Origin of the sequence: Streptomyces sp. PR69 (genome assembly GCF_026420845.1) — a bacterium.
GTDB lineage: Bacteria > Actinomycetota > Actinomycetes > Streptomycetales > Streptomycetaceae > Streptomyces.
In genome coordinates, this window is record NZ_JAOWCB010000010.1 from 1 (window position 1) to 202,954 (window position 202,954).

Annotated in this window: 175 protein-coding genes, 2 tRNA genes, 4 pseudogenes and 1 riboswitch; of the genes and pseudogenes, 81 read left to right on the plus strand and 100 right to left on the minus strand. The window is 70.3% G+C overall.

Going from position 1 to position 202,954, the window contains the following annotated elements:
• Positions 1 to 465 precede the first annotated feature (465 nt).
• Entirely contained in the window at positions 466 to 975 is a 510-nt protein-coding gene (locus OF819_RS12250; RefSeq protein WP_267243497.1) for a hypothetical protein, read from the plus strand.
• A gap of 250 nt (positions 976 to 1,225) precedes the next feature.
• Here OF819_RS12250 and OF819_RS12255 read toward each other — a convergent pair whose 3' ends face one another.
• Positions 1,226 to 2,782, minus strand: a complete 1,557-nt coding sequence (locus OF819_RS12255) for a S1C family serine protease (RefSeq protein ID WP_267243498.1) — start codon at positions 2,780 to 2,782, stop codon at positions 1,226 to 1,228.
• A 215-nt stretch (positions 2,783 to 2,997) separates the two neighbouring features.
• Here OF819_RS12255 and OF819_RS12260 point away from each other — a divergent pair, with 215 nt between their 5' ends.
• The 3 genes from OF819_RS12260 (at position 2,998) to OF819_RS12270 (ending at position 5,706) form a co-directional block, all read left to right on the plus strand.
• Positions 2,998 to 3,807: a glycerophosphodiester phosphodiesterase gene (locus OF819_RS12260; protein WP_267243499.1), complete on the plus strand. Its 810-nt coding sequence runs from the start codon at positions 2,998 to 3,000 to the stop codon at positions 3,805 to 3,807.
• A gap of 182 nt (positions 3,808 to 3,989) precedes the next feature.
• Positions 3,990 to 4,598: an ATP-binding protein gene (locus tag OF819_RS12265; protein ID WP_416370523.1), complete on the plus strand. Its 609-nt coding sequence runs from the start codon at positions 3,990 to 3,992 to the stop codon at positions 4,596 to 4,598.
• Between the two features lie 115 nt (positions 4,599 to 4,713).
• Positions 4,714 to 5,706, plus strand: a complete 993-nt coding sequence (locus OF819_RS12270; protein ID WP_267243501.1) for a DUF5926 family protein — start codon at positions 4,714 to 4,716, stop codon at positions 5,704 to 5,706.
• Positions 5,707 to 6,037: 331 nt separating this feature from the next.
• Here OF819_RS12270 and OF819_RS12275 read toward each other — a convergent pair whose 3' ends face one another.
• Together OF819_RS12275 and OF819_RS12280 are read right to left on the minus strand one after the other, a co-directional pair.
• A complete protein-coding gene (locus OF819_RS12275) occupies positions 6,038 to 6,634 on the minus strand; it encodes a hypothetical protein (protein WP_267243502.1) in 597 nt (198 codons plus the stop codon).
• A 177-nt stretch (positions 6,635 to 6,811) separates the two neighbouring features.
• On the minus strand, positions 6,812 to 7,486 hold the full coding sequence (locus OF819_RS12280) for a bifunctional DNA primase/polymerase (RefSeq protein WP_267243503.1): 675 nt from the start codon (positions 7,484 to 7,486) through the stop codon (positions 6,812 to 6,814).
• A 514-nt stretch (positions 7,487 to 8,000) separates the two neighbouring features.
• Between OF819_RS12280 and OF819_RS12285 the strand changes: the two genes are divergently transcribed.
• Together OF819_RS12285 and OF819_RS12290 are read left to right on the plus strand one after the other, a co-directional pair.
• Entirely contained in the window at positions 8,001 to 9,569 is a 1,569-nt protein-coding gene (locus tag OF819_RS12285; RefSeq protein ID WP_267243504.1) for a PP2C family protein-serine/threonine phosphatase, read from the plus strand.
• 91 nt (positions 9,570 to 9,660) lie between these two features.
• Positions 9,661 to 11,148, plus strand: coding sequence for an aminopeptidase P family protein (locus tag OF819_RS12290; RefSeq protein WP_267243505.1), 1,488 nt, complete (start codon positions 9,661 to 9,663; stop codon positions 11,146 to 11,148).
• Between the two features lie 39 nt (positions 11,149 to 11,187).
• Here the strand turns inward: OF819_RS12290 and OF819_RS12295 are convergent, their stop codons facing one another.
• Positions 11,188 to 11,649, minus strand: a complete 462-nt coding sequence (locus OF819_RS12295) for an ATP-binding protein (RefSeq protein ID WP_267243506.1) — start codon at positions 11,647 to 11,649, stop codon at positions 11,188 to 11,190.
• Positions 11,650 to 11,838: 189 nt separating this feature from the next.
• Between OF819_RS12295 and OF819_RS12300 the strand changes: the two genes are divergently transcribed.
• The 9 genes from OF819_RS12300 to OF819_RS12340 all read left to right on the plus strand — a co-directional run bounded on the left by OF819_RS12300 (position 11,839) and on the right by OF819_RS12340 (position 22,057).
• Entirely contained in the window at positions 11,839 to 12,711 is an 873-nt protein-coding gene (locus tag OF819_RS12300) for a hypothetical protein (RefSeq protein ID WP_267243507.1), read from the plus strand.
• A gap of 107 nt (positions 12,712 to 12,818) precedes the next feature.
• Positions 12,819 to 13,676 carry a YcnI family protein gene (locus OF819_RS12305; protein ID WP_267243508.1) on the plus strand — a complete coding sequence of 286 codons (858 nt, stop codon included), beginning with the start codon at positions 12,819 to 12,821 and terminating at the stop codon, positions 13,674 to 13,676.
• Positions 13,677 to 13,709: 33 nt separating this feature from the next.
• On the plus strand, positions 13,710 to 14,372 hold the full coding sequence (locus tag OF819_RS12310) for an SCO family protein (RefSeq protein WP_267243509.1): 663 nt from the start codon (positions 13,710 to 13,712) through the stop codon (positions 14,370 to 14,372).
• A 35-nt stretch (positions 14,373 to 14,407) separates the two neighbouring features.
• Positions 14,408 to 14,866, plus strand: a complete 459-nt coding sequence (locus OF819_RS12315; protein ID WP_267243656.1) for a copper chaperone PCu(A)C — start codon at positions 14,408 to 14,410, stop codon at positions 14,864 to 14,866.
• A 144-nt stretch (positions 14,867 to 15,010) separates the two neighbouring features.
• Positions 15,011 to 17,026, plus strand: coding sequence for a copper resistance CopC/CopD family protein (locus OF819_RS12320; RefSeq protein WP_267243657.1), 2,016 nt, complete (start codon positions 15,011 to 15,013; stop codon positions 17,024 to 17,026).
• Between the two features lie 3 nt (positions 17,027 to 17,029).
• A complete protein-coding gene (efeB, locus tag OF819_RS12325) occupies positions 17,030 to 18,313 on the plus strand; it encodes an iron uptake transporter deferrochelatase/peroxidase subunit (protein ID WP_267243510.1) in 1,284 nt (427 codons plus the stop codon).
• A gap of 148 nt (positions 18,314 to 18,461) precedes the next feature.
• A complete protein-coding gene (pheA, locus tag OF819_RS12330; protein WP_267243511.1) occupies positions 18,462 to 19,397 on the plus strand; it encodes a prephenate dehydratase in 936 nt (311 codons plus the stop codon).
• Positions 19,398 to 19,976: 579 nt separating this feature from the next.
• Complete coding sequence (gene serS, locus OF819_RS12335; RefSeq protein ID WP_267243512.1) at positions 19,977 to 21,254, plus strand: serine--tRNA ligase; 1,278 nt, start codon at positions 19,977 to 19,979, stop codon at positions 21,252 to 21,254.
• Positions 21,251 to 22,057 carry an HAD family hydrolase gene (locus tag OF819_RS12340; RefSeq protein ID WP_267243513.1) on the plus strand — a complete coding sequence of 269 codons (807 nt, stop codon included), beginning with the start codon at positions 21,251 to 21,253 and terminating at the stop codon, positions 22,055 to 22,057. Before serS ends, OF819_RS12340 begins: the two co-directional genes overlap by 4 nt.
• A 564-nt stretch (positions 22,058 to 22,621) precedes the next feature.
• On the opposite strand, the gene OF819_RS12345 is transcribed toward OF819_RS12340, so the two are convergent.
• The 4 genes from OF819_RS12345 to OF819_RS12360 are packed head-to-tail and all read right to left on the minus strand — an operon-like array spanning position 22,622 to position 26,167.
• Positions 22,622 to 23,341 carry an ABC transporter permease gene (locus OF819_RS12345; RefSeq protein WP_267243514.1) on the minus strand — a complete coding sequence of 240 codons (720 nt, stop codon included), beginning with the start codon at positions 23,339 to 23,341 and terminating at the stop codon, positions 22,622 to 22,624.
• 29 nt (positions 23,342 to 23,370) lie between these two features.
• Positions 23,371 to 24,282: an ABC transporter ATP-binding protein gene (locus OF819_RS12350; RefSeq protein WP_267243515.1), complete on the minus strand. Its 912-nt coding sequence runs from the start codon at positions 24,280 to 24,282 to the stop codon at positions 23,371 to 23,373.
• Complete coding sequence (locus OF819_RS12355) at positions 24,282 to 25,172, minus strand: ABC transporter permease (RefSeq protein ID WP_267243516.1); 891 nt, start codon at positions 25,170 to 25,172, stop codon at positions 24,282 to 24,284. The genes OF819_RS12350 and OF819_RS12355 overlap by 1 nt, the downstream gene beginning before the upstream one ends.
• Positions 25,169 to 26,167 (minus strand): ABC transporter ATP-binding protein, encoded by a 999-nt coding sequence (locus OF819_RS12360; protein ID WP_267243658.1) that lies wholly within the window; start codon positions 26,165 to 26,167, stop codon positions 25,169 to 25,171. Before OF819_RS12360 ends, OF819_RS12355 begins: the two co-directional genes overlap by 4 nt.
• A gap of 271 nt (positions 26,168 to 26,438) precedes the next feature.
• Between OF819_RS12360 and OF819_RS12365 the strand changes: the two genes are divergently transcribed.
• The 3 genes from OF819_RS12365 to OF819_RS12375 are packed head-to-tail and all read left to right on the plus strand — an operon-like array spanning position 26,439 to position 30,081.
• The gene (locus tag OF819_RS12365; RefSeq protein ID WP_267243517.1) at positions 26,439 to 27,281 is read left to right on the plus strand and encodes a M24 family metallopeptidase; all 843 of its coding nucleotides are present in this window, start codon (positions 26,439 to 26,441) and stop codon (positions 27,279 to 27,281) included.
• A gap of 32 nt (positions 27,282 to 27,313) precedes the next feature.
• Positions 27,314 to 29,131, plus strand: coding sequence for an SDR family oxidoreductase (locus OF819_RS12370; protein WP_267243518.1), 1,818 nt, complete (start codon positions 27,314 to 27,316; stop codon positions 29,129 to 29,131).
• Positions 29,128 to 30,081: a MerR family transcriptional regulator gene (locus OF819_RS12375; RefSeq protein WP_267243519.1), complete on the plus strand. Its 954-nt coding sequence runs from the start codon at positions 29,128 to 29,130 to the stop codon at positions 30,079 to 30,081. The genes OF819_RS12370 and OF819_RS12375 overlap by 4 nt, the downstream gene beginning before the upstream one ends.
• A gap of 114 nt (positions 30,082 to 30,195) precedes the next feature.
• On the opposite strand, the gene OF819_RS12380 is transcribed toward OF819_RS12375, so the two are convergent.
• Positions 30,196 to 31,092 (minus strand): LLM class flavin-dependent oxidoreductase, encoded by an 897-nt coding sequence (locus OF819_RS12380; protein WP_267243520.1) that lies wholly within the window; start codon positions 31,090 to 31,092, stop codon positions 30,196 to 30,198.
• A gap of 139 nt (positions 31,093 to 31,231) precedes the next feature.
• Here OF819_RS12380 and OF819_RS12385 point away from each other — a divergent pair, with 139 nt between their 5' ends.
• Positions 31,232 to 32,098 carry a Cof-type HAD-IIB family hydrolase gene (locus tag OF819_RS12385; RefSeq protein ID WP_267243521.1) on the plus strand — a complete coding sequence of 289 codons (867 nt, stop codon included), beginning with the start codon at positions 31,232 to 31,234 and terminating at the stop codon, positions 32,096 to 32,098.
• A 112-nt stretch (positions 32,099 to 32,210) separates the two neighbouring features.
• Here OF819_RS12385 and OF819_RS12390 read toward each other — a convergent pair whose 3' ends face one another.
• From OF819_RS12390 to OF819_RS12410, 5 genes are all read right to left on the minus strand, one after another.
• Complete coding sequence (locus tag OF819_RS12390) at positions 32,211 to 33,269, minus strand: M23 family metallopeptidase (RefSeq protein ID WP_267243522.1); 1,059 nt, start codon at positions 33,267 to 33,269, stop codon at positions 32,211 to 32,213.
• A gap of 136 nt (positions 33,270 to 33,405) precedes the next feature.
• Positions 33,406 to 35,127: a GAF domain-containing sensor histidine kinase gene (locus OF819_RS12395; RefSeq protein WP_267243523.1), complete on the minus strand. Its 1,722-nt coding sequence runs from the start codon at positions 35,125 to 35,127 to the stop codon at positions 33,406 to 33,408.
• Between the two features lie 37 nt (positions 35,128 to 35,164).
• Entirely contained in the window at positions 35,165 to 38,764 is a 3,600-nt protein-coding gene (gene cydD / locus OF819_RS12400) for a thiol reductant ABC exporter subunit CydD (RefSeq protein ID WP_267243524.1), read from the minus strand.
• Positions 38,765 to 38,778: 14 nt separating this feature from the next.
• The gene (gene cydB / locus OF819_RS12405; protein WP_267243525.1) at positions 38,779 to 39,828 is read right to left on the minus strand and encodes a cytochrome d ubiquinol oxidase subunit II; all 1,050 of its coding nucleotides are present in this window, start codon (positions 39,826 to 39,828) and stop codon (positions 38,779 to 38,781) included.
• Positions 39,829 to 39,839: 11 nt separating this feature from the next.
• A complete protein-coding gene (locus OF819_RS12410; protein ID WP_267243526.1) occupies positions 39,840 to 41,348 on the minus strand; it encodes a cytochrome ubiquinol oxidase subunit I in 1,509 nt (502 codons plus the stop codon).
• A 206-nt stretch (positions 41,349 to 41,554) separates the two neighbouring features.
• Between OF819_RS12410 and OF819_RS12415 the strand changes: the two genes are divergently transcribed.
• On the plus strand, positions 41,555 to 41,932 hold the full coding sequence (locus OF819_RS12415) for a cyclophilin-like fold protein (RefSeq protein ID WP_267243527.1): 378 nt from the start codon (positions 41,555 to 41,557) through the stop codon (positions 41,930 to 41,932).
• An 80-nt stretch (positions 41,933 to 42,012) separates the two neighbouring features.
• Here the strand turns inward: OF819_RS12415 and hisC are convergent, their stop codons facing one another.
• Entirely contained in the window at positions 42,013 to 43,092 is a 1,080-nt protein-coding gene (gene hisC / locus OF819_RS12420; protein WP_267243528.1) for a histidinol-phosphate transaminase, read from the minus strand.
• Between the two features lie 434 nt (positions 43,093 to 43,526).
• Here hisC and OF819_RS12425 point away from each other — a divergent pair, with 434 nt between their 5' ends.
• The 3 genes from OF819_RS12425 to OF819_RS12435 all read left to right on the plus strand — a co-directional run bounded on the left by OF819_RS12425 (position 43,527) and on the right by OF819_RS12435 (position 46,905).
• Positions 43,527 to 44,639: a LacI family DNA-binding transcriptional regulator gene (locus OF819_RS12425; RefSeq protein ID WP_267243529.1), complete on the plus strand. Its 1,113-nt coding sequence runs from the start codon at positions 43,527 to 43,529 to the stop codon at positions 44,637 to 44,639.
• A gap of 171 nt (positions 44,640 to 44,810) precedes the next feature.
• Complete coding sequence (locus OF819_RS12430) at positions 44,811 to 45,893, plus strand: metallophosphoesterase (RefSeq protein WP_323748919.1); 1,083 nt, start codon at positions 44,811 to 44,813, stop codon at positions 45,891 to 45,893.
• Positions 45,894 to 46,041: 148 nt separating this feature from the next.
• On the plus strand, positions 46,042 to 46,905 hold the full coding sequence (locus OF819_RS12435) for a hypothetical protein (RefSeq protein WP_267243530.1): 864 nt from the start codon (positions 46,042 to 46,044) through the stop codon (positions 46,903 to 46,905).
• Positions 46,906 to 47,051: 146 nt separating this feature from the next.
• Here OF819_RS12435 and thiC read toward each other — a convergent pair whose 3' ends face one another.
• A complete protein-coding gene (gene thiC / locus OF819_RS12440; RefSeq protein ID WP_267243531.1) occupies positions 47,052 to 48,920 on the minus strand; it encodes a phosphomethylpyrimidine synthase ThiC in 1,869 nt (622 codons plus the stop codon).
• A riboswitch (TPP riboswitch) is annotated at positions 48,913 to 49,047 on the minus strand. It overlaps the preceding gene by 8 nt.
• Before the next feature lie 71 nt (positions 49,048 to 49,118).
• On the opposite strand from thiC, the gene OF819_RS12445 reads away from it, so the two are divergent.
• Positions 49,119 to 50,516, plus strand: a complete 1,398-nt coding sequence (locus OF819_RS12445) for a YibE/F family protein (RefSeq protein WP_267243532.1) — start codon at positions 49,119 to 49,121, stop codon at positions 50,514 to 50,516.
• A 12-nt stretch (positions 50,517 to 50,528) separates the two neighbouring features.
• Here OF819_RS12445 and OF819_RS12450 read toward each other — a convergent pair whose 3' ends face one another.
• From OF819_RS12450 to OF819_RS12465, 4 genes are all read right to left on the minus strand, one after another.
• Positions 50,529 to 50,972 carry an SsgA family sporulation/cell division regulator gene (locus OF819_RS12450; RefSeq protein ID WP_267243533.1) on the minus strand — a complete coding sequence of 148 codons (444 nt, stop codon included), beginning with the start codon at positions 50,970 to 50,972 and terminating at the stop codon, positions 50,529 to 50,531.
• Positions 50,973 to 51,116: 144 nt separating this feature from the next.
• Positions 51,117 to 51,842: an IclR family transcriptional regulator gene (locus tag OF819_RS12455; RefSeq protein WP_267243534.1), complete on the minus strand. Its 726-nt coding sequence runs from the start codon at positions 51,840 to 51,842 to the stop codon at positions 51,117 to 51,119.
• Positions 51,843 to 52,093: 251 nt separating this feature from the next.
• Positions 52,094 to 52,306: a DUF5326 family protein gene (locus OF819_RS12460; protein ID WP_267243535.1), complete on the minus strand. Its 213-nt coding sequence runs from the start codon at positions 52,304 to 52,306 to the stop codon at positions 52,094 to 52,096.
• A gap of 157 nt (positions 52,307 to 52,463) precedes the next feature.
• Entirely contained in the window at positions 52,464 to 52,781 is a 318-nt protein-coding gene (locus OF819_RS12465) for a cupin domain-containing protein (protein ID WP_267243536.1), read from the minus strand.
• A gap of 51 nt (positions 52,782 to 52,832) precedes the next feature.
• On the opposite strand from OF819_RS12465, the gene OF819_RS12470 reads away from it, so the two are divergent.
• The 4 genes from OF819_RS12470 (at position 52,833) to OF819_RS12485 (ending at position 56,101) form a co-directional block, all read left to right on the plus strand.
• Positions 52,833 to 53,210, plus strand: coding sequence for a phage holin family protein (locus OF819_RS12470; RefSeq protein ID WP_267243537.1), 378 nt, complete (start codon positions 52,833 to 52,835; stop codon positions 53,208 to 53,210).
• Between the two features lie 4 nt (positions 53,211 to 53,214).
• Positions 53,215 to 54,429 (plus strand): cystathionine gamma-lyase, encoded by a 1,215-nt coding sequence (locus OF819_RS12475; RefSeq protein WP_267243538.1) that lies wholly within the window; start codon positions 53,215 to 53,217, stop codon positions 54,427 to 54,429.
• 221 nt (positions 54,430 to 54,650) lie between these two features.
• Positions 54,651 to 55,541, plus strand: coding sequence for a LysR family transcriptional regulator (locus OF819_RS12480; RefSeq protein ID WP_267243539.1), 891 nt, complete (start codon positions 54,651 to 54,653; stop codon positions 55,539 to 55,541).
• Positions 55,542 to 55,621: 80 nt separating this feature from the next.
• Entirely contained in the window at positions 55,622 to 56,101 is a 480-nt protein-coding gene (locus OF819_RS12485) for an NUDIX domain-containing protein (protein WP_267243540.1), read from the plus strand.
• 35 nt (positions 56,102 to 56,136) lie between these two features.
• Here the strand turns inward: OF819_RS12485 and OF819_RS12490 are convergent, their stop codons facing one another.
• The gene (locus OF819_RS12490; protein ID WP_416370520.1) at positions 56,137 to 57,504 is read right to left on the minus strand and encodes a globin domain-containing protein; all 1,368 of its coding nucleotides are present in this window, start codon (positions 57,502 to 57,504) and stop codon (positions 56,137 to 56,139) included.
• Positions 57,505 to 57,846: 342 nt separating this feature from the next.
• Between OF819_RS12490 and OF819_RS12495 the strand changes: the two genes are divergently transcribed.
• Positions 57,847 to 58,701, plus strand: a complete 855-nt coding sequence (locus OF819_RS12495; RefSeq protein WP_267243660.1) for a GNAT family N-acetyltransferase — start codon at positions 57,847 to 57,849, stop codon at positions 58,699 to 58,701.
• Positions 58,702 to 58,825: 124 nt separating this feature from the next.
• Here the strand turns inward: OF819_RS12495 and OF819_RS12500 are convergent, their stop codons facing one another.
• Complete coding sequence (locus OF819_RS12500) at positions 58,826 to 60,361, minus strand: fused MFS/spermidine synthase (RefSeq protein WP_267243542.1); 1,536 nt, start codon at positions 60,359 to 60,361, stop codon at positions 58,826 to 58,828.
• Between the two features lie 278 nt (positions 60,362 to 60,639).
• Here OF819_RS12500 and OF819_RS12505 point away from each other — a divergent pair, with 278 nt between their 5' ends.
• Positions 60,640 to 61,203 (plus strand): dihydrofolate reductase family protein, encoded by a 564-nt coding sequence (locus OF819_RS12505; protein ID WP_267243543.1) that lies wholly within the window; start codon positions 60,640 to 60,642, stop codon positions 61,201 to 61,203.
• 366 nt (positions 61,204 to 61,569) lie between these two features.
• Here the strand turns inward: OF819_RS12505 and dnaB are convergent, their stop codons facing one another.
• Positions 61,570 to 63,033 carry a replicative DNA helicase gene (gene dnaB / locus OF819_RS12510; protein WP_267243661.1) on the minus strand — a complete coding sequence of 488 codons (1,464 nt, stop codon included), beginning with the start codon at positions 63,031 to 63,033 and terminating at the stop codon, positions 61,570 to 61,572.
• Positions 63,034 to 63,485: 452 nt separating this feature from the next.
• On the opposite strand from dnaB, the gene OF819_RS12515 reads away from it, so the two are divergent.
• On the plus strand, positions 63,486 to 64,823 hold the full coding sequence (locus tag OF819_RS12515; protein WP_267243544.1) for an MATE family efflux transporter: 1,338 nt from the start codon (positions 63,486 to 63,488) through the stop codon (positions 64,821 to 64,823).
• Between the two features lie 148 nt (positions 64,824 to 64,971).
• Here the strand turns inward: OF819_RS12515 and rplI are convergent, their stop codons facing one another.
• The 4 genes from rplI to rpsF form a co-directional block, all read right to left on the minus strand.
• Positions 64,972 to 65,418 carry a 50S ribosomal protein L9 gene (gene rplI, locus OF819_RS12520; protein ID WP_267243545.1) on the minus strand — a complete coding sequence of 149 codons (447 nt, stop codon included), beginning with the start codon at positions 65,416 to 65,418 and terminating at the stop codon, positions 64,972 to 64,974.
• An 18-nt stretch (positions 65,419 to 65,436) separates the two neighbouring features.
• On the minus strand, positions 65,437 to 65,673 hold the full coding sequence (gene rpsR, locus OF819_RS12525) for a 30S ribosomal protein S18 (protein ID WP_005315025.1): 237 nt from the start codon (positions 65,671 to 65,673) through the stop codon (positions 65,437 to 65,439).
• A gap of 71 nt (positions 65,674 to 65,744) precedes the next feature.
• Complete coding sequence (locus OF819_RS12530) at positions 65,745 to 66,341, minus strand: single-stranded DNA-binding protein (RefSeq protein WP_267243546.1); 597 nt, start codon at positions 66,339 to 66,341, stop codon at positions 65,745 to 65,747.
• A gap of 74 nt (positions 66,342 to 66,415) precedes the next feature.
• Positions 66,416 to 66,706, minus strand: a complete 291-nt coding sequence (gene rpsF / locus OF819_RS12535) for a 30S ribosomal protein S6 (protein WP_004950685.1) — start codon at positions 66,704 to 66,706, stop codon at positions 66,416 to 66,418.
• Positions 66,707 to 67,027: 321 nt separating this feature from the next.
• Here rpsF and OF819_RS12540 point away from each other — a divergent pair, with 321 nt between their 5' ends.
• The 3 genes from OF819_RS12540 (at position 67,028) to OF819_RS12550 (ending at position 69,710) form a co-directional block, all read left to right on the plus strand.
• A complete protein-coding gene (locus tag OF819_RS12540; protein WP_267243547.1) occupies positions 67,028 to 67,336 on the plus strand; it encodes a hypothetical protein in 309 nt (102 codons plus the stop codon).
• A 163-nt stretch (positions 67,337 to 67,499) separates the two neighbouring features.
• Complete coding sequence (locus tag OF819_RS12545; protein WP_267243548.1) at positions 67,500 to 68,618, plus strand: lipid II:glycine glycyltransferase FemX; 1,119 nt, start codon at positions 67,500 to 67,502, stop codon at positions 68,616 to 68,618.
• A 60-nt stretch (positions 68,619 to 68,678) separates the two neighbouring features.
• Entirely contained in the window at positions 68,679 to 69,710 is a 1,032-nt protein-coding gene (locus OF819_RS12550) for an alanine racemase (RefSeq protein WP_267243549.1), read from the plus strand.
• 70 nt (positions 69,711 to 69,780) lie between these two features.
• Here the strand turns inward: OF819_RS12550 and OF819_RS12555 are convergent, their stop codons facing one another.
• Positions 69,781 to 71,286 (minus strand): glycosyltransferase family 87 protein, encoded by a 1,506-nt coding sequence (locus OF819_RS12555; RefSeq protein ID WP_267243550.1) that lies wholly within the window; start codon positions 71,284 to 71,286, stop codon positions 69,781 to 69,783.
• 113 nt (positions 71,287 to 71,399) lie between these two features.
• Positions 71,400 to 74,192 (minus strand): transglycosylase domain-containing protein, encoded by a 2,793-nt coding sequence (locus OF819_RS12560; protein ID WP_267243551.1) that lies wholly within the window; start codon positions 74,190 to 74,192, stop codon positions 71,400 to 71,402.
• A 382-nt stretch (positions 74,193 to 74,574) separates the two neighbouring features.
• Between OF819_RS12560 and OF819_RS12565 the strand changes: the two genes are divergently transcribed.
• The 3 genes from OF819_RS12565 (at position 74,575) to OF819_RS12575 (ending at position 77,800) form a co-directional block, all read left to right on the plus strand.
• Positions 74,575 to 75,285: a PadR family transcriptional regulator gene (locus tag OF819_RS12565; RefSeq protein ID WP_267243552.1), complete on the plus strand. Its 711-nt coding sequence runs from the start codon at positions 74,575 to 74,577 to the stop codon at positions 75,283 to 75,285.
• A 60-nt stretch (positions 75,286 to 75,345) separates the two neighbouring features.
• Complete coding sequence (locus tag OF819_RS12570; protein ID WP_267243553.1) at positions 75,346 to 76,428, plus strand: inositol-3-phosphate synthase; 1,083 nt, start codon at positions 75,346 to 75,348, stop codon at positions 76,426 to 76,428.
• A gap of 103 nt (positions 76,429 to 76,531) precedes the next feature.
• The gene (locus tag OF819_RS12575; RefSeq protein WP_267243554.1) at positions 76,532 to 77,800 is read left to right on the plus strand and encodes an MFS transporter; all 1,269 of its coding nucleotides are present in this window, start codon (positions 76,532 to 76,534) and stop codon (positions 77,798 to 77,800) included.
• A 425-nt stretch (positions 77,801 to 78,225) separates the two neighbouring features.
• Here OF819_RS12575 and OF819_RS12580 read toward each other — a convergent pair whose 3' ends face one another.
• Positions 78,226 to 79,698 (minus strand): CCA tRNA nucleotidyltransferase, encoded by a 1,473-nt coding sequence (locus OF819_RS12580; RefSeq protein ID WP_267243555.1) that lies wholly within the window; start codon positions 79,696 to 79,698, stop codon positions 78,226 to 78,228.
• 185 nt (positions 79,699 to 79,883) lie between these two features.
• Here OF819_RS12580 and OF819_RS12585 point away from each other — a divergent pair, with 185 nt between their 5' ends.
• The 7 genes from OF819_RS12585 (at position 79,884) to trxA (ending at position 89,498) form a co-directional block, all read left to right on the plus strand.
• The gene (locus tag OF819_RS12585; protein WP_267243556.1) at positions 79,884 to 82,265 is read left to right on the plus strand and encodes a DUF6049 family protein; all 2,382 of its coding nucleotides are present in this window, start codon (positions 79,884 to 79,886) and stop codon (positions 82,263 to 82,265) included.
• A 45-nt stretch (positions 82,266 to 82,310) separates the two neighbouring features.
• Entirely contained in the window at positions 82,311 to 84,506 is a 2,196-nt protein-coding gene (gene murJ, locus OF819_RS12590) for a murein biosynthesis integral membrane protein MurJ (protein ID WP_267243557.1), read from the plus strand.
• A 141-nt stretch (positions 84,507 to 84,647) separates the two neighbouring features.
• Positions 84,648 to 86,351 carry a protein kinase family protein gene (locus tag OF819_RS12595; protein ID WP_267243558.1) on the plus strand — a complete coding sequence of 568 codons (1,704 nt, stop codon included), beginning with the start codon at positions 84,648 to 84,650 and terminating at the stop codon, positions 86,349 to 86,351.
• A gap of 24 nt (positions 86,352 to 86,375) precedes the next feature.
• On the plus strand, positions 86,376 to 87,089 hold the full coding sequence (gene sigM, locus OF819_RS12600) for an RNA polymerase sigma factor SigM (RefSeq protein WP_267243559.1): 714 nt from the start codon (positions 86,376 to 86,378) through the stop codon (positions 87,087 to 87,089).
• The gene (locus tag OF819_RS12605; protein ID WP_267243560.1) at positions 87,086 to 88,003 is read left to right on the plus strand and encodes a hypothetical protein; all 918 of its coding nucleotides are present in this window, start codon (positions 87,086 to 87,088) and stop codon (positions 88,001 to 88,003) included. Before sigM ends, OF819_RS12605 begins: the two co-directional genes overlap by 4 nt.
• 138 nt (positions 88,004 to 88,141) lie before the next feature.
• Positions 88,142 to 89,116 carry a thioredoxin-disulfide reductase gene (gene trxB / locus OF819_RS12610; protein ID WP_267243561.1) on the plus strand — a complete coding sequence of 325 codons (975 nt, stop codon included), beginning with the start codon at positions 88,142 to 88,144 and terminating at the stop codon, positions 89,114 to 89,116.
• A 49-nt stretch (positions 89,117 to 89,165) separates the two neighbouring features.
• Positions 89,166 to 89,498, plus strand: coding sequence for a thioredoxin (gene trxA, locus OF819_RS12615; protein WP_267243562.1), 333 nt, complete (start codon positions 89,166 to 89,168; stop codon positions 89,496 to 89,498).
• Between the two features lie 115 nt (positions 89,499 to 89,613).
• Here the strand turns inward: trxA and OF819_RS12620 are convergent, their stop codons facing one another.
• The 9 genes from OF819_RS12620 to rpmH form a co-directional block, all read right to left on the minus strand.
• Complete coding sequence (locus OF819_RS12620) at positions 89,614 to 90,231, minus strand: GNAT family N-acetyltransferase (RefSeq protein WP_267243563.1); 618 nt, start codon at positions 90,229 to 90,231, stop codon at positions 89,614 to 89,616.
• Positions 90,232 to 90,534: 303 nt separating this feature from the next.
• Positions 90,535 to 91,623: a ParB/RepB/Spo0J family partition protein gene (locus OF819_RS12625; RefSeq protein WP_267243564.1), complete on the minus strand. Its 1,089-nt coding sequence runs from the start codon at positions 91,621 to 91,623 to the stop codon at positions 90,535 to 90,537.
• A complete protein-coding gene (locus tag OF819_RS12630) occupies positions 91,620 to 92,699 on the minus strand; it encodes a ParA family protein (RefSeq protein ID WP_267243565.1) in 1,080 nt (359 codons plus the stop codon). The genes OF819_RS12625 and OF819_RS12630 overlap by 4 nt, the downstream gene beginning before the upstream one ends.
• 324 nt (positions 92,700 to 93,023) lie before the next feature.
• On the minus strand, positions 93,024 to 93,740 hold the full coding sequence (gene rsmG, locus OF819_RS12635; RefSeq protein WP_267243566.1) for a 16S rRNA (guanine(527)-N(7))-methyltransferase RsmG: 717 nt from the start codon (positions 93,738 to 93,740) through the stop codon (positions 93,024 to 93,026).
• A 113-nt stretch (positions 93,741 to 93,853) separates the two neighbouring features.
• On the minus strand, positions 93,854 to 94,366 hold the full coding sequence (locus OF819_RS12640) for a protein jag (RefSeq protein ID WP_267243567.1): 513 nt from the start codon (positions 94,364 to 94,366) through the stop codon (positions 93,854 to 93,856).
• A gap of 17 nt (positions 94,367 to 94,383) precedes the next feature.
• On the minus strand, positions 94,384 to 95,631 hold the full coding sequence (yidC, locus tag OF819_RS12645; RefSeq protein ID WP_267243568.1) for a membrane protein insertase YidC: 1,248 nt from the start codon (positions 95,629 to 95,631) through the stop codon (positions 94,384 to 94,386).
• Between the two features lie 3 nt (positions 95,632 to 95,634).
• Positions 95,635 to 95,967, minus strand: a complete 333-nt coding sequence (yidD, locus tag OF819_RS12650; protein WP_267243569.1) for a membrane protein insertion efficiency factor YidD — start codon at positions 95,965 to 95,967, stop codon at positions 95,635 to 95,637.
• The gene (rnpA, locus tag OF819_RS12655) at positions 95,964 to 96,335 is read right to left on the minus strand and encodes a ribonuclease P protein component (RefSeq protein WP_267243570.1); all 372 of its coding nucleotides are present in this window, start codon (positions 96,333 to 96,335) and stop codon (positions 95,964 to 95,966) included. Before rnpA ends, yidD begins: the two co-directional genes overlap by 4 nt.
• Before the next feature lie 19 nt (positions 96,336 to 96,354).
• Positions 96,355 to 96,492 (minus strand): 50S ribosomal protein L34, encoded by a 138-nt coding sequence (rpmH, locus tag OF819_RS12660; RefSeq protein ID WP_006141295.1) that lies wholly within the window; start codon positions 96,490 to 96,492, stop codon positions 96,355 to 96,357.
• Between the two features lie 384 nt (positions 96,493 to 96,876).
• On the opposite strand from rpmH, the gene dnaA reads away from it, so the two are divergent.
• From dnaA to OF819_RS12705, 9 genes are all read left to right on the plus strand, one after another.
• A complete protein-coding gene (gene dnaA / locus OF819_RS12665; RefSeq protein WP_267243571.1) occupies positions 96,877 to 98,730 on the plus strand; it encodes a chromosomal replication initiator protein DnaA in 1,854 nt (617 codons plus the stop codon).
• A 1,036-nt stretch (positions 98,731 to 99,766) separates the two neighbouring features.
• Positions 99,767 to 100,897, plus strand: coding sequence for a DNA polymerase III subunit beta (dnaN, locus tag OF819_RS12670; protein WP_267243572.1), 1,131 nt, complete (start codon positions 99,767 to 99,769; stop codon positions 100,895 to 100,897).
• 101 nt (positions 100,898 to 100,998) lie between these two features.
• Positions 100,999 to 101,892 (plus strand): phosphogluconate dehydrogenase (NAD(+)-dependent, decarboxylating), encoded by an 894-nt coding sequence (gene gnd, locus OF819_RS12675; RefSeq protein ID WP_267243573.1) that lies wholly within the window; start codon positions 100,999 to 101,001, stop codon positions 101,890 to 101,892.
• A 107-nt stretch (positions 101,893 to 101,999) separates the two neighbouring features.
• Complete coding sequence (gene recF, locus OF819_RS12680) at positions 102,000 to 103,151, plus strand: DNA replication/repair protein RecF (protein WP_267243574.1); 1,152 nt, start codon at positions 102,000 to 102,002, stop codon at positions 103,149 to 103,151.
• Positions 103,148 to 103,795, plus strand: coding sequence for a DUF721 domain-containing protein (locus tag OF819_RS12685; protein ID WP_267243575.1), 648 nt, complete (start codon positions 103,148 to 103,150; stop codon positions 103,793 to 103,795). Before recF ends, OF819_RS12685 begins: the two co-directional genes overlap by 4 nt.
• Positions 103,796 to 104,225: 430 nt before the next feature.
• On the plus strand, positions 104,226 to 106,301 hold the full coding sequence (gyrB, locus tag OF819_RS12690) for a DNA topoisomerase (ATP-hydrolyzing) subunit B (RefSeq protein ID WP_323748920.1): 2,076 nt from the start codon (positions 104,226 to 104,228) through the stop codon (positions 106,299 to 106,301).
• A gap of 42 nt (positions 106,302 to 106,343) precedes the next feature.
• Complete coding sequence (gene gyrA / locus OF819_RS12695) at positions 106,344 to 109,025, plus strand: DNA gyrase subunit A (RefSeq protein WP_267243576.1); 2,682 nt, start codon at positions 106,344 to 106,346, stop codon at positions 109,023 to 109,025.
• A 3-nt stretch (positions 109,026 to 109,028) separates the two neighbouring features.
• Positions 109,029 to 109,703, plus strand: coding sequence for a DUF3566 domain-containing protein (locus OF819_RS12700; protein WP_267243577.1), 675 nt, complete (start codon positions 109,029 to 109,031; stop codon positions 109,701 to 109,703).
• A 59-nt stretch (positions 109,704 to 109,762) separates the two neighbouring features.
• Positions 109,763 to 109,836 (plus strand) — tRNA-Ile (locus OF819_RS12705).
• A gap of 299 nt (positions 109,837 to 110,135) precedes the next feature.
• Here OF819_RS12705 and OF819_RS12710 read toward each other — a convergent pair.
• Positions 110,136 to 110,744 (minus strand): IS5 family transposase, encoded by a 609-nt coding sequence (locus tag OF819_RS12710; protein WP_416370521.1) that lies wholly within the window; start codon positions 110,742 to 110,744, stop codon positions 110,136 to 110,138.
• Positions 110,745 to 110,796: 52 nt separating this feature from the next.
• Positions 110,797 to 111,324: a sugar O-acetyltransferase gene (locus OF819_RS12715; protein WP_267243663.1), complete on the minus strand. Its 528-nt coding sequence runs from the start codon at positions 111,322 to 111,324 to the stop codon at positions 110,797 to 110,799.
• A gap of 114 nt (positions 111,325 to 111,438) precedes the next feature.
• On the opposite strand from OF819_RS12715, the gene OF819_RS12720 reads away from it, so the two are divergent.
• From OF819_RS12720 to OF819_RS12730, 3 genes and pseudogenes are all read left to right on the plus strand, one after another.
• Positions 111,439 to 112,368: a LysR family transcriptional regulator gene (locus OF819_RS12720; RefSeq protein ID WP_267243578.1), complete on the plus strand. Its 930-nt coding sequence runs from the start codon at positions 111,439 to 111,441 to the stop codon at positions 112,366 to 112,368.
• Positions 112,369 to 112,374: 6 nt separating this feature from the next.
• Positions 112,375 to 112,464, plus strand: a pseudogene (locus OF819_RS12725) (GntR family transcriptional regulator); the annotation flags it as partial.
• 200 nt (positions 112,465 to 112,664) lie between these two features.
• Complete coding sequence (locus OF819_RS12730) at positions 112,665 to 112,799, plus strand: DLW-39 family protein (protein WP_003958712.1); 135 nt, start codon at positions 112,665 to 112,667, stop codon at positions 112,797 to 112,799.
• 120 nt (positions 112,800 to 112,919) lie between these two features.
• Here OF819_RS12730 and OF819_RS12735 read toward each other — a convergent pair whose 3' ends face one another.
• Positions 112,920 to 114,275: a serine/threonine-protein kinase gene (locus OF819_RS12735; protein ID WP_267243579.1), complete on the minus strand. Its 1,356-nt coding sequence runs from the start codon at positions 114,273 to 114,275 to the stop codon at positions 112,920 to 112,922.
• A 47-nt stretch (positions 114,276 to 114,322) separates the two neighbouring features.
• Positions 114,323 to 114,868, minus strand: coding sequence for a helix-turn-helix domain-containing protein (locus OF819_RS12740; protein WP_267243580.1), 546 nt, complete (start codon positions 114,866 to 114,868; stop codon positions 114,323 to 114,325).
• A gap of 176 nt (positions 114,869 to 115,044) precedes the next feature.
• Here OF819_RS12740 and OF819_RS12745 point away from each other — a divergent pair.
• From OF819_RS12745 to OF819_RS12755, 3 genes are all read left to right on the plus strand, one after another.
• A tRNA-Ala gene (locus tag OF819_RS12745) sits at positions 115,045 to 115,117 on the plus strand.
• 105 nt (positions 115,118 to 115,222) lie between these two features.
• A complete protein-coding gene (locus OF819_RS12750) occupies positions 115,223 to 115,486 on the plus strand; it encodes a hypothetical protein (protein WP_267243581.1) in 264 nt (87 codons plus the stop codon).
• Between the two features lie 128 nt (positions 115,487 to 115,614).
• Positions 115,615 to 116,652: a sodium:calcium antiporter gene (locus OF819_RS12755; protein WP_267243582.1), complete on the plus strand. Its 1,038-nt coding sequence runs from the start codon at positions 115,615 to 115,617 to the stop codon at positions 116,650 to 116,652.
• A gap of 61 nt (positions 116,653 to 116,713) precedes the next feature.
• On the opposite strand, the gene OF819_RS12760 is transcribed toward OF819_RS12755, so the two are convergent.
• The 5 genes and pseudogenes from OF819_RS12760 to OF819_RS12780 form a co-directional block, all read right to left on the minus strand.
• The gene (locus OF819_RS12760; protein ID WP_267243583.1) at positions 116,714 to 116,959 is read right to left on the minus strand and encodes a GlsB/YeaQ/YmgE family stress response membrane protein; all 246 of its coding nucleotides are present in this window, start codon (positions 116,957 to 116,959) and stop codon (positions 116,714 to 116,716) included.
• Between the two features lie 60 nt (positions 116,960 to 117,019).
• Entirely contained in the window at positions 117,020 to 117,949 is a 930-nt protein-coding gene (locus OF819_RS12765; RefSeq protein WP_267243584.1) for an ion transporter, read from the minus strand.
• Between the two features lie 183 nt (positions 117,950 to 118,132).
• Entirely contained in the window at positions 118,133 to 119,152 is a 1,020-nt protein-coding gene (locus tag OF819_RS12770) for a hemolysin family protein (protein WP_267243585.1), read from the minus strand.
• On the minus strand, positions 119,149 to 120,510 hold the full coding sequence (locus OF819_RS12775) for a hemolysin family protein (protein ID WP_267243586.1): 1,362 nt from the start codon (positions 120,508 to 120,510) through the stop codon (positions 119,149 to 119,151). The genes OF819_RS12770 and OF819_RS12775 overlap by 4 nt, the downstream gene beginning before the upstream one ends.
• A gap of 278 nt (positions 120,511 to 120,788) precedes the next feature.
• Positions 120,789 to 121,029, minus strand: a pseudogene (locus OF819_RS12780) (universal stress protein); the annotation flags it as partial.
• A 389-nt stretch (positions 121,030 to 121,418) separates the two neighbouring features.
• On the opposite strand from OF819_RS12780, the gene OF819_RS12785 reads away from it, so the two are divergent.
• Positions 121,419 to 121,637 (plus strand): hypothetical protein, encoded by a 219-nt coding sequence (locus OF819_RS12785; protein WP_267243587.1) that lies wholly within the window; start codon positions 121,419 to 121,421, stop codon positions 121,635 to 121,637.
• Positions 121,638 to 121,692: 55 nt separating this feature from the next.
• On the plus strand, positions 121,693 to 122,709 hold the full coding sequence (locus OF819_RS12790) for a sporulation protein (protein ID WP_267243588.1): 1,017 nt from the start codon (positions 121,693 to 121,695) through the stop codon (positions 122,707 to 122,709).
• A gap of 144 nt (positions 122,710 to 122,853) precedes the next feature.
• Here the strand turns inward: OF819_RS12790 and OF819_RS12795 are convergent, their stop codons facing one another.
• On the minus strand, positions 122,854 to 123,501 hold the full coding sequence (locus OF819_RS12795) for a hypothetical protein (protein ID WP_267243589.1): 648 nt from the start codon (positions 123,499 to 123,501) through the stop codon (positions 122,854 to 122,856).
• Between the two features lie 251 nt (positions 123,502 to 123,752).
• Between OF819_RS12795 and OF819_RS12800 the strand changes: the two genes are divergently transcribed.
• Positions 123,753 to 124,208 carry a tellurite resistance TerB family protein gene (locus tag OF819_RS12800; protein WP_267243590.1) on the plus strand — a complete coding sequence of 152 codons (456 nt, stop codon included), beginning with the start codon at positions 123,753 to 123,755 and terminating at the stop codon, positions 124,206 to 124,208.
• Between the two features lie 132 nt (positions 124,209 to 124,340).
• On the opposite strand, the gene OF819_RS12805 is transcribed toward OF819_RS12800, so the two are convergent.
• From OF819_RS12805 to OF819_RS12815, 3 genes are all read right to left on the minus strand, one after another.
• The gene (locus tag OF819_RS12805; RefSeq protein ID WP_267243591.1) at positions 124,341 to 125,753 is read right to left on the minus strand and encodes an LCP family protein; all 1,413 of its coding nucleotides are present in this window, start codon (positions 125,751 to 125,753) and stop codon (positions 124,341 to 124,343) included.
• A gap of 205 nt (positions 125,754 to 125,958) precedes the next feature.
• Positions 125,959 to 126,891, minus strand: coding sequence for a M56 family metallopeptidase (locus OF819_RS12810; RefSeq protein WP_267243592.1), 933 nt, complete (start codon positions 126,889 to 126,891; stop codon positions 125,959 to 125,961).
• Positions 126,892 to 126,897: 6 nt separating this feature from the next.
• Positions 126,898 to 127,287: a BlaI/MecI/CopY family transcriptional regulator gene (locus OF819_RS12815; protein WP_267243593.1), complete on the minus strand. Its 390-nt coding sequence runs from the start codon at positions 127,285 to 127,287 to the stop codon at positions 126,898 to 126,900.
• Positions 127,288 to 127,498: 211 nt separating this feature from the next.
• On the opposite strand from OF819_RS12815, the gene OF819_RS12820 reads away from it, so the two are divergent.
• From OF819_RS12820 to OF819_RS12830, 3 genes are all read left to right on the plus strand, one after another.
• A complete protein-coding gene (locus OF819_RS12820) occupies positions 127,499 to 128,074 on the plus strand; it encodes a TerD family protein (protein WP_267243594.1) in 576 nt (191 codons plus the stop codon).
• Between the two features lie 100 nt (positions 128,075 to 128,174).
• A complete protein-coding gene (locus OF819_RS12825) occupies positions 128,175 to 128,819 on the plus strand; it encodes a hypothetical protein (protein ID WP_267243595.1) in 645 nt (214 codons plus the stop codon).
• A gap of 34 nt (positions 128,820 to 128,853) precedes the next feature.
• Complete coding sequence (locus OF819_RS12830; protein WP_267243596.1) at positions 128,854 to 129,438, plus strand: TerD family protein; 585 nt, start codon at positions 128,854 to 128,856, stop codon at positions 129,436 to 129,438.
• 97 nt (positions 129,439 to 129,535) lie between these two features.
• Here OF819_RS12830 and OF819_RS12835 read toward each other — a convergent pair whose 3' ends face one another.
• Entirely contained in the window at positions 129,536 to 131,080 is a 1,545-nt protein-coding gene (locus tag OF819_RS12835; protein WP_267243597.1) for a hypothetical protein, read from the minus strand.
• Entirely contained in the window at positions 131,077 to 131,256 is a 180-nt protein-coding gene (locus OF819_RS12840; protein ID WP_267243598.1) for an ABC transporter ATP-binding protein, read from the minus strand. Before OF819_RS12840 ends, OF819_RS12835 begins: the two co-directional genes overlap by 4 nt.
• Before the next feature lie 61 nt (positions 131,257 to 131,317).
• Here OF819_RS12840 and OF819_RS12845 point away from each other — a divergent pair, with 61 nt between their 5' ends.
• Complete coding sequence (locus OF819_RS12845; protein ID WP_267243599.1) at positions 131,318 to 131,545, plus strand: hypothetical protein; 228 nt, start codon at positions 131,318 to 131,320, stop codon at positions 131,543 to 131,545.
• Between the two features lie 10 nt (positions 131,546 to 131,555).
• Here OF819_RS12845 and OF819_RS12850 read toward each other — a convergent pair whose 3' ends face one another.
• On the minus strand, positions 131,556 to 135,554 hold the full coding sequence (locus OF819_RS12850; RefSeq protein ID WP_267243600.1) for an XRE family transcriptional regulator: 3,999 nt from the start codon (positions 135,552 to 135,554) through the stop codon (positions 131,556 to 131,558).
• A gap of 135 nt (positions 135,555 to 135,689) precedes the next feature.
• Between OF819_RS12850 and OF819_RS12855 the strand changes: the two genes are divergently transcribed.
• Positions 135,690 to 136,718 (plus strand): hypothetical protein, encoded by a 1,029-nt coding sequence (locus OF819_RS12855; protein WP_267243601.1) that lies wholly within the window; start codon positions 135,690 to 135,692, stop codon positions 136,716 to 136,718.
• A gap of 65 nt (positions 136,719 to 136,783) precedes the next feature.
• Positions 136,784 to 137,251 (plus strand): hypothetical protein, encoded by a 468-nt coding sequence (locus OF819_RS12860; RefSeq protein WP_267243602.1) that lies wholly within the window; start codon positions 136,784 to 136,786, stop codon positions 137,249 to 137,251.
• Positions 137,252 to 137,338: 87 nt separating this feature from the next.
• Here the strand turns inward: OF819_RS12860 and OF819_RS12865 are convergent, their stop codons facing one another.
• The 6 genes from OF819_RS12865 to OF819_RS12890 form a co-directional block, all read right to left on the minus strand.
• Positions 137,339 to 138,178, minus strand: coding sequence for an MBL fold metallo-hydrolase (locus OF819_RS12865; RefSeq protein WP_267243603.1), 840 nt, complete (start codon positions 138,176 to 138,178; stop codon positions 137,339 to 137,341).
• A gap of 110 nt (positions 138,179 to 138,288) precedes the next feature.
• Positions 138,289 to 139,611 carry an aspartate kinase gene (locus tag OF819_RS12870; RefSeq protein ID WP_267243664.1) on the minus strand — a complete coding sequence of 441 codons (1,323 nt, stop codon included), beginning with the start codon at positions 139,609 to 139,611 and terminating at the stop codon, positions 138,289 to 138,291.
• Positions 139,612 to 139,712: 101 nt separating this feature from the next.
• Positions 139,713 to 141,029 carry a hypothetical protein gene (locus tag OF819_RS12875; RefSeq protein WP_267243604.1) on the minus strand — a complete coding sequence of 439 codons (1,317 nt, stop codon included), beginning with the start codon at positions 141,027 to 141,029 and terminating at the stop codon, positions 139,713 to 139,715.
• Positions 141,026 to 142,315, minus strand: coding sequence for an ATP-grasp domain-containing protein (locus tag OF819_RS12880; RefSeq protein WP_267243605.1), 1,290 nt, complete (start codon positions 142,313 to 142,315; stop codon positions 141,026 to 141,028). The genes OF819_RS12875 and OF819_RS12880 overlap by 4 nt, the downstream gene beginning before the upstream one ends.
• A 13-nt stretch (positions 142,316 to 142,328) precedes the next feature.
• The gene (locus tag OF819_RS12885) at positions 142,329 to 143,564 is read right to left on the minus strand and encodes an aminotransferase class V-fold PLP-dependent enzyme (RefSeq protein WP_267243606.1); all 1,236 of its coding nucleotides are present in this window, start codon (positions 143,562 to 143,564) and stop codon (positions 142,329 to 142,331) included.
• Complete coding sequence (locus OF819_RS12890; RefSeq protein ID WP_267243607.1) at positions 143,513 to 144,781, minus strand: fatty acid desaturase family protein; 1,269 nt, start codon at positions 144,779 to 144,781, stop codon at positions 143,513 to 143,515. The genes OF819_RS12885 and OF819_RS12890 overlap by 52 nt, the downstream gene beginning before the upstream one ends.
• Before the next feature lie 282 nt (positions 144,782 to 145,063).
• On the opposite strand from OF819_RS12890, the gene OF819_RS12895 reads away from it, so the two are divergent.
• Positions 145,064 to 145,750 carry a response regulator transcription factor gene (locus tag OF819_RS12895; RefSeq protein WP_267243608.1) on the plus strand — a complete coding sequence of 229 codons (687 nt, stop codon included), beginning with the start codon at positions 145,064 to 145,066 and terminating at the stop codon, positions 145,748 to 145,750.
• Between the two features lie 221 nt (positions 145,751 to 145,971).
• On the opposite strand, the gene OF819_RS12900 is transcribed toward OF819_RS12895, so the two are convergent.
• From OF819_RS12900 to OF819_RS12915, 4 genes are all read right to left on the minus strand, one after another.
• Positions 145,972 to 146,961 carry a transketolase family protein gene (locus OF819_RS12900; protein WP_267243609.1) on the minus strand — a complete coding sequence of 330 codons (990 nt, stop codon included), beginning with the start codon at positions 146,959 to 146,961 and terminating at the stop codon, positions 145,972 to 145,974.
• Positions 146,958 to 147,788, minus strand: a complete 831-nt coding sequence (locus tag OF819_RS12905; protein WP_267243610.1) for a thiamine pyrophosphate-dependent enzyme — start codon at positions 147,786 to 147,788, stop codon at positions 146,958 to 146,960. The genes OF819_RS12900 and OF819_RS12905 overlap by 4 nt, the downstream gene beginning before the upstream one ends.
• A gap of 130 nt (positions 147,789 to 147,918) precedes the next feature.
• Positions 147,919 to 149,193, minus strand: a complete 1,275-nt coding sequence (locus OF819_RS12910) for an MFS transporter (protein WP_267243611.1) — start codon at positions 149,191 to 149,193, stop codon at positions 147,919 to 147,921.
• Entirely contained in the window at positions 149,193 to 150,542 is a 1,350-nt protein-coding gene (locus tag OF819_RS12915) for an ATP-grasp domain-containing protein (RefSeq protein WP_267243612.1), read from the minus strand. The genes OF819_RS12910 and OF819_RS12915 overlap by 1 nt, the downstream gene beginning before the upstream one ends.
• A 228-nt stretch (positions 150,543 to 150,770) precedes the next feature.
• Here OF819_RS12915 and OF819_RS12920 point away from each other — a divergent pair, with 228 nt between their 5' ends.
• A complete protein-coding gene (locus OF819_RS12920) occupies positions 150,771 to 151,832 on the plus strand; it encodes a saccharopine dehydrogenase NADP-binding domain-containing protein (protein WP_267243613.1) in 1,062 nt (353 codons plus the stop codon).
• A 309-nt stretch (positions 151,833 to 152,141) separates the two neighbouring features.
• Here OF819_RS12920 and OF819_RS12925 read toward each other — a convergent pair whose 3' ends face one another.
• Together OF819_RS12925 and OF819_RS12930 are read right to left on the minus strand one after the other, a co-directional pair.
• Positions 152,142 to 152,351 (minus strand): hypothetical protein, encoded by a 210-nt coding sequence (locus OF819_RS12925; RefSeq protein ID WP_267243614.1) that lies wholly within the window; start codon positions 152,349 to 152,351, stop codon positions 152,142 to 152,144.
• Positions 152,352 to 152,446: 95 nt separating this feature from the next.
• A complete protein-coding gene (locus OF819_RS12930) occupies positions 152,447 to 153,097 on the minus strand; it encodes a DUF5324 family protein (protein ID WP_267243615.1) in 651 nt (216 codons plus the stop codon).
• A gap of 283 nt (positions 153,098 to 153,380) precedes the next feature.
• Between OF819_RS12930 and OF819_RS12935 the strand changes: the two genes are divergently transcribed.
• Together OF819_RS12935 and OF819_RS12940 are read left to right on the plus strand one after the other, a co-directional pair.
• Positions 153,381 to 153,914 carry a peptidylprolyl isomerase gene (locus OF819_RS12935; RefSeq protein WP_267243616.1) on the plus strand — a complete coding sequence of 178 codons (534 nt, stop codon included), beginning with the start codon at positions 153,381 to 153,383 and terminating at the stop codon, positions 153,912 to 153,914.
• A 152-nt stretch (positions 153,915 to 154,066) separates the two neighbouring features.
• A complete protein-coding gene (locus tag OF819_RS12940; RefSeq protein ID WP_267243617.1) occupies positions 154,067 to 154,963 on the plus strand; it encodes a rhomboid family intramembrane serine protease in 897 nt (298 codons plus the stop codon).
• Between the two features lie 367 nt (positions 154,964 to 155,330).
• Here the strand turns inward: OF819_RS12940 and crgA are convergent, their stop codons facing one another.
• Complete coding sequence (crgA, locus tag OF819_RS12945; protein ID WP_267243618.1) at positions 155,331 to 155,588, minus strand: cell division protein CrgA; 258 nt, start codon at positions 155,586 to 155,588, stop codon at positions 155,331 to 155,333.
• A 141-nt stretch (positions 155,589 to 155,729) separates the two neighbouring features.
• Here crgA and OF819_RS12950 point away from each other — a divergent pair, with 141 nt between their 5' ends.
• The 6 genes from OF819_RS12950 (at position 155,730) to OF819_RS12975 (ending at position 160,435) form a co-directional block, all read left to right on the plus strand.
• On the plus strand, positions 155,730 to 156,506 hold the full coding sequence (locus tag OF819_RS12950; protein ID WP_267243619.1) for a DUF881 domain-containing protein: 777 nt from the start codon (positions 155,730 to 155,732) through the stop codon (positions 156,504 to 156,506).
• Between the two features lie 28 nt (positions 156,507 to 156,534).
• The gene (locus OF819_RS12955) at positions 156,535 to 157,293 is read left to right on the plus strand and encodes a class E sortase (protein ID WP_267243620.1); all 759 of its coding nucleotides are present in this window, start codon (positions 156,535 to 156,537) and stop codon (positions 157,291 to 157,293) included.
• Positions 157,294 to 157,350: 57 nt separating this feature from the next.
• Positions 157,351 to 157,545, plus strand: coding sequence for a hypothetical protein (locus tag OF819_RS12960; RefSeq protein WP_267243621.1), 195 nt, complete (start codon positions 157,351 to 157,353; stop codon positions 157,543 to 157,545).
• Entirely contained in the window at positions 157,542 to 158,180 is a 639-nt protein-coding gene (locus OF819_RS12965) for an aminodeoxychorismate/anthranilate synthase component II (protein WP_267243622.1), read from the plus strand. Before OF819_RS12960 ends, OF819_RS12965 begins: the two co-directional genes overlap by 4 nt.
• Positions 158,181 to 158,185: 5 nt before the next feature.
• Complete coding sequence (locus tag OF819_RS12970) at positions 158,186 to 159,664, plus strand: class E sortase (protein WP_416370524.1); 1,479 nt, start codon at positions 158,186 to 158,188, stop codon at positions 159,662 to 159,664.
• Between the two features lie 84 nt (positions 159,665 to 159,748).
• Positions 159,749 to 160,435 (plus strand): class E sortase, encoded by a 687-nt coding sequence (locus OF819_RS12975; protein WP_267243624.1) that lies wholly within the window; start codon positions 159,749 to 159,751, stop codon positions 160,433 to 160,435.
• Positions 160,436 to 160,590: 155 nt separating this feature from the next.
• Here the strand turns inward: OF819_RS12975 and pknB are convergent, their stop codons facing one another.
• The 4 genes and pseudogenes from pknB to OF819_RS12995 form a co-directional block, all read right to left on the minus strand.
• Positions 160,591 to 162,624 carry a Stk1 family PASTA domain-containing Ser/Thr kinase gene (gene pknB, locus OF819_RS12980; RefSeq protein WP_267243625.1) on the minus strand — a complete coding sequence of 678 codons (2,034 nt, stop codon included), beginning with the start codon at positions 162,622 to 162,624 and terminating at the stop codon, positions 160,591 to 160,593.
• Positions 162,625 to 162,823: 199 nt separating this feature from the next.
• Positions 162,824 to 164,287, minus strand: a complete 1,464-nt coding sequence (locus tag OF819_RS12985; protein ID WP_267243626.1) for a peptidoglycan D,D-transpeptidase FtsI family protein — start codon at positions 164,285 to 164,287, stop codon at positions 162,824 to 162,826.
• Complete coding sequence (locus tag OF819_RS12990) at positions 164,284 to 165,591, minus strand: FtsW/RodA/SpoVE family cell cycle protein (RefSeq protein WP_267243627.1); 1,308 nt, start codon at positions 165,589 to 165,591, stop codon at positions 164,284 to 164,286. The genes OF819_RS12985 and OF819_RS12990 overlap by 4 nt, the downstream gene beginning before the upstream one ends.
• A 599-nt stretch (positions 165,592 to 166,190) precedes the next feature.
• Positions 166,191 to 168,038, minus strand: a pseudogene (locus tag OF819_RS12995) (nitrate- and nitrite sensing domain-containing protein); the annotation flags it as partial.
• Positions 168,039 to 168,282: 244 nt separating this feature from the next.
• On the opposite strand from OF819_RS12995, the gene OF819_RS13000 reads away from it, so the two are divergent.
• Complete coding sequence (locus OF819_RS13000; protein ID WP_267243628.1) at positions 168,283 to 168,705, plus strand: ATP-binding protein; 423 nt, start codon at positions 168,283 to 168,285, stop codon at positions 168,703 to 168,705.
• Between the two features lie 615 nt (positions 168,706 to 169,320).
• Here OF819_RS13000 and OF819_RS13005 read toward each other — a convergent pair.
• The 6 genes from OF819_RS13005 to fmt form a co-directional block, all read right to left on the minus strand.
• Entirely contained in the window at positions 169,321 to 170,196 is an 876-nt protein-coding gene (locus OF819_RS13005; protein WP_416370522.1) for an RNA polymerase sigma factor SigF, read from the minus strand.
• Between the two features lie 175 nt (positions 170,197 to 170,371).
• Positions 170,372 to 171,814: a GuaB1 family IMP dehydrogenase-related protein gene (locus OF819_RS13010; protein WP_267243630.1), complete on the minus strand. Its 1,443-nt coding sequence runs from the start codon at positions 171,812 to 171,814 to the stop codon at positions 170,372 to 170,374.
• 228 nt (positions 171,815 to 172,042) lie between these two features.
• Positions 172,043 to 173,086: a sugar-binding transcriptional regulator gene (locus OF819_RS13015; RefSeq protein ID WP_267243631.1), complete on the minus strand. Its 1,044-nt coding sequence runs from the start codon at positions 173,084 to 173,086 to the stop codon at positions 172,043 to 172,045.
• Between the two features lie 779 nt (positions 173,087 to 173,865).
• Complete coding sequence (gene rpe, locus OF819_RS13020) at positions 173,866 to 174,552, minus strand: ribulose-phosphate 3-epimerase (RefSeq protein ID WP_267243632.1); 687 nt, start codon at positions 174,550 to 174,552, stop codon at positions 173,866 to 173,868.
• Positions 174,553 to 174,877: 325 nt separating this feature from the next.
• Complete coding sequence (locus OF819_RS13025) at positions 174,878 to 176,311, minus strand: RsmB/NOP family class I SAM-dependent RNA methyltransferase (RefSeq protein ID WP_267243633.1); 1,434 nt, start codon at positions 176,309 to 176,311, stop codon at positions 174,878 to 174,880.
• A gap of 87 nt (positions 176,312 to 176,398) precedes the next feature.
• Positions 176,399 to 177,343, minus strand: a complete 945-nt coding sequence (gene fmt, locus OF819_RS13030; RefSeq protein ID WP_267243634.1) for a methionyl-tRNA formyltransferase — start codon at positions 177,341 to 177,343, stop codon at positions 176,399 to 176,401.
• A 418-nt stretch (positions 177,344 to 177,761) separates the two neighbouring features.
• Here fmt and OF819_RS13035 point away from each other — a divergent pair, with 418 nt between their 5' ends.
• Positions 177,762 to 178,307, plus strand: coding sequence for a hypothetical protein (locus tag OF819_RS13035; protein WP_267243635.1), 546 nt, complete (start codon positions 177,762 to 177,764; stop codon positions 178,305 to 178,307).
• A gap of 53 nt (positions 178,308 to 178,360) precedes the next feature.
• On the opposite strand, the gene OF819_RS13040 is transcribed toward OF819_RS13035, so the two are convergent.
• From OF819_RS13040 to pyrR, 14 genes are all read right to left on the minus strand, one after another.
• Positions 178,361 to 180,517 (minus strand): primosomal protein N', encoded by a 2,157-nt coding sequence (locus OF819_RS13040; RefSeq protein ID WP_267243636.1) that lies wholly within the window; start codon positions 180,515 to 180,517, stop codon positions 178,361 to 178,363.
• Between the two features lie 172 nt (positions 180,518 to 180,689).
• The gene (gene metK, locus OF819_RS13045; RefSeq protein WP_267243637.1) at positions 180,690 to 181,898 is read right to left on the minus strand and encodes a methionine adenosyltransferase; all 1,209 of its coding nucleotides are present in this window, start codon (positions 181,896 to 181,898) and stop codon (positions 180,690 to 180,692) included.
• A gap of 240 nt (positions 181,899 to 182,138) precedes the next feature.
• Complete coding sequence (coaBC, locus tag OF819_RS13050; protein ID WP_267243638.1) at positions 182,139 to 183,392, minus strand: bifunctional phosphopantothenoylcysteine decarboxylase/phosphopantothenate--cysteine ligase CoaBC; 1,254 nt, start codon at positions 183,390 to 183,392, stop codon at positions 182,139 to 182,141.
• A 98-nt stretch (positions 183,393 to 183,490) separates the two neighbouring features.
• A complete protein-coding gene (rpoZ, locus tag OF819_RS13055) occupies positions 183,491 to 183,763 on the minus strand; it encodes a DNA-directed RNA polymerase subunit omega (RefSeq protein ID WP_093658262.1) in 273 nt (90 codons plus the stop codon).
• Positions 183,764 to 183,811: 48 nt separating this feature from the next.
• Positions 183,812 to 184,375 carry a guanylate kinase gene (gmk, locus tag OF819_RS13060; RefSeq protein ID WP_267243639.1) on the minus strand — a complete coding sequence of 188 codons (564 nt, stop codon included), beginning with the start codon at positions 184,373 to 184,375 and terminating at the stop codon, positions 183,812 to 183,814.
• Positions 184,376 to 184,413: 38 nt separating this feature from the next.
• Positions 184,414 to 184,737 (minus strand): integration host factor, encoded by a 324-nt coding sequence (locus OF819_RS13065; RefSeq protein ID WP_267243640.1) that lies wholly within the window; start codon positions 184,735 to 184,737, stop codon positions 184,414 to 184,416.
• Positions 184,738 to 185,240: 503 nt separating this feature from the next.
• Entirely contained in the window at positions 185,241 to 186,095 is an 855-nt protein-coding gene (gene pyrF / locus OF819_RS13070; RefSeq protein WP_267243641.1) for an orotidine-5'-phosphate decarboxylase, read from the minus strand.
• Positions 186,092 to 187,204 carry a quinone-dependent dihydroorotate dehydrogenase gene (locus tag OF819_RS13075; protein ID WP_267243642.1) on the minus strand — a complete coding sequence of 371 codons (1,113 nt, stop codon included), beginning with the start codon at positions 187,202 to 187,204 and terminating at the stop codon, positions 186,092 to 186,094. The genes pyrF and OF819_RS13075 overlap by 4 nt, the downstream gene beginning before the upstream one ends.
• Before the next feature lie 245 nt (positions 187,205 to 187,449).
• A complete protein-coding gene (carB, locus tag OF819_RS13080; RefSeq protein WP_267243643.1) occupies positions 187,450 to 190,758 on the minus strand; it encodes a carbamoyl-phosphate synthase large subunit in 3,309 nt (1,102 codons plus the stop codon).
• Complete coding sequence (gene carA, locus OF819_RS13085; protein WP_267243644.1) at positions 190,751 to 191,905, minus strand: glutamine-hydrolyzing carbamoyl-phosphate synthase small subunit; 1,155 nt, start codon at positions 191,903 to 191,905, stop codon at positions 190,751 to 190,753. Before carA ends, carB begins: the two co-directional genes overlap by 8 nt.
• Positions 191,902 to 192,495: a hypothetical protein gene (locus tag OF819_RS13090; protein WP_267243645.1), complete on the minus strand. Its 594-nt coding sequence runs from the start codon at positions 192,493 to 192,495 to the stop codon at positions 191,902 to 191,904. The genes carA and OF819_RS13090 overlap by 4 nt, the downstream gene beginning before the upstream one ends.
• The gene (locus OF819_RS13095; protein ID WP_267243646.1) at positions 192,492 to 193,778 is read right to left on the minus strand and encodes a dihydroorotase; all 1,287 of its coding nucleotides are present in this window, start codon (positions 193,776 to 193,778) and stop codon (positions 192,492 to 192,494) included. Before OF819_RS13095 ends, OF819_RS13090 begins: the two co-directional genes overlap by 4 nt.
• Before the next feature lie 2 nt (positions 193,779 to 193,780).
• The gene (locus tag OF819_RS13100; RefSeq protein ID WP_267243647.1) at positions 193,781 to 194,776 is read right to left on the minus strand and encodes an aspartate carbamoyltransferase catalytic subunit; all 996 of its coding nucleotides are present in this window, start codon (positions 194,774 to 194,776) and stop codon (positions 193,781 to 193,783) included.
• A 147-nt stretch (positions 194,777 to 194,923) separates the two neighbouring features.
• Positions 194,924 to 195,538: a bifunctional pyr operon transcriptional regulator/uracil phosphoribosyltransferase PyrR gene (pyrR, locus tag OF819_RS13105; RefSeq protein WP_267243648.1), complete on the minus strand. Its 615-nt coding sequence runs from the start codon at positions 195,536 to 195,538 to the stop codon at positions 194,924 to 194,926.
• A gap of 223 nt (positions 195,539 to 195,761) precedes the next feature.
• Between pyrR and bldD the strand changes: the two genes are divergently transcribed.
• Positions 195,762 to 196,262, plus strand: coding sequence for a transcriptional regulator BldD (bldD, locus tag OF819_RS13110; protein ID WP_030607052.1), 501 nt, complete (start codon positions 195,762 to 195,764; stop codon positions 196,260 to 196,262).
• A 199-nt stretch (positions 196,263 to 196,461) separates the two neighbouring features.
• On the opposite strand, the gene nusB is transcribed toward bldD, so the two are convergent.
• The 8 genes and pseudogenes from nusB to OF819_RS13150 all read right to left on the minus strand — a co-directional run.
• Entirely contained in the window at positions 196,462 to 196,890 is a 429-nt protein-coding gene (gene nusB, locus OF819_RS13115) for a transcription antitermination factor NusB (protein ID WP_267243649.1), read from the minus strand.
• A gap of 2 nt (positions 196,891 to 196,892) precedes the next feature.
• A complete protein-coding gene (efp, locus tag OF819_RS13120) occupies positions 196,893 to 197,459 on the minus strand; it encodes an elongation factor P (RefSeq protein ID WP_267243650.1) in 567 nt (188 codons plus the stop codon).
• Between the two features lie 81 nt (positions 197,460 to 197,540).
• Positions 197,541 to 198,641, minus strand: a complete 1,101-nt coding sequence (locus OF819_RS13125) for an aminopeptidase P family protein (protein WP_267243651.1) — start codon at positions 198,639 to 198,641, stop codon at positions 197,541 to 197,543.
• 1,079 nt (positions 198,642 to 199,720) lie between these two features.
• Positions 199,721 to 200,638 carry an AAA family ATPase gene (locus OF819_RS13130; RefSeq protein ID WP_267243652.1) on the minus strand — a complete coding sequence of 306 codons (918 nt, stop codon included), beginning with the start codon at positions 200,636 to 200,638 and terminating at the stop codon, positions 199,721 to 199,723.
• Positions 200,639 to 200,775: 137 nt separating this feature from the next.
• Positions 200,776 to 201,216, minus strand: a complete 441-nt coding sequence (aroQ, locus tag OF819_RS13135) for a type II 3-dehydroquinate dehydratase (RefSeq protein ID WP_267243653.1) — start codon at positions 201,214 to 201,216, stop codon at positions 200,776 to 200,778.
• Positions 201,213 to 202,307 carry a 3-dehydroquinate synthase gene (aroB, locus tag OF819_RS13140; RefSeq protein WP_267243654.1) on the minus strand — a complete coding sequence of 365 codons (1,095 nt, stop codon included), beginning with the start codon at positions 202,305 to 202,307 and terminating at the stop codon, positions 201,213 to 201,215. Before aroB ends, aroQ begins: the two co-directional genes overlap by 4 nt.
• Positions 202,304 to 202,819 carry a shikimate kinase gene (locus tag OF819_RS13145; protein WP_267243655.1) on the minus strand — a complete coding sequence of 172 codons (516 nt, stop codon included), beginning with the start codon at positions 202,817 to 202,819 and terminating at the stop codon, positions 202,304 to 202,306. Before OF819_RS13145 ends, aroB begins: the two co-directional genes overlap by 4 nt.
• A pseudogene (locus OF819_RS13150) lies at positions 202,816 to 202,954 on the minus strand (chorismate synthase); the annotation flags it as partial. The gene OF819_RS13145 and the pseudogene OF819_RS13150, both read right to left, overlap by 4 nt.

The window sequence follows — 202,954 nt, forward strand, 5'->3', positions numbered from 1 at the left end:
GCCGAAAACCAACGCTGCCGTGGTCATCGCGACCACGGCAGCGAATCCACCGCGTGGATGTCGGCCACGATGCAACATATTTGACGGATTCATGTCAGATAGTTCCCCGTTCGGGCTTCTTTACTGAGGCGGTCGGCCTCTCAGTCAGGTCGAAGGGCGTGGCCACGCACCCGGGAAGCATGATCACATAGACAAACCGCGAGCAATGCGGACGTACGGGCAGGTTCCAGGGCTCAGAAGCCCCCGACAGGCCGTCACACTCATCGACCAACCACACAGCCGCGCAACGGAGTTGAAGGTTCGCAAAGCAGCAGCATTAGGGCAATACACGCCAGGAAGCCGACAGATGACACTTTGATAACAGAAACCATCGATTTGGGGTGTACTGATGCCAAGTGATAGTCATTCCGGCAGGGGGCGGTTTGCCCTCTTCAGGTACTTCGCCTACTGAAACGCGAGTGATCGATGCGGATATCCTCACGCCTCCTGACCGTTGGCCTGGCCGGAAGCGCACTGGCCGGAAGTGCACTGCTGCTCACGGGAGTGGCCAGCGCCTCGGACGCCGAAGCGAACGGCACGGCCAAGGCCGCTGCCGAGCAGCCCCCCTTCGCCGTTGAGGACTTCGCATACCCCGGAGCGGACAGGATTCTCAAAGAGAAGAACCTCAAGCTGAAGCACGGCAACGGGAAGATCGTTCTCGCCGAGTGCGACAGCGAGCCGAATCTACTAAGGGTCATCGCCCGTGACCGCTCGGACTTCTGTTTCAAGGTCACCGGCGACGACGGCTACCTCTCCCTGGAGGTGCCCTCGGTGGGCGGCGTTCAGAGCAACGACTACAACGCCAAGATCAACATGACGGTCGGAGACGAGCACAAGTCGTTCGACATCCCGAAGAACTCCTGGAAGGGCGTCGGCGAGAACGCCGACCCGGCCGGCCGCGAGCACACGCTGGTCGAGATCATCACCACCAAGTGACGCCGCCTGCGCCCGGAACCAGCCGGCGGTTCCGCACCGGGCGCATGCCAGAGGGGCTGCCGACAGCGTCGGCAGCCCCTCTCGCGTACGGCTTCCCGTGCCGCCGTGCCCCACGCCGTCGTGCCATGTGCCCCATGCCCCAGGGCGTCCGGCCCCGGAATCGATCGGCTCGGGGTCGATCAATTCCGGGGTCGGTTGGCTCAGACCGGCCAGCCCAGGCCGGCCAGCTCGGGCTGACCGGCTCGGCTGGTCAGCTGTCGCCCTTGCGTTCGCCGAGGGTGAGGGTGACCTGGCGTTCCTTGCCGTCGCGTTCGTAGGTCAGGGTGACCTGGTCGCCTGGCTGGTGGGTCCAGATTTCGCTGATGAGGGTGGGGCCGCTGTCGACCGGCTTGCCGTCGAACTTGGTGATGACGTCGCCCGCCTTGAGGCCGGCCTTGGCGGCGGGGCCGTCGGGGGAGACGGCAGGGGTGCCGCCGGCGCCGCGGTCGGCGATGCGGGCGCCGGAGTCGCGGCCGGTCATGTCGACGGTCGCGCCGATGACCGCGTAGACCGGCTCACCGGTCTTGATCAACTGCTGGGCTACGGTCTTCGCCTGGTTTATCGGGATGGCGAAGCCGAGGCCGATCGAGCCTGCCTGGGACTGGCCGAAGCCGTTCCCGGAGGACTGGATGGCGGAGTTGATGCCGATCACCGCGCCGCGCGCGTCCAGGAGAGGGCCTCCGGAGTTGCCGGGGTTGATGGAGGCGTCCGTCTGCAGGGCGCTCATATAGGAGTTACGGCCGCCGGTGCCGTCGCCCGAGGCGACGGGGCGGTTCTTGGCGCTGATGATGCCCGTCGTCACCGTGTTGGACAGGCCGAAGGGCGCGCCGATCGCGATGGTCGAGTCGCCGACGGCGACGTTGTCGGAGTCGCCGAGGGGCAGCGGCTTGAGCCCCGCCGGCGCGTTCTTGAGCTTCAGCACGGCCACGTCGTAGCCCTGGGCCCGGCCGACGACCTCGGCGTCATACGACTTGCCGTCGGAGAAGGTCGCCGAGAGCGTGCCGCCGTCCGCGGCGGAGGCCACCACATGGTTGTTGGTGAGGATGTGGCCCTGCTTGTCGTAGACGAAGCCGGTGCCCGTGCCGCCCTCGCCCTGGCCCGTGAAGCCGTCGCCGCCGGACTTGGCCTCGATGGTCACCACGCTGGGCAGTGCCTTGTTCGCCACGGCGGCGACCGTGCCGGGATCACGCTGGAGCTCGCCGGGGGAGTCGGCGGCCGAAACCGTCGTGGGGCCGGCGCCGCTGTCGTTGCGCTCCGCGGCCCAGTAGCCGATGCCTCCCCCGACGCCTCCCGCGACCAGCGCGGCGGCGAGCACAGCCGCCACCAGCCCGCCGGCCCGCCTGCGCGGCAGCGCAGGCGGAGGCGGAGGCGGGAACTGCGCACCCCATGTGTGGTCGCCGCCGCCCCCGCCGCCATAGGAGGGGAGGGTGGTGGGCGGGGACGGCGGCCACGGCGGCGGGGTCTGACCGCCGTAGGCAGCGGGCGGCGTCGCGAGGGCGGGGGCGGGTCCGGGCTGAGGGGGGTGCCCGTGCGGCCCTGCCGCGGTCGCGGGCATGCCGCTGTCCGCTGCCTGCTCATGAGGGGGCGGTGCGGAGTCGTGAAGGGCCGGCTCGGGAGTGGTGGCCGGCCCGGGAGCGGCCTGCCCCTCAGGCGCTCCGGGCGCGGGTGCTCCCGACGCGGGTGCTCCCGGCGCGGGTGCGGGGCTGCCTTCGGGAGCGGCGGCAGGGGCAGCAGTGGGAACGTCCTTGCCCTCGTTCTCGGTGCTCACGCTGTCGTCTCCTCGGTCAGTCTTCACCGGCTTGCCGCTGATCTCCGCTGTGCAGGTGTCTGCACCAAGCCTTCCCCACAGCACGTCAGGCCACTGTAAGCAGGACCTGTGCATTTTCCCGAAGTCTTTACATCGGACATTTCGGGCCTTGCCCCTGACGGCGGGACAGGGACCCTGCGCGTACCCGCCCCACCCCTCGATGACACCATGACGCGGTGACCCAAGCACGGCAGCACCGCATTCAGGTCGTCGCCCACCGAGGCGCATCGGAAGACGCACCCGAACACACCCTCGCCGCCTATATGAAGGCGATCGAGGACGGCGCGGACGCCCTTGAATGCGATGTGCGGCTCACCGCCGACGGCCATCTCGTCTGCGTGCACGACCGCCGCGTCAACCGCACCTCCAACGGCCGCGGCGCCGTCTCCGCCCTTGAGCTGGCGGACCTCGCCGCACTCGACTTCGGCACCTGGAAGGGCCGCGAGGACGCGGCGGAGAGCCCGGACTGGGGAGACCCCTCCCTCACCTCCGTACTCACCCTGGAACGGCTGCTGGAGCTGGTCGCCGACTCGGGCCGCCACATCGAACTGGCCATCGAGACCAAGCACCCCACGCGCTGGGCGGGCCAGGTGGAGGAGCGGCTGATCGAGCTGCTGGAGCGGTTCGGCCTTGCCTCGCCCGAGAGGGCCGCCGACTCCACCGTACGGATCATGAGCTTCTCGGCCCGGTCGCTGCACCGGGTCGCGGCGGCCGCGCCGACCATTCCCACCGTGTATCTGATGCAGTTCCTCAGCCTCCGGCTGAGGGACGGACGGCTGCCGGCCGGGGCGCGGATCGCAGGCCCGGGCATCCGGCTCGTTCGCAACCACCCCGGTTTCATCGAGCGGCTGCACCAGGCAGGGCGCCGTGTCCATGTGTGGACCGTCGACGAACCGGAGGACGTGGAGCTGTGTGTGCGGCTCGGCGTGGAGGCGATCATCACCAATCGCCCCAAGCAGGTTCTGTCCCAGCTGGGCCGCGCATAACGTCTGTCACAGGGAGTGCACCGGCGCGTTCGTTCTGTGTTCGATCGTGTCGAGTGCGTCACCGGCAGGGCGTTGGCCGGTTTCCGGTCCAGTCCATTGGGGCATTCACACCGTGGCGTGGGGCAAAGGAGGTCTCGGGGGTGGCGTTGGTGGTGGCACAGGAGGTGCCCACGTCGTCGAGCATGGCCGTACCCCATGGCCCTGCGGGCGTGGGTGAGGCACGACACCGGATGCGTGAGCAGCTGAGCCGCAGCGGAGTGTCCGAAGCCGTGGTCGACGACGCTGTTCTGATCCTTTCCGAACTGCTCAGCAACGCCTGTCGGCACGGCAGGCCGCTGAAGCGCGAAGACATGGGGGGCGGCGACGTCCGCGCTGCCTGGCGCGTCGACACGGCGGGCGGCCTGACGATCGAGGTGACGGACGGCGGCGGTCCGACCCGTCCCGTACCGGCCACACCGTCGGTCACCGCGCGCGGCGGCCGGGGGCTGAACATCATCACCGCGCTGGCCGAGGAGTGGGGGGTGCGGGACAGCGCGGCGGGCGAGGTGACCGTCTGGGTCGTCGTCAGCAAGGCCTGTCGGCACGACGATTTCGCTACGCGCGTCACAGGTCCGAGCTCTGGTTCCATATCCGGTTCCGGCATGGGTTCCGGTATGGGGTCCGGCATAGGCTCCGGCGTCGGGGCCGGTTCTGGTTCTGGTTCAGGTTCAGGTTCGGGTTCGGGTTCAGGCGCCAGGTATGACGGATACGGCGGCCTGGACTTCGCGGAGTCGTTCGACGACCTCGTCTGAGGGGGCGTCGTAAGCGTCGTACAGGCCCGTCGGGACGTGCCGTTCCTCTCTCCGTACGGCAGACGGCTAGGCTCGCGCCCGACACAGCACGCCGCAATCGGGAGAAAGCCACGCCATGGCCAAGAAGCGACCCCAGACGAAGGCGACGAAGCCTCAGCGCAAGGACGGGGCCCGCGCCGCGGGCGCGAACGGGTCCGTCCCGGTGGTCGGAGGTCGCGAGCCCTGCCCCTGCGGTTCCGGCCGCCGCTACAAGGCCTGTCACGGCCGGGCCGCCGCGCACGCCGTGACCGAACTGGTGCAGCGGCCGTTCGAAGGGCTGCCCGGCGAGTGCGACTGGGTCGCGATGCGTGAGCTGGTGCCCGCCGCGACCGCCGAGCTGACGCTGAAGGACGGGCTCCCCGAGGGCGTCCCCTCCGTCACCCTCGCCACCGTGCTGCCGATGGCCTGGCCCGCGCTGCGCCGCGACGACGGCTCCGTACTGCTCGGGCTGCAGAACGACACCTCGTCCGGCGACCTCAGCCGCGACCTGGCGGACACACTGCAGCGCGCGCTCACCGCGGAGCCCGGCAGCCCGGTCGCCGCGCAGCGCGCCTCGGCCGAAGGCCCCCGGCTGCAGGATCTGCTGGACACCAGCGCCGCATTTCAGCCGACCGTGCACTCCGGCTTCGAGTTCTGGATCCCGGACTCGGCGGAGAACGCCTCCCCCGAGGTCGCGGCCTCCCTGGAGCGCGCCAACGCCGCCGCGATCCCCACGGTGAAGCTGTCCGGCGTGGACGCGGCGTACTGGTGCCAGACCCCGGAGAAGAACCACCTCCGCTGGGTCATGACGCACCCCGAGGAGAAGCTGCTGGACGCACTGGCCCGGCTGCACGCCGCCGGCACGTCCTCGCTGGGCGAGGGCACCAGGCTCGTCGGCTCGTTCCGGGCGCACGGGCTCGTGGTGCCGGTCTGGGATCTGCCCAGCGGGATGGGCGCCGACGAGTGCGAGAAGCCCGCGGCCGAGCTGGCCGAGCGGCTCGCCACGGCCCTGGCGAGCGATGCCCCGCTCACCGCGGAGGAGCGCCGGGCCCGCGGCGGACTCACCAACCGCCAGGTGACCCTGAGCTGAGGCCTCCCCACCGCCGCCCGGAGACTCGGGCGCCCAGCACGCGGAGCTGCTTGGTGACGCCGGTCACAACGCGCGCCAAGGGCGAGTAAATCTCTGTCTGAATACCAGAGATCGAATTTGCGAACCGCCGATCTCTTGTTACCGTTCTAGAAGCCCGGTCGCTGGTGCATCCCCCGTCGCCAGCGACCGGGCGTTTCCATGTCTACGGAATAGCTCATTCCGGCCCTTGACCCGGGCAGCTCCCCAGTGCATCGCCGGCCGCGGCCACACCCCGGTCCACACTCGGCGCGCCAGAGACCCCGGCCCGCAACCCGCAACCCGCAACCCGCACTCAACGCCCTTCGGGCGCGGCCGAGTTGCTTCCCGACCGCAGGAGCAGCGGCCCATCCTCCGCCTCGTCCGCAGCGGCGAACTCGGACACCGCCGAATACATCCGCGCATCACCCCTGGAGGGCTCTCTCGGGGTTTCGCAAACATCCGGCTCGGCTTCCGCCACCACCGCGCAGTTCGTTTGCACGGTGCGGCCCGCGGGGCCCATCAGCGTGAGCACCGCCGTCAATTCCCGGCCTGTGGCATTGCGGTAGTAGGTACGCGCCCAGGTCTCACCGGCGTACGCCATTACACAGGTCTGGGCTTCCACGCCACCGGGAGAGGCGACTTCCGGCCCACATTGCGCGGAGCGGTCCCGGCCTCCGTCCCCCAGGCGGGACAGCAGCCCGGTCGCCGTCGACGGCTCGGCCCGGCTCCCCGGCTCAGCTGGGGCCTTGGCATCTGCCTCAGAGCGTGCGGCCTGTGCGTCCGCGGCCCGCGCTTCCGCGATGCGTACATCGCCGACCCGTACCTCCCCGGCCGGGCCCGCCGCGGCGGCCAGCGGCAGCAGGGCGGCGAACACCACGGCTGCGGCGAGCCCGATCAGACGGAGGTTCATGGTGGGTCCACCTGCCGATGACGCGGGAATTGACGGTGGGCCGAAGATAGCGAGGTGTTCCGGGCGCGCGGAGGCCCGTGCGCCCGATTCCCGTACAACCCGGTCGAGCTCCTACCCGTACGAGTGACACGCCAGAGCCGGAGCAGCGTGCCCAGCGCGCTCAGCAACCTCCCTGCCTCAGTACGCGAGCTTGCTGTCCTCGCCCGCCTCCGGGGCGCTCACGCTCGCCTCCACGAGTGCGTCCACCACCGCCTCCACATCCGGCAGCCAGGGGGACGCGGAGCCGGGCAGCGGCGCCCGCTCCCACCACACCGGGCCCAGGCCCGTCTCCGAGGGGGGCAGCACCAGATGGCCGCCCTCACCGTGGAAGCGGAGCGAGCTGGGCACGCAGTCCTTGAGGTAGAGGAGTTCGCCGAGACGCTCCAGGGTGTACGGCGCGACCAGCAGCGACCAGCGGGTGGGGGTGGCCACGACCGGACCGAGCCGCATGCCCATGCGGTCGAGTTCGGACAGTGCGGCCGCGCCCGCGGCGGCGGGCAGGCTTAGCGCGCAGGGCGCACGCCCTCCCGTGGCGAGGATGATCGGCGCGTATGGCCTGTTGGTCCACCACCAGCGCACCAGGCGCTCATCGGTCGTCGCGGCCAGTAGGACGGGATCGAAGGGGTGTGCGCCGGGGACGACGCACTCTGGGTCCGGGCAGGCACAGCGCCGGCCCGGCCGGTCGCCGCGCCCCACGCCGGGGAGCACGGGCCATTCCCACTCGACGGCGCAGACAAGCGCCGCATCAAGCTGAGCAGGCCCCCTCTTGCGCCGGAACCGGGGCCTGCGTCGCCTTCCGAGGATCTCGCGCATAAGCGCTCGTTCCTTTCCGTTGAACGCCGAGGTCCACTTCACACCATGTGAGCAGTCTTCACTGTGCACACGAACGGCGGCAGGAGGATCGCCGCTCGTGCTTCGAGGCCGAACCCGGCCGGTGTCCATTAAAAGCATGGCGAGGGGTGGCGCACGCCTGGCGTTTCCCGCCTTGCCCGTCCCGCTGGTCCTGCTGATCCCGCTTGCCGTGCCGCCGCCGACGGGTCACCGTCTGTTGCCGCTGCCGTCGGCCCCGCCGCGAGGGCGCCTCCCGGCTGTTAGGACGCCGGCGCCCGCTGCCGGGTTCCGGGGGTGGCCCCAACTGCCTCAGCCCGTCACCGTTTACGTACCCGTCGGGCTTGGTGTGACGCTCGGCGTGTGCTCGGCGCGACGCCCCGCCAGACATCAGCAGGACGCGCTCGGCACGGCCTCAGTCGACCGCAATGGGCTCTCATCAGCTGCATTTTTCAGCCAAGTTCGAAGCCCCTCAGACACCAGCAATCCCACTGGGACAATGCTGGACATCCCCTCACTTGTGCGTGTACATGTGGATGCGTCGCTAGCAGCGCAGAATGACATGGGGGTTCGCGATGCTATTGAGCGAAACGCACCAGTCGGAAAGCCGGCTGCCATGAGCGCCCCTCACCTGCCGAAAGTGGCTGGAATCAATACAGAGGTTCCCACTCCCGCGCACACTGCGCCACCCCTGTCACCGACCGTTCCTTCCGCGCCCGCTCCGCCCGGAGCGGTGATCCAGGACCGGCTGGCCGGCTGGGTCTCCGATCTCACCACCCTCCATGAACTGACGGAGCGCCTGGTCAGAACGGCCACCCTCGAAGAGGCCCTCCAGGAGCTGCTGCGCGCAGGGGCCGCGCTCGTCGGGGCGCGCCGCGGCATGGTCGTACTCGAACCCCCCGAGGGCGGCCCCGATCGCGCAGACTGCTTCGAGGGCGGCCGCGGCCCCTCCCTGACCAAAGGTCTCGGCCTGACGCACGCCGAGCTCGGGCACTTCGAAACGGTGCCGCGCGGCGCCACGGCGCTCGGCCGCATCCTGGACGGCGGACGGCCCCCGGACGGCAGATCCGCCTTCGGCCAGGCCGTCGCCGACGCCGATCTGTTCGCCGACGACTCCCTCGACCCGCGCCACCGCGAAGTGGCCGTGCGGCTGGGCTACGCCGCCAGCTACACCCTCTCCCTGGCCGCCGAGGACGCGGGAACCCTCGGCGCGGCCGTCTGGCTCTACGACGAACCGGCCGCCCCCATGGAGCGCCAGCGCCACCTCGTGGGCCTCTATATGCGCTACGCCACCGAGCATCTGGCCCGGCTGCTGGAGCTGGAGCACGCTCGCGCCACCGTGGCGACGGTCGCAGAGGAGCTGCTGCCCACCAGGCTGCCCCGGATGCCGGGGGTCGAGCTCGCCGCCCGGCATGTCACCGGGCCGCGCGGCGGCGGCAACTGGTACGACGCGCTGCCGCTGCCGGAAGGCGCCCTCGGGCTCGCGGTGGGCTCCGTCTCCGGATCCGGGCCCAGCGCGCTGGCCGCGATGGGGCGGCTGCGGGCCTCCCTGCGCGCCTACGCGGTGATGGAGGGCGAGGACCCGGTCGCCGTGCTGTCGGATCTGGAGCTGCTGCTGCGGCTGACCGAGCCGGCCAGGACCGCGACCGCGCTGTTCGGCTACGCCGAGCCTGCCGTCGGCAAGATGGTGCTGGCGGGGGCGGGGCACACCCCGCCGCTGATCATCGGCGAGCAGCGCACGGAGTTCGTCGAGACATCCCTCTCGGCGCCCCTGGGGATGCTCGCCTGCTGGGAGGCGCCGAGCGTGGAGCTGGCGCCCGCCCCGGGAGAGACGGTGCTCCTGTACACGGACGGGCTGCTGCGCCGCACCGGAGATCCCATGGACCGTGCGTTCGCGCGGCTGCACGCGGCGGCCGCGAGCGTGCCCAAGGCGGCGCGTACGGATCCGGGGGCGGTCGCCGACCATGTGCTGGCCGCGATGCTGCCCGATGCCGCCGCGGAGGTGCGCCGGGCGGGCAAGGGCGGCACGGCCGGCGGCGTCGTCCTGCTCGCCGCCCGCTTCGCCTGACTGCGCTGAGGTTTTCCACAGGGCCCCGGCCGTCTTCCGGTCGCACATACGATGGTGAGGTCACCCCCACCCAGTGGCCCAGGAGGCAGACGTGGCCGAGGAGCTCACCCCGGAGACCCCGGAGACCGCAGAGATCCCGGAAAAGGACGAGCAGCCGATCAAGCAGCGCAAGAACGGCTTGTACCCGAGCGTTTCCGACGAGCTCGCCGAGAATATGAAGACCGGCTGGGCGGACACGGAGCAGCACGATCTGCAGCCCATCCCGCAGGCGTCGCACACGGCCGCGCGGCGTGCCGCGCTGTCGGCCCGGTTCCCCGGAGAGCGTCTGGTGATTCCGGCCGGCAATCTCAAGACACGGTCCAATGACACGGAGTACAGCTTCCGCGCCGCCACCGAGTACGCGTATCTGACCGGCGACCAGACCGAGGACGGCGTCCTGGTGCTGGAGCCCAGGGGCGCGGCGGGTGACGGGGGCCACCAGGCCACGGTCTATCTGCTGCCGCGGTCCAACCGGGAGAACGGCGAGTTCTGGCTGTCCGGGCAGGGCGAGCTGTGGGTCGGGCGGCGGAATTCGCTGGGCGAGGCCGAGCAGCTGCTGGGCATCCCCGCCGAGGATGTCCGCGAGCTGCCGGAGCTGCTGCGCGGGCTGTCCGGCCCGGTGCGCGTGGTCCGCGGTCATGACGCGGGCATCGAGGCCGCGCTGACCGACAAGGTCACCGCTGAGCGCGACGAGGAGCTGCGGGTCTACCTCTCCGAGGCGCGCGCGGTGAAGGACGAGTTCGAGATCGCCGAGCTGCAGAAGGCGTGCGACTCCACCGCGCGCGGCTTCGAGGACGTCGTGAAGGTGCTGGACAGGGCGGAGGCGACCAGCGAGCGCTATATCGAGGGCACCTTCTTCCTGCGCGCCCGCGTCGAGGGCAATGACGTGGGCTATGGCTCGATCTGCGCCGCTGGGCCGCACGCCACCACCCTGCACTGGGTGCGCAACGACGGTCCGGTGCGTCCCGGCGAGCTGCTGCTGCTGGACGCGGGCGTGGAGACGACGGAGCTGTACACGGCCGACGTCACCCGCACCCTGCCGATCAGCGGCCGGTACACGGAGCTGCAGCGCAAGATCTATGACGCGGTGTACGAGGCGCAGGAGGCCGGCATCGCCGCGGTGCGGCCGGGGGCCAAGTTCCGCGACTTCCATGACGCGGCGCAGCGCGTGCTCGCGGAGAGGCTGGTCGAGTGGGGTCTGCTCGAAGGGCCCGTGGAGCGGGTGCTGGAGCTGGGGCTGCAGCGCCGCTGGACGCTGCACGGCACCGGCCACATGCTCGGCATGGACGTCCACGACTGCGCGGCGGCGCGCACCGAGGCGTATGTCGACGGGACGCTGGAGCCGGGCATGTGTCTGACCGTGGAACCGGGCCTGTACTTCCAGGCGGACGATCTGTCGGTGCCGGAGGAGTACCGGGGCATCGGCGTCCGGATCGAGGACGACATCCTGGTCACCGAGGACGGCAACCGGAATCTGTCGGCCGCGCTGCCGCGCCGGGCGGACGAGGTCGAGGCCTGGATGGCGTCCCTCAGGGGCTGACCCCCAGGGGCTGACCCCTCCGGGGCTGAGCCGGGGCGCTCAGGAGGCGAGCAGCGGGGCGTTGTCACGCCATTTGAGGATCTTGTCAAAGCTGACGACGGCGCCCCGCTCCGGGCCATTGTGAAAGTGCACATGGTCGGCGAGCTGCTCGATCAGGCACAGTCCGCGCCCGCTCTCCGCGCCCGGGGCGGCCACGGGCGTGGTGTAGCCGCAGGGGCCGCCGGGTCTGGCCGGGAATCCGGGCCCGGAGTCCGACACCTCGATACGGCACATCTCGCCGTCCAGATAGGCGGTCACCCGATACGCCCCCGAGGCCTCGCCGGACTCCTGACCGCCGCCGTGCTCCACGGCATTGGCGCACGCTTCACTCAGCGCCACGGACAAATCGTAAGAAATATCCGGATCGACGCCGACGGTCTCCATGGCGCCGAGCAGCAGCCGACGGGCGAGCGGAACGCTCGCGGCTTCGCGCCGCAAATGGAGAGACCACCAGATGCTCATGCTCCAGCCTCCTGGCTGCGGCTCGACATACCGTTATGTATTGCCCCAAAACACTTCCGGTAAGCACAGAGTTGACGCGAGAGCGCTCGTTCGGCGGATGCGCCATCTCCGTACAGCGGTGTAAAGCAAAGGGGATCTTCCGGACCTGCCGTACGGGCCGAACCCTCTCAGTGCGATGATGACCCGGCCATGTCGTCCACGTCCGTCGCACGCGCCGGAGCCGGTTTGCGGCTTCTGAGGGCCGCGGTGTTCACCGCGGTCTGTGTTGCGCTGTCCGCGACAGGGCATGCGCTGGCTGCCTGCGCGTCCGTCCCCTGGTGGACGCTGCCGCTCGGCTTTCTCTTCCTGTTCGCGCTGGTCGCTCCGTTCGCGGGGCGGGAGCGCTCGCTGCCCTCGATCGCCGCGGCGCTGGGCGCGGGACAGCTGGCCCTGCACGCCCTGTTCGGGGCGGGGCAGCACCAGCAGCTGCGACTGGCGCCGAGCGCCGACGACGCGCTGATCAGGATGGCCGGCAAGCTGATGTGCGGCGCGGGCGCTTCATCGACGTCCGCTGCGGACGCCCGCCGCATCATCACCACGGCGGGACTCGACCCGGCGACCGCGACGGCGACGGCCGGCGCGTCGGCGGCGGGTACGGCGCAAGCGGCCCAGGCGGCCCAGTCTGTCCAGGCGGCGCACACCGCGCCGGGCGGCGCGTTCTCCTCGGTCGCCGAAGTGGCGGCCTCCCCCGAACTGCTGCCCTCGCTGCCCATGCTGCTCGGGCATCTGCTCGCGGCGCTGGCCACCGGCTGGCTGCTGCGCCGCGGCGACCTGGCGCTCTTCACCCTCGCCCGGCTGTCGGCCGACTCCGCGCAGTCGGTGGCCCAGGGGGCCCGGCTGCGTTCGCTGCGCGCCGCGCTCGTTCTCGTACGGACGCTGTGCGCCGGGCTGACGGGTGCGCCCGCGGCCCCGCCCCAGCGCCCCCGGCCGGCGGACGAGCCGCCCGCCCCGGCGGCGGACGAGGCACTCCAGCACACCGTGATCAGGCGCGGGCCCCCGGCAGAGCTCGCACTCGCAGCCTGACGCGGCCCACTCACCGCCGAGCCCGGGAGTGGAGTCGCCGCGCCCAGGCATGCCTCTGTGCACCCGCGCATCACACACCTCTCCCTCACCCTGGAGTGATCTCTGCCATGAGCACCGTCCGTAACGCCCGTACCTCCCACACGGCCTCCCGCGCCCCGCGCCGTACCTCCGCCGCCCTGTCCCGTCTCGCCGTCGCCACCGGAGTCGCCGCCTCCTCCGTGCTGCTGCTCTCGGGCACGGCCTTCGCGCACGTCACCGTCCAGCCGCAGGGCGAAGCGGCCAAGGGCGGCTATGCGACGGTCAACTTCAAGGTCCCCAACGAGCGGGACAACGCCTCCACCGTCAAGCTTGAGGTGAGCTTCCCCGCCGACCACCCGCTGGCCTCCGCAATGCCCCAGCCGGTGCCGGGCTGGAAGGCGGAGGTGACCAAGTCCAAGCTGGACAAGCCGCTGGAGATGCACGGAAAGCAGATCACCGAGGCGGTCACCAAGATCACCTGGACGGCGACCGACTCCAAGATCGCCCCCGGTGAGTTCCAGCAGTTCCCGGTCTCGATGGGCAGACTGCCCGAGAACGCCGAGCAGCTGGTGTTCAAGGCCCTCCAGACGTACGACAACAAGGAGGTCGTGCGCTGGATCGAGGAGCCGGTGGAGGGCGGCGAGGAGCCCGAGTCCCCCGCGCCGGTCCTGAAGCTGTCGGCCGCGACCGACGACCACCACGGCGGGGGCAGCGGCTCGTCGCACACCGCCGGAGACAAGAAGGACGACACGAAGCACGGCGAGGCGAAGGACGGCGGGGCGAAGGACGGCGAGGCGAAGCACGGCGGGGCGAAGGACGGCGAGAAGTCCTCGGCCGCCGCCGACGCAAGCGACACCACCGCCCGCGTCCTCGGCATCGCCGGCATCCTCGTCGGCGCCGCCGGTGTGGCCTTCGGCGTGCTGGCCCGACGCGGTCGCGCCTCCTGACACACCGAACCAGACATCTGGAATATTTCACCCATGCGTACGAAGACTCTGCTCGCGGCCGCGCTCATCGCGGCCGCCGGGCTCACCCTGTCCGCCTGTGGAAGCGACGGAAAGAACGATTCCGCGGGCAGCGCCGTCGCCGAGGTCTCCGCCCAGCCGAAGACCAAGGCGGCCACGGTGCTCGACCAGCCGTTCACCAAGCCCGACCTGGTCCTCACGGACACCAAGGGCGAGCAGTACGACCTGCGCGAGCGGACCAAGGGCAAGCCGACGCTGATCTACTTCGGCTATACACACTGCCCCGACGTCTGCCCGCTGACGATGAGCAACATCGCCATCGCCATGAAGCAGCTCCCCCAGGCCGACCGCGACAAGCTCCAGGTCGTGTTCGTCACCACCGACCCCGAGCGGGACACCTCCGCCGAGCTCGCCAAGTGGCTGCCGAGCGCGGGCGATCCTTCCTTCACCGGGCTCACCGGCGACTTCTCGACCATCCAGGCCGCGGCCCGCTCGATCGGCATCGGCATCGACCCGCCGAAGAAGAACAAGGACGGCACGGTCGAGTCCATGCACGGCGCCCAGGTCATCGCCTTCTCCCCGAAGACCGACCAGGGCTATGTGCTGTACGGGGAAGACACTTCCGCCGACGACTACGCCAAGGACCTGCCCAAGCTGATCCAGGGGGAAAAGCCGTGAGCCGCCGCCTCACCCGTACCGCGGGTTCCTTCCGCATATCCCGCGCGGCGGCGCTCGCCGCGGCCGTGTCCCTGGCCGCGGGGGCGGCGCTGACGGGCTGCTCGTCGAGCGCCTCCGGACCGGAGTTGAAGGTGAGCGGGGCGTTTATGCCGCAGCCCGTCAGCGAGATGGCGGCGGGCTTCCTCACCGTGGAGAACACGGGGGACGCGGCGGACAAGCTGACCTCAGTCACCAGTGACATCTCCGACGACGTCGCCATCCACGAGAGCGTGAACCAGAAGATGCGGGAGGTGAAGTCCTTTGACATCCCGGCCGACGGCCATCTCGACCTCGAACGCGGCGGCCGCCACATCATGTTCATGAAGCTCAAGAAGCAGCCCCGGCAGGGCGAGAAGGTCGCCGTGGAGCTGCACTTCGAGAAGTCCGACCCGATCAAGGTCGAGCTTCCCGTCGAGGCGCCCAACCACAACCCGCAGCACGCGAAGAAGCACTGAGGGGCTGGTCACGCCATGGAAGCCATCCCCGCCCCGGACTTCGGGACCGCCACGCCCGCAGCTCGGCGGCGCGCGCCCGCCCGTCTGCGAGCACTCGCCGCCCGGCCGCTGGTCGCCACCCGGCCGCCGCTGGTTGCCGTGCTGATGCTGGCCGGCACGCTGCTGGCCGCGTTCGGCACCGTGCTGACCGGTGCGAACCCGGCCGCGGCCCATGCCGCGCTGACGGCGAGCGACCCGAAGGACGGGGCGGTGGTGGCCACCGCCCCCAAGCAGGTCACCCTCACCTTCTCCGAGCAGATCGCGCTGGGCGAGAACGCCATCCGGGTCCTCGAACCCAGCGGCAAGCGCGCCGACACCGGCGAGATCCGCGAGATCGGAGAGAACGGGGCGATCGTCTACGGCGTCGGGCTGCACGCCGGACTGCCCAACGGCACATACACCGTGGCCTGGCAGGCCGTCTCCGCGGACAGCCATCCAGTGTCCGGAGCGTTCACCTTCTCCATCGGAGCGCCCTCCGAGACCGCGGTCGCGCTCCCCCAGCAGACCGCGGGCGGCGGAGTCGTCGGCGTGCTGTACGACATCGCCCGCTATGCCTCGTACACCGGTTTCATACTGCTCGCGGGCGGCGCGGCCTTCGTGCTCGTCTGCTGGCCGCGCGGCGCCCGCGTACGGCCGCTGCAACGCCTCGTCGTACACGGCTGGGTGACGCTCACCGCGGGCACCCTGGCCACGCTGCTGCTCCGCAGTCCGTACACCACCACCGGCGCGCTCGGGGACGCCTTCGATCTCACCGGCCTCGGGCTGGTCCTGGAGACGAAGACCGGAGCGGCGCTGGTCTCACGGCTGCTGCTGCTCGGCGCGGCGGCGCTCTTCGTCGCGGTGCTGTTCGGCGCATACGCACGCGGCGACGAGATCGACAGCGGTACGGTCTCCGGCGCATACGACAGCCCCGGCGACGGCGACAGCGACAGCGACAGCGACAGCGACAGCGACAGCGACAGCGACAGCGACAGCGACAGCGACGGCAACGCGAACGCCGGGCAGAGCGAGGGAGGCCGGGCCGGGCGGAAGGACCTCGCCTTTGGTCTGGCCGTCGGCGGCACAGTCGTCGCCGCCGGCATCGCCGCCACCTGGGCGCTGTCCGAACATGCCTCCACCGGCATCCAGCCGGGCGTCGCGATGCCCGTGGACGTGATGCACCTGCTGGCCGTCGCCGCCTGGCTCGGCGGTCTCGCGGCGCTGCTGACCGTGCTGTACCGCGGCCCGGCGATTGAGCGGGCGGCGGTACGGAAGTTCTCGGCGGTCGCGTTCGGCAGCGTCGTCGTCCTGGCCGTGACCGGGCTCTACCAGTCCTGGCGTCAGGTCGGCTCCTGGACGGCGCTGACCGGGACCGCGTACGGGCAGCTGCTGATGCTCAAGGTGGGGCTGGTCGTCGTCCTGCTCGGTGTGGCCTGGGTCTCGCGGCGGTGGACGGCGCAGCTCGCCGAGGCGCCCGCGGACGATGCCCCCGCCCCCGCCAGGACGGCGCAGTCCGGGAGCAGGAAGCCGTCCAGGAAGAAGGCCGCCGCCAAGCCGGCGGGCGGCGACCTTGAGCGGGCCGCCCAGCTGGCGCGGCAGCGGGCCGCGGTGGCCACAGCCCAGCGGAAGAAGGCGCGCGACGCCGACCCGCAGCGCTCCGGGCTGCGCCGCTCCGTACTGGCCGAGGCCGGTGTCGCCGTCGTGCTGCTGGCCGTGACGACGGCGCTGACCTCCACGGAGCCCGGCCGTACGGAGGAGGAGGCAAGCGCCGGGCAGGCGGCCGCCGCGGCCCCGGCCGGCGGCCCCACCGAGCTGAAGCTGCCGTTCGACACCGGCGGCGAGAACGGCAAGGGCACACTCCTGCTCACCCTCGACCCGGCCCGCTCCGGCGGCAACGAGCTGCATATGTGGGCCAGCGCACCGGACGGAAAGCCGCTCGACGCCCCCGAGGTGAAGGTGTCCTTCACCCTTGAGGACAAGCAGATCGGCCCGCTGCCGGTCACCCCCGACCGGCTCTCGGCAGGTCACTGGAGTGCGACCGGGGTGCAGATCCCGATGCCCGGCGACTGGCAGCTCAAGGTGACGGTGCGCACCTCCGACTTCGACCAGACGACGGTCAAGAAGAACGTGCAGATCGGCTGACGTATGACACCGCAGAACGAGACCCCGAACGAGACGACGGAGCAGGAACGGCGCATCATCTCGCGGCGTCGGCTGCTCGGCACGGCGGGGGCCGCCGGCGCGACCGGGCTGGCACTCGGCGCTGCCGGGGGCGCGGCGGTCCACGCCGCCACGGCGGATCCGGCCATGGAGCTGAGCACGCTCGGCTCGACCGGCATCCCCTTCCACGGAGAGCGCCAGCCGGGCATCACCACACCGCTCCAGGCCCGCGGCCATCTGATCGCCTTCGACCTCGCCCCGGGCGCGGGCCGCAAGGAGGCGGCCGCACTGCTGCGCCGCTGGTCGCGGCTGGCGGCGGAGCTGATGGCGGGGCGGCCCGCAGGGGACGGCGACACGGGCGTCGCCCTGGACGCCGGTCCGTCCTCGCTGACGGTCACCTTCGGCTTCGGCCGTACGTTCTTCGACCGTACGGGCCTGACCGCCCGGCGGCCCGCGGGGCTCGACCCGCTGCCCGCGTTCTCCTCCGACCAGCTCGACCCCAAGCGCTCCGACGGGGATCTGTGGGTGCAGATCGGGGCCGACGACGGGCTGGTCGCCTTTCACGCGCTGCGCGCCGTCCAGCGGGCGGCGGGCGACGCCGCGCGGGTGCGCTGGCAGATGAACGGCTTCAACCGCTCCCCCGGCGCGACCCGCTCCCCGATGACCTCCCGCAATCTGATGGGCCAGGTCGACGGAACCAACAATCCGAAGCCGTCGGACCCCGATTTCGACCGGCGGATCTTCGTCCCGGCGGACAGCGAGGCCGCCGAGGGGGATCCGGCGTGGATGGCGGGCGGTTCGTACGCGGTCGTGCGCCGGATCCGGATGCTGCTGGACGACTGGGAGAAGCTTCCACTCGACGGGCAGGAGAAGGTGATCGGCCGCCGTAAGTCGGACGGGGCGCCGCTGACGGGCGGCTCGGAGACGACGCCGCTCGCCCTCGACAAGACCGGTCCGGACGGCAAGCTCGTCATTCCGGACAATGCACACGCCCGTATCTCAGCGCCGGAGGCGAATGGCGGTGCGGCGATGCTGCGGCGGCCGTTCTCCTTCCACGACGGGATCGGCCCGGACGGCGTCGTGGACGCCGGGCTGCTGTTCATCTGCTGGCAGGCGGACCCGCTGCGGGGCTTCGTGCCGGTGCAGCGCAAGCTCGACCGCGGGGATGCGCTGTCGGCGTTCATCCGGCACGAGGCGAGCGGGCTGTTCGCCGTGCCCGGCGGTGCGCGGGAGGGCGAGTACGTCGGCCAGCGGCTGCTGGAATCCTGAACCTCGCCTTCGGCTGGCGGCTGGCGGCTGGCGGCTGGCGGCTGGCGGCTGGCGGCTGCTGGAATCGTGAACCTCGTCTGCGACCTGCGACCCTGCTATTAGGGTGACGTTGATGACCGCGCCCGCCAGCCGCCAGCAGGGATGACGCATGTCCGCTACCCGCTATACCTATCTCGGCCCCGAGGGCACCTTCACCGAGGCCGCGCTGCGCACCCTCCCGGAGGCCGCCACCCGGGAGCTGGTGCCGATGCTGTCGGTGCCCGCGGCGCTCGACGCCGTACGGAACGGGGAGGCCGCGGCCGCACTGGTGCCGATCGAGAACTCCGTGGAGGGCGGGGTCACCGCGACCCTGGACGAGCTGGCCTCCGGACAGCCGCTGATGATCTACCGCGAGGTGGTGCTGCCGATCGCCTTCGCACTGCTGGTGCGGCCGGGGACGAAGCTGTCCGGGGTGAAGACGGTGACCGGGCACCCGGTGGCCCAGCCCCAGGTGCGCAACTGGCTGCGCGACCATCTGCCGGACGCTCACTGGGAGTCCGCCGCCTCGAACGCGGACGGGGCGCGGCTGGTGCAGGAGGGCCGCTACGACGCCGCCTTCGCCGGCGAGTTCGCCGCCGCCACCTATGGCCTTGAGCCGCTTGTCACCGACATCCACGACGCGGAGAACGCGGAGACGCGCTTCGTCCTGGTGGGGCGGCCGGCCAGGCCCGCTGCCCCCACCGGCGCGGACAAGACGTCGGTGGTCATCTGGCTGGGCGACGACCACCCGGGGGCGCTGCTGGAGCTGCTCCAGGAGTTCGCGGTGCGCGGCGTCAACCTGATGCTGATCCAGTCCCGTCCCACGGGCGCGGGAATCGGGAACTACTGCTTCGCGGTGGACGCGGAGGGGCATATCTCGGACCGGCGGGTGGGTGAGGCGCTGATGGGGCTGAAGCGGATCTGTCCGAAGGTGCGGTTCCTGGGGTCGTATCCGCGCGCCGGGGTCTCGCCGGAGGATGTGCGGCCGCTGCGGAAGGGGACGACGGACGAGGAGTTCCTGGCGGCGTCCGACTGGCTGGCGCGGTGCCAGGACGGGCGGGGCTGAGAGACCGCCCCGCCCGGCGGCGCGCCGTCCCCGGCCCGCCGGTCGTACCTGCCGATTTTCACCGTCGCCCGCTGTCCACAGGACTTATCCACAGGTGGCCATCTCGATCTGGGGACAAGTCGACATCGCCACCGGCCAGCCACCCGACATCGTCGACAAATCACCTCACTGACTCCAGATCGGTCCACAGGGTGCAGGATTCCCCGTGTCACCTCAATTCCTTCGATCAACTCTTTAGAGCGAGGAATTCCCACCTGAATGAGTGTGTGAAGTGGGTTGAGAAGGGGAACTAATGGGCCCCGCAGCGCGGGACCGCAGAACGATCTCCAGCCCAGTCCACAGGCGGTTCACACACCCTGTGGATAACTTTCCGCAAGATCGCATTCCTGTGGACAAGCACACCCAGGCAGGGGCGTCCGGCGCAGCGGCGCATACCCTGATCCGGTGATCGGAAGCGATTCCCTTGACCGCCGCATTGACGCTTTTGAAATTCACCTCTATTCCGGCAATTCGGGCAAAAAGATACGCATGTCACTATCGCGTGAGGTGGGGGCCAGTCCGCACCGGTAGCCTGGTGGGGTGATTGACCTTCGCCTGCTCCGTGAGGACCCCGACCGTGTTCGCGCCTCCCAGCGCGCCCGTGGAGAGGACGTCGGCCTTGTCGACGCCCTGCTCGCCGCCGACGAGCGGCGCAGGTCGTCCGGCGTCCGCTTCGACGAGCTGCGCAGCGAGCAGAAGTCGCTCGGCAAGCTCATCCCCAAGGCGTCTCCCGATGAGCGCGCCGAGCTGCTGAAGCGGGCCGAGCAGCTGAAGGCCGACGTCAAGGCGGCCGACGCCGCCCAGGGCGAGGCCGATGAGGAGACCAGGCGCCTGCTGCTCCAGCTCGGGAATCTGGTCCACCCGGACGTTCCCGTCGGCGGCGAGGAGGACTTCGTCGTCCTGGAGACGCACGGCACGATCCGCGACTTCGGCGCGGAGGGCTTCGAGCCCAAGGACCACCTGGAGCTGGGCGAGGCGCTGGGCGCCATCGACGTCGAGCGCGGCGCGAAGGTGTCCGGCTCGCGCTTCTACTACCTGACGGGCGTCGGCGCCCTGCTGGAACTGGCGCTGGTCAACGCCGCGATCGCACAGGCCACCGAGGCCGGGTTCACCCCGATGCTGACGCCGACGCTGGTGCGGCCGCGCGCGATGGAGGGCACCGGCTTCCTCGGCCAGGCCGCGGAGAACGTGTACCACCTGGAGAAGGACGACTACTACCTGGTCGGCACCTCCGAGGTCCCCCTCGCCGCGTACCACATGGACGAGATCATCGACGCCGACAAGCTGCCGCTGCGGTACGCGGGCTTCTCGCCCTGCTACCGCCGCGAGGCGGGGACCTACGGCAAGGACACCCGCGGGATCTTCCGTGTGCACCAGTTCGACAAGGTCGAGATGTTCTCGTATGTCGCGCCGGAGGAGTCCGAGGCGGAGCACAAGCGGCTGCTGGAGTGGGAGAAGCAGTGGCTGACCAGCCTTGAGCTGCCGTTCCAGGTGATCGACGTCGCCACCGGCGATCTGGGCGCGTCCGCCTCGCGTAAGTACGACTGCGAGGCGTGGATCCCCGCCCAGGGCAAGTACCGCGAGCTGACTTCGGCGTCGAACTGCAATGAGTTCCAGGCCCGGCGGCTGTCCGTGCGGATGCGCGACGGCAAGAAGGTGGCCCCCCTGGCCACTCTGAACGGCACGCTGTGCGCCGTGCCGCGCACCATCGTGGCGCTGCTGGAGAACCACCAGCTGGCCGACGGCTCCGTGCGGGTTCCCGAGGTGCTGCGGCCGTATCTGGGCGGCCGTGAGCTGCTGGAGCCGGTCGCCCGGTGAGCCTGCCGTACCGCCTGATCGCGACGGATCTCGACGGCACGCTGCTGCGCGCCGACGAGACCGTCTCGCAGCGCACCCGCGACGCGCTCGCCGCCGTGACGGAGGCGGGCGCCGCGCACATCGTCGTCACCGGCCGGGCGGTGCCATGGACCCGGCATATCCTCCAGGACCTGGGATACGAGGGCCTGGCGGTCTGCGGCCAGGGCGCCCAGGTCTACCACGCGGGCGAACAGCGGCTGCTGACCTCGGTGACCCTCGACCGCCAACTCGCCGGCCTCGCCCTGTCCAAGATCGAGGCGGAGGTCGGCCCGCTGGCGCTGGCCGCCAGCAGGGACGGACTGTACGGCGAGGTGCTGGTTGGAGCGGGCTACCGGGTCCAGGAGGGGCCGCTTCCCGTGGTGCCTTTCGACGACCCGTCGGAGCTGTGGTCCGCGCCGCTGAACAAGATCTACATCCAGCACCCGGAACTGGACGACGATGCCCTGGCCGCTGCGGCCAGGGCCACCGTCGGCACCTTGGTGGACGTGGTCATGGCGGGCCCCGGAGTCGTGGAGATCCTGCCGCTCGGGCTCACCAAGGCGACCGGCCTCTCCCTGGCGGCCCGCCGCCTCGGGCTGCGGGCCGCGGACACGATCGCCTTCGGCGACATGCCGAACGACATCCCGATGTTCGGCTGGGCGGCGCACGGCGTGGCGATGGCCAACGCCCACGACGAGCTGAAGGCCGTCGCCCACGAGATCACGGCCTCGAACGAACACGACGGCATCGCGGTGGTCCTGGAGCATCTTCTCCGCACCGCCTGAACGGCCTGAACGGCCTGATCCGCTTCGCGGTGCCGCAGCCTGCCGACCGCTGTCCCCGAACTGGTGCTCTGCCCCAGCCCCCAAAGTGCCCCTCATCATGGACGCCGTCCAGGGGTGTCCGACGGAGGTACGGCGCGAAGCCGCCGTACCGGGTGCGGCGGCAGCCCCGCCGTGCCCCTCGCCGCACGGGGCCTGGGGGCGAAGCCACCGGGTAGTGCGGGAGGGGGCGGCCCGCGCGGATGCGCGCTCGAAGCGGCCGCCCCCTGGGCAGCTCCCGGGCGGCTCCGCGGAGTCATCGGTGGCTACTCCGCGGCCTGCCCCGCGCTGCCCCGGCGGGAGCCCGACGGACCGCACCCGTACTGCCCGCACCGGCGGTCCACCGTCGCGCTCCACTCCCGGCTGGTGGCCTCACCACTGTGCCGTTCCGGGCACAGCGGACGCCACCGGATTATCCGCCCGCGACTGCACTCACCGCTCGCGGGACCCACTCCTTACGGGACCCACTCCTCGCGGAACCCACTCCTCGCGGGGCTCACTCCTCGCGGGGCTCACTCCTCGCGGGGCTCACTCCTCGCCCGCGAGCTTGAGCACCCGCAGCTTCTGGCCCGCGTACCACGTCGCCGCGGCCGTCACGCCTGCCAGCAGCGCCACCGCGGTCGGCAGGCCCACATCGGAGCCGATCAGCCCCTCGCCCGCGATCCGTTCGGCCAGCGACAGCGACCACTGCTGGACGCTGAGGGTGCGGGCGCCCGGGACCAGGCTGCCGAAGAGGGTCTCCCAGACCAGCGCGTAAACAAGCCCGATGACGACGGCATGCCGGCTGACCGTCCCCAGCAACAGAAAGAGGGCGCTGTACGCGATCGAGGCGACGAGCGCCGCGAGGGTGTACGCGATGGCCACCTGCTGGCCGTTGCCGTTGAGTATGAAACCGGCGATCAGGGTCGGCACGGCGGAGAACACCATCGTCACCGCGATCGCCACGGTCAGCTTGGTGACGATGATCGTCGGCCGCTTCACCGGCTTCGCGAGCAGATAGACGATCGACCCGTCGTCGATCTCCGGCCCGATCGCGCCGGTGCCCGCGATCACTCCGATCAGCGGCACCATCACGGCGAGCGCGAATCCGCCGAGCACATCGGCCGCCACCTGGTCGTCCACGCCGTTGAAGGCGCGCACCGCGACGGCGATGGCGAGCAGCAGGGCGGGCAGGACGAACAGGATCGCGGCCCGCCGCCTGCCGAGCACGGCCCGATAGGTGAGCCGGGCGACTGTGGGGTGGTACATGGAAGTCACCGCTCCTTTCTGTCGGGCCGTCAGGCCGCTACGAGGTACGAGAAGACCGACTCGAGCGACTCGTCCGAAGGCGAGACCGTGAGCAGCCGGATGGAGTGTTCGCGGGCGACCCGCGGCAGCAGTTCGGTGAACCGCCCGAAGTCGACGGCCTGGATGCGCAGCGCGCCCTCCGTCACATCGACCTCGATGCCGGCGGTCGACGGGTCGGAGATCAGCGCCGCGGCCAGCGCACGGTCGTCGCTGGACCGGACGAGATAGCGGTGCGGCCGGTCCGTCATCAGCCTGCGGATCCTGCGGAAGTCGCCCGACGCGGCATGCCGGCCGGCGACGATCACCTCGATATGGGAGGCGAGTTGCTCGACCTCCTCCAGGATGTGGGAGGAGAAGAGCACCGTGCGGCCCTCCGCGCCCATACGCCGCAGCAGATCCATCAGCTGCATGCGCTGGCGCGGGTCCATGCCGTTGAACGGCTCGTCGAGCAGCAGCACGGACGGCTCATGGACCAGCGCGGACGCCATCTTCACACGCTGGCGCATCCCCTTGCTGTAGGTCGCGATCTTGCGGTCCTGGGCGTACTCCATCTCGACCGTGGCGAGCGCCTTCTGCGCCTCCCGCTTGCCCAGGCCGTGCAGTTCCGCGTTGGCGACCACGAATTCCCGGCCGGTGAGGAAGTCGTACATGGCCTCCCGCTCGGGCACGATGCCGATCTTCCGGTAGACCGACTCATTGCGCCAGATCTGCTGCCCGTCGAGGGTGACGGCGCCGGTGGACGGGGCGAGGAAGCCGCCCATCATGTTGATGAGCGTGGACTTGCCCGCGCCGTTGGGGCCGAGCAGTCCGGTGACCCCGGGGCCGATGCGCATGCTGACGTCGTTGACGGCGACGACGTTCCCGAACCAGCGCGAGGCATGGTCGATATCGATGACGGACATCACAGACCGACCTTTCGGTAGCGGCGCATCAGGATGCCGTAGGAGCCGGCGATGAGCGCGAGGACGACGAGCAGATAGACCACACCCGCACCCGCACCGGGTGCGGCGGAGCTGCCGCCCGGGAAGGCGGTGGCCGCGCCGAGGAAGGCGCTCTGCACACCGTCTATGAGGGTGATCGGGGAGAACAGGCCCAGCCACTGGACGGCGTTGGTCGAGCCCGTCTCAAGGGCGATGGCCTGGACGGTGGAGACCGCGCCGTAGGTGATGGTCAGCGTGGCGATCACCGCGGCGACGCCGAAACCGCGGCGCGGGGTGAGCGCGGCCATGACGAGGCCGATCCCGCCGAAGAGGAGGGAGAGCAGCCCCACCGAGACCAGCCCCTGTCCCAGCTCCAGCGTCTGCTCGGACAGATCCATCTTGGCGAGCAGGGAGCCCAGATAGAGGATCAGCAGCGGGGCGCCGGTGAGGATGAACAGGGCCGTGGCCATCGCCCCGTACTTGGCGAGAACGTAGTCGACCCGCTCGATGGGGCGGGAGAAATACAGGGGGACGGTCTTGAAGCGCAGGTCGCGGGAGACGGTCTGCGGCGCCTGGGCGGCCAGATACAGCCCGATGACGGCCTGCATCACGATGGCGTAGCGCGTGTAGTCGACCGGCAGGTCATCCAGGTCGGTGGCGACGGCGACCGCGACGATGATGGCCGCGGGCAGGCACATCACCCCGAACAGGATCATCGGAAGGACCTTCGACTTGGCGCTGCGGCCCAGTCCATAGGCCCCGCGGAGCGACTGGGAGTAGAGGGAGCGGCGCGCATAGGCGCGGCCGAGCCGGGGCCCCTCGTAGTTGCGGTACCCGATGTTGTGGATCTGTGTGGCGGTATCGGCGCTCATCGGGCCTGCACCTCCATGGCGTTGTCGGCCGGACGGGCCGCGGCGTCGGGGCGGGCCGCGGCGGCGTCCGGGCGGAAGACCTCGGCGATGTGGTGGCGGCGCTGCTCCATGCGTACGAGGCCGAGGCCGAGCTTGGCGACGGCGTCGCGCACGATGTCGTATGTCTCCTCGCCTGCTGCTTCCAGCAGGACGATATGACCGGCTCCGGGCAGGCCCTCCTCGAAGCCCGCGTGCAGCGTCACCCCGGCCGCGGTGAGCGCCTCGCGCAGCGCGGACGTGCCGTCGGGGCAGGCGTCGGAGTCAGTGACCTCGACTGCGAGCGTCGCCGTCGCCTGGGTGAAGTCGCTGGTGGAGCTGGACCGCAGCAGCGTGCCGCCGTCGATGACGACGACATGGTCGCAGGTGCGCTCCAGCTCGCCGAGAAGGTGCGAGGTGACGAGGACGGAGATGCCGAAGTCGGTGTGGACGCGGCGGATCAGGCCGAGCATCTCGTCACGGCCGACGGGGTCGAGGCCGTTGGTCGGCTCGTCCAGGAGGACGAGTTTCGGGTCGTGGACGAGGGCCTGCGCGAGCTTCACACGCTGCTTCATGCCGGTCGAGTAGCCGCCCATGGGGCGGTACCGCTCCTCGTACAGACCGACGTGGCGCAGCGTGTCCGCGGTGCGCTCACGGGCGGCGGTCGGGGGCAGCCCGGACATGCGCGCCATATGGACGACGAACTCCGTGGCAGAGACGTCGGGCGGCAGACAGTCGTGCTCGGGCATATAGCCGACCCGCTCGCGGATGGCGGCGCCGCTCGTGGCGACGTCGAGGCCGAGCACCGAGGCCCGGCCTTCCGTGGCGGGCGACAGACCCAGCAGGATCTTGATCAACGTGGACTTGCCGGCTCCGTTGGCGCCCACCAGGCCGGTCACACCGGGGCCGATGTCCAACGAGAGCCGGTCAAGAGCGGTCACTCTGGGGAACCGCTTGCTCAGGCTTTCGGTCGCGATCACAGTCACACCTCGACGGTAGTGGCGCAGAACACAGGGGTCGTCAGCCTCGGCGGCTGGTTCCGGCTCCGACTCGAGGCGTAGAGGCCCGTAGGGGGCTACGACCTAAGAGAACACAGCCGCGCGACTTTCGTCGGTTGTCCACAGGCGGGACCGGTGGAGGCGCGGCGGGTTATCCACAGGCCGTGCAGGACCCTTGACGTCGCCGTCGTGCATTGTCACATTCATCAGTGTCAAGTTACGTCGGGTGTACCGCTCAGGGACGGACGGTGGCATGACCTTGGCAGTGGCAAGCGAACTGACCGCGGATCTGCGGGGGTTCAGAGAAGCACAGCGTCTCGCGTATGACTGCGCTGAGGCGGTCGCGGCGCAGCTGAAGCCGGGCGTCACGGAGCGCGAGGCCGCTCGGATGCAGCGTGAGTGGCTGCGCGAGCGGGGTGTGCGGGACTGGTTCCATCTGCCCTTCGCCTGGTTCGGGGACCGCACGGCCTTCACGGACTTCCGGATACCGCTGCAGTTCTTTCCGACCGGTCGCGTCCTTGAGCCGGGGATGCCGTTCGTCCTCGACATGGCTCCGGTGTACCGCGGCTGCACCGCCGACATCGGGTATTCGGGATGCCTGGGGCCGAGCCCGTTGCACGGCAAGCTGATGGCCGATCTGAAGGAGCACCGGGAGCTGATCCTGCGGGAGGTGCGCGAGCGGCGTCCGCTGCGGGAGATCTATGAGGACGTGGACCGGCTGATGGTCCGGCAGGGATATGCGAACCGGCACCGCGCCTATCCCTTCGGGGTCATCGCCCACAAGGTCGACCGGGTGCGGCAGCGCCGCTGGTCGCCGACGCTGTTCGGCTTCGGCACCCAGGCGCTGAAGGGACTGGCGAGCGACGCCCTGCACGGCCACCGGGAGGGCTGGTCGCCGCTGTGGAGCCCGTACCGCTTCTCCGACCATCCGCCGCAGCCGGGGCTGTGGGCGGTGGAGCCGCACCTGGGCTTCCGGGGCGTCGGCGCGAAGTTCGAGGAGATCCTGGTGGTCACCGACTCCCGGGATCCGGAGCAGAGCGCGTTCTGGCTGGATGACGATCTGCCGCATGTGCGGCGCTGGCGGGAGGACATCTGATGGCGGGCGTGCGAGCCGGGAAGGAGTCGAGCATGTCAAGGGCGTCGGGTTCGCCGGGGGCATCGCGGCTGCCGGGGGCGCGGGAGCGCTGGGTGCGTACGGGCGGGGTGGAGCTGTGCGTGGCAGAGCTGGGAGACGCCTCCCGCCCGTCCATCGTGCTGGTCCATGGGTATCCGGACTCGAAGGAGGTGTGGTCCAAGGTCGCCGAGCGGCTGGCGGACCGCTTCCATGTCGTGCTCTACGACGTCCGGGGGCACGGCCGCTCAACCGCGCCGGTCCCGCTGCGCGGCGGTTTCACCCTGGAGAAGCTCACGGATGACTTCCTGGCCGTCGCCGATGCGGTGAGCCCGGACAGGCCGGTGCATCTCGTGGGGCACGACTGGGGGTCCGTGCAGTCGTGGGAGTTCGTCACCGTCAGGAGAACGGAGGGCCGTATCGCCTCCTTCACCTCGATCTCCGGCCCGTCGCTCGACCACTTCGGGCACTGGCTGAAGAAGCGGATGAGCCGTCCCACGCCCCGGCGAGTCGGACAGCTGCTGGGCCAGGGCGCCAGGTCCTGGTACGTGTATGCGCTGCACACCCCGGTGCTGCCGGAGCTGGCCTGGCGAGGGCCGCTCGGCAAGCGGTGGCCCGCGCTCGTCCAGCGGGTGGAGAAGACATCGGGGGACGACTACCCCACCGCTTCGCTGCCGGTGGACGCCGCGCACGGGGCATGGCTGTACCGGGACAATGTCCGCGCCCGGCTGCGCCGGCCGAGGGCCGACGCCTTCGCTCATGTCCCCGTTCAGCTCATCACGCCGACCGGCGACGCGTTTCTCTCCGAACGGCTCTATGACGATCTGGGCGAGTGGGCACCGGACTTGACCCGCCGCACGCTCGCCGCGAAGCACTGGGCTCCGCGCAGCCGGCCCGATCAGCTGGCCGCCTGGATCGCCGACTTCGCCTCGGCGCACGAGGACGGCGTCGGTCCCGGCGCTCCGCCGGCCGTGCCGGCCGTCACACGTCCCGCGCCGGGCGGGGCCTTCGCCGAGCGGTTCGGCGGGCAGCTGGTGCTGGTGACCGGGGCGGCGAGCGGCATCGGAAGGGCGACGGCCTTCGCCTTCGCCGAAGCGGGGGCGCGGGTCGTGGCCGTCGACCGGGACGGGGACGGGGCGGCCAGGACCGCGGAGCTGTCCCGGCTGATCGGGGCTCCCGACGCCTGGGGCGAGACGGTGGACGTCAGCGACGAGCAGGCCATGGAGAAGCTCGCGGAGAAGGTCGCCGCCGAGTACGGCATCGTGGATGTGCTGGTCAACAACGCGGGCATCGGGCTGTCCGGCCCCCTTCTGGAGACGACGGCCGAGGACTGGCGCACGGTCCTCGACGTCAATCTGTGGGGCGTGATCCACGGCTGCCGGATATTCGGCAGGCAGATGGCGGAACGCGGCCAGGGAGGCCATATCGTCAACACGGCCTCGGCCGCCGCCTATCTGCCCTCCAAGACCCTGCCCGCCTACAGCACCTCCAAGGCCGCTGTGCTGATGCTGAGCGAGTGTCTGCGCGCGGAGCTGGCCGCGAAGGACATCGGCGTCACAGCGGTCTGTCCGGGCTTCGTCAACACCAACATCACCTCCACGGCCCGCTTCGCCGGGGTCGACGCGGCGGAGGAGAAACGCCGCCAGAAGAAGTCGGCCCGGCTGTACGCGCTGCGCAACTATCCGCCGGAGAAGGTCGCCACGGCCGTACTGCGGGCCGTACTGCGCAATGAGGCGGTGGCGCCGGTGACGCCGGAGGCACGGGGGGCCCTGCTGCTGTCCCGCTTCGCGCCGAGTGTGCTGCGCGCGATAGCCCGCTGGGAGCCCCGGCTGTGACGGCCGGGCAGTCCACCCAGTCCGTCGCCGAGTACCGGATCGAGGATCTGGCACAGCGCAGCGGCGCCACGGTCCGCACCATCCGGGCCTATCAGGACCGCGGGCTGCTGCCGAAGCCGGAACGGCGCGGCCGGTCCAATGTCTATGGCGCCGCTCATCTCGCCCGGCTGCGCCAGATCGCGGATCTGCTGGACCGCGGCTACACCCTCGCCTCCATCAAGGAACTGCTGGAGGCATGGGACGCCGGCCGTGGACTGGGCGGGGTGCTCGGGCTCGTCGCCGAGGTGCAGGGCCCGTGGTCGGACGAGGAGGCGGCCCGGATCACCCGCGCGGAGCTGGACGCCAGATTCGGCGGGGAGCCGGACGAGGAGGCGGTGGCGGAGGCGATAGAGCTGGGCGTGCTGGAGCCCGTTCCGGGACGGGACGATGAGTTTCTGGTGCCCAGCCCCCAGGAGCTGGCGGTGGCAGTTGAGTTGTACGCGGCAGGTGTGCCGCTCTCCGCGATCTCCGGGCATCTGAGGGAACTTCGCGGTCAGGTCGAGCACATCGCCTCCCGCTTTCTGGAGTTCACCACGGAGCATGTCTTCGCCCGCTATCTGGGGCACCGGCCTCCGACGGATGCGGATGCGACCGAGGCCGCGGCGCTCGTACGGCGGTTGCGCCCGCTGGCCCAGCAGACCGTGGACGCCGAACTGGCACGCGCGATGCGGATGTTCGCCACGCGCCACCTCCAGCAGCATCTGCGCCCGGACGGCCCGCCGCCCATGGCGTCGTCTCCGCGGACGGTGACGCTGCCCGCGGAGACGATACGGGCCGTACAGCGGCTCGTTGGCGACGAGGACACCGCCGCATTCATCGCGGCCGCGGCTGAACGGGAGGTTAAGGCAAGGACGTTGGACACGCTGACCGCAACGGGACATGGCCCACCGGACGGTCGCCAACAGGCGTGAATCCTGGGCGCGTTGTCCACAGAGAGGCCAATGGGCCTGTGGATAACCCGGATTGGCTGTGGATCAAACCTTTTCGATCACCTGCATTGACTGAATTCTTAGTGGCGTCTTGCCTCAGGCGAGCTGTGCCGGCGCCTCCGTGGCGATGCGTTCAAAGACCGCCTGGTCCGCTGCGAAGACCGAGTCCGGGATCGGGCTGTGGACGGCGATCTCCGTGATGCCCAGCGCGAAGTGCCGGCCGGCGAAGTCGACGAAGGCGTCCAGGGACTGCAGCGGGCCGTCGCGGTCCGGGGTGAAGCCGGTGAGGAGGATCTTGTCCAGCTCTGCGGAGTCGCGGCCGATGTCCGCGCACGCCTTGTCGAGCTTGTCGATCTGGCCGCGGATCGCCTCGCGGGACTGGGCCGGGGTGCCCGACTCGGACAGCTTGGGGTCCCCGGTGGTGACCCATGCCTGCCCGTGCCGCGCGGCGAGCTTCATCCCCCGCGGCCCGGTCGCGGCGATGGCGAAGGGCAGCCGCGGACGCTGGACGCAGCCGGGGATGTTGCGGGCCTCCACCGCCGAGTAGAACGCCCCGTCGCTGGTGACGGAGGGCTCGCTCAGCAGCCGGTCCAGCAGCGGGACGAACTCCGCGAGCCGGTCGGCCCGCTCGCGCGGCGTCCATGCCTCCTGGCCGAGCGCCGTCGCGTCGAAGCCCGTACCGCCGGCGCCGATGCCCAGGGTGATACGCCCGCCGGATATGTCGTCCAGCGAGATCAGCTCCTTCGCCAGGGTCACCGGATGGCGGAAGTTCGGCGAGGTGACCAGCGTGCCCAGCCGCAGCCGCTCGGTAGCGGCGGCCGCGGCCGTCAGTGTGGGGACCGCGCCGAACCACGGGCCGTCGCGGAAGGTGCGCCACGACAGGTGGTCGTAGGTGTACGCGGTGTGGAAGCCGAGCCGCTCGGCGCGCAGCCACTCGTCACGGCCGCCCTCGTGCCAGCGTCGGACAGGGAGGATCACGGTGCTCAAACGCATGACGCCGAGGGTACGGGCTCCCGCTGACACGCCCCCATGCGGCACAGGAAACCCCAGGTCCTCGCTGCCCTCAGGGGGCGCGCACTCAGATGTGCAACCAGGCGCACGCCCGTGCGCCCTCATACGGGAGAATGGATCTGTGATCCCAGACACCGATCCCCGCACGCTGTCCGCCACGCCCCGGTTGATCGCCACTGATCTCGACGGCACTCTGCTGCGCGACGACAAATCGGTCTCGGAGCGTACGATCGCCGCCCTCGCGGCCGCGGAGGAGGCGGGGATAGAGGTCTTCTTCGTCACAGGCCGCCCGGCCCGCTGGATGGACGTCGTCAGCGCGCATGTCCATGGCCATGGACTGGCGATTTGCGCCAATGGCGCGGCGGTGGTGGATCTGCACGCAGGCGGCGAGCTGCTGAAGGTCCACGCGCTGGAACGGGAGCATGCGCTCAGCGTCGTACAGGCGCTGCGCGACGCCGCACCGGGCACGTCGTTCGCCGTCGAACTGACGACCGGCATCCATTACGAGCCGGAGTACCCCCCGTTCCAGACGGACCCGGGGGCGACGGTCGCCGCCGCCGAGAAGCTGCTCCAGGAGGATCCGTCCGGCAGCGGCGCCCCGCTGCTCAAACTGCTCGCCCACCACGGCGAGCTGTCCCCCGACGGCTTCCTCACGCTGGCCCGCGCGGCTGCGGGCGAGTTCGCGTCCTTCACCCGCTCCAGCCCCAGCGCCCTGCTCGAAGTCAGCGGACTGGGCGTGAGCAAGGCGAGCACGCTCGCGCTGTGCTGCGCGGAGCGCGGGATCTCCGCCGACGAAGTCGTCGCGTTCGGGGACATGCCCAATGACGTGGAGATGCTGACGTGGGCCGGAACCTCGTATGCGATGGGCAACGCCCATCCGGAGGTGACCGCGGCGGCGTCCGGACGGACGGTGGCCAACAACGACGACGGCGTCGCGGTCGTGATCGAGGAGATCCTCGCGAACCGCCGCCGGAGCGCGGCGGGCTGATCTCACCGCCACGGGCGCGCAGCCCGGCCCGCACCGCACCGCACCGCACCCGCGATTCAGCCCGTACCTGAGCAGCCCGGCCCGCACCCAACCGGTTGGCCCGCACCCGCGGTTACAGCGTCACTCCGTGCTCCTTCAGCCACCGCGCCGGGTCCACGCCGGAGCCCAGGTGCGGGGTGAGCCGTACCTCGAAGTGCAGATGAGGGCCTGTCGAGTTGCCCGTGGTCCCCGCCTGCCCGATCTGCTGACCGGGCGCCACCCGCTCCCCCTGCTCGACGGTGACCGCGGCCAGATGCGCGTACTGCGAGTAATAGCCGCCCGTGTGCTCGACGACCACCTCGATGCCGAAGCCGCCGCCGCAGGAGACGGAGGCCACCCGCCCGGCGCCGATCGACCGCACCGGCGTGCCGATGTCGACGGCGAAGTCCTGCCCGGTGTGCCGGTGCGCCCAGCGTCCGCCGATGCTGTCGAAGCCCGCGGACAGCTCATAGCCCTCCACTGGCGCCACCCACTCGACGCCGCCCGGCACATCCGCGCTCTGCTCCAGCCGCGCCGCGCCCCCGCAGGCGCCGGCGGCCACCCTGCGGTCCGCCTCCCCCTGGAGCTGCCACTGCGCGGCCTCCAGCTTGGTCTCGATGTCCTTCTTGATCGCGGCCAGCCGGTCCCTGCGCTCCTTGAGCTTCTGCCAGGCCGCTCTGGCCTTCTTCTCGGCCGCCGTGAGCCGCCGCTCGGCCTGCCTGGCGCGTTGCAGCAGCTGATTGACGGCCAGTTCGGCCTGCCAGGCCAGCCGCCGGGCCCGCATGATCTCCTCCGGGCTGTTCGCCAGCAGCAGATGAGCGGTGAGCGCAAGCGGTCCTCCGGTGCGGTACTGGTCGCGGGCGACTCCGCCGATCTGGTCATGGAGGGCAGCGAGCTGACCGCGCTGTCTCTTCAGCTGCTCCTGGAGGTGCAGTGCCTTGGTGCGCTGTGCGTCGGCGGCGCGTCTGCCCTTCTCGTACACCGATGTGGCCTGCGCCGCCTCGTCGAAGAGCCGCGCCACCTCGGCGCTGGTCGTGGTGTCCGGTCCGTCCCAGGCGTACGCGGCCGAGGCCGCCGGACCCGCCGCCGTACCGAGGAGCGCGCACAGCACCGCCGGGACGAGCATCAGCCGGTCGCGGTGGATCAAGCGCATTCATGGATCGTCCCCCGTGGTCCGTGGGTTCCGTGGTACATGTGCGGCGTGTGGGGCACGGTACGACCGGCTGGCCCAACCCATGCCGTCACCGCCCCCGCCGTGCCCGAGCCCGACCGCGCCGGCGGTTACACCGTCACATCACCGACAGCGGAGCCTCCCAGATCACCGTCGTACCCCCGCCGTCCTCGCCGATCCCCGGGCCGCAGAAGCTCGACCCGCCCAATGCCTCAGCCCGCCGCGCCAGGTTCCGCAGCCCGCTGCGCCGCCCGCCTTCCGGAATGCCCACGCCGTCGTCGGCGACCGACAGCCGTACGCCGTCCACACCGTCCGGCGGCAGTACGGCGGTCGCGTCGACGACGACCTCGATGCGCGTCGCCTCCGCATGCCGGAAGGCATTGGACAGCGCCTCCCGCAGCGCGGCGATCAGATTCTTGCCGGTGAGCTCTCCGACGGCCGCGTCGACCGGCCCGATGAAGCGGTGCGCGGGCTTGAAGCCGAGGGGCACAGCAGCCATGTTGATCTCTCGCAGAACGCGGGTGCGCAGGCCCGCGGGGGCCTCCGCGGGCCCCTGCTGCAGGGCGAAGATGGCCGTGCGGATCTCCTGGATGGTCACATCCAGCTCATCGACCGCCTTGCCCACTCCCTCCCGCAGCGCGGGCGTCACGGACTGGCGGTGGGCGCTCTCCAGCAGCATTCCCGTGGCGAACAGCCGCTGGATCACCAGATCGTGCAGATCGCGGGCGATTCGGTCGCGGTCCTCAAAGACCGCGAGCCGCTCCCGGTCGCGCTGGGCCTCCGCCATCATCAGCGCGAGCGCCGCCTGCGAGGCGAACTGCGTGGCCAGGGTCCGCTCGGCTTCGGTGAAGGGACGGGCGCCGGGCTCGCGGGGGGTGGCCAGCGCGCCCAGCACCCGTCCGCCGCTCTGCAGCGGCAGCATCATGCTGGGCCCGTACTGACGCGCCAGCCGGGTGACCATACGCGGATCGGTCGCCGCGTCCGTCACGAAAACGGCCTTCCCGGCGAGCAGTTGCGCCGCCACAGGGCTCTCCGGCGGGATGACCACGCCCAGCACCTGGGCGGGCCGGTCGGCACTGACGGCGACGATCTCCAGGCCGCCCTCCTCGGCAGGCAGCAGCACGACGCCGGCGGCGGAGTCGGCCAGCCGGCGGGCCTGTTCGGCGACGACGGTCAGCGCGTCGTCGGCGTCGCCGCCGGAGAGGAGGGCCGTCGTGACGGCCACCGAGCCGTCGATCCAGCGCTCGCGCTGCCGCGCGGCCTCGTACAGCCGGGCGTTGCCGATGGCGATGCCCGCCTCGGTGGCCAGCACCCGCACCATGTGCAGATCGTCGTCGTTGAACTCGCCGCCCCCGTGCTTCTCGGACAGATAGAGATTCCCGAAGATCTGCCCCTGCACCCGGATGGGAACGCCCAGGAAGGTACGCATGGGGGGATGGCCGGGCGGGAAGCCCGCGGCGCGCGGATCGGCGGTCAGATCGGCGAGCCGCAGCGGCACCGGATCGTGGATCAGCGCGCCGAGCAGCCCGCGGTGCCCGTCGGGGCGGCGGCCGATCCGCCGCGCCGCCGTCTCGCTCACTCCATGGGTCACAAAGTCCGAGAGGCCGTTTCCCTCCTCGTCTATGACGCCGATCGCGGCATAGCGGGCGTCGGCCAGCTCGGCGGCGGTCTCGCAGATGCGGTTGAGGGTGGAGTGCAGCTCAAGGCCGGTGCCGACGGACCGCATCGCCTCCAGCAGCTGCGGCACGCGCGCGGTCAGCTCGCTGGACAGGCCCTGAAGGCTGCGGGTCGCCGCGGTCGCGGCTTCGAGCGGATCGTCCTTCGGCTCGGGCACTGTCATGACCTTGAGACTAATAAGTCCAATTTCATGAGGAAAGTCAGCTTCCGAGGTCCGCGCCTGCCGAGACGCCCGACGCGGGAGAGCCGACGAGCAGATCAGCGGCCCGCTCGCGCTCCAGCATCCGGCGCAGCGGCCCGTCCGCCGAGGCCAGTTCCCCGTATGCGCCCCGCTGCACGGTCCGCCCCTCGTCCAGGACCACGATCTCGTCGACGTCCTCCAGCCCCCGCAGCCGGTGGGTGATCAGCACGGTGGTGCGGCCCTCCGTCGCGCTCAGCAGATCCCGTGTCAGCGCGTCGGCCGTCGCCAGATCGAGGTGTTCGGCGGGCTCGTCCAGGACGAGTACGGGGAAGTCGGCGAGGAGGGCGCGGGCCAGCGCGAGACGCTGCCGCTGGCCTCCGGAAAGCCGGGCCCCGTGCTCGCCGACCAGGGTGTCGAGCCCTTCCGGCAGCGTGTCCGCCCACGGAAGGAGCCGTGCCGCGGCCAGGGCGTCACGCAGCTCCGACTCGCTCGCACCCGGCCGGGCGAGTCTGAGGTTCTCGCGCAGCGAGCTGTCGAAGACATGGGCGTCCTGCGCGCACAGCCCGACGAACCGCCGGACAGCGTCCCCGCCCAGTGTGCGGGCGTCCACACCGCCGAGGCGGTACACACCGTCCCGTGCGTCCAGAAAGCGGAGCAGCACCTGGGCGGCCGTGGTCTTGCCGGAGCCGGACGGTCCGACGACGGCGACCCGGCGGCCGGGGGTGAGCAGCAGATCGAGGCCGTCGAGGGCGTTCTGCTCCTGCCCGGGATACCGGGCGGCCGCCGAACGCAGCTCAAGCGGGAAGGGCGAAGCGGGCGGTACGGCGGGGTGCTCGGGCTCGGTGACGGGCACGGGGGCGTCGAGCAGCTCGTAAACGCGCTCGGCGCTGCGGGCGACCCGCTGTCGGTGCTGCACGGCCGCGGGAAGTCCGGCGACCGCCTCGAACGCGGCGAGCGGGATGAGCACGACGACCGCGAGGGCCACGCCGTCGAGCCGTCCCTCGCCTACCGCCCGTACCCCGGCGAGTGCGGCGCCGGCCGTCGTGAGCCCGCAGATCAGCGCGGACAGACCACTGCCCAGCCCGGCGGCCGCGGCTCCGCGGGCGGCGATGCGGGTCAGCTCGCGGTCCGCCTTCCGCGCCCTGCCAAGCCGCTCCCGCAGCGCACCGGCGACCGTCAGCTCGGCGGCGCCGCGCAGCAGATCGACGACATGGACGGTCAGCGCCCCGCGGGCGGGGGCCAGCCGTCGCTCTGCGCGGCGGGCGAACGCCCCGCTGACGAGGGGTACGGCGACTCCGGCGGCCAGCAGCCCGGCGGCGAGCACGGCCCCCGCCTCGGGCAGCAGCCATGCCGTGAAGCCGACCGCTCCCGCGCCGACGACGAGCGCCGACCCGGCGGGCAGCAGCCAGCGCAGCCAGTAGTCCTGCAGGGCGTCGACGTCGGAGACGAGTCGCGACAGCAGATCGCCGCGCCGGCTGCGGCGCAGTCCCGCGGGCGCGATCCGCTCCAGCCCGCGGTAGACGGCGACCCGCGTCCCGGCGAGCATCCGCAGTACGGCGTCGTGCGAGATGAGCCGTTCCGCGTAGCGGAAGACCGCCCGGCCGATGCCGAAGGCCCGCGTCGCGGTGACGGCCACCATCAGATAGAGCACGGGCGGCTGCTGGGAGGCCCGGGAGATCAGCCAGCCGGAGACGCCCATCAGTCCCACGGCCGATCCCAGCGCCAGACTTCCCAGCAGCAGCGCGAGCCCCAGCCGTCCCCGCAGCCCGTCTGCCGCGTCGCGCACCCGCGCGAACGCGGCCCGGTGACCGCCGTCCCCGGAGTGCTCGCCCTTCCCAGCGTCCGCATGAAGGGCTGCCGCGTTACGGGCCGCCGCGCGTGTGGCGCCCCTTTCCGCCGCAGCCAGTTCTTCCGTTTCTTTCGTTTCTTTCGTTTCTTCCGTCGCACGGCGGCCGGAGGCCGGTTCCGGCCCCGCTGCCGCGTCCGGGTCCACACCCAATGCCACCACCCGGTCGGCGACCGCGAGGAGGGCGGGGCGGTGCACGACCAGCAGGACCGTACGGCCCCGGGCCAGCCGCCGCACCGCCTCGACGACGGCCTCCTCGGTCGCGCCGTCCAGCGCCGCCGTCGGCTCGTCGAGCAGCAGCAGCGGACGGTCCGCCAGAAACGCCCTCGCCAGGGCGAGCCGCTGCCGCTGGCCGGCCGAGAGGCCCGCGCCGTCCTCACCGATCCGGGTGTCGAGCCCCTGGGGGAGTGCGGCGACGAACTCCGCGGCCCCCGCGTCCGCCAGCGCCGCCCGGACCGCGGCGGCGTCGGCGTCCGGCCTCGCCAGCCGTACGTTCTCGGCGACCGTCCCGGCGAAGAGATACGGCCGCTGGGGCACCCAGGCGATCTGCTCGCGCCAGCGGTCCGGGTCCAGCCCCGCCAGATCGGCCCCGCCGACCCGCACCCGCCCCTCGTCCGGCTCGGTGAACCCCAGCACCACATCGAGCAGCGTCGACTTGCCCGCCCCGCTCGGCCCGACCAGAGCCACGGTCTCGCCCGGCTCCACTGTCAGCGAGGCGCGGTCGAGGGACGCCTCGGCGCGCCCCGGATGCCGGACGGTCACCCCCTCCAGCTCCAGCCGCAGCCGGCGGGGCACCTCGCCGGTACCCCCGCGCTTCGGCTCGGTCTCCAGCACCCGGAAGATCTCGTCCGCTGCCGACAGCCCTTCCGCCGCTGCGTGATAGTGCGTACCGACCTGGCGGATCGGCAGATACGCCTCCGGCGCAAGGATCAGGATCACCAGGCCCGTATAGAGGTCCAGATCCCCGTGGACCAGCCGCATCCCGACGCCGACGGCCACCAGCGCCACCGACAGCGTCGACAGCAGTTCCAGAGCGAAGGACGAGAGAAACGCGATCCGCAGCGTGCGCAGGGTGGCGCGCCGGTACTCCGAGGTGATCGCCCGGATCGACTCGGCCTGCGCCTTCGCCCGTCCGAAGACCTTCAGCGTCGGCAGTCCCGCGACCACGTCGAGGAAGTGGCCCGACAGCCGGGACAGCAGCCGCCACTGACGGTCCATCCGGGACTGGGTGGCCCAGCCGATGAGCACCATGAACGCGGGAATCAGCGGCAGCGTTCCCACGATGATCGCCGCAGAGACCCAGTCCTCGGTCACGATGCGCACAAGCACCGCGACCGGGACGACCACGGCGAGGCCCAGCTGGGGCAGATACCGTGCGAAGTAGTCGTCCAGGGCGTCCACTCCACGGGTGGCGAGAGCGGCCAGCGAACCGGTCCGCTGGCTGCCCGCCCATCCGGGGCCCAGCACGGCGGTCCGCTCCAGCAGTCGTGCCCGCAGCTCCGACTTGACCGCCGCGCTGGCGCGATGCGCCGCCAGGTCCGTCAGCCAGGCGACCAGGGCGCGGCCTGCCGCCACCGCCGCGAGCAGCGCCAGCGAAGGCCCCAGCGCCGAGGCCGACAGCCCGCGCTGAAAGGCCCCGACCACCACTTCGGCGATCAGCATCGCCTGGGCGACGACCAGCCCGGCGCCGACCAAGCCGAGCACCACCACCGCGGCGAGGAAGAGCCGGGTGGCACGGGCGTGCCGAAGCAGACGCGGGTCGATCGGTTTCACGTGAAACATCGCTCCTACTGCGAAGCGGGTGATGCAGGCGATGCGGGCGAAGTGTGCGAGACATGCGAGGTGTCGGCGATGTGCTGGGTGCCGATCCGCTTGCGGAACACCCAGTACGTCCATCCCTGGTAGAGCAGCACCACAGGGGTGGCGATGCCTGCGCACCACGTCATGATCTTCAGGGTGTACGGGCTCGACGAGGCGTTGGTCACCGTCAGGCTCCAGGCGTCGTTGAGCGAGGACGGCATGACGTTCGGAAAGAGCGTCAGGAAGAGCATCGCCACGGCTGCCGCGATCGTCACCCCGGACAGGGCGAACGACCAGCCCTCACGCCCGGCCCTGATGGCGATGACCGCCCCGGCGAGCGAGGCCACGGCCACGGCCATCGCGATCAGGCTGGCGCCGTCGCCGCGTGTGGCCTGAGTCCAGAGCAGAAAGCCAAGTGCCAGCACGGCCGTCAGCAGCCCCAGCCACAGAGCGGCCTTCCGGGCTCGCCCACGGATGTCCCCCACCGTCTTGAGCGCCGTGAACACGGCCCCGTGGAAAGTGAACAGCGTCAGCGTCACCAGTCCGCCGAGGAGCGCGTACGGGTTCAGCAGATCGAAGAGGGAGCCGACGTACTCCATCTCCGCGTCGATCTTCACTCCGCGCACGATGTTGCCGAAGGCCACACCCCACAGAAAGGCCGGCAGCAGCGAGGTCCAGAAGATCGCATGCTCCCAGTTGGTCTGCCAGCGCTCCTCCGGCCGCTTCGCACGGTATTCGAAGGCGACGCCGCGCACGATAAGGCAGACCAGGATGAGCAGCAGCGGCAGATAGAAGCCGGAGAACAGGGTGGCGTACCACTCGGGGAAGGCGGCGAAGGTGGCGCCGCCGGCCGTCAGCAGCCATACCTCGTTGCCGTCCCAGACGGGCCCGATGGTGTTGATCAGCACCCGCCGCTCCGCGCGGTCGCGGGCCAGCAGCTTGGTCAGCACCCCGACCCCGAAGTCAAAGCCTTCGAGGAAGAAGTACCCGATCCACAGAACGGCGATCAGCACGAACCAGACGTCGTGGAGTTCCATTGCTCGACTCCTCAGTATGAGAAGGCCATGGGCCTGTCGGCGTCACGGTCGTCGCCGCCGATCCTGGTGGGCGGGTTGAGATCGGACTCGGTGAGTTCGGGCGGTCCGGCCTTGACGTACTTGACCAGCAGCTTGACCTCGATCACCGCGAGCACCGCGTACAGCAGGGTGAAGACGGTCATCGAGGTGAGGACCTCGCCCTGGGAGACGCCGGGGGAGACGGCGTCGCGGGTGCGCAGCACGCCGTAGACGACCCATGGCTGGCGGCCCATCTCCGTGAAGATCCATCCCCAGCTGTTGGCGATCAGCGGGAAGCCGAGCGTCCATACGGCGGCGAGCCAATACCACCTGCTCAGCCGGGGTCCCAGCGCCTTCCGCCGGAAGAGCACCAGATGCGGCACCTCGTCCTCGCCCGTCCTCAGCCCCGGTGGCAGCAGGAACTTCCTGCGGGTCAGCCACAGCCCCGCCATGCCGATGGCGAAGGAGGCCATGCCGAAGCCGATCATCCAGCGGAAGCCCCAGTAGGTGACGGCGATATTGGGCCGGTAGTCGCCGGGGCCGTACTGCTCCTGGAGCGCCTTGTTGGTGTCGTTGATGCCGGGGACATGGGAGGAGAAGTCGTCATTGGCGAGGAAGGACAGCAGTCCCGGGATCTCGACGGCGACCTTGTTGTGGCCCTTCTCCACATCGCCGTAGGCGAAGACGGAGAAGGGGGCGGGGGCTTCGCCGTCCCACAGGGCCTCGGCAGCGGCCATCTTCATGGGCTGCTGCTGGAACATGACCTTGCCGAGGAGGTCGCCGCTGACGGCAGTGAGCAGTCCCGCGACGGCCACGGTGACCAGGCCGAGACGGAGGGATGTCCGCATCACCGGGATGTGCTTCTTGCGGAGCAGGTGGTACGCGGCGATGCCGACCATGAACGCGCCGCCGGTGAGGAAGGCCGCGGACATGGTGTGGAACACCTGGGTGAGGGTGGTGTTCTGGCTGAGCACCGCCCAGAAGTCGGTGAGCTCCGCCCGTCCCGACTCCTCGTTGATGCGGTAGCCGACCGGATGCTGCATCCAGGAGTTGGCGGCCAGGATGAAGTAGGCGGAGAGGATGGTGCCGATCGACACCATCCAGATGCAGGCCAGATGGATCTTCTTGGGCAGCTTGTCCCAGCCGAAGATCCAGAGCCCGATGAAGGTCGACTCGAAGAAGAACGCGATCAGCGCCTCGAAGGCGAGCGGGGCGCCGAAGACATCGCCGACGAAGCGCGAGTAGTCGGACCAGTTCATGCCGAACTGGAACTCCTGGACGATCCCGGTGACCACACCCATGGCGATGTTGATCAGGAAGAGCTTGCCCCAGAACTTGGTGGCCCTGAGGTACGTCTCCTTGCCCGTGCGCACCCAGGCCGTCTGCAGGCCGGCGGTGAGCGCGGCCAGGGAGATCGTCAGGGGGACGAAGAGGAAGTGGTAGACGGTGGTGATGCCGAACTGCCATCGCGCCAGGGTTTCGGGCGCCAGAGCCAGGTCCACGTCGCTTCTCCTTACATCGCCGTGGTCACAGCGGCAGCCTGCCCTGTCGATTCCTCTGATTCCTCCGATATCCGGAGAAACAAGGCAAGCTTGTGAACGCGTTCACATTCACAAGCATTATGAACCACCCGCTCCGGCGATCTTTCAGGGGGGTCCCCTTTCGGTCACCCCTTCCCAGGAACTTCAACATATTGTTGAATCCGCGCATGCAGATACGCATCTCCTGGCCGGCCGGGCAGCTGACCGCGACCCTTGAGGAAACCCCCACGAGCACGGCGCTCATGGGGGCTCTCCCGCTCGTCTCCACCGCCCACACCTGGGGCGAAGAGGTCTATTTCGACACACCGGTCTCCGTCGCCGTGGAGCCGGACGCCCGGCAGGTGGTGGACCCGGGCACCGTCGCCTTCTGGACGGAGGGCGATGCGCTGGCACTGCCGTACGGGCCTACCCCCATCTCCCGGGGTGAGGAGTGCCGACTGGCCAGCCCGTGCAATGTCCTCGGACGTTTCGACGGAGATCCCCGTCTGCTGGCCACCGTCCGCTCCGGCGACCCGGTCCGCGTGGAGCGCGTCGACCCGGCCTGAGCCACAAAGGCCGTACCGGGGCCGGACCGGGTCGGGCCGGGCCGGGCCGGGCCGACAGATGGCAGACGGCAGACGCCTGGTCACGCTTCCTTGCGGAAACCCTCCGCCGCCTTGAGGAAGATGTCGTTCGCCTCGGGCTCTCCGATGGTGACGCGTACGCCCTCGCCCGCGAACGGCCGGATGACCACCCCGGCCTTCTCACAGGCCGCGGCGAAGTCGACCGTACGGTCCCCGAGCCGCAGCCAGACGAAGTTCGCCTGTGTCTCGGGGACCGTCCAGCCCTGCTCCACCAGGCCCTCGTAGACCCGCGCCCGCTCGGTGACCAGGGAGCCGACCCGCCCCAGCAGCTCGTCCTCCGCCCGCAGCGAGGCCACCGCGGCGTCCTGAGCGAGCTGGCTCACGCCGAACGGGACCGCGGTCTTGCGCAGCGCGTCCGCGACCGGCTCATGGGCCACGGCGAATCCGACCCGCAGGCCGGCCAGCCCGTACGCCTTGGAGAAGGTGCGCAGCACCGCCACATTGGGGCGGTCACGGTAGATCTCGATGCCGTCGGGGACCTCGGGGTCCCGGATGAACTCGCGGTATGCCTCGTCGAGCACCACCAGGACATCGGAGGGGACCCGGTCGAGGAACCGTTCCAGCTCGGCTCGGCGCACCACCGTGCCGGTCGGGTTGTTGGGGTTGCAGACGAAAATCAGCCGGGTCCGGCCGGTGATCGCCTCGGCCATGGCGTCGAGGTCGTGGACCTCGCCCTCGGTCAGCGGCACCCGCACCGCCGTCGCCCCGCTGATCTGGGTGATGATCGGGTACGCCTCGAACGACCGCCAGGCGAAGATGACCTCGTCGCCCGGCCCGGACGTGGACTGCAGCAGCGACTGTGCGACGCCGACCGAACCGGTGCCGGTCGCCAGATGGGTGACCGGCACCCCGAAGCGGTCCGCGAGCTCCTCCATCAGCCCGGTGCACGCCATGTCCGGGTAGCGGTTGAAGGACTGGGCGGCGGCCAGCGCGCTCTCCATCACACCCGGCAGCGGCGGATACGGGTTCTCGTTGGAGGACAGCTTGTATGCGACCGGCCCGCCGGCGGCGGCCGGCCTGCCCGGCTTGTAGGTGGGGATGCCGTCCAGCTCGGGGCGCAGCTTGGGGGTCGTCTCGCTCACCGCAGGTCCTCCTCGACCTTCCACATCCTCGATATCGCCGATCTCACCGCCGACGCTCAATGCTTCTCACCTTATGAGGATTCGGGCCCGCTGCGAATGCCGTGACCAAGTTGGTGCGCACGAGCGGTCCAGGAGCGGTCCGGGTGGGGCCGCATCAGGCGCGCGTTCAGCAGGCCGCGCGCCCCCTGCAATGCCACGCGCTGGTGGCTCGCTCCGTGGCGCGCGTCCCCCGTAGTGGTGAGTTGAGACCTCTTCGAAACTTCGCCCGCATGCCAGGCCCATGCCGCCATGGGCCCGAGACACTACGTCGACAAGGGGCAACTCCCTCTGTTTCCAAGGCAATTGAAATGACCTACCCGTGCAGAAACGTACCTGTCAACGAGTGAATATGCGACCGGCTCAACCACCCGCCCTCGCCCTACTATCGGCTCGCCATGACAGCAGCAGGGAAGCACCAGGTGAGCCGGACGGACACATCCCGTCGGGGCAGCCGGCAGAGCCGCGCGGGCATCCGAGACGTCGCCGCAGCAGCCGGTGTCTCCATCACGACTGTCTCCGACGCGCTCAACGGCAAGGGCCGTCTCCCCGACGCCACCCGCCGCCACGTCCGGGAGGTCGCCGACCGGCTCGGCTACCGCCCGTCCGCCGCGGCCCGCACACTGCGCACCGGAAAATCCGGCCTGATCGGTCTGACAGTCACGACATACGGGGATGAACCTTTCACCTTCACCGAGTTCGCCTATTTCGCCGAAATGGCCAGAGCCGCCACCTCTGCGGCGCTCGCCCGCGGCTACGCCCTGGTGATCCTCCCCGCCACCTCACGCCATGACGTCTGGTCGAACGTCGCCCTCGACGGCACCGTCGTCATCGACCCCTCCGACCACGACCCGGTCGTCACCGAACTCGTCCGCCAGGGCCTGCCCGTGGTCTCCGACGGCCGGCCCGCCGGCACCCTTCCCGTCACCGCCTGGGTCGACAACGACCACGAAGCCGCCGTGCTCGACCTGCTCGAACATCTCGCCGCCGCGGGCGCCCGGCGCATCGGCCTGCTCACCGGCAACACCACCGACACCTACACCCGGCTGTCGACCACGGCCTATCTGAACTGGTGCGAGCGGGTCGGCCAGGAGCCGGTGTACGAGACCTACCCGGCCCACGACCCCTGCGCCGGGGCCGTCGCAGCCGACCGGCTGCTCGCCCGGCCCGACCGTCCCGACGCCGTCTACGGGCTCTTCGACCCCAACGGCACCGATCTGCTCGCCGCCGCGCGGCGGTACGGGCTGCGCGTGCCCGAGGATCTGCTGCTCGTGTGCTGCAGCGAGTCGACCGTGTACGCCACCACCGAGCCGCCGATCACCACTCTCTCGCTCAAACCGCGCCGGATCGGCACAGCCGTCGTCCAGCTCCTGATCGACGCCATCGAGGGCATCGACGAGAACCGGCCGGTCGAGCAGGTGATACCGACGGAGCTGATCGTCCGCACCTCCTCGCAGCGCCGCGCACCGCGGACGAAAGTCAGCCCTCCGCGCTCCCCGGCGCAGGACTAGACATTCCCAAAAGGGACGAATCAATCGGCGAACCAGGAGTGCGTGCGGATTCACCACCCCTGGTGCGTCACAGAGCGGGGACCTCATTCCTATGATGGGCGCACGACACCGCGGGCCACCCCGACCAGGCTGGACCGAGTGGTGAACGGCGCAACGGTGGTGGAGGGGTCGATGACTCAGGGGGCCGGTCAGGGACCCGCGGTGCGGACGGCGACGTTGCGTGACTTCCGCGTACCGCCCTATGCGCAGGTTCCGGTGCAGTCGCACTCTCCGGGCCACCCGGATCACATGGACCACCCCGGCAACGCCGTACCCGAGAGCGAGCCGGACGGCTACACCCCCACCGAGCGGGATCTGCCCGTGCTGGGCGAAGGCCCCGGCCACACGCTGCAGGTACAGATCACCCCGTCCCCGACGCCCGCCCCCGAGGGTCTCGGCCCGCTCTATGTCGTCGGCGACGTCCACGGCTATCTCGACGAACTCGTCGCGGCACTGACCGCGCAGGGCCTCATCGACTCGGAAGGCCACTGGGCCGCGGGCAACACCCGCCTGTGGTTCCTCGGCGACTTCACCGACCGGGGCCCGGACGGCATCGGCGTCATCGACCTCGTCATGCGGCTCTCCGCCGAGGCCGCGGCCGCCGGCGGCTACTGCAAGGCCCTGATGGGCAATCACGAGCTGCTGCTGCTCGGGGCCAAGCGCTTCGGCGACACTCCCGTCAACTCAGGGGCGGGCACGGCCACTTTCCAGGCCGCCTGGCTCCTCAACGGCGGCCAGAAGTCCGATATGGACCGGCTGCAGGATGTCCATCTGCAGTGGATGTCCCGGCTCGACGCGGTCATGGAAGAGGATGAGCACCTGCTGCTGCACTCGGACACAACCGCCTATCTGGAGTACGGCGACACAATCGCCGATGTCAATGACACGGTCCATGACATCCTCAACCGCAATGACGCCGACGAATGCTGGGATCTGTTCCGCAAGTTCACCAAGCGCTTCGCCTTCCGCGATGACGAGACCGGACCGCTGGCCGTGCGCGAGCTTCTCGACACCTACGGCGGCCGGCGCATCGTGCACGGCCACAGCCCCATTCCGTATCTGCTCGGCGAGGTCGGCACCGAAGACGGCGAGGAAGGCGAACAGCCGGTCGTCAAAGGCCCGCATGTGTATGCGGACGGGCTCGCCATCGCCATGGACGGCGGCGTCACCATGGCCGGAAAACTCCTTGTGGCACAGCTTCCCCTGCACATCTGAACCGTTCCGGGACGGGCGATTTGCGGAAACCCTCTGTCTCCCCGCACCGTGACCGCTCTACCATCGGCTTATCCGTAGCAGGCTCTCCTCCGTTTCCGCCCGACTGCCCGCTCGACACAGGCGATCCGGCCCTACGGAGCATCGGGGGATGCACATGAACAGCGCTGAGCACCTGATGGCCGAGGACCGCGCCGAGTACGGGCGCCTCCTCGACGAGGCGCTGCGCACTGCCCGACACCGCTCTGAACCGGCCACCGCCAGACGGCGTCTGTCCACCGAACAGCTTCGCGCGATGGCCCTGAACGCCACCGCGCTGATCACCGCGTCCGCGACAGCCGAGTACGAGCACTACGTCAAGGTCCGCGAGGAGCTGCGCACCTCCGCGACCTCCGCCTCCGCGCACCACTCGGTGCAGGCCCCCGCCCCCTCCGGCCCCGCCGGCGAGGCCGTCGCGGAACGCGGCGCCGGCCTCGGGGCCGTGATCACCGTGCTCGCGCCGGTCCTGGCCGGGGCCGCCGCAGCGATATTCCTGACCGTCGGCTACATCCTGAAGCTCCTCAGCCCCACCCCGGCCTTCGCCGAGACGCTGCTCACCGCGGGCTGGCTCTTCGGCGCGCTCACGGCGGTGGGCATATTCGCCGCGGCGGTCGGACTGCTGGTCACGGCCCTGCGCAACGGCCCGACCCAGGTCTCCGCGGACGCCTCGGCCTCAGCCGTACCCGACGAGCTGTCCCGCGCCAGGGACGCCTGGCGAGAAGCCCTCCTCGTGCGGGGCATCCTGCCCTTCCTTGAGGCCGCCCTCACCGCCCCGGACGCAACGCAGGGGACCGTTCCCGGCCAGAGCCATGCTCATGCGGGCGACGCCTCCGCAGACGGCACAGCGCCATCGCTCCGCCCCACCAGCCGTATGCCCAAGATCGGCTACAGCGGGCCGGACTTCACCAGCCCGGACTTCGGCGGCCAGGACTACGGCAGCTCCGGCCCCGAAAGCCCCGAACGCCGACCGGACTGATCCCGCTGCCCCCGGCCCGAGACGACCGGCCCCATCCCCGCGGAGCGCGGAACGCCGAACCGGCCCGGACGGACGGCCCGCGGCCCCCCGTGGGTCGCGGGCCGTTCCGTGCCCGGTCGGCCGTCAGGCCTCAGGCCCTCAGGCCCTCAGTCCGCCAGCGGGAGATACACGCGGTTGCCCGCGGCTGCGAACTCCTTGGACTTCTGGAGCATGCCCTCGGCGATCTCGTCGTCCGTCGCCCCGGACGCGCCGCCGCCGAACTGTTCCGTAATGCTCCGGCTGATCTTCATCGAGCAGAACTTCGGCCCGCACATGGAGCAGAAGTGCGCGGTCTTCGCCGGCTCCGCCGGAAGCGTCGCGTCGTGGTACTCCCGCGCCGTGTCCGGGTCGAGGGCCAGATTGAACTGGTCCTCCCACCGGAACTCAAAACGGGCGTCCGACAGCGCGTCGTCCCACTCCTGCGCCCCGGGGTGCCCCTTGGCGAGATCCGCCGCATGCGCAGCGATCTTGTAGGTGATGACGCCGGTCTTCACATCGTCGCGGTCCGGCAGGCCCAGATGCTCCTTGGGCGTGACGTAGCACAGCATGGCAGTGCCCCACCAGGCGATCATGGCGGCGCCGATGCCGGAGGTGATGTGGTCGTAGGCCGGCGCCACATCGGTCGTCAGGGGCCCCAGGGTGTAGAAGGGCGCCTCCTCGCAGATCTCCTGCTGCAGATCGACATTCTCCTTGATCTTGTGCATCGGGACATGGCCCGGACCCTCGATCATCGTCTGTACGTTGTGCCGCTTGGCGATCCGGTTGAGCTCCCCGAGCGTCCTCAACTCGGCGAACTGCGCCTCGTCATTGGCGTCCGCGATCGAACCGGGCCGCAGACCGTCTCCGAGGGAGTACGTCACGTCGTACGCGGCGAGGATCTCGCAGAGCTCCTCGAAGTTCTCGTACAGGAACGACTCCTTGTGGTGCGCCAGACACCACGCCGCCATGATCGAGCCGCCGCGCGAGACGATGCCGGTCTTTCGGCGCGCGGTCAGCGGCACATAGCGCAGCAGCACGCCCGCGTGGACCGTCATATAGTCCACGCCCTGCTCGGCCTGCTCGATGACCGTGTCCTTGTAGATCTCCCAGGTCAGCTCCTCGGCCTTGCCGTCGACCTTCTCCAGGGCCTGGTAGAGCGGCACGGTCCCGATCGGGACGGGGGAGTTCCGCAGCACCCACTCGCGCGTGGTGTGGATATTGCGGCCGGTCGACAGGTCCATGACCGTGTCCGCGCCCCAGCGGGTCGCCCAGGTCATCTTCTCGACCTCTTCCTCGATGGAGGAGGTGACCGCTGAGTTGCCGATGTTCGCGTTGACCTTCACCAGGAACCGCTTGCCGATGATCATCGGCTCGATCTCCGGGTGGTTGACATTGGCGGGCAGCACGGCCCGGCCGGCCGCGATCTCCTCGCGTACGACCTCGGGCGAGACGTTCTCGCGGATCGCGACGAACTCCATCTCCGGGGTGATCTCACCCCGGCGGGCATAGGCGAGCTGGGTGACGGCCTGGCCGCCGCGGCCCCGGCGGGGCTGGCGCGGGCGTCCGGGGAAGACGGCGTCGAGATTGCGCAGGCCGCCGCGCGGCGATGTGTGCTTGATCCCGTCGTCCTCGGGGCGTACCGGACGGCCCGCGTACTCCTCCGTGTCGCCCCGGCCGATGATCCAGTTCTCCCGCAGCGGGGGCAGCCCCCGGCGTACATCGGTCTCGACGTTCGGGTCGGTGTACGGCCCGGACGTGTCGTACAGGGTCACGTCCTTGCCGTTGGTGAGGTGCACCTTGCGGACGGGCACCCGGATGTCGGCGCGTGAGCCCGCTGGGCCCCCGACGTATCCCTTGTGCCAGCCGATGGACTTCCCGGCCTCGCCGCTCGGGGCGCCGAGAGCACCCGGATCACCCGGAGCGCTCTGGGTGGAAGCGCCCTCAGCGGAATCGCCCTGAGCGGAGGCAGGCGTGCGTGAAACGTCCGATGTGGTCATAAGACCTACTCCCTACGCCGGCATTACCCGGTAACAGGTTCGGCGGTCGACGCAGCGGTTTCCGTACTCGTCGTACGGAGGTCAGCGCCCTCTCAGCCCGGTGCTCCGAGCTCCCGCGTGTGCAAAGGTGCCACCACGCTAGCGTCATTTCTGGCGTGCTGAACAGAGGGGTGCCCCCGTTCTTGCGATGATCGGTCGGTGACTTCCTCGCCGCAGACGCCCGAACACCACGGCCACAGCCATGCCCACGGGCCCGCCGCGCCTGTCTCTCAGCATCTCCGCAGAGTGATCGCCGCGGTGCTGATTCCTTTCGCCACCGCGGTCTTCGTCGGCCTCGCCGTGCTCTGGCCCGGCGGTGCGCCGCCGCATGAGCGCACCGGTGTGGGCTTCGACCGGCAGACCTACCAGGGCAAGGTCGTCGAGGTCGAAGAGGTGGACTGCGCGGAGGTGAACGCCGCGCAGGTCCCTCCGACCGGAGACACCTCGACACCGGAGGGACGCGAGGCGATCAACTCCCAGCAGGGCATCTGCAAGCGGACGACGGTGGAGGTCACCAGCGGGCCGGACAAGGGGCGGACCTTTGTCGAAATCGTGCAGCCCGACGCTCCGCGGCAGTTGGAGGAGGGGCAGGGCGTGGTGGTGGCCTTTGCGCCGGACGCGCCGCGCGATCTCCAGTACTCCGTGATCGACGTAGATAGAAAACTCCCGATTGCCCTGCTTGCCGGAATCTTCGCGCTTGCAGTGATTCTGGTGGGCCGAATGCGCGGGGTGATGGCACTGATCGCATTGGCGACATCGTTCGCCGTGCTGACGCTGTTCATCCTGCCGGCGATTCTGCAGGGCTCGAATCCGCTGGTCGTGGCCGTGGTCGGAGCCAGCGCGATCATGCTGATCGCGCTCTATGCCTGTCATGGCATCACCGCACGCACCTCGGTGGCCGTGCTCGGCACATTGATCTCGCTGCTGCTGATCGGACTGCTCGGCTCCGTCTTCATCGACTGGGCCAGTCTGACCGGCAACACCGACGACTACACCGGTCTGATCCACGGCCTGTACCCGGACATCGATATGAGCGGACTGCTGCTGGCCGGGGTGATCATCGGATCGCTCGGTGTGCTCGACGATGTGACGGTGACACAGACCTCCGCGGTCTGGGAACTGCACCAGGCGGACCCCCGGATGGGGCCGCGCAAGCTGTATCAGGCCGCCATCCGGATCGGCCGCGACCACATCGCGTCCGTGGTCAATACGCTCGTCCTCGCCTATGCGGGCGCGGCGCTTCCGCTGCTGCTGCTCTTCTCCATCGCGCAGAGCAGTGTGGTGACGGTGGCCAACAGCGAGCTGGTGGCGCAGGAGATCGTACGGACGCTGGTGGGCTCGATCGGGCTGGTCGCCTCGGTGCCGCTGACGACGGGGCTTGCGGCGCTCGTCGTCTCGGCCGACCGACCCGCGGAAGCGGCCGCCGGCCCGGGGACCGGTACGGGGGGCGGTACGGGGGGCGGGACAGGCGGCCCGGGGGCCGGCGGCACGGCCTCGGGGGAGAAGCCAACCAGTCCGCGGCGGGGCGGCCGGGGCCGTCGCCGACGCGGCAAGTAGCCGAGGCGCTGCTCAGCCTGCGTTCTCCTCGGCGAGGATCCGCCCGAGCGTGGCCTCCAGATTGCCCTCAAAGCCGGAGAGCGCACCCTCCTGCCCCAGCGGCACCAGCGCATCCGTACGGTCGAGGAAGGCCACCAGAGGCGCCGCGCCCACCCGGAACAGCGCCCGGTCACCCCCGACCTGCAGCCTGATGGTCACATCGCGCAGCGCCCCTGATTCGCCGTAATCCAGCGGCGCGATACGCACATCACCGTGTCCCGCCGGGGCGTTGACGCCGTCGAGCAGCAGCTCCCGACCGAACGCCCAGGTCACCGGCGCATCACCGGGGAGATGGAAGGTCATACGCACCGCATAGGGATCTTCTGTGTCATAACACAGCTCCACTGGGATCTTGAAGGAGAGCTCCTCCGAGACCAGAAAGCACATCAGAACCTCGGCCTGGACCGACTCGCGCATCAGATACCCCACAGCAGATGAAGCAATGAAATGAAATTCATGGTGAAAATGCGATACTGCTCCGGAATGCCCCATCGGCCTTCTTGAGCAGCCCACTTGACGCCATCGTGCTGGAAGCAGCACCTGATCACAAGCAGTGATTTTTCAGATACTGATAGAGAAGGCAAGGGAGCTCAGAAGTTGGCCAATTCCGCTGCGCAACTGCTCCGCCGCCGGAAGCAGACGTCCCTGCTGATCGGACGGCAGCGAAATGGCCATCGCGGCGGCGCCGGAGCCGGCGGTGATCGGAATCGCGGCGCACACGGTGCCCAGCGCGTATTCCTGCCGCTCCACGACGGGCTCCATACGGCCCATCGCACTCAGCCGCTCCAGCAGCGTGCGCTGATCGCGCACGGTGTACGGGGTGATGGCCTGGACGGGATGCCGGTCCAGATGGTCGAGGCGGGCCGGTTCATCGAGCTGGCTGAGCAGACACTGGCCCAGCGCATGCGCATGCCCGGTCTCGCGGAAGTCCGCCCACTCGTCGACGGCGGGCGCATAGGGGGTGTCGGCAACGGCGACGATTTCGATTTCACCCTCGCGGTAGACCGCGAAGTAGACGGGCACCCCGATCGCGTCCCGCCAGTGCGTCAATGACTCCTCGAGTTTGGTCAGACGATTCTGCTGTGCCACATCCATGGCCAGGCGGCTCACCGAAGCGCCGAGGACGAACACCCCGTTCTCACGCCGGAGATAGTCCTCGTGCGTCAGGGTGCGCAGCAGGTGATAGGCGGTGGGCAGGGGGAGCCCGGCTTCCCGTGCGAGCTGCTTGGCGGGGGCTCCGTCCGGGTGGGAGCCCACGGCCTCCAGAAGTCTGAGCGCTCGCTGCACCGAGCCGATCAGCGTAGGGGCAGCGGCATGAGTCGCCGTTGTTGCCGTGGCCAATGGTCACCCCCAGGCGTGGTGACGGGCTGCGGGCCCGCCCGCGGGGGCCGCCCCCGCGCACCCGCCACCCCTTCTGTCGACCGCAAGGGCGGCAGAGCTTTGCCACTGTAGGGGCAGGCCCTGTCCGGGCAAGGGGTTTGCCTGGAGCGTTCCCCCCTGCGGGCTAACGCCGGGGGCGAGGGTGTGCGAGCTCCGCTCTACCAGTCGCCGCGTGAGCCCGACGACGATATGAACTTCCTCACAACGAAGATGAGCCCGCCGACCAGCGCGACGAAGAGCAGCACCTTGAAGAGCAGACTGATCACAAAGCCGACGACGCTGGCGATCATCCCCCCGAACAGGACAAGGGCGATGACGGGCACCGCAACCCACTTGACCCACCAGGGCATCCCGGCGAATATCTCCCGCACGGCCATCGTCCCTACCTCACTTCTGAAGACTCGCTGTCTGAAAGAGACTCGCTGCGTTCTCTCGGTATCGATGCTAGGCGTACGGGGGTGGTGAGCGGGGGTTCGACAGCCCTTGATAACCCCTGAATGAACCCCTAGGGACCGCCGGGCGCGGCCGTCAGCCCTCCGGCGGAGAGAAGACCACCATCACCCTCAGGTCCTCGGTGATGTGGTGGAACTTGTGCGGAACCCCGGCCGGCACATAGATCACGCTGCCCCGCGCCGCCTCGGTCGTCTCCGTGCCCACGGTGATCGACGCACGCCCGCTCACGACGAAGTAGACCTCGTCCTGGTTGTGCGGAAGCTGTGGATCCAGCTCCCCCGCGTCCAGTGCGTACAGCCCGACCGACATGTTCCGCTCACGCAGGAACTGGAGGTATGCGCCTTGGTTGGCGACGCGCTCAGCCTCCAGCTCGTCCAGTCGGAATGCCTTCATCGCCTGTCCGCCCCTGCCCTTCACCCGATCGCGTCTGCCACGATCAGACACATGATGAATTTCGTAGTCAAGACGATCGCCAACGCGGTGGCTCTGGCGGTCGCCATCTGGCTCTTCCAGGACATCACCCTCACCGGTGAGAGCACCGGCAAGAAGACCATGACGCTGATTCTGGTGGCCCTGCTCTTCGGTCTGGTCAACGTCATCGTCAAGCCGGTGGTGAAGCTGCTCACGCTGCCGCTCTTCATCCTCACCCTCGGGCTGATCACCCTGGTGATCAACGCACTGATGCTACTGCTGACCTCGTATCTCGCCGACACTCTCGACCTGAACTTCCATGTCGACGGCTTCTGGACCGCTGTCGGGGGCGCGCTGGTCATCTCCATCGTCTCCTGGGCGATGAACGTGGCCCTGCCGGACAAGGACTGACCGGATGAGCGGCCATGGCGAGCCGGGAAACCGGGCCGACGGCCCGTCGGGCGGTCTGCCGGGCGACGGCACCAGGGCGGTACGGGCGGGACTGCCCGAACCCGTGCCGTACGAGCCCGCGCTGCCGGGTCCGGTCTTCGCCGCCCACTTCCATCTGCCGGGCGAGCCGACGGGCCCGTACACCTACGGCCGCGACGAGAATCCGACGTGGACGCGGCTGGAACAGGCCGTGGGAGAGCTGGAGGCGCCCGGGGAGAGCGTCGAGACGGTCGTCTTCGCCTCCGGCATGGCGGCCGTGTCGGCGGTGCTGTTCTCCCAGCTGCGGGCCAATGACGCGGTGGTCCTGCCGGATGACGGCTACCAGGCGCTGCCGCTGCTGGGGGAGCAGCTGCGGACATACGGGGTCGAGGTGCGGACCGCCCCCACCGGCGGCGACGCCCAGCTCGGCCTGCTGGACGGCGCACGACTGCTTTGGATCGAGTCGCCGTCCAACCCGGGTCTTGAGGTCTGTGACATCCGGCGGCTGACCAGGGCCGCCCACGCCGCGGGCGCGCTCGTCGCCGTCGACAACACGCTCGCGACCCCTCTCGGACAGCGCCCCCTCCAGCTGGGTGCGGATTTCTCGGTGGCCAGCGACACCAAGGGGACAACAGGCCATGGCGATCTGCTGCTCGGCCATGTGGCCTGCCGTGATGCCGAGCTCGCGGCCGACGTGCGGCGCTGGCGGAAGGTCGTCGGGGCCATTCCCGGGCCGATGGAGGCCTGGCTGGCGCACCGTTCGCTGGCCACCGTGCAGCTGCGTGCCGACCGCCAGTGCGCCAATGCGCTGGCGCTCGCGAAAGCGCTGAGCCGGCGAGCCGGGCCCGGCGGCCCGGCGGATGTGCAGGCGGTGCGCTATCCGGGGCTGCCGTCCGACCCCTCGTACCCAACCGCCTCACGGCAGATGCGGCGCCACGGCTGTGTCGTCTCCTTCACCCTGCCCGACCGCGCCCATGCCGAGCGGTTTCTGTCCCGGCTGACGCTGGTCGACGACGCCACCAGCTTCGGGGGCGTCCGGTCCACCGCGGAGCGACGCGGCCGCTGGGGCGGCGATGCGGTGCCGGAGGGTTTCATCCGCTTCTCGGCGGGGATCGAGGACACGGACGACCTGGTGACGGACGTTCTCCGGGCGCTCGACAGGGCCGCGGACGAGGCGGCGGACGAGGCGGCGGAGGACTGAGCCGCGACGCGCAAGGCGGCAGGCTGAACGAGGCGGTCCGAGCCTCCCCCCTCCTGGCTCGGACCGCCGGGCGATCCGAGCGTGCAGAGCCGCTTCAAGGACCGCGTCAACAAGGCTAGTTGACTCTGCGTCAGTGTCCAATCACAGTAGCGACAGCAACCTATCGACTTATTTATAGTTGGACTGGTCCGGGGGAAAGGTCGGGTCGGGAGGGGCACGGCATGGATCTGGCCCTGCTGCGCACATTCGTCACAGTGCACCGGGCCGGCTCCTTCACCCGCGCCGCCGCGCTTCTCGGGCTCTCGCAGCCCGCCGTGACCGGGCAGATCCGCACCCTGGAACGGCAGCTCGGCCGCCCGCTCTTCCTCCGTCAGGCCCGCGGCGTCACCCCCACCACCATCGGCGACGAGCTGGCCCACCGCGCGGCACCGCATCTGGACGCCCTGGTCGAGATCGCCGAAGCCGGGCTGGACGAGGAGTCCGGGGTACGGACCCTGCATCTGGCCGGGCCCCCCGAATTCACCTCGCAGCGCGCGCTGCCCGCCCTCACCCCGCTGATCGGCCAGGGGCTCGCCGTGCGGGCCGCCTTCGGAACCTCCGAAGAGACGCTGGACGGGCTTGCCGCGGGCCACCACGATCTGGCCATCGCCACCGCGCGGCCGCGCGGCCGGCTGCTCGCCTCGACCCCGCTGTGCGACGAGGAGCACGTCCTGGTCGCCGCGCCGCGCTGGGCCGCCCGGCTCGGTCCCGACGTCCTGCGCGAGGGCCGCGTGCTGCTGGAGCAGTTGCCGGTCGTGGAGGTCCATGAGTCGCTGCCGCTGGTCTCCCGCTACTGGTCCGCGGTCTTCGAGTCCAAGCCGGCCGCCGCCGCAGCCGTCATCGCGCCCGACCTGCGGGCCGTGCTGGAGGCGACGGCAGCGGGGGCCGGGCTCGCCGTCCTGCCGCGCTATCTGTGCGAGGAAGCCCTGGCAGAGGGCCGGGTGGCCGCCCTGCTGGAGCCTCCGGTGCCGCCGCTGCGCACCTACTTCCTGGTCGTACGCACCGGAACGCTCGCCCTCCCGCATATCGCACGGGCGCATGAGCGCCTGCTGCGGGCCGCCGTGGACTGGTGACGGCCTCTCCCGGCCGATGAGAGGGCCACCGCAGAGCCGAGGGGAGTTTCAGAGCCGCCGGTGCGGGCGACTCTCTTGCCATGACCGAACGACCGGTGGTCAAGCGCACCGCACGCGCCATCCTCCTCGACGGAGACGATCTCGTCCTGATCAAGCGCACCAAGCCCGGGGTGGATCCCTACTGGCTGACTCCGGGCGGCGGGGTCGAGCCGGGCGACGCGACCGTCGTCGACGCCCTCCACCGGGAGGTCGACGAAGAGCTCGGTGCGAAGATCACCGATGTGGTGCCGTGTTTTGTGGACACCGTGGAGCACATCGCCGAGGGCGGTGTGACCGGAGTGAAGGTGCAGCACTTCTTCGTCTGCCGACTGGAGTCGATGGACCCGGCGCGACGTCATGGGCCGGAGGTCGACGAGCCCCTCGGCGAGTACGAGATCGTACGGGTGCCGTTCAGCCGGGTCGGCATCGCCGCGGTGCACCTGGTGCCGCTGTCCCTGCGGCACTATCTGGACGGCAACATCGAGGGCGTACGGGCGATGCACGCCCCCGACCTGGGCTGACCGCCGGGCGTCTCACGGTCAGCCGGCCAAGGGCGTCAGTCGGCCGTGCCGACGAGCTCCTCAAGCGAGTCATGGCGGATCCGCTCCGACGGGATGCCGGCGCCCCGCAGCGCGTCGACGCCGCTGCGGATCATGCCGGGCGGACCCGAGAGATAGGCGTCGTACTCGTACCAGGGGCCGAACTCGCGCACGGCGTCCGGGAACTGCGACCGGTCGTCGACCACCGCGCGCACCGAGAGCCAGGGATGCGACTGCTGAAGCCGCAGCATGGTGTCGATGTCGTAGAGGTCGACGTCCGTGCGCGCCCCGTAGAAGACCTCGACAGGCCGCCGCTCGCCATGCTCGGCGACATCCTCGACCAGCGCCTTGATGGGAGCGATGCCCGTGCCGCCGCCAAGGCAGAGCAGTCCGCTGTCGGTGCTGTGATCGACGGTCATGGAGCCGCCGGGCGGGCCTAGGCGCAGCACATCGCCCGGGCGGGCGTGGTGGACCAGGGCATTGGAGACCCAGCCGGCCGGAACCGCCTTCACATGGAAGGAGAGCAGGCCGTCCGGGCGGGGCGCCCCCGCGAAGGAGTAGTGCCGCCAGACCCGCGGCCACCAGGGTGTCTCAAGGCTGGTGTACTGCCCTGCCAGAAACGGATACGGCTGATGGGGCCGGACCATGACGATCGCGATATCGGGGGTCCTGAGCTCGTGCGAGACCACCTCGGCCTCCCACCACGCGGGCGCGCGGCGTTCGTCCTCGGATGCCGCGTCGATCATGATCTGCGAGATTGCCGTATAGGTGCGCACCCAGGCCGCCTCGGTCTCCTCGTCCCAGGTGGTCGTGGCATACCGGGTCAGCGCGCCGATCAACGCCTCGCCGACGGCCGGGTAGTGACCGGGCTCGGTGCCGTACTTGCGGTGGCCGCGGCCCAGGTTGCGCAGATAGTCGGTCAGCACCGCGGCGTTGTCCATATGCTCCGCAGCCGTCAGCAGGGCCTTGAGCAGACGGTCGCGCTGGGCGTCCATGGCGGCGGGGAAGAGGGACCGCAGTTCGGGGTGGCGGACGAAGAGCAGCGCGTAGAAGTACGAGGTGACCTTGTCCGCGACCGGCGCGATCTCGGCCATGGTGCGCCGGATCAGCATCGCGTCAGGCGAAGCACCGGCCGAATCGCCCGGCTCGGCCGGGGCGGAGGCCGAGGTGCGCCGCGGCAGAGGTATTCGCCCCCGTCCCGTCTCCTCCCCCATGGCCCGCTCGGCCTCCGCAGGACTCTGTTCAGGTGTCTCGGCGGAGGCGTCGGCACGGCGGGGGGACGGTGCCATACGAGGGGTGAACCATCCGCCGCCCCCTCCCCGCCCATCGGAAGAACTTCCCCCCGAGGTGCCGTTTCCGGCCGACGTAGTGGTCGGAGCGTCCATCGTGTGCCTCGCCTCGAACATCTTTCGGTCGGTCCCTGCACATCCGCCGATCCGGAAGTGCCTTGATTTCCCGCCCTGCCCAGGACTGCGCCCAGCCCACACTAACGTTTGGCCGCTCATGGATTCGGAAGAACCGGCACCGGAATGTGACTTTGGCCGTAGCACGCCTGTCCAGTCCCTGACCCGGTTTCCGCACAGACCCAATGCCCGATCTCCACGTGACGCTTCTCGGCTGGATGTTTCACGTGAAACCGGCTTCCGGAGCGGGCGCCACTTGTGGATCTTGGTCAGATCGTGGAAAACGCTGGACGAACGATCAACAGATCCGACAGCCTGATCCCCATGCCGACATCCGTTGCCGCACTGCCCATCAGGCGTCTGACCTTGGACGACCTCCACTCCTGCGCCGATCTGTCGGAGGATCGCGGCTGGCCTCGCGAGGAGCACAAGTGGGGTCTTCTCCTCAGTGCCGGCACGGGTTACGGAATCGACGACCCTCAGGGCAAGGGGCTGATCGCCGGCTGCGTCGTCACGTCGTACGGACCCGGGCTCAGCGCTGTCGGCATGGTGCTGGTGGCCGAACGGCATGCGCGCCAGGGCATCGGAAAGCGGCTGATGCGGCATGTACTGAAGGAGTACGAAGGCACCCCGCTCACCCTGCACGCCACACCGAACGGGCAACCTCTGTATGAACAGCTGGGCTTTGCCACGACCGGCCGGGCCGAAATGGTCCGCGGCCCCTTCATGCTCTCCGGGCGAACGCCCCGGGTGAGCACCCGCCCGGCCACAGCCGATGACCTCCAGGCCATTCTGAAGCTGGACGCCGAGGTTTTCGGGCAGGACCGCACTCATATCATCGCCCGCCTCCCCGCCTTCGCCGATCAGCTCCGGGTCGCGGAAGACGCCGGCGCACTGACCGGGTTCGCCGCGGCCTGGCCCAACATGGACACCTACGTGGTCGGCCCCCTGATCGCCCATAACACGGAAACGGCCAAGGGCTTGATCGCCTCGCTTGCGGTGGAGGCCGATCGGCCGCTCCGTACGGACATCGATGTTCGACATAAGGAGCTGCTCACCTGGCTGAAGGCCCAGGGGCTGGAGTCGATCGCCCACAACGCGGTGATGACCCATGGCATCCCGGCCCTGCCCGGCGACTGGACCCGCCGCTTCGCGCCTCTGACCGTCGCCGCCGGCTGAACCCACGACGCCCGCGACGCCCGCGGCCGCCGCCTAGGCTGCGGAGCGTGAGCGCGGCCCGGCGGGAGCCATCAGCCCGGGATCCTCGGAGAGCTCGGGCAGCAGCGCTTGGACGTGTGTCCTTTCACCGACTGCTGTGTGGGCGGTAGGGCTGGAGGAGCTGGTCGACGGGGGCGTAGTCGTCGGTGAGCAGTGACGCATCGCCGATCCACGAGGCGAGGGCGTCACCAGTGGCGATCTTCCAGCCGGTCTGCCGGGAGTCCAGTGCTTCCTGGGCCGCGCGTAGGTCGACCGGTCGCTTGGCGGCGAGCACCACCAGATTGCCGCCCTCGGGGGTGGCAGCCGGGTCGAGGCCGATGTCGGCGGGCGCGCCGACGAGGGCGACGTGCTCGAAGATCTCGCTGAGGGTGGCTACTTCGGCACGTGCGAAGGCCAGACCACCGTGATCGATGAGGTTGGCGACATACAGGCCGTCCTTGTTGAGCACCCGCCGTACGTCAGTCATCGCTTCCACCGTAGTGAGGTGCCACGGCACGCTGACGCCCCCGAAGGCGTCGCCTACGACGAGGTCACGACTGCCGGCGTCCAGTCGCCGCACACCGAGCCTGCCGTCCTCGGCACGTACATCGATACCGGCTTCTGGTCTCAGACCGAGTCGGTCGCGGTTGATGCGCACGACCCCGCTGTCGACCTCGGATACAAGGCTGCGGGTCCCGGGCCGCGTGGCTGCCAGATAACGGGGAAGGGTGAGCCCGCCGCCGCCCAGATGGTGGGCAGCAAGTGGCTCACCTTCGGGAAAGGCGGCATCGACCACCGCCGCGATGGCGCGCACATAGGTGAACTCAAGGAAGGTCGGATCGTCGATGTCGACGTAGGAGTGCCGCAAGCCGTCCAGAACGAGCGTGCGGCCGACGCCCCGGTCGGGGTCGGCGACAACCCGTGCGCAGTGGTACCTGGTCTCCGTATCGCAGCCACCGGGCGCGACCATGGTGGCGAGGCCGCCGGAAACGACTGCGAGTGTGAGGGCAGGGGTGCTGCTCCATCCGCGCGTTCGCCACTCAACCAGCGCCGCACCGACCACCAGCAGTGTTCCAAGGCCGATCAGGATGCCGCTGACCGGCAACCGCGACACCAGGACGAAGCCGGTGAGGACGGTTCCGGCGATTGCGCCGACGGTGCCGACGCCGGACAGTCGGCCGACAACCGTTCCGGTCTCGGCGAGGCGGGTCAGACGCAGCTTGGTCACGATCGGCGTCACCGCAGAGAGCAGCGCGCCCGGCACGAGGATGGTCAGCGACGCGGTCAACAACAGCATCGCCGGCGCCCATTCGGCGGTGGTGCGCAGCACGGCGGGAGTAAGCGCCACGACCGCTCCCGACACCCCGAGCGAGGGCCCTAGGAGCCGTCGTGGATTGACCTGGTCGGCGATGCGCCCACCCAGCCAGGAGCCGAGGGCGATCGCGGTGAGGGCGATGCCGATCACCATGGTGCTGGTCTCAAGGGTGAGGCCGAGGTAGGGAGCCAGCAGCCGCAAAGCGACGATCTCGACCACCAGCACTGCGGCCGAGGACCCGAACACAAGCACGACGGCAGCACGGGGACCCAGGCCATTGCCGCGAGGCGCGCCCTCGGCGACATGCGAGGAAGGCGATCCGGTCACGGCCGACATCTTTACACGCGACGCGGCATCGCCACATGCCGTGTAGGTCTCGCCGCCGATGACATGTCGATCTTCTGCTACCTGCTGGTTCGCGGTTGTCTCACCGCGATGTCACCCAAGATCAGTCTCAGATCGATGCCATTTCCTCGGCGGAACGATGAGTCTGCGGCTGAGCCACCGAGCACGAGGACTACATGCGAGTTCAGATCGCGCACCGATGAGTTTCCCGCGCCGCGCCGGTCTGTACGCGTGAGACCGACTCAAGGAAGGCTGGCGCCATGCGGAAATTGATCTACGGCATGAATCTGACCCTGGACGGCTACATCGCCGCGCCCGGCGACGACATCGGCTGGAGCGAGCCGAGCGACGAGCTGTTCCAGTTTTGGTCCGACCAGTTGCAGGCGACCGACCTGACGCTGTACGGGCGCAAGCTGTGGCAGACGATGAGCTCCTACTGGCCGACCGGCGACCAGCAGCCCAACGCCACCCCGGCGGAGATCGAGTTCGCGCGCCGCTGGCGGGACATGTCGAAGGTGGTGTTCTCCTCGACGATCGACAAGGTCGACTGGAACACCCGCCTGGTCACCGGCGACGCGGTCGCCGAGATCACCCGGCTCAAGGCCGAGGACGGCGGCCCGATGGACATCGGCGGCGCGACGCTCGCCGGGTCGGCCATGCGGGCCGGGCTGATTGACGAGTACGTGCTGGCCACCGCGCCGGTCCTGGTGGGCGGCGGCACGCCGTTCTTCACCGCGCTGGACAACTGGGTGAACCTGAACCTGGTGGAGACGCGGACACTTCCCTGCGGCGTGATCCTGACCAGGTACGAGACGAGGCGCTGAGCGCCCGTCACGCGACTCGACCGCCTGCCGGGTCCACGCGAACGTGAACGCCACCACCGGGGTGAACAGTTGGCAGTGCAGCTTCACATCCACCACTGCTCAGTGGTCAAGATGTAATCCGGGATGTGTTTGCGGGCCTGTCCCTCCGCCACGGACACTGTCCATCGCGTACACCCACCCCACGGGCAACGACCTGTACAGCAAAGGGCGTCAGCCAGGCGCTGAGGGCGGAGCGGGCCGGAACCCCGCCATCCGAAAGGGTGAGAACCCCGACCAGCGAGTCTCACGAAGACGGCATAAGTGCCGCCGATGTGCTATCGGAGATGAGACTGTGCCGTGCGAAATCTGAGACCCTACACCGACGGCTCAGGTCTGGGCCATGTCCACAAAGCGGGAGTAGTGGCCCTGGAAGGCGACGGTGATGGTCGCCGTGGGGCCGTTACGGTGCTTGGCGACGATCAGGTCGGCCTCGCCCGCGCGCGGGGACTCCTTCTCGTAGGCGTCCTCGCGATGGAGAAGGATCACCATGTCCGCGTCCTGCTCGATCGAGCCGGACTCTCGCAGGTCCGAGACCATCGGTTTCTTGTCCGTGCGCTGTTCCGGGCCACGGTTCAGCTGGGAGAGGGCGATCACGGGGATCTCCAGCTCCTTGGCGAGCAGCTTGAGGTTCCGGGACATGTCCGAGACCTCTTGCTGGCGGCTCTCCGCGCGGCGGGAGCCGCCGGACTGCATCAGCTGGAGGTAGTCGATGACGACCAGCTTCAGATCGTTGCGCTGCTTGAGCCGACGGCACTTGGCGCGGATCTCCATCATCGACAGATTCGGCGAGTCGTCGATGTAGAGCGGGGCCTGCGACACATCCGGCATCCGGCGTGCCAGCCGGGTCCAGTCTTCGTCGGTCATGGTGCCCGAACGCATATGGTGCAGGGCGACCCGCGCCTCCGCGGAGAGCAGACGCATCGCGATCTCGTTGCGGCCCATTTCCAGGGAGAAGATCACGCTCGGCAGATTGTTCTTGATGGAGCAGGCGCGGGCGAAGTCCAGCGCCAGCGTGGACTTGCCCATGGCCGGACGCGCCGCGATGACGATCATCTGGCCTGGATGCAAGCCGTTCGTCAGGGAGTCGAAGTCCGTGAAACCCGTGGGCACGCCGGTCATCTCACCGCTGCGGGAGCCGATCGCCTCGATCTCGTCGAGGGCGCCCTCCATGATCTCGCCCAGCGGGAGATAGTCCTCGCTGGTGCGCTGCTCGGTGACCGCGTAGATCTCCGCCTGAGCTGAGTTCACGATCTCGTCGACATCGCCGTCGGCCGCATAGCCCATTTGCGTGATCTTGGTGCCGGCCTCCACCAGTCTGCGCAGGACCGCACGCTCACGCACGATCTCCGCGTAGTACGAGGCATTGGCCGCGGTGGGCACCGTCTGGACCAGGCCATGCAGATAGGGGGCGCCGCCGACCTTGGCGATCTCACCGCGCTTCACGAGCTCCGCGGCCACGGTGATCGGGTCCGCCGGCTCACCGCGTGCGTAGAGGTCGAGAATCGCCTGATAGACCGTCTCATGGGCGGGCCGGTAGAAGTCCTGGCCCTTGATGATCTCCACGACATCGGCAATGGCGTCCTTGGACAGCAGCATGCCGCCCAGCACGGACTGCTCCGCGTCGAGGTCCTGGGGCGGCACCCGCTCGAACGCTGCCGAGCCGCCGTCCCAGCCATGGTCGACACCGCGCTCGTGCTGGTCCTCACGGCCGGTGCGGCCGTCGCCACGGCGCTGACGGGAAACGGGCAGACGGTCCCCGGGGCTGCTGCTCTCGGCCCACGGGTCGTCCACAGGCTCGGAAATGCTCACCGGACCACCTCCTCCCGTCCGCTCCGCGGACCTCGCCGTGCCCCTCTTCCTACGGCACGACACTGACAAAACGCGCTGCCAGACTCCGCTTCCGGCGCGTCAGGCGACGGTCCACGGTAGGCCCGCGGGCACCGTCAGCCAATCTGGTTATCCACAGGCAAGGGGGACAGGGTGTGGATGACGGACCAGATGCTGTGGAGAACATCCGCGAACCTGTGCACGGAGCAGGGGACAGGGCTGTGGACAAAGTCTCAAGCCTGCCGCCACACCCCATGTGACCTGCACTTTCTCCATCCACCGGCTGTGGGGGAGAAAAACTTTCCCGACTGGACCAAGATCAGAACAAACGGCGCACAGCAGTTGCCGCACCGACCCGCAAAGTAAGGGCTGATAGTTGGTTGCATCTATTACCTGTGGAAGATTAGATTGCCGCCATGACCCAGGCCCCCGAGCTGCCCAAGGAACGCCGCCGCCGGCACGACCGAGAGATCATCGCGCTCGCCGTCCCCGCCTTCGGCGCCCTGGTCTCCGAACCGCTCTTCGTGATGGCCGACAGCGCCATCATCGGCCACCTCGGCACCACTCAGCTCGCAGGCCTGGGCGTAGCGGCAGCCCTGCTGATGACCGCCGTCAACGTCTTCGTCTTCCTTGCGTATGCGACCACCGCAGCCGTCGCCCGCCGTGTCGGCGCCGGCGATCTGGCCTCCGCCATCCGCCAGGGCATGGACGGCGTCTGGCTTGCCCTGCTGCTCGGCGTCGCGGCCGTCGCCGTCGCACTGCCCACCGCGCCCTGGCTGGTGCACGCCTTCGGAGCCTCGGACACCGCGGCCCCCTATGCGATCACCTATCTGCGCATCTCCAGCCTCGGCATCCCCGCCATGCTGACAGTCCTGGCGGCCACCGGCGTGCTGCGCGGTCTGCAGAACACCCGGACTCCCCTCTACGTCGCCATCGGCGGTTTCGCATCGAACGCCGCCCTGAACGCACTGCTCGTCTACGGCGCGGGCCTGGGCATCGCCGGGTCCGCCTGGGGGACCGTCATCGCCCAGTGCGCAATGGCCATCGCCTATCTCATCGTCGTGGTCCGCGGAGCACGGCAGCACGGCGCCTCGCTCCGGCCGGATGCCGCAGGCATCCGTGCGAGCGCTCAGGCCGGCGTTCCACTGTTGATCCGCACCCTGTCGATTCGGGCTGTACTGATGATCGCCACCGCGGTGGCGGCACGGCTCGGGGACGTCGACATCGCCGCCCATCAGATCGTGCTGTCCCTGTGGAGCCTGCTCGCCTTCGCGCTCGACGCCATCGCCATCGCAGGCCAGGCGATCATCGGGCGGTATCTGGGGGCAGGGGACGCCGCGGGCGCACGGCAGGCCTGTCGACGAATGGTCGAATGGGGTGTGGCAGCCGGGCTGGTGCTGGGGCTGCTGGTGGCGGGCTCACGACCGCTCTTCATTCCGCTGTTCACCAGCGACCCCGCTGTCTACGACACCCTGCTGCCGGTGCTCCTGGTCGTCGCTGTCAGCCAACCGATCGCAGGTGTCGTCTTCGTTCTCGACGGCGTGCTGATGGGCGCTGGGGACGGGCCCTATCTGGCCGGGGCCATGCTGGTGACCCTCGCCGTATTCGCACCGGTCGCACTGCTGGTCCCCGCGTTCGGCGGCGGGCTGACCGCACTGTGGTGGGCCATGGCGCTGATGATGGCGGTGCGCATGCTGACCTTGTGGTGGCGTACCCGCTCCGGACTCTGGATCGTGACCGGTGCGACGCGGTAGCGCTGAGGGCCTCACGGCAGCCATCTCGCGACGTTTCACGTGAAACAACGCAGAGAGGCAACGCACAGCAGACAACTCACACAGCGACGCAAAAGGGGCCGCACTCCAAGAGTGCGGCCCCTTTCGGCTGCAAACGTCAGGCGCTCACTCAGGCGGCGATGACCTCGACGCCGAGAGTCGCGGCGACCTCGGGGTGCAGACGCACGGACACCTGGTGCGAGCCCAGGGTCTTGATCGGCGAACCGAGCTCGACACGGCGCTTGTCGACCTTCGGGCCACCGGCAGCCTCAATCGCCGAAGCGATGTCGGCCGGAGTGACGGAGCCGAAGAGACGACCGGCGTCGCCGGAGCGAACAGCCAGACGCACCTTGACGGCCTCAAGCTGAGCCTTGATCTGGTTGGCCTGCTCGATGGTCGCGATCTCGTGGATCTTGCGGGCGCGGCGGATCTGCGCCACGTCCTTCTCGCCGCCCTTGGTCCAGCGGATCGCGAAGTTCCGCGGGATCAGGTAGTTGCGAGCGTAGCCGTCCTTGACGTCGACGACGTCGCCAGCGGTGCCGAGGCCGGAGACCTCGTGGGTGAGGATGATCTTCATATGCCGGTCACCCTCTCCTTAGCGCGCGGTGGACGTGTAGGGCAGCAGTGCCATCTCACGGCTGTTCTTGACGGCCGTGGCGACGTCACGCTGGTGCTGCGTGCAGTTGCCGGTGACGCGGCGGGCACGGATCTTGCCGCGGTCGGAAATGAACTTCCGCAGCATGTTCGTGTCCTTGTAGTCCACGTACGCGGTCTTGTCCTTGCAGAATGCGCAGACCTTCTTCTTCGGCTTGCGCACAGGCGGCTTCGCCATGGTGTATCTCCTGTGTGATCAAGAAGTGGGGGTACGAGCTGCCCCGGAGCCCCTGAGGGGCCCAGGACCCCTTAGAAGGGGGGCTCGTCCGAGTAGCCGCCGCCGGAACCGCCGGAGCCGCCGGAGCCGCCGGAGCCGCCGCCCCAGCCTCCTCCGCCGCCCTGCTGGCCGCCGCCGGCCGGCGCGCTGGTGGACCAGGGGTCGTCGGCGGGAGCGCCGCCGCCCTGCTGACCACTGCCGGGGCCGCCGCCCCAGCCGCCGCCCTGCTGCTGCCCGCCGCCATATCCACCCTGGGCGCCGCGGCCGCTGGTCTTGGTGACCTTGGCGGTCGCGTTCCGAAGGCTGGGGCCGACCTCGTCGACGTCCAGCTCGAAGACCGTGCGCTTGACGCCCTCGCGGTCCTCGTAGGACCGCTGCTTGAGCCGGCCCTGAACGACGACGCGCATGCCGCGCTGGAGCGACTCGGCGACGTTCTCCGCGGCCTGACGCCAGACCGAGCAGGTGAGGAAGAGGCTCTCGCCGTCCTTCCACTCATTGGTCTGGCGGTCGAAGGTGCGGGGAGTGGACGCGACGCGGAACTTCGCGACCGCCGCACCGGACGGGGTGAAGCGCAGCTCGGGGTCGTCGACGAGATTGCCGACGACCGTGATGACGGTCTCGCCTGCCATGGATGAACCTCTCGGCGGGGATTGCTTCTGGCTGCTTGCTGCTACTCGGGCCCGATGACCTCTGAGCTAGGCGCTCAGTGGGTCTCGGGACGGAGGACCTTGGTCCGGAGGACCGACTCGTTCAGGTTCATCTGGCGGTCGAGCTCCTTGACGACCGCAGGCTCGGCCTGCAGGTCGATGACCGAGTAGATGCCCTCGGGCTTCTTCTTGATCTCGTAAGCGAGACGACGACGGCCCCAGGTGTCGACCTTCTCCACCTTTCCGTTGCCCTCGCGGACGACGGAGAGGAAGTTCTCGATCAGCGGGGAGACAGCGCGCTCCTCGAGATCGGGGTCGAGGATGACCATCACCTCGTAGTGACGCATGTGTAACCCACCTCCTTTGGACTCAGCGGCCACGGTCGTTCCGTGGCAGGAGGGTCGTGATGCGTTGGCACCGATGTCTGACGAGTAAAACAGCCGCCACTGACAATCCGGTCTGACGAGCCCCGGCCGACCGTCGCGGTCGGGTCGGGTTCAGCTCTCGGAATCGCGTTTCCGGCCTGGACAGACACCAGTGCAGAACGTACACAGTACCCGCCGACCCGCTTCCGGTTGAAATCCGCAGGCTGGCGGACGCAATCTGTACACATCGGGTGTGCGCGGCGCTACAGTGCGCCGCGCTCCGGCTACGCCAGGAGGTGCCTCATGGCACAGACAATGCGTCCCTCCGGATCTCTGCTCGCCACGGACGGCAAGCCCCACCCCGTCCAGGACACCCTCATGGTCGTGACACTGCTGCTCGGCGCGCTGTCCTTCACATCGGCACAGTTCCACGATCTGCATCTGCTCAGCTCGTGGTCGGGGCTCGTGGGCATCCTCACCGGGGCGTACGGGCAGTACATCTCGGCGACCACGCGCGAGCGCTTCCTGCTGATCATCGGGCTCGGCGCGTCCGCCGTGGGGTTCTTCCTCGGCATGGCACACGGCGGACTCTTCGGCGGGGTCATCGGCTGACGCCCCGGCGAATGTCTGCGCTGGCAGCAGGCGACGGGCAACCGCAACCGGCAACCTGAGTTATCCACAGGCCATTCGGGGCGCTCTCCCCGCCCAGTAGGCTTCGGCACGAGAGCCGGAGCCCCTGACCCATGGGGACACACCAGCCGAGGAGCGCCCCGCAATGAGCCTGACCCTGAGGACCATCAGCCGTGAGCAGCATCTGGCGTATATCCAGAGCCTGCCCTCGGCCAGTCACTGCCAGGTCCCGGCATGGGCGGACGTGAAGACCGAGTGGCGTTCGGAGAATCTGGGCTGGTTCGACAAGCACGATCAGCTCGTGGGCGCGGGCCTGGTGCTCTACCGGCAGCTACCCAAGATCAAGCGCTATCTCGCGTACCTCCCCGAGGGCCCCGTCATCAACTGGTACGCCCCGAACCTCGAGGACTGGCTGCAGCCGATGCTGGCCCACCTCAAGCAGCAGGGCGCCTTCTCCGTGAAGATGGGCCCCCCGGTGGTCATCCGGCGGTGGAACGCCGCAGCGATCAAGGCCGGCATCCAGGACCCGGATGTGAAGCGCCTCCGGGATGTCGAGGCGACGCACATCGAGCCGCGCGCCTTCGAGGTGTCCGACCGGCTGCGCAAGATGGGCTGGCAGCAGGGAGAGGACGGCGGCGCCGGCTTCGGCGACGTCCAGCCGCGCTATGTCTTCCAGGTGCCGCTCGCCGACCGCTCGCTCGACGATGTCCAGAAGGGCTTCAACCAGCTGTGGCGGCGCAATATCAAGAAGGCCGACAAGGCGGGCGTCGAGGTCGTCCAGGGCGGCTATGACGACCTCGCCGAGTGGCAGCGGCTCTATGAGGTGACCGCCGAGCGCGACCGCTTCCGGCCCCGCCCGCTGTCGTACTTCCAGCGGATGTGGACCGTCCTCAACGCCGAGGACCCCAACCGCATGCGTCTGTACTTCGCTCGCCACGAAGGGGAGAACGTGGCCGCGGCGACCATGCTGATCGTCGGTGGACACGTCTGGTACTCATACGGCGCCTCGGCCAACCACAAGCGCGAGGTCCGTCCGTCGAACGCGATGCAGTGGCGGATGCTGCGCGATGCGTACGCGATGGGGGCCACTGTCTACGACCTGCGCGGAATCAGCGACTCCCTGGACGAGACCGACCACCTCTTCGGACTGATCCAGTTCAAGGTCGGCACCGGCGGCGAGGCCGTCGAGTACGTGGGCGAGTGGGACTTCCCGCTCAACAAGCTGCTCCACAAGGCGCTGGACATGTATATGTCCCGCCGCTGACCGCGGCACAGCCCCCTCTAGTCTGAACATTCCCGACACATCAGAGAGGTACCGGACCGCATGGCGCTCTCCCTCTACGTCGACACCGCGCGCTGGCGGGCGCACCAGAAGTCCGTGATCGACCAGTTCCCCGGGCTGGTCCCCGTGTGCAAGGGCAATGGCTATGGCTTCGGCCATGAGCGGCTCGCCGAGGAGACGACGCGCTTCGGGGCCAACCTGCTCGCCGTGGGCACCACCTACGAGGCGGCGCGGATCAAGGACTGGTTCAGTGGGGATCTGCTGGTGCTGACCCCCTTCCGGCGCGGCGAAGAACCGGTTCCGCTGCCGGACCGCGTGGTGCGCTCGGTCTCCTCCGTCGACGGTGTGCACGCCCTGGTGGGGGCGCGTGTCGTCATCGAGTGCATGAGCACCATGAAGCGCCACGGCGTCACCGAGCAGGACCTCGGACAGCTCCAGTCGGCCATCGAGGACGTACGGCTGGAAGGCTTCGCGCTGCATCTGCCGCTCGACCGCACGGACGGCTCGGACGCGGTCGAGGAGGTCATCACCTGGATGGACCGGCTGCGGGCCGCCCGGCTGCCGCTGCACACCATGTTCGTCAGCCATCTCAAGGCCGAGGAGCAGCAGCGGCTGCATCAGCAGTTCCCGCAGACCCGCTTCCGTGCGCGCATCGGCACCCGGCTCTGGCTCGGCGACCATGACGCGACCGAGTACCGGGGCTCGGTGCTCGATGTGACCCGTGTGGCCAAGGGCGACCGCTTCGGCTACCGGCAGCAGAAGGCGGCGTCGGACGGCTGGCTCGTCGTGGTGGCGGGGGGCACCTCCCATGGCGTCGGCCTGGAGGCGCCGAAGGCGCTGCACGGCGTGATGCCGCGCGCGAAGGGCGTGGCGAGGGCCGGTCTGGCGACGGTGAACCGCAATCTGTCGCCGTTCGTGTGGGCGGGCAAGCAGCGCTGGTTCGCCGAGCCGCCGCATATGCAGGTGTCGATCCTCTTCGTGCCGTCGGATGCGCCGGAGCCCAAGGTCGGCGACGAGCTGGTGGCGCATCTGCGGCATACGACGACGCAGTTCGACCGGCTCGTGGACCACTGACCCCACCACTGACCCCACCACTGACCCCACCGCTGACCCGACCGCTGGTCCACCGGGGAGTGGGGGACGCTTAGCGCGTCCCCCACTCCACCCGGACGCCGTCCGCCGTGTGAGGCGCCTGGCGCGGATCGCGTTCCGCGGCTCTGCCCAGGACGAAGACATCCTCCGCGCCGTCGAGCACCCCGCCCGAGGGGTCGTCCGACCCGTCCCTGCGCACGCCGTCCCGTTCCGGCTTGAGAATGTCCCGTACCACCACGGCGCACAGATACAGGGTGCCCAGCAGATGCAGGGCGATCGCGATCTGGTAGCCCTCGGGCGGCAGTCCCTGGTGCTTCTCGCTCGTCGTATAGGCGAGGTACATCCAGATGCCCAGGAAGTACACGACCTCGCAGGCCTGCCACACCAGGAAGTCCCGCCAGCGCGGTCGGGCCAGCGCGGCGAGCGGGATCAGCCACAGCACGTACTGCGGTGAGTAGACCTTGTTGGTGAGGATGAACGCGGCCACCACAAGGAAGGCGAGCTGGGCGAGACGCGGCCGGCGCGGCGCGGTCAGGGCCAGCGCCGCGATGCCCCCGCAGGCCAGCAGCATCAGCACCATGGCGTAGGCGTTGACCGACTCGACCTCGATGCCCCTGCCCGTGCGCTGGGTGATGATCAGCCAGAAGGAGCCGAAGTCGATCTGACGCTCCTGACTGAAGGTGTAGAACTTCTTCCAGCCGTCCGGCGCCAGGGCCATCACCGGCAGATTCACCGCCAGCCACGCTCCGGCGGCTCCCAGGAACGCGGTGGCGAACTCCCGCCACTTCCCGGCGCGCCAGCACAGCAGCAGCAGCGGTCCCAGCAGCAGCGCCGGATAGAGCTTGGCAGCGGTGGCCAGGCCGATGAGGACGCCAAAGGCAAGCGCGCGGCCGCGCGACCACATCAGCAGCGCCGCGGCGGTGAGGGCGACGGCCAGCAGATCCCAGTTGATGGTCGCGGTGAGCGCGAAGGCGGGCGCCAGAGCCACCAGCAGTGCGTCCCAGGGGCGGCGGCGGTGTGTGCGGGCGACGCACACGGCGATGACCGCGGCACAGGCCATCAGCATGCCCGCGTTGATCATCCAGTACATCTGCTCCTGGCTCTTCAGATCGCCGCCCGGAATGCCCAGCCAGGACGCCGCATCGTTGATCCAGGACGCGACCTGCATAAACAGGCCGGTCAGCACGGGGTACTCGAGATACTCCATATCGCCGGGCAGTCGGTCGAAGTACGGGATGAGCCCGTCGGAGAATCCACGGCCGAGGTAAAGGTGCGGAATGTCCGAATAGCAGGCGTGTGTGTACTGGGAGCTGGCACCCCGGAACCACGCCCAGTTGTAACAGGGCAGCTTCTGCACCATCCCGAGGGCGAACATCCCGATGGCGACCAGCGCGACGACGCGCACGGGGGTCAGCCGGCCGTTGCCGCCGCGCCTGGCCCAGCGGCCCGCAGGGCCGCCGATCAGCTCGCTGCCGGCCGCGGCGATCTCGTCCCGCCGGGTGGGGCGCACCTCGGGCCGGTCCTTGGTCGTCGGGCTCGTTCTCTCCGCGCTGGGCATGCTGCACATCCTGCCGTACGAATCAGGGGATACGGCGAGGGCCGCCGTGCCCGGGCGCACAGGGCTGTGCGTCCGGGCACGGCGGCCCTTCGTCGGCCAGGCGCCGGCGGCGGCTACTCGTCCCCTGCGGAGCCTCCGCCGAAGAAGCCTCCGTCGGTGGCGCCCTCGTCGGCGCCGGGCGAACTGGACGTGGTGCCGCTCGGTTCGCCGCTGCCGCCGCCTCCGTTGCCGCCGCCCCCGCTGACCAGGCCGCCGCTGCTGCCGCCTCCTGCGGGATTGCCGGGACCGCCGTTGTCACCGCCGCCGTCGCCGCCGCCGTCGCCGCCGGTCTCGCCGTCGTCGGGCTGGCAGCGCCAGTCCTCCCACGGGTTGCAGGACTCGGTCGGGTCCGGGCTGGTCGAGCCGGACGGGGTCTCGGACGGCGTCTCCGAAGGAGTCTCGGAGGGGGTCTCGGACGGCTCCGCCGGCGGGGTCGGCTTCGGACTGACCGCGCCGCCGCCCCAGACGGCCTCCCCGTCGATCGACTCCGGCTCGGGGAACTGCTTGACCGGCATTCCCTTGACGGCCTCGGTCATATACGCGTGCCAGATCTGCGACGGGAAGGACGAACCATGGATCTTCTGCTCGCCGCCGGTGCCGTACATCTCCTCGAACTTGCGGTTCTTGTTCGTCTCATCGTCGTCGAGGCGGTACATGTCGATCGCGGTCGACAACTGCGGGGTGTAGCCGACAAACCAGGCGGAGCGGTTGCCGTCGGTGGTGCCGGTCTTTCCAGCCACCTGACGGCCCTTGATGGCGGCGTTCCGTCCGGTGCCGTCCGGGTCCTCGACGACGGACCGCAGCACATCGGTGACATTGCTGGCCACGGCGGTGGAGAAGGCCCGCTTGGACGTGCCCGCGTGCTCGAAGACGGTCTTGCCCTTGTGCATGACCTTGGCGACGGAGTACGGCTCACGCTGCTCGCCGTTGCTCGCGAAGGTGGCGTAGGAGCTGGCCATGCGGATCGCGCTGGGCTCCGAGATGCCGAGCGAGAAGGAGGGCACATTTGACTTGGAGAGGCTGGACTCCAGGAGCCCGGCGTCGATCGCCGCCTCCCTCACCTTGTCGATGCCGATGTCCATGCCGAGCTGGACAAACGGCGAGTTGGCGGAGTGGATCATGGCCTCGCGCAGACTGATGTTGTCATAGTCCCGATGGCCGTCGTTGACCTGCAGCCACTCCTTGCCTTCCTCGTTCTGCCAGACGCTCCCGTCATAGTTCTTGATCTTGAGCTTGTTCTTGCCGTTGTAGCGGCTCTTGTCGGGGTCGACGAGCCGTCGCGAGTCCGGACCCTGCGCCGGCGGTCCCTGTGGATCGCGAACGCCGTCCCGCATCGCCGCGGCCAGCACGAACGGCTTGAAGGTCGAACCGACCTGGGCGCCGGTCTGGTCGGCGTTGTTGGTGAAGTGCGTGGTGGCGTCCTCACCGCCGTAGATGGCGACGATCGCTCCGGTCTCGGTGTCCACGGACGCGCCGCCGAACTGCACATGCGTATCCGTCTTCGGGCGCTTCTCGGGGTCGATCTTCCGCTCCCGGAGCTCCTTGACTGCCTTCTCGAGCTGCTTGACCTTGTTCTTGTCGAAGGTGGTGTGGATCTCGTAGCCGCCCGTGCCCAGCGCATCGGCCGTGATGCCCCGGTCGTTGTTGTTGATGAAGTACGCCTTGGCGAGGTTCACCAGATAGCCGATCTGCCCGCTGAGCTGGGCGCTCTTGCGCGGCTTCGCGGGCATCGGGAACTCGGTGTACTTCGCCCGCTCCGCGGCGTCGAGGTGGCCGTCCTTGACCATCTCGTCCAGGATCCACTTCCAGCGCTTGGTCACCCGCTCCAGGTTGGACTTGGCGTCGGCCCTGGGGTCGATCTCGGCGTTGCCCGCCGGGTCGTAGTACGTCGCGCCCTTCAGCAGCGCGGCGAGGACGGCGCACTCGCTCGCGTTCAGGTCCGTGGCGTCCTTGTTGTAGTACGTGCGCGCCGCGGCCTGGATGCCGTACGCGCCGCGGCCGAAGTACGAGGTGTTGAGATAGCCCTCCATGATCTGGGGCTTCTTCATCTCGTTGTTCACCTTTATCGAGACGAACAGCTCCTCGAACTTACGGCTGAGGGTCTGCGACTGGTCGTTGAGCCGGGCATTCTTCACATACTGCTGGGTGATGGTGGAGCCGCCCTGGGTCTGCTGCCCCCTGGCCATGTTGAACACAGCCCGCCCGATGCCCATCGGGTCGATGCCCTTGTCGGTCCAGAAAGTCTTGTTCTCCGCGGAGATGACGGCGTTCTGCATCTCCATCGGAATCTCGTCGATATTGACGATCTGACGGTTGACCTCACCGCCGGTGGCGGCCATCTGGGTGCCGTCCGACCAGTAGTAGACATTGTTCTGGGCGGTCGCCGCATCCGCCGGGTTGGGTACGACGACCATGGCGTACGCGATCGTCGCCGCCCCCATCAGACTGCCGAAGAAGCCCAGACACAGCCCGGTGAACAGCTTCCAGGACGGCACCCAGCGCCGCCAGCCGTACTTGCCGTGGCGCGGATAGTCGATCAGCCGCCGTTTGCCGGGCCGGCCGCCGCGGCCGTGGCCCTCATGGCCGCTGCCGCCGCCTCCGCGCCGACCGCCGCCGGCCCCACGGCCGCCATGGCCCGCGCCCTCGTCCATACGACGGCGCCCGCCGGAGCGCTGCGCCGCCCTTCTGGCCTCGGCCCGGCCCATATAGGGCCGCTCCTCGCCATATGAGCCAGGGGAGGCGGAAGGGGAAGCCGAGGCGGCGCCCCGGGGCGGGGCTGCGCGGCGGCCGGACTGCTGGGCGGCGCGTCTGGCCCCGGCACGTCCGCCGCCCTGTGACTGCGGCGGTTTGCGACGGTGCTCGCTCATCGAACGACTACTCCTCGGGCAGGCGAGACGCCTGGAAACGGCAGTTGAGTTCCGGTCCCCCCGACTTGGATACGGACGAGCTGTGGAACACGCTCATCCGCCCTGCACCCACGGCGAGGACGCGGTGCGGCGTCACTTGGTTCCCGGTGGTCTGCATGCCGCACAGACTACGCACGGCCAAAACCCACCTAGTCCTGAAGTTCACCCCATATCAGGCAAGTTGCTTCCGATGAATTGACGATGTGACGCCGTTCACCACTGCCCCACTTGTCGCAGCAGGCACACCGTTCTATCGTGCAGATGTATCGACTCGATACATCAGGACAACACATCGTCCCGCTTGAGGGCCCGGCGGGACGGGTGCGGCGGCGAGGAGGCGATGGTGAGCAGACGCTCCGGGATCCTCGAGTTCGCCGTGCTCGGTCTGCTCCGCGAAGCCCCGATGCACGGGTATGAGCTGCGCAAACGGCTCAACACCTCGCTGGGGATCTTCCGTGCGTTCAGCTACGGGACCCTCTACCCGTGCCTCAAGACGCTGGTCGCCAACGGCTGGTTGATCGAGGAACCGGGCAGCGCTCCGGAGGACGCCCTCGCCGCATCGCTGGCCGGGCGGCGCGCCAAGATCGTCTATCGGCTGACGGCGGAGGGAAAAGAGCACTTCGAGGAGCTCCTCTCACACACCGGACCCGACGCCTGGGAGGACGAGCACTTCGCGGCTCGTTTCGCCTTCTTCGGGCAGACGGAGCGCGAGGTGCGCATGCGGGTGCTCGAAGGCCGCCGCAGCCGGCTGGAGGAGCGTCTGGAGAAGATGCGCGCTTCTCTGGCGCGTACCCGCGAGCGCCTCGACGACTACACGCTTGAGCTGCAGCGACACGGCATGGAGTCCGTGGAGCGCGAGGTGCGCTGGCTGAACGAGCTCATCGAGAGCGAGCGGGCGGGGCGGGATCAGCGTCGAGCCTCCCCCGACGGCTCTGCTCAGCAGGACAGCACATCTGGAGAGACGGGCGGCCTGCCCCGGCGCGGAGAGACCTCCGGAGGCACAGCCTCCGGGGGCGCTGCCCCGCCGGATCCGTCCGACGACACCACCACGTGAGCCTCTGCGGTCCGCAGGGTCTCATCCGGAATACCGAGATCAAACAGGGAGCAACCGGAAATGGGTTCGGTTCGCGTAGCCATCGTCGGCGTGGGCAACTGCGCCGCCTCGCTGGTGCAGGGCGTCGAGTACTACAAGGACGCCGACCCGGCCAGCAAGGTGCCGGGGCTGATGCACGTCCAGTTCGGCGACTACCACGTGCGGGACGTCGAGTTCGTCGCGGCCTTCGACGTGGACGCCAAGAAGGTCGGCCTCGACCTCGCGGACGCCATCGGCGCCAGCGAGAACAACACCATCAAGATCTGCGACGTGCCCGCCACGGGCGTGACGGTGCAGCGCGGCCACACCCTCGACGGCCTGGGCAAGTACTACCTCCAGACCATCGAGGAGTCGCCCGAGGCGCCGGTCGACGTCGTCAAGACGCTCAAGGACAAGCAGGTCGACGTCCTCGTCTGCTACCTGCCCGTCGGCTCCGAGGAAGCCGCCAAGTTCTACGCCCAGTGCGCCATCGACGCCGGGGTCGCGTTCGTCAACGCCCTCCCGGTCTTCATCGCGGGCACCAAGGAGTGGGCGGACAAGTTCACCGAGGCCGGTGTCCCGATCGTCGGCGACGACATCAAGTCCCAGGTCGGCGCCACCATCACCCACCGTGTGATGGCCAAGCTGTTCGAGGACCGGGGCGTCGTCCTGGACCGCACGATGCAGCTCAACGTCGGCGGCAACATGGACTTCAAGAACATGCTCGAGCGTGAGCGCCTGGAGTCCAAGAAGATCTCCAAGACGCAGGCCGTCACCTCGCAGATCCCCGACCGGGAGCTGGGCGAGAAGAACGTCCACATCGGCCCGTCGGACTATGTCGCCTGGCTGGACGACCGCAAGTGGGCGTATGTGCGCCTCGAAGGCCGCGCCTTCGGCGACGTCCCGCTGAACCTGGAGTACAAGCTCGAGGTGTGGGACTCCCCGAACTCCGCGGGCGTCATCATCGACGCGCTGCGCGCCGCGAAGATCGCAAAGGACCGCGGCATCGGCGGCCCGATCCTCTCGGCCTCCTCCTACTTCATGAAGTCCCCGCCGGTTCAGTACTTCGACGACGAGGCCCGCGAGAGCGTCGAGAAGTTCATCAAGGGCGAGGTCGAGCGCTGAGTCCAGCGGCAGCCAGGCCGTCCGCGGCCGAAGGCGGCTGTTCCTTAGGAGGGTCCCCGGGCAATCCGCCCGGGGACCCTCCTCATATGTGACGCTTGCTCGCATGCCTGTCGTGCGTGATCTGCGCGTGCTGCTGCGTCTGACCAACTTCCGGCGGCTCCTGGCCGTTCGGCTGCTCTCCCAAGCGGCCGACGGCGTCTACCAGGTCGCGCTCGCCACCTATGTGGTCTTCTCTCCGGAACGGCAGACTTCCCCGGCCGAGGTCGCCTCCGCCATGGCGGTGCTGCTGCTGCCGTACTCCCTGATCGGGCCGTTCGCCGGCGTTCTGCTCGACCGCTGGCAGCGCCGTCAGGTCTTTCTGTACGGCAATCTGCTGCGCGCCGTCCTCGCCGTCGGCACCGCCCTGCTGATCCTGGCCGCGGTGCCCGACTGGCTGTTCTACGCCTCGGCCCTGTCGGTCACCGCCGTCAATCGGTTCGTGCTGGCCGGACTGGCCGCCTCGCTGCCCCGCGTCGTGGACCGTGAGCTGCTCGTCATGGCCAACTCCCTGTCCCCGACGGCCGGCACCCTGGCCGCGACCGCGGGCGGCGGACTGGCCTTTCTGGTGCGGCTTGTCGCGTCGGACTCCGACGCGGTCGTCGTGCTGCTCGGCGCCGGTCTGTATCTGTGCGCGGGGCTCGCCTCCCTGCGCATGTCACGCGAACTCCTTGGACCTGACGAGAGGTTGGTGCAGCCGAGGCTGACCGCCGCCATCGCCTCCACCGTGCGCGGTCTGTGGGAGGGACTGCGGCATCTGGCGGAGCGGCGGAACGCAGCCCGCGTACTGACCGTCATGACGGCGATGCGCTTCTGCTACGGGGCGCTGACGGTGATGGTCCTGATGCTCAGCCGGCACGCGTGGTACGAGGACGAGGACAAGGGACTGGCCCTGCTCGGCGTGGTCGTCGCCGTCTCGGGCGCGGGCTTCTTCGCCGCGGCGGCCCTCACCCCCTGGGCGGTGGGGCGGATGGGCCCTTACGGCTGGATGGTGACCTGCGCGGCCGCCGCCGCCGTACTGGAGCCCACTCTCGGTCTGCCCTTCGCGCCCGGGCCGATGCTGGTCGCCGCCTTCGTCCTGGGACTCATCACCCAAGCAGTGAAGATCACCACCGACACGGTGGTGCAGACATCCGTGGACGACGCCTACCGCGGTCGCGTCTTCTCGCTCTACGACATGCTGTTCAACGTCGCATTCGTCGGCGCCGCCGGGGTCGCCGCCCTGATGCTCCCCGCCGACGGACGGTCCGCACCTCTCGTGCTCATGGTGGCGTCCCTCTATGGGGCGGTCGCCCTAACCCTGGTCCGATGGAGGAGACTTGGCTCGATGCTATAGCGTGCGCGCGTCAAACAAGCGATCGCATGCATCGGGGGCAATGCCTTTGGGCAGCCGGGCCCCTACACCCAGCAGCCCCCACAGCAGCAGCCTGGCTATGGCTATCCACAGCAGCAGCCCTACCCGCCCCAGCAGCCGGGGCAGGGGTAACCGCAGCAGCCCGCACAGCCTCATCCGCAGCAGCAGTGGGGTGCCGCCCCGCCTCCTCCGCCTCCGCCGTCCGGAGGCCGGCGGAGCTCCGGCACGGAGTTCGTCCTCTGCCTCAACAAGATCGAAAAGTAGCCGAAGCGACGGCTGTGTAGCCCGAGGGGCGATGTTTCACGTGAAACATCGCCCCTCGATGCTCTGCCTTCGATGCTCGTCTCCATGTTTCACGTGAAACATGGCGGGCCCATCGCGCTCCCCTGGCTTACGCCCGCCCCGTCTTAAACCCCGTCCTGGGCCGCCCACCATTCCTTCAGGGCGGCAACCGCAGCGTCGTGCTCCATGGGCCCGTGCTCCAGCCGCAGCTCCAGCAGATGGGCATACGCCTTGCCCACCAGAGGACCGGGGCGGATGCCCAGGATCTCCTGGATCTGGTTGCCGTTCAGGTCGGGCCGGATCGCATCCAGCTCCTCCTGCTCCTTCAGCTGGGCAATGCGCTCCTCAAGTCCGGCATAGGCACGGGAGAGCGCGGCGGCCTTCCGCTTGTTGCGGGTGGTGCAGTCGGAGCGGGTCAGCTTATGCAGCCGGGACAGCTGCGGACCGGCATCACGCACATACCGGCGCACAGCGGAATCGGTCCACTCCCCGGTTCCATATCCATGGAACCGCAGATGCAGCTCGACCAGCCGAGAGACGTCCTTCACCAGTTCATTGGAGTACTTCAGCGCGGTCAGCCGCTTCTTGGTCATCTTCGCGCCCACCACTTCGTGGTGGTGGAAGGAGACACGGCCGTCCGTCTCAAAACGCCGGGTACGCGGCTTGCCGATGTCATGCAGCAGCGCCGCCAGCCTCAGCACCAGGTCCGGACCGTCCTCCTCCAGCGCGATGGCCTGGTCCAGAACGGTCAGAGAGTGCTCGTAGACATCCTTGTGACGGTGGTGCTCATCCCCCTCCAGACGCAGCGCAGGCAGCTCGGGCAGCACATGATCGGCGAGCCCGGTGTCGACCAGCAGGGCGAGGCCCTTGCGGGGGTGAGCGGAGAGGACCAACTTGTTCAGCTCGTCCCGCACCCGCTCGGCCGAGACGATCTCAATACGGCTCGCCATCGCCTTCATGGCGGCGATGACCTCCGGCGCGACCTCGAAGTCAAGCTGTGCGGCAAACCGGGCGGCCCGCATCATGCGCAGCGGATCGTCGGAGAACGACTCCTCCGGGGTGCCGGGCGTACGCAGCACGCGCTCGGCAAGATCCCTCAGCCCGCCGTGCGGGTCGATGAACTCCTTCTCCGGGAGTGCCACGGCCATCGCATTGACGGTGAAATCCCGGCGGACCAGATCCTCCTCGATCGAGTCGCCATAGGAGACCTCCGGCTTGCGCGACGTTCTGTCGTACGCCTCCGACCGGTAGGTGGTCACTTCGATCTGGAAACGCTGTACGTCGTCACCAACGCGCGCGTCCTTCTGGGAGCCGACCGTGCCAAACGCGATCCCGACCTCCCATACGGAATCCGCCCACGGGCGGATGATCTTCAGTACGTCCTCGGGGCGGGCATCCGTGGTGAAGTCGAGATCGTTGCCGAGCCGGCCGAGCAGGGCGTCCCTGACCGATCCCCCGACCAGGGCAAGGCTGAACCCGGCCTTCTGAAATCGGCGCGCGAGCTCATCGGCGACAGGGGAGACACGCAGCAGTTCGCTCACCGCTCGGTGTTGCGCCTGGCTCAGGGCAGTGGAGATGTCTTCATAGGCGTTCGGCACAACAGGAAAGGGTACGTGCCCGGGCCGACCCCGGCGTCCCCGTTTACCGTGGCCCTGGGACACTTCCTCCGATCATGTGAGCTGTACCGCAGCACTTCGGCACAGCGCGCCTCGTTACCATGCGTGGACGCACAAGACCGACGACACCCACCAGCGGCAGCAGACGACGAGAGACGGGCGAGCGCGTGGCCGAGGCTGCAGACTTCCAGGGGATGAACACCTCTCCTGCCCGCCCGCGGCTGCGGCGTATGGCCTCGCTCCTCCTCGGCGCTCCCCTGCTGGCCGGTCTGCTCTGCGGCCCCGCCGCTTCCACGGTCCACGCCGCCGAGCGGAAGATCACCGCCGAGAACGCAACGGGCTCACGCACGGTCGATGTGTCATTGAACACCGTGACGCCGATCGCTCCGGAGAAGGATGACACGATCACCATCTCGGGGACACTGGTCAACAAGGGCAAGCAGACGATCACGGACGCCGAGCTCGACCTCCGGGTGGGCCAGCGGCTGACCAGCAGAAGCTCCATCGACCGCGTCTCCGAGCGCACGGCCTATGCGCCAGGGCTCGATGGCTCGCCGGTCGGCGACAAGTACACGCTCAAGATCTCCGAGCTGGACTCGGGCATCAGCCGGGACTTCACGCTTTCGGTCCCGGCGGACGAACTGGATCTGGGCGACGACGGCGTCTATCAGCTCGGGGTCTCCCTGTCGGGCAAGACGGCCAACACGCGCTATGAACAGGTCCTCGGCATCGAGCGGACCTTCCTTCCCTGGCAGCCCGGAGCCATGGAGAAGAAGACCCAGCTCACTTATCTCTGGCCGCTGATCTCATCGACGCATCTCACGTCCGAGACGGGTTCGGACGAACAGCAGACGCCCGTCTTCGCGGATGAATCGCTGGCCGCCGAGCTCGCTCCCGGCGGGCGGCTGGAACAGCTGGTCACGCTTGGTGACGATCTGCCGGTCACCTGGGTGATCGACCCGGACCTGCTCGCCACCGTCGACGCGATGACCAGGAACTACGAGGTCAAGTCCGGTGACTCGACCGTCAAGGGGCAGCATCAGGCGATCGCCAAGCGCTGGCTGACAGCGCTGGAAGCCGCGGTACAGGACAGCAAGGTCATCGCGCTGCCCTTCGCCGACCCTGATCTGGCGTCCCTGGCGCACCGGGGCAAGAACGTCTCGGGATCCCTCAGCCATCTCCAGCCGGCCACCGAGGTCGCCGAGACCACGGTCGAGACGATCCTCCATGTGAAGCCGTCGGTCGACTTCGCCTGGCCGGTGAACGGAGCCATCGACTCCTCGATCGTCGACATCGCCACCTCCGGCGGGGCACACAAGGTGATCGCACGCAGTGACAGCCTCCGGGACAGCCTCGACTACACGCCCACGGCCGCCCGCCCGATCGGCGGCGGCACGACCGCGGTAGTGACCGACGCCGGGCTGTCCACCGCTTTCGAGGGCGATATGGTCCGCGCCGACAGCTCGGCACTCGCCGTCCAGAAGTTCGTCGCCCAGTCCCTGGCCGTAAGCCTGGAGAGGCCGGAGGACCAGCGGAGCATCGTCGTCGCCCCCCAGCGGACGCCCTCCACGGCACAGGCTCAGTCGATGGCGCGCGCCCTGCACGCGCTCGACGGCCGTCGCTGGACGCAGCCGCAGGACCTGACGGCGGCCGCCGCGGCCAAGCCCGACACCGACGCCAACACCACGGTGCCCGGCTCCTCCCAGTACCCCTCGGAACTGCGGAAGCAGGAGCTGCCGGTCAAGGCGTTCCAGGACATCAGGGCCACGCAGACCGTCCTCGACAACTTCAAGGTCATCCTCACCGCACCCCATCGTGTGGTCACTCCGTTCGGCAGGGCCATCGACCGGGAGATGTCCACGTCCTGGCGCGGGCAGGGAGCTGCCGCGCTGAGCTACCGCACGGCGGTGAGCGACAATCTGGTGGGGCTCACCGAAGAAGTGCGGCTGATCGAGAAATCCGATGTGACCCTGTCGGGGCGCAGTGCGACGATCCCGGTCACCGTGCAGAACAAGCTGCTCCAGGGTGTCGATCATCTGGTGCTGCGGCTGAGGTCCGAGAGCGCCACCCGGCTCAATCTGGACGACGACAAGCCGATCGCCGAGCAGCCGATCATGGTGGACGGCGGTCACAGCCAATCGGTGAAGTTCGACGCCAACGCCAACGCCAACGGCCCGGTGCAGATGACGGCACAGCTCTACACCGCGGACGGAAAGCCGTACGGGCTGCCCATGACCTTCACCGTGAAGGTCTCCGAGATCACCCCGACGGTGATGCTGGTCATCGCCGGCGGTGTGCTGCTGCTCGTTCTGGCCGGCGTCAGGATGTACACCCAGCGCAAGCGGGCCGCCGCGCTCGAGTCCGCGGCGGAGGCGGACGACCCCGGCGAGGCGGCGGAAGCCCGGCGTTCACAGAGCGCCAGGGCCGTTCCGGCAGGCGGGCCGGACGGCGAAGACGGGTCCGATCCCGGGCAGCCGGGTGACCCGACGCCGGACACCGGGGCCGAAAGCGGTGACCCGTCGGGCGCGGGTGAGAAAGTGGACCGTTGAGCGATGTCGTGGCCGGCCGGCCGGGGACGATGAGGTGGGGTAGCAATGAACGCGCCGTATGACGGTGACCGCGGTCAGGGCGCGGGCGGAGACCCCGCAGGCCAGGGCCCACCTCCGCCCCAGCCCTCATCCGACCCCCATGCGCAGAATCCCTACGCGCAGGATCCGTATGTCCAGGACGCATACGCCGAGGACCCCTACCAGGCGCAGGGGCTGCCTGCCCAGGATCCCGTCGACGAGGCGCTCTACGACCGGGCCGCTCATCCGCCTCCGCCCCCGGGCAGCTATCCGGACCCCCAGCCGCTCTATCACCAGCCGCCCGCGCCTCCGCACGCACCCGACCCCAGGATCTGGGCGCAGACTCCGCCGCCGGAGCCCGCAGGGCCGTCCCGGCACCTTCCGTACGGCGACGACGCCAGGACCACCCAGTTCACCGGTGTGGACGATCTGGTGACACAGGCCGGTGAGGAGAGGCAGGAGCCCGACGCCTTCGCGCACCTCTTCCGCGACCAGCGGACATCGGGGCAGCCGGCCGCTCCCGCCGCTGAGCCAGAGCCGGAGCCGACGCCCGCACCCGCGCCCGCCCCGCCGAAGAAGCCCGGCGGCAAGGCCGCCGGGCTGCTCAAGTCGAGCGCGGTCATGGCAGCCGGCACAATCGTCTCCCGCCTCACCGGCTTTCTGCGCACCCTCGTGATGGCGGCGGCCATCGGCGTCGGCACGCTCAACGACTCCTACCAGGTCGCCAACACGCTGCCGACGATGATCTACGTCCTCGTCGGCGGCGGCGCGCTCAACGCCGTCTTCATCCCCCAGCTCGTCCGGGCGATGAAGAACGACGACGACGGAGGCGAGGCGTATGCCAACCGGCTGCTGACGCTCGTAGTGGTCCTCCTGGCGGGCGTCACCACGCTGTGCGTGCTGGCGGCGCCGCTGTTCATCCGGATGATGTCGGCGGAGATCGCCTCCGACCCCCAGCGGATGGAGGTCACGGTCACCTTCGCCCGCTACTGCCTGCCCACGATGTTCTTCATGGGCGTGCATGTGGTGCTCGGTCAGATCCTCAACGCCCGTGGCCACTTCGGCGCGATGATGTGGACGCCGGTCCTGAACAACATCGTCATCATCGCCACCTTCGGCGCGTTCATCTGGGCCTTCGGCAGCTTCACCGAATCGGGCGTCGACGCCTCCACCATCACCCCGGAGGGCGTGCGGCTGCTGGGCATCGGCACGCTGCTCGGACTGACCGTCCAGGCGCTGGCCATGGTCCCGTATCTGCGCGAGGCCGGCTTCAGCATGCGGCTGCGCTTCGACTGGAAGGGCCATGGCCTCGGCAAGGCCGTCGGCCTCGCCAAGTGGACCTTCTTCTTCGTGCTCGCCAATCAGCTCGGGATGATCGTCGTCACCCAGCTGGCCACCTGGGCCGGTTCCGTCGCCGAGGGCGAGGGCTTCACCGGAACGGGCATCACGGCCTACAACTACGCCCTGCTGCTGTGGCAGATGCCGCAGGCGATCATCACCGTCTCCGTGATGACCGCGGTCCTCCCCAGGATCTCGCGCTCCGCACACGACGGAGACCCGGCCGCGGTCCGCGACGACATCTCCTACGGTCTGCGCACCTCGGCCGTGGCCATCGTGCCGTGCGCCTTCGCCTTTTTCGCCCTCGGCGTTCCGATGGCGACACTGCTGTACGCCGGCTCCGGCGCGGACGGCGCACGCAACATCGGATACACCCTGATGGCCTTCGGCCTCGGACTGATCCCGTATTCCGTGCAGTACGTCGTCCTCCGCGGCTTCTACGCCTACGAGGACACCCGCACGCCCTTCTACAACACGGTCATCGTCGCGGCGGTCAACGCCGCCGCCTCCGGTGTGTGCTTTGTACTGCTGCCCGCCCGCTGGGCGGTCGTGGGGATGGCCGCCTCCTATGGCCTCGCCTACGCCGTGGGCGTAGGCATCGCCTGGCGACGCCTGAAGCGGCGGCTCGGCGGGGATCTGGACGGCGCTCATGTGATGCGCACCTACGCCCGGCTGGCCATGGCGTCCGTGCCAGCCGCGATCGCCGCGGGCGGGGTCGCCTTCGCCGTCACCAGGGCCCTGGGCAGCGGGGCCGCCGGCTCACTGGCCGCGCTGGCCGGCGGGGCCGTTGTGCTGCTGGGCGTCTTCTTCGCGGCGGCGAAGCGGATGCGGATCGAAGAGCTCAACGCCATGGTCGGAATGGTGCGGGGCCGTCTCGGCCGCTGAGACCGTCCCGCGGGCCGGGCCCGGAAAGGCCCTCCCGCACAACCATCGCCGGACGCCGTGTGTCGTGCATAGCGCCGGACTGTGGGCACAATTGGCTTGGCTGTCGGACAAGGCGCATCGGATGGGGAGGCAGGAACGACGGTGGCGGAACGTAGCACGGCTGCCGTCGACGTGGCCGACAACAGCGGAGACGAACCGCTGACCGCCCAGGCGGGCAAGGCCACGGCCGACGGGGCGGCTGGATCCCAGACCTCTGCCGAGAGCAGCGCCGCGCCCGGCGAAAGAGGCGAGCGGGCGGGGGCTGAGTCCTCGACCGCCGCGCCCGAGCTCCACAGCGGTCACAAGCTGGCCAGGCGCTACCGCCTTGAGGAGTGTGTCACCCGTCTGGACGGTTTCAGCAGTTGGCGCGCCGTCGACGAAAAGCTCCGCCGGGCCGTCGGCGTCCATCTGCTTCCCGCGGACCACCCCCGGGCCCGCTCGGTGCTGGCCGCGGCCCGCTCCGCCGCGCTGCTCGGCGACCCGCGCTTCGTTCAGGTCCTGGACGCGGTCGAGGAGAACGATCTCGTCTACGTCGTGCATGAGTGGCTGCCCGACGCGACGGAGCTGACCGCACTGCTCGCGTCCGGCCCGCTGGAGCCGCACGACGCCTATCAGCTCGTCGAACAGGTCTCCCAGGCCATGGCCGCGGCCCATCGCGAAGGGCTCGCCCATCTGCGGCTCACACCGGGCGCGGTGCTGCGGACGTCGACCGGTCAGTACCGCATCCGCGGGCTCGCGGTGAACGCCGCGCTGCGCGGCATCACCGCCGACCGTCCACAGCGCACCGACACCGAGGCGATCGGGGCGCTGCTGTATGCCGCGCTGACCCAGCGGTGGCCCTACGAGAGCGACGCATACGGGCTGTCGGGGCTGCCCAAGGGCGTCGGGCTCATCGCCCCGGACCAAGTCCGCGCAGGAGTCCACCGGGGCCTGTCCGAGCTTGCCATGCGCGCACTGGTCAACGACGGGGCGACGGCCTCCCGCCAGGAGCCGCCGTGCACCACACCCGAGGAGCTGGTCAAGGCCGTCTCGGCGATGCCGCGGATCCGTCCGCCGGAGCCCGCATTCGCCTCCCCGCCCGACTACCAGCGCACCACCTACCAGCGAGGCGCCTACGGCCGTCCTGCAGCGCACCAGCCGCCCACGGCGCCCCAGCCCCTCAGCACTCCGCCCCCGCCCCTGCAGAGCCGGGCCGGACGGGCGCTGAAGTGGACGGTGTCGGCCCTCCTCATCGCCGCTCTCGGCCTGGGCAGCTGGCAGGTCGCCGACAAGCTCCTCGATCGCGACACATCTCCCGCCGACCCCGGCACCTCCCAGCCGGAGCCCGAGGAAAAGAACCCGGAGTCAGAGCCGGAGCCGGGCAAGCCCATCGCGATCGTCGACGCTCATGACTTTGACCCCCTCGGAAACGGCTCGGAGAAGCCCGCCGACGTCAAGAACAGCTACGACGGCGACCCGAGCACCTACTGGCCGACGGACAACTACTTCCGCGCCGATCTCGGCGGGCTCAAGCCGGGCGTGGGCATCGTCCTCGACCTGGGCAAGGTCCAGCGGGTCGGGTCGGTGGATCTCACCTTCCTCGGCGGCGACACCTCGGTGGAGCTGCGGACCGCGCCCGCGGACGCCTCCGCCGCTCCAACCGGATACGAGGCCTTCACCAAGGTCGCCGAAGGCAGCGGCACAAGCCTCTCCCTGAAGCCCGGTGAGACGGTGCAGACCCGGTACGTTCTGGTATGGCTGACCGAGCTCCCATCGAGTGGCGGCGGCTTCCGCGGCAAGCTCTCGGAGATCAAGATCACGAGCTGAGACACCAGGGGAGGGGGCTCACCGTTGGACGATGCGAGACTCGGCGACACCAGCGACCAGGAGCTTCTCGCTCGCCATGTCGCGGGTGACCCGGATGCCTTCGGAGAGCTGGTGCGGCGGCATCGGGACCGGCTCTGGGCCGTCGCCCTGCGCACCCTGGGGGACAGGGAGGAGGCCGCCGACGCGGTCCAGGACGCCCTGGTCTCCGCTTTCCGGGCGGCCCATACGTTCCGCGGCCAGTCAGCCGTCACGACCTGGCTGCATCGCATCACGGTGAACGCCTGCCTCGATCGCGTCCGCAAGGCAGCCTCCCGCAAGACGTCTCCGGTCGACGACACCGAGCGCCTGGAGCAGCTGCTGGAGCCGCACGAGTCGGCCGAGGCGCCCGCCGAGCGGCAGGATCTCCACCGCCAGCTGCTCGCCGCGCTGGCCAGGCTCCCCGTCGACCAGCGTGCCGCGCTGGTGCTGGTCGATATGCAGGGCTATTCGGTCGCCGAGGCCTCAGAGGCGCTCGACATACCTGTCGGCACCGTCAAGAGCCGTTGTGCCCGTGGCAGGGCGCGGCTGCTGCCCATGCTCACTCATCTGCGCGGTGACGGAGGTGACGACGGGGGTAACACAGCCATCAGCGGGGGAAGGAACCGGACGCCGGGGACATCCGTCCCACCGGCGTCGGGACAAAGGGAGACAGGGCCAGGCGACCCTGCAGCCGTGAAGGGCGGAGGTGGACGCGCGTGACATCCACGGCCGACACGACGCAGCACCCGGACGTCTCGGAGATCTCCGACCTCACCGAGGGCCTGCTGCCCCCGACGCGTATGGCCGATCTACGGCGGCACCTCGACGGCTGCCCGCTGTGCGCCGATGTCCGGGCCTCGCTCGATGAGATCCGTGAGCTCCTCGGCACACTGCCCGGGGCACAGCGTATGCCGGCGGATATCGCAGAGCGGATCGACGCCGCTCTGGCCGCCGAGGCCCTGCTGGACTCCACCGCCCCGGCGGACGGCGTCCATGTTTCACGTGAAACATCGCCCGCTCCGCTCCACGTCGAGGTCGTCTCGTCCGCCCCCTCTCCGCTCCGTGCCCCTGACCGGCCTGCCGGGCGCCCCGGCGCCGCCACAGGACCGGGGCGTGCCCGTCGCTTCTCCTCACGCCGGCGCAGGGTCCTCACGGCCGCCGTGATCAGTGCGGCAGCCGTAGGGATGGGCGCCCTGCTGTTTCAGGCGCTGGGCACGTCCGGCGGCGAGTCCGGCAAAGAAGGCACGGCTGTCAGCGCGGCAGCGGGGAACGAGCACGAATTCTCCGGCACGGCGCTCCAGAACCGGGTCCGCTCCCTGCTCGCCAGTCGCCCCGCAGAGGCAGAGCCGAGGATCGACAAGGGCCCCTCCGTGGAGCGCCAGGAAGGCTCGGTGTCCCCCAAGCTCACCCCGGAGGCCGTACCGCCGTGCATCCAGAAGGGCACAGGGCGGGCTGAAGCGCCCCTCGCCTTTGAACAGGGCGAGTATGAGGGAACGGCCGCCTATCTCGTGGTGATGCCGCATCCACGCGATGCACAGCAGGTGCAGGCGTTTGTGGTGGACGCCTCCTGTGTGACCGCCGCCCCCGCGGGAACGGGCAAAGTGCTGCTCACCACCGTTTACGCCCGAGGCTGAGACACCCTGCGCGTTCTGCCGTCATGCCGCTCCGACACCCCGGGAATGCGGGGCCCGTAGGATCCGTTGGGTGGGGTGACAGTTGATGTCCCGCCCCCCGTAGGTAGTAAGCAGTCTGCAGAGACGAGGAAGAAACCCGTGAGCGACGTCCGCAAGGTGATCATTATCGGTTCCGGGCCGGCGGGCTACACGGCCGCGCTCTACACCGCGCGCGCATCATTGAAGCCGCTGGTGTTCGAAGGCGCTGTCACCGCCGGTGGCGCACTGATGAACACGACCGATGTGGAAAACTTCCCCGGTTTTCGCGACGGCATCATGGGCCCCGACCTGATGGACAATATGCGGGCGCAGGCCGAGCGCTTCGGCGCCGAGCTTGTTCCCGACGATGTCGTGTCCGTCGATCTCTCCGGTGACATCAAGACGGTCACCGACACCGCCGGCACCGTTCACCGCGCCAAGACCGTGATCGTCGCCACCGGCTCGCAGCACCGCAAGCTCGGTCTGCCCAACGAGGACACGCTCTCCGGGCGCGGCGTCTCCTGGTGTGCGACCTGCGACGGGTTCTTCTTCAAGGACCAGGACATCGCCGTGGTCGGCGGCGGTGACACCGCCATGGAGGAAGCCACCTTCCTCTCCCGCTTTGCGAAGTCCGTCACCGTCGTCCACCGCCGCGACACCCTGCGCGCCTCCAAGGCCATGCAGGAACGCGCCTTCGCCGACCCGAAGATCTCCTTCGCCTGGGACAGTGAGGTCGCCGAGATCCACGGCGACCAGAAGCTCACCGGGCTGACCCTGCGCAACACCAAGACCGGCGAGACCTCGTCCCTGCCCGTCACCGGACTGTTCATCGCCGTGGGCCACGACCCGCGCACCGAGCTGTTCAAGGGCCAGCTCGAACTCGACGACGAGGGCTATCTGAAGGTCAATGCCCCGTCCACCCGCACCAACGTCGCCGGTGTCTTCGCCGCCGGCGACGTCGTCGACCACACCTACCGTCAGGCCATCACCGCCGCCGGCACGGGCTGCTCCGCCGCCCTCGACGCCGAGCGGTACCTGGCTGCACTGGCCGACGGCGAGCAGGTCGCCGAGCCGGAGAAGACCTCCGCGGTCTGAATCCTCCGAACCCCCACCCCCTCACACCCCGCAACATAAGGAGGCCGCCGTGGCCGGCGCCGTATCTCATGTGACCGACAGCGACTTCGAGGAGAAGGTCCTCAAGAGCGACAAGCCCGTGCTTGTGGACTTCTGGGCCGAGTGGTGCGGCCCGTGCCGCCAGATCGCGCCTTCTCTCGAGGCCATCGCGGCGGAGCATGGCGACAAGATCGAGATTGTGAAGCTCAACATCGATCAGAACCCGGGTACCGCTGCCAAGTACGGCGTGATGTCCATCCCGACGCTGAATGTCTACAAGGGTGGCGAGGTCGTCCACACCATCGTCGGCGCCAAGCCGAAGGCGGCCCTGGAGCGCGACCTCGCGGACTTCATCGCCGAGTAAGACGGCGGAGAAGGCAGCAGCAAGTCCAAGCTGACTGTTTCACGTGAAACATGAAGGGGCTCATCCCTGTCAGGGATGAGCCCCTTCATATGCGCGGAACTCCTCTGTACGGAACTCAGAGCGGCCGTAGCGCCGGCTCTTTCTGAACGGCCCCCAGCAGCCGATCCAGTGCCAGCTCCACATCTTCCTTCCAGGAGAGAGTGGTCCGCAGTTCCAGTCTCAGCCGGGGGTAGGCCGGATGGGGCCGTACGGTCTTGAAGCCGACCGCCAGCAGATGCTCCGCGGGCAGCACACATGCCGGTTCCTTCCAGCGAGCATCGGCAAAGGCCTCTATCGCCCGGAAGCCACGGCGCAGCAGATCCTTGGCGACGGTCTGCACGATCACCCGGCCAAGCCCCTGACCCTGATACCCCGGCATGACCCATGCGGTCATCAACTGCACCGCATCCTGGGAGACGGGACTGGTGGGGAACGCCATGGAGCGCGGGACATACGCGGGAGGGGCATAGAGCACATAGCCCACCGGAACCTCGTCGACATACACGACGCGGCCGCAGGAGCCCCACTCCAGCAGGACGGCCGAGATCCATGCCTCTTTCTCAAGGTCGGGAGTCCCGGCCTTTACCGCGGCCTCTCCGCTGACCGGATCAAGCTCCCAGAAGACACACGCGCGGCACCGCTTGGGAAGGTCCGCAAGGTTGTCCAGTGTGAGCGGTACGAGTCGACGCCCCATCGAGGCTGCTCCTCACTTCCCTCGCCTGCCGCGTCGCGAGCGGCTGCCAGCGCATGCCTCTCTCTGAGGAGGCTGCTGATGAACCCTCCGACTGCACCCAGTCCCAAGCCCGCTGTCACCCACTGGCTGCGGCTCACCGATCGCATTGGCCCTTGCCCTCTCTCTGAGGCGGATCAAGGTGGATGCGCCGTACCAGAACGCATCGTATCCACCCAGCCCCGACACGGATACCGGACAGAGCAAAGGGCGGGCGGCGTTCGGCATCTGCCGGACGCCGCCCGCCCTTGAGGCGGTCGGACGCACTCAGTGCTCGTCGCCCTCGGCCGGCTCCTCACTCAGCCCCTGCTGCAGCACCCGCCCCTCGCCGGGGGCGAGGGTGGTGAGGATCCGCTCAAGATCGTCCATCGAAGCGAACTCGACGACGATCTTTCCCTTCTTCTGGCCCAAGTCGACTTTCACTCTGGTCTCAAACCGGTCAGAGAGCCGGGAGGCCAGATCGGTGAGCGCCGGCGAAACCCGGGTTCCCGCACGTGGGCTCTTCGGCTTGGCCGGGCTCTTGGGGCTTGAGTTGATCAGCGTCACGATCTCCTCGACCGCGCGCACCGAGAGCCCTTCGGCCACGATCCTGTGAGCCAGCCGGTCCTGCTCCTCCGAGTCCTCCACTGAGAGAAGCGCCCGCGCATGTCCGGCGGACAGCACTCCGGCAGCGACCCTGCGCTGCACGGGCGGTGAAAGACGCAGCAGCCTCAGCGTATTGGAGACCTGTGGACGCGAGCGGCCGATCCTGTCCGCAAGCTGGTCATGCGTGCAGTTGAAGTCCTTCAGCAGCTGGTCATAGGCGGCGGCCTCTTCCAGCGGGTTCAGCTGAGCCCGGTGCAGATTCTCCAGCAGGGCGTCGAGAAGGAGCTTTTCGTCCTCCGTCGCGCGGATGATCGCCGGAATCTGCTCCAGACCGGCTTCGCGGCAGGCCCGCCAGCGGCGCTCACCCATGATGAGTTCATACCGCTCCGGTCCCAACCGCCGTACGACGATGGGCTGGAGGAGCCCCACTTCCTTGATGGAGGTGACCAGCTCCGCAAGAGCGTCCTCATCGAAGACCTCACGCGGCTGACGAGGGTTGGGAGTGATGGAGTCGAGGGGCAGCTCGGCGAAGTGCGCCCCGGCTGGCTCCACCGGAATCTCTGCGGGCTCCGGTGTGGATACGGCATCCGGCACCCCGGGTGCGGCGGGCAGCGTCGCCACCTTGGCTGCCGCCACCCCGCGCTCCGTGCTCAGCATCGGAATGGCTCCGGGGGAGACGGACGCGCCGGACGTCGGCGTCTGCTTCTCCTGAGGAGCAGCGGGGATCAGCGCACCGAGCCCACGCCCCAGTCCTCTACGTCGCTCGCTCACTGGATCCCTTCCGACACACTGTGCTGGCTGTTCCGGCCGACCGCATGGGCATGCTGCGGGTCGTAGTGCACCCCGACCCCTCGCAGGGCGATCTCACGGGCAGCCTCAAGATACGACAGCGACCCGCTGGACCCGGGGTCATAGGTCAGCACGGTCTGGCCATAGCTGGGAGCTTCGGAGATCCGTACCGACCGCGGGATGCTGGTCCGCAGCACCTCGTCTCCGAAGTGGCCGCGCACCTCCTCCGCCACCTGAGAAGCCAGGCGCGTTCTGCCGTCATACATCGTGAGCAGAATCGTCGACACATGCAGAGCCGGATTGAGGTGGCCGCGCACCAGGTCCACATTCCGCAGCAACTGCCCCAGCCCCTCAAGTGCGTAGTACTCGCACTGAATCGGGATCAGCACCTCGGCCCCGGCCACCAGCGCATTGACCGTGAGCAGCCCGAGGGACGGGGGACAGTCGATGAGGATGTAATCCAGCGGCTGCTCATACGCCTGGATGGCCCGCTGGAGCCTGCTCTCCCGCGCCACCAGGGACACCAGCTCGATCTCCGCACCGGCGAGATCGATGGTGGCAGGGGCACAGAAGAGGCCTTCGACGTCCGGGACCGGCTGGACCACATCGGAGAGCGGCTTGCTCTCCACCAGGACGTCATAGATCGAGGGAACCTCAGCGTGATGATCGATCCCCAGCGCCGTGGAGGCATTGCCCTGCGGGTCCAGGTCGATCACCAGGACACGCGCACCATGCAGAGCCAATGACGCAGCGAGATTGACCGTGGTCGTGGTCTTGCCCACGCCGCCCTTCTGGTTGGCAACGACCATGATGCGCGTCTGCTGAGGTCGCGGCAGCCCCTCACCGGCGCGCCCCAGCGCCTCCACGGCCAGCTGGGCAGCACGGCCGATGGGGGTGTCATCCAGTGGAGGAGGCGGTGTTTCACGTGAAACATCCTCCCCGGCGGACTCGGTACGGGGACCGGGGACCGGATCGGTCATCGGTCCCGCGATGTTGGCGTCGGACCGCAAGGATTCACTCTCCTCGGCTTCAGGCTCGCGATGAACAGAGCCTGCCATGCTTTCGGGGTCGTGAACCAGCGAGGCCGGTGGTTCTGTGGATGAATCCACCTCTGTGGACAACTCTGTAGCCCTCAAGAGGGGCCTACGGTCACGCATCGGCGCGGCGGCGCGACCGCGGCTGATGATTCCCTGCAGCAGCGAGCGACGTTTCACGTGAAACACGATGCACATGCCGCACGGTCACGCCTGGTCGACACTCCGAAATGGATACGTATGGCAGCTTGTATGGAGCATTGTTAATACTCAGTACAACTCGGACAGGCGATACAGCCCGGACAAGCGATCGGGCTTCGGGAACCATGGCCCGCCGCAGGGTGGGCATCAGCGCCGCCGGCGTGAGCGGCTCGGCCGGTTGGCCTTGGCCCGCTTGGTGGCGAAGCGGATGCCGCCGGGGCTCTCTCCCACCTCTACCCGTACGACGGTGGAGAGCGGATCCACAATCCCCTCACCTACCTGGATCACCGAGGTGTCGACCACACCGAGCTTGCTCAGGGCGGCACGGGCCCCCCGAAGCTCTTCCTCGGCGGTGTCGCCCTTGAGTGCCAGCATCTCGCCGTAGGGGCGCAGGAGCGGAACGCCCCAGCCGGCCAGCCGGTCCAGCGGCGCCACCGCCCGGGCGGTGACCACATGGACCTGCGGCAGCTTGCCCAGCATCTCCTCGGCCCGGCCCCGGACCACCGTGACATGATCCAGGCCCAGCAGTTCCACGACTTCCTGGAGGAACGTCGTGCGCCGCAGCAGCGGCTCCAGCAGGGTGATCTTGAGGTCCGGTCGTACCAGCGCCAGCGGAATCCCCGGCAGCCCGGCGCCCGAGCCGACGTCACAGACCGTGACGCCTTCCGGCACCACTTCTGAGAGCACGGCGCAGTTCAGCAGATGCCGCTCCCACAGCCGCGGCACCTCGCGCGGGCCGATGAGTCCGCGCTTGACCCCTGCGTCCGCGAGCAGCTCCGCATAGCGCACAGCCTCCGGGAAGAACTCACCGAAAACCGTCCTCGCAGCTTCAGGCGCCTGGGGAAGCTCTGCTGCCTCCGTCACGGGGGACCGTCCTTCCGTACTGCATGCCGCATCGTGGACCGTGGCGGCTGACTATCAGGCTGACAAAGACCGACCCCGCCTGCGAACAGACGGGGCCGGGACAACGGTGGAGGTCAGGCAGGGAGCACAACGACGAAGCGCTGCGGCTCCTCGCCCTCGGACTCGCTGCGCAGACCCGCGGCCGCGACCGCGTCGTGCACGACCTTGCGCTCGAAGGGCGTCATCGGGTCGAGCTGGACCGGCTTGCCGGTGCTCTTCACCTCTTCAGCGGCCTTCGCGCCCAGCTTGGCCAGCTCCTCGCGCTTCTTGGCGCGGAAGCCAGCGATATCAAGCATCAGCCGGCTGCGGTCCCCGGTCTCCCGGTGCACGGCCAGTCGCGTCAGCTCCTGCAGAGCCTCCAGGACCTCGCCGTCACGCCCGACCAGCTTCTGCAGGTCCCGGCTGCCCCCGTCGCTGATGATCGAGACCGAGGCGCGGTCCGCCTCGACGTCCATGTCGATATCGCCGTCGAGATCGGCGATATCGAGCAGGCCCTCGAGGTAGTCAGCCGCGATCTCCCCCTCCTGCTCAAGGCGGGTCAGGGTGTCGCCACCCTCGGCGGCGGCGGAGATGGTGCCTTCCGTCACGGATGGACTCCTTCTGGTTACTTCTTGGACGAGGGGTGCTTGGGCCGCTGCGGGCCCTTCCGCTGCCCGGCCTTGGGCTGCCCCGACTTGGCCTGGTCGGACTTCGACTCACCCGACTTCTGCTGACCGGCCCTGGCGCGCTCGGCCCCGGAGCTCGGAGTGCTCTTCGGCGTGCTCGACTGGGCGCTTGTGGACTGGCGCCGGGACTTGCTCTGGCGCTTCGGCTGCTGCCGCTTGTGTGCGCTGCCGCCGCCCTCGGCCTCAAGCAGCGCCGTCTCGCTCTTGGCCACGGTTCCGTCCGCCTGGGCGGCGAAGCCTGCCTTGGCCAGCCCGGTGATAAAGCGGCGCTCGTTGTCATTGCGGTCCGGGCCCTTGGCGACGATCGCCTGGATGACACCGCGCTTGCGCCTTGAGCGGACCTGGCCGTGGGAGGTGATGCTCTTCAGCAGACGCTGGAGGTAGTGGTCCTGGGCCTTGCTGCCCGGAGTCGGGTTCTGGTTGATCACGTACATCTGCTGGCCCATGGTCCACACGTTGGTGGTCAGCCAGTAGATAAGAACACCGACGGGGAAGTTGATGCCCAGCACGGCGAAGATCACCGGGAAGATGTACATCAGCATCTTCTGCTGCTGCATAAACGGCGTCTTGACCGTGAGGTCGACGTTCTTCTGCATCAGCTGGCGCTGCGTGTAGAACTGCGACGCCGACATCAGGATGATCATCACTGCGGTGACGATGCGGACGTCGGTCAGGGAGGCGTTGAGCGCCTCGACCTTCTCGGGGCTGTCGGTGAACTTGGCCGCGATCGGCGCCCCGAAGATATGGGCCTGCCGGGCGCTGTCCACGAGGCTCTGGTTGAGAACGCCGATCTCGTCACCCGAGGCGATCTTGCTCAGCACATGGTAGAGCGCGAAGAAGAACGGCGACTGCGCCAGGATGGGAAGGCACGAGGAGAGCGGGTTGGTGCCCGTCTCCTTGTACAGCTTCATCATCTCTTCGGACTGGCGCTGCTTGTCGTTCTTGTAGCGCTCCTGGATCGCCTTCATCTTCGGCTGGAGCGCCTGCATGTTCCGGGTCGCCTTGATCTGCTTCACAAAGAGCGGGATCAGACAGATCCGGATGACGACCACCAGCGACACGATGGACAGCCCCCAGGCCCAGCCCGTGTCGGGGCCGAAGATCGCCCCATACAGTGAGTGGAACTGGACGATGATCCAGGAGACGGGCGTGGTGATAAAGCTGAAGAGACTGGCAATCGTGTCCACTAATCAGGCTCCTTGAGCATGGGGCGAGGTCTCTGCGGCCGGGCTGGTCTCAGGGTTCCGCCCGCCCTTGCTGCCATTGCCGCGCAAGGCGTCACGCAGCATTTCGTGCCATCGCGGACGCTTGCGCTCCGGTACATAGTCCACTCCGCCCGGCGACCACGGGTTGCACCGCAGAATCCGCCAGGCGGTCAGGGCCGTGCCCTTGACCGCACCGTGCCGGTCGATGGCCGTGTATCCGTAGTGCGAACACGACGGGTAGTACCGGCAGACAGGCCCCAGCAGCGGGCTGATCGTCCACTGGTACAGCTTGATCAGAGCCAGCAGCGGGTACTTCATCGCGCGCCCCCTCCCAGCAGCCGCGTCAACGCGGCGTCCAGGTCTCGGGCCAGCTGTGCTGAGTCGGCGTCGCCCGCACCGGGCAGCGCCCGTACCACAACCAGGCTACCGGGGGGAAGCTCGGCCAGCCGGTCGCGTACCAGGTGCCGCAGTCTGCGCTTGACCCTGTTCCGCACCACCGCCCCGCCGACGGCCTTGCTCACGACGAAACCCGCACGCGTCGGGGGAGCGCTCTCCCCAGGCGCGTGCGGGTCCGTGGCACCGCTGCGTAGATGGACGACGAGAAGCGGGCGTCCGGCCCGGCGTCCCCGGCGTACCGCGGTCGCGAAGTCTTCGCGCCGCCTCAGCCGATTCTCGGAAGGCAGCACGTCATGACCTGTACGCGAATCAGGCGGACAGGCGGGTGCGACCCTTGCTGCGGCGGGACGCGAGGATCGCACGGCCGGCGCGGGTACGCATACGCAGCCGGAAGCCGTGGGTCTTCGCGCGACGACGGTTGTTCGGCTGGAAGGTGCGCTTGCTCACTCGGGGGCTCCAGAAATGAATCGTTGGTGGCGGACTATCGCCTGGCTGTCACCGTGCGCCCACGAGTAGCTCGCGATTACGCCCGAGTGCACCGCTTTCACAACCACAGAAAGTGATCTCCGTGATGAGATCTCCGTGATCCTTGCCCATCGGAGGCAGGCGGCAGCAGCCATCGACAACTCGACCTGGTTACGGTACGCGCGGCTACGCCATCCGGTCAAACCAGCCCCATGCCCCGGCCCACTGTGCACAGCCTGTGGACAACAACTTGAACCGCGTGGGTCGCCCTGACTACCGTGGCTGAACTCCGATTCCTTTCCTGCCTGTCTTCCCATCCCGTCCCGAGAACCACACATTCGTGGGACCTGCGAGAGAGCGTGCCTTGTGGCTGACGTACCTGCCGATCTTGCCGCAGTGTGGCCACGGGTGCTGGAGCAGCTCCTCGCCGAGGGCCAGCAGGGCATCGAGCCCAAGGACAAGCAGTGGATCGAGCGCTGCCAGCCACTCGCACTGGTGGCCGACACGGCGCTGCTGGCCGTCCCCAACGAGTGGGGCAAGCGGGTCCTGGAAGGCAGGCTCGCCCCGCTGATCAGCGAGACGCTCAGCCGTGAGTGCGGCCGCCCGATCCGGATCGCGATCACGGTCGACGACACCGTGGGCGGCGGGAGCACGGCCGCGCAGCCGCCCGCGGCACAGCAGCAGCGCGAGACGCCCCGCTATCCGGGCGCGCAGCATGACGACCCCCGCCAGGACGAGCTGCATCACGATGAGCTGCGCCATGACGAACCCCGGCGGGCGGAGCGCGGCGCCCCGTACGAGAGCTACGGCCAGCAGCCGGGCGACGACGGACTGCCCACGGCCCGCCCCGCCTACCCCGAATATCACCAGCAGCGCCCGGAGCCCGGCGCCTGGCCGCGCACCCAGGAAGAGCTGTCGTGGCAGCAGCCGCGCCTCGGAGGCTTCCAGGAGCGCGACCACTCCGCCGGCCAGTGGCATGAGCCCTACGGCGGATCCCGTTCGCACCAGTCCCCGCACGACTACCGGAGCCCGCAGCCGCCGGATGGCCGGCCGTATGAGCCGCAGCGCGGCGACCGCCGCGACCTGCCCGAGCGGCCGGGTCCGCACCGGGGCCCCGGAGGCGTGCCCTCCGGGGCTCCCGGGCCGCTGGGCGCCCAGCCCGCACCGGCCCCGGGACCCGGCGAGCCACACGCCCGGCTGAATCCGAAGTACCTCTTCGACACCTTTGTGATCGGCGCGTCCAACCGGTTCGCGCACGCCGCGGCCGTCGCGGTCGCCGAGGCCCCGGCGAAGGCGTACAACCCCCTTTTCATCTATGGGGAGTCGGGGCTGGGCAAAACGCATCTGCTGCACGCCATCGGCCACTATGCGCGCAGCCTCTACCCGGGCACCCGGGTGCGGTATGTGAGCTCCGAGGAGTTCACCAACGAGTTCATCAACTCCATCCGCGACGGCAAGGGCGACGCCTTCCGCAAGCGCTACCGCGATGTGGACATCCTGCTCGTCGACGACATCCAGTTCCTGGCCAGCAAGGAGTCGACGCAGGAGGAGTTCTTCCACACCTTCAACACGCTCCACAACGCCAACAAGCAGATCGTGCTCTCCTCCGACCGGCCGCCCAAGCAGCTGATGACGCTGGAGGACCGGCTGAGGAACCGTTTCGAGTGGGGTCTGACCACCGACGTCCAGCCGCCTGAGCTGGAGACGCGCATCGCGATCCTGCGGAAGAAGGCGGTGCAGGAACAGCTCAACGCCCCGCCGGAGGTACTGGAGTTCATCGCCTCCCGGATCTCGCGCAACATCCGCGAGCTGGAGGGCGCGCTGATCCGGGTGACGGCGTTCGCCTCGCTCAACCGGCAGCCGGTGGACCTGGGGCTCACCGAGATCGTGCTGAAGGATCTGATCCCCGGCGGCGAGGACGCCGCCCCCGAGATCACCGCGGGCGCGATCATGGCGGCGACGGCAGACTACTTCGGCCTCACGGTGGAGGACCTGTGCGGCTCATCGCGCAGCCGGGTGCTGGTCACTGCCCGGCAGATCGCCATGTATCTCTGCCGTGAGCTCACGGATCTCTCCCTGCCCAAGATCGGCGCGCAGTTCGGCGGCCGCGACCACACGACCGTGATGCACGCGGACCGGAAGATCCGTGCGCTGATGGCGGAGCGGCGCTCGATCTACAACCAGGTCACCGAGCTGACCAACCGCATCAAGAACGGCTGACGCCGGGCTCCGCACGGCTGCTGCCCGTCTGCCGCACAGCAGCCGTGCGGCTACTGCCCGTCTGCCGCACAGCCGCCGCACGGCTGCTGGCCGCCTGCCGCACGATCGGCGCGCGCCGCTCCCGCGCTTCCAGGGCGCTCCGGGACGACTCCCCGGAGCGCCCTGTGCCGTCCCCGGAAGCCCGTTTCGGTACGCGTGTCCGGCGCGCGCACCCCGGCGCGTATACCCCAGGTGGTACGCGTGCCCCGCCCGGCTCCCCGTGTCCTCTGTTCGAATACCTGCCGGTCATGGCCTGTTCTCCACAGATTCGGGGAGAATCTTCCGTCCACAGCCTGGGGACCTGTGAGTTGTCCAGACGGCATCCACAGCCGGACCTCCCGAGAGATGATCCTTCCAGGTCAGACGGCTGTGGAATTGTGGCTGACCGTACTCCACAGCCTGTGGACACACACTCCGTCCACAGGCTGTGATCAGCGTTGTCCACCGGCGGCCCACAGGCTGAGCCGGGTTGCCCACAGCTTCTCCACACCCCTGTCCACTGTTCGGCAAGGAAACGCCCGGTCTCACTGGTGCGGGTGAAAGCCGTCACACCAAGCCGCTGGGTTGGGCTGTGGGGAACCTGGGTAAAGCTGGGGACAGCACTGGGGAGAACTCCCCATGGGCTGTGCATCGCCTGTGCAGAACTTTCGCGCGTCCACAGAGGGCACCGGTTTTCCACCGGCCCCACCCACAGGCCCCGTGGATAAAAAATCCGGTCTGACCTGGGCATACGACGTTATCCACGGTTTCCACAGGCCCTACTACCACTGCCACATAGAGTTAGCGGCGAATCCGTTTCGAAGCGGGGCCTGTGCACAACTCGAGGCCGCGGCGCACGACGCCGTTCGGCTCGACTTGACCCCGACCGGCACCGGCTGTCGGTGGTGTGCGTCAGACTGGGACCCGGCAACAGGCCAGTGCGACGACGATCTGGACCTGACGACCTGACGAAGACCAGTAGGGCGAGAGCCAGCAACAGCAGCAGGAGGCGGTTCCGGTGAAGATCCGGGTGGAGCGCGATGTACTCGCGGAGGCGGTGGCCTGGGTGGCCCGCAGCCTCCCGGCCCGTCCGCCGGCGCCCGTTCTCGCGGGCCTTCTTCTGAAGGCGGAGGACGGCGCCCTCAGCTTCTCAAGCTTCGACTACGAGGTCTCGGCCCGGGTGTCGGTGGAGGCCGAGGTGGAGGACGACGGCACGGTCCTCGTCTCCGGCCGGCTCCTCGCAGACATCTGCCGTGCGCTTCCCAACCGCCCTGTGGAGATCTCCACGGACGGCGTGCGCGTCACCGTCGTCTGCGGCTCCTCGCGGTTCACACTCCACACCCTTCCTGTGGAGGAGTACCCGGCGCTGCCGCAGATGCCCACCGCGACCGGCACCGTCCCCGGCGAGGTCTTCGCCTCCGCCGTCTCCCAGGTGGCCATCGCCGCCGGCCGTGACGACACCCTGCCCGTGCTGACCGGCGTCCGCATCGAGATCGAGGGCGACACGGTCACGCTGGCCTCCACCGACCGCTACCGCTTCGCGGTCCGCGAGTTCCTCTGGAAGCCGGAGAACCCGGACACCTCCGCCGTCGCACTGGTCCCCGCGAAGACCCTGCTGGACACCGCCAAGGCACTGACCAACGGCGACACCGTGACGCTGGCGCTGGCCGGCTCCGGCGCCGGTGAGGGGCTGATCGGTTTCGAGGGCGCCGGCCGGCGCACCACCACCCGGCTGCTCGAAGGCGATCTGCCGAAGTACCGCACCCTCTTCCCGACGGAGTTCAACTCGGTCGCGGTGATCGAGACCGCGCCGTTCGTGGAGGCCGTCAAGCGTGTGGCGCTGGTCGCCGAGCGGAACACCCCGGTGCGGCTGAGCTTCGAGCAGGGCGTCCTGATCCTGGAGGCCGGCTCCAGCGACGACGCACAGGCTGTGGAGCGCGTCGACGCACAGCTGGAGGGCGACGACATCTCGATCGCCTTCAACCCGACCTTCCTGCTCGACGGACTGAGCGCCATCGACTCCCCGGTCGCCCAGCTCTCGTTCACCACCTCCACCAAGCCCGCGCTGCTCAGCGGCAAGCCGGCCGTGGACGCGGAGGCGGACGAGGCGTACAAGTACCTAATCATGCCGGTGCGCCTGAGCGGCTGACGGTGCGGCGGACGAGCGGCTGACCGGCAGGTGTGCACCCGCGGCCGGGCGTAGGCTCGGACGCGGGTACGAAACTGCACACAACGCAAAAGGAATCTCTGATGGAGCTCGGTCTCGTCGGCCTCGGCAAAATGGGCGGCAATATGCGCGAGCGCATCCGCCGCGCAGGCCACACCGTCATCGGATACGACCGCAACCCGGACCTCGCGGATGTCCACAGCCTCAAGGAGCTTGTGGAGTCTCTCCAGGGCCCGCGGGTCGTGTGGGTGATGGTCCCGGCCGGCGCCCCGACGCAGTCCACGATTGACGAGCTCGCCGAGCTGCTTGAGCCCGGCGATGTGGTGGTGGACGGCGGAAACTCCCGCTGGACGGACGACGAGAAGCATGCCGAGGAGCTCGCCGCCAAGGGCATCGGCTTTGTCGACTGCGGTGTCTCCGGCGGCGTCTGGGGCCTGGAGAACGGCTATGCGCTGATGTACGGCGGCACCGCGGAGAACGTCGCCCGGGTGCAGCCGGTCTTCGACGCGCTCAAGCCCGAGGGCGACTTCGGCTCGGTCCACGCGGGCAAGGTCGGCGCCGGCCACTTCGCGAAGATGGTCCACAACGGCATCGAGTACGCGATGATGCAGGCGTACGCCGAGGGCTGGGAGCTGCTGGAGAAGGCCGACTCCGTCACCGATGTGCGCGAGGTCTTCCGCTCCTGGCAGCAGGGCACGGTCATCCGCTCCTGGCTGCTCGACCTGGCGGTCAACGCCCTCGACGACGACGAGCACCTGGACAAGCTGCGCGGTTATGCACAGGACTCCGGCGAGGGCCGGTGGACTGTGGAAGCCGCCATCGATCACGCGGTGCCGCTGCCCGCGATCACGGCGTCTCTGTTCGCGCGGTTCTCGTCCCGGCAGGACGACTCTCCGCAGATGAAGATGATCGCGGCGCTGCGGAACCAGTTCGGCGGCCACGCGGTCGAGAACGCGCAGAACGAGCAGAGCGCGTAGAAGAGCGTAGAAAGCGCGTAGAAAAGGCAGAAACGCGCAGAACACGAAGTGGCAAACAGGCACGCGGTGCCGGACGACTCTGAGCCGGGGGAGGTCGGCGTACATCCATGCACGTGACGCATCTGTCGCTGGCCGACTTCCGCTCCTACGCCCGGGTCGAGGTCCCGCTCGACCCGGGCGTCACCGCGTTCGTGGGCGAAAACGGACAGGGCAAGACGAATCTGGTCGAGGCGGTCGGCTATCTCGCGACCCTCTCAAGCCACCGGGTCGCCTCGGACGCTCCGCTGGTGCGGATGGGAGCCGAGCGGGCGGTCATCCGGGCGGCGGTGACCCAGGGCGACCGCTCCCAGCTGATCGAGCTGGAACTCAACCCGGGAAAGGCGAACCGGGCCAGAATCAATAGGTCGTCGCAGGTCAGACCGCGTGATGTCCTCGGGATCGTACGGACGGTGCTGTTCGCGCCGGAGGACCTCGCGCTGGTCAAGGGCGATCCCGGAGAGCGGCGGCGGTTCCTGGACGAGCTGATCACCGCGCGCTCGCCGCGGATGGCGGGGGTGCGGTCCGATTACGACCGGGTGCTCAAGCAGCGCAACACTCTCCTGAAGTCCGCGGCCATGGCCCGGCGGCACGGCGGCCGGGCAGGGGCGCCTCCCGGGACGAAGTCCGCGGGCGCGGACCTGTCCACCCTGGACGTATGGGACCAGCATCTGGCTCGGACGGGCGCGGAGCTGCTCGCGCAGCGGATGGACCTGATCGCGGTCCTGCAGCCGCTGGCGGACAAGGCCTATGAGCAGCTCGCGCCGGGCGGCGGCCCGGTGGCCCTGGAGTACCGCTGCTCCGCGCCGGGCGGTGCGCAGGACCGGCAGGGGCTGTACGGGCAGCTCCTCGAAGCCCTGGCGGAGGTCCGCAAGCAGGAGATCGAGCGCGGTGTGACGCTGGTCGGCCCGCATCGGGACGATCTGCTGCTCAAGCTGGGGCAGCTGCCGGCGAAGGGATACGCGAGCCACGGGGAGTGCTGGTCGTACGCCCTGGCGCTGCGGCTCGCGTCGTACGACCTGCTGCGCGCGGAGGGCAATGAGCCGGTGCTGGTGCTCGACGACGTCTTCGCGGAGCTGGACGCGCGGCGGCGGGAGCGGCTGGCCGAGTCGGTCGCGCAGGGCGAGCAGGTGCTGGTGACGGCGGCGGTCGGCGACGATGTGCCGGGGGTGCTGGCGGGGGCGCGGTACGCGGTCGAGAACGGTTCGGTGGTACGGGTATGAGCGGGGCCGGTCCGGCGGGCGATGCACCTGGGGCGTCGGGGCTGCCGGGTGCCCCGGGCACCCCTGGTGTGCCGGGTGTGCCGGGGACGCCCGGTGCTGCCGGAGCATCAGGGGTCCCTGGGCCGTCGGGGGTCCCCGAGCCGTCGGGCGTCGATCTGGCGCGGGTCGCCCTGCGGGCGGCGAAGGAGCAGGCGAAGGCGCGGGGCGCGGCCGCCCAGCAGAAGAAGCAGGCGCGGCGCGGCGGCGGGCTGCGCTCCGGGGCGCGGGCGGACGGGCGCGATCCGCTGCCGCTGGGCGCGGCGATCAACCGGCTTATCACCGAGCGGGGCTGGGAGACGCCGGCCGCCGTGGGCGGCGTGATGGGCCGCTGGCCGCAGATCGTGGGCGAGGACCTGGCGAAGCACTGTGTGCCGCTGAGGTACGACGACGATCCGGCGGAGCGCGTGCTGACGGTGCAGTGCGACTCGACGGTGTGGGCGACGCAGCTGCGGCTGCTCGCACCGAGGCTGGTCGCCCGGCTGAACGAGGACCTGGGGCAGGGGACGGTCCGGTTGATCAAGGTCCTGGGCCCGGGCGGCCCCCGGTGGTCGCCCGGCCCTCTGCGCGCGCCGGGCAGCCGCGGCCCGGGCGACACATACGGCTGACGGTTTGAAGCGGACGTACGGCTGCCGGCCTCTCGGCTCCGTACCGACTGCTCCCTGCCGATCCTTCCCTGCCCGCGGTTACTTACCGGCGGTTACCGCGCGCTCCGTGCCCCTGGAACACCCCACCGATACCCCCGGGCGGTATCGCTGGCTCCGGGGGTCCCGGAACGTAGCCGGGCCCTGACAGGGCGAGGCGCTCAACGCCCGTGTGAGCCTCTCGGAGCCCCACCCCCGATATGGGGATTCGGACGCTTGGTGTTCAGGGCGGCACATGCGGACTCAGCTACCGGCAAACCCCCATTCATGTCGGCGCTACCGGTAGACTGGTCCACAATCCCGCGGTGCCGCGGGACACGTCGAGACAACGGCGTACCTACGTCGAACCAACACTGAACGACGCAGCCGCTCCCGCTTGCCCGGAGAACGGCCTGTGCTGTGCCAGAAAGGGCGCTTCGTGGCCGATTCCGGCAACCTCAACGAGAACATTCCGACCACCGCTGCCAGCGTGAACGCCGAGGCCCCCGAGGTCACCGCCACCACGTACGACGCCAGCGCGATCACCGTCCTCGAGGGTCTGGACGCGGTCCGCAAGCGCCCCGGCATGTACATCGGCTCGACCGGTGAGCGCGGCCTGCACCACCTTGTGCAGGAGGTCGTCGACAACTCCGTCGACGAGGCGATGGCCGGCCACGCCGACACCATCGAGGTGACGATCCTTCCGGACGGCGGCGTCCGCGTGGTCGACAACGGCCGGGGCATCCCGGTGGACATCGTCCCGTCGGAGAACAAGCCGGCCGTCGAGGTCGTGCTCACCGTGCTGCACGCGGGCGGCAAGTTCGGCGGCGGCGGCTACTCGGTCTCCGGCGGTCTGCACGGCGTCGGCGTCTCCGTCGTCAACGCGCTCTCCTCCAAGGTCGCGGTCGAGGTCAAGCGGGACGGCTACCGCTGGACGCAGGACTACAAGCTCGGCGTGCCCACCGCCCCGCTGCTGCGCAACGAGGAGACCGAGGAGACCGGCACCACCGTCACCTTCTGGGCCGACGGCGACATCTTCGAGACGACCGACTACTCCTTCGAGACGCTCTCGCGCCGCTTCCAGGAGATGGCCTTCCTCAACAAGGGCCTGACTCTGACGCTGACCGACGAGCGCGAGTCGGCGAAGGCCACGGCCGGCGCGGACACCGCCGAGGAGGCGGAGGCCGAGCAGGCGCGCACGGTGAAGTACTACTACGAGGGCGGCATCGTCGACTTCGTGAAGTACCTCAACTCCCGCAAGGGGGAGCTGGTCCACCCCACCGTGATCGACGTCGAGGCCGAGGACAAGGAGCGGATGCTCTCGGTCGAGATCGCGATGCAGTGGAACTCGCAGTACACGGAGGGCGTGTACTCGTTCGCCAACACGATCCACACCCATGAGGGCGGCACGCACGAGGAGGGTTTCAGGGCGGCGCTGACCGGTCTGGTCAACCGGTACGCCCGCGACAGGAAGCTGCTGCGGGAGAAGGACGACAACCTCTCCGGCGAGGACATCCGCGAGGGCCTGACCGCGATCATCTCGATCAAGCTGGGCGAGCCGCAGTTCGAGGGCCAGACGAAGACCAAGCTGGGCAACACGGAGGCGAAGACCTTCGTCCAGAAGGTGGTGCACGAGCACCTCACCGACTGGTTCGACCGCAACCCCAACGAGGCCGCGGACATCGTCCGCAAGGCGATCCAAGCGCAGACCGCGCGGGTCGCGGCCCGCAAGGCGCGCGATCTGACCCGCCGCAAGGGCCTGCTGGAGAGCGCCTCTCTGCCGGGCAAGCTCTCCGACTGCCAGTCGAACGACCCGACCAAGTGCGAGATCTTCATCGTCGAGGGTGACTCCGCCGGCGGCTCGGCGAAGTCCGGACGCAACCCGATGTACCAGGCGATCCTGCCGATCCGCGGCAAGATCCTGAACGTCGAGAAGGCGCGGATCGACAAGATTCTGCAGAACACCGAGGTCCAGGCGCTGATCTCGGCCTTCGGCACCGGAGTCCACGAGGACTTCGACATCGACAAGCTCCGCTATCACAAGATCATCCTGATGGCGGACGCCGACGTCGACGGCCAGCACATCAACACCCTGCTGCTGACCTTCCTGTTCCGCTTTATGCGGCCGCTGGTCGAGGCGGGTCATGTCTTTCTGTCCCGCCCGCCGCTCTACAAGATCAAGTGGGGCCGGGACGAGGTCGAGTACGCCTACTCGGACCGTGAGCGCGACGCCCTGATCGAGCTGGGCAAGCAGAACGGCAAGCGGATCAAGGACGACTCGGTCCAGCGCTTCAAGGGTCTGGGCGAGATGAACGCCGAGGAGCTGCGCGTCACCACCATGGACGTCGAGCACCGGGTGCTCGGCCAGGTGACGCTGGACGACGCGGCCCAGGCCGACGATCTGTTCTCGGTGCTGATGGGCGAGGACGTCGAGGCACGCCGCTCGTTCATCCAGCGCAACGCCAAGGACGTCCGCTTCCTCGACATCTGAGTCGGTCTGTCGCTGACCGCACGAAAGGACTGAAGACCAGCAATGGCCGACGAGAACATCCCTGAGACTTCTGTGACCCCTAAGACTCCTGGGGCCCCCGGGACTCCTGTCACGACCGACGCCGCCGGGGCCGACGAAGGCCCGGAGATGCGGATCGAGCCCGTCGGGCTTGAGACCGAGATGCAGCGCTCGTATCTCGACTACGCGATGTCCGTCATCGTCTCGCGTGCGCTGCCTGACGTACGGGACGGCCTCAAGCCCGTCCACCGTCGTGTGCTGTACGCGATGTACGACGGCGGGTACCGCCCCGAGAAGGGCTTCTACAAGTGCGCCCGCGTCGTCGGCGACGTCATGGGCAACTACCACCCGCACGGCGACACCTCGATCTATGACGCGCTGGTGCGCCTCGCCCAGCCGTGGTCGATGCGTATGCCGCTGGTGGACTCCAACGGAAACTTCGGCTCCCCGGGCAATGACCCGGCCGCCGCCATGCGCTACACCGAGTGCAAGATGGCGCCGCTGTCCATGGAGATGCTCCGGGACATCGACGAGGAGACCGTCGACTTCCAGGACAACTACGACGGCCGCAGCCAGGAGCCCACGGTCCTGCCGTCCCGCTTCCCGAACCTGCTGGTCAACGGCAGCGCCGGCATCGCGGTCGGCATGGCGACCAATATCCCGCCGCACAATCTGCGCGAGGTCGCGGCCGGGTGCCAGTGGGCGCTGGAGCACCCGGAGGCCTCGCACGACGAGCTGCTCGACGCCCTCATCGAGCGCATCAAGGGCCCGGACTTCCCGACCGGCGCGCTGGTCGTGGGCCGCAAGGGCATCGAGGAGGCGTACCGCACCGGCCGCGGCTCCATCACCATGCGCGCCGTCGTCGAGGTCGAGGAGATCCAGAACCGCCAGTGCCTGGTGGTCACGGAGCTGCCGTACCAGGTCAACCCGGACAACCTCGCACAGAAGATCGCCGACCTGGTGAAGGACGGCAAGATCGGCGGCATCGCCGACGTACGCGACGAGACCTCCTCGCGCACCGGCCAGCGCCTTGTCATCGTGCTCAAGCGGGACGCGGTCGCCAAGGTCGTCCTCAACAACCTCTACAAGCACACCGACCTGCAGACCAACTTCGGCGCCAATATGCTGGCGCTGGTCGACGGAGTGCCGCGGACGCTGTCGCTGGACGCGTTTATCCGCCACTGGGTGACCCACCAGATCGAGGTCGTCGTCCGCCGCACCCGCTTCCGGCTGCGCAAGGCGGAGGAGCGGGCGCACATCCTGCGCGGCCTGCTCAAGGCGCTGGACGCCATCGACGAGGTCATCGCGCTGATCCGGCGCAGCGAGACCGTCGAGATCGCACGCGAGGGCCTGATGGGCCTGCTGACGATCGACGAGATCCAGGCGAACGCGATCCTGGAGATGCAGCTGCGCAGGCTGGCCGCCCTGGAGCGGCAGAAGATCGTCGCGGAGCACGATGAGCTCCAGGCGAAGATCAGCGAGTACAACGCGATCCTCGCCTCCCCCGAGAAGCAGCGGCAGATCGTCAGCGAGGAGCTGGCCGTCCTCGTCGAGAAGTACGGCGACGACCGGCGCTCCAAGCTGGTGCCCTTCGAGGGCGACATGTCCATCGAGGACCTGATCGCCGAAGAGGACATCGTCGTCACGATCACGCGCGGCGGCTATGTGAAGCGTACGAAGACGGACGACTACCGCTCGCAGAAGCGCGGCGGCAAGGGCGTACGGGGCGCCAAGCTCAAGGAAGACGACATCGTCGACCACTTCTTCGTCTCCACCACCCACCACTGGCTGCTGTTCTTCACCAACAAGGGCCGGGTCTACCGCGCCAAGGCCTATGAGCTGCCGGACGCCGGCCGGGACTCGCGCGGCCAGCATGTGGCCAATCTGCTGGCCTTCCAGCCGGACGAGCAGATCGCCGAGATCCTGGCGATCCGCGACTATGAGGCCGCGCCGTATCTGGTGCTCGCCACCAAGGCCGGCCTGGTGAAGAAGACGCCCCTGAAGGACTACGACTCTCCCCGTTCGGGTGGCGTCATCGCGATCAACCTCCGGGAGATGGAGGATGGCCGTGATGACGAGCTGATCGGCGCCGAGCTGGTGTCCGCCGAAGACGATCTGCTGCTCATCAGCAAGAAGGCTCAGTCGATCCGCTTCACGGCGACGGACGAGGCGCTGCGGCCGATGGGACGGGCGACGTCCGGTGTGAAGGGGATGAGTTTCCGGGAAGGAGACGAACTCCTCTCGATGAATGTCGTCCGGCCCGGTACGTTCGTCTTCACCGCTACCGATGGCGGGTACGCGAAGCGGACCGCCGTCGACGAGTATCGCGTCCAGGGCCGCGGCGGCCTCGGCATCAAGGCCGCCAAGATCGTGGAGGACCGCGGTTCGCTCGTGGGCGCGCTGGTGGTCGAGGAGGCGGATGAGATCCTCGCCATCACGCTCGGCGGCGGTGTGATTCGCACGCGAGTCAACGAAGTCAGGGAGACGGGCCGTGACACCATGGGCGTCCAACTGATCAACCTGGGCAAGCGGGACGCCGTCGTCGGCATCGCGCGCAATGCCGAGGCCGGCCGTGAGGCCGAAGAGGTCGACGAGGCCGCCGGGGTCGAAGAGCCCGCGGAGGCCACGGAGGCCGCTGATACGGCGGTGACTGACGCAGTCGCAGCCGAGGGCGCACAGCCCTCGGCAGGGGAGCACGAGGAGTAGAGCGTGAGTGGAGCCACGGGCGCCGGTGCGGCCGCTTCCGGAGCGAACGGTGCCCGTGGCCCAGCCGCGGACTCCCAGGGGGTTGCCGTGACGGACACCCGGGGGGCCCAGCCCCCGTATGACGCGTACGGCGCGGAGCGCGAGGCCCAGCCCCGGTCCGAGGCCCAGCCCCGGTCCGCCGCTCAAGGGCCGTCCGCATCGCAGCAGAACCAGCCCTACCACCCGCCCCAGGCTTATGCCTCCCCCGCCGCCGGCAGTACGGCCACGGCGGTGCGCGTGCCCCGCACGGGGGCGCGCACCACCCCGCGCACCCGCAAGGCACGGCTGCGGGTGGCCAAGGCCGACCCCTGGTCGGTGATGAAGGTCAGCTTCCTGCTCTCCATCGCGCTGGGCATCTGCACGGTCGTCGCGGCCGCGGTGCTGTGGATGGTCATGGACGCGATGGGCGTCTTCTCCACGGTGGGCGGCACGATCAGCGAGGCCACCGGCTCCAACGAGAGCAACGGCTTCGACCTCCAGGCCTTCCTCTCGCTGCCGCGCGTCCTGATCTTCACCTCGGTCATCGCGGTGATCGACGTGGTGCTCGCCACCGCGCTGGCGACGCTCGGGGCCTTCATCTACAACCTGTCCGCGGGTTTCGTGGGCGGTGTGGAGCTCACCCTCGCCGAGGACGAGTAGGCGATTTTGGGACTGGCCACGACGTGCGCTAATCTTCAGGGGTCAGCGCACAGCGCGGCGGGGCTATAGCTCAGTTGGTTAGAGCGCATCCCTGATAAGGATGAGGCCACAGGTTCAAATCCTGTTAGCCCCACAGTGACCTGTAGCAGGTCAGAGGCCTGGTGGATCGAGCGATCTGCCAGGCTTTCTACATTTCTTGATCTTGAGAGTCCGGTATTCGCACGTAACTTGGACCGTCAGCCCGCACACCGGGCGGGACCGGAGAACCCCCGGGAGAACTCCGGAAGAAGGCCTCCGGCAGCACGGTCCCTGAGCGACGCCTCCTGGTCGCTCTCAAGCGCCCGTCCGGCCGTGATCACCAGAGCGCGGTCGGGCCCGCGCGGGAGCCACGGGTCGGCCGGGGCCGCGGTGCCTGCACGCCGCCGGGTGCCGTTACCGCGGGGCGCGGCCAACTGCCGGCCCGGATGCGCCGCCGGGAGTGCGTGCGCTCGCAGGCCGCCCAGCAGCAACGGCAGGGACTGGCCGTCGCGCGCCTGCCCGGGCGTCATGAGGGCGGCCAGCGGTCGGCCCTGACCGTCCACGGTGTGGTGGATCTTCGTGGTCAGACCGCCGCGGGAACAGCCGATCGGCGTGCCCGGCGGGCGCTCGGTGGGCGTCCAGGCCCTGCCCTCGGGCTGCGGCCCGGCACTTCTCGGGGCGGCGGGTGTTGGCGGCGTGCTGGTGGGCCCGGGTGATGGTGGAGTCCACCGCCACCTGCCAGTCGATCGGCCCATCGTCGTTCGCGCGGGCGAGCAGGACGCCGAGCACGCGGTCCCAGGTCCCGTCGGCGGCCCAGCGGCGGTGGCGGGCCCACACGGTCTTCCAGGATCCGAACCTGGCTGGGAGGTCCTGGCAAGGAATACCGGTGCGGTACCGGCAGACGATCGCCTCCACAATGCGGCGGTGATCGGCCCACGGCCTGCCACGGCGACCGGCACTGGAGGGCAGCAGAGGTCGGATGCGGTCCCACTGCCGGGCGGTCAGCCGGGCGTGACGAGGCATCAGGATCAGACCGCAGAGGTGCTGCGCACCCGGGCCAGCAGCCCGGCCGGGCTCAGTCGATCGTCTTGATCACCCGGGCGGGCACTCCCGCGACCACGGTGCCGGCAGGAACATCACGAGTGACCACCGCACCGGCAGCGACCACCGCACCGGCGCCGATGGTCACCCCCTGCGTGATCACAGCAGCCGTCCCGATCCAGACGTCGTCCTCGATGACGATCGGGGCGAAGGAGAGGAACTCGCGGCGCTCGGCCAGGGGCAGTGGATGGCCTCCGGTGATGAGGCTGACCTTCGGGGCGATCATGACGCCGTTCCCGATGCGGATGCCTCCCTTGTCCATGAAGGTGCATCCCTGGTTGACGAAGACGTTCTCCCCGAACGTCGTGTTCAGCCCGTACTCCGTAAAGAACGGCGGGTAGATCATCACCGACTCCGGCAGCGGGCCACCGAACACAACAGAAAGCAGTTCCGCGCGACCTTCGCTGTCGCTGAACGGAAGCACGTTCAGTTGAGACGTCGCATCGGTCACCTCCACGATCCGCTCCGCATGACGCGTGAACTCAGGCGTCTGGACATACATGACCTGCTCTGTGCGAGTAGACATGCGCTGATCCCACCACCGCGCAGAACACTCGATCAAACAACCCTGCACCACACCAGACACAACCAATGGTTGTGGAAGTACGTTGGAGGCGTGGACGTTGAAGCGCTGCGGACGTTCGTGGCCGTCGCCGAGACCGGCCAGTTCCAGGCTGCGGCCGACGAGTTGGGGATCAGCCAGCAGGCGGTCTCCAAGCGGATCGCGGCCCTGGAGAGGCACATCGAGGTCACACTCCTGGTACGGACCTCCCGAGGCTCCCGGCTGAGCCTGGACGGGCAGGTCTTCCTGCCGCACGCCAAGAAGGTCCTGGCGGCCATCGAGCAGGCCGAGCAGGCCGTGCGCCCCGGAAGCCGTCCCTTGCGCGTCGATGTCCTCAATCGGCGCATCTCCCCGGCCCAGGCCGTCTACCGGTTTTACCGCTCCCACCCCGAGGCGGACCTGGACGCGGTCACGCTGAGCACGGAGAACGCCGCTCAGGCCGCCCAGGCGGTGCTCGAAGGGACCGTCGACGCGTCCTTCCGTGCCCTGCCGGCAGACCAGGTCCCGGCCGGGATCAGCGCCGAACGACTCCTGGACGCACCCCTGGAGCTCCTGGTCGGACCCGGCCACCCGCTGGCTGCCGAGCCCTGGGTCAGTCCTGCGGACCTGGCCGGTCACCGCATCTGGATCCCCGGGATCAGGCCGGCCACGGAGTGGGCGGCGTTCTACCAGGCGCTGTCCGAGGCCTTCGGCCTGAGCATCGACGCGCTCGGCCCCAACTTCGGTGACGAGGCCCTGATGGACGCGCTGGCCGACTCGGCCTCGCTGGCCACCCTCGTCGGCAGCGGGGACCGGTACCTGTGGCCCCAGACCCACGACCTACGGCGCATCCCGTTGTACAACCCGACCCCGGTCTACCCGCACATGCTGCTGTTCCGCCGCGGAGACCGGCACCCCGTGCTGACCGCGCTACGCGACCATCTGCGCACCGCAGGCCCGCGAACCCCGCACGACGTGTGGGCGCCGGACTGGGTAGACCGCTGACCGGACGTGGCGGTGCTCGGCAGACGCGGCACCTGGGAGAGCCGCACCGAGGCGAAGGTCCCGGCACCCGCGGACATCGCCGCTCGGCTGGGCATCGATGTGTGACGCCTGACTGGTGGCCTGCCCAGGCCACTTGCGGTACAGGCCGCGATGCAGAACCACCGCCGCGACGACGAAGGTCATCTCGGTGATCAGAGCGCCAGTTGGCCTGCACGCAGGTCACCGAACGGTATCGATCGGTGTGTATAGTCGAGCGCCAGAAGTCCTCATACGTCAAGGAAAGACGAGGTCGCGCGGTGAAGAAGCTTCTCCTGGTCGCACTGGCCGCCATCGGCGGGCTCCTCGTGTACCGCCAGATCCAGGCGGATCGCGCCGAGCAGGATCTGTGGACGGAGGCGACCGACTCCGTGCCCGCAGGTTCCGGTGTGTGAGACACAACGTCCTTGGATCGAAAGCCCCGGTCGCGAACAGCGGCCGGGGCTTTCTGCTGCCCGATTGTTTGCTGAAGTAAATCATTTGGTTGCTCTGGCGAATTAATGATCAGAGGCTGATCAGAGCTGGGCCAGTGCCCAGAACCCCAGGGCGAAGCAGAGCAGCGCGACGATCACGACGGGAACGGCGATCGCGGGCGGAGGGCCCGGGCGGCGGGTGCGGCGGCTGTGCCGGGGGCCGCGGGTCGTGTACGGGAGGGTGGTGGCGGCGGTCGGAGCCGGTGCCGGTGCCGGAGCCGAGGGTGGTGTCGATGCCGGAGGCGGCGGCGGAGGCGGCGGCTCGGGGGCCGGTTCCGGCGCGGGGGGTACGGGCTGCGGGGGACGGGCCGGCTGGGGCGGGAGCGGCGGCGGTGTGGCGGGCGGCTGCTGCGGCGGTGGCGGACACGGAGGCAGCGTCCCGGTGCGCGTCGGCGCATACGGCTGTGAGCCAGGCCCCTGCGGCCCCTGAGGCGCCGACGGGGGCGTCGGCGGCAGCCCGACGTCCGGCACATGGCGGCCGGGCGCCTGGAGCGGAGAGGGCGTCTGGAGCGCGCCCGCCAGCGGGCCGTCGGGGCCGAACCCCGGCGGCAGCGGACCGATTTGGTCGAAGACCTCCACCGGCTCCTCGTCGTCCCGGCCCTCGGGAAGCAGCTCGACCGCCGTCGCCAGCGCCTTGCGTGCGCCCGTCGCCGTACGGAACCGGTCCTGCGGATCCGGCTGCAGCAGCCCGGCGAGCACCTGCCACAGCGGCTCCGGGACGCCTTCGGGGGGCCCGGGCGTGCCGTGGTCGGTGAAGTGCCGGACCAGCGCCTCGGCGTCCGGTCGCCGCCCGCTCAGCAGATACAGCGCCACCAGGCCCACCGCGAAGAGGTCGGCCGTGAAGTCCGGCTCCGCGCCCAGCATCTGCTCGGGGGCGAAGTAACCGGGCGTCCCCATCACATAGTTGGTCTCGGTGAGCCGCGGCTCGCCCTTGCGCATGGAGATCCCGAAGTCGGACAGCCGCAGATGCGGCCGTCCGGCCCCGGTCGCCTCCAGGAGGATGTTGGCCGGCTTGATGTCGCGGTGCACGACCCCTTCCGCGTGCACGGCGGCCAGACCGGCCAGCAGCTGGTCGAGCAGGGTGCAGACCAGGCGCGGCGGGAGCGGGCCGTAGTCGCCGATCACATGGGCCAGCGACCCCCCGCTCACCAGGTCCATGGTGAACAGGACCTTGTCGTCGTCCGCCGCCCAGCTCGCCGGGGCGAGGACATGCGGATGATCGATGCGCAGGGCCTGCTCGCGCACGAAGCGCAGCAGCGTATGGGCGTCGCTCTGCTGGAGCACCTTGGCCGCCACATAGCGCCGCCGCCGGTGGTCCCAGGCGCGCCAGACCGCGCCCACGCCGCCGCGGCCGATGGGGTCGACCAGTTCGTACCGCCCGGCGAAGACCTCACCCATCGCGCTGCGCCCGCTCCCAGTCCTGTCGTGGAGGCGTGCCGCCCCGGTCAGCTCTGGTGCGCCTCGTAGTGCGCGACCGCCTCCGCGGTGCGCCCGGCGCCGTACACCCGGAGGAACTCTGCCAGCTCCGGGTGGGTCGGGGCGAGAGAGTCCGCGGCATCGATGATGTCGCCGGCCGCCGAGACGGAGCGCAGCAGCGACTGGATCTCACGGACCACCCGGCGCACGGTGGGCGCGCCGGAACTGCTGGTGGACTGGCTGGGGGCGGTCAGGACGGAGCCGCCCTGGGACTTCTTGATCTCCTCCATCCGGTCCGTGGCCTCGACGGCGCTCACACTGCCGTCGGCGACCTGCCCCGCCAGCTCCTGCAGCGCCTGCACGCGCTGCACCACCGCGGGGTTGCCGATCTTCGCCCGCTGCCCGCTCATCAGCTGCGACAGCATCGGGGCCGACAGTCCCAGCACCGCCGCGAGCCGGGCCTGATTGAGCCCGAGATCATCGATCAGCCGCCGGAAGAGCGCCCCCAGCGGCTCCCCGTACCAACTGCGCTGCAGCTCTCTGGCTCTGGCGGTCGTGTCCTGTGCGGCATCCATAGCGTCTCCCCATCGCTTCCCCAAAGCGGCTTCGCTGCTGCGAACCTAGACGAGCATCTTACGGAGCGTGGTCGTGGGGCGGGAGTCCCAATCCCTTTGCAGGATCCCCGGGGGTAACCGGTACTCTGTTCTGCGGCGGCGGCCGGGAGTCTTCCCGCGGCTGCGCCGACCCTTCCGGGGCCTTAGCTCAGTTGGTAGAGCGCTGTCTTTGCATGGCAGATGTCAGGGGTTCGACTCCCCTAGGCTCCACTGTTAAATGCCCTCTGACCTGCGGAAACGCGGTTTCGGAGGGCGTTTTTCGTGGGCTTCGGCGAACCGCCTGCTTGCGTGTAGACGTGGGCGTTTACTCGCTTCATGTCCGATGCCATGATCCGAGTGCCAGCTGAGGCACGAGCCCGTCTCGCGGTCATCGCGGAGTCCCGGGGTACGCCGATCCGCTCGCTGGTGCAGGAGCTCGCGGAGACGAGGCTCACGGATGAGGAACGGCGTGAGCGTGCGGAGCGGACACGCGCCTACCTGGCGGAGCATGTCGGTGTCGAGGTGAGTGACGAGGAGAGCGCGGCGATGGGCCGCAAGTTGCGTGATGCCTTCGCGGGGCAGGAGAGCGCCGCCGCGTGATCCAGCACCCCCTCGTCCTGGACGCGCCCACGCCGCTTGCCCTGTCGGGGAACGCACGTTACCAGCGCTGGCGGGCGTGGTACCCATGCGGCCAAGCCATCTCCGACCAGTGAGGGCGGGAGTCAGGGGTGCTCGACCAGGTGAACGGTCAGTGGCCGGTGGGCTGGAGCATCGCCACGTTCGTCATCGCCGGCGCGGCCACGGTCGTCTGCGGGGTCCGGCTCACCGCCCTCGGGGACACACTGGCAGACCGGACCGGCTGGGGCGAGGCGCTGTTCGGTGCGGTGTTCTTCGGGCTGGCGACGTCCCTGTCGGGGATCGTGATGACCGCCGTGAGCGCGGCGGACGGACATCCCCAGCTGGCCTACGGCAATGCGGTGGGCGGTATCGCCGCACAGACGCTCGCCGTGGCAGTCGCCGACGCGGTCTATCGCGGGGTGAATCTGGAGCACGCGGCGGCGTCGTCACAGAACCTGCTGTTCGGCTGTCTGCTGCTGGCCCTGCTGGGCATCGCGCTCATGGCGTCTTTCGGACCGCAGGCGACGGTCATGGGGGTGCACCCGGCGTCCGCGGTCCTGATCGCCTTCTACCTCGGGGCGCTGCGGCTGATCAGGAGCCGTGAGCGACCGCTGTGGCGTGCCGTTCGCACCGCCGACACGGTGACGGACGTCCCCGACAGCTCCTCCGCGTTCGCCGGGCGGCGTACGGCGGGAATCTGGACCGAGTTCGCCGGTGTGGCGATCGTCGTCGTGGTGGGTGGCTGGGCGGTGGCACAGGCCGCGGAGAGCCTGGTGGCGGGCACCGGCTTGAAGGCGGGGCTGGTCGGCGCGGTGTTCATGGGCGTGGTCAACGCCCTGCCGGAGACGGTGACCGCCATCGCCGCGGTCCGGCGAGGCGCGGTGACTTTGGCGATCGCGGCGGTGGTGGGCGGAAACTGCCTCGACGTGCTGAATCTGGCCATCGGCGATCTGGCCTTTCGCGGTGGTTCGCTGTATCAGGCCGCGGGGCCGGACGAACTGTTCCTGACCAGCGGGGCGCTGGTGATGACCGCCGTACTGCTCGGCGGTCTCCTGGTGCGCCAGCGGCGCGGCTGGGGGCGGCTGGGCTTCGAGGGGGTTCTGCTCATCGCGGTCTACGCGACCATCGTCGCGGCCTTGGCCGTATGACGGCGCCGCACGCGGTGCTCGACGTCTCGTGGGGCAAGCTGAGGCTGACCGGCGCCCTTGGTCAGCGGCGGGCTTTGAACCGGTCCAGCCCCGCGACGCCCAGGGCGGCCAGGCCGGTCTGGAGGGCCAGCTCGATCCAGTCGACGCCCCTGGTGCCGGCTACTTTGAGCCCGGCCGCGACGCCCGTGCCGGCGAACGCGGCGGCGATGCCGACGAGGATCGTCCACAGCACACCGATGCGCTGGCGACCTGGCACGACGAGGCGGCCCAGGACACCGACGACGACACCGATGACGATGCCGGTCACGATGGCGCTGATGATGCCGGAGATCTCCGTGCCAGCCTCTCGTCACCGGGCCTCTGCATGTCAGGTGTTCCCTGAGGCGGACGGAGCACTCCCCTCCGTCGTGTTCGCGCGGGGCACAGGCAGGCGTTCCAGGCTCCCCTCCAACTCGTCGAGGGCTCGTCGTGCTTCGGCGATACGGTCGCGCAGCTCCCGGTCGCGGGAATCCGCCGCTTCTGCGGCCGGCGGATCCGGCTCGTTCCCGGCCAGCTCGTCCCGCTCCAGCTCGCGGGCTTCGTCGAGGGAGGTGATGACGACCCCGATGAGGACGTTGACCAGGACGAAGGAGGCGAGCAGGACGTAGGAGGCGTAGTAGAGGATGCTCCAGCGGGAGATCTCCAGACCGTCGCGGACGATGTCGCCCAGTCCGTCCAGGGTCATCAGGAGGAAGAGCGTGAGGACGGCGCGGCCGAGGGAGCCGTAGTGCTCGGGGTCGTCGTCGGCGAAGAAGACCCAGCCGACCATGGCGTACACATACAGCAGCAGCGCGCCGACCAGCAGGAAGCTCACCGTGCCGGGCAGGCTGCGCGCCACCGCGGCGAGCACGATGCGCAGTTGGGGCAGGAATCGGGCGGCGCGCAGCACGCGGGCGAGACGCAGCAGCCGCAGGACAGTGGCGTTCTCGCGGACGGCGGGCAGGAAGGCGGACAGGACGACGGCGAGGTCGAACAGGTTCCACGGGTCGCGGAAGAAGCCCTTCGGCCGGTCGGCGTGGGCGCCGGCGCGCAGGAGGATTTCGACCGTGAAGGCGGCCAGGAAGCCGTATTCGATCAGTTTCAGCTCATCCTGCCACCGGTGGACGACGCTGGCGTATGTCTCCACACCGAGGACGACTGCGTTGGCGAGGATGAGCCCGAAGACGGCGACGGCGAACCAGCGGGCTTCGGTCACGGCCCGGCAGCGGCGGGCCACTGTCTGCCGGGCGGTTAAGCGTTCGGTCCCGTTGTGCGTCATCGGGTGTGCCCAGCTCCCTTACCGGCATGTCGTACGGCGTCCCGCCGGAAGTGGATCTTAATGAGGGCGCACCTTTGACCGGTGTCTGCCGTGTGAACTCCGGTTGTGGGGCGGCTGTTGAGCATCCACGGTTCCTTGCCCGTCCCCACGGCGGCTGCCTGACGGGGACGGACAAGGGGTGCCTCACGCCACCTGCGGGTGCAGGAGCCTGGCCAGCAGGTCGTCCAGTGTGACCATGCCGGTGAGCCGTCCGCTGTCGTCGCGTACGACGGCGAAAGAGGCGCGGCGGCGGCGCAGCTGCTCGATGGCGTGGCTCACGGTGTCCCGCGCGGTCAGTTCCGGTACCGGGCGGGCGAGTTCCCGTGCGGTGGCGGTGCGGCCGCGCCCGCGCGCGATGAGTGCGTCGCGGGCGTGGACGGAGCCGACGACCAGCGGTCCGTCGCGGACCAGCAGGCGGCTGTGATCGTGCTCGGCTGCGGTCGCGAGGATGGCGTCGAGGCCGGCGTCGGCGGGCACCGCGGTGATCTCGGCGGCCGGGATCTGGAGGTCCCCCACCGGCGTCTGGGGCTCGGTGAGCGAGTTGGTGATCAGCTCGGAGTCGTCCTTGCTGATCAGGCCGAGCCGCTCGGACTCCTCCACCAGGTGGGTGAGCTGTTCGCGGTTGTGGACCGAGGTCAGCTCGTCGCGCGGGGTGACCCGGCACAGCCGTACCAGACTGTTGCTCACCTTGTTGAGCACCCAGATCAGCGGACGCACCGCCGCCACCACGCCCCGGAAAGGCGGTGAGAGCAGCATCGCGGAGCGCTCGGGGTGGGCGATGGCCCAGGACTTGGGCGCCATCTCGCCGACCACCATGTGCAGGAACACCACGACGATCATGGCGACGGCGAAAGCGATGCCGTAGCTGAGGGCGGTGGGCAGGCCGAGTCTGTGCAGCAGCGGGTCGAGTTCGTGTGAGATCGCGGGCTTGGACACCGAGCCCAGGCCAAGCGTGCACACGGTGATGCCGAGCTGGGCGCCGGCCAGCATCAGCGACAGCTCACGCATTCCGGCGAGTGCCGCCTTGGCGCCGCGCGCGCCTTCGGCCGCGGATTTCTCCATGCGGTGCCGTTTGGCGGCGACCAGCGCGAACTCGGCGGCGACGAAGAATCCGCTGCCGATCAGCAGCAGGACGGTGACGAAGAGCGCCATCGGGAAACTCATGCCGACTCCTCCTCACGGGCTTCGTCATGGGTGGCGTCGGGATCGGGCAGCCGCTCCAGGCGGACGCGCTCGGGCACGTGCCGGTCGAGGGTGCGTACGTCGATCACCGCGCCGCCGCCCTCGGGCAGCGGGACGGTGAGCCGGTCCCCGACGGTGGGGAAACGGCCGAGCCGGTCGATGATCAGGCCGGCCACGGTGTCGTAGTCCTCCTCCTCGGGCAGTTCGATGCCGGTGGCCTCGGCCACCTCGTCCAGGCGGCGGCCGGCGTCCACCAGCCAGCCCTGCCCGTCCGCGACCGCGACCTCGATGACGATGTCGGACTCATCCGCGATGTCGCCGACCAGTTCCTCGGCGATGTCCTCGAAGGTGACGATGCCGGACACGCCGCCGTGCTCGTCCAGGACCACGGCGAACTCGTCGCCGGACGAACGCATCTGCTCCACCGCGTCCGGAAGGGGCAGGGTGTCCGGCAGCAGCAGCGGGCGCCGGGCCAGCGCGCCCGCGGTCGTGGCGGTCATGCGGCTGGCGGGCAGCCGCATCAGTTCACGTACGCCGAGGACGCCGTAGACGTCGTCGGGGTGGTCGCCGAGGATGGGGTAGGTGGAGTGGCCGTGCTTGCCGATGAGGTCGATCGCCTCGGCGGCGGTGGCGTCCTTGCGGACGAAGACGGCGTCCACGCGCGGCACCATCACCTCGTCCAGCGTCCGGTCGGAGAACTCCAGCGCGTGGTCCAGCAGCGCGGCGGTGTCCTTGGGCAGCTGGCCCTGCTCGTGGGACTCGCCGATCAGGTGGCCGAGCTCCTCCAGGGTGGCGCCGTGGTGCAGTTCCTCCACGGGCTCGATGCCGACCTTGCGCAGCAGCTTGTTCGCGGCGCCGTCGAAGACGTGCACGACGGGGCCGACGACGTTCAGGTACGCGAGCGTGGAGGCGGCCAGGGACTTCGCCAGCCGCTCCGGCACGGCGATGGCCAGGTTCTTCGGCGCCAGCTCGCCGAGGACCATCTGCACGACGGTCGCCCCGACGAATGCGAGCACCACCGAGATGGCGCTCACCGCGGCGTCGGGCATCCCGAGGCCGGACAGCGCGGGCTTGAGCAGCGCGGACACCGAGGGTTCGGCGATGAAGCCGACGACCAGGCCGGTCACGGTGATGCCGAGCTGGGCTCCCGAAAGCATGAACGACAGCCGCTCCAGCACCTTCAGAGCGCGAGCGGCCTTCTCGTCCCCGGCAGCGGCCTCACGAGCCAGGGCGAGCCGGTCGGCGGAGACATAGGCGAATTCCTGGGCGACGAAGTAGCCCGTGCCGGCGGTCAGGACGAAGACGGCCAGCAGGCCCAGCCAGGCTTCCACGGCACTCATCGGACACCACCCCGCCGCGTGCCGCGCTCAGGAGAATCCTGGCGGGATGGTCGGGGACTGTGCCCCGAGGGGTCCGTCGATCTGGCGGACAAGGTCGGTACTCCTCCCATAGCAGTGGGATCAGGACAACGATTCTGGCCACATCCTGGTTCCCGTGCATCCCGGCCCAGGCGTCCACGGCGGTCCGGGACGACCCCCGGCATGAGCGGCGTCGGGTTTCGCGCTGGCCGCCCGTCGGAAGAGGGCCGGGTCCAGGCCGGCGGTGGTGGCGCCGGCCCCCTCACCGCGGCGACCGGGCAGTGCGCGCGGTGCAGCATAGCCTGGCTCGACGACCCCAACAGCAGGCCGGCGAAGCCACCTCCCCCCCGAGCGCCGACGACCAGAAGCTGCGCGGCACTGCTTGCCCCGGTCAAAGCCTCACGGGCGCCGCCGCGCACCAGGCCGGGCTCGACCGGGACGTCCGAGTGCCTCTTGGCGATGGTCCGCGAGTGTCTCGGCCAGCACACGCTCCTCGACGGCCCCGGCGGGCAGGTCCGGTGTGTCCCCCGCCTGCCCCGGCCGGACGGACCCGGCGTCGTATGCAACGCGGGCCGGGCGGACCCCTGAGCAGCGCGGCGAGCGACGGCTCGCTCCAGCTCACCGCGCGCGACCGTGGTCAAGGAGAACTCAGCTGCGACGAACACCGCGCACGCCAGCGTCAACAGCAGCGCGAGCGGGAGCAGCAGGACCTCAGCCCTGGCGGCGGGGCGCGGGCCAGCTTGGCCGGCGCAAGTGCCCGCTTTCGGCCTTTCCTGCCATGCTTGGCTGGAGCAGGCCCCTCCCCGTCCTCGACCCGCCTTATGCTTCTACGTGCTTGTAGAAGGCCCGTGGCGGAACCGGGCCTCGCACACACCGGGGAGAGGACACGTATGGCTTCGATCGACCTGGACAAGGTGCTCGACAAGGCGTGGGCGGACAAGAGCCTGCCCGAGATCCTCGCCGCTCCGGTGGGAGCGCTCAAGGGTGTCTCCGACCGTGACGGCGAGCTGCTTCAGGAGGCGTTCGGGGTCAAGACCGTCGCCGACCTCGCCGAACTGAAGTACGTCCGCTGGGCGCAGGCGCTCGCCGCGCTCAACGCGGCCAAGTAACCGGCACCACTCACACGAAACACACGCACGCACGTACAAGGGAGTGGACGCCACGATGGTGTTCAAACGACTGCTCGGAGCGCTCGGCGTGGGCGGCCCCACGGTCGACACGGTCCTCGACCCGGGAGCCACTCATCCCGGAGGCACCCTGACCGGCCAGGTACATCTCAAGGGCGGCGAAGCCGACTTCGACATCGAGCACATCACCCTGGAACTGGTCGCCCGGGTCGAGGCCGAGCACGACGGCGGCGAGTCCGAGGGCGTGGTCACCTTTGAGCGGTTCACCGTCGGCGGCGGCTTCCGCCTCGCCGAGGGCGAGCAGCGCAGCATCCCGTTCAGCGTGATGCTTCCCTGGGAGACGCCGGTCACCGAGTTGCACGGGCAGGCCCTCGGCATCATCCTCGGCGTCCGCACTGAGCTGGCGGTGGCCGGCGCGAAGGACAAGGGCGACCTGGATCCGCTGGCCGTGCGGCCGCTCCCGGCGCAGGAGGCGATCCTCGAAGCCCTCGGGCAGCTCGGCTTCGGCTTCAAGTCCGCCGACCTGGAGTACGGCCGCATCGGCGGCACCGGCCAGCAGCTGCCGTTCTACCAGGAGATCGAGCTGGCCCCGGCGCCGCAGTACGCCCACCAGGTCAACGAGATCGAGGTGACCTTCCTGGCCAACCCGGGCGGCATGGAGATCGTCCTGGAGGCCGACAAGCGCGGCGGCTTCTTCTCCGAGGGCCATGACGCGCTCACCCGCTTCACCGTCGGCCACCACGACATGCGCGACTGGAACACCGAGGTCGACGGCTGGATCCGCCAACTGGTCGAGCACCGGGCGTCGTACGGCTCACACGGCTCGTACGGTTCCCACGGCTCGTACGGTTCCCACGCCGCCTACGGACACGACGGCCACCACGGACACGACGATCACCACCACGGCGGCCACCGCTCCGGCCCCGGCATGGGCACCGCCATCGCCGCCGGCGCGGCCGGACTCGCGGTCGGCGTCGTCGGCGGCATGGTCGCGGCCGAAGTCGTCGACGAGGTCGGCGACTTCTTCGAGGGCGACGAGGAAGAAGACGACTGACAGGGCGGGGCGGGCCGAGACGGGCGCTCACGCTGGCCGTGCGACGGAAGCTCCGCGACGATTCGGAAGCCGTCCGCCTTGGCGGGCGGCAACCGGCGTCGCGGAGGCGCGGCTTTTGGGAGTGAGACGCCCTTCATCCGGTCATCACCAGGCAACTGGTTCCAGGGGAGTGCGCCCGTCCTGTCCGTAATAGGCGTGTACCAGTGAGATCCGGGCGACTCGCCGGCCTTCTGTCACCGCGCGCTCCGCGGCCTTTCGCCCGGTGAAGGCCCGCTGCTCTCGTTCGTACACCTCGTAAGGCTCGGTGCTGGGCGGGGGGCCGAAGAGGCGGAACTCGTCTCTGTCCTGGACCAACGTGATGATGAGACGGTCATGAGTCCGGGGATCGCGGTACTCGTACCGTTCGGAGGTGGAGGCGTAACCAGGGAGGAACGGCGCCTGTGAGCCGGTCCACCGGCCGTTGCCGAGCGCCTTTCGCCATGTCTCACCGACCGTCCGCAGGTCGCCGTCGAAGACGACATACCGCTCCAGCCGCCACTGGCAGCTCAGCGGGCCAGGGGCTTCGCCTTCGAAGGCGACATGACGCAGGCAGTGGTCCGCGGCTGCGGCGCCGAGCTGCCGCGGTGCACCCGGCAGGGTGCCGACGGCCTCCTCCAGGCGGCGTTCGGCCGCCTCCTTCGCCTTGCCGCTCGCCGCGTTCACCTCAGCGGTTCGCGACGGGCCCGCCATCGGAGCCGCCACCCACGCGTAGCCGTACCACCCCGCTACGGCCAGGACTGCCAGCACAGTCATCACCCTTGCCGTATCGGCCATCCGGCTCCGCGCCCGCGGGCTTTCCCACCTTGCCATACCGCGACTCTCCCAAGCCCGTGTCACCGAACAGCAACGGATCCGTCCGGAATCCGGCAGATCCTCACTGACACAGATCCTCGAAATCTCGGGAACTCAGCAGCCGAGCCGCTAGTTTCTACGTTGCTGTAGATAAAACCGGGCAGCGGACCGTCATCAGGACGGCCTGGCCCGACCGACTGTTTGGAGTTCTCATGGCCCTGTGGGACCGCATCAAGGAATCCGCCACGCAGATGCAGACCCAGCTGGTGGCGAAGAAGAACGACCTCAAGAGCGGCGCCTTCCGCGACGCGAGCATGGCGATGTGCGCACTGGTCGCGGCGGCCGACGGCACCATCGATCCGTCCGAACGGCGGCGCGTGGCCCAGCTGATCGCCACCAACGAGGTGTTGCAGAACTTCGACGCCATGGACTTGCAGCGCCGCTTCGAGGACAACCTGAACAAGCTGACTGCCGACTTCGACTTCGGCAAGGTCAGCGTCCTGCAGGAGATCGCCAAGGCGAAGAAGAAGCCCGCCGAGGCCCGTGCCGTCATCCAGATCGGCATCGTCATCGGCGGCGCCGACGGCGACTTCGACAAGACCGAGCAGGCCATTGTCCGCGAGGCGTGCTTCACGCTCGACCTGCCGCCGCACGAGTTCGATCTCTGATCGCCCTGCGCCGTCCGCGCCGGGCGGACACCGACGCGTCGGCCCGGCATGCGGCTCGGCCGGCCGTCGAGATCCCGGCGTTGTCCAGCTTTCGGCGGATCCGAACCCCCGGGATGTGCGCCCCCGATCACATCACCGGATGTCGGCGGGGTCGAGATCGGCTCCGACGACGAGGGTCACCACCCCCGCTGTGCCGTCCGCGCCCTGCTCCACCTGTGCGCCGGGGAGCCGGGCGGCCAGCGCCTCGGCCTGTTTGTCCAGGCCCTGCGGATGAGCGACCGCGGTGGCGCGGGTGTTCTCCGGGGCGTTGCCCGTGCCGACGACGGTGAGGCCCGCCTCGCGCAGCTTCTCGGCGACGGCCGCGGCCCGACCTGTGACGCCCGTGCCGTTGAGGACCTGGACGCGCACGGAGGAGGCGTACACCGGGTTCTTCGCGGCCGCCAGCAGCCGGTCCTTGTCGACCTCCTTGTCCTGGGCGAGGGACGTGAACAGGTCGGCGGCCTGCGGGTACTGCCACACGATGTTGGCCTTGTCGGTGGCCACATCCGCCTCGCGCGGGTAGTTGGGGACGGTGAGGAAGGTCAGCCGCTCGCTCGGGATGCCCTGGACCTCGGAGGCGAGGCCGTACAGCGGCTTGACGCCGGCCAGGTCCTCGTCCGTGGTCAGCGACTTGGTGGCGGACTGCAGAAAACCGTACAGCGCGTTGGGGCTGGTCAGCTTGGACTGCGCCTTCCTGGCCAGGGCGTCCATGAATTCCTGCTGGCGGCCGATGCGCCCGATGTCGGAGCCGTCGCCGATGCTGTAGCGGGCGCGGACGTAGCCGAGCGCTTCCTCGTCCTTGACGGTCTGGCAGCCGGCTTCCAGGTCCAGGCGGGCCTTCTCGTCGTGGATGGCCTGCTCGGGGCAGACCTCTATGCCGCCCAGGGCGTTGACCATGCCTTTGAAGCCCTGGAAGTCGACCGACATGAAGTGGTCGATGCGCAGGCCGGTGTTCGCCTCGACGGTCTTGATGGTGCAAGCGGCGGCGCCGGCCACCTCGCCGCCGGCGCCGCCGATGGCGAACGCCTCGTTGATCTTGAAGTGGTGCGGGGCGGACGTGGTGCCGTCGCCCTTGTCGCACGAGGGTATTCGCACCCAGGAGTCACGCGGGAGGGACACCACAGTGGCCCATTCCCTATTCGCCGGGATGTGCAGCACCATCAGCGTGTCCGACTGCATGGTGGTCAGACCCCGGCCGTACTCGGCATTGTCACCGTCCCGGCTGTCGGAGCCGACGACCAGGATGTTCTTCGAGCCCGGACTGAGGTTGACGGGGCGGTCACCGCCGAGTTTGTTGTCGACGTCGGCGGAGCTGATGTTGCCGTTCAGCTCCTGGTACACCCACGCGCCGACCCCCGCGACGCCGAGGATGAGGACCGCGAACGCTCCGGCGGCCCAGGTCAGGATCCGGCCTCGCCTGGTCAGCCGCACCGGCCAGCCGCCGACCGGAGCACTCCGCCGCCTGCCCCTGCCGCCCACCGGCGCTCCCTCCTCTGCGCGGTCCATCCGGCCTTTCAGCCGCTGCTGAGCGTTCGGTGCCTGCGGGCACCGGACGGCGGAACTCTACATGTATGTAGATATACGAGCGGGTGGCGGGTATGTCTCACCGCATCCGGCTCCATCACCATGACCGCGCTCTGCGCACTGGCCGCCATCCTGGTCGCCGGTCTCGCGGCACTGGCCGACCACGCCTGACCGGCTGCCGCCCGGCTCACAGAGGTGTCGCGGCGTGCAGGATGAGGACCATCGTCACCGCGGAGTTCGCGGACGACATTGCGGACGCTGCCGTACCCGCGGCCGCACCCCACACCGCCAGCCCCACCGAGGTGAACACCGACGGCCAGCTGCGCACCGCGGGCGCCGGACCGAGCAGAGCGGCCACCCGGCGCGGCACCGGCCCTGGCGCCGCGAGACCCGCCAGCGTCGCCACCGGGGTGCCCCGGGATACGAGCGCCGCCTTGCCGATCGCGTGCGCCACCGTCCGGCGGCTGCCGACCGCATTGGCCGCCTCCTCGTCCGCCCACCGCTCGGCCGTATACGACACCGCTGTGCGCAGCGGGCGCAGGAACGGGTTGGCGCGCGCGGCCAGTTGCACGGCGAGCAAGTAGCGGTGGTGCTGGGCGGCGAGGTGGGCCCGCTCATGGGCGAACAGGGCGCGCCGCTCGGCCGGTTCGAGGCAGTCCAGCAGAGCGGTGGTCACCACGACCCGGCGCCGTCGGCGGCCGGGCAGCGCGTACGCGTACGGAACCTGGTCGGGCAGGACCGCTACCTCCCTGTCAGGCAGGCCGGCCAGCGCCCGATGGGCGCGGCGACGCACCCGGCCGTGCCGCCACAGCGTGCGGCCACAGGCCACCACCACCAGGCACAGAGCCGGGATGGCAGCCTTGCCGGCCACCTCGTCGTACGGCACCGCCTCGCGCACCTCGGGATCCGACCAGCCGTCGGGCAGTGGGTTGCCGGGCAGCTGGGCGGTGCCGACCACCATCACCAGCCCCAGACACACCGTGCTGCACACCGCCATGACCGCGGCCACCCCGGTCAGCAGCCGCGTCGCGGTCCGCGGATGCAGCCGCTGCTCGGCCAGACGCGCGATCGGCCAGGCACTTAACGGCAGGACCAGCGGCAGAAAGACGAACACCCCCATGAGGCTTCAGTCTTCCCCTTCGCTCCGGGGCTGACCCAGCAGTTCGCGCAGCAGCCGCTCGTCGTCCGGACCGAGCCCGGTGATGAAGCTGGCCAGCACGGCCTCCCGATCGCTCTCGGCGTCCAGCACCTTGCGCATCTTGTGCGCGGCCAGGCCCGCCTGATCCGACGCGGGCGTCCACGCGAAGGACCGGCCCGCCCGCTCGCGTGTGACGGCCCCCTTGGCCAGCAGCCGGGTCAGGATCGTGATCACGGTCGTGTAGGCGAGATCCCCGCCGAGCCGCTGCTGCACCCAGCCGGCCGTGGCCGGGCCGTTCGCCTCCCGCAATGCCGACAGGACGAGCGCCTCCAGCTCACCCTGCCCCCGCCGCCGGGAACCCCGCCGGTCATCCGCCACGCCCTGTCTCCCTTCCGCCGACCCGAGATCACGAGCGGTCCATCGTATGGGGGCCTGACCGCCGCTCATCGCGCGCCAGTCCGCCATCAGGACATCTACAGAAGTGTAGAAGACAGGCTTCCGGGTGCATGCTTCCGTACTCTCTACAGTCCTGTAGATTCAGATCTGGGTCCCCTGGGCCCTGATCTGACGTATCGAGAAGGAGGACGCAGTGGGAGTTTCCCTGGCCAAGGGCGGCAACGTCTCTCTCAGCAAGGAGGCGCCCGGCCTGACAGCCGTCCTGGTCGGCTTGGGCTGGGACGTACGCACGACCACCGGTGCCGACTACGACCTCGACGCCTCCGCCCTCCTGCTGGATGTCTCCGGCAAGGTGCTGTCGGACCGGCACTTCGTCTTCTACAACAACCTCACCAGCCCGGACGGCTCGGTCGAGCACACCGGCGACAACCTCACCGGCGAGGGCGAAGGCGACGACGAGGCCATCAAGGTGAACCTCGCCGCGGTACCCGGCGAGGTCGACAAGATCGTCTTCCCGGTCTCCATCCACGACGCCGAAAGCCGCGGCCAGAGCTTCGGCCAGGTGCGCAACGCCTTCATCCGCGTCGTCGACCAGGCCAGCGGCGCCGAGATCGCCCGCTATGACCTGTCCGAGGACGCCTCGACCGAGACGGCCATGGTGTTCGGAGAGCTGTACCGCCACGGCGCGGAGTGGAAGTTCCGCGCCGTGGGACAGGGTTATGCCTCCGGGCTGGCCGGGATCGCCGCCGACTTCGGCGTGAACGTCTGAGACCGGACGGATCGCCCGGCCGGGCCTGCTCCTCGGCAGTGGGCCCGGCACGGCGCCCCCGCTCAGCGGCGCCGAAGCACCCCATCCCTCAGGAGAGCACGTGTCCGACCCGCTCTGCCTCCGTCCCGAGGACCGGGCGGACTTCGAGACAGTACTGCACCTGGCGTTGAACACCCAGGACATTCGAAGAGCTGTTCGCGCCGATCCGACCGGTCGTGCCGCCGCCCGTCTGCGCGTACGGGTGCTCGCCGACGCCGACGAGATCGCCGGCGCCGCACAGGGCGAGTACCGCAGGTACCTCACCCTGGACGCGTCCGCCGGAGAGGAGCCGCCGCGCTACCCCATGGACGGCAGCGTGTTGCCCGCCCTCGCCGTGCTCACCCCCCTCGTGGCCGGCTCGTCGGCCGCGGTCCTGCTCGTGCTCGGTTACGTGCTCCGACTGTCGGATTCCCAGGGGTCATTGCCCGGACCGCTCGTTACCGCCGGCTGGATCCTCGCGCTGGTCGCTGCCGCGAGCGCGCTCACCGCCCTCGGTGCGATGCTGGCCGTGGCGATACGCGGGCGCCGCGGATCCGCGCACCCTGCCCGCCTGGAGCAGGCACGGCTGGAGTGGCAGCAGGCCCTGCTGGCCCGCGGCATGCTGCCCTGCCTGCGCCGATACATCGCTGAGGACCCGTCCCTCCGCCCCGCACCGACTACATCCGCCGCCGACTCCAACGGCGCTCCCCCTGCGCCGACCGACTAGCACCCGTACGAACTCGAAGGAGACAAGCACCCTCATGTCGATCAACCTGAGCAAGGGCCAGCAGATCAGTCTGAGCAAGGCCGACGGCAATGCCCTGACCTCCGTCCGCATGGGCCTGGGCTGGCAGGCCGCACCCCGCAAGGGCTTCCTTGCCAAACTGACCGGCGGAAGCGAGATCGACCTGGACGCTTCGGCCGTACTCTTCGCCGCAGGGCAGCCGGTGGACGTCGTCTTCTTCCAGCACCTGGTCAGCGACGACGGCTCCGTCCGGCATACGGGCGACAACCTCACCGGCGGCGCCGGCGCCGGAGGCGACGACGAAGCAATCCTCGTCGAACTGGCCCGCGTGCCCGCGCACGTCGACCAGATCGTCTTCACCGTCAACTCCTTCACCGGCCAGACTTTCGCCGAGGTGCAGAACGCCTTCTGCCGCCTGGTCGATGAGACTGCGGGCGCCGAACTGGCCCGCTACACCCTCACCGGCGGCGGTCACCACACCGCCCAGATCATGGCGAAGGTCTACCGCACGGGTGGCGGCTGGCAGATGAAGGCCATCGGCGAACCCGCCACCGGCCGCACCTTTCAGGACCTGCTCCCGGCGATCGCCCCCCACCTGTGACGGAATCCGATTCTCCTGCAAAGATTCGGAGCCGCAGTGAGCGATCACTCCACGCGAACGGACGGCTCAGCTCAGGAGGATGGTCATGTCCTCGGCGCTATGTCCGGCTGAGGCGGGAGAGCAGCCCCCGGTGCGCCCACCCTGTCCGGCGCAGACCCGTCCAGATGCAGCAAGCAGCCATGCCGATTCCCAGCGCGGTCGCACCGAGCGGGGACGAAACGGCACCCATCACGGCAATGCCGATCACCACGACGACGAGACCGTCAAACTGCCAGACCAGAACGCGCAGTCCGGAGAGGTCGCCGAACGGCGTGATGATCGGGAGCAGCAGCTCCAGCGGCAGCTGCAGCTTCATCTCGCGCAGGAACCTGGCGCTGAGCACCAGCGCCGTTGACGCCGCGGCGAGGAGGGCCGTGTTCACCAGGCGTCCGCCGTGCGGCGGCCACTGGGTCGTGATCGCGAGGCCGCCTCCCAGGACTACTCCGGTCACTACGGCGACGACCGGCCATGCCAGCGTGCGGGCGAGCATCCCGCCCGACCGCTCACCGAACAGGGGGGCCAGGGTCAACTCGTCGCGCAGGCCGCGCCAGGTCTCGCTCACCCATCCGGATCCCAGGTATACGGAGACCGATCCGGCCACCCACGACAGCGACGCCGGGATGCCTGTCGGCCCGGCGGCTCCGAGGGTCAGCAGGGCGCCGCCGATCAGCAGGAACACCGCGGCTGCCAGCGCGCGACCGGGCGTCCGCAGCGCTCGCGTCGCGCCCTGAGCGATATGGCCGCGAAGGCGTCCATCCGACCGGAGCAGAGCCGACGTGAGTCCTCGCGGCTCCGGCCGGTACAGGTCGAGCGCATGGTGGAGCGTTCCCGTCCAGGCATACGCCTGGGCCTGGGAGGCGCGCGCCGACTCGCGCGCGAGCCTGCCGAGGTCGACCGTCCGGATCGACCGGAAGGCAGCCCGTCCGAGGCACACGGCCGCGGTCGCCAGCACACCGGCGACGAGCCACAGGCCGCCCCCGCCGTCCAGAGCCGTCCTGCTCAGCACCGTCACGATGAGCGCCACAGCGCCCGCAGCAGAAGCGAGCAGGAGGTTGTCCGGCACCGCTCGGACCTGGCCCCACAACCAGGCTGCCGAGGCGACGGCGCAGAGCCCCGCCGCGACCGCGAGACTCTGTAGCGCGGTGTCGAGACGATCGAAGAGGTCAGTGATGAGGTACGCCGTCGTGACCACCGACAGCAGCGTGGACATGCCCGCATACACCAGTCGGCGGCGGGCGATCGCGCCGAGGTAGTGCGCCGGGGACAGGTCCGTGGACACGAACACGTGCAGCAGGAACGGCTGGAGCACCAGCGGTCCCCAGAACCGGCCGGCGAGCTGGGCGCACCAGCACGCTGCCGCCGCGAGCCCGCAGGCCACGGGAGTCGCCCCGGCGAGAGACCCCACGGGCAGGAGCGCCGGCGAAGTGCTCGCCGCGTACACGACCGGCACTAGGTAGAAGACGGCGAACAGGGCGACGAGATAGACGGCGTACGCGCGGCCACGCACCGTGGCGCGCCCGCCGCGGCGGGCGTACCGGTGCCACACGGCGTGGACGCGGGTTCTGGCATCCGAGTCGAGTGGTGCGATGCTGTGCGTCGTCATCCCAACTCCACGCGGCCGTCGCACGCGTCCACCAAGCTGCTCTCGTGGGTGGCGACCAGGAACGCCGTGCCGTTTCTCGCCCGTTCGGTGAGCAGCGTGGCCACCAAATCGACGCGGTGACTGTCGAGGTGCCGCTCGGGCTCGTCGAGCAGCACGACGTCGGCAGGACGAACCAACACCGCTGGATGCGCAAGATTTTGTGAGACCGTATCCGGGCCGGTGGTAGCGAATGACCGTGTGGTCGAGAGCCAGACGTTCCGCAACCCACTCCCACGATTCCAGCGACTGCCCCAGGCCATCGGGCTGCTCCCGCCGCAATGGCGGTGCCTGTCCGTGGTCGACCACGACCGGATCGCGCTGGGCGTCCCGTACGGCGTGTTTCCGGGCACCCCGGACGAGCTGCGCGCGCGGCTCGAACGGGTCGTCACCGACAGCGCGCTGACCGGCTGGAGCCTCGCACCCTGAGCCCTGAGCCTCAGGTCCAGCGCACTGCGCCTTTAAGTCTCGTGCGCCCTGCGGCGGCTGCGTCGGCGCCGCAGGGAGGGCGGTAAGGGATGCCGGGCAGATGGCGCCGCCACTCGCCCCTGGTGATCCGCGGTCGCGCCACGGCGCACACCCGGTCGGCGACGCGGTCGGCGTCCGTCTGCCACAGCCGCAGCGTCCAGTCGTTGGAGCCGGTCGCCAGGGTGCCGCCGCGCGGGCTGAACGCTGCCGCGCTGACCGCCTCCGTGTGTCCTTCCAGGGTCGCGAGCCGCCGGGGGCGGGCGGGGTCCGCGATATCCCAGAGCCGGGCCGAACCGCCGTTGCCGACCGTCGCCAGCGTGCCGCCGTTCGCGCTGAAGGCTGTGGCGTAGACGGTGTCGGCATGCCCCTCCAGCCGGGCCAGCGCCCGCGGCCGGCGGAGATCGCCGATGTCCCACAGCCGCGCCGTGTGATCGCTGCCGGCCGTGGCCAGGAGCCGTCCCCCCGGACCGAACGCCACCGACTTGACCATGTCGGTGTGCCCTGTGAGCCGGGCCAGCGCCCGCGGCCGGGCGGCGTCGGCGATGTCCCACAGGCGCACGGTCCGATGGCGGCCGGCCGCCGCCAGCACCCGGCCGTCAGGGCTTACGGCCACCGATTCCAGCGGTCCGTCGCCGCGCAGGACCGCACGGGACCGTGCGCGCCCCGTCGCGGACACCCCCCAGAGCCGTACCGCGCCGTCCACACCTCCGCTGATCAGCAGCGTCCCGTCCGGGTGGAAGGCCACTGAGCTGACGGCTCCCGTGTGGCCCCGCAGCACCTGCTCCTTCCGCCCCTCGCCGTTCGGGCGCATGCGCCACAGCCGCACCGCGTGGTCGAGGCTTCCGCTGGCCAGCAGCGTTCCGCCGGGGTGGAAGGCCACCGAGTTGACGGCTTCCGTGTGGCCCCGCAGGACGTCTTTCTCCCGCGCCTCGCCGTTCGGGCCCACCCGCCAGATCCGCACCGTACGGTCATAGCTGCCGCTGGCCAGCAGCGTTCCGCCGGGGTGGAAGGCCAGCCCGTAGACGGAGCTCAGATGGCCGACGCCACCCGGTGCGGGCAGGTCCCACAGCCGTACCGTGTGGTCGTCTCCGCCGGTGGCGAGGGTGCGGCCGTCCGGGCTGAACGCCATGGCCCCGATCGCCCCGGTGTGACCCGTGAGCGTACGCAGCAGGCGCGGCCTCCGCGGATCGCGGACGTCCCAGAGGTGGACCAGACGGTCGACGCCGACCGTGGCCAGGGTGCCGCCGTCCGGGCTGAAGCCGACCGCGCGCAGGGTGTCGCCGTCGCCCCGGAACGTCGCCAGCTCGGCGGGACGCCCGGTGTCGCCCATGCGCCACAGCCGCACGGTACGGTCCCGGCTCCCGGTGGCGAGGGTGCGGCCGTCCGGGCTGAAGGCCACCGTGGTCAGCGGGCTGTCACCGGCCATAGTGAGCGAGGCGGGCGAGGCGGGCGAGGCGGGCGAGGCCGGCGAGGCCGGCGAGGCCGGCGAGGCCGGCGTGGCGGGTGCGGCAGGCGGCGGCGCGCTCCCGGTGTCGGTTCCCCACAGCCGTACGCCCCCGTCCGCTCCGGCGGCCGCCACACGGGAGCCGTCCGGCTGGAAGGCGACCGCCGTGACACCGCCCCCGGGATCGTCCCAGACGCGGGCGTCGGTCAGCCCGGAGCCGCGGCGCACCTCCCAGCGGCGGATCTCCGGCCCGTCGCCCGCGGCCACCAGAGTGTGCCCGTCCGGGCTGAAGGCGAGCGCCCGCGGGCGGTGCGCGAGGGCTGCCGCGCCCAGGGCGGCGGGGCGGGAGGCGTCGGACACATCCCACAGCCGCACCGTACGGCCGGGGCCCGCGGTCACCAGCATGCGCCCGTCCGGGCCGAACGCGACGGCCGCGGCCCCGCGGGCGGCGGCCTCGTCGGCGGGCGGTTCCGGTCCGGCGGCCTCCCCGTCGGCGGGCGGTTCCGGTCCGGCGGCCGACAGCTTCCCCAGTTGCCGGGCGCGATGGGGGTCGGCGACGCCCCACACACGCACCGTCCCGTCGTCCTCGGCGGCGGCCAGCCGCCGCCCGTCCGGGCTGAACGCCACGCTTCCCACCGGACCCGCGGGCCCGGTGAGCAGCGTGGCGTACGGGGACGCGGAGGTCTCCAGCAGACTGCTGCGCGCCTCGGCAGTCGGCGCCAGCCGGAAGGCCGCGAGCGAGATCTGCGCGGCCAGCGCCGGGTTGCCTGCCCGCAGCGCCGACGCCACCTCGGCGGAGCGCTGTGAGACGGCGATATTGCGCTGCTGCGCCGCCTCCCGCTGCGCCCTGACCGCATAGGCGGTGGCGATCGAGGTGCAGACGAGCAGCAGCGCGAGGAGCGCGGCCAGCCTGCGGGTCCGCCGGTGCCTGCGGCGTACACCGGCCGCCTCCTCGTCCCGCGCGGCCCGGCTGGCGTCGAGGAAACGCCGCTCACGGGCGGAGAGCAGCGGGGAGTTCCGGGCGGCCCACTCCAGGGACATATCGAGCCGGGCCCCGCGCAGCAGCGCCCCGGCGTCGTGGCCCAGCGACTCCCACAGCCGGACCGCCTCGGAGAGCTGCCGGTGCAGGCGCAGGCCCGCGCGGTCCTCGGCGAGCCAGCGGTGCAGTCTGCTCCAGCCGCGGATCAGGGTCTCATGGCCGAGATCGACGCCGCCGCGGTCCAGCGTGATCAGCCGCGCGGCGGCCAGCCGTTCCAGCACGGCCTCGGTGTCGGGGTCGCCGTCCAGCTCGTCGCGGCTGATGCGGCGCTTGGTGTCCTCGGTGCCCTCGCCGGGGGCGACAAGGCGGAGCAGCACATGCCGGGCCTTCTCCTGCTGCCGGGGCGGCAGCTCTGCGTAGAGCCGCTCGGCGGTAAGCGACAGGGCGCCGTCGATGCCGCCGGTCGTCCGGTAGCCGACCAGGGTCAGGGCATTGCCGCGACGCCGTCGCCAGGTCTCCAGCAACGCGTGCGAGAGCAGCGGCAGGGCGGCCGGGCGGCCGGCGGCCTGGGCGGTGAGCTCCGCCAGCAGCGCGCTCTCCACCGTGCAGCCGGCGCGTACGGCGGGCCGGACGACGGCGCGGCGCAGCTCGTCGCCGCTCATCGGCCCGAGCGGGAAGGAGGCGTCGCCGAGGACCTCGGCCAGCGGGCCGCAGTCCACGCAGTGCGGATAGAAGTCGGCCCGCGCCCCGAGCACCACCCGGCAGCGGCCGGGCTGTGCGGCGGCCGCCGCGAGGAGCGCGTCGATGAAGCGGGAGCGCTCTTCCGGCTGCTCGCAGAGCGTGAAGACCTCCTCGAACTGGTCGACGACGATGAGCAGTTCACGGGAGGTAAAGCAGTCGGGCAGCTCCTTGCCGATGACCCGGTGCAGCCCATGGGGGTCGGCGGCCAGCTCGCTGTGGAGGTCCGAGGGCGAGCCGCCCGTCAGCCTGCTCAGCTGCACGGCGCATTCCTGGAGGGGGTGGGTGCCGGGGGTGAGCAGCAGCGCCGCCCCGTCCTCCGACTGCCAGCGGGGGAGCAGCCCGGCCCGCAGCAGTGACGACTTGCCTGACCCGGAGGCCCCGAAGACCACCAGGAAGCGGCTGTGGTCCAGCCGCTCCCGCAGGGCGTCCACGGCCGCCTCCCTGCCGAAGAAGCGCTCCGCGTCCGCGGGTTCGTATGCGGCCAGCCCCACATAGGGCGCATCGCCCTCATCGTCCGGCCGGGCCGCCGGCCGATGGGCCGCGGCCGGCTCCGCGAGATCCTGCCAGCGGCGCTCCCATTCGACGGGGTCGCCGCCGCAGGCCCGTACATACGCCAGCGTCACCGCGAGGCTCGGAAGTCTGCGGCCGCCCGCCGCCTCGGACAGCGCGGCCGGCGAGTAGTGCGTACGCGACGCCAGTTCACGGTAGGTCGGGGAGCCCGCGCGCCGCCGCAGCCGACGCAGTGCGGCCGCAAAGTGCAGTAACGGGCTGTCTCCCTCGTCCAGCGGGCGCTCTCCGCGTGGCATCGCTCACCACCGCTCGGGCCATTGTTCACGGTCCGTTGTTCACTACCCCGGCCCCGGCCGTGAACAACCTCGCACCGGCTAGACAGAACGTCGCCGACGGTCCCGAACGGTCACGAACGCGAAGAGGAGGCACGGATGAGGACACAGATCTTCCGGCGACGCCCGGCCGGAACCCCGGGCCGCCGCCGGGCGGCGGCGGGCCTGCTGCTCGGGGCGGCCATGACCGCGGTCACGCTGCTCGCCGTGTCCCTGACGGCGTCGTCACGCACCGGGGACACCGGGAACACCGGGGACACCAGGAACACCGGGGATACCAGGAACACCGGGGATACCAGGGATATGGAGCCGACGGCACGTCCCCTGACCGACCGGGAGACCGCCCTGCTCGACCGTGCCGAGCAGCTGCTGCTGCGGGCCTGCATGCGGGAGCACGGCTTCGTCTACCAGCCCGCCGAGCCGCACCGGGCCACCGCCCCAAGGGAGTTCCCCTATGTCATCGACGACCCCCGGTGGGCCGCCAGGCATGGCTATGGCACCGCGCTGCGGGCCGAACTCGACGAAGCCCGCAGAAACGACCCCAACCAGCGCTACTTCCGCAGCCTTCCCGCCGAGCGCCGGGCCGCCGCCCTCCGCGCGGCCAACGGCGAGAACCCCCGGGGGCTGACCGCGCGCACCCCCGACGGCCTGGTGCTCACGCGCAGCGCCGACGGATGCCGGTCCACGGCAGAGCGCGAGCTGTACGGCGACCTCGCTGCCTGGTTCCAGGCCCGGTCCACCGTCGAGTCCCTCGACTGGATGCGCCGGGAGAGGGTGACGGCCGACCCCCGGTACACCGCCGCGGTCGCCGACTGGGCCCGCTGTATGCGGGCCCAGGGCCATCCCCACGAGAGCCCGGCGGCGCTGCGTGCCTCGCTGCCCGCGCCTGAGCGCGCCCTCCCCGCCGACGAGGAGCTCCCCGCCGCCGAAGAGAAGGAACTGGCCACGGCGGAGGCGCGGTGCGCCCTGGACACCGGCCTCGCCGAGACGGCCCGCACGCTCGACGCACAGCACGCCGATGAACTCCAGCGACAGCACCGGTCCGCGGTGGACACCGCACGGCGGCTGCAGCTGGCAGCACTGCCCCGAGCCGCGCGGATCACCGCGCAGACGGCCGACGGGCGGTGAGATCCGCACAACCCGTCCATCCGCACACAACCGCACACATCAGCACACGACCTACGGAGAGAACCATGATGAACACCGGCCGCCTCAGCCTTGCCGCGGCGACGCTCACCCTAGCCGCCCTCACCGCCCTCACCGCCCTCACCGCCGTCCCCTCGGCCAACGCGGCCCCGGCCGGAGAGTCCGCACCCCGGCCCACCGCCGCACCGGTGTCCGCCGCAGCCCCCGACGGCCATCTGCACGCGTACTTCGACATCAACTTCCGGAACTACTGCGGCGGCTGGGTCGGCAATGCCGGCAACTGGGGCCAGTGCCGCAACAAGGCATCTTCCCTGTGGAACAACGGTTACCCCGGCAACCTCGACGACGTCTGGGTGCACTGGGACACGGGCTGCCGTGGCGCGCGGCGCGGAGTGCACAACGGGGTCGCTCTCGCCGACCTGAGGCGGTGGACGTTCGACCGCAACACGGGACCCGGCTCCGGAGAGGCGCTCAACGACAACATCTCCTCCCACTGCTGGACCAATCTGCCGTGAGGCTGCCGGGCCGCCGTCCAGGCGGTCCTGACCGACACAGGGCCCGTGCTCCGCAACGTATCCGCGGAGCACGGGCCCTGCGCCCTGTCAGCACCGTGCGTCCAGCGGGTGGCCCAGGACTTCGCCGTCCAGCTCGGCGTACGCGCGCCGCAGATTGCCCACGATCCGTTCGGGAGCCGCCGTCAGATGCCCGAAGTCGCCCGGGCCCGCCGCCCTGGCGGCCTGAAGCGGGGTGAGGTCCTGTGACCAGCCTTTGAGGGCGACGGACTGGATCCACCGCAGATATGCCTCGGTCTCGTCGAACGCCTCGGGGCCGCAGACCCGGCCGTGTCCGCAGACCACGGTGCGCGCCCCCAGAGCGCGCAGCGTCCCGACGGCGCGGAGCATGCCTTCGACGGACCCCAGCAGGGCGGAGGGCGCCGTGCCGCAGGACACGACGCCGCCGGCGAAGAGGAGTCCGTCGCCGGGGAGCCATGCGGCGATGTCATGGGCGGTGTGCGCGGGGCCGCAGGACAGCAGCTCGATCCGCCGCGGGCCGCAGTGCACCGTGAGCCGGTCGTCGAAGGTGACGGACGGCTGGGCGGCGCCGGCGTCCCTCCCCGCACGGGCCAGGGTGTGCGCGATGACGACCGCGCCGGGGAAGGCGGCGCCGCCGAAGGGGTGGCCACCGCAGTTGTGGGTGCTGACGACCGTCCGTACGGGCCCGGCGTCCAGGGTCCTGACGGATCTGGCCAGCCTCCGGGCACGGGCCTCGGGCACGGCCGCGCCGATGACGGTCACCCCGTCCGGGCCCGCGACGACGCCCGCGACGACGCCCGCGCAGTCCGGGGTCCCGCCATGGTCCGGTTCGGCGTACGCGAACACGCCGTCAGCGAGCGCGGTCAGCTGCGCGGGCCTGTCGCCGAAGGCCCGCGGCCGCAAGGGCACAACGGTGGAGCGCTCCCCGTGGCGGGGTTGCGGTCTTGGCATAACGGGCCCTTTCCGACGGGCTGGTGTGGAGTGCGGGTTCGGTCGGGGAACCCGGACGGGGCGCAGGGTCAGGGCGTCGGGGCCAGCGCGCCGAGCCTGCCGTTCTCCCCGGCCTGAACCGCGCCCTGAGCCCCGGTCCCTGCCCCCGCCCCTGCCCCGGTCTGAACCCCGGGCGACGCCACCGCGCCGAGCAGAAACTCCTCGTGCAGGGCGGACACCGCTCGCGCGCAGTCCGCGTCCCGCACGGTCGCGGAGATCCGCGCCTGCGAGGCGGCGATGGAGAGGGGCTCGATCCCGGAGGCGACCAGCGCCGTCAGCATCCGGCCCGCACACCGGGGATCGCTCAGCAGACCCGCGCCCACGACGGAGACCTTCGCCACGCGCGCGTCGACGGCCACCTCGCACGGAAACGCGGTCAGCACGCTCATTGCGGCGTCGACGTCCTTGCGGGCCACGGTGAAGTCCCAGCCGTGCCGTCCCGAGCGGTCGGTGAACCGGGTCACCACATCGACGGTGACCGAGGCTTCGGCGAGCAGGGAGAAGCCCTCCGCCCCGAACGGCGGGGCGTCGGAAGAGGCGGCGCCCATGGTGATCCTCGCGCTGTCGGGGTCATGGGCCACAGCGATCACTCGGTCATCGGATTCCAGCATCTGGGTTCCCTTCCAGTCCGAGACCACGACGGTCCCGGGGCGGCGGTTGAAGGCACTGCGCACGCGGATGTCCACGCCCGCGCGTCCGGCAAGTTCCACCGCGCGCGTGTGCAGCACGCGCGCGCCGGCGTAGGCCATCTCCGCCATGACGCTGTTGCGGACGGAGGGGATCGGCTGAGCGTCGGGCACGAGGCGTGGATCGGCGGAGTGGATTCCGTCGACGTCGGTGTAGATCTCGCAGCATTCGGCGTCCAGTTCGACGGCGAGCGCCACGGCCGAGGTGTCCGAGCCGCCCCTCCCGAGGGTGATCACATCCCCTGCTTCGTTCACCCCCTGGAAGCCGGCCACGACGGCCACCTGGCCGCGGGCCAGGGCCTGGCGCACCTTCGTCGCGTCGATCCGTGCGATGCGCCCGTCGGCATGCGCCCCGGAGACCTCGAACCCGGCCTGGCCTCCCAGCAGCGACAGCGCGGAGACGCCCATGTCGTCCAGCGCCATGGCCAGCAGGGCGGCGGAGCGCGCCTCTCCGGTGGCCAGCAGCTGGTCGAGCTCCCTGGGCGGCGGCACGGCGGCGGCGGTGAGCGCTTCCTCGACGAGCCGGTCGGTGGAGTCTCCCCGTGCGGAGACGACGACCACGGTCGCGTACCCCTGCCGGCGCACTTCGGCGACTCTCCGCGCGATCTGGGCGAGCCGCTCGGGGGTGGCGCCCATCGATGTCCCGCCGAATTTCAGGACGCGGATCGGCCCTGTCGTGCCAGCTGTGTCAACCGTGCCAGCTGTGTCAGCCGTGGCAGGGGGACGCCGAGACGCGGAGCGAGCGGATTTCATCGGATCAAGCCCTTTCAGGAGTGCGCCGGCGCCTTCGCCGGCTCTGTGGCGGTGGCGTCGGTGGAGGTGACGTCCGTGGGGGTGACGGCGGCGCAGGCCGCCATGGCGGTGAAGTGGCGGCGGAACACCACGACGAGGACGGTGGCGGCGAGCGCGGCGGCGGCGCCCCCGAGGAAGGAGACCGGGCCGAGACCGGCGCCGATGAGGGCGAGGCCGGCCACCACGGCGAGCGACTCGGCCAGGCCCCATACGAAGGTCAGCGTGCCGATGGCCAGCGCGGGGCGGCCGCCGGAGATGCCCACGGCCAGCGTCTGGTAGACGGGTCCGTAGATCATCTCGCCGAGCGTGATGCCCAGCACCGCCAGCAGCATGACCGGCATGCCGGCTCCGGCGGCGACCAGCAGCGCCGTGCCCGCGCCCAGGGCCAGGTTGGAGATCACGACAAGCGCCGGTTCGCCCAGGGTGCGCGACCACCGGGTGACCAGTGCCTGGAGCAGCACGATGGCCACGCTCCCGGCGGCGAACAGCAGCCCGACGCTCCGCGCTCCCAGCAGCGGGGTCGCATAGGCGGAGAACACCCCGTAGAACTGCGCATACGCCACGGTGGTGAGGAAGTTGGCCGCCAGCAGGATCGCCACGACACGTCTGCCGGGCGCGGCGGGCCGCGCGGCGGCCGGTGCGCCGGAGGGCGGCGCGCTCCGCCCGGCCAGACGGGCGGCCAGCAGGATGCCGACCGCGGCGAAGCCGATCGGGGCCAGCGCGTAGAAGCGCTCCGAAGCGGTGTAGGCCAGCGAGGAGACCAGGGGAGCCAGTCCCCCCGCGGCGTTCAGCGCGATGTTCTCGTAGGAGAAGGCTCTGCGCGTCTGGGCCGAGTCGAATTGATGGACGATCAGGGTCAGTTGGGCCAGCGTGGCGAGGGAACTGGCCAGGCCGAACACCATGGAGAGAAGCAGCCAGCCGGCCAGCGAGCGGACGGAGAGCAGCCCCATCAGGCACATGGCGGCCGCGGCCGCCGCTATCGCCGCCTGTGAGCCGATGATGAAGTTCCGCTCGCTGCCGGGTCGCAGCACCCGGACGAACGCCAGCGAACCGAGCCGGTTGGCGAGGACCGCCGCCCCGACGATCAGCCCGACGCCGCCGGCCGTGAACAGCCCGCTGTCGAGCAGCCACACGGGGAAGAAGGGATAGAGAACGCCCCATGCGCCATAGCTGAAGAACCGCAGGACGTACGGCGTCCAGCCGCCGGGCGGCTTTCTCTGCTCGCCGGTCCCGGCGTCGCCGCTCGTGACGTCGCCGCTCGTGACGTCGGCGGTCCTGGCGTCGCCGGTCATGACGTCGGCGTCCAGGCAGGGCGTCGCGGGCCGTCGGCGGTGTGGACGACGATGCCCGCCATCTCCCGCCGGATGTCCTCAGTGGGACCGGTCAGCACGCCGACCCACGCGCTGTCGCCGGTGCCCGCCGCGCCGACGCGCCCGCCGTCGCGGACGACCTGGGTGTGCAGACAGCGTCCGCCGGGCGGCACGGACACCGAGGTGACCACGGCTTCCTGCTCCAGGCCGTAGTAGTACGCCGTCGTGGAGCGGGGCGACGGCGACGCGCCCGCGGCGTGGTAGGCGGGCGCCGGGCTCGTCGGCACGTCCGGCAGGCCCAGGGTCACCACATGGGCGAGGATTTCCGCCGGATCCAGCCCATAGGCGAGGGCGAGCTGTTCGACATGGCCGCCGCCGCCCAGCCGGCCGGCATTGGCGTCGATCAGATACGCCCGGTCCCCGGCGGCCGCGGAACCCGCGAGACCCTCCGGCGCCAGGAACTCACTGTGGAAGTAGCCCTGCGTCATGCCCGAGCGTTCGACCAGTGCCGTCACGGCGGCCCGGCACCGGTCCCTGACCGCGGGGGACAGCCGGTCGTCCGCGGGCAGCAGATTGCTGACCTCGGTCCATCCGATCCGGCCGCGCAGGGAGAAGCCGATGAAGACGACGCGCCCCTCCTCCACGTACCCCTCCAGGCTGATCAGCCGTCCGCGGATGTCCGCTTGCAGCACCCACGGATAGCCGTCGTCGTCGGGCATGCCCGATGCCGCGACCGCGTCCCGCACCGTCCGCGCGGTGGCGTCCGGGGGCAGATGTACGACCCCCTGGCCGCCCGCCTGCTCGGCGGGCTTCAGGATCCAGCCGTGGGGCGCGGGGGCTGCCGCGGCCGGGTCGACGGCGCACCGGCGTGCCTCGGCGGCGGTGAAGCGGGACGTCGGGGGGCAGTGCTCGGGGATGATCCGGGCGACCTCGGCCTTGGAGGCGAGACGGGCGGCGGCCGGATCGGGCCGGCACAGGCCGTATGCCGCCGCTGCCGCCTCGATCAGCGGGAACTTCTCGTCGAACAGACCGGTGATCGCGAAAGCGTCCTCGGTGATCGCCGGATGGTCTGCCAGCAGACGGAGCACGGCCGCCCGGTCCTCGATGTCCACCGGGTAGCAGGCGCTGCCGTGCAGAGCCGCCGCGGACTGTGCGGAGAAGGCCGTCGGGTCCAGCAGGAACACCGGCTCGTACCCGGCGGTGCGCAGCGCCTGGGGCAGGTACTTGAGGCTGACGGCGTTGACCCCGAGGATGATGATCTTCTTCATGCGTGCGCTCCCTTCAGACAGCCCCGGTCGTGGCCGTCGCGGTCGTGGCCACTGTGGGCACGGCGGTCGTGGCGGTCGTGGCGGTCGCGCGGCGGCTGATCTCTTCCAGCGCGCTCGCCCCGTAGTCGATCTCCTCGCAGGTGGTGCGCGGGCCGACGGCCAGCCGTACGGCCGCCGGCACACCGCCGCGGAGCAGATAGTGCGGGGTGTGCGCGCCGTCGATCAGCCAGCAGGCCACTGAGGCCCAGCACAGCTGTGACCACAGCTCCTCGGCGGACAGCCGCTCATGGGTGACGCAGAGGATTCCGGCGTGGTGCGTGCCGGTGGTGTGCACCCGGATGCCCGGGATCTGCCGCACCCGCTCCAGCAGCATCCGCGACAGATCGGCGATGCGCCCCCAGTCGTTGTGGCGCGCCTGCCGCAGAGCGGTGTCCAGGCCGACGACGGAGGGCACGGCCTTCTCGCCCAGCTCGAACCGCCGGGCCGTGCCGGTCAGCCGGCGGATGCCGTCGTCCTCGGCGAACGCATGGGTGTGCACATCGACGCTGGCCGGTTCGGCCACGGCGCGGAACCGCTCCGACATCACGGCGAAGCCGGTGCCGCGCGGGCCCAGAAGCGCCTTCTTGCCGGTGGCGGTCAGCAGGTCCACCGGGGTCGCGGCCAGGTCGATCGGGAGCAGCCCGGCCGACTGGCAGGCGTCGACGGCCAGCAGGGTGCGCCGCCCGCGGACCAGATCGGCCAGCGGCGCGAGCGGGGTGACGGTCCCGGTGCAGGAGGGCACATGGGTCACGGAGAACAGCGCCACATCGTCGGTGAGACGGCGGTGGCACCAGTCGAGGTCGAGGTCCCCGGCCGGGGTGAGCGGCACCTCCTCGATGGCGAAGCCGGCCTTCTTCTGGGCGTTCCGCAGCAGCAGGAGATTGCCCGCCCACTCGTACGGCGTCGTCCATACGGTGTCCCGCTCGGTGAGCGTGAGGGCGCTGACGGCACAGTGCCAGGCGCGGGTCGCCGAGTCCGACATCGCCACGTCGTCGGCGGAGCAGTGGAACAGCTCGGAAACGGCCTGGTACACACGGTCGTTCAGGACGTCCGCGTATGACCGTTCGGCGAAGTAGGAGCCGACCGAGGCCTCCAGGGCGAGGAAGCCGGCCACCGCCTGCCTGGTCTGAGCGCTCTGCAGCCCGGAGCCCGCGGTGTTCAGATAGGAGTTCCACAGAGGGGTGCGGGGGATGTGGGGTCCCGTGGACATGGGGGTCCTCCTTCAGCGGTCGGCGGCCAGCGGTCGGCGGGGGCGGAGGCGTGGGTGTGGGCGAGGGTGAGCACCTCGGCGAAGGTGGCCGACGTGGTCTGAGGCTCGCCGCCCGCGCGGCGCCAGGCCCGGTACTTCGTGGCGTAGCTGACGAGGGTCTCGGAGCCCTTCCGGCCGCGCCGGCGGGTGATGACGCCGCCCCAGAGCGCGTCCCACCGGGCGTAGGTGACGTCGTCGAGCAGGATGCGGTGGGCGCGCTTCATGTTCCAGAACGGGATGCTCATATTGAGGTGGTGCACCAGGTGGTAGTTGTCGTGGTGCCGCCCGAGCAGATAGTTCTCGATCGCCCAGCCATGGCGGTTCCTGGTCATGAGCAGCTGGGCGCGCTCACTCTCGGGCATCGGGTAGTGCTCGGCCAGCTCTGAGAGCCAGCCGACGGCGATCGCGGTCGTGAACAGCGGGACGAGCCAGAACAGCAGCAGGAGATGCCACGTTCCGGTGACGACGGCGACCGCGGTGATCGTCAGCCACTGGAGGGCCAGCACCGCGCGCTCCGTCGGCAGGCTGACGGGCATGGAGACATTGGTCTTCGGGCCCTGGTAGAAGACGCGGTCGCGGACGATGTACCTGATGTACGAGGCGGTGCGCAGTCCGAGGACCGCCAGCAGGATGTTCTCCAGGAAGAACCGCCGGTCCGACACCTGGGGGTCGTACAGACCGCAGTCGCGGTGGAACTGGTAGTCGGGGTCCTTCTCGGGGTCTCCGAGATAGCGGTGGTGGAATCCGATGTGGCTGGTGCGGTACGGCGTGTAGAGATGGAAGACGAGATATCCGGCGAACACCGTGCCGAGCGCCAGATTGAGGGCCTGGTTGCGGGCGAGCACCTTGTGGGACGACTCATGCAGCAGATTCACCAGGGCGCGCTGGGTCGATCCGATCAGGATGAGCGCCGGCGGATAGAACCACCAGGAAACCTGCAGGCAGGCCCATATGGCCGCGGCCACGACGGCGTAGTCCGCGAGGATCGCGACGGGGGCGTGCCAGTTGTCGAGCTTTCCCAGCGGCCTCAGGCGCTTGCGCACCCCGGGGGCGATGCGGCTGAAGTCGTAGTCGACATGTCCGCCGTCGACATGTCCGCTGTCGACGCGTTCGCCGCCGTCGACGTGTTCGCTTGTTCTCTCGATAGTTCTCTCGATGGTCTGAACCGGTGGCGCCATGGTCCCTCACTCCTGCTGTCGGGTCATCGCGGTCTGCGATCAGGAACGTAGGAGCCGGGACGGGCCTGCGGGCGGGGTCTACGACTTGAGTCACATGGGGTCACCCCCAAAGGCACACCGCCTCTCCAACTCCCGTTGTGGCCATGCGCCATGGACGCCGCGACCGGCCGGCGGCGGCACCTGACATAATCCGCCGCCCGCCGGTGACACGGCCTTCGGGCGTCGCCCAGCCTGCTCGACGACAGAACGGATCCGTCCTGCGAGACAGGAGCAGTCCCTGCCATGTCCGGTACGTCAGTACGCGTCCTGATCGCCGATGAAAACAGCCTGTTGCGTGAGGCGTTGTGCCTGCTGCTCGACGCGCAACCCGACATCGAGGTCGTCGCCCAGACCGGGGAGGCGGCCGAGCTCACGGGACTCGTCGCGAGCACCAGGCCCGGCCTTGTGCTCTTCGACGTCCACATGGCCCCGGCCGCCGACCGGGAGGCGATCGTCAACCGCCTGCTGCACGGCGTGCCCGCCACCCGGGTGCTGATCATGAGCATGCTGGACCACCCCGGCCTCGTCCGGTCCCTGCTGGACCTGGGCGTCCAGGGCTACCTCCACAAGAGCGTCGGCTACGCGGCCCTGGTCGCGGCGGTCCGCGCGCACAGCGGCCCGTATCAGACGGTGGCGGTCCCCATGCGTCCGCTCCCGGCGCGGGCCTCGGCCGGTCCCGCCCTCTCGGAGCGGGAGGCCGAGGTGCTCACCCTGGTGGCGACGGCCCTCAGCAACCGCCAGATCGCCCTGCGCCTGGGCATCAGCGAGGGAACCGTCAAACGGCATCTGAGCAATGTCTTCGCCAAGCTGGACGCGGTCTCCCGGCTGGACGCGGTCAACAAGGCCATGTCGCTGCGGCTGATCGAGGCCGCGGAGCAGCCGCCGCTGCGGCCTCGTACGGCGGGCAGGCAGCCGCTCGCCGCCGCGTAGCCGAGCCCGCCGAACTGCCGCCCGCCGCCCGCCGAACCGCCGTCGAGGGCCTCCTGGTGTTCCATTCCAGGAGGTCCTTCCGGCTTTTCTGCCGGACGGCCGTGCGGGACAGGCCGTACGGGACAGGCGGCACGGACACGGTCATACGGACACGGCCCCTGCCGATCAAGGGCTGCGCGCCTCTTGACCTTCAGGGGCCGTGTCCTGGGGGCGTACGTTCCCTAGTCCAGTGCCTGAAGCGCCTGGGCGACCGCGTTGGCCGCGTTGACGCCAGCGTGGTGCAGCAGATGCCGTTCCCCGCCGACCAGGTCGTAATGGATGTCGGGCACGCCGATCCGCCGCACCGGCGGACCCCCGATCTCGGCAACTGTCTCGCAGACCGCTCCGCCCAGTCCGCCCGCGGCCCGGTGGTCCTCGATGGTCACCACCGCCTCGGCGCGGGCGCAGGCGTCGACGACGGCCTGCCGGTCGAGCGGTTTGACGGTGTGCATGTTCAGATGCCCGGCGCTCACCCCCTGCGCGGCGAGTAGTCCGGCCGCCTCTGCGGCAACCAGGTTCGGGTGGGGGCCGGTGGCGATGAACACCACCCGGCCGGGCTCCCGCAGGACGCGGGCCCTGCCCAGGGTGAAGTCGCCGCGCTCGCCGTACAGCGACGGTGTGGCCTGCCGCCCGAGCCGCAGATAGGCGGGGCCGGGGTCCTGCGCGACGGCGACCGTGGCCTGTACGGCCTCCCAGGCGTCGCCGGGCACGACCACGGTCATGTTCGGCAGCAGCCTCAGCGCGCCGATGTCCTCAAGCGCGTGATGGGTGGGGCCGTAGTGGCCCGACGCGAGGCCCCCGTGCGTGCCCACGATCTTGACCGGCAGATTGGCCGCGGCCACATCGACCTTGATCTGTTCATAGGCGCGGGCGCTGACGAACGGCGCCATGCCGGTGGCGAACACCGGCCGCGCGGCCACGGTCATACCGGCCGCGACACTGATCATGTTCTGCTCGGCGATGCCGAGGTTCACATGCTGGCGCGCCAGCGCTCCCGTGAAGGCCCCCTCGTAGTCCATGTCGACGGTCAGACACGCCAGATCCGGGTTCTCCCGCGCCAGGGCCAGCAGCATCATGGCGTGGGCCTCACGGCTCTGAAGCGTCGACCGGTTCTCCCACACATGGTCGAAGACGTCCGCGACGGAGCGGGGGCCGGCAAGGACGGCGCTCATGCCCGCTCACCCGCCAGCGCCGCGAGGGCCAGCCGCCGTGCGGCCTCGTCGAGGGTCGCCGAATGGCTCTTCTTCGTGTCGTGCAGGCCGGGAACCCCGCGCGCCTTGATCGTGCGGGCGATGACGGCCGTCGGCCGGCCAGGCTCGGCGGGCGCGCCGAACGCCGCTCTGATCTGGTCGTGGTCGTGTCCGTCGACGGTCAGCACGCGCCAGCCGAAGCCGGCCCACTTGTCGGTCAGCGGCTCCAGGGACATGCAGTCCTCGGTCCTGCCGCTGATCTGCCAGCTGTTGCGGTCGACGACGGCGATCAGGTTGTCGGCCCCGTGATGGGCCGCCGCCATCGCCGCCTCCCAGTTCGATCCCTCCTGCAGCTCCCCGTCGCCCAGGATCACAAAGGCCCGCTTGTCGTGCCCGTAACGCCGTCCGGCGAGGGCGACTCCGAGCCCCAGCGACAGCCCGTGCCCCAGTGACCCCGTCGAGAACTCCACACCGGGCAGGCGCTTCATCGGATGCCCGGCCAGCCGGCTGCCCTCCTCGGCGTAGGTGGCGCACTCCGCTTCGGGGATCACGCCGGTCGCGGCGAGCGCCGCGTACAGCGCCGCGCATGCCTGCCCCTTGCTCAGGATCAGATAGTCGCGATCGTCCGGCGGCCCCTCGTCGGAGGGCTGCCGCAGCACCTCGCCGTACAGCACGGCGAGCAGATCGGCGATCGACATGCTGCCGCCGATGTGCACGCCGTTGGGCGAGCCGCTCATCTCGATGACCATGCGGCGGATGTCTGCGGCGAGTTGTTCGGCCGTCTTCCGCGGTGGCGCCTGTGTGAGCATGCTTGGTCGTCCTTCCAGAGCTGTCTGATGATGTCCGGAGCCCTCCGGCGATGTCCGGAGCCGTCCGGTGGCGTCCGGAGTGATCTCCGGCGTGTTCCCCGGCGCGGTCTTCGTCGTCTTCTGCGCGCCGCTACTGCCCGACCAGCGCGGGGGCGGGCGGCGTCTTCTCGACGCCCCAGGTCCGGGGCGAGTTGCTGATGGCGGCGGTGGCCAGCAGGCCGGTCAGCAGTACGCCGCCGACGAGCGACCACGACGCGACCGGGCCGAGCACGCCGATCAGCGGCAGGAAGATCAGCGGCGCGAGCACCACGCCGAGGTTGAAGTGCGCCGTGTAGAAGCCCATATTGCGGACCTGGAGCCGGTCCGGGCTGATCGCGCTGATGTGGTCGGGCATCACCGGGTAGACGATCATCTCGCCGAGCGTCCACACGGCGGTGGCGACGAGCAGCAGCCAGGTGTGGGCCGCCGCGAGGCCCATGAAGGCGAAGCCGACGACCGCGCAGGCATAGCCGATGAGCAGGGTGGCGCGGCGGCTGAGCGTCAGCATCGCGTGGTTGAGGGCGATCTCACAGGTGATGATCAGGAAGGCGTTCACCGCGAAGACCGCGCTCGCCCAGCCGGCCGGCTCGTCCAGTGTGTGGATCACATACACGCTGACCACCGTGGACGGCAGCGCGTAGGCCAGGTGGATCGGCGTCGTCGCGGCGAGGAAGCTCCAGAAGCGCACGCCGGGGCGGCCCCGATCGCGGTCGTATCCGGCAGCGGCGGCAGCCGGGGCCGTATCCTCGCCGCCGGCGGCCGGGCCCGCCGCGATCCGGGCGCGCGCCAGGATGAACGCCGAGGCCAGATAGCCGATCGCGGTGCCCCAGGGCAGCAGCGCGGGGCTGAGGCTGAACAGGATTCCGGCGAGCACAGGACCGATGCCCATGCCCGCGTTGATGGCCAGACGTACCGCGGAGAACGCGAACCGCCGTTGCGCCTCGGGCATCACACGGGCCACCAGTGTGTACGCGATCGGGTTGACCAGCTCGTAGCAGAAGCCCCAGAGCGCGGTCAGGGCGACCAGCGTCCACAGCTCGCGGGTGACCGAGATGGCCAGCACGATTCCCGTGACGGCGGCGAGCCCCATGACCGCGAGCCGCTTCTCCGGTATCCGGGCCGCGAGCGCCCCGCTGAAGACGCCGGCGAGGAGCGCGCCGATGCCGAACACGCCGACGATCAGGCCGATCAGATCGACGGTCAGCTCTTTCCGCTCACTGGCGAGGTACACCGCGTAGAACGGATACAGCACGACCGCGCAGCGCGACACGGTCACCGCGGTCAGCAGTCCGCTGATCGGCCGGAGCCCCGCGATGTTCTCCCGCAGCCCGGGTTTCGGCGGCCGCGGCTGTTCCCGGACGGACATCACACGACTCCGCACGCCGTCCGCGCGCCGAGCGGCTGGACCTCGTAGACGGATTCGCGCACGGACTGGATGAACCGGTAGTCCTCGTCCACAGCAGCCTGGTCCGGAGCGGTCAGGAACACCCGCACCGGGCTGGTGAGCAGATCATGGGTGGGCACGATGACATCGCCGGGCTTGCGCTTGAGCGTGAGGCCGGCCACCGACGGCCGGCTGCGGATCTCCTCGACCACGGCCTCGTTGACGGAGACCACCCGGCCCGACAGCGTCGTCGGCGTGTTGTAGACGACCGCGGGCTGGCGCTTGTCGTACACGCCGCCGCCGTACTCGGCGAGGAACCGCTCGGGACGGACATAGGCCAGGGCCGTCAGATCGGCGCTGTTCACACCGAGGCACGCGTCGTGGAACGCGGGGTGCAGATGGCCGTTGACCCGGGCGCCCACCTCCACCAGGGCCGGCCCGTCCTCGGTCATCATCAGCTCGGTGTGCGCCGGGCCGTTGTGGATGCGCAGCACGTCGAGCATGGCGCGGGTGTAGTCGATCAGCGCGACCGCCGCCGGATCGGTCGGAGACACCAGGATGTCGCGGTTGTAGATCGGCTTTCCGTTGGGCAGCAGTTGCTTCTCGTACTGCCACACACCGCAGACGTAGGCGTGGCCGTCGACGCTCACGGTGTCGACGATGTACTCGGTGCCCTCAAGGAAACTCTGCACCAGCACCTGGGTGTTCGCGCCGTTGAAGACCGTGGTGCTGCCGAGGATGGACGGGAACGCGGCGCGCAGCGCGTCGGCGTCACGGCAGATGAAGACCCCGTCGGTGGACGCGGACGACAGCGGCTTGGCCACGCACGGCCAGTGCCCGCGGTCCCCGGCCCAGGCCACGGCCTCCTCGGCGTCATCGGTGATCACTTGGGCCGCGGTGCGCAGCCCGGCGGCGGCGACCGTCTCGACCATCTTGTACTTGTTGCGCCGCGCCTCGGAGTACGCGGTTCCGTTGCTGCGCAGGGCCAGGGCCTCGCTCAGCCGGTCCGCGAGCAGCACGCCCGGCTCCTGGCCGGGGATGACGAACCGCGCGCCGATCTCCTTGAGCGCGCGCTCGGTGGAGCCGTCCGGGTCGTACACCAGCCAGTCGCGGTAACTCGTCTTGTCCCACGGCTGCATACGCGCGATCGGCTCCGGCGCGCTCTGCACATGGATGACGTCGATCCCGAGCCGGCCGAACGCCTCCGGCAGGTAGTTGCCGGTCCCGTACGCGTCGACCAGCACGCCGACCGCACGTCCGGCGTCGTTGCGCACCGCCCTCCCGAAGCGGTTCCACAGCTCAGATCGCTTGTCTTCGGCCAGCTCAATCATCGCGTCCTCACCATCCCTGCTGTCACGTCATCGCGGTCTGCGGACGAGCCATGAACGTAGGAGCCGGGACCCGGCGGCGGGCGGGGTCTACGACTTGAGACACATGCGCATCACCCCCAAAGGCACACCGCGGGGCCCGGGGAGCAGGGGCCCCGGGCCCGGGGAGCACCGCGGGGCCCCAGGGCCCCAACTCCCGCGGCGGACAAGGCCGTCGTCTACGATCGCCGTATGACCACAGTGCTGATCATCGGCGCAGGCGACATGGGCGAGCGGGTCGCGGACGGGCTGGCCGCCGGCGGCCGGGTCGGGCGGCTGCTGGTGGCCGGCCGGTCATCCGCGCGCGACGCCGTGGCGGCGACCGTGGCCAGCGCCCGCGACTGCCGGGTCGAGGCGGCGCCGCTCGATGCGACCCGGCAGGACGAGGTGGCAGAACTGCTGGCCGCCGCCCGCCCCGACCTGGTCGTGCACTGCGCCTCGCTGCGCAGCCCGTGGGCGATGTCGGGCCGCGACGACGCCGCGGCCCGTGCCGTCACCGCCGCGGGTCTCGGCCTGCGACTGCCCTATCAGCTGCCGCTCATCCTGAACGTCATGCGGGCTGTCCGCGCGGCCGGCCACACCGGGCCCGTGGCGAACCTGTCCTTCCCCGATGTGACAGGACCGGTCCTCGCCCGCCTCGGCCTGGCGCCCACCCTCGGCCTGGGCAACGCCGCCATGATGCAGCTGCGGGTGCGCGCGGCCCTGCGCGCCGCGCACCCGGACCGGCCCACGCCGCTGATCCGCGTACTCGGGCACCACGCCCAGGTGTTCGACGTCATGCAGGCCCGGCAGCCCGCCGACCCCGGGCAGCGCTGCCGCGTCCACCTCGGCGAGGACGGGGAACGGGACGACTCGCTGGCCTACCAGGCGCCGCCGCTCGCACCCGGACCGCGCTACAACGTCGTCACCGCGGCCGCGGTCCTCCCGGTCCTTGAGGCGCTGCTGCCCGGCGCCGCCCCGCTGCGCCATTCCACCGCCTCGCCGGGGGGCCTGCCCGGCGGCTATCCGGTCCGCATCGCCGACGGCGCCGTCACCCTGGACCTCCCGCCCGGAGTCTGTGAAGCCGACGCGATCGCCTTCAACGAGCGCATGGCCGCGGGCGACGGCGTCGACCGCATCGACGACGACGGCGCCGTCCATCTCACCGAGGCCGCCCGCCGGGCCGTCGCCCGCCTCGCACCGGACCTGGCCGACCCCATCGCGGTGGACGACCTCGCGGCCAGGGCGGCCCGCCTCGACGCCGTACTCGCCTGACGGACGCCCCGGCTGGCCTCGGCTTCCGGGACGGACACGGTCCTGTCCGCGGGGGAGAGGTTCCGGCCGCTTGACGTCCAGCCCGTTTCGGGCGGCGGGGCGAGGACTCGCAACTGCCGTCTTCGCGCCTCGCAGCCGGAGCCGCGCTCGCCGTCACATCGGGGATCGCCCCGACGGCCCACGCCGCCCCGCCGCCGCTGCCGCTGCCGCCGGGGCCGTCCGCCATGGATCAGTACACGCCGGGCCGGTGCGGCACCACGCAGTCGCCCTGCTCGTGCGCCATGCCGCGGAGCGGGTCATGACAGCCGATCAGGTCGCCGCAGCCAAGTGGATCACCGGGGCGCCGATCGAGGACCCGGAGCGGGAGAGCAGGTCCTTGACGCGATCAACGGGCTCAACGCGGCTCTGCTCGCCTCGATCCGACAGGCGCAGCCTGTGCTGTCCGCCCCCGGCTGCGCGGCCGTCCGGGAACGGGCCCGTGCCGTGGTCGTCCGTGAACCGCACCTCCATGGACGCCACGGCCTGGGGCTCCGGAAGGCGCTGACTCACCTGTGCGCATAAGGCCGGTGGGCCGGACACAACGGGGGTGAGTCACACAGGACCGGGCGGCGGGGTCAGCGTTCTGCTCCGCCGCCCGGTTCGCTGCCGTCCACCGAGGTCACCTGGGTCTCGTCGACCTCCGTGGCCGCGGGCGGCTCCACCAGCCAGTCGGGGTTGGCCTGTCTGTCCCACCACTTCCAGACGGCCACCGCCCCGCCGAACAGCACACCGAAGACCGCGAACCCCTTGGCGAGACGCCCGGCCCGGGAGCGGCGCTCGTGCTTCCTCGCCAGCTTGTGGATCTCCTGCGCCGTCACCGGGCTGCGCAGCGCCGCCAGTGCGGCGGCCGAGCGGGCCGCCGCCTCCTCGCGCACCGGCTGGGCCGCGGCCCTGGCGTGCTCGATGCGCGGAACGGTGTAGTCCGCCGCCTGCCGCGCCGCCTTCCTGGCCCCTGAGGCGGCCCGGTGCGCGGCTTCGTCCACCCGCGGCGGGACATGCGGGGCGACATGGGCGCCGTACTGGACGCGGGCCTGGCGGCCGGCCTCGTGCGCGGCCCGGGCGAGCTTCGGCCCGTATCTTGCGCGGGCCTCGTGCGCATAGAGCTGCGCATAGTGCGACGCCTGGTCCTTCGCCGTGCCGGCATAAGGGGCCACCGCTTCCGCGGCGTGCCGGACACTGTCCTTCGCCGCAGACGTCGCGGAGCGCACGCTGTCCTTGCGGGTCACAGGGATCCTCCTCCTCGGTGGCGTGCTGGGCCTGGGACTTGTCCCGGGTTCGGCGGAAATGCAGCTGTCCGTCCGCTGAGAATCATGCCCGCTGCCCGCGCTCCGGGCATGCGGTACGGGCATCCGGGTCATGCACCCGCGCTGGCGCGGCCCGCACACGCCGGGCGCGCCGGCGGGACCTTCGCACCCCCGGGTCCCCGCGGCGGGCCGGCGCATGCCCCTTTCCCGGGCCCTTCCGTGCGAGGATCGTCGCAGGAGTCAAGGGGACGAGGGAAGGCAGACCGTGGCCGAGCAGCTTTACGCCACTCTCAGGACCAGCCGGGGCGACATCGAGCTGAGGCTCCTGCCGAACCACGCGCCCAGGACGGTCAAGAACTTCGTGGAACTGGCCCAGGGCGGCCGCGAATGGACCCATCCGGCGACCGGCAGGAAGTCTTCGGGCCCGCTCTTCGACGGCACCGTCTTCCACCGGGTGATCAAAGATTTCATGATCCAGGGCGGGGATCCGCTGGGCAACGGCACGGGCGGCCCCGGCTATGAGTTCCAGGACGAGTTCCATCCGGACCTCGCCTTCGACCGTCCGTATCTGCTGGCGATGGCCAACGCGGGCCCGAACACCAACGGCTCGCAGTTCTTCATCACGGTGGCGCCCACCGCCTGGCTGACCCGCAAGCACACCATCTTCGGCGAGGTGTCCACGGAGGCCGGCAAGAAGGTGGTGGACGCCATCGCGGCCGTCGAGACGAACCCGCACACCAAGCGGCCGGTGGAGGATGTGGTGATCGAGTCCGTGGTCGTGGAGACCCGTACGAGCTGACTGTCGGGAGCCGCGCCCCGAGAGGCCCGAGAGGCATGGGCTGGCCTGTGGGTCCCCGATTGTCCACAGGGGAACCAAAACGCCCCGGTCATCCGTAAGGATGGACGGGGCGGTGTGTTGAGCCCACAAGACCGGCGGAGATCGAGGGGATCATGGACCAGGCACCAGGCAGCCCGCAGGAGCCCCGGGGCACGCATGGCCTGCCGGGCTGCTACCGGCATCCGGGCCGGGAGACCGGCATCACCTGCACCCGCTGCGAGCGGCCGATCTGCACGGACTGCATGGTCAGCGCCTCGGTCGGGTTCCAGTGCCCCGAGTGCGTCAGGACCGGTTCCGGCACGGGCCACGCCCCGGGCGCCAGCCGTCCCCGGACGATCGCCGGCGGCACGGTCGCGGCCGATCCGCATCTGGTCACCAAGATTCTGCTGGCGGTCAACGCCGCCGTCTTCATCGCCGTCCTGGCCGTCGACGATCTCGTCCACCGGCTGACGCTGATCGGATACGCCATCGACCCCCGCCTCGGCGAGGTGGTCGGCGTCGTCGACGGCGAGTGGTACCGGCTGATCACCTCGATGTTCCTGCATGAGCAGATCTGGCACATCGGCTTCAACATGCTGGGGCTGTGGTGGCTCGGCCGGTCCCTGGAGGAGGCCCTCGGCAGAGTGCGCTATCTGGCGCTCTATCTGCTGTCCGGCCTGGCCGGCAATGCGCTGACCTATCTGCTCAACGCGCCGAACCAGCCCTCGCTCGGCGCCTCAGGAGCGATCTTCGGGCTGCTCGGCGCGACCGTCGTGCTGATGCGCCGGTTCCGCTACGACATGCGGCCGATCCTGGTCCTGCTGGCGCTGAACCTCTTCATCACCTTCCGCTACCAGGACATCATCGCCTGGGAGGCCCATGTCGGCGGTCTGGTCGCTGGTGTGATCATCGCCTACGGCATGATCCACGCCCCGCGTGCCCACCGCACTCTGGTGCAGACGGTCACCTGTGGAGCAGTGCTGCTCACGGCCGTCGTCATGGCGGTGGCGCGGACGATGGCGCTCAGCTGAGCGGGACCTTTCCCCAGAGTTGTCCACAGCGTGTGGCGGATCCTGTGCATGCCGTGGGGAACGGCCGTGCCCGGGGTCGCTGATCCGGGTTGCTCTGCGCCGCCCCTCGCTTTGTGGCGTTTTGCTGGGTTCTGCCTGGGCGGGCCCGGCGGTGACGGAGGCGGCCCGGGCCGCCCGGCGGCCGCGTCCGCACGGTCCCGCCGGCGTCAACATCCCGGAAGTTATCCACAGATCGTCTGACCTTTCCACTGGACTGTGGACAGCCCTGTGGATAACTCTGGGGATGGCTTGACGGGCGGACTGCGGATCGGCTACTGCCGCCGCCATGGCCGCCGCCGTCGCCGCTTTCTGCCGCTGCTTCCCGCCGCTACTTCCACTGAGTGGACACGCCGAAGCCCGCGGCGATGAAGCCGAAGCCCACGACGATATTCCAGTTGCCGAAGCTCTTGATCGGAAGGCTGCCCTCGGTCACATAGAAGAGAACGATCCAGGCGAGCCCGATCAGGAACAGCGCCAGCATCACCGGAGCCACCCAGCTGCGGCTGGTCAGCTTGATGCTGGTCGCCTGCTTCGAAGAGGGCGGCGGTGTGAAGTCGGCCTTCTTGCGGATCCGTGACTTCGGCACGAGGGACTCTCCTGTCGATGCGCTGCGTGACCGCGCGGGGGAACTGTGGCTGGCGCCGGGGCTGGAGCGAGGGGGACTCCTGGCTCCCCCGGGCGTCCGTTAGCGTAGTGCTTCCATGGCGCCGTAAGGAGTAAGGGTACGTTGAGCAATTCTGCCGACTCCCCGCAAGGGCCGGTCAGACGCCCGGTGTGGCGTCCTGTCCGGCTGCTCACCGCCGGCGTTTTCGCCCTGGCCGGGCTGATCTTCGTGACCAGCTTCAACACGGCCAAGGGTACCGACATCCGCACCGACGACTCCCTGCTGAAGCTCTCCGATCTGATCCAGCAGCGCAGCGACCGCAACGGTGAGCTTGAGGCGTCCACATCGGCCGTGCGCGGGGATGTGGAGGCCCTCGCAGAGCGTGACGACGGCTCCACCAGGGCGGAAGACGAGAGGCTCGGCGCCCTGGAGCGGGCCGCCGGCACACAGGAGGTGAGCGGCGAGGGCCTCACCGTCACCTTGACAGACGCCCCGCCGAACGCCCAGGCAGCCCCCGGCTACCCCGAGCCCCAGCCCAATGACCTGGTCATCCACCAGCAGGATCTGCAGGCCGTGGTCAATGCGCTGTGGCAGGGCGGGGCCGAGGGCATCCGCGTCATGGACCAGCGGCTGATCTCTACCAGCGCCGTGCGCTGCGTCGGCAACACGCTCATCCTGCAGGGCCGGGTCTACTCCCCGCCGTACAAGGTCACGGCGGTCGGCGACCGCGGGAAGCTGGAGGCGGCTCTTGCCGGGTCGCCCGCGGTGCAGAACTACCAGCTGTATGTGAAGGCGTACGGCCTCGGCTGGAAAGTCGACGAGCACAAGGCGGTGACTCTTCCCGGCTACTCGGGCACAGTGGACCTCCACCACGCGGAGCCCGTGAAGCCCGCGGAGTAGCCCGGGCCGCAGGAGCAGGGGGGCAGCGGTGCCGCTCCGGACACGCCTCACCCGGCTGTTCGTCGGGATTCTCAGTGAGATCTGCGTCACGGTCGGCGCAGTGCTGCTGCTGTTCGTCGCGTATGTCCTGATGTGGACGGGCGTCAAGGCCGACGGCGCCGTCGGCGACCAGCTCGACCGGCTGGAGAAGCGCTGGTCGCAGCCGTCGCCGCCGGGGGCCGGGCCGTCGCCGCCGTCCGCCCGGCCCGAGGCCGCGGCGAACCCGTCGGCCACCGCCCCGGCCCCGTCTGCCGGCCCGTACGAGCACGGCGAGCCCTTCGCGGTGATGCGCATCCCCCGCTTCGGCGACGGCTGGGAGTGGCCGGTCCTCCAGGGGGCCAGCCCGGACGTCCTCAAGAAGGGGCTCGGGCACTACCCCTCGACCGCCCGCCCCGGCGAGCGGGGCAATGTCGCCGTCGCCGGACACCGGCGCACCTACGGGGACCCGTTCAGGGAATTCCCCGAGCTGCGCGCCGGGGACGCCGTGCTGCTGGACGACGGGACGACCCGGTACACGTACCGCGTCGTCGCCCGGCCGTACCGGACCGTCCCCTCCGACGTGGGCGTCGTCGAGCCGGTGCCGCGGCCGCTGCGGACCGGCGCGGCGCCCTTCGACGGCCCCGGGCGCTATCTCACGCTCACCACCTGCGACCCCGAGTGGGGCAGCAGCCACCGGCTGATCGCCTGGGCGCGGCTGGAGGCGAAGGCCCCTGTGGGGGACGGCGGGCCGCAAGCTGTCCACAGCTGACCCACAGGCCCGTGCGGCCCTTTAGTCTGGTGCCCGTACCGAACGGAAAGGGACGGCATGTACGGCTGGATCTGGCGGCATCTGCCGGGCAACGCATGGGTGCGGGCCTTCATCTCCCTCGTGCTGTTCCTCGCGGTCGTCTATGTGCTGTTCCAATACGTCTTCCCCTGGGCGGAGCCGCTGCTGCCGTTCGGCGATGTGACGGTGGACGGCGAAGGCGCCGCAGCGGGAACGGCAGGAGCGGACCAGTGAGCGCGCGCATTCTCGTCGTGGACAACTACGACAGCTTTGTCTTCAACCTCGTCCAGTACCTGTACCAGCTGGGCGCCGAGTGCGAGGTCGTGCGCAACGACGAAGTGGCCCTCGCCCATGCGCAGGACGGCTTCGACGGCGTGCTGCTCTCCCCCGGCCCCGGCGCGCCCGAGCAGGCGGGCGTCTGCGTCGACATGGTGCGGCACTGCGCTGAGACGCGCGTCCCCGTCTTCGGCGTCTGCCTGGGGATGCAGTCGATGGCCGTGGCGTACGGAGGAGTGGTGGACCGCGCCCCCGAGCTGCTGCACGGCAAGACGTCCTCCGTCACCCACGAGGGCAAGGGCGTGTTCGCCGGGCTGCCCTCGCCCTTCACCGCGACCCGCTACCACTCGCTGGCCGCCAAGCCGGGCGAGCTGCCGGCCGAGCTGGAGGTCACGGCCTGGACGGCGGACGGCATCATCATGGGCCTGCGCCACCGTGACAAGGCCGTGGAGGGCGTGCAGTTCCACCCCGAGTCGGTGCTGACCGAGCACGGCCATCTGATGCTCGCCAACTGGCTGGAGCAGTGCGGCGACACCGGGGCGGTCGGCCGTTCGGCAGGTCTGGCACCGGTGGTGGGCAAGGCTGTGGCGTGAGCGCGATGCGCCCCGGGCACGAGCAGGAGCATGGGCGCGAGCGTGAATTCGACCCGCTGACGGACCCGCTGCCGGACCTGTCGCCGGGCCCCCTGGAGGCGGGGGCGGACGGCGGACAGGCCGCCCACGGCCCTCAGGGCTCGCCGTGGTTCCGTGCGGGGAACATCCCGGCGCAGCAGGAGCCGCCGCCTCAGGAGTGGTACGACCCCGAGGGCTACGAGCGCGACTGGTACGGCCCGCCTCAGCAGGACCCCCAGCGACTGACGCCCGGCGCTCAGGGACAGGCGGCCGGATACGGCGACACCTCGGGGGCCGGTACGGCGGCGGCGTTCGGCGCCGCCGCGGAACCGGGGGCCGGACCCGCCCCTGCGCCCGTACCTGGTTCCGGAACAGGTCCGGGAGCGGGACCCGGCCCGGGAGCCGGACCCGCGGCCGGGCGCATGCCGCCGTACACGGACCGGTCGATGCCCGAGGACCCGCGCCAGGGCGTGCCGGGGCCGCGCGCCGCCGCCGGACCCGTCCCGGCGTCCGGCTCCGAGGCGGACGCCGGTCCCGCGCCCGACGACACCGCCGTACTCGACGCGGTCGTGCCCGGCGGCGAGACGACAGCGCTGCACACTGCCGGGCCGAATGCCGCAGGGGAGGCGTACCCCGTCCCCTCCGGCCCCGGCAGGGCCGAGCGGCGCAGGGCGGCCAAGGGCAGGGGCCGCCGGCGGGCCGGCCCGGCGGGAGCGCCGTCCCCGCAGTCCGGGGCGGGCCCGGACGGGCGGCCGCTGTCGCGTGTGGAGGCCCGGCGGCTGGCGCGTGCGCAGAAGGACAGCCCGGCCGTCATCGCGAGCCGGGCCCTCGGAGAGCTGTTCATCACCTGCGGGGTGCTGATGCTGCTGTTCGTCACCTATCAGCTCTGGTGGACGAATGTGCTCGCCAATCAGCAGGCCGACAAGGAGGCCAGCAAGATCCAGGAGAACTGGGCCGAGGGGCGCGACCCGGGGCAGTTCGAGCCGGGCCAGGGCTTCGCGATCATGTATATCCCGAAGCTGGACGTGGTCGTCCCGATCGCCGAAGGCATCGACAAGCACAAGGTGCTCGACCGCGGGATGATCGGCCACTACGCCGAAGGGTCGCTGAAGACGGCCATGCCCTCGGACAAGACGGGCAATTTCGCGGTCGCCGGCCACCGCAACACCCACGGCGAGCCGTTCCGCTATGTCAACCGCCTCAAGCCGGGTGATCCGATCGTCGTCGAGACACGGGACGCCTACTACACCTATGAGATGACGAGCATCCTGCCGCAGACCTCCCCGGCGAATGTGGCCGTGATCAGTCCGGTGCCGCCGGGCTCGGGCTTCACCGGGCCGGGCCGCTACATCACGCTGACCACCTGCACCCCCGAATTCACGAGTACCTATCGAATGATCGTGTGGGGCAAGATGGTCGAGGAACGGCCGCGCAGCAAGGGCAAACCGGACGCGCTCGTCGGCTGAGATCTCATGAGCGCCAAGCTCAAGCATCAAGCTCAAGCTCAAGCGTCAGAACGAACGTCAACACCGAGACGGGAAACGGGTGCAGTGGCACGTGCACGAAGCCGGATCGCCGGCGTCATCAGCGTCTTCGGAGAGCTGCTGATCACAGCCGGCGTGGTGCTGGGGCTCTTCGTCGTCTACTCGCTGTGGTGGACGAATGTGCTGGCCGACCGGGAAGCGGCCAAACAGGGCGACCAGGTGCGCGAGGACTGGGCGAGCAGCGCGCCGGGCGAGCCGGTCGGTCTTGACACCAAGGACGGCATCGGCTTCCTCCACGTCCCGGCGATGGGCAACGGCGAGGTGCTGGTGAAGAAGGGCACCGAGCCCGACGAACTCAACAACGGCATCGCGGGCTACTACACCGACCCGATCGAGTCGGCCCTCCCCTGGGACAAGCAGGGCAACTTCACCCTCGCCGCACACCGCGACGGCCACGGGGCGAAGTTCCACAACATCCACAAGCTGAAGGACGGCGACCCGATCGTCTTCGAGACCAAGGACACCTGGTACGTCTACAAGGTCTACGAAACGCTCCCGGAGACCTCCAAGTACAACGTGGACGTGCTCCAGCCGGTGCCCAAGGAGTCGGGCAAGACCGGGCCGGGCCGCTACATCACGCTGACGACCTGCACGCCGATGTACACCTCGGATTACCGCTACATCGTGTGGGGCGAACTGGACCGCACGGAGAAGGTCGACGCGCAGCGCACCCCGCCGGAGGAGCTGCGCTGATCACCCGGGGCCCCGCCCCGGACTCCCGGACCGCCGGACTCCCGCACCGCCGGACTCCCAAGCCCCCGGACTCCCCGGACCCGGTCGTCAAAAGCGCGCCGGGCGGGCTGGAAATCCAGCCCGCCCGGCGCGCTTTGTCACACGGGGCGGGTGCGTCAGTCGTCCCCGCCGCGGAAGCCGCCGATGAAGCCGCCTCCGCCGTTGTCGCCCCCGCCGTTTCCGCCTCCGCCGTCGTCGCCGCCGCTGCCGCCGATCGTCCGGACCTTCACGGTGGTGGCAGCCGGGTCGACCGGGGTGCCGGGCTGCGGGTCCGAGCTGACGACCAGGGCGTCGCCGTCCTGCGAGCTGCCCTGCTCGAACTGGATGGTCGTGAAGCCGGCCTGGCCCAGCATCTGCTTGGCCTGGTCGACCGTCTTGCCCACGATCTGCGGAACCGGAACCTGCTGGGTCTGCGGTCCCTTGGAGACCTGCAGGGTCACCTTGCTGCCCTTGGGGGCGCTGGAGTTGCCGGTCGGGTTCTGGGAGATGACCTCGCCCTGCGGCTTGTCGGAGTCGACGTCCACCCGCTCCACCTCGAACTGGAGCGTTTCCAGCTGGGCCTTCGCCGCCTCGAACTGGTTGCCGACGACCCTGGGCACATCCCGGGTCGCCTGCTTGGCGACCGTCAGCGTGACCTTGGTGCCCTTCTCGGCCTTCACAGTGCCCTTCGGGTCCTGCTTCAGCACCGTGCCCGGGTCCTCGTCGCCGTTCTCGACCTGGACGACCTCGACCTTGAAGTCCTTGCCCTCCAGCAGCTCCTTCGCCCGGTCCACGTCCTTGTCGACGACGTCCGGGACCTCGACCAGCGGCGCGCCCTCGGAGACGACGACCTGGACGGTCTCGCCCTCCTTCATCGTCCCGCTCTCCGGGTTCTGGCTGCAGATGGTGTCCTTGGGCTGGTCGCAGCGGTCCGTGCCGGACTGGGTCACATTGACGCGGGCGTTCTCCGCCCTGTCCTGGGCCTCCTGGAGGGTGAGGCCGACGAGCGACGGCACCGTGACCTCGCTGCCGCCCTTCTCCTGGCCGAAGACCTCCCGGCCGATCAGCAGCGCGCCGACGAGCACCAGAATGCCCGCGACGACCAGCAGCACCGTGGACGTGTGGGACCTGCGCCGCCCGCCGCCCGAGCCGCGGCGGTCCTGGCGGTCGTCATAGCCGCCGAAGCCCCCGTCGTCCGGGTTCAGCGGCGGAAGCATGGAGGTCTGGCCGGCCGCCGGGTCGGCCTGGCGCAGCGCCGCGGTCGGCTGGTCCTCGGGGGCGTATCCGCCGCCGTAGCCGACCGAGCCCAGCGCGGCCGTCGCCGCGACCGGCTGCCCGTCCAGGCACGCCTCGATGTCCGCGCGCATCTCATCGGCGGACTGATAGCGGTAGTCCGGGTCCTTGACCAGGGCCTTCAGCACGATCGCGTCCATGGCGGGCGTGATCTCGGGGTCGAAGGCGCTGGGCGGCTGCGGCTCCTCCCGGACATGCTGATAGGCCACCGCGACCGGGGAGTCCCCGATGAACGGCGGACGCACGGTGAGCAGCTCGTACAGCAGACAGCCGGTGGAGTACAGATCCGAGCGGGCGTCGACCGTCTCACCCTTGGCCTGCTCCGGGGAGAGGTACTGGGCGGTGCCGATCACGGCCGCGGTCTGCGTCATGGTCATGCCGGAGTCGCCCATGGCGCGGGCGATGCCGAAGTCCATGACCTTGACCTGCCCGGTGCGGGTCAGCATCACATTGGCCGGCTTGATGTCGCGGTGGACGATGCCGTTGCGGTGCGAGTACTCCAGCGCCTGGAGGATGCCGATGGTCATCTCCAGGGTGCGCTCCGGCAGCAGCTTGCGGCCGGAGTGCAGCAGTTCACGCAGCGTGGAGCCGTCCACGTACTCCATGACGATGTACGGGATCGAGACCCCGTCAACATAGTCCTCGCCGGTGTCGTAGACCGCGACGATCGCCGGGTGGTTGAGCGAGGCGGCGGACTGGGCCTCACGGCGGAACCGGGCTTGGAAGGACGGGTCCCGGGCCAGGTCGGCCCGCAGCGTCTTCACGGCGACGGTGCGGCCGAGCCGGGTGTCGTGGGCGAGGTAGACCTCCGCCATGCCACCGCGGCCGAGCACCGAGCCCAGTTCGTACCGGCCGCCGAGGCGACGCGGCTCTTCCATACTGTTCCAGCCCTCTCCGTCAGTCCCGACCGCACCCGCGTGTGGTCCGGCGGTGTGCTGTTCGCGCATACGGTACCGGGCGTGTCGCGTCCGATCGGCCGTCGGCCGTCAGCTGATACCCGACCGGTATCGCAAAGCGCAGGTATAGCCGCCGCGCGTGATGTCCGTCACTGTGCCGTGTCATGGCGCTGCGCCCGTGTCACTTCTTGCCGTCCAGGACCGCCTGCATCACGGCTTTGGCGATCGGCGCGGCGAGCCCGCCGCCGCTGATGTCGTCGCGTGCGGTGCCCTGCGAGTCCTCGACGATTACCGCGACCGCGACCGGCGACCCGCTGTCGGTCTTGGCGTACGAGATGAACCAGGCGTACGGGCGCTTCTTGTTGCCCACGCCGTGCTGTGCGGTGCCGGTCTTGCCGCCGACGGTGACGCCGTCGATCGCCGCGTTGCCGCCGGTGCCCTTGGTGACGACGTTCTCCATCATCTCCTGGACGAGCTGAGCCGTCTTCGCGGAGATGGGCCGGCTCATCTCCTGAGGCTCGTTCTTCTTGATGACGTCCAGGTTGGGCGCCTCCAGCTTGTCGATCATGTACGGCTGCATCAGCTTGCCGTCGTTGGCGATCGCCGCGGTGACCATGGCCATCTGCAGGGGCGTGGTGGCGGTGTTGAACTGGCCGATCGCCGACTGCGCGTTGCCCGGCCGGTCCATCTTCTTGTCGTAGACGGAGGCGGCGGCGCGCACCGGGGTGTCGACCTTGGGGTTGTTGAAGCCGAACTTCTCCGCGTACTCCACCATCTTGTCCCGTGTCACCTCGTCGCCGAGCTTGGCGAAGACCGAGTTGCAGGAGACCTCCATGGCGCGGTTCAGGCTGGCGTTCTCACAGCCCTGCGCATGGTTGACCATCTCGGTGCGGGTGTTGGGCAGGATGTACGGGTCGGGGGTGTCCGTCGGCGCATGGATGTCGTCGACTTTGCCTTCCTCGATCGCCGCGGCCGCGGTGACCACCTTGAAGGTGGAGCCGGGCGGGTAGATCTCGCGCAGCGCGCGGTTCAGCTTCGGCTTGTCCGGGTCCTCCTCCAGCGCCTTCCACGCCTTGGCGTCTTCGCTGCCGTACCCGGCGAAGGACGACGGGTCGTACGACGGCGTGGACGCCAGCGCCAGGATCTTCCCGGTCTGCGGGTCGATCGCGGCGACCGCGCCCTTCTTGTCGCCCAGACCCTCGTACGCGGCCTTCTGCGCGGCCCCGCTGAGGGTGGTGACGACATTGCCGCCGCGCTTCTCGTCGCCGGTGAACATCGCCATCGTGCGGTCGAAGAACAGCTGGTCCGAGTTGCCGCTGAGGATGCCGTCCTCAAGCTTCTCGATCTGGTTGGCGTCGAAGGCCTGTGAGGCGTACCCGGTCACCGGCGCCCACATGGGGCCGTTGGCATAGGTGCGCTTGTACGTGAAGTCCGTGTCGTCGGTCTCGACGGAGCCGGTGATGGGCTTGCCGTCGACGATGATGTTGCCGCGCTCATGGGCGTACCGCTCGATCTGGACACGGCGGTTGCGGTCATGGGTGTTGAGGGAGTCCGCCTCCACATACTGCAGCCAGTTGGTGCGTACGAGCAGGGCGAGGACGAGGAAGCCGCAGAAGATCGCGATCCGGCGCAGGGGCTTGTTCACGGTCGGACCACCTGGGTCATCTCGGCGTCGGGGGAGGCGGGTGCGGGAGCGGGGCGGCGGGCGGTGTCGCTGATGCGGATCAGAATCGCGATCAGCGCCCAGTTCGCGAGCACCGAGGAGCCGCCGTAGGCGACGAACGGCATCGTCATGCCGGTCAGCGGGATGAGGCCCATCACACCGCCGGCCACCACGAACACCTGGATGGCGAAGGCGCCGGAGAGGCCGATGGCCAGCAGCTTGCCGAACGGGTCGCGGGCGGCCAGGGCGGTGCGCACGCCCCGCTCGACGATCAGCCCGTAGATCATCAGGATCGCCATCATTCCGGCGAGGCCCAGCTCTTCGCCGAAGGTGGAGAGGATGAAGTCGGAGTTGGCCGCGAAGCCGATCAGATCCGAGTTGCCCTGGCCGAGGCCGGTGCCCAGGGTGCCCCCGGAGCCGAAGGACATCAGGGCCTGTCCGATCTGCTGGCTCTGCCCCCAGGTCTCGTCCGCGAACGGGTTGAGCCAGAACTCCACACGCTGCTGGACATGCGGCTCGAAGCTGGCGACGCCGACCGCGCCGGCCGCGGACATCAGCAGGCCGAACACAATCCAGCTGGTCCGCTCGGTGGCCACATAGAGCATGATCACGAAGAGGCCGAAGAACAGCAGCGAGGTGCCCAGGTCGGTCTCGAAGACCAGGATCAGAATGGACATCGCCCACACCGCGAGGATCGGCCCCAGATCGCGGCCGCGCGGCAGATAGAGCCCCATGAACCGGCGGCTGGCCAGCGCCAGCGCATCCCGTTTCACCATGAGATAGCCGGAGAAGAAGACCGCGATGATGATCTTCGCGAACTCGCCGGGCTGGATGGAGAACGGGCCGAGGCTGATCCAGATCTTCGCGCCGTTCACGGCGGGGAAGAACATCGGCAGGACCAGCAGCACCAGCGCCACGGCCATGGAGATATAGGTGTAGCGCTGCAGAATCCGGTGGTCCTTGAGCAGCATCAGCACCGCGACGAACAGCGCGATGCCGATCGCGGAGTACATCAGCTGCTTGGGGGCGTCGGGGCTGAAGCTCTTGAAGAGGATCTCCGAGCGCCGGATCAGCCGGGGCGACTGGTCGAGCCGCCAGATGACCACCAGGCCGAGGCCGTTGAGCAGCGCCGCCAGCGGCAGCAGCAGCGGATCGGCGTACCGGGCGAACCTGCGCACCGCCAGATGGGCCACGCCGGCGAGCAGCCCGAGCCCGAGGCCGTAGCCCAGCATGCCCGGCGGCAGCTCGCCGTCGAGGGCGAGGCCGACATTGGCGTACGCGAACACCGGGATGACGACGGCGAAGACCAGCAGCGCCAGTTCGGTGTTGCGGCGGCTTCCGCGCGTCCGTGCTCCGCGGGTGCTTCGGGTGCGGGCGCGCCCGCGTGGCCCTCCGGGGCGGGGCCGGGCGCTGCGCCGTACACGGCTGCCGGGCCCGCGGGGCTGTCGGCGAAGGCCGATGCCCGGGCGCGGGCGGCGCGGCCCTGCTCCGCCCGTGCCCGCGTGGGCAGGCCCCCGTCGCTTCCCGGCCTGACGGGGGTGGGCACGGTGCCGTGCATATCCGCCTGGCCCCCGCCCGCAGCCGCCGCGGACGCCTCGGGGCGCGGTGGCGCAGCAGCCGGGTCCGGCCCTGCTGGGCGGGGTCGCTGTGGTGCGCTTGCCGGAGGCACACCGGCGTGGCCCTCCCCGGTGGGCCCGGCGGCCCTCGTCCGCGCCGGGGCTTCGCCGGCGGCCGCCGCCCGGCCGGTGCGCCCCCGGCCGCCGTGGGCGGGCGGTGTGCCGCCCGCGCGGGCCCCGGCGGCGTCGGCCGCCGGGGACAGGACCGCGCGGGGCAGCAGGACGACCGCGGTCGTGCCGCCGTACGGGGAGCGGGTGAGGGTCACCGAGATGCCGTGGCGTTCCGCGAGGCGGCCCACCACGTACAGGCCGAGGCGCTCATCCTGGGCCGGGTCGAAGTCGCCCGGGCGGGAGAGCGTGCGGTGCGCCGCGGCGAGTTCCTCCTCGTCGAGGCCGAGACCCCGGTCGTCGATCTCCAGGACGAAGCCGCCCTGCGCCTGGCCCGTCCGCATCGTGACCTGGGTGTGCGGCGGGGAGAACACCGTCGCGTTCTCGACGAGTTCGGCGATCAGATGCACCACGTCCGCGACCGCCTCCGCCGCGACGCCCACATCCGGCATCGGCGGCACCACCACGCGCGCGTAGTCCTCGATTTCGCCGACCGCCGCGCCCACGACGTCGACCACCGGCACCGGCCCGCGCCAGCGCCGTCCGGGCGTCGCGCCGGAGAGGATGATCAGCCCTTCGGCGTGCCGCCGCATCCGGGTGGTCAGATGGTCGATGCGGAAGAGGTCTTCCAGGGTGTCGGGGTCGTCCGTCCTGCGTTCCAGGGTGTCGACGAGCTTGGCCTGGCGGTGCACCAGCGCCTGGTTGCGGCGGGCGATGTTCAGCAGCACGGCGAAGATCCCCCGCCGCAGGGTCGCCTGTTTGACGGCCGCCTCCACCGCGGCCCGCCGCGCGGCGTTGAGTGCGCGTCCCACCTCGTCGATCTCGTCGAGCCCCGGCCGTCCGCCGCGGGCCCGGCCGAAGTCCAGCGGCGGGGCCGCCTCCGCGGCGTCCACATCCTCACCCCCGCTGAGCCTGCGCATCACATCCGGCAGCTGACGGGTCGCCAGCAGATCCGCCGCGTCCCGCAGCTCCTCCAGCCGGCGGGAGATCCGCCGTCCCGAGCGGACGGAGAACCACACGGCCAGACCGACCGCCAGCAGCCCGAGCCCGCCGACGACCGCGGCCTTGACCATCTCGCGGTAGGCGAAGGCGCGCCCCCGGTCCGCGCTGTTCAGCGCCGCCTCGGTGCACAGCAGCATGTACCGCTTGACGGCCCGGTCCGTCGTGGTGCGCCAGGAGTCCTCCGCCATGGCCTCGCCCGCGCCCGACGCGCCCGCCCTCAGCAGCGCGTCCTCGCCCGCCGTGAGCGCCCGGTACTCCGCGCTCCGCTCGAACTCCTCGAACAGCTCCCTGGAGTCCCGGGGCAGGTCGGGGACGTAGGTGCGGTGGAAGACCCGCCGGTCCTCGACGGTGGCGGTGAGGGCGTCGTACTGGCGGTCGGTGAGGCTGCCCGCGGCGCGCGCCCCGGCGACCAGCGCGTCCTCCCGGGAGACGAACTCCCGCACCCGCACCAGTTCGATGACGACCTGAGCCTCCCGCGCCAGCTGCCCCGCCTGGAGCGCCGTGAGCGTCGACTGGACGTCGAAGGCGGGCTCGACGACGGCCGTGTACTCCTCGACGGCCCGGTCCCAGCTGATCGTGCGGGCCAGCACCTGCTGCCGCAGCGCTTCAAGGCCGTCCACGGCCTCGTCCATCGTGTCGAGGGACTGACGCTGGCGGTCCGACAGGTCGGCGCGCCGCTCCTCGTCCCGGATGGCCTCCCGCATGGCCGCCACGGCGCGGTCGGTGGCGCGCTGCTGCTCGGTCAGGGCGGCGACGGAGGCCGTGTCGTCCCGGCCCTTCCCCAGATACGCGGCCGAGACGCGGCGCTCGATCTGGATCTGCCCGACGGCCGTGTCGACGGGTGTGCCGAACGTCTCGTAGACGCCCTGCAGCCGGATCAGGGCCCGCAGATCCCCGGTCACGGACACCATGGCGAAGCTCCACAGCGCCAGCAGGGCGATGACCGGTATGACGGTGAGCGTCACGATCCGTCCGCGGATCGTAGGGCGGCTCAGACGCCGGCGCATGGTCCCCCCGGGACAAGGGATGGCTGAATAAAGGCGGTTACCCTGCGGTAGGGGCAGTCAAGCTACGCGACAGGGTGCCGTAGTGCAACGTTCCTTCAGGTAACCGCCCCCTCCTTGCGAACCGCGGCCGCCCCGGCCTCCGGCCCGGCTCGTCATCCGGCCGCCGTGCCGCGTAGAGTGCGCGCGTCGATCGCGTAAAGTGCGCGCGACGATAGAAACGCGGCAACTGGGTAGGCGAGCCGTGATGAACGCAGAAGCAGCTGAAGCACATGTGGTGATCGAGGCATCGCCGCACGAGGACAGCGTGGCCGCCCGCCAGGCCGCCGCGGCGTTTGTGCTGCGGAACTGCCCCTGGGCGGACGCCGACGCCGTCCTGCTGGTCGTATCGGAACTCGCCGCCAACGTCGCCCGCCACACCGCGGGCTGGTGGCGGCTGCACCTGTCGGCCGGAGCGGACGCGCTGACCGTGGAGATGGAGGACTCCAGTCCACTGCTCCCGGTGCCACGCGAGCCCGACCTCGCGGGTGGCGGCGGCTTCGGCTGGCATATGGTGCTGCGGCTCGCCGGGCAGGTGGAGGTCCGTCCGCTGCCGTACGGAAAGCGAGTTCAGGCCACCTGGATGCGGCCGGCGCCTGCGGGGGCGGCGGAGCCGGTGCCGGCCGCCTGAGCCAGCGGCGGCTCGGCGCCTCCGGCGGGGTTTTCCCCTCCCCTACGCCCTGCGGGGCTCCGCCCGCAGACCCCCCCTTCGGGGGGAAGGGGTACGGGGCTGGGGAGTGTCGTCAAAGTGGCGTCGTCCGCCCGGAGGGCGGGCCGGGCGCGTCTGGTGCTGGGAGCGCCCCCGCGCCCGAAGGGCCGCGGGGGAGATCGCAAGGCGCAGGGTGGGGGCGCCTCCCGGGCCGCCAGGCCCAGGGGGAGAGAGCGCAACGGGCTGCGCTGACGACCGACAACGCCGGAGGGTGCGCGCCAGACGCCGCCCGGCAGACGGGACTTTGACGACACGACCTAGCGCCCCCCGCCCCAGGCGGGCGGCAGCTTCGCGCCGCCGCCCCTGTACGGCCTGAAGGCCGTGTCACCAAGCTCCCCCCAAGGGGCTCAATCCGGCTGCGCCGATTCTCAGCCTCACCGGCGTCGGAAACGCACATTCAGCCCCGCCGGCGATTGAGGCGCAAGAGGCCGCACATTCAAGCCCCGTGGGGGTCCCCCCGGACGGAGTCTGGGGGAGATTGAGGCTCGGGGGTTCGGGGGCGGAGCCCCCGGAAAGGACACCGCCGGCGTCGGCGGGTCACTCCGCCCTCAGCAGCCCCTCCCGCAACCGCGACGTAATCCGCGTCAGCAGCCGCGACACATGCATCTGGGAGACCCCCAGCTCCTCCCCGATCTCCGACTGCGTCATCTCCTCCCCGAACCGCATCCGCAGAATCCGCCGGTCCCTGTCGTCCAGCTCCTGGATCAGCGGCTTGAGCGCCTGGACGTTCTCCGCCGTCTCCAGGTCGGCGTCCGGCCCGCCCAGCCGGTCGGCCAGCGGTGCGGGCGAGTGGTCGGAGGCGTCCTCCATGGGCATGTCGATGGAGCCGGCCGTATAGCCGTTGCTCGCCACGACGCCCTCGATGACCTCTTCCTCCTCGATGCCGAGGTGCTCGGCGAGTTCGGCGGTGGTCGGGGTGCGGTCCAGGTTCTGGGAGAGTTCGTCCACGGCCTTCGCCAGATCGATCCGCAACTCCTGGAGTCTGCGCGGCACATGGACGGCCCAGCTGGTGTCGCGGAAGAAGCGCTTGATCTCGCCGACGATGTACGGGACCGCGAAGGTCGCGAACTCGACCTCCCGGCTGAGCTCGAAGCGGTCGATCGCCTTGATCAGCCCGATGGTGCCGACCTGGACGATGTCCTCCATCTGCTCGGAGCGGTTGCGGAAACGGGCGGCGGCGTACTTGACCAGCGCCAGGTTCAGCTCGATGAGCGTGTTGCGCACATACTGGTGCTCGTGCGTTCCCTCGACCATGGTGTCGAGGCGCTCGAAGAAGAGCTTCGAGATCTCGCGAGCGTCCTGGGGAGCGACTTCGGCCGGGTTCTCCACCACCGGAAGATCCAGCTCCGCCATGTTCGGGCGGTGTGTTCCAGGCTGTGTGAGTTCGGTCGTGACCGGGCTCGCCGTGGACACTTCGTCCTCCCCTGCTCTGTGGCCAATGCAGGGCGCGCCTACCCAGCCTTTCCACGCCCATGCCTGTTTATGCATGTTCCCTGCACGCCCATGCGGACAGGGCCGCGATGGCGACATGACTCCGGCCCCTCGCGTCAGAAGCGAGGGGCCGGAATGCCGAAGTGTCGCGGAGGCGTCAGCTCCAGCTGGCGTGCAGCGGCTTGCCCTCGGCGTAGCCCGCAGCGCTCTGGACGCCGACGATCGCCCGCTCGGCGAACTCCTCAAGCGAGCCCGCGCCCGCGTAGGTGCAGGAGGAGCGGACGCCCGCGATGATCGAGTCGATCAGGTCCTCGACGCCCGGGCGTGCCGGGTCGAGGAACATCCGGGAGGTGGAGATGCCCTCCTCGAACAGCGCCTTGCGGGCGCGGTCGTAAGCGGACTCCTCGCTGGTGCGGTTGCGCACCGCGCGCGAGGAGGCCATGCCGAACGACTCCTTGTACAGCCGGCCGTCGGCCGACTGCTGAAGGTCTCCGGGGGACTCGTATGTGCCGGCGAACCAGGAGCCGATCATGACGTTGGAGGCGCCGGCGGCCAGCGCCATGGCGACGTCGCGCGGGTGGCGCACACCGCCGTCGGCCCAGACGTGCTTGCCGTGCTTCTTCGCCTCGGCGGCGCACTCCAGCACCGCGGAGAACTGCGGGCGGCCCACGCCGGTCATCATGCGGGTGGTGCACATGGCGCCAGGTCCGACGCCGACCTTGACGATGTCGGCGCCCGCCTCGATGAGGTCGCGCACCCCCTGGGCGGCGACGACGTTGCCGGCGACGATCGGCACCCGCGGGTCGAGCGCGCGGACGGCCTTGAGCGCGGAGATCATGTTCTCCTGGTGGCCGTGCGCGGTGTCCACGACAAGCGTGTCCACGCCCGCGTCGAGCAGCTGCTTGGCCTTGCCCGCCACATCGCCGTTGATGCCCACGGCGGCGGCGATGCGCAGCTTGCCCGCGGCGTCGACGGCGGGGGTGTAGAGGGTGGCGCGCAGGGCGCCGCGGCGGGTGAGCACGCCGACCAGACGGCCGTCCGCGTCGACGGCGGGGGCGTAGCGCCGGTTGGCGGCGTCCAGGACGTGGAAGGCCTCGCGCGGGTCGATGTCCGCGTCGAGCTCCAGCAGGTCCGTGGACATGATCTCGGAGAGCTGGGTGAAGCGGTCCACGCCGGTGAGGTCGTGGTCGGTGACGATGCCGACCGGGCGGTGGTTCTCGTCGACGACGACGCCCGCGCCGTGCGCCCGCTTCGGCAGCAGCGACAGCGCGTCGGCGACGGTCTGGTGCGGCGTGAGCACGATCGGGGTGTCGAGCACGTGGTGCCGCGTCTTGACCCAGGAGATGACGTCGGTGACGACGTCGATCGGGATGTCCTGGGGGATGACGACGAGGCCGCCGCGGCGCGCCACGGTCTCGGCCATCCGCCGGCCGGCGATGGCGGTCATGTTCGCGACGACCAGCGGGATGGTCGTGCCGGTGCCGTCCGGGGAAGAGAGGTCGACGCCCTGGCGGGAACCCACGGCCGAGCGGCTCGGCACCATGAACACATCGTCGTACGTCAGGTCGTACGGCGGCTTCAGGTCATTGAGGAAACGCACGTGCTGAACATCCCAGTCGTTCGGAGTTGGCCCCCGGACAGTGCAGCCGGGGAAAACGCACGTACTTCATTGTCCCATGGCGACGACGGTGCACAGCGCAGGAGAAAACTCCAGCTCAGCCTGGGGGCCATCGGCGAATCCTCCAAAGCGTTCCCCGCTGGCCGTACCGGGACCGGCCGTACGGATTCAGCCGTCCGGCGCCGGTCCTCCGACGTCAGCCGTCCGGCGTCAGTCGTCCGGGTCGGCACGGTCCAGGGCAGGCCGCGGGGGCGGCGGCGCGGTCAGCAGCCGGTCGGCCGCCGCGGTGTCCGTGACCAGGCTGGTGACCAGACCGGAACGCAGCACCGCCCCGATGGCCTCCGCCTTGCGCTGGCCGCCGGCGATGGCCACCACCTCGGGGATGCGGCGCAGCCGGTCCGCCTCGACCGTGATGCAGCGCTCGCCGAGGTCCCGGCCGACACGCCGGCCGTCCTTGTCGAAGAGATGGGCGGACATCTCGGCGGCGACGCCGAGCGAGGCGTAGTGGGCCCGCTCCTCGTCGCTGAGCATGTCGTGCACCGTCGAGATGCCCGGCTCCCAGGAGCCGATGGACACCGCGGCGACGGTGACCTTGTCGAAGTATTCAAAGGCCCGCGCGATGCCGGTCTGGTTGCGCAGCGCCGCCGCGGTCGCCGGGTCGGGCAGCAGCATCGGCGCATAGATCGGGTGGGCCTCGCCGCCCGAGACCTGTGCAGCGCGGCGCACCGCCTCGACCGAGCCGCGCTCGGCCGTCCCCGCGTCGTACACGCCCGTCAGCTGGACGACCGTGCACGGCGGCAGCCGGTCCAGGGCCGCCGCCATGTGGATGGTGGACCGGCCCCAGGCCAGGCCCAGCACATCGCCCTCGGTGACCAGCTCGCCCAGCAGATCCGCGGCCACTTCGCCCAGGTTCTCGGGGTCGGGCGACTCGTCCGCGCCCTCCGCGGGGGTCTCCACGACGACCGCGTGCCGCAGGCCGTAGCGGGAGCGGAGCGCGTCGGACCGCTCCGCGTCGAGCTCCGCGGGCACACGGATCTCGATCCTCACGAGGTCGCGTTCGAGCGCCGTCTCCAGAACCCGCGCGACCTTGAAGCGGCTGACGCCGAACTCCTCCGCGATCTGGATCTTGGACTTGCCCTCGAGGTAGAAGCGGCGGGCCATGGCCGCCGCCTGCACCAGCTCCGCGGGTCCCATCCGCAGGGCCGGCCGTCCCGCCGACATGGCAGACACGGCGATCTCCTCACTGCTGTACACACTCCGGACCCGCCATCCTGTCAGATCCGGCGGTCCTTGATCAGCCCTGGTGGGCCAACAACGGTTGAACAAGCTCGGCGGCCGCCGGACCGCGCGGGCGCGCGAGCCGGTGGCCGGATGTCACACCGACCCTATGCCCCATCGACGGTACGCCCCGGAGGGCGGCGCCTTCAGCCGGCCGTAGGGAAACCCGGGCGCACCCGGGGTCGCGCCCCCGAACACCCATACGCCGGGCGGTCGCAACCCCGCGGGCTCGGAAGGGCTGGTCTTTCCCCGTAACTGGGGGCTCTGCCCCAGACCCCCCTCCGGGGGGGGAGGGGCTGCGGGGCTGGCGCCCCGCGCCCCCTGGCGGGCGGCAGCTTCGCGCCGCCGCCCCCGGCACGGCCTGAAGGCCGTGTCCTCCAACTCCCCCAGCTACCTCCCCCACCTCCGTCCGGGAGTACCCCCACGGAGGTGCCCCCGGGGGTACTCCCGCGGAGGCGTCCCCAGGGGTACCCCCCACGGAAGTGCACCCAACAGGCTTGATTTGGCTCCAGCCCCGCCAGCGTTGGACGCGCGCATTCAGCCCCACCGGTGCTTGGGGGCGAGAGTCAGAAACCCAGCCTCGCCAGCGTCGGACGCGCACATTCAGCCTCGCCGGCGATCCGAGGGGCGAGGGCCAGAATCCAGCCCCGCCGGCGTTTGAGGCGCAAGGGGCCGCACAATCAAGCCTCGTGGGGCCCGCGGACGGAGTCTGGGGGAGACTGAGGCGCGGGGGTCCGGGGGCGGAGCCCCCGGGGTCAGTGGGCGCAGGCCCAGGCCGCCGACGCCGTCGCGGCGGTCGCCTTCTCCCGCAGCCCCCGCACCGCCGCAGCCGGATCCCCCGCCCCGTACACCGCCGAGCCCGCCACGAAGACATCCGCGCCCGCCTCCGCGCAGCGCTCGATCGTCGCCTCGGAGACGCCGCCGTCGACCTGCAGCCACAGCTCCAGGCCGTGCTTGGAGATCAGCTCCCGGGTGCGGCGGATCTTCGGCAGCATGATGTCCAGAAACGCCTGGCCGCCGAAGCCCGGTTCCACGGTCATGACCAGCAGCATGTCCAGTTCGGGGAGCAGGTCCTCGTATGGCTCGATGGGCGTCGCGGGCTTGAGCGCCATGGACGCGCGTGCGCCCTTGGACCGGATCTCCCGGGCCAGACGTACCGGTGCAGCCGCCGCCTCGGCGTGGAAGGTGACGGACCCGGCCCCTGCTTCTACGTACTGGGGGGCCCATCGATCGGGGTCCTCGATCATCAGATGGCAGTCCAGCGGGGTGTCCGTCGCCCGGCTGAGGGATTCCACGATGGGCACGCCGAGCGTCAGATTCGGCACAAAGTGGTTGTCCATGACATCGACATGGAGCCAGTCGGCGCCCGCGACGGCCTCCGCCTCCTCCGCCAGGCGGGAGAAGTCGGCGGAGAGGATACTGGGGTTGATCTGAACGGCCATGTGCCAAGCCTGCCATGTTCCCTGGAGCTGCTCGGCGCCGGGAGGGCGGCGAGGCCGTTGGGGGCCTCATGAGCGGTGCGGAGGAACCGGCGGACGCGGCGGCGGGCGCACCGCCGCCGCGGCGGATTCGCCGGGGCGTGGCCCCAGCCGTCTGCGGCAGCAGGACCAAGCAGGCCGCCGAGGCGGTCGCGCGCGATCCGGGGGGCGTGCCCGCGTCGATCGGCGTTCCTGGACATCGGCCACACGGTGTGGCGGCGGCACCGGCTGTCGCGGGGACCGGACCCCGAGGCGCCCGCGAACAGCTGAGCCGCCGGTGACGGGCCCTTCAGGCGGTGCGTCGCAGCAGGGCCAGATACATCGCGTCCGTGCCGTGGAGATGCGGCCACAGCTGGACGTCCGGGCCGTCGCCCAGCGCGGGCACGCCCGGCATCAGGGGCCTGGCGTCCAGCTGCTCGGCGTGGACGGCCGGGCCCCCGCGGCCCTTGAGTACATCGTCGACGACGGCCCTGGTCTCGGCGAGGTGCGGCGAGCAGGTCGCGTATCCGACCACCCCGCCCACGCGCACGGCGGCGATCGCCTCGCGCAGCAGCGCCCGCTGGAGGGGCGCGAAGCCCTCCAGGTCCTCGGGGCGACGCCGCCAGCGGGCCTCGGGCCGTCGGCGCAGGGCGCCCAGCCCCGAGCAGGGGACGTCGACCAGCACCCGGTCGAAGGCTCCGGGCCGCCACGGCGGGCGGGTGCCGTCGGCGGCGACGACCTGGTACGGGCCTGGGTTGCCGGCCAGCGCCCGCGCCACCAGCCGCGCCCGGTGCGGCTGCTTCTCGGCGGCCAGCAGGGACGCGCCGCGTTCCGCCGCGAGCGCGCCCAGCAGCGCGGCCTTGCCGCCGGGGCCCGCGCAGCCGTCGAGCCAGCGGGCGTCGGGGCCGTCGAGGGGGGCGTTGGCGAGGGCGATCGCGACGAGCTGACTGCCCTCGTCCTGGACGCCCGCCCGGCCCTCCCGCACGGCGTCGATCGCGCCCGGCTCACCGCCCTCGGCCAGTCGCACGGCGTACGGGGACCAGCGGCCCGGCAGGGCGGCCTCGTCGCCGAGGGCGTCGAGCAGCTCCGCGGGCGCGGCTCGGCCGGGGCGGGCGACCAAGGTCACCTCAGGCCGTTCGTTGTCCGCCGCCAGCAGCTCCTCGATCCCCTCGCGCGGGCCGCCGAGAGCGTCCCAGAGCGCGGAGACGACCCAGCGGGGATGGGAGTGGACGACCGACAGATGGTCCTCGGGGTCCTCGTCGTAGGGCGGGGCGACCCGCTCCAGCCAGCCGTCCAGGTCGTCCTGAGCGATCTTGCGCAGCACCGCGTTGACGAACTTCGCCCGCCCGTCGCCCAGCACCACGCGCGCCAGCTCCACGCTCGCCGACACCGCCGCGTGCGTGGGGATGCGCGTCCCCAGCAGCTGGTGCGCGCCCAGGGCGAGCACATCCAGCACCGGCGGGTCGACCTCGCGCAGCGGCCGGTCGACGCAGGCGGAGATCACGGCGTCGTAGGTGCCCTGACGGCGCAGCGTCCCGTACACCAGCTCGGTGGCCAGCGCCGCGTCCCGCGTGTCGAATCCGCCTGCCTCGCGGGCCTTGCGCAGCAGCGGCGGCAGCACCAGATTGGCGTACGCGTCCCGCTCGTCGACGGCCCTCAGGGCCTCGAACGCGAGGATCCGCACGGGATCCTTCTGCGGCCTGCGGTAGGGCTTGTGGGGGCGGCGACGGCGCTGCTCGCTCAAAGGTGCTCCGCGTATGACGATGGTGCGAATGTACGGATCTGCACGTACGGGTGCGTACGGGTCCGCACGTATGGGTGGGTACGGGTATCAGCGTACGTCGGCCGTGCCGAGCTTCTCACCGGGGGCGATGCGCACCCCGCGGGCCCAGTCGGCCGCCTTCATCGGCTTCTTTCCCTGCGGCTGCACCCAGAGCAGTTCAACGGCGTGTGAGCCGGTGCCCGCGTACACCCTGTTCTTGCCCGCGTCCAGTTGGCCGGGGGCGAGGTCCGCACGGTCGGGGACCAGCGCCGTCTGGATCAGCTTGAGGCGCTCCCCGCGGAACAGCGTCCAGGCGCCGGGGGCGGGGGTGCAGCCGCGTACGACACGGTCGACGCGGAGCGCGGGAGCGGCGAAGTCCACATGGGCGTCCTCGACGGTGATCTTCGGCGCGTGGGAGACGCCCTCGGCGGGCTGCGGTACGGCCTTGAGGGTGCCGTCCTCGATGCCGTCCATCGTCGCCGCGAGCAGCCCGGCGCCGGCGAAGGCGAGCCGGGTGAGCAGATCGCCGCTGGTGTCGGTGGGCCGTACATGCTCGGTGATCACGCCGTAGACCGGGCCGGAGTCCAGCCCTTCCTCGATCTGGAAGGTGGACGCTCCGGTCATCTCGTCCCCGGCGAGGATGGCGTGCTGGACCGGTGCGGCGCCGCGCCACGCGGGCAGCAGCGAGAAGTGGAGGTTGACCCACCCGTGGGCGGGGATGTCCAGCGCCGCCCGGGGCAGCAGCGCGCCGTACGCGACGACCGGGCAGCAGTCGGGCGCGATCTCACGCAGCCGCGCCAGAAACGCCTCGTCGCGCGGCTTGCCCGGCTTGAGCACCTCGATGCCCGCCTCCTCGGCACGCTCGGCCACCGGGCTGGCGACCAGCCGCCGCCCGCGCCCGGCGGGCGCATCGGGCCGGGTGACGACGGCGGCCACCTCATGCCGGTCGGAGGCGATCAGGGCGTCCAGGGCGGGTACGGCGACCTCGGGGGTGCCGGCGAAGACGAGCTTCATCGGTGGCTGACTGCCTCTCGGGGTGGGCTCCCGTGCTGGAGCGTGGGAAGACGAGCAGCGCACCAGTCTATGTGCGGGCCTCCGGGAGGGCTGCGGGTCTGGCGCCCGGGGACCGTGGGGGGACCCCACTTCCCGTATCTGGGGGCTCCGCCCCCAGACCCCCTGTACGGCCTTCGGCCGTGTCCTCAAACGCCGGACGGGCTCAAATCAGCCCCGCCGGCGTTTGAGGCGCGGGGGTGCGGGGGCGGAGCCCCAGGCAGGGGGCGTACGGGTGGGCGCGCGCCCTGTGCATATGCGCACACGCCCCCGCACCGTGACCACTTCCCCACGTCCCGCGTTGGTCAAGAGAGATTGACCCAAGCGGGCCGCCCCAGACGCGGCCCGACCCCTTTTCAACGCCGGTTCGAGAGGCTTGTCAATGGCCGACCACGCAACCCACGACGCCCAAGCCCGGGCCAGCCTGCATCTGTTGGTGCGGGACATCGAGCGGGTCCGCCGGCAGGTGGACGCCCTGCGGACGCTCACCGCCCAGCTGGGAAATGTCTACCGCCCGCGCCGCTCCGGCCCGTCCACGGGCTTCGTCGTCTACGGCAGGGCGCCGGCCCCGACCGTCCGACTCGCCCAGGAACTGCGGGACAGCGTCGAGACGCTGGTGACCGCGGCGGTGGACTTCGACCGCTCGCTGGGCTTCTCGTGGGACGCCGTGGGCTCGGCGCTCGGGGTCACCAAGCAGGCGGTGCACCGCCGGTACGGCTCCCGCCGCACCGCCGCGCAGCAGACGGGCGCGGCCGCCGCCGAACACAACGGGGACGCGACGGCGCGGCCGCTGTCGGTGGGCGGCGGCACGGGCATGGCCGCGGTGCCCGCCGCCCGTCCGATGCCGCCGCAGCCGACGGCGGCCACTGGTCCATCCCTCCGCGAGGAGGCCCGCCCGAGCGCCTTCCCCGGCCCGCGCAACGGCTGACCCCTCCCCGGCTGCCCCCGGCCTCCGCGCCGGGGGCAGCCGTATGTCGCTCGTCAGCCGATGTCCGGGGGGTCGATGCGGAGGCGGACGGGGGGTTCGGAGCCCCGGGTCAGGCGGGAGGCCCGGGCGGACTTGAGCGCGGTGGCGAGGGACGCGCCGCTGCCCGGGGGGACGCGGATCAGGGCGCGCTGCCAGCGCTCGCCGGGCGGGGGGTCGCCCGGACGGCGCGGGCGGCCGGATGGGATGACCGGAAGCGCCACCGGGCCCAGCACCTCCGCTTCGTCCGGCAGCTGCGCATCCGCGAGGAAGGAGGCCACGGCCTCCGCGCCGCCCGTGACCGCCGCCATCCGGGACACCGGAGGAAAGCCGAGCTCCGCACGCTCCGCCAGCTCACGCTGGGCATGGCCGACAGGGTCCCAGCGCACCAGGGCCTGGACGGGCCGCAGGGTCGGCTCTGCCACGACAACGACGACTCCGCCCGCGCTCTGCGCCCGTACGAGCGACGCCGCGTCGAGCCAGCGTCTCAGCGCCTCCTCCCCCGCGCGGAGGTCGGGGCGGCCGAGCATGGCCCATCCGTCGAGGAGGACGGCGGCGGCATAGCCGCCCTCGGCGACCGGTTCCGCGCCGGGGGTGCTGACCACCAGTGCGGGCTGTCCGGGCGCGCAGTTGAGAACGTCGAGAACATGGTCCCGTCCCGAGGTGCGCACCGGGACGGCCGGGAACACCCGGCCGAGCTCCTCCGCGGTACGCCGCGCGCCGACGACCCGGGCGCGCAGCCGGGTGCCGCCGCACTCCGGGCAGTGCCACTCCCCCGTGTGCCGTCCGCACCAGCCACAGGTCAGCGCCTGTTCGTCCGGGGCCTGAAGGGGACCGGCGCAGTGCCCGCAGCGGGCGGGCGCACGGCAGCGCTCGCAGGCGAGCCGGGGCACATAGCCGCGCCGGGGCACCTGCACCAGCACGGGGCCGGTCCGCAGCCCGTCCCGTATCGCCTGCCAGGCGAGGCTCGGCAGCCGGGCGGCCCGCGCCGCCTCGTCCCGCGCCAGATCGGTGTCGCCCACCGTCCGGACGAGCGGTGCGGCCGCCCGCACCTGGTCGCGTCCGGCGGCCAGCGGCAGCGCCCAGCCGCTCTCGACGAGCTGCGCCGCCTCCACCGTGCAGCTGACGCCGCCGAGCAGGAATCCGCACCCTTCGTGTGTGGCGCGCAGTTCGAGGACCTCCCGCACATGCGGAAACGGCGCGTTCTCATCGCTGTGGCTGGAGTCGCCGTCGTCCCAGACGGCGACCAGTCCGAGATCCCGTACGGGGGCGAACATCGCGGCCCGGGTCCCCACGACCGCCCGCACCGAGCCGCGGCGCACGGCGAGCCACTGCCGGTAGCGCCGCTCCGGGCCGGACTCCGCGGTCAGCAGCGCGTGCCGGCCTTCTCCGAGGAGCGCCGTGAGCGCGGCGTCGATCCGTGCCGCGCGCCGGCCGTCGGGCGCCACGACCAGTGCGCCCCGCCCCGAGGCGAGCGTCGCGGCCACGGCGCGGGCCAGCTCGTCCGGCCAGTGCGGCCCCGGCAGCGCCGTCCACACGGCGCGCGGGACGCCCCCTTTGGCCAGGGATTCAAGGAACGCCGGACCCCGCCCGTACCGCTCCCAGGAGCCGGCGGCCGGGGGCTCAGGGGCGGGCAGCGGCTCGGGAGACGGCTTTGACTCCGCCCGGCCGTTTCGCGGCGGGATCGCGAGCTGCAGGACATCCGCCAGGCTGCCCGCGTACCGGTCGGCGACCGCTCGTGCGAGGGCGAGCGTCTGCGGGCTGAGGACCGGCTCGGGCGAGACCACATAGGCCAGTGCGGCGAGCGCCCCGGCGTAGTCGCTCTCGGCGCGGCGCTCGATCAGGAATCCGTCGACCAGACCGCCGCCCTCGCGCCGCCCTTCCCTGACCCGGTGCCCTCCGGCCCCGAACCGGACCCGCACCCGCACTCCCGGCTGTGCCTCGGCGTCGAGCTCCTCGGGGACCGCGTAGTCGAAATACTGGTCGAGGTGGAGCAGGCCCTTGTTCACCACCACCCGGGCGACCGGCAGTTCCTTCGCCAGCGCGGCGCCTCGCCAGGTCCGCGGCTTGGCCTTCGGGACCTTGGCTTTGCGCACGGTCTCGCGTATCAGCGCAAGCTGCTCCGGCCCGCCGTCGGCGGCGGGCTCCCCGGGCCGCTTGTTCTCGCTGCTCACAGCCTCATTCCTACCAGAGGCGACTGACAGCGCCAGGGGAGAGCGCTGGGCCACGGCAGGGGTGTGGAAGGGGCACGGCAGAGGCACGGCCGGGGCATTGGAAAACACCGGGCCCGGCCCCGCGCGGAGCGGGGGCCGGGCCCGGTGACGGACAAGCGGCTTACAGACCTGCTTACAGACCCGCGGCGGCGCGCAGGGCGTCCACGCGGTCGGTGCGCTCCCAGGTGAAGTCGGGCAGCTCACGGCCGAAGTGGCCATAGGCGGCCGTCTGGGCGTAGATGGGCCGCAGCAGGTCGAGGTCGCGGATGATGGCGGCCGGGCGCAGGTCGAAGACCTGGGCGATGGCCTGCTCGATCTTGTCCACGTCGACGGTCTCGGTGCCGAAGGTCTCGACGAACAGACCGACGGGCTCGGCCTTGCCGATCGCGTACGCCACCTGGACCTCGCAGCGGGCCGCGAGCCCGGCCGCGACGACGTTCTTGGCGACCCAGCGCATCGCGTACGCCGCGGAACGGTCCACCTTGGACGGGTCCTTGCCGGAGAACGCGCCACCGCCGTGCCGCGCCATGCCGCCGTACGTATCAATGATGATCTTCCGGCCGGTCAGGCCCGCGTCGCCCATCGGACCGCCGATCTCGAACCGGCCCGTCGGATTCACCAGCAGCCGGTAGCCGTCGGTGTCGAGCTTGATGCCGTCCTCGACGAGCTGCTTCAGGACGTGCTCGACGACGAACTCGCGGATGTCCGGTGCGAGCAGCGAGTCCAGGTCGATGTCGGAGGCGTGCTGCGAGGAGACGACGACCGTGTCCAGACGGGCGGCCTTCTCGCCGTCGTACTCGACGGTGACCTGGGTCTTGCCGTCGGGGCGCAGATAGGGGATGGTCCCGTTTTTGCGGACCTCGGACAGCCGGCGGGAGAGCCGGTGCGCCAGGTAGATCGGCAGCGGCATCAGCTCGGGCGTCTCGTCGCACGCGTAGCCGAACATCAGGCCCTGGTCGCCGGCGCCCTGCTTGTCCAGCTCATCTTCATCGCCCTCGACACGGGACTCGTACGCCGTGTCCACGCCCTGGGCGATGTCGGGCGACTGCGCGCCGATGGAGACCGAGACGCCGCAGGACGCGCCGTCGAAGCCCTTCTTGGAGGAGTCGTAGCCAATCTCGAGGATCTTGTTGCGGACGAGCGTGGGGATGTCGGCGTAGGCCTTGGTGGTGACCTCGCCCGCGACATGCACCAGGCCGGTGGTGATCAAGGTCTCCACGGCGACGCGGGAGGTCGGGTCCTCCCGCAGCAGCGCGTCGAGAATGGTGTCGCTGATCTGGTCGGCGATCTTGTCGGGGTGACCCTCGGTCACAGACTCCGAGGTGAAGAGACGGCGGGACACATCGCTCCCTGAGGTTGCAGCGGCTGCTGGCTGATCATGGCTGGACCGGCAGGGGCTGCGCCCCGGACGTCCGCCGACCAGTTTATCCGCCGCGGTCCGCGGACGGACAACCCGTCTCGCCCGATGGAAGTGTCCTGACCTGTGGCCCGGCGGAAAATCAGACGTCAAATAGGACCTTGACCAGTGGTAATACGCCGGTTTTGGTGTGATTTCATACGGCCGTACGGGTGACTCGGCGGCTTATCCGAGCTGTGGAGCCACCAGATCCCAGACGATCTCCGCCAGGGCCTCCTTGGGCCCGTACGGCACGGGCGTCTCACCGCCGTCGGCCGTCAGCACGACGGCCTCGTTCTGCTCGGAGCCGAAGGTCTTGCGCTCCCCCACTTCGTTGACGACCAGCAGGTCACAGCCCTTGCGGCGGAGCTTCTCGCGGCCGTTGGCGAGCACGTCGTCCGTCTCGGCGGCGAAGCCGACGACCACCTGTCCGGGGTGGGCCCGGTCGGCGGAGATCTCCGCCAGGATGTCGGGGTTGCGGACCAGCGCGACAGGGGCCGGCTCCTGGCCGTCCTTCTTCTTGATCTTGCCGCTGGCGTACTCGGCGGGACGGAAGTCGGCGACGGCGGCGGCCATCACCACCGCGTCGGCGTCGGCCGCCGCCTTGAGGACGGCCTCCCGCAGCTGCAGGGCGGTGCCGACGCGGACCACGTCGACCCCGGCCGGGTCCGGCAGCCCGGTGTTGGCCTCGATCAGGGTCACGCGCGCGCCGCGGGCCGCGGCGACGGCGGCCAGGGCGTACCCCTGCTTCCCGGAGGAACGGTTCCCCAGGTAGCGGACGGGGTCGAGCGGCTCACGCGTGCCGCCCGCGCTGACCACCACATGGCGGCCGGCCAGGTCGGCGACGGCCGCGTCCGCGCCGCGGGCGAGCACCCGCCGGCACACCTCGAAGATTTCGGCGGGCTCCGGCAGCCGGCCCTTGCCGGTGTCGACGCCGGTGAGCCGGCCGCTGGCGGGCTCGATGACGAGGGCGCCGCGGCGGCGCAGCGTCGCCACATTCTCCCGGGTCGCCGGGTGCTCCCACATCTCCGTGTGCATGGCGGGCGCGAAGACGACGGGACAGCGTGCTGTGAGGAGGGTGTTGGTCAGCAGGTCGTCGGCGAGGCCATGGGCGGCCTTGGCCAGGGTGTCGGCGGTGGCGGGCGCGACCACCACGAGATCGGCCTGCTGGCCGATGCGCACATGGGGCACCTCGTGGACGTCGTCCCAGACCTCGGTGGAGACGGGGTGGCCCGAGAGCGCCGACCAGGTGGCCGCGCCGACGAAGTTCAGCGCGGAGGCGGTCGGCACCACCCGTACGTCATGGCCGGACTCGGTGAGCCGGCGCAGCAGCTCGCACGCCTTGTAGGCGGCGATTCCGCCGCTGACGCCCAGGACGACCCGCGGCCTGCCCGCTGACGCCTTGCCGGATGCCGCGTCATTCACTGTCGCCTCGTCCACCGCTGTCTCTCCCCGCACTCGGCTGTGTCCTGTCCCCATGACACACCCAAGGCCCGGCGGATGACCGCCAGGCCTTGGGTGAGGTGAAAAATCGGGCCTTACTGGGCCGGGCCCTCAACGGCCTCGGAGGTCAGCAGACCGGCGTTGATCTCGCGCAGCGCGATCGAGAGCGGCTTCTCGTGGACGTGCGTGTCCACCAGCGGGCCCACGTACTCAAGCAGGCCCTCGCCGAGCTGCGAGTAGTACGCGTTGATCTGGCGCGCACGCTTGGCCGCGTAGATCACGAGGCTGTACTTCGAGTCGGTGGCCTCGAGCAGCTCGTCGATCGGCGGGTTGATGATGCCCTCGGGCGCGGTCATGGAAGAGGACACTCTCTAGCCTTCCGAAAGAACGTGCAGAATGAAATGATCCGAAAACGATCAAACAACTGCCATCAAGGCTAGCAGCTCACGAGCCACGTCCTCGACGGAGGTGTTGACCAGGGTGGTGTCAAACTCCGACTCGGCAGCCAGCTCCGTCCTGGCGGCCGCCAGCCGGCGCTCGATGACCTCGGGGGACTCGGTGCCGCGGCCGGTGAGCCGGCGGACCAGCTCCTCCCAGCTCGGCGGGGCGAGAAAGACCAGCCGGGAGTCCGGCATGGACTCCTTGACCTGCCGGGCCCCCTGGAGGTCGATCTCCAGCAGCACGGGCTCCCCGGCCTCCAGCCGTTCGAGCACGGCACGGCGCGGCGTGCCGTACCGGTTGCCCGCGAACTCGGCCCACTCCAGCAACTCGCCGTTGGCGATCAGCTTGTCGAACTCCTCGTCGGTGACGAAGAAATACTGAACGCCATGACGCTCGCCGGGGCGCGGCTTCCGGGTGGTCGCCGACACCGAGAGCCAGACCTCGGGGTGAACCTTGCGCATATGGGCGACGACCGTGCTCTTGCCGACCCCGGAGGGGCCGGAGAGCACGGTCAGCCGCGGACGTGCCTCTGCTGCCATGCAGCGATTATCCAGGTTCCCGGGAGCGCCGGAGAACGTCAGGAGCCGGTGGAGCCGAACTCCTTCTCCAGGGAGGCGATCTGGTTGGTGCCGAGGCCGCGCACCCGGCGGCTCTCGGAGATGCCGAGCCGTTCCATGATCTGCTTGGCCCGGACCTTGCCGACGCCGGGCAGGGACTCCAGGAGGGCGGAGACCTTCATCTTGCCGATGACGTCGTCCTTCTGGCCCTGCTGGATGACCTCGTGGAGGGAGGCGCCGGAGTGCTTGAGTCGATTCTTGACCTCGGCCCGCGCCCGGCGAGCCGCGGCGGCCTTTTCGAGCGCGGCTGCGCGCTGTTCGGGGGTAAGGGGCGGAAGAGCCACGCCTACGTCACCTCGGATGTCGAACTGTCGGATACGGACCGGTGAGGAACCTAGTCGCCCCACACCAGGCGAGCAACGAGCAACGCAGTGCACGTTCGCTCTTCGTCGGAGACTAGCGGCCGATGCCGCTCCAGTCAGCGAGAACAGAGGAAAAGTCCTGGTCAGCATCGCATGACCGGGACATTTAGGACATAAAGCGCGGATTTTGGGCCAAGTTTTTCTCAAGGGAGTCGATGCGGAAGGGCCCGGCAGGCGCGGAAAGTGCCCGGGGCGCATTCCCCGGGCGCACATCGGAGGTCTGCCATGGCGGCTCGGCGCCGCACATGCGCGGGTCCCATGCCGGGGTCCTGTGCGGCGTGCGCTGCACGGCCGGCGGGGGTTTCGCGGCGGGCGCACCGGGGCGCGTCCGCCGCCGCCCTCGTGTGCCGCTGCCCTCGTGTGCCGCCGCCCTCGTCCGGCTGGCGCGCCCCGGGGCGGATGCCGTCCCGGGGCCCGCGGGCGGGTCAGCGGGGCGTGACCGCCTCGGCGATCTCCGCCGCGAAGCGGGCAGCCGCCGTCCGCAGGGCGGCGGCGTCCGGGCCATGGCGGAGCACCCCGCGGCTGACATTGGGCACCACATGGCGTACCGCCGGACCGAACACGGCCGGGAGATCCGCCGCCGTCGCCCCCTGTGCTCCGATGCCGGGGGCCAGCAGCGGGCCGTTGATGTCCAGGTCGAAGGACGACAGATCGCCGAGCGTCGCTCCGACGACCGCGCCGAAGGAGCCCATCGGGCTGTCGCCCGCATTCTCCTCGGCCAGGTGGGCGAGCATGGTCGCCCCGATGGAGCGGCCGTCCTCGCGCACCGCGCGCTGTACCTCGGCGCCCTCGGGGTTGGAGGTGAGGGCCAGGACGAACAGCCCGGAGCCGCTCTCCCGCGCCAGGTCGACAGCCGGCTTGAGGGAGCCGTAGCCGAGATACGGGGAGACCGTCAGCGCGTCCGAGAAGAGCGGCGAGCCCTTCCTCAGGTATGTCTCGGCATAGGCCGCCATCGTGGAGCCGATGTCGCCGCGCTTGGCGTCCATCAGCACCAGCGCGCCCGCGTCCCTGGCCTCCCCGACGGCCTTCTCCAGCACCGCGATCCCGCGCGAGCCGAAGCGCTCGAAGAACGCGGACTGCGGTTTGAGGACGGCCACCCGGTCGGCGAGCGCCTCGACGGCCGTACGGGTGAAGCGCTCCAGGCCCGCGATGTCGTCGCTCAGCCCCCAGTCGCTCAGCAGCGACGCGTGCGGGTCGATGCCGACGCACAGCGGGCCGCGGTCGTCCATCGCACGGCGCAGCCGGGCGCCGAAGGGTGCAGTGGTGTCCGCGGCGGTCATGCGGCGGCTTCCTTCCGGGTGTCGGCGCCGACGGCCTCGGCGAGGGTGGCGTACGGGCTGGCCTTGAGGCGTGCGGCGAGGCCCTTGTGGATCGCGCGGGCATAGCCGGGGCCCTCGTAGATGAAGGCGCTGTAGCCCTGGACGAGGGTGGCGCCGGCGAGAATGCGCTGCCAGGCGTCCTCGGCGTTCTCGATGCCGCCGACGCCCACGAGGACGAGGCGGTCGCCCACGCGCGCGTAGAGCCTGCGCAGCACCTCCAGGGAGCGCTCCTTGAGGGGCGCGCCGGAGAGCCCGCCGGTCTCCTGGACCAGGGCGGGACCGGACGTCAGCCCGAGGCCGTCGCGGGCGATTGTGGTGTTCGTGGCAATGATGCCGTCCAGGCCGAGCTCGACGGCGAGATCGGCGACGGCGTCGACGTCCTCGTCCGCGAGATCCGGGGCGATCTTGACGAGCAGCGGGACACGGCGCGACGTGACCGTGCGGTCGGCCGCCTCGCGTACGGCGGTGAGCAGCGGGCGCAGCGACTGAGTCGACTGGAGGTTGCGCAGTCCGGGCGTGTTGGGCGAGCTGACGTTGACGACGAGGTAGTCGGCGTACCGGGCGAGCCGCTCCGTGGAGGTGACGTAGTCGGCGACGGCCTCCGCCTCGGGGACGACCTTGGTCTTGCCGATGTTGACGCCGACGACGGTCCTGAAGACGGCCTCGCGGCGGGCGAGACGGTCGGCGACGGCGGCGGAGCCGTCGTTGTTGAAGCCCATGCGGTTGATCAGCGCGCGGTCGGGCACCAGCCGGAACAGCCGCTTCTTCGGGTTGCCGGGCTGCGGCTGCGCAGTGACCGTGCCGATCTCGACATGGTCGAAGCCGAGCATCGCCATGCCGTCGATCGCGACGGCGTTCTTGTCGAACCCGGCCGCCAGGCCGAAGGGTCCGTGCATCCGCAGTCCGAGCGCCTCGGTGCGGAGCTCCTTGCAGCGGGGCGCGAGCACGGCGGCGACAAAGGTCCGCAGCACGGGGATGCGGGCGGTCAGCCGGATCCACCGCATGGCCATGTGGTGGGCCTGCTCGGGGTCCATCCGCCGGAAGACCAGGTGGAAGAAGAGTCTGTACATGAGTCGTGTCCTCGTCAGGGCGGTGGTGGGCGGGGTGGGGTGGGGGTGGGCGGATCTCTCCCCTGCCCCGCCCCTTCCCGAAACTGGGGGCTCCGCCCCCAGCCCCCCCCGTGCCAGGGGCCTCGGGGCCGGCGCCTGCGGCGCGGCGCGGAAGGCCGCACACTCCAGCCTCGCCTGGGGGTCCCCCCGGACGGAGTCTGGGGGAGATTGAGGCGCGGGGGTCCGGGGGCGGAGCCCCCGGGGGATCAGTCGCGCGTCGCCGTCAGATGTTCCGCGTGTTCCTGGAGCGAGCGGACCCCGACATCCCCGCGGTTCAGCGCGTCAATGCCCTGGACCGCCGCGGCAAGCGCCTGGACCGTCGTCAGGCACGGCACCCCGCGGGCGACGGCCGCGGTGCGGATGTCGTAGCCGTCGAGGCGGCCTCCCGTGCCGTACGGGGTGTTGACGATGAGGTCGACCTGTCCGTCGTGGATGAGCTGGACGATGGTCTTCTCGCCGTTCGGGCCCTCGCCGTCGGACTGCTTGCGCACGACGGAGGCGTTGATGCCGTTGCGCTTGAGGACTTCGGCGGTGCCCGAGGTGGCGAGCAGCTCGAAGCCATGGGCCACCAGCTCCCGCGCCGGGAAGATCATCGACCGCTTGTCGCGGTTGGCGACGGAGATGAAGGCGCGGCCCTTCGTCGGCAGCGGACCGTACGCGCCCGACTGCGACTTGGCGTAGGCGGTGCCGAAGACGGAGTCGATGCCCATGACCTCTCCGGTGGACCGCATCTCCGGGCCGAGGACGGTGTCGACGCCGCGGCCGTGGATGTCGCGGAAGCGGGACCACGGCATGACTGCCTCCTTGACGGAGATCGGCGCGTCCAGCGGCAGCGTGCCGCCGTCGCCGTTCGCCGGGAGCAGCCCCTCGGCGCGCAGCTCGGCGACGGTCGCGCCCAGCGAGATGCGGGCGGCGGCCTTCGCCAGCGGCACGGCGGTGGCCTTGGAGGTGAAGGGGACGGTGCGGGAGGCGCGCGGGTTGGCCTCCAGCACGTACAGGATGTCGCCGGCCATGGCGAACTGGATGTTGATCAGTCCGCGGACGCCCACGCCCCTGGCGATGGCCTCGGTGGAGGCGCGCAGCCGCTTGACGTCGAAGCCGCCGAGGGTGATCGGGGGCAGGGCGCAGGCGGAGTCGCCGGAGTGGATTCCGGCTTCCTCGATGTGCTCCATGACGCCGCCGAGGTAGAGCTCGTGCCCGTCGTAGAGGGCGTCGACGTCGATCTCGATCGCGTCGTCGAGGAAGCGGTCGACCAGGACCGGGCGGTCCGGGCTGATCTCGGTGGACTCCGCGATGTACGCCGACAGCCGGGTCTCGTCGTACACGATCTCCATGCCGCGGCCGCCCAGGACGTACGAGGGGCGGACGAGGACGGGGTAGCCGATCTCGTCGGCGATGGCCTTGGCCTCGGCGAAGGTGGTGGCGGTGCCGTGCTTGGGGGCGGGCAGTCCGGCCTCGGCGAGGACGCGGCCGAACGCTCCGCGGTCCTCCGCGGCGTGGATGGCCTCCGGGGAGGTGCCGACGATGGGCACGCCGTTGTCCTTGAGGGCCTGGGCCAGGCCCAGCGGCGTCTGTCCGCCGAGCTGGACGACGACGCCCGCGACCGGCCCGGCCAGCGACTCCGCGTGGACGATCTCCAGGACGTCCTCCAGGGTGAGCGGCTCGAAGTAGAGCCGGTCGGAGGTGTCGTAGTCGGTGGAGACGGTCTCCGGGTTGCAGTTGACCATCACGGTCTCGTACCCGGCGTCGGACAGCGCGAAAGAGGCGTGGACGCAGGAGTAGTCGAACTCGATGCCCTGGCCGATGCGGTTCGGCCCAGAGCCCAGGATGATCACCGCGGGCTTGTCGCGCTGTGCGACCTCGGTCTCCTCGTCGTAGGAGGAGTAGAAGTACGGGGTCCTGGCGGCGAACTCGGCGGCGCAGGTGTCGACCGTCTTGTAGACCGGGCGGATGCCCAGGGCGTGCCGGACCTCGCGGACGACTTCCTCGCGCAGTCCGCGGATCTCGGCGATCTGGGCGTCGGAGAAGCCGTGCCGCTTGGCCTCGCCGAGCAGCTCGGGCTCAAGCTTCTCGACGGCGGCCAGCTCGTCCGCGTACTCCTTGATCAGGAAGAGCTGGTCGACGAACCACGGGTCGATGCGGGTGGCCTCGAACACCTCCTCGGGGGTGGCGCCGGCGCGGATGGCCTGCATGACGGTGTTGATCCGGCCGTCGGTGGGGCGGGCGGCCGCACGGAGCAGCTCAGCCTTGTCCCCGGGGTCGCCGGTGAAGGAGAACTGGCTGCCCTTCTTCTCCAGGGAGCGCAGCGCCTTCTGCAGCGCCTCGGTGAAGTTGCGGCCGATGGCCATGGCCTCGCCGACCGACTTCATGGTGGTGGTCAGCGTGGAGTCGGCGGAGGGGAACTTCTCGAACGCGAAGCGCGGGACCTTGACCACGACATAGTCGAGCGTGGGCTCGAAGGAGGCCGGGGTCTCCCGGGTGATGTCGTTGGGGATCTCGTCGAGCGTGTAGCCGACGGCCAGCTTGGCGGCGATCTTGGCGATCGGGAAGCCGGTGGCCTTGGAGGCGAGGGCGGAGGAGCGGGAGACGCGCGGGTTCATCTCGATGACGATGACCCGGCCGTCCTCGGGGTTGACCGCGAACTGGATGTTGCAGCCGCCGGTGTCGACGCCGACCTCGCGGATGACGGCGATGCCGATGTCGCGCAGAATCTGGTACTCGCGGTCGGTCAGCGTCATCGAGGGCGCGACGGTGATGGAGTCGCCGGTGTGCACGCCCATCGGGTCGAAGTTCTCGATGGAGCAGACGACCACGACGTTGTCGTGCTTGTCGCGCATCAGCTCAAGCTCGTACTCCTTCCAGCCGAGAATGGACTCCTCCAGGAGCACCTCGGTGGTGGGGGAGAGCGTCAGTCCCTGGCCCGCGATGCGGCGCAGCTCGTCCTCGTCGTGGGCGAAGCCGGAGCCCGCGCCGCCCATGGTGAAGGAGGGCCGGACGACGACGGGGTAGCCGCCGAGCTGCTCCACGCCCTTGAGGACCTCGTCCATGGAGTGGCAGATCACCGAGCGGGCGGACTCACCGTGGCCGATCTTGGCGTTGACGGCGTCGACGACCAGCTTGAACTGGTCGCGGTCCTCGCCCTTGTGGATGGCCTCGACGTTCGCGCCGATCAGCTCGACGCCGTACTTGTCGAGGGCGCCGTTCTCATGGAGGGAGATGGCGGTGTTGAGGGCGGTCTGACCGCCGAGGGTGGGCAGGAGCGCGTCCGGGCGCTCCTTGGCGATGATCTTCTCTACGAACTCCGGGGTGATCGGCTCGACATAGGTGGCGTCGGCGATCTCCGGGTCGGTCATGATCGTCGCGGGGTTGGAGTTCACCAGGATGACCCGCAGGCCCTCGGCCTTGAGGACGCGGCAGGCCTGGGTGCCGGAGTAGTCAAACTCTGCTGCCTGGCCGATGACGATCGGGCCGGAGCCGATGACCAGGACGGACTGGATATCGGTGCGCTTAGGCACGCTCGGCCTCCATCAGGGCTGTGCTCATCAAAGACGTGAAGCGGTCGAAGAGGTACGCGGCGTCGTGCGGGCCCGCGGCCGCCTCGGGGTGGTACTGGACGCTGAAGGCCGGCTGGTCGAGCAGCTGGAGGCCCTCCACCACGTTGTCATTGAGGCAGACGTGGGAGACCTCGGCGCGGCCGTAGGGGGTGTCGGAGATCTTGTCGAGCGGGGCGTCGACGGCGAATCCGTGGTTGTGGGCGGTGACCTCAACCTTGCCCGTGGTGCGGTCCTGCACCGGCTGGTTGATCCCGCGATGGCCGTACTTGAGCTTGTAGGTGCCGAAGCCCAGAGCGCGGCCGAGGATCTGGTTGCCGAAGCAGATGCCGAACAGCGGGGTCCTGCGCTCCAGGACGGCCTTCATCAGGGCGACGGGGCCGTCCGCGGTGGCGGGGTCGCCGGGGCCGTTGGAGAAGAACACGCCGTCGGGGTTCACGGCGTAGACGTCCTCGGGGGTGGCGGTGGCGGGCAGGACGTGGACCTCGATGCCGCGTTCCGCCATCCGGTGCGGGGTCATGCCCTTGATGCCGAGGTCGATCGCGGCGACGGTGAACTTCTTCTCGCCGATCGCGGGGACGACGTACGGCTCCTGGGTGGCGACCTGCTCGGAGAGGTTCGCGCCCTTCATCTCGGGGGCCTGGCGGACCTCGGCGAGCATCGTGCCCTCGTCGGGCAGGGCGTTGCCGGAGAAGATGCCGACGCGCATCGCGCCGCGCTCGCGCAGATGACGGGTCAGCGCACGGGTGTCGACTCCGCTGATGCCGACGACGCCCTGGCTGCGCAGCTCCTCGTCGAGGCTGCGCCGGGCGCGCCAGTTGGAGGGGATGCGGGCGGGGTCGCGGACGACATAGCCGGACACCCAGATGCGGGAGGACTCGGGGTCCTCGTCGTTGACGCCGGTGTTGCCGACGTGCGGGGCGGTCATCACGACGACCTGGCGGCAGTACGACGGGTCGGTCAGGGTCTCCTGGTAGCCGGTCATGCCGGTGGAGAACACGGCCTCGCCGAAGGTCTCCCCCACGGCCCCGTAGGCGCGGCCGCGGAAGATGCGGCCGTCCTCCAGGACGAGTACGGCGGGAACCTTGGCTCCCCGGGTGGAGGTCGTCATCGTGCCGTGCCTTCCGTCGTCTGCTTGTCGTTGGTGTGGCCGGGGGCGGCCGTGTGGTCGAGGGCGGCGATCCAGTCGGCGTGTTCCGCCGCCCGGTCGGAGCGGAAGCCGGAGTCGATCAGCTTGCCGCCGTGCTCCCAGGTGACGATCAGGAGCCCGCCTTCCGGGAGGACCTTCCCGGCGATGCCCTTGTCGAGCCTGGCTCCACGCAGGGCGGCGGCCGGGATGAAGAAGTCGCTCGCCCCTGGGCGTACGACGGCGAGTCCGGCGTCGGTGAGGCACAGCTCGGCCCGGCTCCGGGAGCCGAGGCCGCGTGCCACGATCCGGTCGAGCCACTGGCCTGCGGTCGTCGAGCCGTGGTAGCGGCCGCTCATTCTCAGTGTCGGCTCGCCGGGCTCGTCGGGCACTCCGGGAAGCTCCGGCAGACCCGACTGGAGCTCGGAACGCCACTTCCATCCCTGGCGCATCAGCCAGTAGACGAGGGCGATGAAGAGCAGCAGTCCGGCGACCCAGCCGAGGCGGGCGGCCCAGTCGGTGACTTCGGCGGACTGCCGTTCGGCGGCGAGGGTGATCAGCGGTGCAGGTGTCACGCCAGCTTCCCGTCCATGAGCGTCGCACGGCCCCGCAGGAAGGTGTGGGTGACGCGCCCCGGCAGCTCACGGCCCTCGTAGGGGGTGTTGCGGCTGCGGGAGGCGAAGCCCACGGGGTCCACGGCTCCACGGTATGCCGGATCGACGAGGGTGAGGTTGGCGGGCTCACCTGCCGAGACGGGGCGGCCGTGGCCCTCGGCGCGGCCGATGCGGGCGGGGGCGAAGGACATCCGGTCGGCGACGCCCGCCCAGTCCAGCAGCCCGGTCTCGACCATCGTCTCCTGGACGACGGACAGGGCGGTCTCCAGGCCGACCATGCCCATGGCGGCCGCGGCCCACTCGCAGTCCTTGTCCTCGTGCGGGTGCGGGGCGTGGTCGGTGGCCACGATGTCGATCGTGCCGTCGGCGAGGGCCTCGCGCAGCGCCATGACGTCGCGCTCGGTGCGCAGCGGCGGGTTGACCTTGTAGACGGGGTCGTAGCTGCGCACCAGCTCGTCCGTGAGGAGCAGATGGTGCGGGGTGACCTCGGCGGTGACGTCGATGCCGCGGGACTTGGCCCAGCGGACGATCTCGACGGAGCCGGCGGTCGACAGATGGCAGATGTGGACGCGGGAGCCGACGTGCTCGGCGAGCAGCACATCACGGGCGATGATCGACTCCTCGGCGACGGCGGGCCAGCCGCCGAGGCCGAGCTCCGCGGAGACGACGCCCTCGTTCATCTGGGCGCCCTCGGTCAGCCGCGGCTCCTGGGCGTGCTGGGCGACGACCCCGCCGAAAGCCTTCACATACTCCAGCGCCCGGCGCATGATCACGGCGTCGTGGACGCACTTGCCGTCGTCGGAGAAGACGGTCACCCCTGCGGCGGAGTCGTGCATGGCGCCCAGCTCGGCGAGCTTCTGGCCCTCCAGGCCCACGGTGACCGCGCCGATCGGCTGGACGTCGCAGTAGCCGTGCTCCTTGCCGAGCCGCCAGACCTGCTCGACAACGCCGGCGGTGTCGGCGACGGGGAAGGTGTTGGCCATGGCGAAGACGGACGTGTAGCCGCCGGAGGCGGCGGCGCGCGTCCCGGTCAGCACGGTCTCGGAGTCCTCGCGGCCGGGCTCGCGCAGATGGGTGTGCAGATCGACCAGGCCGGGCAGCAGGATCTGCCCCGCGGCGTCGACGATCCGCGCGCCGTCGGCGCTCAGGCCGGCCCCGACGGCCTCGATCGTCTCACCGTCGATCAGGACGTCCTGCGGCTCGCCGCCCAGCACCTTCGCGCCGCGGATCAGGGTCTTGCTCATGGTCACTTGCTCTCCTCGGTACGGGACGAAGCGGCGGGGGCGGCGGCGACGGCGGGTTCGTTGCCGCCGAGCAGCAGGTAGAGGACGGCCATGCGGATGGAGACGCCGTTGGCGACCTGCTCGACGGCGGTGCAGCGCGCGGAGTCGGCGACCTCGGCGGTGATCTCCATGCCGCGGTTCATCGGCCCCGGGTGCATCACGACCGCGTGCTCGGGCATCTTCGCCATCCGCTCGCCGTCCAGGCCGTAGCGGCGCGAGTACTCGCGCTCGGTGGGGAAGAAGGCGGCGTTCATCCGCTCGCGCTGCACACGCAGCATCATCACCGCGTCGGACTTGGGCAGCACCTGGTCGAGGTCGTAGGAGACGTCGCAGGGCCAGGTCCCGACGCCGACGGGCACGAGGGTGGGCGGGGCCACCAGGGTGACGTGCGCGCCGAGCGTGTGCAGCAGATGGACGTTGGAGCGGGCGACGCGGCTGTGCAGCACATCGCCGACGATCGTGATCCGGCGGCCGTCGAGACCCTGGCCCAGGCCCTCGTCGGGGCCGGTGAGGCGGCGGCGCATGGTGAAGGCGTCCAGCAGCGCCTGGGTGGGGTGCTCGTGGGTGCCGTCGCCCGCGTTGACGACCGAGCCGTCGATCCAGCCGGAGGTGGCGAGCCGGTAGGGGGCGCCGGAGGCGTGGTGGCGGATGACGACGGCGTCGGCGCCCATGGCCTCCAGGGTCAGCGCGGTGTCCTTGAGGGACTCGCCCTTGGAGACCGACGAGCCCTTGGCGGAGAAGTTGATGACGTCGGCGGAGAGCCGCTTGGCGGCGGCCTCGAAGGAGATCCGGGTGCGGGTCGAGTCCTCGAAGAAGAGGTTGACGACGGTGCGGCCGCGCAGGGTGGGCAGCTTCTTGATCGGCCGGTCGGCGACCCGGGCCATCTCCTCGGCGGTGTCGAGGATGAGGACGGCGTCGTCGCGGGTGAGGTCGGCGGCCGAGATGAGGTGGCGCTTCATCTGGGTGTGCTCCGGTGTGTGGCGGGGCGGGCGTCCGGGGGGGCGCCCTGTGGGCATGCCGGTGCGCTGGGTGGGCGCGCGGGAGGGTCCGTGGGGCGCGTGCCCGGCGGGTCGTGGCGGCCCGTGCAGGGGCCGCACGGGCCGGGGCTACTGCTCGCGGACCGTGGCGGTGGCGGTCTCGGCCGTGTCAGCCGCGTCGGCGGTCTCGCGGAGGCCGAGCAGCACGGTGTCGCGGCCGTCCTCCTCGGCGAGCTGGACCCTGACCGTCTCCCGCAGCGACGTGGGGAGGTTCTTGCCGACGTAGTCGGCGCGGATGGGCAGTTCGCGGTGGCCGCGGTCGACGAGCACGGCGAGCTGGACGGCGCGCGGCCGGCCGATGTCGCCGAGGGCGTCGAGGGCGGCGCGGATGGTGCGCCCGGAGAAGAGCACGTCGTCGACGAGGACGACCAGACGTCCGTCGACGCCGTCGCCGGGGATCTCGGTGCGCGCCAGGGCGCGCGCGGGCCGCATCCGCAGGTCGTCGCGGTACATGGTGATGTCGAGGGAGCCGACCGGGATGCTGCGCCCGGTGACGGCCTCCAGCTTGTCGGCCAGCCGGCGGGCCAGGAAGACCCCGCGGGTCGGAATGCCGAGGAGCACCACGTCGTCGGCGCCCTTGGCGCGTTCGACGATCTCGTGGGCGATGCGGGTCAGTACCCGCGCGATGTCGGGCGCCTCCAGAACGGGGCGTGCCGCCGCGTCGGAGCGCTGCTGTGCGTCCATGTGGAAACGGACCTCCTTCTCCGCCTCACGGGACGGACCTTAAAGGACGTCGAAATTGCGCTGCCCAGCCTAGCAGGGCCCCCGCTCGGCACGGATACGCCCCCTTAGGGGGACCCGGTGTGGACCATTCGACTTGACGCGCATAAGTAACGCTGCGTAACCTCACAGTGAGTGACCAGCCGCGCGGCGGAGCCGCACGTCGATACAGCGTCCGGGGAGCTATATGTCCAGCGAATACGCAAAGCAGCTCGGGGCCAAGCTCCGCGCCATCCGCACCCAGCAGGGCCTGTCCCTCCACGGAGTGGAAGAGAAGTCCCAGGGCCGCTGGAAGGCTGTGGTGGTCGGATCCTATGAGCGCGGCGACCGCGCCGTGACCGTACAGCGTCTGGCCGAGCTGGCCGACTTCTACGGCGTGCCGGTGCAGGAGCTGCTTCCCGGCACCACGCCGGGCGGGGCCGCCGAGCCGCCGCCGAAGCTCGTTCTCGACCTGGAGCGCCTGGCCCATGTGCCGGCCGAGAAGGCGGGACCGCTTCAGCGTTACGCCGCCACGATCCAGTCCCAGCGCGGGGACTACAACGGCAAGGTGCTGTCGATCCGTCAGGACGATCTGCGCACGCTTGCGGTGATCTATGACCAGTCGCCTTCGGTGCTCACCGAGCAGCTCATCAGCTGGGGTGTGCTGGACGCGGACGCGCGCCGCGCCGTCGCCCACGAGGAGAGCTGACGCCGGCTCCGTCCTCGTCAGGAGAAACGTCACGTCGTCAGGGCGGGTCCCCAAGGCCGGGGCCCGCCTTGAGGCGTATCCCGAAACTGCCTCTCTGGATACTGCCTCGCTCGGCGCCCGGATATGCGGCAGGCCCGCGGCGGAAGACCGTCTTGTCTTCCGCCGCGGGCCTGTTGGTCGCAGGACCGCGCCCGGCGCGTCAGTCGCGGCGCAGGCTCGGCTTGAGCTCCTTGAAGCGGCCCAGCAGACCGTTCACAAAGGAGGGAGACTCGTCGGTGGAGAACTCCTTCGCGAGCTGCACCGCCTCGTCGATGACCACGGCGTCCGGCGTCTCGTCCACCCACACCAGCTCATATGTGCCGAGCCGGAGGATATTGCGGTCGACGACCGGCATCCGGTCGAGCGTCCAGCCGACCGCGTAGGAGGCGATGAGCTCGTCGATCCGGGCCGCGTGCGCCGCGTACCCCTCGACCAGCTCCATCGTGTACTCGCCGACCGGCGGCTGCCGGTCGTCGGTCCGTGAGTGCCGCACCCAGTCCGCGAGGACCGTCTCCACGCTCGCGCCGCGCTGGTCGGCCTCGAAGAGGATCTGGAAGGCGCGCTTACGGGCCTTGTTCCGGGCAGCCACTGTTAGCTGTTCACCCGGCCGAGGTAGTCGCCGGAACGGGTGTCGACCTTGATCTTCTCACCGGTGGTGATGAAGAGCGGGACCTGGATGGTGTAGCCGGTCTCCAGCGTGGCGGGCTTGGTGCCGCCGGTGGAGCGGTCACCCTGGACGCCCGGCTCGGTCTCCTTGATCTCCAGCTCGACGGCGGCCGGCAGCTCGACGTAGAGCACCTCGCCCTCGTGGGTGGCGACGGTGGCCTCGAAGCCCTCGATCAGGAAGTTCGCGGCGTCGCCGACGGCCTTGCGGTCGACGTGCAGCTGGTCGTACGTCTCCATGTCCATGAAGACGAAGTAGTCGCCGTCCATGTAGGAGAACTGCATGTCGCGGCGGTCGACGGTGGCCGTCTCGACCTTCACGCCAGCGTTGAACGTCTTGTCGACGATCTTGCCGGAGAGCACGTTCTTGAGCTTGGTGCGCACAAAGGCCGGGCCCTTGCCGGGCTTGACGTGCTGGAACTCGACGACGGACCAGAGCTGGCCGCCTTCGAGCTTGAGCACCATGCCGTTCTTGAGGTCGTTCGTGGAAGCCACGGTTGCGGAATCTCCTGGACTGACGCTGGTGGACGACGAAGGGACGCACGCGCAGGCAGGCGCCGGCCGGGCCGGCGAGAGCTAGAGCGCGAGCAGCTCCTTGGTCGTGATGGTGAGTAGCTCGGGTCCGCCGTCCGCCTCCTGGCGCACGACGAGCGTGTCATCGATCCGGACGCCGCCCCGGCCCGGGAGGTGGACCCCCGGTTCGACGGTGACCGGCACACAAGCGTCCAGTTTACCCATGGCGACAGGCGTCAGCTGCGGGTCCTCATCGATTTCGAGCCCGACCCCATGGCCGGTCGCCGCCGAGAGACCGTCGCCATGGCCGGCGGCGTCCAGGATCTGCCGGGCCGCACGGTCCACATCGCGGCAGGCGGCGCCCGGGACGAGGGCCTCCCTGCCCGCCCGCTGCGCGGCGAAGACCAGGTCGTACAGCTCGATCTGCCAGTCGGCGGGGGTCGTGCCGATGACGAACGTACGGCCGATCTCGCAGCGGTAGCCACGGTAGTCGGCGCCGAGGCAGACCGTGAGGAAGTCGCCCTCCTCGACCCGGCGGTCGCTGGGGCGGTGGGCGGCGCGGCCGGAGTTGGGGCCGGTGGCGACGGAGGTCGGAAAGGCGGGGCCGTCGGCGCCGTGGTCGACGAGGCGGCGCTCCAGTTCAAGCGCGAGATGCCGTTCGGTGCGGCCCACCAGGATGGACTCCAGAAGCTCGCCCAGCGCCTGGTCGGTGATCTCCGCCGCGATCCGCAGACAGGCGATCTCCTCCTCGTCCTTGACGAGGCGGAGCTGCTCCACGGAGTGACCGAGGTCGGTGAGCCGGACGCGGGGGGCGACGGAGCGGACCGCGCGGTGGCGGGAGACGGTGAGGTGGTGCTCCTCGACGGCGATGGAGTCCGCTCCCGCGGTCCGTGCGAGCTCCGCCGCGGCGACGGCGGGGTCGCCTGCGGAGCCGGGCAGGACGGTGACACGGAGGGCGTCGTCGGGGCGGCCGTCCGCCGGGGCGGCCGGGTACGGGCAGAGCAGGACGTCCTCGCCGGGGCCGAGGAGGAGAACGGCGTCGGGCGGGGCGGCGCCGGCGAGATAGCGGACGTTGGCGGGGCGGGAGACGAGCGCGGCGGCACTGCCGTTCGCCGCGCACTGCTCGCGGAGCCGACCGCGCCGTACGCCAAACACCTCACCCATGGCCCCGAGCCTACGAGCCTGAGGCCGAGCCGTCGCGCGGACCGCCCCCGACAGGGTGCGCGACGGCACTCCTGCGGGGGCTGCGCCCCCACGCCCCCCGGCGGCTGGCTCCCGCCAAGCACGTGCGTGACGAGCCCCTCGCGCATCGCCACCGCCCGCCTGCACGACGGCAGCCTCGCCGCAGGGGGCCGGAACAGCCGACGGGGGCGGGCCGCGGTGTCCGCAACTGGGGCTCCGCCCCAGCCCCCGTGCGGGGGCTCCGCCCCCGAACCCCCGCGCCTCAAACGCCGGCGGGGCTGGATTTCTGGCCCTTCGCGCCTCAAACCCCGGCGAAGCCGGGCTTCCGGCTCCCCGTGCCTCAAGCGTCGGCGAAGCCGGGCTTCCGGCTCCCCGCACCCCAAACCCCGGCAAAGCCAGATTTCCGGCTCCCCGCACCCCAAGCGTCGGCGAGCCGGGCTTCCGACTCCCCGTGCCTCACACCCCGGCAAAGCCAGGTCTCCAGCTCCCACACCCCACACCCCCGCGAGGCTGGATTTCCAGCTCCCCGCACCCCAAGCGTCGGCAAAGCCGAGCTTCCGACTCCCCGCACCCCACACCCCGGCAAAGCCAGGCCTCCAGCTCCCACACCCCACACCCCCGCGAAGCCAGATTTCGCGGCTCCCCGCACCCCAAGCGTCGGCAAAGCCGAGCTTCCGACTCCCCGCACCCCACACCTCACACCCCGGCAAAGCCGGGCTTCCGGCTCCTCACGCCTCAAGCGTCGGCGGGGCTTGATCATGCGGCCCTTGCGCCTCAAGCTCCCCCAGCTCCGTGCGCCAGACTCCGTCCGGGGCACGGAGGCACCCCCAGCGGGCTGGGATTTGGCGCAGCCAGTTCCCAGCCCTTTGGGGGCAACCCCCGGAGGGGGTCTGGGGGAGCTTGCGGACACGGCCTTCAGGCCGTACAGGGGGCGGCGGCGCGAAGCTGCCGACCGCCAGGGGGCGCGGGGCGCCAGCCCCGCAGCCCCGCCCCCCGGGAGGGGGTCTGGGGGCTTAAGCCCCCAGTTACGGGAAGTGGCGGGGCAGGGGAAAGAAAACCGCCTACCAAGACGGCGGGCTCGCGATCGCGCGAGCCAGGACGTCGTCAAGGGCCCTCGCCGTCGTTTCCACGTCATACGTGGAGTTGTCGATGATCGGGAGGCCGGAGCCGTACCAACCGGCCATACGGCCGTGGATGCCCGCGACCTCCTCATCGGAGAGGCGGCGGTTGCCGGCGCGTTCGGCGTTGCGTTCGAGCACGATGTCGAGGCCCGGGAGCAGCACCACCGGCAGCAGGCCGGGGCCCACATGCCGCTTCCAGCCGCCGAGGCCGACGACCGGGCGGTCCGGGAAGACGGCGTCGTCGAGGATGCAGGAGATGCCGTTGGCGAGGAAGTTGCGCGCGGCGAAGCCGCAGGTGCGGCGGGCCAGGCGGTACTGGGCCTCGGAGTTGTCGGTCCACCCGGACTGGGGGTCGGCGAAGCCGGAGCAGACCCATTCGCGGACGTCGTCGAGGCTGATGTGCGCGGTGGGCACGGGACGGCTCGTCGCCCAGTGGCGGGCCACCGTCGTCTTGCCCGCACCGGCGGGGCCGATCAGCAGGACGGCCAGCGTGGCCGCACCGGTGCCGGTGCCAGCGCCGATGGTCTCCCCCGGAGCGGCAGCCGGGCCGGAGGCCGGAGCTGGGGCCGGGACCGGCACCGGGCCGGAGGGCGGGGTCGCTGCGGGGCCGGAGGCCGGGGCCGGAGCGCCGGGCGGCGGGCCGGTCGGCGGGCTAGGCGGCGGGCCGGTCGGCGGGCTAGGTGGCGGGCCGGTCATCGGGACCGGCCCGCCCGGCGCCAGCGGGACATGCCCGGTCGCCCCCGGCGCGGGCGGAGCCGAAGGCGGCGGCCCCGGATGCCGGGCGCCATGTGCCCATCCCGCCGATCCGTGCCCCGGCCCGTGGGGCGGCGGCAGCGGAGCTCCCACTGCGTGCTGCATCCGGTGCCACTCCGTCTCGTACGACGACAACTCGCTGGTCAGGCGGCTCGATACGGGCCGCCGTTATCGAATCTACATCCCCCCGCCGCTGGAGTGGGAACGGCAGGGGGGTTTACGCAGACGCCCAAGGCCGCCTGTCAGACGGACAGTTCCTCCGCCAGGGCCCGCAGCGCCAGCCGGTAGGAGCCAATGCCGAAGCCCGCGATCGTGCCACTGGCGACGGCCGCCACCACCGACGTATGGCGAAATGCCTCCCGTGCGTAGGGATTCGAGATGTGCACCTCGATCAGCGGCGCGGTGCGCTGTGCGGCCGCGTCCCGCATCCCGTACGAATAGTGTGTGAAGGCACCGGGGTTGAGAACCACCGGAAGGGCGCCGTCCGCGGCCTCGTGCAGCCAGCGGATCATCTCGCCCTCGTCGTTCGTCTCCCGTACGTCGACGTCAAAGCCGAGTTCCTTGCCGAGCGCCTGGCAGGTCTCCACCAGGCCCGCGTAGGAGGTCGCGCCGTAGACGTCGGGTTCGCGGGAGCCGAGCCGTCCGAGGTTGGGCCCGTTGAGGACCAGGACGCGCCGGGTCATGCGGACACCTCTCCGTACGCGGCGAGCAGCACGGCCGGGTCGGGGCCCTCCAGCACGGCGGGCTTGGCCAGTCCGTCGAGGACGATAAAGCGCAGCAGACTGCCTCGGGACTTCTTGTCGACCTTCATGGTCTCCAGGAGCTTGGGCCACTGGTCGCCGCGGTAGGTGAGCGGCAGGCCGACGGCCCCGAGCACGCGGCGGTGCCGGTCCGCGGTGGCGTCGTCCAGGCGTCCCGCCAGCCGGCCGAGTTCCGCGGCGAAGACCATGCCGACGGAGACGGCCGCGCCGTGCCGCCACTTGTAGCGCTCGTTCTTCTCGATGGCGTGGGCGAGTGTGTGGCCGTAGTTGAGGATCTCCCGCAGCCCGGACTCCTTGAGGTCGCTGGAGACGACCTCGGCCTTGACGCGGATGGAGCGCTCGATCAGTTCGGCGGTGTGCGGCCCGGCGGGCGTCCTGGCGCCCTCGGGGTCGGCCTCGATCAGGTCGAGGATCGCGGGGTCGGCGATAAAGCCCGCCTTGATGATCTCGGCGAGTCCTGAGACGTAGTCGTTCACCGGAAGCGAGTCCAGCGCGGCCAGGTCGCACAGCACGCCGGCGGGCGGATGGAAGGCGCCCACGAGGTTCTTTCCCTCGGCGGTGTTGATGCCGGTCTTGCCGCCGACCGCCGCGTCCACCATGGCCAGGACCGTGGTCGGCAGCGCGATCCAGCGCACTCCGCGCAGCCAGGTGGCGGCCACGAATCCGGCGAGGTCGGTGGTGGCTCCGCCGCCCACGCCGACGATCACATCGGTGCGGGTGAAGCCGGTCTGGCCGAGCGCCTTCCAGCAGTACGCGGCGACCTCCGCGGTCTTGGCCTCTTCGGCGTTGGGCACCTGGATCGCGATGGCCTCGTAGCCATGTGCGGCGAGGTCCTCGCGGATGGCCTCACCGGTCCCGGCGAGCGCCTCGGGGTGCAGCACGGCCACGCGCTGGGTCTGGGTCCCGATCAGTCCGGGCAGCTCGCCCAGCAGCTGCCGGCCGACCAGCACCTCGTACGGATCCGAGCCCTCCGAGCCGCCGACCTGGATACGGGTCACAGCCTCGTCCGTCATTCGTCCTTCAGCTCCAAAGCGTCGAGGACCGCCTCGGCGACCTCTTCGGGGGTGCGTTCGTCGGTGGCCACTTCGGCGCGGGCCACTTCGGTGTAGAGGGGGCGGCGCGCCTCCATCAGCTCGCGCCACTGTTTGCGCGGATTGACGGCGAGCAGCGGGCGTGCCTTGTTGAGTCCGGTGCGCCGGACGGCCTCTTCGACGCCGAGCGACAGATAGACGACCGGCAGCCCGGACAGCAGCGCGCGGGTGCCGGCGTCGAGGATGGCGCCGCCGCCGAGGGCGAGGACACCGGTGTGCTCGGCGACGGCGGTCCGCACGGCTTCGCGCTCCAGTGCGCGGAAGTGCGGTTCGCCGTCTTCGACGAAGATGTCGGAGATCGGCCGGCCTTCCGCCGCCACGATGTCGGCGTCGGTGTCGCGGCAGGTCACGCCGAGGCGTGCGGCGAGGAGTTCGCCCACCGTCGACTTGCCGGAGCCCATGGGCCCGACGAGGACGATCAGCGGGCCGCTCACCGGATCTGGAGGTTGTCGAGGTAGGACTGGACGTTGCGGCGGGTCTCGGTGACGCTGTCGCCGCCGAACTTCTCCGCCACCGCGTCGGCGAGCACCAGCGCGACCATCGCCTCGGCCACGATCCCGGCCGCCGGG

What these genes read in the sequence shown, in the direction of transcription:
- OF819_RS12250 (WP_267243497.1), top strand. Translation starts at nt 466, where the DNA reads ATGCGGATATCCTCACGCCTCCTGACCGTTGGCCTGGCCGGAAGCGCA.
- OF819_RS12265 (WP_416370523.1), top strand. Translation starts at nt 3,990, where the DNA reads ATGGCCGTACCCCATGGCCCTGCGGGCGTGGGTGAGGCACGACACCGG.
- OF819_RS12270 (WP_267243501.1), top strand. Translation starts at nt 4,714, where the DNA reads ATGGCCAAGAAGCGACCCCAGACGAAGGCGACGAAGCCTCAGCGCAAG.
- OF819_RS12275 (WP_267243502.1), bottom strand. Translation starts at nt 6,634, where the DNA reads ATGAACCTCCGTCTGATCGGGCTCGCCGCAGCCGTGGTGTTCGCCGCC.
- OF819_RS12280 (WP_267243503.1), bottom strand. Translation starts at nt 7,486, where the DNA reads ATGCGCGAGATCCTCGGAAGGCGACGCAGGCCCCGGTTCCGGCGCAAG.
- OF819_RS12285 (WP_267243504.1), top strand. Translation starts at nt 8,001, where the DNA reads ATGCTGGACATCCCCTCACTTGTGCGTGTACATGTGGATGCGTCGCTA.
- OF819_RS12295 (WP_267243506.1), bottom strand. Translation starts at nt 11,649, where the DNA reads ATGAGCATCTGGTGGTCTCTCCATTTGCGGCGCGAAGCCGCGAGCGTT.
- OF819_RS12300 (WP_267243507.1), top strand. Translation starts at nt 11,839, where the DNA reads ATGTCGTCCACGTCCGTCGCACGCGCCGGAGCCGGTTTGCGGCTTCTG.
- OF819_RS12305 (WP_267243508.1), top strand. Translation starts at nt 12,819, where the DNA reads ATGAGCACCGTCCGTAACGCCCGTACCTCCCACACGGCCTCCCGCGCC.
- OF819_RS12310 (WP_267243509.1), top strand. Translation starts at nt 13,710, where the DNA reads ATGCGTACGAAGACTCTGCTCGCGGCCGCGCTCATCGCGGCCGCCGGG.
- OF819_RS12320 (WP_267243657.1), top strand. Translation starts at nt 15,011, where the DNA reads ATGCTGGCCGGCACGCTGCTGGCCGCGTTCGGCACCGTGCTGACCGGT.
- efeB (WP_267243510.1), top strand. Translation starts at nt 17,030, where the DNA reads ATGACACCGCAGAACGAGACCCCGAACGAGACGACGGAGCAGGAACGG.
- pheA (WP_267243511.1), top strand. Translation starts at nt 18,462, where the DNA reads ATGTCCGCTACCCGCTATACCTATCTCGGCCCCGAGGGCACCTTCACC.
- OF819_RS12345 (WP_267243514.1), bottom strand. Translation starts at nt 23,341, where the DNA reads ATGTACCACCCCACAGTCGCCCGGCTCACCTATCGGGCCGTGCTCGGC.
- OF819_RS12350 (WP_267243515.1), bottom strand. Translation starts at nt 24,282, where the DNA reads ATGTCCGTCATCGATATCGACCATGCCTCGCGCTGGTTCGGGAACGTC.
- OF819_RS12355 (WP_267243516.1), bottom strand. Translation starts at nt 25,172, where the DNA reads ATGAGCGCCGATACCGCCACACAGATCCACAACATCGGGTACCGCAAC.
- OF819_RS12365 (WP_267243517.1), top strand. Translation starts at nt 26,439, where the DNA reads ATGACCTTGGCAGTGGCAAGCGAACTGACCGCGGATCTGCGGGGGTTC.
- OF819_RS12370 (WP_267243518.1), top strand. Translation starts at nt 27,314, where the DNA reads ATGTCAAGGGCGTCGGGTTCGCCGGGGGCATCGCGGCTGCCGGGGGCG.
- OF819_RS12380 (WP_267243520.1), bottom strand. Translation starts at nt 31,092, where the DNA reads ATGCGTTTGAGCACCGTGATCCTCCCTGTCCGACGCTGGCACGAGGGC.
- OF819_RS12390 (WP_267243522.1), bottom strand. Translation starts at nt 33,269, where the DNA reads ATGCGCTTGATCCACCGCGACCGGCTGATGCTCGTCCCGGCGGTGCTG.
- OF819_RS12395 (WP_267243523.1), bottom strand. Translation starts at nt 35,127, where the DNA reads ATGACAGTGCCCGAGCCGAAGGACGATCCGCTCGAAGCCGCGACCGCG.
- cydB (WP_267243525.1), bottom strand. Translation starts at nt 39,828, where the DNA reads ATGGAACTCCACGACGTCTGGTTCGTGCTGATCGCCGTTCTGTGGATC.
- OF819_RS12415 (WP_267243527.1), top strand. Translation starts at nt 41,555, where the DNA reads ATGCAGATACGCATCTCCTGGCCGGCCGGGCAGCTGACCGCGACCCTT.
- OF819_RS12425 (WP_267243529.1), top strand. Translation starts at nt 43,527, where the DNA reads ATGACAGCAGCAGGGAAGCACCAGGTGAGCCGGACGGACACATCCCGT.
- OF819_RS12430 (WP_323748919.1), top strand. Translation starts at nt 44,811, where the DNA reads ATGACTCAGGGGGCCGGTCAGGGACCCGCGGTGCGGACGGCGACGTTG.
- OF819_RS12435 (WP_267243530.1), top strand. Translation starts at nt 46,042, where the DNA reads ATGCACATGAACAGCGCTGAGCACCTGATGGCCGAGGACCGCGCCGAG.
- thiC (WP_267243531.1), bottom strand. Translation starts at nt 48,920, where the DNA reads ATGACCACATCGGACGTTTCACGCACGCCTGCCTCCGCTCAGGGCGAT.
- OF819_RS12450 (WP_267243533.1), bottom strand. Translation starts at nt 50,972, where the DNA reads ATGCGCGAGTCGGTCCAGGCCGAGGTTCTGATGTGCTTTCTGGTCTCG.
- OF819_RS12465 (WP_267243536.1), bottom strand. Translation starts at nt 52,781, where the DNA reads ATGAAGGCATTCCGACTGGACGAGCTGGAGGCTGAGCGCGTCGCCAAC.
- OF819_RS12470 (WP_267243537.1), top strand. Translation starts at nt 52,833, where the DNA reads ATGATGAATTTCGTAGTCAAGACGATCGCCAACGCGGTGGCTCTGGCG.
- OF819_RS12475 (WP_267243538.1), top strand. Translation starts at nt 53,215, where the DNA reads ATGAGCGGCCATGGCGAGCCGGGAAACCGGGCCGACGGCCCGTCGGGC.
- OF819_RS12480 (WP_267243539.1), top strand. Translation starts at nt 54,651, where the DNA reads ATGGATCTGGCCCTGCTGCGCACATTCGTCACAGTGCACCGGGCCGGC.
- OF819_RS12485 (WP_267243540.1), top strand. Translation starts at nt 55,622, where the DNA reads ATGACCGAACGACCGGTGGTCAAGCGCACCGCACGCGCCATCCTCCTC.
- OF819_RS12490 (WP_416370520.1), bottom strand. Translation starts at nt 57,504, where the DNA reads ATGGACGCTCCGACCACTACGTCGGCCGGAAACGGCACCTCGGGGGGA.
- OF819_RS12495 (WP_267243660.1), top strand. Translation starts at nt 57,847, where the DNA reads ATGCCGACATCCGTTGCCGCACTGCCCATCAGGCGTCTGACCTTGGAC.
- OF819_RS12505 (WP_267243543.1), top strand. Translation starts at nt 60,640, where the DNA reads ATGCGGAAATTGATCTACGGCATGAATCTGACCCTGGACGGCTACATC.
- OF819_RS12515 (WP_267243544.1), top strand. Translation starts at nt 63,486, where the DNA reads ATGACCCAGGCCCCCGAGCTGCCCAAGGAACGCCGCCGCCGGCACGAC.
- rplI (WP_267243545.1), bottom strand. Translation starts at nt 65,418, where the DNA reads ATGAAGATCATCCTCACCCACGAGGTCTCCGGCCTCGGCACCGCTGGC.
- rpsR (WP_005315025.1), bottom strand. Translation starts at nt 65,673, where the DNA reads ATGGCGAAGCCGCCTGTGCGCAAGCCGAAGAAGAAGGTCTGCGCATTC.
- OF819_RS12530 (WP_267243546.1), bottom strand. Translation starts at nt 66,341, where the DNA reads ATGGCAGGCGAGACCGTCATCACGGTCGTCGGCAATCTCGTCGACGAC.
- rpsF (WP_004950685.1), bottom strand. Translation starts at nt 66,706, where the DNA reads ATGCGTCACTACGAGGTGATGGTCATCCTCGACCCCGATCTCGAGGAG.
- OF819_RS12540 (WP_267243547.1), top strand. Translation starts at nt 67,028, where the DNA reads ATGGCACAGACAATGCGTCCCTCCGGATCTCTGCTCGCCACGGACGGC.
- OF819_RS12545 (WP_267243548.1), top strand. Translation starts at nt 67,500, where the DNA reads ATGAGCCTGACCCTGAGGACCATCAGCCGTGAGCAGCATCTGGCGTAT.
- OF819_RS12550 (WP_267243549.1), top strand. Translation starts at nt 68,679, where the DNA reads ATGGCGCTCTCCCTCTACGTCGACACCGCGCGCTGGCGGGCGCACCAG.
- OF819_RS12555 (WP_267243550.1), bottom strand. Translation starts at nt 71,286, where the DNA reads ATGCCCAGCGCGGAGAGAACGAGCCCGACGACCAAGGACCGGCCCGAG.
- OF819_RS12560 (WP_267243551.1), bottom strand. Translation starts at nt 74,192, where the DNA reads ATGAGCGAGCACCGTCGCAAACCGCCGCAGTCACAGGGCGGCGGACGT.
- OF819_RS12570 (WP_267243553.1), top strand. Translation starts at nt 75,346, where the DNA reads ATGGGTTCGGTTCGCGTAGCCATCGTCGGCGTGGGCAACTGCGCCGCC.
- OF819_RS12575 (WP_267243554.1), top strand. Translation starts at nt 76,532, where the DNA reads ATGCCTGTCGTGCGTGATCTGCGCGTGCTGCTGCGTCTGACCAACTTC.
- murJ (WP_267243557.1), top strand. Translation starts at nt 82,311, where the DNA reads ATGAACGCGCCGTATGACGGTGACCGCGGTCAGGGCGCGGGCGGAGAC.
- OF819_RS12620 (WP_267243563.1), bottom strand. Translation starts at nt 90,231, where the DNA reads ATGGGGCGTCGACTCGTACCGCTCACACTGGACAACCTTGCGGACCTT.
- OF819_RS12630 (WP_267243565.1), bottom strand. Translation starts at nt 92,699, where the DNA reads ATGGCAGGCTCTGTTCATCGCGAGCCTGAAGCCGAGGAGAGTGAATCC.
- yidD (WP_267243569.1), bottom strand. Translation starts at nt 95,967, where the DNA reads ATGAAGTACCCGCTGCTGGCTCTGATCAAGCTGTACCAGTGGACGATC.
- gnd (WP_267243573.1), top strand. Translation starts at nt 100,999, where the DNA reads ATGGAGCTCGGTCTCGTCGGCCTCGGCAAAATGGGCGGCAATATGCGC.
- recF (WP_267243574.1), top strand. Translation starts at nt 102,000, where the DNA reads ATGCACGTGACGCATCTGTCGCTGGCCGACTTCCGCTCCTACGCCCGG.
- OF819_RS12685 (WP_267243575.1), top strand. Translation starts at nt 103,148, where the DNA reads ATGAGCGGGGCCGGTCCGGCGGGCGATGCACCTGGGGCGTCGGGGCTG.
- gyrA (WP_267243576.1), top strand. Translation starts at nt 106,344, where the DNA reads ATGGCCGACGAGAACATCCCTGAGACTTCTGTGACCCCTAAGACTCCT.
- OF819_RS12710 (WP_416370521.1), bottom strand. Translation starts at nt 110,744, where the DNA reads ATGCCTCGTCACGCCCGGCTGACCGCCCGGCAGTGGGACCGCATCCGA.
- OF819_RS12715 (WP_267243663.1), bottom strand. Translation starts at nt 111,324, where the DNA reads ATGTATGTCCAGACGCCTGAGTTCACGCGTCATGCGGAGCGGATCGTG.
- OF819_RS12735 (WP_267243579.1), bottom strand. Translation starts at nt 114,275, where the DNA reads ATGGGTGAGGTCTTCGCCGGGCGGTACGAACTGGTCGACCCCATCGGC.
- OF819_RS12740 (WP_267243580.1), bottom strand. Translation starts at nt 114,868, where the DNA reads ATGGATGCCGCACAGGACACGACCGCCAGAGCCAGAGAGCTGCAGCGC.
- OF819_RS12750 (WP_267243581.1), top strand. Translation starts at nt 115,223, where the DNA reads ATGTCCGATGCCATGATCCGAGTGCCAGCTGAGGCACGAGCCCGTCTC.
- OF819_RS12765 (WP_267243584.1), bottom strand. Translation starts at nt 117,949, where the DNA reads ATGACGCACAACGGGACCGAACGCTTAACCGCCCGGCAGACAGTGGCC.
- OF819_RS12770 (WP_267243585.1), bottom strand. Translation starts at nt 119,152, where the DNA reads ATGAGTTTCCCGATGGCGCTCTTCGTCACCGTCCTGCTGCTGATCGGC.
- OF819_RS12775 (WP_267243586.1), bottom strand. Translation starts at nt 120,510, where the DNA reads ATGAGTGCCGTGGAAGCCTGGCTGGGCCTGCTGGCCGTCTTCGTCCTG.
- OF819_RS12785 (WP_267243587.1), top strand. Translation starts at nt 121,419, where the DNA reads ATGGCTTCGATCGACCTGGACAAGGTGCTCGACAAGGCGTGGGCGGAC.
- OF819_RS12790 (WP_267243588.1), top strand. Translation starts at nt 121,693, where the DNA reads ATGGTGTTCAAACGACTGCTCGGAGCGCTCGGCGTGGGCGGCCCCACG.
- OF819_RS12795 (WP_267243589.1), bottom strand. Translation starts at nt 123,501, where the DNA reads ATGACTGTGCTGGCAGTCCTGGCCGTAGCGGGGTGGTACGGCTACGCG.
- OF819_RS12800 (WP_267243590.1), top strand. Translation starts at nt 123,753, where the DNA reads ATGGCCCTGTGGGACCGCATCAAGGAATCCGCCACGCAGATGCAGACC.
- OF819_RS12805 (WP_267243591.1), bottom strand. Translation starts at nt 125,753, where the DNA reads ATGGACCGCGCAGAGGAGGGAGCGCCGGTGGGCGGCAGGGGCAGGCGG.
- OF819_RS12810 (WP_267243592.1), bottom strand. Translation starts at nt 126,891, where the DNA reads ATGGGGGTGTTCGTCTTTCTGCCGCTGGTCCTGCCGTTAAGTGCCTGG.
- OF819_RS12830 (WP_267243596.1), top strand. Translation starts at nt 128,854, where the DNA reads ATGTCGATCAACCTGAGCAAGGGCCAGCAGATCAGTCTGAGCAAGGCC.
- OF819_RS12835 (WP_267243597.1), bottom strand. Translation starts at nt 131,080, where the DNA reads ATGACGACGCACAGCATCGCACCACTCGACTCGGATGCCAGAACCCGC.
- OF819_RS12850 (WP_267243600.1), bottom strand. Translation starts at nt 135,554, where the DNA reads ATGCCACGCGGAGAGCGCCCGCTGGACGAGGGAGACAGCCCGTTACTG.
- OF819_RS12855 (WP_267243601.1), top strand. Translation starts at nt 135,690, where the DNA reads ATGAGGACACAGATCTTCCGGCGACGCCCGGCCGGAACCCCGGGCCGC.
- OF819_RS12860 (WP_267243602.1), top strand. Translation starts at nt 136,784, where the DNA reads ATGATGAACACCGGCCGCCTCAGCCTTGCCGCGGCGACGCTCACCCTA.
- OF819_RS12875 (WP_267243604.1), bottom strand. Translation starts at nt 141,029, where the DNA reads ATGACCGGCGACGCCAGGACCGCCGACGTCACGAGCGGCGACGTCACG.
- OF819_RS12880 (WP_267243605.1), bottom strand. Translation starts at nt 142,315, where the DNA reads ATGAAGAAGATCATCATCCTCGGGGTCAACGCCGTCAGCCTCAAGTAC.
- OF819_RS12885 (WP_267243606.1), bottom strand. Translation starts at nt 143,564, where the DNA reads ATGTCCACGGGACCCCACATCCCCCGCACCCCTCTGTGGAACTCCTAT.
- OF819_RS12890 (WP_267243607.1), bottom strand. Translation starts at nt 144,781, where the DNA reads ATGGCGCCACCGGTTCAGACCATCGAGAGAACTATCGAGAGAACAAGC.
- OF819_RS12895 (WP_267243608.1), top strand. Translation starts at nt 145,064, where the DNA reads ATGTCCGGTACGTCAGTACGCGTCCTGATCGCCGATGAAAACAGCCTG.
- OF819_RS12900 (WP_267243609.1), bottom strand. Translation starts at nt 146,961, where the DNA reads ATGAGCGCCGTCCTTGCCGGCCCCCGCTCCGTCGCGGACGTCTTCGAC.
- OF819_RS12905 (WP_267243610.1), bottom strand. Translation starts at nt 147,788, where the DNA reads ATGCTCACACAGGCGCCACCGCGGAAGACGGCCGAACAACTCGCCGCA.
- OF819_RS12910 (WP_267243611.1), bottom strand. Translation starts at nt 149,193, where the DNA reads ATGTCCGTCCGGGAACAGCCGCGGCCGCCGAAACCCGGGCTGCGGGAG.
- OF819_RS12915 (WP_267243612.1), bottom strand. Translation starts at nt 150,542, where the DNA reads ATGATTGAGCTGGCCGAAGACAAGCGATCTGAGCTGTGGAACCGCTTC.
- OF819_RS12920 (WP_267243613.1), top strand. Translation starts at nt 150,771, where the DNA reads ATGACCACAGTGCTGATCATCGGCGCAGGCGACATGGGCGAGCGGGTC.
- OF819_RS12940 (WP_267243617.1), top strand. Translation starts at nt 154,067, where the DNA reads ATGGACCAGGCACCAGGCAGCCCGCAGGAGCCCCGGGGCACGCATGGC.
- OF819_RS12960 (WP_267243621.1), top strand. Translation starts at nt 157,351, where the DNA reads ATGTACGGCTGGATCTGGCGGCATCTGCCGGGCAACGCATGGGTGCGG.
- OF819_RS12970 (WP_416370524.1), top strand. Translation starts at nt 158,186, where the DNA reads ATGCGCCCCGGGCACGAGCAGGAGCATGGGCGCGAGCGTGAATTCGAC.
- pknB (WP_267243625.1), bottom strand. Translation starts at nt 162,624, where the DNA reads ATGGAAGAGCCGCGTCGCCTCGGCGGCCGGTACGAACTGGGCTCGGTG.
- OF819_RS13000 (WP_267243628.1), top strand. Translation starts at nt 168,283, where the DNA reads ATGAACGCAGAAGCAGCTGAAGCACATGTGGTGATCGAGGCATCGCCG.
- rpe (WP_267243632.1), bottom strand. Translation starts at nt 174,552, where the DNA reads ATGGCCGTTCAGATCAACCCCAGTATCCTCTCCGCCGACTTCTCCCGC.
- fmt (WP_267243634.1), bottom strand. Translation starts at nt 177,343, where the DNA reads ATGAAGCTCGTCTTCGCCGGCACCCCCGAGGTCGCCGTACCCGCCCTG.
- OF819_RS13035 (WP_267243635.1), top strand. Translation starts at nt 177,762, where the DNA reads ATGGCCGACCACGCAACCCACGACGCCCAAGCCCGGGCCAGCCTGCAT.
- gmk (WP_267243639.1), bottom strand. Translation starts at nt 184,375, where the DNA reads ATGGCAGCAGAGGCACGTCCGCGGCTGACCGTGCTCTCCGGCCCCTCC.
- pyrF (WP_267243641.1), bottom strand. Translation starts at nt 186,095, where the DNA reads ATGACCGCCGCGGACACCACTGCACCCTTCGGCGCCCGGCTGCGCCGT.
- OF819_RS13075 (WP_267243642.1), bottom strand. Translation starts at nt 187,204, where the DNA reads ATGTACAGACTCTTCTTCCACCTGGTCTTCCGGCGGATGGACCCCGAG.
- carA (WP_267243644.1), bottom strand. Translation starts at nt 191,905, where the DNA reads ATGACGACCTCCACCCGGGGAGCCAAGGTTCCCGCCGTACTCGTCCTG.
- OF819_RS13095 (WP_267243646.1), bottom strand. Translation starts at nt 193,778, where the DNA reads ATGAGCAAGACCCTGATCCGCGGCGCGAAGGTGCTGGGCGGCGAGCCG.
- OF819_RS13100 (WP_267243647.1), bottom strand. Translation starts at nt 194,776, where the DNA reads ATGAAGCGCCACCTCATCTCGGCCGCCGACCTCACCCGCGACGACGCC.
- pyrR (WP_267243648.1), bottom strand. Translation starts at nt 195,538, where the DNA reads ATGGACGCACAGCAGCGCTCCGACGCGGCGGCACGCCCCGTTCTGGAG.
- bldD (WP_030607052.1), top strand. Translation starts at nt 195,762, where the DNA reads ATGTCCAGCGAATACGCAAAGCAGCTCGGGGCCAAGCTCCGCGCCATC.
- OF819_RS13125 (WP_267243651.1), bottom strand. Translation starts at nt 198,641, where the DNA reads ATGGGTGAGGTGTTTGGCGTACGGCGCGGTCGGCTCCGCGAGCAGTGC.
- OF819_RS13130 (WP_267243652.1), bottom strand. Translation starts at nt 200,638, where the DNA reads ATGCAGCACGCAGTGGGAGCTCCGCTGCCGCCGCCCCACGGGCCGGGG.
- aroQ (WP_267243653.1), bottom strand. Translation starts at nt 201,216, where the DNA reads ATGACCCGGCGCGTCCTGGTCCTCAACGGGCCCAACCTCGGACGGCTC.
- aroB (WP_267243654.1), bottom strand. Translation starts at nt 202,307, where the DNA reads ATGACGGACGAGGCTGTGACCCGTATCCAGGTCGGCGGCTCGGAGGGC.